The 230,686-nt window shown below is 65.7% G+C and carries 197 protein-coding genes, 2 tRNA genes and 3 pseudogenes (2 of these 202 only partly in view); 89 read left to right on the top strand and 113 right to left on the bottom strand.

All coding sequences use genetic code 11. The annotated features are described in order from the left end of the window. From EZ304_RS09900 to EZ304_RS09930, 7 genes are all read left to right on the top strand, one after another. Window positions 1-179 carry the 3' end of a hypothetical protein gene (locus EZ304_RS09900; protein WP_142806926.1) on the top strand. Its footprint begins 1,780 nt before the window's first position, so only the last 179 of its 1,959 coding nucleotides appear in the window; its start codon lies beyond the left edge, outside the window; the stop codon is at window positions 177-179. Between the two features lie 528 nt (window positions 180-707). Continuing rightward, window positions 708-1,634, top strand: a complete 927-nt coding sequence (locus EZ304_RS09905; protein WP_142806927.1) for a hypothetical protein — start codon at window positions 708-710, stop codon at window positions 1,632-1,634. A 14-nt stretch (window positions 1,635-1,648) separates the two neighbouring features. Continuing rightward, the gene (locus EZ304_RS09910) at window positions 1,649-2,500 is read left to right on the top strand and encodes a hypothetical protein (protein WP_108751167.1); all 852 of its coding nucleotides are present in this window, start codon (window positions 1,649-1,651) and stop codon (window positions 2,498-2,500) included. Between the two features lie 57 nt (window positions 2,501-2,557). Continuing rightward, a complete protein-coding gene (locus EZ304_RS09915) occupies window positions 2,558-2,899 on the top strand; it encodes a hypothetical protein (protein ID WP_108751168.1) in 342 nt (113 codons plus the stop codon). 53 nt (window positions 2,900-2,952) lie between these two features. Next, window positions 2,953-3,912, top strand: a complete 960-nt coding sequence (locus tag EZ304_RS09920; RefSeq protein ID WP_142806928.1) for an AlbA family DNA-binding domain-containing protein — start codon at window positions 2,953-2,955, stop codon at window positions 3,910-3,912. Between the two features lie 634 nt (window positions 3,913-4,546). Further along, window positions 4,547-5,827, top strand: coding sequence for a hypothetical protein (locus tag EZ304_RS09925; protein WP_142806929.1), 1,281 nt, complete (start codon window positions 4,547-4,549; stop codon window positions 5,825-5,827). Window positions 5,828-5,951: 124 nt separating this feature from the next. Next, on the top strand, window positions 5,952-6,755 hold the full coding sequence (locus EZ304_RS09930) for a hypothetical protein (RefSeq protein ID WP_142806930.1): 804 nt from the start codon (window positions 5,952-5,954) through the stop codon (window positions 6,753-6,755). Window positions 6,756-8,268: 1,513 nt separating this feature from the next. On the opposite strand, the gene EZ304_RS21285 is transcribed toward EZ304_RS09930, so the two are convergent. The 4 genes from EZ304_RS21285 to EZ304_RS09950 are packed head-to-tail and all read right to left on the bottom strand — an operon-like array spanning window position 8,269 to window position 12,661. Next, window positions 8,269-9,306 (bottom strand): TniQ family protein, encoded by a 1,038-nt coding sequence (locus EZ304_RS21285; RefSeq protein ID WP_142806931.1) that lies wholly within the window; start codon window positions 9,304-9,306, stop codon window positions 8,269-8,271. Window positions 9,307-9,308: 2 nt separating this feature from the next. Beyond that, window positions 9,309-10,190, bottom strand: coding sequence for a TniB family NTP-binding protein (locus tag EZ304_RS09940; RefSeq protein ID WP_142806932.1), 882 nt, complete (start codon window positions 10,188-10,190; stop codon window positions 9,309-9,311). Beyond that, window positions 10,190-12,088 carry a Mu transposase C-terminal domain-containing protein gene (locus EZ304_RS09945; protein ID WP_142806933.1) on the bottom strand — a complete coding sequence of 633 codons (1,899 nt, stop codon included), beginning with the start codon at window positions 12,086-12,088 and terminating at the stop codon, window positions 10,190-10,192. The genes EZ304_RS09940 and EZ304_RS09945 overlap by 1 nt, the downstream gene beginning before the upstream one ends. 3 nt (window positions 12,089-12,091) lie before the next feature. After that, on the bottom strand, window positions 12,092-12,661 hold the full coding sequence (locus tag EZ304_RS09950; protein ID WP_142808090.1) for a TnsA endonuclease N-terminal domain-containing protein: 570 nt from the start codon (window positions 12,659-12,661) through the stop codon (window positions 12,092-12,094). 236 nt (window positions 12,662-12,897) lie between these two features. Here EZ304_RS09950 and EZ304_RS09955 point away from each other — a divergent pair. The 9 genes and pseudogenes from EZ304_RS09955 to EZ304_RS09995 form a co-directional block, all read left to right on the top strand. After that, a pseudogene (locus EZ304_RS09955) lies at window positions 12,898-13,080 on the top strand (ATP-binding protein); the annotation flags it as partial. Between the two features lie 602 nt (window positions 13,081-13,682). Next, the gene (locus EZ304_RS09960) at window positions 13,683-14,135 is read left to right on the top strand and encodes an antitoxin Xre/MbcA/ParS toxin-binding domain-containing protein (RefSeq protein WP_235648920.1); all 453 of its coding nucleotides are present in this window, start codon (window positions 13,683-13,685) and stop codon (window positions 14,133-14,135) included. Between the two features lie 245 nt (window positions 14,136-14,380). Continuing rightward, window positions 14,381-15,961 (top strand): ATP-dependent nuclease, encoded by a 1,581-nt coding sequence (locus EZ304_RS09965; RefSeq protein WP_114618990.1) that lies wholly within the window; start codon window positions 14,381-14,383, stop codon window positions 15,959-15,961. Next, window positions 15,939-17,027 carry a UvrD-helicase domain-containing protein gene (locus EZ304_RS09970; protein WP_114618991.1) on the top strand — a complete coding sequence of 363 codons (1,089 nt, stop codon included), beginning with the start codon at window positions 15,939-15,941 and terminating at the stop codon, window positions 17,025-17,027. The genes EZ304_RS09965 and EZ304_RS09970 overlap by 23 nt, the downstream gene beginning before the upstream one ends. Before the next feature lie 123 nt (window positions 17,028-17,150). Then, window positions 17,151-17,498 (top strand): ArsR/SmtB family transcription factor, encoded by a 348-nt coding sequence (locus tag EZ304_RS09975; protein ID WP_099484974.1) that lies wholly within the window; start codon window positions 17,151-17,153, stop codon window positions 17,496-17,498. Continuing rightward, window positions 17,495-18,025, top strand: a complete 531-nt coding sequence (locus EZ304_RS09980; RefSeq protein WP_114619015.1) for an arsenate reductase ArsC — start codon at window positions 17,495-17,497, stop codon at window positions 18,023-18,025. Before EZ304_RS09975 ends, EZ304_RS09980 begins: the two co-directional genes overlap by 4 nt. Window positions 18,026-18,035: 10 nt before the next feature. Further along, a complete protein-coding gene (gene arsC / locus EZ304_RS09985) occupies window positions 18,036-18,446 on the top strand; it encodes an arsenate reductase (glutaredoxin) (protein ID WP_142806934.1) in 411 nt (136 codons plus the stop codon). Then, on the top strand, window positions 18,443-19,168 hold the full coding sequence (gene arsH / locus EZ304_RS09990; protein ID WP_142806935.1) for an arsenical resistance protein ArsH: 726 nt from the start codon (window positions 18,443-18,445) through the stop codon (window positions 19,166-19,168). Before arsC ends, arsH begins: the two co-directional genes overlap by 4 nt. A gap of 18 nt (window positions 19,169-19,186) precedes the next feature. Then, window positions 19,187-20,491 (top strand): arsenic transporter, encoded by a 1,305-nt coding sequence (locus EZ304_RS09995; RefSeq protein ID WP_005411451.1) that lies wholly within the window; start codon window positions 19,187-19,189, stop codon window positions 20,489-20,491. Between the two features lie 30 nt (window positions 20,492-20,521). Here the strand turns inward: EZ304_RS09995 and EZ304_RS10000 are convergent, their stop codons facing one another. The 5 genes and pseudogenes from EZ304_RS10000 to EZ304_RS10020 form a co-directional block, all read right to left on the bottom strand. Further along, window positions 20,522-20,800, bottom strand: a complete 279-nt coding sequence (locus tag EZ304_RS10000; protein WP_114618993.1) for a hypothetical protein — start codon at window positions 20,798-20,800, stop codon at window positions 20,522-20,524. Then, window positions 20,797-23,994, bottom strand: coding sequence for an efflux RND transporter permease subunit (locus EZ304_RS10005; RefSeq protein ID WP_114618994.1), 3,198 nt, complete (start codon window positions 23,992-23,994; stop codon window positions 20,797-20,799). The genes EZ304_RS10000 and EZ304_RS10005 overlap by 4 nt, the downstream gene beginning before the upstream one ends. Window positions 23,995-24,002: 8 nt before the next feature. Next, window positions 24,003-24,809 (bottom strand): annotated as a pseudogene (locus EZ304_RS10010) (efflux RND transporter periplasmic adaptor subunit); the annotation flags it as partial. 137 nt (window positions 24,810-24,946) lie between these two features. Continuing rightward, window positions 24,947-26,224 carry a TolC family protein gene (locus EZ304_RS10015; RefSeq protein ID WP_114618996.1) on the bottom strand — a complete coding sequence of 426 codons (1,278 nt, stop codon included), beginning with the start codon at window positions 26,222-26,224 and terminating at the stop codon, window positions 24,947-24,949. Window positions 26,225-26,427: 203 nt separating this feature from the next. Continuing rightward, window positions 26,428-27,045 carry a cation diffusion facilitator family transporter gene (locus EZ304_RS10020; protein WP_114618997.1) on the bottom strand — a complete coding sequence of 206 codons (618 nt, stop codon included), beginning with the start codon at window positions 27,043-27,045 and terminating at the stop codon, window positions 26,428-26,430. Between the two features lie 104 nt (window positions 27,046-27,149). Between EZ304_RS10020 and EZ304_RS10025 the strand changes: the two genes are divergently transcribed. Beyond that, the gene (locus EZ304_RS10025; protein ID WP_099484980.1) at window positions 27,150-27,584 is read left to right on the top strand and encodes a MerR family transcriptional regulator; all 435 of its coding nucleotides are present in this window, start codon (window positions 27,150-27,152) and stop codon (window positions 27,582-27,584) included. 51 nt (window positions 27,585-27,635) lie between these two features. Here EZ304_RS10025 and EZ304_RS10030 read toward each other — a convergent pair whose 3' ends face one another. Further along, window positions 27,636-28,211, bottom strand: a complete 576-nt coding sequence (locus EZ304_RS10030) for a protein-tyrosine phosphatase family protein (protein WP_114618998.1) — start codon at window positions 28,209-28,211, stop codon at window positions 27,636-27,638. A 288-nt stretch (window positions 28,212-28,499) separates the two neighbouring features. Between EZ304_RS10030 and EZ304_RS21140 the strand changes: the two genes are divergently transcribed. Further along, window positions 28,500-29,459: an NIF family HAD-type phosphatase gene (locus EZ304_RS21140; protein WP_235644823.1), complete on the top strand. Its 960-nt coding sequence runs from the start codon at window positions 28,500-28,502 to the stop codon at window positions 29,457-29,459. Window positions 29,460-29,614: 155 nt separating this feature from the next. Here EZ304_RS21140 and EZ304_RS10045 read toward each other — a convergent pair whose 3' ends face one another. From EZ304_RS10045 to EZ304_RS10060, 4 genes are all read right to left on the bottom strand, one after another. Continuing rightward, window positions 29,615-29,884 (bottom strand): helix-turn-helix domain-containing protein, encoded by a 270-nt coding sequence (locus EZ304_RS10045; protein WP_032966097.1) that lies wholly within the window; start codon window positions 29,882-29,884, stop codon window positions 29,615-29,617. Window positions 29,885-30,944: 1,060 nt separating this feature from the next. Continuing rightward, entirely contained in the window at window positions 30,945-31,643 is a 699-nt protein-coding gene (locus EZ304_RS10050) for a hypothetical protein (protein WP_142806936.1), read from the bottom strand. Next, window positions 31,636-35,163 (bottom strand): VPA1269 family protein, encoded by a 3,528-nt coding sequence (locus EZ304_RS10055; protein ID WP_142806937.1) that lies wholly within the window; start codon window positions 35,161-35,163, stop codon window positions 31,636-31,638. The genes EZ304_RS10050 and EZ304_RS10055 overlap by 8 nt, the downstream gene beginning before the upstream one ends. Continuing rightward, window positions 35,160-36,335: a site-specific integrase gene (locus EZ304_RS10060; RefSeq protein WP_142806938.1), complete on the bottom strand. Its 1,176-nt coding sequence runs from the start codon at window positions 36,333-36,335 to the stop codon at window positions 35,160-35,162. The genes EZ304_RS10055 and EZ304_RS10060 overlap by 4 nt, the downstream gene beginning before the upstream one ends. A gap of 319 nt (window positions 36,336-36,654) precedes the next feature. Here EZ304_RS10060 and EZ304_RS10065 point away from each other — a divergent pair. Beyond that, window positions 36,655-37,137, top strand: a pseudogene (locus tag EZ304_RS10065) (ATP-binding protein); the annotation flags it as partial. Window positions 37,138-37,261: 124 nt separating this feature from the next. On the opposite strand, the gene EZ304_RS10070 reads toward EZ304_RS10065, so the two are convergent. The 3 genes from EZ304_RS10070 to yidA form a co-directional block, all read right to left on the bottom strand. After that, the gene (locus EZ304_RS10070) at window positions 37,262-37,648 is read right to left on the bottom strand and encodes a hypothetical protein (protein WP_099554853.1); all 387 of its coding nucleotides are present in this window, start codon (window positions 37,646-37,648) and stop codon (window positions 37,262-37,264) included. A 105-nt stretch (window positions 37,649-37,753) separates the two neighbouring features. Continuing rightward, window positions 37,754-40,072, bottom strand: coding sequence for a TonB-dependent receptor (locus EZ304_RS10075; protein ID WP_142806939.1), 2,319 nt, complete (start codon window positions 40,070-40,072; stop codon window positions 37,754-37,756). 364 nt (window positions 40,073-40,436) lie between these two features. Continuing rightward, a complete protein-coding gene (gene yidA / locus EZ304_RS10080; RefSeq protein ID WP_142806940.1) occupies window positions 40,437-41,270 on the bottom strand; it encodes a sugar-phosphatase in 834 nt (277 codons plus the stop codon). A 149-nt stretch (window positions 41,271-41,419) separates the two neighbouring features. Here yidA and EZ304_RS10085 point away from each other — a divergent pair, with 149 nt between their 5' ends. Then, a complete protein-coding gene (locus EZ304_RS10085; protein ID WP_099554847.1) occupies window positions 41,420-42,082 on the top strand; it encodes an exopolysaccharide biosynthesis protein in 663 nt (220 codons plus the stop codon). A 90-nt stretch (window positions 42,083-42,172) separates the two neighbouring features. On the opposite strand, the gene EZ304_RS10090 is transcribed toward EZ304_RS10085, so the two are convergent. The 3 genes from EZ304_RS10090 to EZ304_RS10100 form a co-directional block, all read right to left on the bottom strand. Then, entirely contained in the window at window positions 42,173-43,483 is a 1,311-nt protein-coding gene (locus EZ304_RS10090) for a PQQ-dependent sugar dehydrogenase (protein ID WP_142806941.1), read from the bottom strand. Then, the gene (locus EZ304_RS10095; protein ID WP_142806942.1) at window positions 43,476-43,916 is read right to left on the bottom strand and encodes a DUF2231 domain-containing protein; all 441 of its coding nucleotides are present in this window, start codon (window positions 43,914-43,916) and stop codon (window positions 43,476-43,478) included. The genes EZ304_RS10090 and EZ304_RS10095 overlap by 8 nt, the downstream gene beginning before the upstream one ends. A gap of 109 nt (window positions 43,917-44,025) precedes the next feature. Continuing rightward, window positions 44,026-44,436 (bottom strand): hypothetical protein, encoded by a 411-nt coding sequence (locus tag EZ304_RS10100; RefSeq protein WP_260678427.1) that lies wholly within the window; start codon window positions 44,434-44,436, stop codon window positions 44,026-44,028. A gap of 252 nt (window positions 44,437-44,688) precedes the next feature. On the opposite strand from EZ304_RS10100, the gene EZ304_RS10105 reads away from it, so the two are divergent. Then, window positions 44,689-46,455, top strand: coding sequence for a S8 family serine peptidase (locus tag EZ304_RS10105; RefSeq protein WP_099554841.1), 1,767 nt, complete (start codon window positions 44,689-44,691; stop codon window positions 46,453-46,455). Beyond that, window positions 46,455-47,048: a S8 family serine peptidase gene (locus EZ304_RS10110; protein WP_142806944.1), complete on the top strand. Its 594-nt coding sequence runs from the start codon at window positions 46,455-46,457 to the stop codon at window positions 47,046-47,048. The genes EZ304_RS10105 and EZ304_RS10110 overlap by 1 nt, the downstream gene beginning before the upstream one ends. A gap of 165 nt (window positions 47,049-47,213) precedes the next feature. Here EZ304_RS10110 and EZ304_RS10115 read toward each other — a convergent pair whose 3' ends face one another. From EZ304_RS10115 to cyoA, 5 genes are all read right to left on the bottom strand, one after another. After that, window positions 47,214-47,912 carry an SCO family protein gene (locus EZ304_RS10115; protein ID WP_142806945.1) on the bottom strand — a complete coding sequence of 233 codons (699 nt, stop codon included), beginning with the start codon at window positions 47,910-47,912 and terminating at the stop codon, window positions 47,214-47,216. A gap of 116 nt (window positions 47,913-48,028) precedes the next feature. Continuing rightward, a complete protein-coding gene (cyoD, locus tag EZ304_RS10120; protein WP_005411473.1) occupies window positions 48,029-48,361 on the bottom strand; it encodes a cytochrome o ubiquinol oxidase subunit IV in 333 nt (110 codons plus the stop codon). 1 nt (window position 48,362) lies between these two features. Continuing rightward, entirely contained in the window at window positions 48,363-48,998 is a 636-nt protein-coding gene (cyoC, locus tag EZ304_RS10125) for a cytochrome o ubiquinol oxidase subunit III (RefSeq protein WP_142806946.1), read from the bottom strand. After that, the gene (cyoB, locus tag EZ304_RS10130) at window positions 48,995-50,971 is read right to left on the bottom strand and encodes a cytochrome o ubiquinol oxidase subunit I (RefSeq protein ID WP_012481499.1); all 1,977 of its coding nucleotides are present in this window, start codon (window positions 50,969-50,971) and stop codon (window positions 48,995-48,997) included. Before cyoB ends, cyoC begins: the two co-directional genes overlap by 4 nt. A 5-nt stretch (window positions 50,972-50,976) precedes the next feature. After that, window positions 50,977-51,882 (bottom strand): ubiquinol oxidase subunit II, encoded by a 906-nt coding sequence (cyoA, locus tag EZ304_RS10135; protein ID WP_049435746.1) that lies wholly within the window; start codon window positions 51,880-51,882, stop codon window positions 50,977-50,979. A gap of 183 nt (window positions 51,883-52,065) precedes the next feature. Between cyoA and EZ304_RS10140 the strand changes: the two genes are divergently transcribed. From EZ304_RS10140 to EZ304_RS10155, 4 genes are read left to right on the top strand one after another with little or no spacing between them, the layout of a single operon-like run. After that, window positions 52,066-53,481 (top strand): PLP-dependent aminotransferase family protein, encoded by a 1,416-nt coding sequence (locus EZ304_RS10140; RefSeq protein WP_142806947.1) that lies wholly within the window; start codon window positions 52,066-52,068, stop codon window positions 53,479-53,481. Between the two features lie 55 nt (window positions 53,482-53,536). Further along, window positions 53,537-53,815: a hypothetical protein gene (locus EZ304_RS10145; RefSeq protein WP_012481502.1), complete on the top strand. Its 279-nt coding sequence runs from the start codon at window positions 53,537-53,539 to the stop codon at window positions 53,813-53,815. Continuing rightward, window positions 53,815-54,414, top strand: coding sequence for a DUF6436 domain-containing protein (locus EZ304_RS10150; RefSeq protein WP_142806948.1), 600 nt, complete (start codon window positions 53,815-53,817; stop codon window positions 54,412-54,414). The genes EZ304_RS10145 and EZ304_RS10150 overlap by 1 nt, the downstream gene beginning before the upstream one ends. Window positions 54,415-54,423: 9 nt before the next feature. Further along, on the top strand, window positions 54,424-55,938 hold the full coding sequence (locus EZ304_RS10155) for a PLP-dependent aminotransferase family protein (RefSeq protein WP_142806949.1): 1,515 nt from the start codon (window positions 54,424-54,426) through the stop codon (window positions 55,936-55,938). 70 nt (window positions 55,939-56,008) lie between these two features. Here the strand turns inward: EZ304_RS10155 and EZ304_RS10160 are convergent, their stop codons facing one another. From EZ304_RS10160 to EZ304_RS10170, 3 genes are all read right to left on the bottom strand, one after another. Continuing rightward, entirely contained in the window at window positions 56,009-57,310 is a 1,302-nt protein-coding gene (locus EZ304_RS10160; RefSeq protein WP_142806950.1) for an aminotransferase class V-fold PLP-dependent enzyme, read from the bottom strand. Continuing rightward, window positions 57,310-59,712, bottom strand: a complete 2,403-nt coding sequence (locus EZ304_RS10165; RefSeq protein ID WP_142806951.1) for a TonB-dependent receptor plug domain-containing protein — start codon at window positions 59,710-59,712, stop codon at window positions 57,310-57,312. The genes EZ304_RS10160 and EZ304_RS10165 overlap by 1 nt, the downstream gene beginning before the upstream one ends. Window positions 59,713-59,937: 225 nt before the next feature. Then, window positions 59,938-60,426, bottom strand: coding sequence for a hypothetical protein (locus EZ304_RS10170; RefSeq protein ID WP_260678429.1), 489 nt, complete (start codon window positions 60,424-60,426; stop codon window positions 59,938-59,940). Window positions 60,427-60,512: 86 nt separating this feature from the next. Here EZ304_RS10170 and EZ304_RS10175 point away from each other — a divergent pair, with 86 nt between their 5' ends. After that, complete coding sequence (locus EZ304_RS10175; protein WP_142806952.1) at window positions 60,513-61,328, top strand: AraC family transcriptional regulator; 816 nt, start codon at window positions 60,513-60,515, stop codon at window positions 61,326-61,328. Between the two features lie 105 nt (window positions 61,329-61,433). Then, complete coding sequence (locus EZ304_RS10180) at window positions 61,434-62,105, top strand: VOC family protein (RefSeq protein WP_142806953.1); 672 nt, start codon at window positions 61,434-61,436, stop codon at window positions 62,103-62,105. 1 nt (window position 62,106) lies between these two features. Here EZ304_RS10180 and EZ304_RS10185 read toward each other — a convergent pair whose 3' ends face one another. The 3 genes from EZ304_RS10185 to EZ304_RS10195 form a co-directional block, all read right to left on the bottom strand. Further along, the gene (locus EZ304_RS10185; RefSeq protein WP_142806954.1) at window positions 62,107-63,480 is read right to left on the bottom strand and encodes a TPM domain-containing protein; all 1,374 of its coding nucleotides are present in this window, start codon (window positions 63,478-63,480) and stop codon (window positions 62,107-62,109) included. Window positions 63,481-63,512: 32 nt separating this feature from the next. Continuing rightward, window positions 63,513-65,351 (bottom strand): M3 family metallopeptidase, encoded by a 1,839-nt coding sequence (locus tag EZ304_RS10190; protein WP_142806955.1) that lies wholly within the window; start codon window positions 65,349-65,351, stop codon window positions 63,513-63,515. A gap of 73 nt (window positions 65,352-65,424) precedes the next feature. After that, entirely contained in the window at window positions 65,425-65,940 is a 516-nt protein-coding gene (locus EZ304_RS10195) for a hypothetical protein (protein WP_099554818.1), read from the bottom strand. Window positions 65,941-66,022: 82 nt separating this feature from the next. On the opposite strand from EZ304_RS10195, the gene EZ304_RS10200 reads away from it, so the two are divergent. After that, window positions 66,023-66,649: a YiiX/YebB-like N1pC/P60 family cysteine hydrolase gene (locus tag EZ304_RS10200; protein ID WP_142806956.1), complete on the top strand. Its 627-nt coding sequence runs from the start codon at window positions 66,023-66,025 to the stop codon at window positions 66,647-66,649. Window positions 66,650-66,703: 54 nt separating this feature from the next. On the opposite strand, the gene EZ304_RS20975 is transcribed toward EZ304_RS10200, so the two are convergent. From EZ304_RS20975 to ubiA, 3 genes are all read right to left on the bottom strand, one after another. Then, window positions 66,704-66,865 carry a hypothetical protein gene (locus EZ304_RS20975; RefSeq protein ID WP_010482135.1) on the bottom strand — a complete coding sequence of 54 codons (162 nt, stop codon included), beginning with the start codon at window positions 66,863-66,865 and terminating at the stop codon, window positions 66,704-66,706. Between the two features lie 272 nt (window positions 66,866-67,137). After that, the gene (locus tag EZ304_RS10205) at window positions 67,138-68,562 is read right to left on the bottom strand and encodes a short-chain fatty acid transporter (protein ID WP_185959233.1); all 1,425 of its coding nucleotides are present in this window, start codon (window positions 68,560-68,562) and stop codon (window positions 67,138-67,140) included. Window positions 68,563-68,730: 168 nt separating this feature from the next. Continuing rightward, window positions 68,731-69,624 (bottom strand): 4-hydroxybenzoate octaprenyltransferase, encoded by an 894-nt coding sequence (ubiA, locus tag EZ304_RS10210; protein WP_142806957.1) that lies wholly within the window; start codon window positions 69,622-69,624, stop codon window positions 68,731-68,733. Between the two features lie 149 nt (window positions 69,625-69,773). Between ubiA and EZ304_RS10215 the strand changes: the two genes are divergently transcribed. Beyond that, a tRNA-Arg gene (locus EZ304_RS10215) sits at window positions 69,774-69,850 on the top strand. A 447-nt stretch (window positions 69,851-70,297) separates the two neighbouring features. After that, window positions 70,298-72,007: a DUF4434 domain-containing protein gene (locus EZ304_RS10220; protein ID WP_142806958.1), complete on the top strand. Its 1,710-nt coding sequence runs from the start codon at window positions 70,298-70,300 to the stop codon at window positions 72,005-72,007. 110 nt (window positions 72,008-72,117) lie between these two features. Here the strand turns inward: EZ304_RS10220 and EZ304_RS10225 are convergent, their stop codons facing one another. The 3 genes from EZ304_RS10225 to EZ304_RS10235 all read right to left on the bottom strand — a co-directional run bounded on the left by EZ304_RS10225 (window position 72,118) and on the right by EZ304_RS10235 (window position 80,007). After that, on the bottom strand, window positions 72,118-73,473 hold the full coding sequence (locus tag EZ304_RS10225; RefSeq protein ID WP_099554871.1) for a Gfo/Idh/MocA family protein: 1,356 nt from the start codon (window positions 73,471-73,473) through the stop codon (window positions 72,118-72,120). A 65-nt stretch (window positions 73,474-73,538) separates the two neighbouring features. Continuing rightward, on the bottom strand, window positions 73,539-76,514 hold the full coding sequence (locus tag EZ304_RS10230) for a TonB-dependent receptor domain-containing protein (RefSeq protein WP_099554811.1): 2,976 nt from the start codon (window positions 76,512-76,514) through the stop codon (window positions 73,539-73,541). 133 nt (window positions 76,515-76,647) lie between these two features. Continuing rightward, window positions 76,648-80,007, bottom strand: a complete 3,360-nt coding sequence (locus tag EZ304_RS10235) for a TIM-barrel domain-containing protein (protein ID WP_142806959.1) — start codon at window positions 80,005-80,007, stop codon at window positions 76,648-76,650. 322 nt (window positions 80,008-80,329) lie between these two features. Between EZ304_RS10235 and EZ304_RS10240 the strand changes: the two genes are divergently transcribed. The 6 genes from EZ304_RS10240 (at window position 80,330) to EZ304_RS10265 (ending at window position 87,684) form a co-directional block, all read left to right on the top strand. After that, complete coding sequence (locus tag EZ304_RS10240) at window positions 80,330-81,496, top strand: SIS domain-containing protein (RefSeq protein WP_142806960.1); 1,167 nt, start codon at window positions 80,330-80,332, stop codon at window positions 81,494-81,496. Further along, window positions 81,489-82,427 (top strand): ROK family protein, encoded by a 939-nt coding sequence (locus tag EZ304_RS10245; RefSeq protein WP_142806961.1) that lies wholly within the window; start codon window positions 81,489-81,491, stop codon window positions 82,425-82,427. The genes EZ304_RS10240 and EZ304_RS10245 overlap by 8 nt, the downstream gene beginning before the upstream one ends. A 16-nt stretch (window positions 82,428-82,443) precedes the next feature. Beyond that, window positions 82,444-83,778 carry a D-tagatose-bisphosphate aldolase, class II, non-catalytic subunit gene (locus EZ304_RS10250; protein ID WP_142806962.1) on the top strand — a complete coding sequence of 445 codons (1,335 nt, stop codon included), beginning with the start codon at window positions 82,444-82,446 and terminating at the stop codon, window positions 83,776-83,778. A gap of 33 nt (window positions 83,779-83,811) precedes the next feature. Next, window positions 83,812-84,588: a DeoR family transcriptional regulator gene (locus EZ304_RS10255; protein WP_142806963.1), complete on the top strand. Its 777-nt coding sequence runs from the start codon at window positions 83,812-83,814 to the stop codon at window positions 84,586-84,588. Continuing rightward, window positions 84,585-85,712: an N-acetylglucosamine-6-phosphate deacetylase gene (gene nagA / locus EZ304_RS10260; protein WP_142806964.1), complete on the top strand. Its 1,128-nt coding sequence runs from the start codon at window positions 84,585-84,587 to the stop codon at window positions 85,710-85,712. The genes EZ304_RS10255 and nagA overlap by 4 nt, the downstream gene beginning before the upstream one ends. 169 nt (window positions 85,713-85,881) lie before the next feature. Beyond that, window positions 85,882-87,684, top strand: coding sequence for an MFS transporter (locus EZ304_RS10265; protein WP_142806965.1), 1,803 nt, complete (start codon window positions 85,882-85,884; stop codon window positions 87,682-87,684). 52 nt (window positions 87,685-87,736) lie between these two features. On the opposite strand, the gene EZ304_RS10270 is transcribed toward EZ304_RS10265, so the two are convergent. The 5 genes from EZ304_RS10270 to EZ304_RS10290 all read right to left on the bottom strand — a co-directional run bounded on the left by EZ304_RS10270 (window position 87,737) and on the right by EZ304_RS10290 (window position 95,743). Then, window positions 87,737-88,207 (bottom strand): SecDF P1 head subdomain-containing protein, encoded by a 471-nt coding sequence (locus EZ304_RS10270; protein WP_142806966.1) that lies wholly within the window; start codon window positions 88,205-88,207, stop codon window positions 87,737-87,739. After that, complete coding sequence (locus tag EZ304_RS10275; protein WP_142806967.1) at window positions 88,204-88,755, bottom strand: HdeD family acid-resistance protein; 552 nt, start codon at window positions 88,753-88,755, stop codon at window positions 88,204-88,206. Before EZ304_RS10275 ends, EZ304_RS10270 begins: the two co-directional genes overlap by 4 nt. A gap of 58 nt (window positions 88,756-88,813) precedes the next feature. Then, window positions 88,814-89,509 carry a ComF family protein gene (locus tag EZ304_RS10280; protein WP_142806968.1) on the bottom strand — a complete coding sequence of 232 codons (696 nt, stop codon included), beginning with the start codon at window positions 89,507-89,509 and terminating at the stop codon, window positions 88,814-88,816. Between the two features lie 137 nt (window positions 89,510-89,646). Beyond that, the gene (locus EZ304_RS10285) at window positions 89,647-91,491 is read right to left on the bottom strand and encodes a hypothetical protein (protein ID WP_142806969.1); all 1,845 of its coding nucleotides are present in this window, start codon (window positions 91,489-91,491) and stop codon (window positions 89,647-89,649) included. Window positions 91,492-91,936: 445 nt separating this feature from the next. Continuing rightward, entirely contained in the window at window positions 91,937-95,743 is a 3,807-nt protein-coding gene (locus EZ304_RS10290) for an RHS repeat domain-containing protein (RefSeq protein ID WP_185959234.1), read from the bottom strand. Window positions 95,744-96,158: 415 nt separating this feature from the next. On the opposite strand from EZ304_RS10290, the gene EZ304_RS10295 reads away from it, so the two are divergent. After that, window positions 96,159-97,184 (top strand): RHS repeat domain-containing protein, encoded by a 1,026-nt coding sequence (locus EZ304_RS10295; protein ID WP_142806971.1) that lies wholly within the window; start codon window positions 96,159-96,161, stop codon window positions 97,182-97,184. A gap of 48 nt (window positions 97,185-97,232) precedes the next feature. Here EZ304_RS10295 and EZ304_RS10300 read toward each other — a convergent pair whose 3' ends face one another. After that, on the bottom strand, window positions 97,233-98,402 hold the full coding sequence (locus EZ304_RS10300) for an L-dopachrome tautomerase-related protein (RefSeq protein ID WP_142806972.1): 1,170 nt from the start codon (window positions 98,400-98,402) through the stop codon (window positions 97,233-97,235). A gap of 149 nt (window positions 98,403-98,551) precedes the next feature. Next, the gene (locus EZ304_RS10305) at window positions 98,552-99,877 is read right to left on the bottom strand and encodes a chloride channel protein (RefSeq protein ID WP_142806973.1); all 1,326 of its coding nucleotides are present in this window, start codon (window positions 99,875-99,877) and stop codon (window positions 98,552-98,554) included. A gap of 203 nt (window positions 99,878-100,080) precedes the next feature. Between EZ304_RS10305 and bioB the strand changes: the two genes are divergently transcribed. The 5 genes from bioB (at window position 100,081) to bioC (ending at window position 104,918) form a co-directional block, all read left to right on the top strand. Continuing rightward, window positions 100,081-101,124, top strand: coding sequence for a biotin synthase BioB (gene bioB, locus EZ304_RS10310; RefSeq protein WP_049412416.1), 1,044 nt, complete (start codon window positions 100,081-100,083; stop codon window positions 101,122-101,124). Between the two features lie 67 nt (window positions 101,125-101,191). Then, entirely contained in the window at window positions 101,192-102,415 is a 1,224-nt protein-coding gene (gene bioF / locus EZ304_RS10315) for an 8-amino-7-oxononanoate synthase (protein WP_142806974.1), read from the top strand. A gap of 17 nt (window positions 102,416-102,432) precedes the next feature. Next, window positions 102,433-103,212 carry a pimeloyl-ACP methyl ester esterase BioH gene (gene bioH, locus EZ304_RS10320; protein WP_142806975.1) on the top strand — a complete coding sequence of 260 codons (780 nt, stop codon included), beginning with the start codon at window positions 102,433-102,435 and terminating at the stop codon, window positions 103,210-103,212. Between the two features lie 29 nt (window positions 103,213-103,241). Further along, window positions 103,242-104,021 (top strand): SDR family oxidoreductase, encoded by a 780-nt coding sequence (locus EZ304_RS10325; RefSeq protein WP_142806976.1) that lies wholly within the window; start codon window positions 103,242-103,244, stop codon window positions 104,019-104,021. A 12-nt stretch (window positions 104,022-104,033) separates the two neighbouring features. Beyond that, the gene (gene bioC, locus EZ304_RS10330) at window positions 104,034-104,918 is read left to right on the top strand and encodes a malonyl-ACP O-methyltransferase BioC (protein WP_099555220.1); all 885 of its coding nucleotides are present in this window, start codon (window positions 104,034-104,036) and stop codon (window positions 104,916-104,918) included. A gap of 156 nt (window positions 104,919-105,074) precedes the next feature. Here bioC and EZ304_RS10335 read toward each other — a convergent pair whose 3' ends face one another. Together EZ304_RS10335 and EZ304_RS10340 are read right to left on the bottom strand one after the other, a co-directional pair. Continuing rightward, window positions 105,075-105,707, bottom strand: a complete 633-nt coding sequence (locus EZ304_RS10335; protein WP_099555222.1) for a YdcF family protein — start codon at window positions 105,705-105,707, stop codon at window positions 105,075-105,077. Beyond that, window positions 105,704-106,666 (bottom strand): pyridoxal-phosphate dependent enzyme, encoded by a 963-nt coding sequence (locus EZ304_RS10340; RefSeq protein WP_099555224.1) that lies wholly within the window; start codon window positions 106,664-106,666, stop codon window positions 105,704-105,706. Before EZ304_RS10340 ends, EZ304_RS10335 begins: the two co-directional genes overlap by 4 nt. Window positions 106,667-106,825: 159 nt before the next feature. Between EZ304_RS10340 and EZ304_RS10345 the strand changes: the two genes are divergently transcribed. Next, a complete protein-coding gene (locus tag EZ304_RS10345) occupies window positions 106,826-107,314 on the top strand; it encodes a hypothetical protein (RefSeq protein ID WP_142806977.1) in 489 nt (162 codons plus the stop codon). Window positions 107,315-107,930: 616 nt separating this feature from the next. Next, on the top strand, window positions 107,931-109,820 hold the full coding sequence (gene mnmG / locus EZ304_RS10355; protein WP_099551689.1) for a tRNA uridine-5-carboxymethylaminomethyl(34) synthesis enzyme MnmG: 1,890 nt from the start codon (window positions 107,931-107,933) through the stop codon (window positions 109,818-109,820). A 191-nt stretch (window positions 109,821-110,011) separates the two neighbouring features. Here mnmG and smeC read toward each other — a convergent pair whose 3' ends face one another. The 3 genes from smeC to smeA are packed head-to-tail and all read right to left on the bottom strand — an operon-like array spanning window position 110,012 to window position 115,782. Continuing rightward, window positions 110,012-111,427 carry a multidrug efflux transporter outer membrane subunit SmeC gene (gene smeC, locus EZ304_RS10360; protein ID WP_142806978.1) on the bottom strand — a complete coding sequence of 472 codons (1,416 nt, stop codon included), beginning with the start codon at window positions 111,425-111,427 and terminating at the stop codon, window positions 110,012-110,014. Next, window positions 111,424-114,573: a multidrug efflux RND transporter permease subunit SmeB gene (gene smeB, locus EZ304_RS10365; protein ID WP_142806979.1), complete on the bottom strand. Its 3,150-nt coding sequence runs from the start codon at window positions 114,571-114,573 to the stop codon at window positions 111,424-111,426. Before smeB ends, smeC begins: the two co-directional genes overlap by 4 nt. A 12-nt stretch (window positions 114,574-114,585) precedes the next feature. After that, on the bottom strand, window positions 114,586-115,782 hold the full coding sequence (smeA, locus tag EZ304_RS10370; protein WP_142806980.1) for a multidrug efflux RND transporter periplasmic adaptor subunit SmeA: 1,197 nt from the start codon (window positions 115,780-115,782) through the stop codon (window positions 114,586-114,588). A 118-nt stretch (window positions 115,783-115,900) separates the two neighbouring features. Between smeA and baeS the strand changes: the two genes are divergently transcribed. The 10 genes from baeS (at window position 115,901) to EZ304_RS10420 (ending at window position 126,470) form a co-directional block, all read left to right on the top strand. Then, on the top strand, window positions 115,901-117,304 hold the full coding sequence (baeS, locus tag EZ304_RS10375) for a sensor histidine kinase efflux regulator BaeS (RefSeq protein WP_142806981.1): 1,404 nt from the start codon (window positions 115,901-115,903) through the stop codon (window positions 117,302-117,304). After that, a complete protein-coding gene (locus EZ304_RS10380) occupies window positions 117,301-117,990 on the top strand; it encodes a response regulator (RefSeq protein WP_142806982.1) in 690 nt (229 codons plus the stop codon). Before baeS ends, EZ304_RS10380 begins: the two co-directional genes overlap by 4 nt. A gap of 88 nt (window positions 117,991-118,078) precedes the next feature. Beyond that, the gene (locus EZ304_RS10385) at window positions 118,079-118,900 is read left to right on the top strand and encodes a nucleotidyltransferase domain-containing protein (RefSeq protein ID WP_142806983.1); all 822 of its coding nucleotides are present in this window, start codon (window positions 118,079-118,081) and stop codon (window positions 118,898-118,900) included. Between the two features lie 164 nt (window positions 118,901-119,064). Next, the gene (locus EZ304_RS10390; protein ID WP_099551696.1) at window positions 119,065-119,595 is read left to right on the top strand and encodes a gamma carbonic anhydrase family protein; all 531 of its coding nucleotides are present in this window, start codon (window positions 119,065-119,067) and stop codon (window positions 119,593-119,595) included. A 125-nt stretch (window positions 119,596-119,720) separates the two neighbouring features. Then, the gene (locus EZ304_RS10395) at window positions 119,721-120,410 is read left to right on the top strand and encodes an RDD family protein (protein WP_099551697.1); all 690 of its coding nucleotides are present in this window, start codon (window positions 119,721-119,723) and stop codon (window positions 120,408-120,410) included. Continuing rightward, window positions 120,407-121,399, top strand: a complete 993-nt coding sequence (locus tag EZ304_RS10400) for a stage II sporulation protein M (protein ID WP_099551698.1) — start codon at window positions 120,407-120,409, stop codon at window positions 121,397-121,399. Before EZ304_RS10395 ends, EZ304_RS10400 begins: the two co-directional genes overlap by 4 nt. Continuing rightward, window positions 121,389-123,011 carry a DUF4129 domain-containing protein gene (locus tag EZ304_RS10405; RefSeq protein ID WP_142806984.1) on the top strand — a complete coding sequence of 541 codons (1,623 nt, stop codon included), beginning with the start codon at window positions 121,389-121,391 and terminating at the stop codon, window positions 123,009-123,011. Before EZ304_RS10400 ends, EZ304_RS10405 begins: the two co-directional genes overlap by 11 nt. Then, complete coding sequence (locus tag EZ304_RS10410) at window positions 123,008-124,192, top strand: DUF4350 domain-containing protein (protein ID WP_142806985.1); 1,185 nt, start codon at window positions 123,008-123,010, stop codon at window positions 124,190-124,192. Before EZ304_RS10405 ends, EZ304_RS10410 begins: the two co-directional genes overlap by 4 nt. Next, window positions 124,189-125,175, top strand: a complete 987-nt coding sequence (locus EZ304_RS10415; RefSeq protein ID WP_142806986.1) for an AAA family ATPase — start codon at window positions 124,189-124,191, stop codon at window positions 125,173-125,175. Before EZ304_RS10410 ends, EZ304_RS10415 begins: the two co-directional genes overlap by 4 nt. Next, window positions 125,172-126,470 (top strand): DUF58 domain-containing protein, encoded by a 1,299-nt coding sequence (locus tag EZ304_RS10420; RefSeq protein ID WP_142806987.1) that lies wholly within the window; start codon window positions 125,172-125,174, stop codon window positions 126,468-126,470. The genes EZ304_RS10415 and EZ304_RS10420 overlap by 4 nt, the downstream gene beginning before the upstream one ends. A 118-nt stretch (window positions 126,471-126,588) precedes the next feature. On the opposite strand, the gene EZ304_RS10425 is transcribed toward EZ304_RS10420, so the two are convergent. From EZ304_RS10425 to EZ304_RS10435, 3 genes are read right to left on the bottom strand one after another with little or no spacing between them, the layout of a single operon-like run. Then, complete coding sequence (locus EZ304_RS10425) at window positions 126,589-127,236, bottom strand: hypothetical protein (RefSeq protein WP_142806988.1); 648 nt, start codon at window positions 127,234-127,236, stop codon at window positions 126,589-126,591. Beyond that, entirely contained in the window at window positions 127,236-128,414 is a 1,179-nt protein-coding gene (locus EZ304_RS10430; RefSeq protein WP_142806989.1) for a glutathionylspermidine synthase family protein, read from the bottom strand. Before EZ304_RS10430 ends, EZ304_RS10425 begins: the two co-directional genes overlap by 1 nt. Before the next feature lie 7 nt (window positions 128,415-128,421). Continuing rightward, on the bottom strand, window positions 128,422-128,994 hold the full coding sequence (locus EZ304_RS10435) for a DUF1190 domain-containing protein (RefSeq protein WP_142806990.1): 573 nt from the start codon (window positions 128,992-128,994) through the stop codon (window positions 128,422-128,424). A 408-nt stretch (window positions 128,995-129,402) separates the two neighbouring features. Between EZ304_RS10435 and ilvD the strand changes: the two genes are divergently transcribed. Together ilvD and EZ304_RS10450 are read left to right on the top strand one after the other, a co-directional pair. Further along, window positions 129,403-131,241 carry a dihydroxy-acid dehydratase gene (ilvD, locus tag EZ304_RS10445; RefSeq protein WP_142806992.1) on the top strand — a complete coding sequence of 613 codons (1,839 nt, stop codon included), beginning with the start codon at window positions 129,403-129,405 and terminating at the stop codon, window positions 131,239-131,241. Window positions 131,242-131,467: 226 nt separating this feature from the next. Next, complete coding sequence (locus EZ304_RS10450) at window positions 131,468-132,640, top strand: DUF418 domain-containing protein (protein ID WP_142806993.1); 1,173 nt, start codon at window positions 131,468-131,470, stop codon at window positions 132,638-132,640. 67 nt (window positions 132,641-132,707) lie between these two features. On the opposite strand, the gene dinG is transcribed toward EZ304_RS10450, so the two are convergent. The 3 genes from dinG to aroE all read right to left on the bottom strand — a co-directional run bounded on the left by dinG (window position 132,708) and on the right by aroE (window position 136,180). Beyond that, window positions 132,708-134,810, bottom strand: a complete 2,103-nt coding sequence (dinG, locus tag EZ304_RS10455; protein WP_142806994.1) for an ATP-dependent DNA helicase DinG — start codon at window positions 134,808-134,810, stop codon at window positions 132,708-132,710. Window positions 134,811-134,977: 167 nt separating this feature from the next. Further along, window positions 134,978-135,331 carry a hypothetical protein gene (locus EZ304_RS10460; protein ID WP_043402795.1) on the bottom strand — a complete coding sequence of 118 codons (354 nt, stop codon included), beginning with the start codon at window positions 135,329-135,331 and terminating at the stop codon, window positions 134,978-134,980. Between the two features lie 3 nt (window positions 135,332-135,334). Beyond that, on the bottom strand, window positions 135,335-136,180 hold the full coding sequence (aroE, locus tag EZ304_RS10465; RefSeq protein WP_142806995.1) for a shikimate dehydrogenase: 846 nt from the start codon (window positions 136,178-136,180) through the stop codon (window positions 135,335-135,337). A 48-nt stretch (window positions 136,181-136,228) separates the two neighbouring features. Between aroE and EZ304_RS10470 the strand changes: the two genes are divergently transcribed. Then, the gene (locus EZ304_RS10470) at window positions 136,229-137,101 is read left to right on the top strand and encodes a PD40 domain-containing protein (RefSeq protein WP_142806996.1); all 873 of its coding nucleotides are present in this window, start codon (window positions 136,229-136,231) and stop codon (window positions 137,099-137,101) included. 97 nt (window positions 137,102-137,198) lie between these two features. Here EZ304_RS10470 and EZ304_RS10475 read toward each other — a convergent pair whose 3' ends face one another. From EZ304_RS10475 to EZ304_RS10490, 4 genes are all read right to left on the bottom strand, one after another. After that, a complete protein-coding gene (locus EZ304_RS10475) occupies window positions 137,199-137,468 on the bottom strand; it encodes an SHOCT domain-containing protein (RefSeq protein WP_099551710.1) in 270 nt (89 codons plus the stop codon). 32 nt (window positions 137,469-137,500) lie between these two features. Continuing rightward, window positions 137,501-138,490 carry a porphobilinogen synthase gene (hemB, locus tag EZ304_RS10480; protein ID WP_142806997.1) on the bottom strand — a complete coding sequence of 330 codons (990 nt, stop codon included), beginning with the start codon at window positions 138,488-138,490 and terminating at the stop codon, window positions 137,501-137,503. Between the two features lie 19 nt (window positions 138,491-138,509). Next, on the bottom strand, window positions 138,510-139,427 hold the full coding sequence (locus EZ304_RS10485; RefSeq protein WP_099551711.1) for a bestrophin family protein: 918 nt from the start codon (window positions 139,425-139,427) through the stop codon (window positions 138,510-138,512). 122 nt (window positions 139,428-139,549) lie between these two features. Further along, window positions 139,550-139,798 (bottom strand): hypothetical protein, encoded by a 249-nt coding sequence (locus EZ304_RS10490; RefSeq protein ID WP_005411548.1) that lies wholly within the window; start codon window positions 139,796-139,798, stop codon window positions 139,550-139,552. Window positions 139,799-139,982: 184 nt separating this feature from the next. Between EZ304_RS10490 and EZ304_RS10495 the strand changes: the two genes are divergently transcribed. Beyond that, on the top strand, window positions 139,983-140,465 hold the full coding sequence (locus EZ304_RS10495) for a hypothetical protein (protein ID WP_142806998.1): 483 nt from the start codon (window positions 139,983-139,985) through the stop codon (window positions 140,463-140,465). 199 nt (window positions 140,466-140,664) lie between these two features. Here the strand turns inward: EZ304_RS10495 and EZ304_RS10500 are convergent, their stop codons facing one another. The 4 genes from EZ304_RS10500 to EZ304_RS10515 form a co-directional block, all read right to left on the bottom strand. Beyond that, window positions 140,665-142,464 carry a DUF885 domain-containing protein gene (locus tag EZ304_RS10500; protein WP_142806999.1) on the bottom strand — a complete coding sequence of 600 codons (1,800 nt, stop codon included), beginning with the start codon at window positions 142,462-142,464 and terminating at the stop codon, window positions 140,665-140,667. Between the two features lie 235 nt (window positions 142,465-142,699). Next, complete coding sequence (locus EZ304_RS10505; protein WP_099551714.1) at window positions 142,700-143,215, bottom strand: cytochrome c oxidase assembly factor Coa1 family protein; 516 nt, start codon at window positions 143,213-143,215, stop codon at window positions 142,700-142,702. A gap of 25 nt (window positions 143,216-143,240) precedes the next feature. Continuing rightward, on the bottom strand, window positions 143,241-145,466 hold the full coding sequence (locus EZ304_RS10510) for a S9 family peptidase (RefSeq protein WP_142807000.1): 2,226 nt from the start codon (window positions 145,464-145,466) through the stop codon (window positions 143,241-143,243). A gap of 176 nt (window positions 145,467-145,642) precedes the next feature. Next, the gene (locus EZ304_RS10515) at window positions 145,643-146,332 is read right to left on the bottom strand and encodes a glutathione binding-like protein (RefSeq protein WP_142807001.1); all 690 of its coding nucleotides are present in this window, start codon (window positions 146,330-146,332) and stop codon (window positions 145,643-145,645) included. A gap of 112 nt (window positions 146,333-146,444) precedes the next feature. On the opposite strand from EZ304_RS10515, the gene EZ304_RS10520 reads away from it, so the two are divergent. Then, entirely contained in the window at window positions 146,445-147,065 is a 621-nt protein-coding gene (locus tag EZ304_RS10520; RefSeq protein ID WP_099551717.1) for a TIGR00645 family protein, read from the top strand. A 200-nt stretch (window positions 147,066-147,265) separates the two neighbouring features. Then, entirely contained in the window at window positions 147,266-148,270 is a 1,005-nt protein-coding gene (locus tag EZ304_RS10525; RefSeq protein ID WP_142807002.1) for an energy transducer TonB, read from the top strand. An 82-nt stretch (window positions 148,271-148,352) separates the two neighbouring features. Here EZ304_RS10525 and EZ304_RS10530 read toward each other — a convergent pair whose 3' ends face one another. Continuing rightward, on the bottom strand, window positions 148,353-148,607 hold the full coding sequence (locus EZ304_RS10530) for a hypothetical protein (protein WP_142807003.1): 255 nt from the start codon (window positions 148,605-148,607) through the stop codon (window positions 148,353-148,355). A 77-nt stretch (window positions 148,608-148,684) separates the two neighbouring features. Here EZ304_RS10530 and EZ304_RS10535 point away from each other — a divergent pair, with 77 nt between their 5' ends. Both EZ304_RS10535 and EZ304_RS10540 read left to right on the top strand, forming a co-directional pair. Continuing rightward, window positions 148,685-149,482, top strand: a complete 798-nt coding sequence (locus EZ304_RS10535; RefSeq protein ID WP_142807004.1) for an AraC family transcriptional regulator — start codon at window positions 148,685-148,687, stop codon at window positions 149,480-149,482. Window positions 149,483-149,582: 100 nt separating this feature from the next. Then, window positions 149,583-150,293: a transposase gene (locus tag EZ304_RS10540; RefSeq protein ID WP_142807005.1), complete on the top strand. Its 711-nt coding sequence runs from the start codon at window positions 149,583-149,585 to the stop codon at window positions 150,291-150,293. Window positions 150,294-150,316: 23 nt separating this feature from the next. Here the strand turns inward: EZ304_RS10540 and EZ304_RS10545 are convergent, their stop codons facing one another. The 4 genes from EZ304_RS10545 to EZ304_RS10560 all read right to left on the bottom strand — a co-directional run bounded on the left by EZ304_RS10545 (window position 150,317) and on the right by EZ304_RS10560 (window position 155,038). Next, entirely contained in the window at window positions 150,317-151,501 is a 1,185-nt protein-coding gene (locus EZ304_RS10545) for an ABC transporter permease (protein WP_142807006.1), read from the bottom strand. After that, complete coding sequence (locus EZ304_RS10550; RefSeq protein ID WP_099551723.1) at window positions 151,498-152,244, bottom strand: ATP-binding cassette domain-containing protein; 747 nt, start codon at window positions 152,242-152,244, stop codon at window positions 151,498-151,500. Before EZ304_RS10550 ends, EZ304_RS10545 begins: the two co-directional genes overlap by 4 nt. Continuing rightward, window positions 152,241-153,767, bottom strand: a complete 1,527-nt coding sequence (locus tag EZ304_RS10555; protein WP_142807007.1) for an alpha/beta hydrolase — start codon at window positions 153,765-153,767, stop codon at window positions 152,241-152,243. Before EZ304_RS10555 ends, EZ304_RS10550 begins: the two co-directional genes overlap by 4 nt. A 68-nt stretch (window positions 153,768-153,835) precedes the next feature. Then, window positions 153,836-155,038, bottom strand: a complete 1,203-nt coding sequence (locus tag EZ304_RS10560) for a GGDEF domain-containing protein (protein WP_142807008.1) — start codon at window positions 155,036-155,038, stop codon at window positions 153,836-153,838. Window positions 155,039-155,192: 154 nt separating this feature from the next. Here EZ304_RS10560 and EZ304_RS10565 point away from each other — a divergent pair, with 154 nt between their 5' ends. From EZ304_RS10565 to EZ304_RS10575, 3 genes are all read left to right on the top strand, one after another. Continuing rightward, on the top strand, window positions 155,193-155,678 hold the full coding sequence (locus EZ304_RS10565; RefSeq protein ID WP_142807009.1) for a DUF1203 domain-containing protein: 486 nt from the start codon (window positions 155,193-155,195) through the stop codon (window positions 155,676-155,678). Window positions 155,679-155,911: 233 nt separating this feature from the next. Then, complete coding sequence (locus EZ304_RS10570) at window positions 155,912-157,078, top strand: lytic polysaccharide monooxygenase (RefSeq protein WP_142807010.1); 1,167 nt, start codon at window positions 155,912-155,914, stop codon at window positions 157,076-157,078. Between the two features lie 169 nt (window positions 157,079-157,247). Further along, the gene (locus tag EZ304_RS10575; protein ID WP_142807011.1) at window positions 157,248-158,414 is read left to right on the top strand and encodes a lytic polysaccharide monooxygenase; all 1,167 of its coding nucleotides are present in this window, start codon (window positions 157,248-157,250) and stop codon (window positions 158,412-158,414) included. Between the two features lie 89 nt (window positions 158,415-158,503). On the opposite strand, the gene EZ304_RS10580 is transcribed toward EZ304_RS10575, so the two are convergent. Then, entirely contained in the window at window positions 158,504-159,253 is a 750-nt protein-coding gene (locus EZ304_RS10580; RefSeq protein WP_142807012.1) for a ferredoxin--NADP reductase, read from the bottom strand. An 85-nt stretch (window positions 159,254-159,338) separates the two neighbouring features. On the opposite strand from EZ304_RS10580, the gene EZ304_RS10585 reads away from it, so the two are divergent. The 5 genes from EZ304_RS10585 to EZ304_RS10605 all read left to right on the top strand — a co-directional run bounded on the left by EZ304_RS10585 (window position 159,339) and on the right by EZ304_RS10605 (window position 164,387). Then, window positions 159,339-160,307 carry an ABC transporter ATP-binding protein gene (locus EZ304_RS10585; protein WP_099551730.1) on the top strand — a complete coding sequence of 323 codons (969 nt, stop codon included), beginning with the start codon at window positions 159,339-159,341 and terminating at the stop codon, window positions 160,305-160,307. Further along, the gene (locus EZ304_RS10590) at window positions 160,304-161,095 is read left to right on the top strand and encodes an ABC transporter permease (protein ID WP_099524090.1); all 792 of its coding nucleotides are present in this window, start codon (window positions 160,304-160,306) and stop codon (window positions 161,093-161,095) included. The genes EZ304_RS10585 and EZ304_RS10590 overlap by 4 nt, the downstream gene beginning before the upstream one ends. Window positions 161,096-161,419: 324 nt before the next feature. Next, entirely contained in the window at window positions 161,420-162,187 is a 768-nt protein-coding gene (locus tag EZ304_RS10595) for a hypothetical protein (RefSeq protein WP_142807013.1), read from the top strand. Window positions 162,188-162,567: 380 nt separating this feature from the next. After that, window positions 162,568-163,506, top strand: a complete 939-nt coding sequence (gene panE, locus EZ304_RS10600) for a 2-dehydropantoate 2-reductase (RefSeq protein ID WP_142807014.1) — start codon at window positions 162,568-162,570, stop codon at window positions 163,504-163,506. Further along, a complete protein-coding gene (locus tag EZ304_RS10605) occupies window positions 163,503-164,387 on the top strand; it encodes an NAD-dependent epimerase/dehydratase family protein (protein WP_142807015.1) in 885 nt (294 codons plus the stop codon). The genes panE and EZ304_RS10605 overlap by 4 nt, the downstream gene beginning before the upstream one ends. A 57-nt stretch (window positions 164,388-164,444) precedes the next feature. Here EZ304_RS10605 and EZ304_RS10610 read toward each other — a convergent pair whose 3' ends face one another. Beyond that, the gene (locus tag EZ304_RS10610) at window positions 164,445-165,242 is read right to left on the bottom strand and encodes a TatD family hydrolase (protein ID WP_142807016.1); all 798 of its coding nucleotides are present in this window, start codon (window positions 165,240-165,242) and stop codon (window positions 164,445-164,447) included. Between the two features lie 67 nt (window positions 165,243-165,309). Between EZ304_RS10610 and hrpB the strand changes: the two genes are divergently transcribed. Then, a complete protein-coding gene (hrpB, locus tag EZ304_RS10615) occupies window positions 165,310-167,814 on the top strand; it encodes an ATP-dependent helicase HrpB (protein ID WP_142807017.1) in 2,505 nt (834 codons plus the stop codon). Window positions 167,815-167,974: 160 nt separating this feature from the next. Next, a complete protein-coding gene (locus tag EZ304_RS10620) occupies window positions 167,975-168,349 on the top strand; it encodes a hypothetical protein (protein WP_019336760.1) in 375 nt (124 codons plus the stop codon). A gap of 94 nt (window positions 168,350-168,443) precedes the next feature. On the opposite strand, the gene EZ304_RS10625 is transcribed toward EZ304_RS10620, so the two are convergent. The 3 genes from EZ304_RS10625 to EZ304_RS10635 all read right to left on the bottom strand — a co-directional run bounded on the left by EZ304_RS10625 (window position 168,444) and on the right by EZ304_RS10635 (window position 170,257). After that, window positions 168,444-168,983: a pseudouridine synthase gene (locus EZ304_RS10625; protein WP_142808093.1), complete on the bottom strand. Its 540-nt coding sequence runs from the start codon at window positions 168,981-168,983 to the stop codon at window positions 168,444-168,446. A 68-nt stretch (window positions 168,984-169,051) separates the two neighbouring features. Beyond that, window positions 169,052-169,318 carry a hypothetical protein gene (locus EZ304_RS10630; RefSeq protein WP_260678100.1) on the bottom strand — a complete coding sequence of 89 codons (267 nt, stop codon included), beginning with the start codon at window positions 169,316-169,318 and terminating at the stop codon, window positions 169,052-169,054. 81 nt (window positions 169,319-169,399) lie between these two features. Beyond that, complete coding sequence (locus EZ304_RS10635; RefSeq protein ID WP_142807019.1) at window positions 169,400-170,257, bottom strand: class I SAM-dependent methyltransferase; 858 nt, start codon at window positions 170,255-170,257, stop codon at window positions 169,400-169,402. Between the two features lie 169 nt (window positions 170,258-170,426). Here EZ304_RS10635 and EZ304_RS10640 point away from each other — a divergent pair, with 169 nt between their 5' ends. The 4 genes from EZ304_RS10640 to EZ304_RS10655 all read left to right on the top strand — a co-directional run bounded on the left by EZ304_RS10640 (window position 170,427) and on the right by EZ304_RS10655 (window position 174,858). Continuing rightward, the gene (locus EZ304_RS10640) at window positions 170,427-171,383 is read left to right on the top strand and encodes an aldo/keto reductase (RefSeq protein WP_142807020.1); all 957 of its coding nucleotides are present in this window, start codon (window positions 170,427-170,429) and stop codon (window positions 171,381-171,383) included. A gap of 644 nt (window positions 171,384-172,027) precedes the next feature. Next, window positions 172,028-172,101: transfer RNA gene (locus tag EZ304_RS10645), tRNA-Thr, on the top strand. A gap of 355 nt (window positions 172,102-172,456) precedes the next feature. Beyond that, window positions 172,457-173,581, top strand: coding sequence for a slipin family protein (locus tag EZ304_RS10650; RefSeq protein ID WP_142807021.1), 1,125 nt, complete (start codon window positions 172,457-172,459; stop codon window positions 173,579-173,581). 56 nt (window positions 173,582-173,637) lie between these two features. Beyond that, on the top strand, window positions 173,638-174,858 hold the full coding sequence (locus EZ304_RS10655; protein WP_142807022.1) for an RtcB family protein: 1,221 nt from the start codon (window positions 173,638-173,640) through the stop codon (window positions 174,856-174,858). Window positions 174,859-174,953: 95 nt separating this feature from the next. On the opposite strand, the gene EZ304_RS10660 is transcribed toward EZ304_RS10655, so the two are convergent. Both EZ304_RS10660 and EZ304_RS10665 read right to left on the bottom strand, forming a co-directional pair. Continuing rightward, window positions 174,954-175,859 carry an NAD(P)/FAD-dependent oxidoreductase gene (locus EZ304_RS10660; protein WP_142807023.1) on the bottom strand — a complete coding sequence of 302 codons (906 nt, stop codon included), beginning with the start codon at window positions 175,857-175,859 and terminating at the stop codon, window positions 174,954-174,956. Then, window positions 175,849-176,304, bottom strand: a complete 456-nt coding sequence (locus EZ304_RS10665) for an Rrf2 family transcriptional regulator (protein ID WP_142807024.1) — start codon at window positions 176,302-176,304, stop codon at window positions 175,849-175,851. Before EZ304_RS10665 ends, EZ304_RS10660 begins: the two co-directional genes overlap by 11 nt. A 184-nt stretch (window positions 176,305-176,488) precedes the next feature. Here EZ304_RS10665 and EZ304_RS10670 point away from each other — a divergent pair, with 184 nt between their 5' ends. Then, window positions 176,489-178,609, top strand: a complete 2,121-nt coding sequence (locus EZ304_RS10670) for a methyl-accepting chemotaxis protein (protein ID WP_142807025.1) — start codon at window positions 176,489-176,491, stop codon at window positions 178,607-178,609. Between the two features lie 84 nt (window positions 178,610-178,693). Here EZ304_RS10670 and EZ304_RS10675 read toward each other — a convergent pair whose 3' ends face one another. Further along, window positions 178,694-179,596 carry a LysR family transcriptional regulator gene (locus tag EZ304_RS10675; RefSeq protein ID WP_142807026.1) on the bottom strand — a complete coding sequence of 301 codons (903 nt, stop codon included), beginning with the start codon at window positions 179,594-179,596 and terminating at the stop codon, window positions 178,694-178,696. Between the two features lie 105 nt (window positions 179,597-179,701). Here EZ304_RS10675 and EZ304_RS10680 point away from each other — a divergent pair, with 105 nt between their 5' ends. After that, entirely contained in the window at window positions 179,702-180,916 is a 1,215-nt protein-coding gene (locus EZ304_RS10680; protein WP_142807027.1) for an MFS transporter, read from the top strand. A 125-nt stretch (window positions 180,917-181,041) separates the two neighbouring features. Beyond that, window positions 181,042-181,851 (top strand): 2,5-didehydrogluconate reductase DkgB, encoded by an 810-nt coding sequence (dkgB, locus tag EZ304_RS10685; RefSeq protein ID WP_142807028.1) that lies wholly within the window; start codon window positions 181,042-181,044, stop codon window positions 181,849-181,851. Between the two features lie 118 nt (window positions 181,852-181,969). Here the strand turns inward: dkgB and EZ304_RS10690 are convergent, their stop codons facing one another. After that, window positions 181,970-182,671: an alpha/beta fold hydrolase gene (locus EZ304_RS10690; RefSeq protein WP_185959172.1), complete on the bottom strand. Its 702-nt coding sequence runs from the start codon at window positions 182,669-182,671 to the stop codon at window positions 181,970-181,972. Window positions 182,672-182,802: 131 nt separating this feature from the next. On the opposite strand from EZ304_RS10690, the gene EZ304_RS10695 reads away from it, so the two are divergent. After that, on the top strand, window positions 182,803-183,183 hold the full coding sequence (locus tag EZ304_RS10695) for a YbjQ family protein (RefSeq protein WP_049426729.1): 381 nt from the start codon (window positions 182,803-182,805) through the stop codon (window positions 183,181-183,183). A gap of 43 nt (window positions 183,184-183,226) precedes the next feature. Here the strand turns inward: EZ304_RS10695 and EZ304_RS10700 are convergent, their stop codons facing one another. Both EZ304_RS10700 and mgtE read right to left on the bottom strand, forming a co-directional pair. Beyond that, on the bottom strand, window positions 183,227-185,953 hold the full coding sequence (locus EZ304_RS10700) for a bifunctional acetate--CoA ligase family protein/GNAT family N-acetyltransferase (RefSeq protein ID WP_142807030.1): 2,727 nt from the start codon (window positions 185,951-185,953) through the stop codon (window positions 183,227-183,229). Window positions 185,954-186,038: 85 nt separating this feature from the next. Further along, window positions 186,039-187,409, bottom strand: coding sequence for a magnesium transporter (gene mgtE / locus EZ304_RS10705; protein ID WP_099551749.1), 1,371 nt, complete (start codon window positions 187,407-187,409; stop codon window positions 186,039-186,041). A gap of 345 nt (window positions 187,410-187,754) precedes the next feature. Between mgtE and EZ304_RS10715 the strand changes: the two genes are divergently transcribed. Next, window positions 187,755-189,533, top strand: coding sequence for a monovalent cation:proton antiporter-2 (CPA2) family protein (locus EZ304_RS10715; RefSeq protein ID WP_099551750.1), 1,779 nt, complete (start codon window positions 187,755-187,757; stop codon window positions 189,531-189,533). A gap of 152 nt (window positions 189,534-189,685) precedes the next feature. Here EZ304_RS10715 and EZ304_RS10720 read toward each other — a convergent pair whose 3' ends face one another. The 32 genes from EZ304_RS10720 to EZ304_RS10870 form a co-directional block, all read right to left on the bottom strand. Then, window positions 189,686-193,024, bottom strand: coding sequence for an ankyrin repeat domain-containing protein (locus tag EZ304_RS10720; RefSeq protein WP_142807031.1), 3,339 nt, complete (start codon window positions 193,022-193,024; stop codon window positions 189,686-189,688). Then, complete coding sequence (locus EZ304_RS10725) at window positions 193,017-193,277, bottom strand: YcgL domain-containing protein (protein WP_049431711.1); 261 nt, start codon at window positions 193,275-193,277, stop codon at window positions 193,017-193,019. Before EZ304_RS10725 ends, EZ304_RS10720 begins: the two co-directional genes overlap by 8 nt. Before the next feature lie 150 nt (window positions 193,278-193,427). Further along, entirely contained in the window at window positions 193,428-193,592 is a 165-nt protein-coding gene (locus tag EZ304_RS20980; RefSeq protein ID WP_158230203.1) for a hypothetical protein, read from the bottom strand. Window positions 193,593-193,995: 403 nt separating this feature from the next. Continuing rightward, window positions 193,996-194,436 (bottom strand): excinuclease ATPase subunit, encoded by a 441-nt coding sequence (locus tag EZ304_RS10730; RefSeq protein ID WP_099551753.1) that lies wholly within the window; start codon window positions 194,434-194,436, stop codon window positions 193,996-193,998. Between the two features lie 62 nt (window positions 194,437-194,498). Then, entirely contained in the window at window positions 194,499-195,737 is a 1,239-nt protein-coding gene (locus EZ304_RS10735) for a beta-ketoacyl-ACP synthase (RefSeq protein WP_099551754.1), read from the bottom strand. After that, window positions 195,737-196,468 (bottom strand): 3-ketoacyl-ACP reductase FabG2, encoded by a 732-nt coding sequence (locus EZ304_RS10740; RefSeq protein ID WP_099551755.1) that lies wholly within the window; start codon window positions 196,466-196,468, stop codon window positions 195,737-195,739. Before EZ304_RS10740 ends, EZ304_RS10735 begins: the two co-directional genes overlap by 1 nt. Further along, a complete protein-coding gene (locus tag EZ304_RS10745; protein ID WP_099551756.1) occupies window positions 196,465-196,920 on the bottom strand; it encodes a hotdog family protein in 456 nt (151 codons plus the stop codon). The genes EZ304_RS10740 and EZ304_RS10745 overlap by 4 nt, the downstream gene beginning before the upstream one ends. After that, the gene (locus EZ304_RS10750; RefSeq protein ID WP_099551757.1) at window positions 196,917-198,101 is read right to left on the bottom strand and encodes a beta-ketoacyl-[acyl-carrier-protein] synthase family protein; all 1,185 of its coding nucleotides are present in this window, start codon (window positions 198,099-198,101) and stop codon (window positions 196,917-196,919) included. The genes EZ304_RS10745 and EZ304_RS10750 overlap by 4 nt, the downstream gene beginning before the upstream one ends. Beyond that, window positions 198,098-198,655 (bottom strand): DUF3261 domain-containing protein, encoded by a 558-nt coding sequence (locus EZ304_RS10755; RefSeq protein ID WP_142807032.1) that lies wholly within the window; start codon window positions 198,653-198,655, stop codon window positions 198,098-198,100. Before EZ304_RS10755 ends, EZ304_RS10750 begins: the two co-directional genes overlap by 4 nt. Next, the gene (locus EZ304_RS10760) at window positions 198,643-199,893 is read right to left on the bottom strand and encodes an NAD(P)/FAD-dependent oxidoreductase (RefSeq protein ID WP_099551759.1); all 1,251 of its coding nucleotides are present in this window, start codon (window positions 199,891-199,893) and stop codon (window positions 198,643-198,645) included. Before EZ304_RS10760 ends, EZ304_RS10755 begins: the two co-directional genes overlap by 13 nt. Window positions 199,894-199,946: 53 nt before the next feature. Continuing rightward, window positions 199,947-202,301 (bottom strand): MMPL family transporter, encoded by a 2,355-nt coding sequence (locus tag EZ304_RS10765; RefSeq protein WP_142807033.1) that lies wholly within the window; start codon window positions 202,299-202,301, stop codon window positions 199,947-199,949. Continuing rightward, window positions 202,294-202,917 (bottom strand): LolA family protein, encoded by a 624-nt coding sequence (locus EZ304_RS10770; RefSeq protein WP_185959251.1) that lies wholly within the window; start codon window positions 202,915-202,917, stop codon window positions 202,294-202,296. The genes EZ304_RS10765 and EZ304_RS10770 overlap by 8 nt, the downstream gene beginning before the upstream one ends. A 2-nt stretch (window positions 202,918-202,919) precedes the next feature. Beyond that, a complete protein-coding gene (locus EZ304_RS10775; RefSeq protein ID WP_142807035.1) occupies window positions 202,920-203,351 on the bottom strand; it encodes an acyl-CoA thioesterase in 432 nt (143 codons plus the stop codon). Then, window positions 203,338-204,888: an HAL/PAL/TAL family ammonia-lyase gene (locus EZ304_RS10780; protein ID WP_142807036.1), complete on the bottom strand. Its 1,551-nt coding sequence runs from the start codon at window positions 204,886-204,888 to the stop codon at window positions 203,338-203,340. Before EZ304_RS10780 ends, EZ304_RS10775 begins: the two co-directional genes overlap by 14 nt. Beyond that, entirely contained in the window at window positions 204,878-205,819 is a 942-nt protein-coding gene (locus tag EZ304_RS10785) for an acyltransferase (RefSeq protein WP_142807037.1), read from the bottom strand. The genes EZ304_RS10780 and EZ304_RS10785 overlap by 11 nt, the downstream gene beginning before the upstream one ends. Window position 205,820: 1 nt before the next feature. Continuing rightward, window positions 205,821-206,591, bottom strand: coding sequence for a glycosyltransferase family 2 protein (locus tag EZ304_RS10790; RefSeq protein WP_142807038.1), 771 nt, complete (start codon window positions 206,589-206,591; stop codon window positions 205,821-205,823). Beyond that, complete coding sequence (locus EZ304_RS10795; RefSeq protein ID WP_142807039.1) at window positions 206,581-208,266, bottom strand: AMP-binding protein; 1,686 nt, start codon at window positions 208,264-208,266, stop codon at window positions 206,581-206,583. Before EZ304_RS10795 ends, EZ304_RS10790 begins: the two co-directional genes overlap by 11 nt. Further along, entirely contained in the window at window positions 208,259-208,810 is a 552-nt protein-coding gene (locus EZ304_RS10800; protein WP_142807040.1) for a hypothetical protein, read from the bottom strand. The genes EZ304_RS10795 and EZ304_RS10800 overlap by 8 nt, the downstream gene beginning before the upstream one ends. Window positions 208,811-208,832: 22 nt before the next feature. Then, a complete protein-coding gene (locus EZ304_RS10805; protein WP_005411609.1) occupies window positions 208,833-209,090 on the bottom strand; it encodes an acyl carrier protein in 258 nt (85 codons plus the stop codon). A gap of 17 nt (window positions 209,091-209,107) precedes the next feature. Next, window positions 209,108-209,365 carry a phosphopantetheine-binding protein gene (locus tag EZ304_RS10810; RefSeq protein ID WP_005411610.1) on the bottom strand — a complete coding sequence of 86 codons (258 nt, stop codon included), beginning with the start codon at window positions 209,363-209,365 and terminating at the stop codon, window positions 209,108-209,110. Then, window positions 209,352-210,149, bottom strand: coding sequence for a lysophospholipid acyltransferase family protein (locus tag EZ304_RS10815; protein ID WP_099551766.1), 798 nt, complete (start codon window positions 210,147-210,149; stop codon window positions 209,352-209,354). The genes EZ304_RS10810 and EZ304_RS10815 overlap by 14 nt, the downstream gene beginning before the upstream one ends. Then, entirely contained in the window at window positions 210,142-210,885 is a 744-nt protein-coding gene (locus tag EZ304_RS10820) for a beta-ketoacyl synthase chain length factor (RefSeq protein WP_142807041.1), read from the bottom strand. Before EZ304_RS10820 ends, EZ304_RS10815 begins: the two co-directional genes overlap by 8 nt. A gap of 216 nt (window positions 210,886-211,101) precedes the next feature. After that, window positions 211,102-212,115, bottom strand: a complete 1,014-nt coding sequence (cydB, locus tag EZ304_RS10825) for a cytochrome d ubiquinol oxidase subunit II (protein WP_142807042.1) — start codon at window positions 212,113-212,115, stop codon at window positions 211,102-211,104. A 1-nt stretch (window position 212,116) separates the two neighbouring features. Beyond that, entirely contained in the window at window positions 212,117-213,514 is a 1,398-nt protein-coding gene (locus EZ304_RS10830; protein ID WP_142807043.1) for a cytochrome ubiquinol oxidase subunit I, read from the bottom strand. Window positions 213,515-213,643: 129 nt separating this feature from the next. After that, entirely contained in the window at window positions 213,644-214,843 is a 1,200-nt protein-coding gene (locus EZ304_RS10835; RefSeq protein ID WP_142807044.1) for an ABC transporter permease, read from the bottom strand. A 1-nt stretch (window position 214,844) separates the two neighbouring features. Then, on the bottom strand, window positions 214,845-216,143 hold the full coding sequence (locus EZ304_RS10840) for an ABC transporter permease (protein ID WP_142807045.1): 1,299 nt from the start codon (window positions 216,141-216,143) through the stop codon (window positions 214,845-214,847). A gap of 33 nt (window positions 216,144-216,176) precedes the next feature. Next, complete coding sequence (locus tag EZ304_RS10845) at window positions 216,177-216,995, bottom strand: hypothetical protein (protein WP_142807046.1); 819 nt, start codon at window positions 216,993-216,995, stop codon at window positions 216,177-216,179. After that, window positions 216,992-218,203: a hypothetical protein gene (locus EZ304_RS10850; protein ID WP_142807047.1), complete on the bottom strand. Its 1,212-nt coding sequence runs from the start codon at window positions 218,201-218,203 to the stop codon at window positions 216,992-216,994. The genes EZ304_RS10845 and EZ304_RS10850 overlap by 4 nt, the downstream gene beginning before the upstream one ends. A 53-nt stretch (window positions 218,204-218,256) precedes the next feature. Further along, window positions 218,257-218,568 carry a hypothetical protein gene (locus EZ304_RS10855; protein ID WP_142807048.1) on the bottom strand — a complete coding sequence of 104 codons (312 nt, stop codon included), beginning with the start codon at window positions 218,566-218,568 and terminating at the stop codon, window positions 218,257-218,259. Window positions 218,569-218,835: 267 nt separating this feature from the next. Further along, entirely contained in the window at window positions 218,836-219,051 is a 216-nt protein-coding gene (locus EZ304_RS10860) for a hypothetical protein (RefSeq protein WP_142807049.1), read from the bottom strand. Further along, the gene (locus EZ304_RS10865; protein WP_099551772.1) at window positions 219,048-219,701 is read right to left on the bottom strand and encodes an RNA polymerase sigma factor; all 654 of its coding nucleotides are present in this window, start codon (window positions 219,699-219,701) and stop codon (window positions 219,048-219,050) included. Before EZ304_RS10865 ends, EZ304_RS10860 begins: the two co-directional genes overlap by 4 nt. 37 nt (window positions 219,702-219,738) lie before the next feature. Further along, window positions 219,739-220,068 carry a hypothetical protein gene (locus EZ304_RS10870; protein WP_142807050.1) on the bottom strand — a complete coding sequence of 110 codons (330 nt, stop codon included), beginning with the start codon at window positions 220,066-220,068 and terminating at the stop codon, window positions 219,739-219,741. A 167-nt stretch (window positions 220,069-220,235) separates the two neighbouring features. On the opposite strand from EZ304_RS10870, the gene EZ304_RS10875 reads away from it, so the two are divergent. The 7 genes from EZ304_RS10875 (at window position 220,236) to EZ304_RS10905 (ending at window position 228,988) form a co-directional block, all read left to right on the top strand. Continuing rightward, a complete protein-coding gene (locus EZ304_RS10875) occupies window positions 220,236-222,605 on the top strand; it encodes a S9 family peptidase (RefSeq protein ID WP_142807051.1) in 2,370 nt (789 codons plus the stop codon). Continuing rightward, window positions 222,602-223,021, top strand: a complete 420-nt coding sequence (locus EZ304_RS10880; protein WP_142807052.1) for an NUDIX hydrolase — start codon at window positions 222,602-222,604, stop codon at window positions 223,019-223,021. The genes EZ304_RS10875 and EZ304_RS10880 overlap by 4 nt, the downstream gene beginning before the upstream one ends. 30 nt (window positions 223,022-223,051) lie before the next feature. Continuing rightward, entirely contained in the window at window positions 223,052-223,609 is a 558-nt protein-coding gene (locus EZ304_RS10885) for a hypothetical protein (RefSeq protein ID WP_099551776.1), read from the top strand. A 35-nt stretch (window positions 223,610-223,644) separates the two neighbouring features. Next, a complete protein-coding gene (locus tag EZ304_RS10890) occupies window positions 223,645-224,766 on the top strand; it encodes a hypothetical protein (protein ID WP_142807053.1) in 1,122 nt (373 codons plus the stop codon). Between the two features lie 37 nt (window positions 224,767-224,803). After that, window positions 224,804-226,420 carry a hypothetical protein gene (locus tag EZ304_RS10895; RefSeq protein ID WP_142807054.1) on the top strand — a complete coding sequence of 539 codons (1,617 nt, stop codon included), beginning with the start codon at window positions 224,804-224,806 and terminating at the stop codon, window positions 226,418-226,420. Window positions 226,421-226,474: 54 nt separating this feature from the next. Further along, the gene (gene hemF / locus EZ304_RS10900) at window positions 226,475-227,371 is read left to right on the top strand and encodes an oxygen-dependent coproporphyrinogen oxidase (RefSeq protein WP_142807055.1); all 897 of its coding nucleotides are present in this window, start codon (window positions 226,475-226,477) and stop codon (window positions 227,369-227,371) included. Window positions 227,372-227,467: 96 nt separating this feature from the next. Beyond that, window positions 227,468-228,988 (top strand): hypothetical protein, encoded by a 1,521-nt coding sequence (locus tag EZ304_RS10905; RefSeq protein WP_142807056.1) that lies wholly within the window; start codon window positions 227,468-227,470, stop codon window positions 228,986-228,988. 57 nt (window positions 228,989-229,045) lie between these two features. Here EZ304_RS10905 and EZ304_RS10910 read toward each other — a convergent pair whose 3' ends face one another. Next, window positions 229,046-229,525 (bottom strand): DUF421 domain-containing protein, encoded by a 480-nt coding sequence (locus EZ304_RS10910; protein WP_032129193.1) that lies wholly within the window; start codon window positions 229,523-229,525, stop codon window positions 229,046-229,048. Between the two features lie 328 nt (window positions 229,526-229,853). After that, window positions 229,854-230,686, bottom strand: partial view of a DNA polymerase I gene (polA, locus tag EZ304_RS10915; RefSeq protein ID WP_142807057.1) — the 3' end only. It continues 1,942 nt past the right edge of the window; the window shows 833 of its 2,775 coding nt (coding positions 1,943-2,775); its start codon lies beyond the right edge, outside the window; its stop codon occupies window positions 229,854-229,856.

A 230,686-nucleotide genomic window follows, 5' to 3' on the forward strand; every position in this document is an offset into this window, starting at 1 on the left:
CTGCACTCAGCATCATCCGATCGGTTCAGGGCGCCTCGCTAGCCAAGGCATTTGAAAGGAAAGGACGCGTCTGCTACACCCACCCTCACTACATGGAGAAGCCAGGTAGCGATAAGTGGAGCTTGGCGCCATTGGAGGCCTTCCTGAAATCGATAGGCAACGGTCAGGCCCAACCATAGCTTGGTCGCACCATGCACCATAGCCCCCCCTTCCGCTACGGCGTCTCCCCATCGATCGCGATCATTGCCACCGAACGCATCAGGTAGAGGAGAGCTTGCGTGACCGATGCGGCCATGGCCCCAATGAACCTGTTAGGCTTGATCGACTCGGAGGTCAGTTCAGGGTCAAATCTGCCCGTCGATTAGCGCTAGGCCGCTCCGGATCAAGCCCCAAGAAGGCGCCCGAAATCCTCTCAAATTATTGAATTTTCAATATTTTTCTCAAATCAGCCAAATTTTTTGGGCAGGCAAACGGCTCCTAACTGGGCCTAGGTCACAAATTGACACCCCGTTCCCGATGTCCGATACTGCCGGCACTCGGCTCGAGTGATGCATCGCTCGCCGAGACTGACTGTCAGTGCACCGAATCGATCGATGCTGCACTGATGGAACTTTTATGGCGCCCAAGGGCCGGAAGAGTGCTGCTAGGTTCTCTCGTCCGGACGACGTCATCGAAGGTTGGAACTTAGCTTATAAAAATGAACGTTGATGTTGGAAAGGCCGTTACTTACTATGGGTAACGGCCTTTTCGTTTTGGCATCCAACAAGGAATTTGGTGTGGAAAGCGCAGCCATTTGGAAACCCATCCTCCAGCAGATGTTGAGAGGTCAGCCTCCCGAACCTGCAGCTCGGCTCCTTCAGCGGTTGGCCAAGAGCCCCGAGGCCAAAGCACTTGGAGGCTTTGACTACAAGCGGATGGGCTTTCCGCGGTTCAAGAATTTCCTGGATGCCTGCTCCGACGTTCTGGATCAGCACATCAGCGCTCATGGCGACATGCTGGTCTCGCTCCGCGGAACCAAAGTTGATGCCCGCTCGGAGGCAGTGCGTCCGGCTCCTTCTTCAATTCGAAGTGACGTCTGGATAGCATTCTCCAACCCCGATCCCAATCGCATCAGGTTCATCAATCGCACTACCGGCGAGGTCATGCACCACGTCTTGGCTGCCGGCGAAACGGTAGATGGCATCCGCCCGGGCCAGGACTGGGTTCAGATTGAACCGGTGGCTGCAGACGTCCAAGCCTCCTGGATGCGCGAGTTTGCAGCACAGACTGAGGGCGTCAATCCGGAGGACCATGCAGTACTCGGACAGTCGTACAGGACTTACGCCAGCGCCGTCTTCGCAAAGGAACTCGGCCCTCTAGGCAAGCAGTGGACCAAGTTCCGCACTGCAAAGATGGTCGAAGCGATTCAGAAGTGGTCAGCAAGGGTCAACATCGCCCTGGCAACACTCACCCCTGCGGCTACCAATCGTTCAGAGGCAACTGCGGTTGAAGCACCCAAGCAGGAAGCAGTCACCTCTGGCCTGTCTGCCAGAGCGCGGGCGCTCAAGCTCATGGATGCCCTCACCGACGAAGAGATATCCAGCACTCTGGTACCGCTCATGGCTTCGATCATCATGGTGAAGGCACAGCGCTAGCAGGAGATCCAAGGATGGCAATCTTCGTAATCGGACTTCCAAGCAATCTCAGAGCACGCTTCATCGCGGAAGCCGCTCGTCAGGGGCAGAGGCCAGAACTCAGCTTGGTTGTGAAACAGCAGTACCGTTATGAATTCAGTCCTCCCAACGGTCAGTGCGTTGCGGACCTGAACAACTTTGCCATGCAGGAAGCCTGGCCTGACCTTACGGTCGTAGTTCTGCCATACGTAGCCCTCCCCCCGGAGATGAAGCCCGAACTTCAGGTGCTGGCCGATGAAGGCGTCAGGATCATTCGACCTGTTCGTGGCGAGAATGGCTGGCCTCTTCGACTTGTGGGCCAGGAGGCGGACGACGATTTCACTGGCGAGGTCTACAAGGCGCTGGTGGAGCAACTCGGCTGGGCGACTACCACAGCATCCCCCGCCGAGAAATTCCGCAGGTCAGCTCAGAAGTATGGCGACTATCAGATCTTGGGGGATGCCCTGGACAAGTGTGATGACATCCACCACACAAGACACCGATTTCTCAAGACCTCGGCGGAACTCTTGGAGAAGTTTTGCAAGAAGCGCGGTGCCGTCCAGATGGGACTGGCCAGTTACTTTGGTGATCGCGGCGTGGACCTTGCGACGACCGGTGGCGTCAAGACAACCATCTACCTCATGAAGTCGGATCGCATCATCGAGAAGAGGTCATCGAACATGCACCTCAAGGAAGGGGATGCGACAGCGCCAATTGCGTGCCCTCGCATCTACTTCCAGCATCTCGACCGCGATCAGCAGTTCCGTCTGTTCCTCCTCTACGTCGGGCCTCATCCGCCCAAGGATCTCATCCAGATCACGCGAAACGTCCAATGGGAGCATGGCTAACCTGTGCATTCAGGCTAGCCACCAACAGCCGACCGACCGGCAGCCAGGAGAAGGTACTTGCAAGGGAAGGATCTGAGAGATTTGCTTGAAGCACACCCTAATGCCAAACATCACCTGAGCGACGCAAATGACTACCTAGTCAGCTATCGCTTCGACACGGGAACTGAGGTCGCCTTCGACCCACGCACAGTCAAAATGTGCTCCGTTTTCTTGGCTAAGATGCCGCCTGCTGGGCTCTATCACCCCGATGACCTGGTCATCTACGAGGACGACGATGAGCCATCAAGCGCGCTGCGTCGAGTCTCCACCAAACTTGCATCCACTCGTCCCTTGTATCGTGTCAAATTGAAGGACCCCGACCTGGCCAAGGAACTCTTGGACTGGGCAAGGCTGGCCTAGCGGGCCCGCGATTGGACATAGCGCCACGTACAAGTGATCGGCCAGGAGAGAACATGGAACTGAGCTGGGTACAGTCATTGGTCGACAACCAAGTGCAGGAATCACTGTATCTGGAGCTCAAGAGAGGCGATGCCCTCTCGCCTCAGAACAACAGCAAGACAGAGATGATCAAGGACGTCACTGCGCTCGCGCATGCCAGTGGCGGGCACCTGGTCTACGGGATTGAGGAAGAGCCAGTCAATGACATTCCGGCCGCAGCACGACTCCGGCCGATCACTGATAGGAAGCTCAACAAGGACTGGGTGACCAAGGTCATCACCGACAACACTTCGCCAAGCCTCACCAAGTTTGAGGTCTTCGAGTTCCCAGTGGACGGCGGCAGGGTCCTTGTCATCAAGGTAGAAGAGGCTTCCACCGCTCACCAGAATCTTCTGGACTACCGCTATCATCAACGAGTAAACACGGTGTCCCGGTTCATGGCGGACTTCCAAATCCGCGACCTGATGTCTCGTCGCTCATCACCAAGTTGCGAAGTCCGGGTTCGTCTGGAACGCATTACCATCAATCGCGACAACCATGTCTACCGGCTGAGAGTCGAACTGCTGAACACCGGTATGGTTTCAATGGAGAAGTGGTGGATTTCCATTGATGTTCCAAAGGAATGCCTCGCTGGACTGACGTATCCTCAATCGGAACTGCGAACCCACCCCCGCTTCGGCAAAGTTGTGCGCGAAGTTGATAAGGGCGGCTTCGACTTCATCAGGTTCTCCTGGGGAGACCCCTTCTTCGATGGCGATCGTTACATTCTCCACCCTGGGCAGTCACTAGATTTCGGGCCGAACAACGACTCGATCCATACTCAAGCCCCCCTGCCCCCCATAGTTGTCGAGTTCAATGACCGAATCTTCCGCAGCTTGGTACATCGAGCGCCGGAGCTGCAGTGGACGCTGTACACCAACCATGGACAACCCGTCTCGGGCTCGTTGCCATTCGAGCAGTGGTGCAACTTCTGAGTGAAGGACCCGATTTCCTTCTAGCTGGAGTGCCTCACTACGACTAAGTGCGGCACTCAAGAGATAGAGTAACCGTCCAGAGCAAGCGAAGCCGGCAGCCGCTCAAGTGTCAGATTGGACTTAGGAGATGTCGATGGCCTCGGCAGTACTGAATGTGCCTGGTCATGTTGTCGCGCGGTCGGCCACAGAGCAGTTCCAGTCTGCCCTCCGTAGTGAACGTAGCTTTCGGTGCCAGACTGCGAAGCTCAAATAGCACTTATGCCTCTCTAGGACTTGGCTGCCGCGACCACACAGCAATACTATCTGCCAGCGAATGAGACTGCAGTTGGGGGGAGTACACCATCCGGCCAAAGTGCCGTGAATGTGACGGGTGCCCCCTGAAGCACGCTCCCGCAGTTCCCCGCAAGTTGGTCTAGGCAGGACATGACGGCGCATTCCAACCGCGAGCGGATGAGCGGAGCCACACTAAGAAGATTACTACCGATCTCCGCATACAAGCGGACGCTACAAACCGTCAGGCCTGGGACCGTTTGCTGATCTGGAACTCTGCCGAATGGACGATCCACCCGGACTGGATTTTGGGTGGTTACCGTCATAGAGTTCTGCCAATTACAGGGGAAGTAGTGAGACAGAAATGTCAGATCGTTCGATCTTCGTTGCAAAGCTGGACGACAGGGCAGTAATTGAGGCCATCAGGAAGGTCCAGATGGATTTCCCCAGCCAACTTTCGGTGGTGTTCACTAGCCAGTTTGGCGAGGTGTCTGGTGAGGATCTTTCCATGTACATGGAACCGGGTAGCCTGGCACTGCTTAACGTTGAGCTTGCCATGGACAAATGCTCATGGACATGGTTCCGACTTGGCCCCCCTGATTCCAAGACCTATCCACAGGCTGCGGAGTACGACAGGATCGCGTTTAGTATTAACCAATACCAGACGCTCGCTCCGAAGGAAAGATCGGTTGCTCTTGGCGTTGATCGAATCCTGAAGCTAGCCTTTCAGCAGCCGTTGACCGAGATCGACCCTTCTTTGCCACTCAATTTGGCCACGGGTCGCGAGGTACTTCAGGCGCTACAGACGGCATCTCAGAGACTCCTTACAGAGACGGCGGAACATCGGACGAAGCTGGAGATCGACTTCGCGGCCAGGGAAGCCGCGCGGGAGGAACGCTTCAGCCAAGTTCGCCAGCAGGATGAGGACCGCCTCCGTCAGGAGCGAGAAGCCGCGCAGGTCGCACATGCAGAGCGAGTAGCCGCGCTGGATCTTCGCGAAGGTGAGCTGGACTCGCTTAAGAAGACTCTGGACGATCGCAACAACACTCACGTCAGACGTCAGATCCGCTCCAGTCTCCTTGATCTTACTAAGGAGCGCCTGCTGAATTTTCGCGTTTCCCCCGAGACCCGAACCCAGTACATTCTGGTGCACGCGGTTTGCTCGGCGGGCATCTTGCTCCTGTTAGGGCTCGCGGCGGTCACGGCTGTCGAGTTCGATAGCAAAATGCCACCGACTGCATTCGCGCTCTCTGCCGCACGATCCCTGCTGGCTGGTGCGGCCGCAATCGCCTTGGGTGCGTGGTATTTGAAGTGGTTGAATCGATGGCTTCAGAGGATCGCCGACGCCGAGTTCAAGTTGCAACAGTTCCGCCTGGACATTGAGAGAGCATCTTGGTTGACCGAGACGGTCTTGGAATGGAATCAAAGCTCTAAGGAGCCGTTCCCAGAACTCTTGGCGAGTCGCCTATCTACTGGCCTGTTCCAATCGACAAAGGACGATGTCGAAGACCCGCAGACGCCGGCCAGCCAGCTTGCAGAGGCTCTATTGGGGTCCGCTGCATCGGCTCGGCTAAAGCTCGGCGATCAGGAACTCTCACTGGATCGCAAAGGAATCCGCCAGCTCGAGCGCCCGGATGCCAAGTAGCAGCCGGCCCCAGCTTTGCCAGCGCATCTCGCTAGAGCTCAGCCCTGAACTGAATCGCTGTTTCGAACGGGATTGATAGACGGGGGCAGCCCCCCCGCTCCGCCTACTACGAAGAGCTCAACAGATGGACTCGTTTGCCCCGCCGCTCATTGATCGCTGCTGCCTGTGTGGATCAACAGAGGCACTCTCAGGAGAGCATAAGATCAAGGCATCGGCATTGCGATCGGTGTTTGGCGACCAGAAGGCGGTGATCGTTCGCGAAGGAGGAGGCTTCCGGCACGCTCAGAGTTCGAGGTCAAAGGCCTATCACTTTCAAGCTCGAGTGTGCGAGCCATGCAACAGCGCTCGAACGCGGCCGGCAGACCTTGCCTTCGACGAGTTCCATGCCGTGGCATCCGACCTCGCCAGTCGTAGTCATGACCCAGCCGACGTCACGCATGACCCTAGATTCAGGGACGCCTCTGGGGAACTCTACTTAGACGTATTCAGATACTTCGCAAAGTTGATGTGCTGCCATCTCGCGGAGATCGGCGCGCCATTTCAGGATGAGCTTGCGGACTTCGCAATCGGTCTTAGGGATCGCAACATCGTGGAACTGAGAGTTGACCTGGATGAGGCATACAAACGCCTGCAGAACGAGCTTCCAGCGATACCGTATGCTGCACATGGCGGCCTGATTGTCACTGGAGACAAGGATACGCTAGCTCCTACGTCATTCTACTCGACGCTTACGGTTGGGCCGATACGCTACTGCTTCCGCGTCAGCTACAGCGAACAAGGTCAGGCGAACCTCATGCATAATCATCCGGAGTTCTATGACTGGTGCACCAGTAAGATCGCTGACCTCATCGCCAATCCATTGAGTGTAGATGCCCGGCAGTTGCTCGGCCTACCTCCCGATCCGGATGACCTGCCTCCAGAAGCGTGAGCCGCCCTATCTAGGCTTGCTCTCGTGTCTTTCCAGCAAACAGTTCTAGAACGCTCGCCTCGACCACTCGGCAACAACAGCCCTCAGCTCCATTTTCACCTCGACGATTCCGTCTCTGGTGATCAAGTCCCCCACATCCGTCACCCCAGTTACTTGGCGACGTAGGGTGCTCAACTCAAACCCGTAAGCGAGGGCGATGGTCGCAGCCAGGTCCTCATCCGAGGCAGTGCCTGGAACACGTACCCGCGGCAGTAAGTCCATCAGTTTCTGCGCATCTCGCCTAAGGGTTGCCTTCTTGGCGACCTTTGGGGGCATGGTCACAGCCCATCCGTACCGCGCCCGAACGAATCCGACCCAGACGCTCAGGTTGGCTCGCGAACCAGGTGCCGAATCCAAGTACCTCACTAGATGCTCTTGCGCAAAGGGACCGCCTAGATCGGCGGCCTCACAGAACGCCTGTGCCGTCCTCAGGTACTGGGCTTGGGTCCTAGTCGGCTTACCTGCCAGCCATGTCCTGTAGTCAGTCAGATATCTGGCCCACGGTTTGGATGCACTCTCCTCCAGACCACGTTCGATCAGCGCGATGTCACGAGCTCGGGCACGAGCATTCTCGTCAATCTGGAATCCGTAGCGCTCACAGATGAAGCGGGTCACGTTCAAATTGGCCCTCAGTTGCTTGGAGTCGAATAGACGGAGCAGATCGGCCGCCACTATCGGCTGATGGGTGCCAGCATCCAGGTCGATGGCACGAAAGAACGGTGCAGCTCGGACAGCCTTCTTGGGAAGTCCGCCAGTAGCCAGGTTCCTCGCGAGCAGCCATTCGCCAAATGCGGTGTATAGGGAAGCGACCCACTCGCGTTCAATGGTTGCCGCGCACAGCGCAACCTCTCGCCTGAGGCGTGCGGCGATCGAGCATGAATCACAGCGGGCCGCTCCGGCGCCCTTAACCGTTGAACCACAGTCTGGACACGTGTGTTCGGCTGGCTGGTCACCGCCACATCCGATACACAGTGGCCTACCCTCTTCAGTGACCGAGACCACCTTCCTGTACCTCCGGCATCGCACGCAGGTGGCATGCGTGTGCTTGTTCAAACACGATGGGCAAGCCTTTAGGTTGTCTGGCAGGTGTGCAGCACCTGCCAGACGCTGACTTGGCCGCTTGCAGATGGGGCATTCAATCTCGGGCGTGGTGTACGGGAAGCACGATGGGCACACGAAATGCTCATGGGTGATGGGTGATCCACCGTCGGGGCCAGGCGTGGTATCCCGGATGATGCGCGCTTCGGGCGCCGGCTTGTCACACCTGATACAGCGCCTCTGGTTACGAAGACAAGCACCACAGGATGGAGCTTGTGGCTCTGACGCGTGATGCACCACTGTCCCGCTGCATGTTGGGCAACTGCGACTCACAAATTTGCTGCTATAGCATGTCCCGCAGTACTCACTACCCTTGTACAGCTTATGGGCATTGATCATCGGGGCGTAACAGCCGTCGCAGGTTCGGCGCCCCTGCTTATCTGTACTCATTGCTTCTTCCAATCATCTTGAACAACACATCTGCTCTCATCTCGCGCCATCCACTGACGCGCTTTCGCTGAGCCTCACCTGCGGACCTCAACTCGGCCCGACTGGAGATCGGCCCGCGGTTGAAGCGCCCCACAGAGAGCTGCTCCGCTAACCGCCTTATCCAGGGGGGCATCTGTTGGCGAAAGCACCTCTGGGTCACCCCCATTGACTCACCCATCGCTACCAAGCCAGCGGGTCCAAGATCCAGCAGGTGCGAGAGCAATTCCATGTCCGCGTGACGATCCGGCACCCTGCGCAGTTCGATCCGCGGCCCTCGCTCTGGCCCCATGCCCATCGTCTTGCAGACCGGCTTGAGTGCGTGGAGAAGTACATCGCTCCCCCAAAGCACCTCAGCTCCGGAACAGAAATGACCATTGAACTCAATTTCGTTGCTGGGATCCATCAGACATCTGAAGAGGAATGACTGCAGGGGCAAAGCGTGCATTGCCGCCGTGGCGGAAGTGATTAGGAACCGATTGCAGTACCAACATCTACGAAGATCAAATCCATGTCGATGGGGTTGAACCACCGCCCCGCAATAGGGGCATGCGTCCTGCAGAACCCTTTGATGTAACGGGCAAACTGTCCAGAACGACAGTCGCCACTGGCGTAGATACGCTCCATTCTCCTCCAGGCACTCCGGGCAGAAAGTTAGACCGTGTCTAAGGCGAGTCCGGTGATACACGCCCATGCTGTTGATCCAGTGGTAGACCCCTTGTGGCGGATCGCAAGTGCGCCGTGTCACTGCGTTCCATTCGCCAAGGGTGAGTCCATAAAGCATCTGTAGAGATCTTCCTGACGGATACGTCAAGCGCTCCAACAGTGCTTCGGATGCGCAGACATCAACATCCCTGGTCCAGACCTGAAAGCCAGGCGCATGGAGCGCCATGAGCTTGTGAGACGAAATTCCGTAGGCGATTGCGATTCGAGCCAAGTAGCTGGAAAGAAGTTCGTCTGGCACGTGGGGCGGCCAGACGATGCGCATGATCAGATCTCGGCTAGAGCGCTAGCGTGAGAAGCGCTCTCTTGGGCGGCCCTGATAATATCGATAGTGATCCTCTCTTCGCCGGAACTGATCGCCATGGCTGCTGCGCTACGAAGCAGGGTCACGGTTCCACCAATGGCCTCCCCGCCTGCCGAATGTAAGACCGGCGCCAGCGCCTCTCCCGCCAACCCAGAGGGCTTGGCCAGGGGAAGCAGGCGCTCATAGGTGTTGAGGAAGTTCAGATACGGCAAGTCCATGGCCCACTTGGGCATGGACAAGGCACTGAATCGCGATCGCATCTGGGCATCGAAGGCCAAAGCATGAACTGCCGCCTCGGTGCCGGCAGCAACAATACTTAGATTCAACTCATTGCTGAGCTTACGGATGCCAGCCAGAACATCCGACGTCCCCTTCCTGGCAAGAGCAACGTCATTGAATTCATCGATTGCGAGCACGCGCACCTTCAGTACGCGAAGGACGGAGACCACCATGGTGTATTTGGCGCTGGCCGGGTCACCTCTACGGTGAGTAGTCGCACAGCGAGTGAGCACCTCTGACCAGAGTTGGGATAGGTCCGGCTGAGCAGGCATGTTGATCCGGAGCACCGGGAGGCTAGTACCCCCGTCACCCAGTTGTACCGCAGGATGGCGCAACTGGAACTGCCGGAGGAGTGCCGTCTTGCCATTGTCGCCTCGAGCCACAATCAACCTGCACGGCGGCCGCTGTGTGGAGGGGTACACGATGAGTTGATCCAACTCATCCAGCACCGCCATTGCCTTCGGGTACCCGATCCAACGATCTTTACGGGCAACTGCGATGCGTTCCTCGTTGGATGCGCCCATGTAAGCAGCGACCTGATCATGCAGATGGGGATAGCTACTCATCAGTTGATCTCTCCAATTTCAAGGACTTCGAGCGGCTGCGAGAAGATGTTGCGGTCAGGGACCTTCGCTGCTGACTGGTGCGGCGGCGGCGTGGCTTGCGAGCTTTGCGCGGACTGGGATCCAGTCGAACTAGGCTTTTCCTTGGGGGCTTTCGCCGCTTGGCGGCGAGCAGCCTTGGATTTGGCTTTGGACTCCTCGATCAAATTTCGATTGCTCTCAATGCTCTGGAAGATGCGCTCCTCGTCTACAGCATCCCTACCTTCAGCCTTTATTCGCTTCTTGGCCTCACGTAGTTCGCCAGCAGATATCGCCGGATGACCCATGTTTCGATAGGGAACAGCAAAGTACCTTTCGGAATTCGGATCCAAAAAATAGATCTCACTGATGTTTCGAGGATCTCTTGCGAAGATGAACTTGCGTTTCAGCTTCGGGTTGTCCTCATCCGTCGCCCCAATGTGGCGATCAAGAATTGGGTCATAGTAGAAGACATTCTCAATCCGCACGCCGTACCGCTGCACCGTGACTTGGAAGTAGGGAAGGAAGTCCATACGAACCCGATCTGGATCTGCCGGCAGCATTCGACCCACACCAGGCTTTTCATCGCCCAGGATCGCGTCCTCCCAAACCTTGATGGGGGCTGCGTCGAGCTGACTGTGGACGCCTTGGTGATAGTTGTTGACGATGAAGTTCACCAAGTAGTGCTCCACTTCCCTCAGGGTCAAGCTCGCCTCCTTCTCGGAGTCATAGTTGCCCTTCTCCTGGATGTTGGAGAATGTTGCCCCCGGCACTTTCTTCATTTCAGTGGCAACTACCCCCATATAGCGCTCAATGTGACCGCCATAGTTTGGCTTCTTGACCGGCCGCCACTGCATGATGATCTCATTGGCCTCACAGCCCCTGTTCACCGCCTTACACTTGAACTCCCTAGCGTTGTCAGCATGCAGGGTCCCGATCTGACCCCACACGGGCCAGTCTCCCTCTACACCTAGTTCGCGTAGATACTCGTTCTTCGTGTTCATCGCGTGCGATATACACATCGCGACTGACGTTGCAGAGGGTGCGTCCAAGGTGACGTACAGACCAACAACGGCTCGGCTGAATACGTCAATGGCCAAAGTAAGGTATGGACGGCCGATGGGTTTGCGGTGCTCCTCGTCGACGACCATCACGTCCAACGGCGTGTGGTCGATCTGGACCACTGCCAGAGGAAAGTCAGCACCAGGGAAGGAACCTCGGATGGGCTCGTACTTGTCACGCGCCTTGTCCTTCTGGCCACGGCGACGCAGTGCTGTAGCTGGCCGGATGTCGGCGATGCGATTGCGAACAGTGTTGGGATGCGGCGGATCAATCTTGGCCACGCGGCAGCGGCGCATCACCTCATCCACGACCGACTTCGGGCTCGGCTTCTGTTTTTGGAGGTAGAAGTCCTCGATAACCGAGGCAATCACTAACTCCTGGTCCGCCTGCAGAAAGCGTGTACCCCTATTCCGTCCGCGTCGAGTTGGGACCAAGGCCGCTACGTGCTGATGGTCGTGATAGAGCGCCAACCACTTGTAAAGCGTGGAAGTGTTGACGCCGGCACTCAACGCCGCTGCGGCGACTGATGACCGGCTTCGGCGAGGATTGTCCAGCAGGGGCTTGATAGCTTCAAAACGCCGTTGCGCCACTGCCCATAGATCATCTGAGAAGTGGTGAACGGAGAAGTTAGGTGTCTCATCCCCGTCTTTCACCTCCAGAACTCGGGACATAGTCTCGATTCGAAGCCTGGCAACCTTTTCGGTCTCGACGTCTTCGGCCAAGACACTGTTGATGTCCAAGGAACGGGTAATCCGGTATCGGCGCTGGCCAACCATGACCTCTACGCCAGGCGAGATGTTGATGAAGTTTGAGGAGACCATGTCTTACTCCACCAACCGAATCGGCATCCGCATGCTGAGCGGCTTGGTCAAATCGATATCGAACTCGCCCGCGGCTACCATCTGCCAAAGCGCGGGAATCGCTTGCGCTTGCTCTTCCTTCGGCCAATAGGCGGCTGCGAGCAGGCCTTGGGGTGTTGTGGGCCCCACTGCGGTGGCGGTGTACCTCAACTGCGCTTGGCGAAGTAGAAGGGGTGCCAGATCCCGATAGCGCCTCAGGAACTTCACGTTTGCCAGGTAGGGCGTGCGGATATGCCGCTCAGTGACGATCTTGAACTGCCAGTCCCGCAGGCGACAGTGGGCCACCGCCGCCTTGAAGCCCGGGCGCAGAGACACCCAATCAGCCCGCAGCTTCTCGATCGGTTTGACCTCAAATACGACCGTTGGGAGGACATCTCGATCGTACTCGGCCATCACGTCGGGGGTGTAGCGACGCACTGAAGCCTGATGAATGTACGTAAGGGAGAAAGGCTGCTCCTTTACGGACATCACTGTCCGATCAAAGTCCAGGATGAGAAGCAGGTCCCGCTCCAGTGAGGACTCGAAGCCCGCCATCCCGCCACCTTCCAAATTGACCTTCCCGGTAAGGGCCCGGTGGCTATTTTTCAATTTTCGAACGGGGGAATGGGTACGCAGTCTGCTCATTTGATGTGTCCTGCAATGCAGTCTCGTTATTTGTTGTGTATGGTCGCGCTCTCTGTTGTTGAGCATAGACGGGGTGCGCTTGATTCTAGGGCGCTAACCGGCCCTTTTTCGCGATACCTGTCTATGATTTAGCTAGAAGTGACAGGGGCAACCCGCCCTGCCCCGGTGAAATCTCGCTGGCCCACCATGGAGTCCTCTTCCTTGATGAGCTTCCAGAGTGGAACCGCAGCGCGCTGGAGACCCTGCGCGAGCCACTGGAGTCCGGCCACATCCGCATCGCCCGCGCGGCACGCAGCGTGCAGTACCCCGCGCGGTTCCAACTGATCTCACTAGTGCCTGCGGCCCGTATCATTTAAGACATTTTTTCCTTTTGTTTCATACAGATAGAAAAATGACTGCTCATTTAGAGTGGTCATACAGCATGAGATGACTGCCAGCATCGCTGATGAACTACCGCACAACAGATGCATCACCTCTACAGCTAACGTCGTCTTGATCACGACGAACCAGCCATCTATCCAACGTTGCAGGCTAATGCCCAGCGTCGCGGTGCGGAGCTGCTCGGATCATTTGTGATGGATTTCCCCTTCCAAGCCCAATGACGCCGTGAAATCCATCGCCGGCGCCTTCCCTATAAGGCTTATTGCGGCAGGGCATAGAGGCCCAGTAGTCACTGTTGTCCCCTTCATTGTTTATAGGTCCTGAAGGGGTCACACCACGTTGTTCACTACCAGCCACCACGTGTCGTTGAAATAGAATGCAGACGTGCGGCCGGCAGGCAGTCGGCTGCCAGACCGTCGACCGAAGCGGGGCTGTTAGGCCTCCCTCGCACCGAACGGTCGAGATGACATGAGCATCGCCCGCCTATGTAGGCCAACTATTTATTCAATCGGCGCATCGCTGAGGGTGCGGTGAGTGAAACGGGAGTAGCATGACTCATCTGCTCCCCCAGGCCAGAGGGATGATCTACCCAATCGCCAGTGACGCCACCAGCCTGGAAGGACCTGCTCTGCGCGCGTTTACCAAGATGGCAGAAGTTTGGAAACTAAGCGCTCATGAGCAGTCGGCAATCCTGGGTAGGCCCATCGACGTTGCTTGTGCACAGCTAGAGGCGGGAGTGACTGACGGCCTTTGGCCAGAAACACTCGAGCGAATCAGCTATGCGCTCGGCATATACCAGGCACTGCACATCCTCTTCCCTGATCAGCAGCAAGCTGACAGCTGGCTACGACGCCCCAACAGCGCAGCACCATTCAAGGGGACCCCGGCCTTGGCCTTCATGTGCTCTGGTCAACTCAACGACCTTGCCACTGTTCGTGACTATCTAGAGGCCCAGGGAATCGCCGCCTCCCTGACAGCTCCGACGACGTCCAGCAGTCTGTGACCGAGCACCGCTAAGAAAGTCGGGACTATAACCACCACCTCGTCACAACCACCAAACCGCATAGCCGATACGTGAGACGAACGAAGACGATGGATCCTGTTCATTTAGCAGTCTTTGATGGCTTACCTTCTGTGCCCGCCAGGCCTGTCCAGAACAAATTCTTTCCAAATCCAGTCCAGTTGGCATCGTTCTTAAGAGCCGCGTAAAGTTCTGTAGAGACAGGATAGTCCACTGGGGGATGGAGCATGCCGATCGAACGTATTGTTATCGATAACTTCAAGTCTTTTCGTCACCTCAATCTGCAGCTCAATGCGCACATGAACCTTGTGGTTGGTGACAACGAGGTGGGAAAGTCCACCTTGCTGGAAGCGATCCACGCAGTAATAACTGGGCAGCTGTATGGTCGCAACCTCACCTACGAGCTCACACCCTATCTTTTTCACCAGCCAACGGTGAAGGAGTACTTAGCGGCTCTGCGCGCAGGAACGCCTGCGTCACCGCCCAGGATCTCCATTGAAGCCTATTTGGGGAACGATCCCGCGCTGGCGTCCTTGCGCGGCACCAACAACTCATTAGGTCTAGACAGTGCAGGCGTCCGATTGCTGGTCGAGCTTAGCGACGACTATCGCGAGGAATTCAACGCCTACCTGCAGCAACACCAGGGCGCGACCAGCCTCCCAGTGGAATACTACACGGTGCGCTGGTACTCCTTTGCCAACAACGGCGTCACCGCTCGTACCATCCCGTTCGATTCAACTATCATCGACACCCACGGTATCAAGACACTGTCCGGAGCCGATCGCTATATCGCCAGCATCATCGAACAGGCGCTTACCCCAGCGCAGCGCGTTTCGCTATCTTTGAGTTTTCGCCGCATGCGGCAAAGCTTCTCGGAAGAGGACGACGTGGCCGCCATTAATGCTTATCTCACTCAGCACACAGGAGACATCAGTCACAAAGCACTGACGGTTGGCGTGGACTCTTCACCGCGCTCAACGTGGGAAACAAGCTTGTCACCGTACCTGGATGAGCTTCCTTTCACCCAAGCTGGCAAGGGTGAGCAAAGCGCAGTAAAGATGAAGCTGGCTATGCATGCTGCAGGGTCGGCGCATGTACTGCTAATCGAAGAGCCGGAGAACCACCTCTCCTTCTCTGGCATGAGCCAGCTGATTGACAAGATTTCAGCGCTCTCCACGACGCAGCAGGTGGTCATCGCAACCCACAGCAGCTTCGTTCTGAACAAGCTGGGCGTGGACAACGTGATCCTGTTCAGCGCCCAAGGCCAGATGAAACTGGATCAGTTGCCGCATGATACGCACGATTACTTCATGAAGCTTCCTGGTCATGACACGTTGCGACTGATTCTGGCCAAGCAGGCAATTCTGGTGGAGGGCCCGTCCGACGAGCTGATCGTGCAACGTGCCTACTTTGATCACCACGGCGTAGCGCCATTGGCGCGCGGCGTGGACATCATCTCGGTCAAATCACTGGCGTTTAAACGCTTCTTGCAGATTGCGGAGCGCCTGCGTATTCAGGCCAGAGTCGTCACCGACAACGATGGTGATATCGCGCTGGTGCAAGAGCGATATGCCGACTTCCCCAATGCCATCTACTACGATTCTGACGAGAGCGCCCCATCGTTGGAAGAGCAACTCATTAAAGCCAACTCATTGGACGAGCTGAACACCGTGCTGGTCAAGTCATTCGCCGACGAGGTGGCGTTGCTCAAGTACATGAAAGGTCACAAGACCGATACGGCCCTAGCCATTTTCAACAGCCCCCATTCGATCACTTTCCCGGACTATGTCCAGCGTGCTATCGCCTAACCGAGTACTGCTTTCGGCAGCCGGCTCTGGCAAGACTACCTTGCTGGTTCGCCAGGCATTGGAGCGGCCACAGCGCCGCGTCGCTATGCTCACCTATACCTTGGAGAATCTCGAAGAGATCCGACGCTCATTCGAGGCCCAAGCCGGCGCGGTGCCTGCGAATGTCACGTTGTATAGCTGGTACGGATTTCTGTTACGCGAGTGCATTCGACCCTATCAGGCGGCATTGTGCCGCGAGCCAAGGGTCGAATCGATTCTGTTTGTTGAAGGACGGACGAACAACCGGGCACCCCGCTCGCATGTAGCCCGCCACTACCTGTCAGGCGACCGGATGTATTCGGATCGGGCTTCCGATTTCGCCGTTCGGTGCGATGAGCTCACTCAAGGTCAGGTCATCTCGCGCTTGGCGAACATGTACGACGAAGTGTACGTTGATGAAGTGCAGGACTTGGCTGGCTACGACCTAGATCTTATTGAGCGCCTGTTGAAGAGCCCGATCGGCGTTACGCTAGTGGGCGACACGCGCCAAGCGACCTACGCCACCAACTACGCGCCTCGGTACAGCCAGTTCCGCGGACCGAACTTGGCGACGTTATTCCAGCTTTGGGAGTCGCAAGGCCTGTGCCAGATCGATCACCGCCTCACGAGTTTGCGATGCGTGCAGGCCCTGTGTGATCTGGCCGACGCGCTCTATCCGCAGATGCCCCGGACCCAATCAGGCAATGATCAGTTGACCGGTCACGATGGCATCTACCTTGTCGCGCCCGAGCATGTCACTGCGTACATGCAGGAATTTGCCCCGACCGTGCTGCGGCATGACCGACGGCAGGCGTGCGACGGCCTACCAGCGATGAACTTCGGTCAGTCCAAGGGACGCACCTACAGCCGGGTCCTCATCTTCCCTAATGGGCCTTTGACGCAGTACCTGCGCACTGCAGATGCGTCACGCATAACGGCGCCACCTAAGTATTACGTGGCCTTTACCCGGGCGAGGCAGAGTGTGGCGTTTGTGTATAACGGCACGTGCGCGCTTCTGGGCCACCAGCTCTATACGCCTCAATCCTAAACGCCTTAGCGGAGCGGTAGCTCGCAGGACACGCAGCAGACCTCGATTCCGGACAGGTACGTCCGGAGATGGGATCGCCGCCCAGACACTTGCATCCTACAAGAATAGTTGTAGGATTTAGACATGAAAGATGATTCCGCCGTCCTCGCACTCTCTGCGCTCGCCCAGTCTGATCGCCTAGCTGCATTCAGGATGCTGGTTCGTGCTGGCCCGGATGGCATGCCCTCCGGCGAAATTGCGGAAGCTCTCGCGATCGCGCCACCACGCATGAGCTTTCACCTCTCGACCTTGGAGCGAGCTGGCCTGCTGCGCTCGTGGCGAGACGGGCGGCGCGTGCTGTACGCCGCTAGCTATGAGCACATGCGCCAACTGCTCGCGTTTCTGACTGAGGACTGCTGCTCCGGGACTCCCGAGATTTGCGGTGACCTCTTCAAACTCGCCCGCCCATGTACCTCGGAGACCTGCGGATGAGCCTTATTCAGCCCTTCAACGTCCTGTTCCTATGCACGGGCAATTCTGCGCGATCGATACTGGCGGAAAGCGCCCTGCGGAGTATTGGCGATGGCCGTTTCAACGCGTTCTCTGCCGGCAGTCACCCCAAGGGCGAGGTCCACCCGCTGGCGATTGAGACGCTGCACGAGGCCAACTACCCGGTCGAAGGCCTGCGGTCCAAAGCATGGGAGGAGTTTGCCGCGGCAAGTGCCCCCCGCATGGATTTTGTCTTCACTGTCTGCGACCACGCTGCTGGCGAGGCGTGCCCACTGTGGCCCGGGCGACCATTGACGGGGCATTGGGGTATCGAGGATCCCATCCGCGAAGCTCACGGGGAAATGTGGCAACGCGCCGCCTTCCGAAAGGCGCTGATGTACCTGGAAAACCGCATCCGAGCCTTCGTCGCGCTGCCACTCCATACGCTGTCTCGAGCAGCATTGACAGCGCAAGTCTGCGCAATTGGCCAGCTCGAAGGCACTTCGTTCTCCCGACCAGACATTGCTTGAGGGATCCATCATGACACTAACGATCTATCATAATCCGGCCTGCGGCACGTCCAGAAACGTTCTGGAAATGATGCGCCAGTCGGGCGAAGACCCGCAGGTCATCGAGTACCTGCAGTCACCGCCGACGCGCGAGAGACTTGTCGAACTAATTGCCGCAATGGGCATCACGCCTCGCGACCTCCTGCGCAAGAAGGAAACGCCATACGAGGAGTTGGGCCTGGACAACCCTGGCCTCACCGACGACCAGCTGGTGGACGCGATGATGGCTCATCCCATTCTCATCAACCGTCCAATCGTGGTCTCCGACCGTGGCGTTGCATTGTGCCGACCGTCTGAGAAAGTGCTCGCACTGCTGGCGAACCCCGTGTCTTCCTTTACCAAGGAAGATGGCGAGATCGTTACAACCGGGACGTCACCGTGATTGATCGCATTGCGGCAGATCTGCCAAACATCGACCCCACACAACTTGCGCCGATCGACGTAGACGCCCTCATCGGGCTTGGCGACCCGATCCATCCACCGCGGATGCTCATCCTCTACGGCTCACTGCGTGAACGCTCCTTTTCCCGCCTGCTCGCAGAGGAGGTCGGTCGGCTTCTACGCTGGTACGGCTGCGATGTGCGTATCTTCGATCCGCACGACTTGCCATTGCCCGACGGCGCGTCTCCCGATCATCCTAAGGTGAGCGAACTTCGCGAGCTCGCGTACTGGTCCGAGGGCATGGTCTGGGTCAGCCCTGAGCGTCACGGCGCCATGACCGCCATTATGAAGGCTCAGATCGATTGGATACCTCTGGCCGACGGTGCCAAGCGACCGACACAGGGCAAGACTCTGGCCGTCATGCAGGTTTCCGGCGGCTCGCAGAGCTTCAATGCAGTAAACCAGCTACGTGTACTTGGCCGATGGATGCGAATGGTCACCATCCCGAACCAGTCATCCGTGGCCAAAGCCTTCCAGGAGTTCGATGAGGCCGGGCGCATGGAGCCATCGGCCTACTACCAGCGTGTCGTTGACGTATGCGAGGAGCTAGTGAAGTTCACCTGGCTCGTACGAGGACGCGCAGCCTACCTCGTTGATCGCTATTCCGAGCGCGTTGAGAGCGCCGATGAGCTTTCCAAGCGCGTCAATCAGCGCTCTATCTGACTTCCAACGGTGGGTTACATGCTTGCTCTCGCGATTTTTATCGTCACTCTTGTTTTCGTGATCTGGCAACCTCGCGGGCTTGGCATAGGCTGGTCGGCACTCGCCGGTGCCGCCGTTGCTTTAGCCACTGGGGTTGTCGGGTGGAACGATGTTGGAACGGTGTGGGGAATTGTCTGGGATGCAACGTTCACCTTCGTCGCTCTTATCATCATCTCTCTCATTCTCGACGCAGCCGGTTTCTTCGCGTGGGCCGCCCTGCATGTGGCCCGTTGGGGCGGCGGCAATGGTCGGAAGCTTTTTCCGCTCATTGTCCTGCTGGGAGCTGCAATTGCTGCAGTGTTTGCCAACGACGGCGCGGCTCTTCTGCTGACTCCGATTGTTCTTGCGATCCTGTTGCGCTTGAATTTCCCGCCTGCCGGCGCGCTGGCATTTACGGTCGCCTGCGGATTTATCGCCGATACCGCCAGCCTTCCGCTCATTGTCTCCAACTTGGTCAACATCGTTACAGCGAACTTCTTTGACGTGTCCTTTGGGCGCTACGCCGCGATCATGGTGCCGGTGAACCTGGTATCGGTCGGAGCTACTTTGATCGTCCTATGGCTCTGGTTCCGGCGCGACATCCCCAGTAGGTATCCAGTCCAGGATCTAGAAGCGCCCCGCGACGCGATACGCGACGTGGCAGTTTTTCGCGCAGCGCTGCCTCTTCTAGTACTGCTACTGATTGCGTACTTCGTAACCGGGCCGCTCGGCGTTCCTATTGCTTTGGTGACGGGTGCAGCTGCACTAGTGCTGATGGGTATTGCAGGCCGCTGGGCGACTGGAGGCCGGGGCGCCACAATGGCTGTGACCAAGATCCTGTGTGACGCACCCTGGCAGATCGTGCTGTTCTCGATCGGCATGTATCTAGTCGTCTACGGACTGGGTAATGCCTGGCTGACTGACGCGGCGAGTGCAATCCTAGAGTGGTTGGCAACGCAGGGTAGCTTCGTGGCAACGATTGGTACGGGCTTTGCGGTCGCTGCTCTCGCTTCCATTATGAACAATATGCCTGCGACACTGGTCGGTGCGCTTGCTATCGATGGGGCGAACGTATCGACGGCCACGCGCGAGCTGATGATCTACGCCAACGTCGTGGGCAACGACCTTGGTCCCAAGCTGACCCCAATTGGGTCGCTAGCGACCCTGCTGTGGTTGCATGTCCTTGCCGGAAAAGGCCAACGGATTACGTGGGGGCAGTACATGAAGGTAGGGCTCATCCTGACGCCCCCCGTCCTGCTGACCACGCTCATCGCGCTTTGGATTTGGCTGCCGTTTACACGATAACTGCGTAGGCACTCAGGAGAGTCGCAGCGATCACAATTTCTTCAATGGCGCCGTCGTGGGTCGCGGCGGCGCCGGCCCAGGGTCGTTGAAAGAAAGCACTGCCTGCTCGATGCCGAATTGATCGAAAAGTACCCGGGCGATCACAGCGTGGACCACGTCAAGGTCCGCCGAGGGGGCAGCGACAGTGATCGTGGCCACAATCGCGCGGCCAGTTGCCGGGCCTGGGACCAGCCGCAGGCCGTCTACTGCTTTCACGCTCGGGTCCGTGAACATCGCTGCCCGGACCTCTTCCAAATTGATCTCGTTCATGAGGTTGAGGGATCTTGGATGGCGCCATCGCCACGGCTGCCGCGGTCGCGATGTAGCCAGCGGTACAGCACCGGCAGGACCAACAGCGTCAGCGCGGTCGAGGACACGATACCGCCGATTACGACCGTGGCCAGCGGCCGCTGTACTTCAGAACCAGCGCCTACGTTCAAAGCCATCGGCAGGAAACCAAGGGAAGCCACCAGGGCAGTCATCAAGACCGGTCGTAGTCGCCCCAGGGCGCCATCCCGGACAGCATCTTCGAGGGCGTCGCCTTGCTCACGCAGTCGGCGGATGAAGGCAATCATGACCAAGCCATTGAGTACTGCCACGCCCGAAAGCGCAATGAAGCCTACGCCCGCAGAGATTGACAGCGGAATTCCGCGTAGAGCCAAGGCGATTACGCCACCAGTCAATGCCAAGGGAACGCCACTGAACACGATGGCGGCATCCTTGGCCGAGCCGAAGGCCATGAACAGCAGGGCGAAGATCAGCGCCAATGTGACCGGGACAACTACCGCCAAGCGCTGGCTGGCCGAGATCAGCTGCTCGAACGTGCCGCCATAATCGATCCAGTACCCCTCTGGAAGCGGTACATCCTGGCCGATGCGGGTACGCAGATCGCCAACGAATCCGCCAAGATCACGCTCACGCACGTTGGCGGTGATCACCACTCGACGCTTGCCGTTCTCACGATTGATCTGGTTGGGCCCGCGCTCTACCTGTATCTTCGCCACTTCTCGTAGTGGAACAGTGCGAGGCCCACCGTTGGCACCAGCGGCTACGCGGCTGGACTCATCGATACTGGTGCTCTCCGGCAGTGGAATGGGCAGGTCCGCAAGCACAGCCGGGTCTTGCCGCAGCGATTCGGGCAAACGCACCACCAGGTCGAATCGGCGGTCGCCCTCGATCAGCTGGCCAGCGACGCTACCGCCGATGGCGGTTGCCACCGTGTCCTGCACGTCACCCGGATTCAATCCATACCGCGCCAATGCCGCTGGATCTGGCGTGATGGTGAGCAGTGGTAGGCCAGTAACCTGCTCCGCCTTGACGTCTTCGGCGCCGGGGACCCCGCGCATGACGCGCTCGACCCGGCTGGCCAGGCGGGTCAGCTGGTCAAGATTGTCGCCGTAGACCTTGACCGCAACGTCCGAGCGAACGCCGGAGATCAATTCGTTGGTGCGCATCTGGATGGGCTGAGTGAACTCGTAGTTGCTACCCGGGATCTCCTTGGCCGCCGCCTCCAGCTCTTCCACCAGCTCGGCCTTGGGTTTGCGCGGGTCGGGCCATTGGTCGCGGGGCTTGAGCATCAGAAAGGTATCGGCCATGGAGGGGGGCATCGGGTCGGTGGCCACTTCGGCGGTGCCGATCTTGGAGAAGATGTTGGCCACCTCCGGGAACTGGGCCAAGCGGTTCTCCAACGTTTCCTGCATGGCCACCGACTGCTCCAGACTGGTGCCGGGGATACGCATGGGCTGCAAGGTGATGTCGCCTTCATCCAAGCTCGGCACGAACTCCGAGCCCAACCGGGTGGCCAGCACGCCACACCCCACCACCAGCACGGCCGCGCCTGTCAGCACTACGACCCGCCGCCGCAGCGCCCACTCCAGCAGCGGCGTGTAGCGGGCACGTGACCAGCGCATCAAGCGGTTGTCGTGCTCGGCCACACGGCCGCGCAGGAAGGTGGCAATTGCCGCCGGTACGAAGGTCAGCGACAGCACCATGGCACCGGTCAGGGCCAAGACCACCGTGATCGCCATCGGGTGGAACATTTTTCCTTCCACCCCGGACAGCGCGAAGATCGGCAGGTAGACCGCCGCGATGATGCCTAGACCAAACAGACTGGGGCGAATCACCTCAGCCGTGGCCGAGGCGGTCAGATCAAAGCGCTCTTCGTCATTGAGCTGGCGGCCCAGTGCGTGCTGCGCCTCCCCAAACCGGCGCAGACAGTTCTCGATGATGATCACCGCCCCATCCACGATCAGGCCAAAGTCCAGGGCGCCCAAGCTCATCAGGTTACCCGACACGCTGCCACGCACCATGCCGATAATGGTGAACAGCATTGCCAACGGGATCACTGCCGCGGTGATCAACGAAGCGCGCACATTGCCCAGCAGCAGGAACAGCACCACCACCACCAGCAGCGCGCCTTCGATCAGGTTCTTGGACACCGTGCCAATGGTGCGATCCACCAGCGCGGTGCGGTCATAGACGGCCTTTGCATGCACGCCAGCGGGCAAGCTGGCGTTGGCGGCGTCCAGCTTGGCCGCGGCTGCCTGGGAGACTTCCCGGCTGTTTGCGCCGAACAGCATGAAGGCGGTACCGACCACGACCTCATGGCCATTCTGGGTCGCCGCACCCGTGCGCAGCTCCTTGCCTTCGCCTACGCTAGCGACGTCGCGGACGCGAATGGGCACGCCATCGCGCCGGTCCAGCACGATGTTCCCAATCGCGTCCAGATTGGCCAGCTGGCCGGGCACGCGGACCAGAAATTGCTGGCCGTTGCGCTCGATGTAGCCGGCACCGATGTTCTGGTTATTGCGCATGACCGCTGCGACCACATCGTTCAGCGTAAAGCCCAGTGCCACTAACTGGGCCGGATCCGGGGTGATGTGGATCTGCCGCTCAAAGCCACCGATTGTGTTGACCTCGGTCACTCCAGGCGTGGTGCGCAGCTGCGGCCGGATCACCCAGTCCTGCAGGGTGCGCAGGTCCGTGGCGGTATACGGGGTGCCGTCGGGCTTGCGGGCGTTGGGCTCAGCCTCCACGGTGTACATGAAGATCTCGCCCAGGCCGGTAGAGATGGGACCCATCTCTGGGTCCAACCCTTCGGGCAGCTGAGATGCGATCTGCTGTAGCCTTTCGGCGACCTGCTGGCGGGCAAAGTACAGGTCGGTGCCGTCTTTGAAGACGACAGTGACCTGGGAGAGTCCGTAGCGCGACAGCGAGCGGCTGTAGTCCAGCTTTGGTAGCCCGGCCATGGCCGTTTCAATGGCGAAGGTCACTCGCTGCTCGGCCTCCAGCGGCGAGTAACCCGGGGCCTGGGTGTTGATCTGGACCTGGACGTTGGTGATGTCGGGCGTGGCGTCAATGGACAGGTGACGGTAGCTCCACACGCCCAGTGCGACTAGCGCAGCGGTGAGCACCAGCGTCAGCCAGCGGTGGCGGATGGACAGACCAATGAGGCGTTCGAGCATGGCGGGCCTCATTCCTCTTCCACAGTGGATTTTTCGATGTCGGCCTTGATCAGGAAGCTTTGGGCCACCACCACTCGTTCACCCGCCTTGAGCCCTTCCAGCACTTCGGCGCGTTCGACGTCACGGCGCCCCAGCTTGATCGGCCGGGTGTGGTACGTCTCGCCCTGCTGCACGTAGACAACGTCCTGGTCCTGTGCGGTCTGCAGGGCGGTGATCGGAACCACCAGCGACGCCGATTGGCGATCCACGGTGACCCGCGCCTTGACCGCTGAACCCGGCCGCCACAGCCCATCGGTGTTAGCTACGGTTGCGCGGGCAATAGTGCTTTGGCTGGCAGTGGCGGTGCCGGGCAGGACGCGCTCCAATGTGGTCTGCGCCGTGACGCCATCACTCAAGCGGGTGACCGTCACCGGCACGCCGGCACCGATGTGCTGGGCGTCGGCGCCGAAGATGTGCAGGTCCACCCACAGCGTGGACAGGTCGGCTACCTCGAACAGCGGGGCGCCCTCAGGCGCCGACATGCCCACGGCGGCCGTACGCGCCATGACCACGCCATTGATCGGCGCGGTAACGGTGTAGGTGGTCAGGCTGAGGTTGCTCTCCACTGTCGCGAGCACCTGGCCGGTGCGTACCTGGTCACCCACGCCCACTCGCACGGAACGGACCGGTCCGGGGAAGCGTGCAGTGACCTGCGCGATGCGCCCATCGATTGGGGTCAACAGCCCCTGCACCTCATGCTCATCGGCAATCTCACCGGGTCCAGCCGGCGCGACCTGGATTCCCGCCGCCTGCGCAGCTTTGGCCGAGATCTCGGTTTCCAGCGGCGCTTCCTCGTGTTCGCCGTGCTCTTCGCCCTCAGCGGCGTGGCCTCCTTCGGATGCTTCGTTGGGGGTCGACGCGTTGCAGGCCGCCAGCATCAGAGCCATGCCCAGTGCGGTCCAGGAAAAGCGATTCATGGGGTCTCTCCAGTGGAAGCGGCAGCCGGCGGCGTGACAAGGGCCTGGCCGGTCAGTCGTTGAATTTCGATCAGGGCGCGCTGCGCATCCAAGGCGACGTCCAGCTGTTGCTGGGCCATGGCGGTGCGTTCGGACTGCAACTGTGCCCATTCCAGGTAACTGATCGCCCCAGCACGATAGGCACGCTCAGCGGCCTGCTCGGCTCGGGCCAGCTTCGGCAACACGTCGTCGTGCAGGCGCGCCACCTCGGCCTGTGCCACGGTGTAGCGGCCATGGGCTTCGACCAGCGTGGAGTACAGCGACAGGCCCTTGGCCTCGCGCTCGATCGTCAGGACCTGCAGCTCGGCTTCGCCGGCTCGAATCTCTGGCTGTGCGCGGCTGCGGCTGCCCAGCGGCATGGATAAGCTGGCGACCAGCGCGGTGTCATCGGTCTCCTGTAGTCGACGCACTCCGAGCTGCCAGGACAGGTCCGGTGAGGCCGCTGAACGCGCCAGCTGCAGGCGTGCCTGCGCGATCCGGCGGGCGTCGGCAAACTGCGCCAATTCCGGAGTCCGTTCCAACTCATCGGCCAGCGTCTGCATGGAGGCGATCGCCGGCAGGGCCATCGGATCGGCCGGGACCACTTCGAAGGTGGGAGTACGTTCGCCCCACAAAGCAGCCAGATGCTGACGAGCAGCGAGTCGCTGTTGCTCGGCCCGATCACGCTTCAGCTCGGCCCGCGCAAGCGCTGCCTGCGCGGTGAGCAGCACCGACTCGGGTGAGGCGCCGGCCTGCAGGCGCTGCCTGGCGGCGACCACGGTTCGCTGGCGCTGGCCAACATCGATGTCCGCTAGGCTTCGTTGCCGGTCGGCACCAACGACAGCCAAATAGCGCTGCGCCGTCTCGGCTAGCAAGTCCAGGCGCCCGGTCTCGCGCTGCACGGCCAGCGCATCAATCCGGCTTTGTGCCAAGGTACGGCGGGCTTCGAGCTTGCCGCCGCGCTCCAGCACCGAACTCAGGCTCAAGGTCAACTCGGCGCTGTCCAAGCCACCGGCCGCGCCGGTGCCCAGCGCGTTTTCGACCTCGGCACCGAGCGTCCACGGTGGACGCTGCATCGCCTTATCTCGCTCGGCAGCGAGGACAGTGGCTCGCGCATCGACCAGACGCAGCTCCGGATGGGTTTGGGCTACGCGTGCAAAGGCATCGTCCAAGGTCATCAATTCGGCCGCCACCGCAGGCATCGCTACTGCGCCCGTTAACAGCAACGCGGCCAAGGCCGCCCATCGCACAGACATGGAAGTACTCCGAAGGTTCTTGAGATCACAGGGATCGGCCTGCGCCTACATGCGTCACCCGGCAATTGGCGGTCGAAAGGGCGCGACCTGATGCTCATACGCATCTGTACGCGTTTCGGCCTCGATTTCAGGCAAATCCCGGCCGACAGCCAATTTCGCCAGCAGCAATCAGCGCAGGGAAAATCCCAGCTGGCCGCCCGCGGTCATGCAGGGGTCTTGCGCGCGTCGGCGCGTGCCCGGCGCGCGTCGCCCAATATTTCAAAGGCTTCCTTCATCACGTAGAGGCCGATAAAGGCACCGATTACGAAATCTGGATATGGACTGGCCAGCCACCACACCAGTAGGCCAGCCAGGATCACGCCCACGTTGGCTACCACATCGGCTCGGGTGAAAAGCCACGTTGCCCGCAGATGTACTTCGCCAGACTTCAGTGGCGCCAGCATGCGAAGGACCGCGAGATTGACCACTAGCGACAATAGAGCCGTACCGATCATCCACCCGCTTACCGGTTCAGCCCCGTGGAGTACGCGGCGGCCGACCTCGACCAGCACGCCAACGCCCAGAATCAGCAGCACGCTACCGCTAACCCAAGCAGCGTTGGCCTTGAAGCGCGCCGTCCGACCGATAGCGACCAACCCAATGGCGTAGGCCGTGGCGTCGGAGAGCATGTCCAGTGCGTCGGCAAGCAAGCCGGTGGAATGGGCGATCCAGCCGGCAATGCCGCCAATCACCGCCATTGCAGCGTTCAGTGCCAGAGCGATCCACAGCACGCGCCGTTCCTGCGCGTTCTTTGCCTCGTGGTGGCAGCCGCAATCACTCATCGGATCCTCTCCATCGCAGGGGAGCCGGGCCGGCGCGGTCCGCTGGCATGGCAGGGTCCATGAGGGTAAAGTCCGTAGCTACTACGGAGTCAAGCCTACTACGAATGAAAATCAGTGACGCCGCCGCCGCCAGCGGGTGCCATCTGGAGACAATCCGCTACTACGAGCGCATCGGCTTGCTCCCGAGGCCGGGACGATCAGGCAATGGTTACCGGGTCTACGGATTGCCGGACATTGAGCGCCTGCGCTTCATTGCCCGCGGTCGGGACTTGGGTTTCAGCCTGGAAGAGGTCCGTAGCCTGCTGCAGCTGGCCGGCGACGAGGGCCTGTCGTGCGTGGATGTGGATCGTCTGGCCCGCAGCCACTTGTCCGACATTCGCGCCCGGATGGCAGACTTGCAACGTATGGCCAACGAGCTGGAACGGGTAATCGCCAGTTGTCACGGCGGACAGCGAGCTGAGTGCACCATCCTGTCGACGCTGCGCCGGCCGGCTTCCGAGGACTCCCTACGTAAGGAATCGAGCAAGAGCGCTACCTAGGCGCCCGTGGTCCAAAACCTATGCCTTTCGCAGTCCGACCGGTCGACGGTGTCAGTTGCCTGTAGCTTGGCTGCCCGGACCTGGACTCCAGGCGCGTATGAAGTCCTCCTGCTCACGCGTCTCGATCGCACCCGTCCTGACCTGACGAACCATGCTCATGGCCTGCTCACCTGTGGCAGCCGTGCCTGTTTCTAGAAGCAACAAGCACGCTACGGTGCCAGCTCGTCCTAGCCCGCCCTTACAATGAACAACTGCGCGGCTTCCGCGCAACAATTCACGACTGAGTGCTGGACCCAGCTCGCGCCATGCCTCCAAGAAAGAACTGTTCGGCGCTGCGCCGTCTACGATTGGAAGTCCGTACCATTTGATTCCCTGCGCCATCGCCCGCTTTGGCAGCGCGGCAATCCTAAGCTCATCGAACTCCCATGGCTCAATCAGGGAGATCAAGTACCCCGCGCCCCACTGGCGAATCGCGCAAAGATCCACGTCAATGTCACGACTCCATGGCCCCGTCATCGCGGCCTTCTGAAACTTCCCTGGCGCGAAAGTTACACCTACTGCGCCGCCACTGACTCCGACAGCGATCGTGGCGATATGCAGAGGATGTGTGTGACTAGTTCTGAACATTGTCGATCCCTCATCGCGGCAACTAAGAGAGCCACAGCGCAGCGGCGACCACCCATGCCTCCTATGCCGATCCTTGAGCTAAACATTCCAGCCGACCTAGTGGTGCCGCCCTGCCGAGCAGCACAGCAAAGGTGATCCTTTTGTCAGTTGCAGGCAACAAGTACCAGTAGGCTCACGCTACATGCGTACCAGTAGGCTCACGCTGCATGTGTACCAGTAGGCTCACGTGTTGGACAGCGAGAGTGTCCAGGAGCAAGGTGTACACACGCTCCTCGCTAGAGACAACACATGAAGCCGAGCATTCTGGCATTGGACCTCGAAGGGACACTCATTTCCAATGCGATAAGCCAGATTCCAAGACCCGGCCTCTGTCGGTTCTTGGAGGACGTCCGATCGCACTTCAGTCAGCTCATGATGTTTACGACTGTACCGGAAGAGCGCTTTCGCAGCATTGCCGATTTGTTGGTTCGTGAAGGAAGCGCGCCTCCGTGGTTCGCGAGCCTTGAATACATCCATTGGACGGGCAGCACGAAGGATCTACGACTAGCCACACCAAAATTAGGCGCGGCCTTGCTGCTTGATGATCATCGCCCCTATGTACACCCAGGACAGGAGCATCTGTGGGTTCAGATACCTCTGTTTGCGTCTCCCTACCCGTCAGAGGACGAGGGATTAGCGATCGCGCTTCGACTCCTGCTCGATCGCATCCACGCAACCGGCAATTTCACTGAAGCATCTCTCCAAGAACAGCTAAAGCCACAGGCAGAAGCAACGGGCGCACCACGGCGTTCCGACGCCTGCTCATCGGCCCAGAAGATCCTGTCCGACGCCGCCGTCAGGCGAGATGAACTTGCCGCACAGTGGCATAGCGCCGCCGAAGTCAGTTCACAGCTCGGCCCGTCATTGACCAGTGGTAGCGGCCTAGCCGGTCAGCTGCGCAGAGCCGGCCAGCTACTCGGGGTCTATGTAACGAAGCCTGTGCCCGGCTATCGCTACCCAGACTGGCAGTTTGGTGAGAATGGCGAACCCGTTGAATATTTGGCAGAAATCCTGTCAGTACTGCGTGCACTCGATCATTTCGAGATCGAGCCGGACGGGCTATTTCGCAGCACCGGATGGAGTGAGGCAGAGTGGTTTCTCTCACCGCACGCTCTGCTCAACGGCATGCCACCTGCCGAAGCCCTGACCTCTGATCCAGCTCGCGTGCTGCGGGCGGCCCGTACCGAGTTCGGGCAAGAGGACTCATAGCGTCCCCGTCAATCGACTTCGCTCAATGCACCCAAATCGCAGCTTGGAGACCGATCAATGGCAAGCGTTACGCCGGAATCGTAATAGTGATCAACTGACCACCAGCAACAGAAGGAGCAGTTCGCCCCTGATAACCGGGCGTTGGCCATCGCGCCTTAGCGAATTGGAGGGACGCGCATCGCCCTCCACTCTGACATCAAAAGCGAGCTTGCCTCTGCAGCACTCATGCCAAGGGCCGAGGTGAGCCTGAGGTACTCGAGCAAGTCCAATCTCCGGGCACCGGCCTCAATGGAAGAGATAGTTTGCTGCGGCCAATCCAAGTGCGAGGCAAGCGATACTTGGCTAATTCCCATAGCCTCCCGTCTCGCCCGAAGCTGCTCTACGAGACGCCGGTATGCTTCTTGGTAGATCGTCTTGGTTGCCATTCCGCCCGCTCGAGGAAGCGGACAGCAATCTATGGCCCAGTGCCGAGTTACATGAAAATCATGTAGACAGTGCAACTGGCTGGTGGGTAAGATCGCTCACTGGTGGGAGCCCTTGGAACTGAGTGCGCCATGGACTTGATCAACTGACCCTATCGACTGCAAGGCCAGACGTGGCCTCACTGGTCGCGTCCCTTGGACCGTACTACTCGTGCCTGTGGTGTGCACTCGAAGACTCTGTTACAAGAAATGCCCCGGTCGCCTCAGATGACGGGCCTGTGTGGAGTTTGCTGCGAAACCTCCAGGCGGCGGGAGTACTGCTGACCGAGACCAGCGATTCACCATCCACTCGAAGGTCCCTTTACCACCCTTTCGCCTGGACATACTCTCCGGCGTGGGAGGCTCTCCCAAACCTTCGCAATGCGCTGGCAGTTGCACTAAATGGCTGGCAAGGGCCGGCCCATACGGAAGCTCGCGTCGCTCTGTGGGGGCGGCTTGTCAACGACGAGATATCCGCATACTTGGCGAACCTTCTTCGACGGCACCGAATAAGTCCTGAGCGAGCAAACGGAGTCATCGCAATGCAGGAGAGCCCATGGTTCAACCTCAGCTCGGGCAGACGGCGATATGTCGCATGGTCGGGGATGCGTGTGGCAGCTAGTGTCATGTTGCAGACTGAGATGAACGAAGAGGCCGCCATGCAAGCACTTTGTAAAGAGATGCAGATCAGATCGCGATGGCTTCAGCGACGGGAGCAAGAAGCAAGACTCGGCCCGAGGGAGTTCTCCTTCTTGCCCAACGCCGACTGGCGCAGACCTATAGCTATTGAGGTTGCGCTAGGGAGCCTCTTGGGATCGGACAGTGACTACTGGACGCTTTGCCCTTCCGCGATACGTCTTACACATGCCGCAAGTTCTCGTCGCTAAAACGTTCCAGCATGCGCCTGCTGGCTTGGCCTAGCGCACAGCCGAAGGCGGAGGCGGGCCGCGCGGCACCGAAGACCCCACACGTCGTGGGTCAGAGCTCCCGCCAGCCGATCAGCGCGTGGTTGAGAAGCAGCGATCTACCTCAGACGCTGAAGGGTAGAGACATCCTCGGGTGAGAGCAGTTCCTCCCCAGTGGCGCTGTTGAAGACAGAGCGATCTAACCGAAGACCGAACCGACTGAGATGGCGCTCGTCCAATAACTTCTGTATCAACTCGGATACTTCGGTGTCGGATGGCCTCTCCTGCGCTCCAGCGACCAAGTCAAGGGAATCTCCTTCTCGCGTCCCGGAGATGAGCGCCTGCTGGAGCGAGACTGGCCTAAGGCCACGCAGTGTCTGTGAAAGACCAATCACCATCTGCTCGCTCACGCTGAGCCTTTGCTCCAGCGACCGTACGTATGCGGCAACTGCCGTGTCGTCTGAACGCGAGGGATCAGCAGTGGCTGGCATCCGCAGATCTAGCCTAAGCTCCTCGGACCTTAGCTCAATGTAGATAGCCTTGAGCGGCTCCTTGGAACGGTTGCGAACGATCGACGCAGCTGACGGTCCGCCAAACGTTTCCGTGCAACGCCTTCCAACCTCCGCAATGAAGATCGGAGAGCGCTTGAATGTTCCGCCAAGCTTCTTGTGACGACGTGCCTCTTCTGCGATCTCATTACAGACTGACCTAATTCGGTCAATTGACTTTTTCAGCCGAACGTCAATCCCGGGTTTAGTGCAGATGTACTCATACAGAAGTTCTGAGCTTTCCCATTGATCTTCGACTTGGTCAGTCATGCGCCTTCTTCCCTAGCAGTCTCTCACCGACATCTTCATCCCACGTCACTGCAGACGATGCACCAGCTTGTAGCATTGGCTTGAACGCATCTGCGACGCTCGCCAAACTCGCCGCGAGTACAGGGTCAACCATTGCGTCAACGGATTCATAGACGTTCTGAATCCGTCTGTAGGCGTCTGTGTCCGTGCAGTTATAGTGCATCCGGAAGAGATTCTGCATCGCCTCGGCAACCACGGTGGTTGTCGCGCGTCCAACACTGTCCGGAACGCCAAGCAAGAAGGGATCGATGCCACATTTGGAGAGCACCACGTTGATGATGGAGTTGAGCTCCAAGACAGGCCCCATGTTCTCCTGTCCAGCGTTGAGGATATCTGAACTCTGCGACAACTCCTTCAAAAGCTGGACATGATTCGTCACAGTCGCCGAAACCTGAAAATCTTCGCGAGGCGCGTCACTCGTCAGAGCCTGAGCTCCTCCTTGAGGAGCGATTCGTTCCGTAGCTGCAATGCTCTTCTGAAGAAGCTGATACCGTGCCCACCGGTCAGAAAGCTTCGGCTCGATGTTCGCATCTATTTCCTCGATTCTAGCTTGAGCATTCACGTACGCCTTCGATCCAACAGCAGCCTGACGCTTCATCGCGTAGCAATTTTCGCGCTCCAGGCCGAGACGGCGAAGATCGTACATGAGCTCATTGCAGCGGTGAGCCTGCCCGTACAGGAACGCGGTTCCGGTCAAAAAGAACTTGCAGTTCCCACAGCTCCTGGCTCCGCCCTTTACCGGTCCTCCCAGCTCATCACCCTCGCTGCACTTAGCGCCGGGGCAGATTCCATCCCCATACCAAACCCAGCTTCCTGACACATGCTTAGCCGCCTCTATCCCGACTTGGCTTTCGGTCAGGAAGTCGTTTGACATGAGAAGCCGCGTGAATGCGTCCTGACCGAATACCTCCTTAAGAAGCTCGGGAGAGAGCGATTCGCCTGACTCGAGACGCTCCATCAGCTGGCGGGCATCGTCCCGCCCAGAGTTCGACTCAGAACGATGCTGATAGGCATGTAGCCTGCGGCGTATCTCCCGGGGATCTGATGCCTCATAGTGCAGTGTCATCGCGATCGATGCATGACCCGCTATGTACTTGCTGATGATCTCTACCGGAACGCCCTTTAGATACAGCGATGTAATCCCCGAGACTCGGAGGGAGTGAAGGTCGTGAATGGCCCTCTTCGCGTCCGCGCGGCCACCCGATCTCTGAGTGAGAAGCCGTAGCGGCGTTCCTCTCCTGCTCCATTCGACCTGAGCTTCCCCGCACAACAGTACCCAGAGAGCCTCCATCTTTGCCGACGATACTGGTCTATTGCCACCTGCGAAGCTTGAGGCATCTCGAAACAGCACGTGAAATCCCGGAAGGATGTCGACAACATTGGCTTTGATGTTGAGATCATCATCCGACAGCCTCAACTTCTCCGTATGAAAAATTGTTGCGGCAACCTTGCACCACTCCCGCTGGATATCAAGGATGGAGTAAATCTCCGCGTCCGGCCAGGGAATAGTGAATCCGCGAAAATCTTCGGGATTCCACATCTGCGTCTTGTTTGTAGTGACGTAGATGCCAATCTGATCGTTGCCCGACAGCACGTCATTCGTTAGGGGACGGAAGACACCAAAGCTCCTAGAGATTTCAGCGAGCGCCGAATCGTTCTCTACAAGCCTCGCCGCGCGCATATCCCACACGTACTCGTCGCCCAGACCAGAGTCGAGCCACCTGACCTGAAATCCGCGAAGTGGCAACTCAAGCATCAAATAGATCGCAAGCGCACGTGTGGGCTGCCATATCTCAATTCGGCCCCCAGGCAGACTGCGTTCATATGGCCACTTTCCGCTATGTGCTCCATCGACCACGATCCAGTCGCGCCTGAGGGAGCTCTGTGACTGCGGCCAGCCAAACGTTGGGACACCGCTGCCATCGCGATCAAGAAGCAGTTCTCGGCAGAACTCCAGCACGTCCGTCCCGACAGCAGAGCGATGAGTCCGTCGTGGGGCGGCCTGCTTCCAAATCCAGTCACCTTCTGCAACTGGGTTATCAACTCGCAAAGACCCAATCAATCGCTGATCGAGCGCAATCGCGCCCAAGTTCTCTTGCCTGTTGAAATCCATTACGCGGTAAAGCTGGCGCATTGCGCCTGTCTTGGATGCTGCTCTTAAAGGACCGGGCTTCTGCCTGGTCGTCTTTGTGACGTAGTTATCCAAGTACTCTCGAAATGAACTGCCATCACGGTCTTGCCCATCATTCCGTACCTGCTTGTGGTCAAGTGCCTGAGGAGATGGCCACGACTCCAAAGTCATAAGCCAACGGAAGAAGTGTCTAGCATCAGTGTACTGCTGAGGGGTGTACGTCTTGTACTCCGACGCAAACATCCGCTCATACAGCTCCGTCCAAATAGAGAGTCGGGCATCTTCGCGCAGGACCCACTCAAGTGACCGAGTGCGAACTTCCCCAAACACCCTGGATCGAGGGGGAACTGGAAAGCTAGCTGAGCCGTGCACCGATTCGAAGCTTACTCGGAGAAGCTCCCACCATTTGTAGGACGCGAGCTTGAAATCACGAGTTGCTGTCAACAGTTCAGGTGATATGTCACCGATGTCGCTGCAATTAGTCGAAAGGAGAAACCATGACAAGTACAGATTCTGAGTTGCATCCGCCCGCTTGCCGAGCGCCTTGATTTCAAGGGTGCAAACGCGCCTGAACAGTTCGTTCGGGAAAAGATCAGGATCCTGAAGAACTTGTACCAGAGAACCGCTACGGATGGTTAGCCCTGTCTCAGCTTTAGCCTCTGCAACCAAGGACTCTGTCATCGCGAGAGAGTAAAAAATAAGGCCGCGGCGCCAGAGCGTTGTCAGGATCAGATGGACGATCTTCTTGAATGAGGATCCAGCGATCAGCTCTTTCCGTATACCCGAGTACTTCTGACCTCTCGCTGCCGGCAGGGAAAGGAGAGAGATGAGTTGATCCACCATGGCCAGAGGATCTTCGCAGCTGAACACAGTGCTCAGACGCAAGTCGACTTTCTTAATCCGACCCTCCTGAAAAGCAACTCGGACCCCTGCCAGATCTTCCGGCTGTATGCGACGCCACAGTCGGATCTGGTCGTCTTTGCTGAGAAGCGCTAGCGCCTGGGAGAGACTCTGGCCCGACTTCAGTTCTAGTTGATCACCAATCGCGCGTAACAACCAGGTTTGGCGCAGGTAATGGAGCGTACCAGGCGTGCCGTCCTCTGATGCCTTGAAGTCAAAAGCACGAATGACATTCCTATCCTCCCGAAATTCCGTCATCGAGCTTGTAAGCTTGAGGACTATCGAACGCTCAACCTCTACACCGACATCGCGCCACTCGATTGGCGAAATCGTTCCCGTAACGACGAACTTATCCGGACATGCGTTGAAGACGATCTCGCAACTGCTGCCCAATCCACGATAGTGCTGTAGCTGAGAAATGTCCTGTGTAACGTGATCGAGCTGTGTCACGGCTTACCCCAGCTGCTTGGGAATTCTGGCCTCGCGTATGGAATTCTGCGGATGTCAGTTCCCGAGATCCTCGCCCTGACAGAAGCGGCGCTGACATGGTAGTAGGTATCTGTGCTGACAATCGAGCTGTGGTGCATCATCCTCATCAGCGTTTCTTGAGGGATCTGAAGTACGTCAGCGGCATAGAAGCCATAGTGGTGGCGACATGCGTGCGATCCTGCCCTTATCCCTACACGCCTGAACGCTCTATCAACCAGCTCGTGTGCGCACGAAAGACTCAATGGTTGCCCATAGTTCAATGCTCCATTACGCGTGGTGTTGAAAAAGAGATACGGGTGGCGAAGGCGCCCCGTCCTGAGCAATGACTTGTGATCATCGAAGTACGCTTCAAGGCAGCGGCGAAAATACCTGCCCGTGATGCTCTCCTCCAGCCAGAAAGCATATCTGTTTGCGGAATCAGCTTCGGTCAGAACCATTCCCTTCCACCCTGCAAACTCACGATGTCCCCTTCCCAGTTGGCTTCGCGGGAGGCGCTTGTACACCCTTGCGAGGAAGCCAGACCTATCCTCTGTAGTCGACGACACGCAACTCCCATTCTCGGGATGCTCAAGGCGAATCTTCGATGCACCCGTTTCGCGAAACAACTCGACAACGTCATTGACATACAGATGCAGTGGCTCAGAGATGCGAAGTCCCGCATAGCCAAGCAGCAGTAACAACATCTTGTCTCTTGGCGACCGTGCCCCATGCTCTACCGTCTCTATCATTTCCGTCGGCGAGAGATGCTTCGCCCGCATAGCCGCCTTGTCACTCTCGGTCATTCTGCGATTTATCGTCGGAGCTGCTTTGCTTCTTCGTCGGCGTACTCCTCTCAGATGGACGAGCGCATCGCTCCGGCCAGCTTCGCGGGCAGACCGATAGAATCGAGCGACCTTGACTAGGGCATGCTCGTCCGGATTGAACACAGGGGAGTCGTGCAGCTTGGCCACAAACCTGGAGTAGCGATCCAGCGCCCGGATCTCTTCGCTCACAGTTGAGATTCGGACCCGCCTCCAGTAGAGGCCCGTTGGGTCTTCACCGGCAATCCAAGTGCCGCGAAATCTAGCCTCGGCATACTCCTGCACGAGCACGTACAGATCACCGGTAAGCGGAGCCTCGCCGCCGCACTTCATTTGGCAGAACGCGTAGAACGTACCAACGGCCCGAAGGTGAGCCTCGATCTTTGAGTCACTCCAATTTTCCGAGCTCAGCGCTCGCGCCCATAGAGCCGCTGTTGCACTTGGAAGACCGTTTTTCAGAAACAAGAAAGGGAACAACCCACCTTGTCGTTCCACGACAGGGATATAGATGATACGCCAAGGGCGATATGGCAGCGGCTCCGAACTCATCTCCGGGGGACTCGGCTAGCAGCACCCCTAATTTATGGACTCCCAGCTTCCCTCGTCAAGCTTCGCGTTTCGCCCTAAATGACATCAGTGAACCCCCCACTAAGTGGCCGCGATGAATCCCTGCCCGTGCGGCTGGGCCGGTGACCGCAGCAACCGCTGCCTGTGCAGCGACGAACGTATCAACCGTTACCGTGCGCGGGTGTCCGGCCCACTGCTGGACCGTATCGACCTGCATATCGGCGTGACCCGGATGGACGCGGTGGAGCTGCGGGAGAGCACGCCGCTGGGTGAGCCCAGCGCATCGGTGCGTGAGCGGGTGGAAGCCGCGCATGGCCGGCAGCAGGCGCGTGGTGGGCTCAATGCGCATCTGTTGCCGGCGGCGCTGCGTGCCTGCACGAAACTGAGCGAGGCCGATCAGGATCTGTTGGAGCAGGCCATCGAGCGTCTGCAGCTTTCCGCACGGGCCATGCACCGGATTCTGCGGGTGGCGCGCACGATTGCGGATCTGGCCGGATGTGGGGACATCCAGACTGCGCATCTGGCTGAGGCGATCGGGTATCGGCAGTTGGATCGGGGAAAGCCCTAGAAATGCCGGTCGGGTTGGCTATTGGTGGAGTCGACCCTTGGTCGACTCGCGCGCGAAGCGCGGCGCTCTGTGGAGTGGATGCGAAGAGCGGTCGACCAACAGTCGACCCCACCAAGGGCGCGCATCACGCCGCGGAATCCACCCGCCCCCGCTTTGCCAGCAACGCCACCCGACGGCTGACCAGCGCGTGCAGCTCCGCCAGCTCCGACGCCCGGTCAGCCGTCATGTTGTCGCCGAACAGCACCCGCGACAGTCCCGCCGCGTCGCTGTCGTTCGGGTGCTGCCACCGGTCCCGGTACACCTTCTGGCACACCAGCCAGGCCAGACGCAGCCCCCCACCGGGCAACGGACGGACCACGCGCTCGTAGACGTGCCAGAACTGGTACTCGGCCTGCAGGTCGATCACAGGCGTCACGGAGGGCGCCTGCCTGAGCCGTCCCGGGCTCCGGATGTCAAACAACGGTGATCGCGGGTTGTACTGAGCCATGCCGACAGGATGACCCAGCAACATTGTGGGAACCTTGCGCCGCCGCCAGAAAATCCCTGTTGATTGCCCAAGGGGGGCCAGGTGGGTTGGGGGGGCCGCCAAGTGCATCCACGCATGGCGTGGATCTACCTAGAAGGCCATCGAGGTGCTGAACATCAGCTGCCGGGGCGCGCTGCGCTGCAGGGTCTGGTAATCCCCCGAGAACGACGAGCCGGCGATGGTGGCAGTGCCGATGTTGTGGCGGTTGAACAGGTTGCTCACGTCCAGCCGCAGCTCCAGGCCGGGCACGGCGCTATCCGCACCGAAGCGGTAGGCGGCATAGGTGTTGACCTGCCAGAAGGTCGGCACGCGGATGTCGTTCTCGTAGGTAAAGGGCTGGCGCAGGTAGGAGGTGCTGGTGGCACCAAAACGCCAGTCACCGAAATGCGCCGACAGGTCGCTGACCAGCGAGATCTGCGGGTAGCCCGGCTGGGCGTTGCCCTTGATCGGGTACACCGTGTCGCCCACCACGAAATCGCTGTCGTAGTACGAACGGGCCACGGCCACGCCCTGGTAGAACTGCAGGTGGTCGGTGAGGTCCGCGGTGATGCCGAGGTCAGCGCCGATCACGTGCATCTTCGGCATCAGCCGCACCGTGTTGATCTGCGCGAACTGGGTGCCGATGGCGGCCGACAGCAGTCGGTTGCGGATGTCGTTGTAGAACACATCGCCGGTGATCGTCAGCCGGTCGAAGCGATGCGATGCGCCCACGGTGAGGTTCCAGTTCTTCTCCGGGCGCAGCGTGCCCGCCACGCGGTCGAACTCTTCCTGGTCGGTGATGGTCCACGCCGAGGCGGTGTAGCCGATGTTGCCGCGCTGGGCGACGCGGTAGCCGTTCATGGTGTTGGCCAGGTCGATGAAGGCATCGGTGGATTCGGTCGGGCTCCAGAACAGCGAGACATGCGGCAGGAAGCTGCTCTTCGCGCGCAGCGTGCCGTTCACCGGCCGGTCCTTGGCGTCACCGAGGCCGCCGCCGCTGGTGCGGAAATCCACGGCCTTGAAGCCGACACCCAGCTTCAGTGTGTCGTTCAACACGATGTCGTCCTGCAGGTAGAACTGGCGCGAGCGGGTCACCCAGCTCGATGCGTTGTCGGTCTTGAACGCTGGACCGTACACGTCGAACGGGCCGGTGGCCTTCAATGGCGGGCCTTCGCCCAGCAGCGGCTGCTGGTACCACTCGGTCTTGGCCGCGGCCTTGCTCTTCTCCTGCCAGAAACCGGCAGTGAGGGTGTGCGCGCCGGTCTCGAACTGCAGGTTGAGCATGCCCCCCAGGCGGTTGAGGCGCGGCGTCTGCACCTGTTCGGAGAACGGTGCGCCGTTGGGTGACGGCACGGTGGGGTCGGTCAGCGTGGCCTGCGTGTGGCTGTTGGCGTTGTACAGCTGCACGTTGCCGTTCAGTGCCGGGGTGATCTGGAAACGATGGTTGATCGAGGACACGCGGTCGCGGGTGGTCTGGCCGGTGTCGTACGGAATCAGTTCGGAAAGCTCGCCACAGGTATAGGCACCGCAGGATTTGTCCGCGTTCTCCGGCGAGGCCACGTACCAGGCCCAGGCGTAGTCCGGATAGAAGATGTCGGCCTTCCAGCCCAGCTTGCGGATCATGTCGAAGGAGATGTTGTTGTAGCCCCACACCTTGGCCTTGCTGTCGGACAGGAACACGGTGAAGTCACCCCAGGCGACGTCCTGCTGCAGCTTCAGGTCGCCGCGCAGGAAGTTCTGCGTGCCCTCGCCCTGGTACTTGTCGGCCGACACACGCTGCAGGTCGACCAGCACCTTCGGGCCATGCTCGCCCAGCTGGCCGCTCTGCCCGGATACGGTGGTGACCAACGTGCTGTTGCTGCCCACGCCCTGCTTCACGCGCAGACTGGGCGTGTCCTGCAGCTCGCGCAGGCGGTATTCCAGGCTGCCGCCGTTGACGCTGCTGGAGAACACGCTGACCGGTGCGCCACCCGGGCTGACCGTGATCGCGCCGATGCCATCGGGCACGCCCACGTTCACCACGCTGGTGCCGGTAAGCGAGAGGAAGCCGTTGTCGTTCAGCGGCACGCCTTCGAAGGTGATGCCCATTTCATTCATGCGGAAGCCGCGCACGAACAGGCTGGTGGCCGAGATGTCCAGGCCCAGCCCGTCGGTGGCGGTGTAGCTGGCGCCGGGTACCTGCTTGAGCATGGCCAGGCCGTTGTTGCCGGTGACCATCGCGTCGAGGTCTTCGGCCTTGATGATGTAGCGGTTCGGGCCAACCACCTGGGTCGGTGCAACGGCGGCGCCGCGCGGCGTGGCGATGACCTGCAGGGCGTTGAGCGTGGTGGGCGAGTCGTGCGCGGCATCGTGCGTTTCTGCGGCGTACGCAGGTGCGGTGATGGCCGCGATGATGGCCAGGGCGAGGCGCGTCGTGGGCGGGGTGTTCATGGGCAGATCCAGGGTGCAGGGGGAGAGCGGCGCAGGCGCACGCCCAGCGCGATGCAGCGCCGGTGTCGGCGCCCTGGCTGGCGATGCGATTGCGTTGAGGGGATGACCGCGCGGTGCGCGCCGGTCAGTGGCAGACGAGGACGATCATCTGCCGTGGGATTCGATGGCGTGATTTCGACGTGCGAAATTCTTGCATCGCACTGCCGCATCCGCCATTGCACCGTGGTACAGCGTCGATGGCGGTGGGGATGGGTGGGCTATACGTGGGTATAGCCCCGGCGTGGTGGGGGCCGACCTTGGTCGGCGCTTGCCGTTTGTGTGTGCCAACCAAGGTTGGCACCTACCAGGGCATAGGGACGCGCGGTTACTGCAGGACGAAACGCTCGATCGCACGCGCCACGCCTTCGTCGGCATTGCTGGTGGTTTCAAATCGCGCCACCGCCTTCACCGCATCGATGGCATTGCCCATTGCCACGCTGGTGCCGGCGTACTGCAGCATGGTCAGGTCGTTCTCCTGGTCGCCGATGGCCATCACGTTGGCGCGGTCGATGCCCAGGTGCTCGGCCAGCTTCTGCAGGCTCGGGCCCTTGCCAGCACGGCGGTCGAACACTTCCAGGAAGAACGGTGCGCTCTTCAGCACCGCGAAGCGCTTGGTCAGTTCGCTGGGCAGGCGCGCGATGGCGGCATCCAGCACGTCCGGCGCGTCGATCATCATCAGCTTGATGAAGGACATCGACGGGTCCATGTCTTCCACGCGGCGGTAGGACAGCGGCATCCGCGAAAGATGCGAGTCGGCCACGGTGTAGTAGCTGATGTCCTGGTTGGGCGTGTACATGCGCTGGCTGTCCAGCGCCTGGAAGTGCACGCCCAGTTCGCGGGCCATCTGCTCGCAGAACAGGAAGTCGTCGAAACTGAGCGGGTACTCGACCACGGTTTCACGGGTGCCGATGCGCTGCACCAGGCCGCCGTTGCAGGCGATGCAGTAGTCGTCGTCGCCGGTAATGCCCAGCTCGTGCAGGAACGGTGCCAGGCCCGGCACCGGGCGGCCACTGGTCAGCACGATGTGCACGCCCAGCGCGCGCGCCTGCGCGATGGCCTGTTTGACCCGCGCGGTGAGCGTGTGGGTAGGGTCCAGCAGGGTGCCATCCATGTCGATGGCGACCAGTTCGATGGTCGATTGCCTGCGGCCCATGTCCATTGCGTTCAACTCGTGCGGGGCACGCCAGTTTACCCCCTCATGCCCGGTTCACCTCTTTGCCCACGCTGGCCGGGATACTGCGGGAGCCTGTGCGTCCCCCACCGCAGGACGGCCCATTGACCGCCCTTCCCTGGAGAACCTTGCGACGCATGACCTACCGTGCCCCCGAAACCAACGACAGCGCCCCCCTGGCCCAGCAGATCGAGCAGATGATCGACGAGCTGCCCGGCGAACAGGTCAGCGTCGGCACCCTGCTCAGTGCGCTGGGCGATGAAGGCCTGCTGCTGATCGTGATCCTGCTCTCGGCCATCTTCATCATTCCCGTATCGATTCCCGGCCTGAGTACGGTGTTTGGCGCTTCGATCCTGCTGATCGGCCTGAGCCGGGTGCGCAACCGCCCGCTATGGGTGCCGCAGAAGCTCGCCCGCCGCGAGATCGCCACCGACAAGCTGAAGGCCAACCTCGGCCGTGCGCTGAAGTGGGTGCACCGCATGGAGCGGCTGTCGCGGCCGATGCGGCTGGCGGTGATGGTGCGCTCGAAGAAGATGATGCGCCTGAACAACCTGGCGCTGGTCGTGGCCACCCTGCTGCTGATGGCGCCGGCCGGGCCGATTCCCTTCAGCAACACGCTGCCGGCCCTGGCGCTGATGTCCTTTGCGATCGGCTTCATCCAGCGCGATGGCGCGGCGGTGGCGGCGGGCTACGCGTTCGTGGTGGCCACGATGGTGTATTTCGGCGTGCTGCTGGGCGGCGTCGGGTTTGCCGCCGAGTCGGTGTTCAGCGGGTTCCGCAGCAGTACCGCGGAACTGTAGAGCCGAGCCCACGCTCGGCTGCTCTTCGTTCGGTGCACGGAAACCCGCGCGCTGCGCGCGCAAGCCGAGCATGGGCTCGGCTCTACAGAATTACTTGGCCGACACCCGCCACACCACGTCGCCCACGTCGTCGGCCACCAGCAGTGCACCTTCGGCATCCATCGCCATGCCCACCGGTGCGCCCATCAGGGTCTTTTCATCCTTCGAGGCAAAGCCGCTGACCACGGTCTGCGGCCGTCCGGTCGGCTTGCCGTCCTTGAATGACACGTAGACCACTTCGTAGCCGCTCAACGGCGAGCGGTCCCAGCTGCCGTGCTCGCCGATGAAGGCGCCGCCGTGGTACTGCGCCGGCAGCGCCTGCCCGGTGTAGAACAGCAGGCCCAGCGGTGCCACGTGCGAGCCAATGGCATAGTCCGGCACGATCGCCTTGGCCACCAGATCGGGCCGCTGCGGCTGCACGCGCTCGTCCACGTGCTGGCCGTAGTAGCTGTAGGGCCAGCCATAGAAGCCATCTTCCTTCACCGAGGTGAGGTAGTCCGGCACCAGATCGGCACCGATCTCATCGCGCTCGTTCGCGACTGCCCACAGTTGGCCGGTGCTCGGCTCCCAATCCAGCCCGGTGGGGTTGCGGATGCCCGAGGCGTAGATGCGGCTGCCACGGGTGGCCACGTCCACCTCCAGTACCACTGCGCGCCGGTATTCAACGGCCAGGCCGTTCTCGGTGATGTTGCTGTTGGAGCCCACGCCCACGTACAGCTTGCTGCCATCGCGGCTGGCCAGCAGTTCCTTGGTCCAGTGGTGGTTGATGGTGCTGGGCAGGTCGGTGAACTCGCGGCCCTTGTCGGACATGCGGGTTTCGCCGGGTACGTAGTGGTACTGCATGATGTTGCCGGTGTTGGCCACGTACAGCGTGTCGCCGATCAGCTGGATGCCGAACGGCGAATGCAGGCCTTCGATATAGACGTGTTGGGTCCAGGCGTTGGAGCCGGGCGTGCGCCGCAGCAGGGTGACCCGGTTGCCGCCCTTGCCGGCCTTGCCCGAGCGCGCCTTCACCTTGCCGGCGATCCACTGCTTGGGCGTGGTGACCGGCTCTTCGCCGGGGCCATTGCCCTCCACCACCAGCACATCGCCATTGGGCAGGGTCAACAGCCGCCGCGGATGCTGCAGGTTGGCGGCGATGCGTTCGATCTTCAGGCCTTCGGCCACCGTGGGTGATTGGCCATCAGCCCAGCCCACGCCCCGTGGCACCTGCATCGGTGGCATCAGGAAGTTCTTCGGTGCCGGCAGCGGCGGCTTCGCACCGGACTGGTCGGTGGGGTGGTATTCGGCCTTGCCGGCGCAAGCCGACAGGGTGACGGCCAGCGCCAGCGCAGCCAGGGTGGGCGGGATGTGCTTAGCCATGACGACCTCCCCGCAGCACCGGCGGCTGCAGTGACAGCAGGATCAGGCCCAGGGCGATCAGGGCCACGGTCAGCGCCGACAGGATCGTACCCGGCACCGCGACGGCATAGGCATCGCGGCTGTGCACGAAGGCATTCCAGATGGCCAGCACGACCGCGACCAGGTTGAGGAAGAAGTCGATGCGGTCGATGCGGGTAGCGGTGCCGTTACGGCGCCAGACCGCGAACAGGTTGATCAGGCGCGGCAGGATGGCGATCAGCAGGCCGAAGGTGATCAGCCAGGCCGCAGCCTTGCCCCACATCACCTCGGCGTTGTTGAGGTAGATCGCATCGAAGATCAAGGCGCCGACGAAGAAGCCGAAGGGTATGGGGTTCAACAGGCTGAACAGCGTAGTGCCAAGGCCGCGATGGGCCTGGGCGAGCGGATTGACCATCATCGTGCTCCGATGCGGAAGGGTGCACGGGGTGTAGTAGCACAGCGGGATGTGAGGGCGCGCGATGACGCCGGGATGGGATTGCCACTCCCGCCGAACAGGCACCGCGCTACGCGGATTCGTCCTCGCGCACCTCGTGGAAGGGCAGCATCGTCTCGAAGCCGAATTCGTGTTCCATGCTGGTGCGGACCAGGCCGCCAATGGCGTAGCGGCTGGTGTTGGCATGCACGTCGATGCCACCGGGCCGCCACTCGGTGCGCAGATGCAGCGTCTCTGCGCGTCGCATGACGATCCGCTCCTCCTGCAGCAGCGCGCGACGGTGCTTCTTCATCAACAGGCGCAGCGGTTTCACCGTGGTGATGCCGAATGCTGCCAGCTCGGGCAGCAACTCGGCGATATCGGCATCGTCGCCATAGTCGTGGCTGCGCGTATGCACGGCCAGCACCACCTTGCGGATGGCGGCGACCGAGAGCGGGGTCTGGTCTGCGCGCGCACGGCCGCGCTGCCGTTCGTTCTTCATGTGTGTGGTCATCTGCAAGTAGTTCTCCCTGTTTCCCACGACTCAAATTCAACCGCGCGAAGATGGCGTGAAGATGTTTGTGTGCACTGTCATAACCAGACGCACTAAGCGTTTGTGACGTAATTGGCACATCTGCAGATTGAGTGTGTGAAGAGGTAGGGGGTTCTTCGTTGTGTCGCGTTTGGCTCGTTGCGATGGGGCAGTTCCGCCCCGCCGTCCTGCCATGCCGATTCACAACAGAAGGATTCGTGTATGAAGCGACACACGCAACGCTCCGCGCCACCGCGCTCCGCGCGCCTGGCCCTTGCCACTGCCCTGGTGCTGGGCAGCCTGGCCGTCACCGCCCAGGCCCAGCAGGCTGACCCGCTGGCCGGACGCCAGTGGCACCTGCTCAACACCGGACAAGCCGTGCTGGGCGATACCCGGCCTGTGGCCGGCAACGATCTGAACGTGGACGGGCTGTTCCGCAACGGCATCCGCGGCCAGGGCGTCACCATCGCCATCGTCGATGATGGCCTGCAGATCGCACACCCGGACCTGGCTGCCAACATCGCGGCAGTCGCAGGCAAGAACTTCGCCAACGGTTCCAACAATCCGACGCCGCCTGATCCCGACGTCGACAACCACGGCACCATGGTCGGTGGCATCGCCGGCGCGGTCGGGGCCAACAATCTGGGCGTGCGCGGCGTGGCTCCGGCAGCGACGCTGAAAGGGTTCAACCCGATTTCGAGGGCTGCCCAGGGCAACCAGCAGAGCAACATCGAATATGCCTGGTGGGACGGTGCCGAATCGGCGGATGTACAGGTCTTCAACAACAGCTGGGGCGCAGGCCCTGGCAATCCAAACCTGCCGTTCGCATACAGCCAGAATGACATCACCGCCTACGAGCAGGCCTTGTCAGGCACCCGCGGTGGCCGCGGCGGCATCTATGTGAAGGCAGCGGGCAACAACTTCGACAATGCTGCGATCAACCAGTTCCAGGACGTCTGCACCAACGACACCAAGAACCGCAGGACCGGCTGTGTTCCGGCTGGCCGCGATCCACGCAACAACCTGTTCAACGTGATCACCGTGGCTGCGGTGCGTGCCGACGGTGTCCGCTCCTCGTACTCGTCCACCGGCTCGGCACTGTGGGTGTCCGGCTTCGGCGGTGAGAACGGCTGGCAGCGGCAGGTCGTGCCGGGGCAGCTGGCGATCCGCTACGATCCCGCCATCCTCACCACCGACGTCACCGGCTGCGCTCAAGGCAGCAACAAGAACAGCAGCCTGCGGAACACCCTGGACGGCGACCAGTCGGCCATCGACAGCACCTGCAACTACACCGGCAAGATGAACGGCACCTCGGCCGCCACGCCGATGGTGTCGGGTGTCGCGGCACTGGTGCTGGAAACCAACCCGAACCTGTCCTACCGCGATGTGAAGTACATCCTGGCCACCACGGCCACCCGCAACGACCCGAACCAGGCGGCAGTGACCCATTCCGACGGCCGCGTGCTGGTGCCCGGGTGGACAGTGAACGCCGCCGGCCGCGCCTACAGCAACTGGTACGGCTTCGGCGTGGTCAATGCCGCGCGTGCAGTGCAGGTGGCGGAGAACTTCCAGTCGCTGGGTGCGCTGGTAGACAGCGGCTGGCGCAATACGACGCGCACCGTGGCCATCGGCAATACCTCGGCGGCCGCCGCACGCCTCACCTTCCAGCTGGCCAACGGCGCGCGCAACATCGAAAGCGTGCAGCTCGGCTTCCGCGTCAGCCACACCAACACCCGCCAGCTGCAGTTCGTGCTGATCTCGCCCAGTGGCACCCGCAGCGTGGTGCAGCCGGCTTTCACTGCGATCGGCTCGGGTACCGGTGGCGTGCAGCGCAACTTCACCAGCTGGGACCTGTTGTCCAGCAATGCCTTCCTGGATGAGAACGCCAGCGGCACCTGGACACTGGAAGTGACCGACCTGGGGCAGGCCGCGAACGCTGCATCGCGTGGCAACCTCGAATTCTTCAAGATCCGCGTTCTGGGGCACTGATGATGAAGACGACCATTCTGTTGAGCACCCTCGCCCTCGCGGCGATGACCACCACCACCTGGGCCCAGAGTTCGGGCCAGACGCCGCCAGACAAGACCCTTTCGACCGTGGATGCACAGGCGCTGAAAGCGGCAGCCACCGGCCGTTCGTTCGATGTGGGCGGCTCACGCTTCCAGCTGGCGCCTTCGGCGACCGTGCAGCAGGCCAGCGGGGGTCAGTTCAAGATCACCCAGGGCAGCGCTGCCAGCGCACCTGCAGCGGGCACCCGCAGCAAGCGCTCTACCGATGCCGCGTCGGGCGCGACCGCACGCCTGGATGCCGGAGCCAGCAAGTTCGCCGCCGCCGTCTCCAACGATGGCGCACCGGTAGTGGCGACCTCGCGGGTCAAGGTGTTCTTCACCGATGCGGCCTCGGCCCAGCGTGCAGCCACCGCCACCGGCGGCACCGTGGTGAAGGTATCCAAGGCCTCGGGCCGCGCGATTGTGGAGTACCCGTCGGTGAATGCGGCGCTGGATGCGACCACCAAGCTGCTGTCGACCGCCGGCATCAAGGCGGCCGAGCCGGACGTGGTGCAGTGGGAAGAATCCAAGTAAAGCGTTGAGTGGTGCCCCCGGCCGGTTAGCTCTCCTGGCCGGCCGGGGGATTGGTGTGGGGGGATGTGCCGACCAACGGTCGGCACCCACGTGTCGACCAAGGTCGACATCTACCGGGGCAGCGGGCGCGACGAACAGGCGGCATCAGCCGCGCATGGCCCGGCGTTACCGGGCGGCGAGCGTGTCGCTGTGCTTGCGGCTGCAGCTGGCCAGTGCGTCGTTGCCGGCGGCTGGATGAGCCGGTTCCAGCAGCAGGCGCTGCACGTCGGAGAACAGCTTCTCCACCGGCATGCCGTAGGGCGCGAACAGGCGCAGGCGGCCCTGGCGGTCGAACACGTAACCGCCCGCGATATGGCTCATGGTGTAGGTCTCCGGCACCTGGCCGGGTTCCTTCTCGTAGAACGCCTTGAAGTCGCTGGCCATCGCGGCCAGTTGTGCTTCGTTGCCGACCAGTGCGATCGCCTTGGGGTCGAAGGCTTCCACATAGGTGCGCGCAACCTCGGGTGTGTCGCGGGCCGGGTCGACGCTGACGAACACCACCTGCAGCTGGTCGGCATCCTTGCCCATCAGATGCTTGACCTGGCTCAGCTCGACCATCGTGGTCGGGCACACGTCCGGGCAGCTGGTGAAACCGAAGAACAGATAGGTCACCTGCCCCTGCAGGTCCTTCGGGCCACGCACGGTGCCGTGGCTGTCGGGCATCGACCAATGCTGGCCGAGCTCTTCGCAGGCGATGTCCTTGGAGTAGAAGTCCATGCGCGACTGCGCGCTGCAGCCGGTCAGCAGGCCGACGGCCAGTCCGGCCAGCAGCGGCAGGCGGAAACGGGGAGAGAGCAACGAACGGGCAACAACGGCAAGACGCATCACGGGTACCACCAACGCAGGCGCGGGCGGGGTCTCGGTCAGGCCTGCCCTTGGGGGAAAAGAAGGCTGAGGTGCCGGGATGATCGTGCGGTCCATGCCGATCACCCCGGCCACGGTCAGTTGATCATCATGTGGTAGTGCATGCTCCAGATGATCCACACCGACAACGCGACGATGATGAACAGGATCACCAGGGTGAACACGAAGCTGGCCAGGTTCCAGCCACCTTCGGACTTGCGGTCCATGTGCAGGAAATAGACCAGCTGCACCAGGATCTGCGCCACCGCGAAGCCGACCAGCAGGAACAGCGTGAGCGGCCGCGACAGCACCGGGTTCATCACCAGTGCGAACGGCACCACGGTCAGCAGCGCGCACAGCACGAAGCCGATCAGGTAGGACTTGGTGGAGCCGTGCGCATTGCCGGCGCGCGAGGTTTCGACGTGGGCCATGTCAGAAGGCTCCGATCAGGTAGACGAAGGTGAAGACGCAGATCCACACCAGGTCCAGGAAGTGCCAGAACAGGCTCAGGCACGACACGCGGGTGATGTTGGTCGGGGTCAGGCCACGGCGGTAGACCTGGTGCATGACAACCGCCATCCAGATCAGGCCACTGGCGACGTGCAGGCCGTGGGTGGCGACCAGCGCGAAGAACGCCGACAGGTAGGCACTGGTGCTCGGGCCTGCGCCTTCGTGGAGCAGGTGCGAGAACTCGTAGATCTCCATGCCGATGAACGAGGCACCGAGCACGAAGGTCACGCCCAGCCAGCGCAGCACCGCCGAGGTGTCGTGGCGATGCATCGCCAGCACGGCCTGGCCGTAGGTGATGCTGGAGACCAGCAGCAGGAAGGTCTCGGCCATCACGAACGGCAGCGAGAACAGGTCCTTGCCGGTGGGGCCGCCGGCGTAGGCAGTGCTGAGCACTGCGTACGAGGCGAACAGCGAACCGAACAGCACCAGGTCGGACATGAGGTAGACCCACATGCCGAACACCTTCATGCCGCCCTGTTCGTGGCCGTGGTCGTGCTCGTGGTGGTCTTCGTGCGCCTGCGTGTCGCTGGCCAGCTCGGGGCGGGTCAACAGATTCATGCGCGTACCTCCTTCAGCTTGGCAAGGTTGGCCGCTTCGGTGCGCGCCACCTCTTCGGAACTGACGTAGTAGTCCACGTCCTCGTCGTAGGACCGCACGATCAGGGTGACGATCATCGCGATGAAGCTGGCCGCGGCCATCCACCAGATGTGCCAGACCAGGGCGAAGCACAGCACCAGGATCCAGATGTTGAGGATCAGCGGCACGCCGGTGTTCTTCGGCATGTGGATCGGTGCGTACTTCTTCGGCGGCGGCGGCAGGCCGCGCTTCTTCGCTTCGTGGAAGGCGTCCAGCTCATCGGCCTTGGGCACCACGGCGAAGTTGTAGAACGGCGGCGGCGACGGCGTGGCCCATTCCAGCGTGCGCGCATTCCACGGGTCGCCGGTCAGGTCCAGGTTGCGCTTGCGGTCGCGCACGCTCACGTAGATCTGCACCAGCATCAGGATGATGCCCGCGAACACGAACAGCGCACCGATGAAGGCGGCGATCAGGTACGGCGTCCACGCCGGGTTGTCGTACTGGTTCATGCGGCGGGTCATGCCCATGAAGCCCAGCATGTACAGCGGCATGAAGGCCAGGTAGAAGCCGATCACCCAGCAGGCGAACGACCACTTGCCGAGGCGCTCGTTGAGAGTGAAGCCGAACACCTTCGGGAACCAGTAGGCGAAGCCGGCCAGGTAGCCGAACAGCGCGCCACCGATGATGGTGTTGTGGAAGTGCGCGACCAGGAACAGGCTGTTGTGCAGCAGGAAGTCCGCGCCCGGGATGGCCAGCAGCACGCCGGTCATGCCACCGATGGTGAAGGTGACCAGGAAGGCGATCGTCCACAGCATCGGGACGCTGAACTCGACGCGACCGCCATACATGGTGAACAGCCAGGTGAAGATCTTCACGCCGGTGGGGATGGCGATGATCATCGTCATGATGCCGAAGAAGGCATTGACGCTGGCACCCGAGCCCATGGTGAAGAAGTGGTGCAGCCATACGATGAACGACAGGATGCCGATCGCCAGCGTGGCACCCACCATCGACTTGTAGCCGAACAGCTTCTTGCGCGCGAACGTGGCAGTCACTTCGGAGAAGATGCCGAACGCCGGCAGCACCAGGATGTACACCTCCGGATGGCCCCAGGCCCACACCAGGTTCACGTACATCATCGGGTTGCCACCCAACGTGTTGGTGTAGAAGTTGAAGTCCAGGTAGCGGTCCAGGGTGAGCGCACCCAGCGCCACGGTCAGGATCGGGAAGGCGGCGATGATGATCACGCTGGTGACCAGCACGGTCCAGGTGAACACCGGCATCTTCATCAGGGTCATGCCCGGCGCACGCATGCGCAGGATGGTGATGAACAGGTTGACGCCAGTCAGCAATGTGCCGACGCCGGACGCCTGCAATGCCCAGATGTAGTAATCGACACCCACGCCTGGACTGAACTCGATGCCCGACAGCGGCGGATAGGCGACCCAACCGGTCATGGCGAATTCGCCAACGCCCAGCGAGATCATCATCAGCGCTGCGCCGACCACGAAGATCCAGAAGCTGAAGGCGTTGAGGAACGGGAACGCCATGTCACGCGCGCCGATCTGCAGCGGCACGATGATGTTCATCAGGCCGACCACGAACGGGGTGGCCACGAAGAAGATCATGATCACGCCGTGCGCGGTGAAGATCTGGTCGTAGTGCTCGGGCGGCAGGAAGCCATCACTGCCCGGCCCGGCTGCCGCCAGCTGCGCGCGCATCATCAGCGCATCGGCGAAGCCACGCACCAGCATGACCAGCGCCACCACCACGTACATGATGCCGATCTTCTTGTGGTCCACGGTGGTGAACCAGTCGCGCCACAGCGGGCCCCACAGCTTGAAGTACGTCACCGCGCCAAGCAGCGCGAGGCCGCCCAGCACCATGGCCGCCAATGTGACCACGACGATCGGCTCGTGCAGCGGCACGGCCTCCCACGTCAATTTACCCAACATGTTCGTTACTCCTGGGAAACCTGGGCACCGCCGGCAGCGCCCGCCGGGGTAGCAGCAGCGGTGTTCTCACCGACGCCGATGAACTGGTCGATGACCTTCTTGAACAGCAGCGGTTCAACACTGGAGAAGTGCTGCACCGGTGCGTTCTTCGACGGTGCGGCCAGCGCCTTGAACTGCGTGAAGCTGAGCGCGTCCGGCGCGCTGCGCACCTCGGCCACCCAGCGCTCGAAGTCTTCGTTGCTGCTGGCGGTGGCGATGAACTTCATGTTCGAGAAGCCATGCCCGCTGTAGTTGCCGGACATGCCACGGAACTGGCCGGGCTCGTTGGCGATCAGGTGCAGCTGCGTGCGCATGCCGGCCATCGCGTAGATCTGCCCCCCCAGCTGCGGGATGAAGAAGGTATTCATCGTCGAGTTGGAGGTGATGTTGAATGCCAGCGGGCGGTTGGCCGGGAAGTTGAGCTGGTTGACGGTGGCGATGCCCAGGTCCGGGTACACGAACACCCACTTCCAGTCGGTGGCGATCACGTCCACGTGCAGCGGCTCACCGGCCACGTCCAGCGGCTTGTACGGGTCCAGCTCGTGGGTCGACTTCCACACGATCACCGCCAGCACCGCGATGATGATCAGCGGCACGCCCCAGACCACGATCTCCACCTTGGTGGAGTGCGACCAGTCAGGCATGTATTTCGCTTTGGTGTTGCCGGCGCGGTAGCGCCACGCGAACACGAAGGTCAGCACGATGGCCGGTATCACCACGATCAGCATCAGGCCGATGCAGATCAGGATCAGGTCGCGCTGGGCGAGCCCGACCATGCCCTTCGAATCCAGCAGCACCCAGTCACAGCCCGACAGGCCGACGCAGGCCAGGGCGACCAGCGCCAGGCGGATGCGGTTCCAGCAGATATTCATTGGAGGTCAACCCTGTTGAAGAAGCGCGCTTGACCGGCTCGCCTGCGCGCAGCGCCCGGGCGTGGAGCGGCTACACTGTGGGTACGAGGTCGCCTACAAGCAGGCGAACCACTCCAATCAAGCCCATACAAGATACAGCATTGTATGGACTTGTGCATCTGCACGTATGGAAAAAACTGACCGATGACGCCACCTGCCGCCGGCCGCCGCCTGAAACACCCCAATCGCACCTGGGTTCGCCCCTTTCGCGAGGGCGCCGGCCCGCTATACCTGCAGATTGCCCAGCAGGTGCGCGAGGCGGTGGATGACGGCGTGCTGCGCCCCGGCGACCGGCTGCCGCCGCAGCGCGACCTGGCCCAGCAGGTGGGCGTGGACCTGACCACCGTCACCCGTGCCTTCGCCGAGCTGCGCCAGGCCGGCCTGCTCGATGCGCAGGGCGCCGGTGGCACCTTCATCGCGCTGTCAGCCGGCAACCGCAGCACCTCGGTAGACCTGAGCATGAACATCCCGCCGCTGCTGGGCAGCGCGCCGTTCGCACAGGGCATGGAGGCGGGCTTCCAGCACGTGGGCCAGCAGCTGGGCCAGGGCGAACTGATGAGCTACCACGTCGGCGCCGGCACCCGTGAGGACCGCGCCGCCGCGGTGCAGTGGCTGGCGCCGATGCTGGGCACGGTGGGCGCCGACCAGGTGGTGATCTGCCCCGGCGCGCAGACCGCGCTGTGTGCGCTGATCCTGGCCCGTACCCAGCCAGGCGAGCTGATCGCCGCCGAGCAGCTGACCTACCCGGGCCTGCTGGCCGCCGCGCGCGTGCTGCAGCGGGGGGTGGTGCCGGTGGCGATGGACGCCGAGGGCATGCTGCCGGAGGCGCTCGAGGAGGCCTGCCAGCTGCGTCGCCCACGCCTGCTATACCTGGTGCCGACCATCCAGAACCCGACCACGGCGACGATGTCGGCGCAGCGCCGGCAGGCCCTGCTGGCGGTTGCGAAGCGCCACGATCTGACCGTGATCGAAGACGATCCCTACTGGTTGCTGGCCGGTGACGCCGCGCCACCGCTGGCCGCCCACCGCGACGCCGTCTGCCCGGTCTACTACATCTCCACCCTGTCCAAGTGCCTGGCGCCGGGCCTGCGCACCGCCTACCTGGTGGTGCCGGCCGGCGAGCCGATGGAACCGGTGCTGGATGCGCTGCGCGCAATCGCGCTGATGCCGACCCAGTCGATGGTGGCGGTGGCGTCGCAGTGGATTCGCAGCGGCCAGGCCCAGGACATGGTGCAGCGCTTCCAGCAGGAACTGCGCGAGCGCCAGGCGATTGCCGCGCAGTACCTGCCGTCCCGCGCCCAGGCGCATCCGGCCGGCCTGCATGTGTGGCTGCCGCTGCCACCACGGCTGGACCAGTACCGGCTGATCCAGGCCGCCCAGGAACAGGGCCTGGGCATCGCCAGCTCGGATGCCTTCAGCGTGGAAGAGCCGCCGCCGGGCAACGCGATCCGCCTGTCGCTGGGAGGCGCAGTCGACCAGGGCGCGCTGGCCGGGGCGCTGGCCAAGCTGAACGAGATCCTGTCCGAAGCCCCCGAGGCCCGGCACAACGCCATCGTCTGAACCGGACGCATAGCACTGCATCCATACAAGATGATACTTTGTATGCAATGTATGGATGAAGGGACGTGCATCGATGCGCGCCGAGAAACTGAAGTTCCACCTGGTGATGGCCGGGTGCGGTGGCTTTGTGGTGTTGATGCTGGCCGCGCTGGCCTGGGTCTGCCTGCAGCCGCAGACCGTGGATGTGCAGGCCGCCGAACGCCACGCCATCGAGCAGTGCGTGCAGCGCAGCGAGGATCCCTCGCGTAGCGAGATCCAGCGTCGCGCGCAGGCCGACTCCTGCCGCGAGATGCGCAAGCAGTACGTGCACAAGTTCGGCGGGGAAGCGTCCTGATGGGCGCAGCCGCGCCGCGTCGCCGCTGGCTGCTGCCGACGATGATCGCCCTCGCCTGCCTGTTCATGGCCGGCGTGGCGGCTGCGCTGTGGCAGTACTTCGGCTACAGCGCACAGTCCACGTTCACCGAACAGGCCATCGTCTTCGATGATTCGCAGCTGCGCCTGCCGGCCGATCTGGCCGGAGATACCGGCCGCATCCGCGTGGTGCATTTCTGGGACCCGGCCTGCGGCGTGTGCAACCGCGAGACCGGTGCGCACCTGAGCTACCTGATCAGCATGTACCGCCGAGCCGGCATCGACTTCTATGCGATCCGCCGCCCGGGTACCCAGGGCGAGCTGCCCGAGCCGCTGCGCAACAAGGTGATCAACCTGCCGACCATCGACGGCATCGAGCACATTCCGGCCAGCCCTGCAGTGGCGATCTGGGACCGCCGGGGCCACCTCGCCTATGCGGGGCCGTACAGCATCGGCATGGTCTGCAACTCGGCCAACAGCTTTGTCGAACCGCTGCTGGACAGACTGGTGCGCGGCGAGACCGTGCGCCCGAAGGGACTGCTTGCCGTGGGCTGCTACTGCCCCTGGCAGGCCAAGCGCTGAGGACGCGCAATGACATCACTGACGCTGGCCGGTGCGGCCGCCGCAAACAACAACGGCGGTCACCTGTCCGAACCGACCGATGGTTATGGACAGGCTCCCGCCGTTGGAAGCAACGATACGCCCCGACATGCTCCGTACATGCCGCGACCGGATGTCGCAGCCCGCGAATGGGTGCAGGACGTGCTCGCGCACAACGGGCCGATCTACCTGCGCATCGTCAATTCGCTGGAACGCACGGTGCGCCGTGGCGGCCTGGCACCTGGACAGCGCCTGCCCTCGCAGCGCGCGTTGGCGCAGCAGCTCGGCATCGACCTGACCACGGTCACCCGCGCCTTCGATGAAGCACGCAAGCGCGGCCTGATCGAAGCACGCGGGCCACAAGGCAGTTTCATCGCACCGCCCAAGGCCGGCTTCGACCAGGTGGTGGACCTGAGCATGAACGTGCCGCCGGTGCCCGACGCCGATGCGCTGGCCGAGACCCTGCGCCGCGGTGCCGCCGCCGTGCTTGCACGCAGCAACGCGCCCAACCTGATGACCTATCACCTGGGCGGCGGCAACCCGACTGACCGCCACGCAGCGGCGCGCTGGCTGCAACCGATGCTGGGAAAGGTGGACGACGCCTGCCTTCTGCTGACTGAAGGGGCGCAGGTGGCGCTTGCCGCGATCCTGGTCAGCCAGGGCCGCGACGAAGATTCGATCCTCTGCGATGCGCTGGTCTATCCGGGCCTGCTGCAGGCCGCCGCCGCACTGGGCCGGCGGCTGCTGCCGGTGGACAGCGACGAACACGGTATGTGCCCCGAAGCGCTGCTGCGACAGGCACGTAGTAGCGGTGCACGGCTGGTCTATCTCAACCCCACCTGCCAGAACCCGACCGCGCTGACCCTGCCGCTGCAGCGGCGCGAGGCGCTGGCGCGTGCTCTGGAGAGGGAAGGCCTGCTGGCGATCGAGGACGATCCTTACTGGCACCTCGCCGAAGATGCACCGATACCGTTGGCAACGCTGGCACCGCGCCACGTGTTCTATGTGGCGACGCTGTCGAAGGTAATCAGCCCCGGCCTGCGCACCGCCTTCGTGCACTGCCCAAGTGCCGCACACGCCGAGGCGATGACGGCCGCGCTGCGGGCAACGCGGTTGATGGGCCATCCGCTGGTGTCAGCGCTGGCCAGCCAGCTGCTGCTGGATGGCTCGGCACAGTCACTGCTGGCGCAGGTACGCAGCGAGGCACGCGAACGCATGCGCATGGCGCGCTACCTGCTGGCACCGTCGCTGCTGCAGCGCGCGGAAGGGCTGCATGCCTGGTGCCGGATACCGGCGCCGTGGACCGACGCCACGCTGGTGCGTACTGCACAGCTGCAGGGCCTGGCGATTGCGCCGTCATCGGCGTTCTGTCCGCCGGGGGTCTCGCACCAGAGCGGCGTGCGGTTGTCGCTGGGGCTGGCGGCGGACCGACGGCAGCTGGAGAGTGCATTGCGGCGGATTGACCGGTTGTTGTTGTCGGACGCGTTGCCGGCGATCGAGCGGTAGGCCTGGTAGTGCCGGTCGCTGGCCGGCAACGGCGTGCACGCATCATGAGGTTGCCGGCCAGCGGCCGGCACTACCCCAATGCCACCAGCGCCTGCACCAATGCATCCATCTGCTCCGGCCGGGTGAACACCGACGGCGTCACCCGCACGCAGGCGCCGGAATCCAAACCATCGCGATGGGTGGTGAACACGCGATGCTCATCCAGCAGGCGCTTCTGCAGCGCGAGGTTGTCAGCCACGCTGGTGCGCCCGCGCAGGCGGAAGCTGGCCAATGCGCTGGCCAGCGCCGGATCCGGTGAAGACAGCACCTCGATATGCGCCATCTGCCGCGCGGGCACAGTCCAGCGCTCGCGCAGGTAGCGCAGGCGCGCCTGCTTGTTGGCCGCGCCGATGCGCTGGTGCAACGCGATCGCTTCCGGCAGCGCCAGGTAGGCGGCGAAGTTGACCGTGCCGGTATGCACGCGGCTGCCGACACGACCGTCGTCTGTCTCGCCCATGTACGGGTCGAGGTCCGCAACGCGGCCCCTGCGCACGTACATCGCTCCGACGCCGACCGGCGCACCAATCCACTTGTGCAGGTTGATGCCAACGAAATCGGCCTTCAGCTGCGGCACCGCGTAGTCGATCTGGCCAAATCCGTGCGCCGCATCGACGATCACATCGATACCCCGTGCGCGTGCACGCTCGGCGATCTCGGCCACCGGCAGCACCAGCCCGTGGCGATGGCTGACCTGGGTCAGCAGCACCAGCTTCAGCCGCGGCAATCGCGCGAATGCGGTCTCGTAGGCCTGCAGGATCTGCGCGTGATCCGGCACCGGCGGCAGCGCGATGCGCTCCACCTGCGCGCCACGCCGCTGCTGCAGCCAGCGCACCGCACCGATCATGCTGTCGTAGTCGATGTCGGCATGCAGCACCTGATCACCAGGCTGCAGGCGGTTGTAGCCACCGATCAGCGCCAGCATCGCCTCGGTGGCACCCCGTGTCAGTGCGATCTCGTCGGCGCCCACGCCCAGCAGTTCGGCCACCTGCCGCTGCACCGCCATGTATTGCGCCGGGAACTCACGGCGGCCGTACCAGGCATTCCCACGGTTCACTTCAGCGGTGTGGCGCTGGTAGCTGGCCAACGTTTCGCGACCCATCGCGCCCCAGTAGCCGTTCTCCAGGTGGTTCACTTCATCGGTGATGTCGAAGTGGCTGGCCACGGCGGCCCAGTAGTTTTCGTCGCGGGCCAGTACTTCCGGCGCCACGGTCGTCGCGGGAATCTCCATCGGCGAAGCGTAACGCGCAGCGGCGCTGGCCGGCAGTGAAGGCAGAGCTGCAGCGGCCGGCAGCAATGCACCGGCGCGCAACAGGGAACGACGACGAGCGTCCATCAGAAGCTCAGCCGGTACTGCGCGTACAGGTTGGCGCCGTCGGTGTCGTACGGCGCGTTGCGCGAGTAGACCAGGCCACGGCTGGCCTGGAACGTGGCCTCATCCGGGTAGCGGTCGAACACATTGTCGGCGCCCACGCGCAGGCTGTGGTGTTCATTGATGCGATAGCCCACGGCCAGGTCGAGGAAGCTCATCGCACCGAAGCGCTGGTAGATGTCGCCCACCGCGTTGCCGCTGGAATCGGTCCAGGCGCCGTAGTAGCGCATGCGCGCCATCAGCGACCAGGCACCGATATCCCAGCTGCCGGTCAGGCTGCCCTTGTGCTCGGGCAGGCGGTCTTCGAACAGTACGCGCTGGGTTTCGTTGGTGGCCACCGAGGTGCTGCCGTTGTCCACCCGCGTACGGTTGTAGTTGTAGGCCAGGGTCAGCGTCATGCGGCCGGCGCCGAGGTCGCGCAGGTAGTTGCCGACCACGTCCACGCCGGTGGTGGTGGTGTCGAAGTCGTTGGTGAAGTAGTTCACCGAGGTGTAGCCCAGCGGATTGGGTGTACCGGCTGGAATGGCGAAGCTGGCCGACTGGCTGAAGCGATCGGTGAGCTTGATCTGGTAGACATCCACCGAGCCGGACAGGCCCAGGTCGGTGCGCCAGGTCAGGCCCAGAGAGGCGGTGCGCGATTCCTCCGGCTTCAACGGTCTGGCACCGAGCAGCTGCGCCAGTGGATCGTTCGGCGACAGGCGGCCGCTGGTGAAGATCTGCAGCGTGCGCGTGTCCAGGCCCTGGGTGGTGCTGGTGGTGTTGAGCTGGGCCGGCGTCGGTGCGCGGAAGCCGGTGGACACCGTGCCGCGCAGGGCAACGTCCGGCGTGATCGCAAAACGTGCCGACAGCTTGCCGTCCAGCGTGCTGCCGAAGCTGGAGAAGTCTTCGTAGCGGCTGGCCGCGCCGATGCTCCAGCGCTCGCCCAGCGGCACTTCCATATCCACGTAGGCCGCCTTGCTGCGCTGGCTCCACTGCCCGGCCTGGCTGGCCGAGAAGCCCGGCGCGCCATTGGAGTTGGCCTCCAGGCCCGCGGCCGCGCCCGGGCCGACTGCGTACGAGGCCGGATCACCGGCGCGCACCTGGTAGGTTTCCTGCCGGAATTCGCCACCGAAGGCGACATTGATCGGCCTGGACAGTGCGCCCACATCCCACTCGTAGTTGAAGTCGGCGTTGGCGTTCTTCTCGGTCTGGGTCAGGCGGCCGAGATCGAACGCGGTCGGGCTGGCCGGGCCGAGCGAGGCATTGATCGAGTTCTTCAGGCTGTAGTCGATCGCGTTGCGGCCATACGAAGCACTGACATCCCAGCGCAGCTTCGGCGTGATTTCACCGCGCAGGCCGCCGACCAGCTGCAGATCGTTCTGGACGTTGCCGTACTGCGGGCTGAAACCCACCGGGTACAGCGAGCGCAGGTTCCAGCCCGGGAAAACAGTGGTGGTGCGATAGGCGCCGGTGGTGGTGTCCGGATTGCGCCAGTTGAAATCACTGGTGCCATCGCTGTGGCTGTACAGGCCGAAGGCATAGAGCTCCAGCGTATCGCTGGCGTTGGCCTTCACGTTGAAGCCAACGCGGCGGCTTTCAAGGTCCGGCTGGCCCCAGCGCTGCACGGGGCTTGGCACGTCCAGCTCCGGATGCGCGGCCTGGAAGGCGATGGCATCGGGGCGCTGGCGGGTGCGCGAGGTGGCGTCGGAGTTGGACGATTCGGCGAACAGCACCAGACTGCCATAGTCACCCAGCGACCAGCCGGTGCGCGCACTGAAATCGCGCGAAGCACCGTCGCCCTGCGCGTACTGCGAATAGCCGGCGGTGATCTCGGTACCTGGGCCATCCTCGAGGATGATGTTGATGACACCGGCGATGGCATCCGAGCCGTACTGTGCCGACGCGCCATCACGCAGCACCTCGATGCGCTTGATCGCGCTGGTCGGAATCTGCGCCAGGTCGGCCGCCTGCGCGCCACGGTTGCCAAGCAGCGCACTGCGGTGGAAACGGCGGCCGTTGACCAGCACCAGGGTCTGGTCCGGTGACAGTCCGCGCAGGGTCGCTGGTCGCACGAACACCTGGCCATCGGCCATCGGCAGGCGCTGCACCACGAACGACGGCACCAGCTGCGCCAGCACGTCCTTCAGGTCGGTGGATTCAACGGACGTGATGTCTTGCTTGGTGAACACATCCACCGGCGCCAGCGTTTCGAACTGGGTGCGGTTGGAGGCACGGGTACCAGTGACCAGCATCGCATCGAGCTGGGTCGGCGCGGCGCGGCTGCCGCTGCTGGCATCGACCGCATCGGCCTCCGCTGCGATCGCGCCTCCTGCGCTGGCCATGGAAAGGGCGAGGAGGATGGAACGCGAAAGCTTCGAACGATGCACGGCAGGGCTCCGGGAGGGCGCGACAGGGCCAGCACCTGCGGTGGTATCGCAGGCCTGGACAAGGCGCGCAGTCTCGGCGCGATCTGTGAAGGAGGCATGACGTCAGTGCGACAGCTTGATGCGCCAACCAAGGTTGGCCCCTACCAGAACCCATCCGTCGATCCACGCCATGCGAGGATGGGGGTGCCGACCCGCACCCCGCGCCCCGCGCGCGCTGTATGCCGCCTAGCCCGTGGTCTTGCCGCCGAAGCCAAGACGGGTCGGCCGTGCCGTCCGCAGCGGAAAGAACAGCATGCCGATGGACACCATCTGGAAGGGCGTGAACAGGAACCAGATGTTGTCGGTGCCGACGGCCAGGATGTTGAAGTCCAGATCGCCGATCCACTCCAACCGCTGCAACACCGTCACCAGTCCTCCAATGGTCGGAACCGGCAGAACGCCGTGACCGGCCAGCAGCAACGTCGGTGTCAGCAGCCCGGCCAGGAGCGCGAAGCCGGCGCGGTACACCCAGGGATTGCCCTTCCAGTACGGCGCGCAGCGCCACATCAGCAGCAGCAATGCCAGGGTCAACAGCCAGAGCAACAGCCACTGGTTAACCACCATGTCCATCATTGGACCGGCTCCATTGGGCTGGCATCCCACGTCGTCGATCGCACGCCCCTTACCTCCCCCTTCATCCATGATGCGGGCATTGTTGCCGGTATGCAGGCACACGCAAAGCCCCGGCACCGCAAGAACTGCTAAACGCCAAACCTGCCGATCCGCTACTGTGCCGGGCACTGGATTCGGGGAACGGCAGGATGAGTGCGGCAGGCAAGGCGTTGTGGTACATCGAAACCCATGCGGATCGACCGCTGGCACTGGCCGACGTCGCTGCTGCGGCGGGGCTGTCGCCGTTCCATCTGTCGCGCCTGTTCCAGACCCGCACCGGTACCTCGGTGGTGCGCTACCTGCGCGGACGGCGCCTGACCGCGGCCGCGCAGCGGCTGGCCGACGGCGCAGGCGACATCCTGCAGGTTGCGCTTGGGGCCGGCTATACCACCCATGCGGCGTTCACCCGTGCCTTCAGCGACCAGTTCGGGCAGACACCGGAGCGGGTACGCGAACAGGGCACCGACGGCCTGGCACTGGTGCAGGCGATCCGCGTGGACGAGGCGCCTGTACCCTGCGATGAGGCACCGCGCCTGCTCGACACGCCCGCCTTCCAGCTGGTGGGTATCGGCATGCGGCATACCCGCGGCAGCGGTGGTGCGATACCCGGACAGTGGGCGCAGCTCAACCGCGAATGGCCGACGCCTGCACCGGTCAGCTTTGGCGTGTGCTGCAACAGTGATGACGATGGCGGCTTCGACTACATCGCCGCACTGCCGGCCAGCGCGGTGCCGAGCGTACCTGCGCACTGGCAACGCGTGGACATTCCGCCGCGTCGCTACCTGGTGGCCTGGCACGGCGGGCACATCTCGACCATCCGCTCGACCTGGTTCTGGCTGCTGGATCACTACCTGCCCGGCTCCGGTCTCAGCCTGGCCGATGCACCCGATCTGGAACGCTACGACATGCGTTTCGATGAGCACAGCGGCAACGGCGGCGTGGAAATCTGGCTGCCAGTGGAGTGATCTTCGAGCGCGGCACCCACCGTAACGAATCGTTGCGCCCGCGGTGACACCCACGCAATCCCGCCAGGTCTACACTCGATGCATGCGCTCCACGGAGGATCGATCATGCGCCTGTTGCACCTCACGCTGCCGGTATCCGATGTCGGTACCGTGGCCAGCTACTTCCGCGATGTGCTGCAGCAGCGCGTGGTCGGCAATCATGTGCACATCGGCTGGAGCACGATCGAGTTGCAGCCCGCTGAAGGACGTCCGGTCGGAGGCGTGCACCTGGCCTTCAACGTACCGGACAACCGCTTTGGCGAGGCAATGACCTGGTTGCGCGAACGCACGCCACTGCAGCGCAATCCGGCAGGGTTGGATTATTTCGCCCTGGAAAGCAGCTGGCAGTCGCAGTCGGTGTACTTCACCGGCCTCGATGGTTTGATCCTTGAACTGATCGGCCGCCGCCGCTTGCCGGACAGTGCGCATCAGGGCGCCTTCCACGGCAGCGAACTGACCTGCCTGAGCGAGGTCGGCCTGCCCAGCCACGATGTCGATGCTGTGCGCGAGCAGTCCAGCCTGCGGTTTGGCCTGCAACCGATCAGCCCGCCTTCGCCGCAGTTCGCGCCGATGGGCGACGACGAAGGGCTGCTGATCGTGGTCGCTGCGGACCGGCGCTGGTTCCCCGAGCAGAAGGACCTGCCCAATGCGCAGGGCCTGTTGCTGCAGGTCGGCGACGTGGCCGGCCCGGGTGTTGTGGAGGACGCTGCACTCGGCTGGCGGGTGCAGGCGACCTGATCTACCAGCTGCCCGACGCACCACCTCCGCCGCTGCGGCCACCGCCTCCGGACCAGCTGCTGGAGCTGCTCGACGACGAACTGCTGGATGACGAACTGGACGCGCTGCGCTCACGGCGTGACGAAACCCGGCCATGCGCACGCTCGCCCGGCAGCATGGTGAACAACCATACGAAGTACAGCAACACGCCACACACACCGGACACGATCATTGCCAGCAGACGTGGATCGTCACCTTCGGCACGATGGATCGCCAGCAACGCACCCGCGGCGTAGCCGAGGGTCAACAGCACCAGCACCGTCATGCGCACGACGAAGCTGCTGCGGTTCTTCTTCCAGCGTGTGCGACAGGCCTGCACCAGCAGGAACACCATCAGGGTGGCAACGCCCGCGGCGGCCTGCAGCAGCAGGTGCCGGGCCAGGCTCGGTGGCAGCTGGCCACGAAGCAGCGCCTGCACCAGGAAGACCGCGCCGGTTACCAGCATGCCACACAGGACGATGCGCACCCCACGGCTGCGACGCCAGCACCAGCCGAGCAGGGCCGCCACCGGCACGCCCAGCGCCATCACGAAGCACAGGCCCGGCAGCAGGTGGCGTGGCAGCAGCAACGCCACGGACAGCGCGCCTGCGGCAACCACCGCTGTCAGCAGCATCGGACGCCCCCAGGCCGGCAAGGTCGGCCAGCTCGGCCTCGGTGCCGACGCATTGGCGGCCAGCGCCTTGCGCCGCCGCTCCCGACGGCTGCCGCTGAAATCGTCCTCGGTCTTCGCCGGCGGGAGGGGCGGCGGCGAGCGCCACAGCCCGGCCAGGAAGCCGGCCAGCAGGGTCAACGCCACCACCGAGTCTGCGCGTCGCCAGTCCGCAGGCAGCACATTGCTGGCCGACGGTTCTTCCCATGCAGGCAGGTCCTCGCCTTCGATCAGCGCCACCATGATCGTCGTGCCATCGAGCACGCCCTGGTCGAAATCACCCTCACGGAAGCGCGGCACGATCGCGTTGTCGATGATGCGAGCGGCGTACGCGTCCGGTAACGCACCTTCCAGGCCATAGCCGGTCTGGATGCGTACGCGGCGGTCCTGCACCGCCACCAGCAACAGCACACCGTCGTCGACACCGGTGCGACCCAGCTGCCACTGATCGAACACCCGCTGTGCGTAGGCCTCGATGCCCTCGTTGCCCACGCTGGGGACCACCAGCACCTGTAGCTGTGCACCTTTCTGCACCTGCAGCTGCAGCGCCTGCCTGCGCAGGGTGGCGCGGGTTTCAGCGGACAGCGCGTTGGCGGTGTCCACCACGGGATCGTCCAGCGCCGGGACCGGGATCGCCGCCAGCGCCGCCACCGGCAGCAGGCACAGCAGCAACAACAGCCACGTCATGGCTGCGGTCTGCCGTCCTGCGCGCAGCAGGCTCACGTACCCTGCCCCGCCTCGATCCGCGCATGCAGCGCCTGCAGTTGCGCGACCGCCTGGTTGAACACCTGCAGATCGGCATCCACCAGGGCCGCCCAGTCAGGCGCGTGCCCCAACAGCTGCGCCACCTGCTCGTTCGGCGCGCGATCGAAGCCCTCGCCAAGCACGGCAAGATAGCGCGCACGGAACCCTTCGGGGTCGCGCTGGTCCTGCACATACAGCTGCACGGCCAGCAGCCCTGCATACAGGTAGTTCACCAGATAGTTCGGGTCTTCATACATCAGGCGCTTGCCGATCCAGGTGTTGCGCAGCTGCGGGTAGCGCTCCGGTTGCTGGCCGAAGCGCGCCAGCACCTGCCCGGTCAGCGCGTCCAGGTCATCGGCGGTGCCCAGCGTGCCGGCGGCAACGCCCTGGTAGATCGACTGCTCCAGCTGCGCTTCCTCGGAAGAGGTGAACAGCTGCAGCACCATGTCGTCCAGCAGCGATTTCAGGTAGTAGGCCTTGGCACGCGGGTCCTGTGCCTGCTGGTACAGCTGGTCGCGGAAGCGCAGCTCGTTGTAGATCGCGAACGCCTCGGTCAGCCATTGGCTGCCATTGCGCTGCAGTGGCGACGCATGACCGCGCTGCATCCACTCGCCATGCACGGCATGGCCAGCTTCATGCGCGATTTCGACATCGCTTTCCAGATCGCCACGGCGCACGCCAACGAACAGCATTGCCGGCACACCGGGAGCACTCACCGAGAACGCGTCCTGGCTGCGGTCACCGCGTTCGGAGGCCAGATCCATACGCTGGTTGGCCGGATCGAGCAGCGCGCGCAGTTCTGCGACGTACGCCGGCCCCAGGTGCTGCATGGCATCGGCGGCGTTGTCGCGCAGCTGCGCCAGCGTCAGCACCGGTGGCGTGTAGCCGGCATCGGGCACCGTGGTATCCCAGATCTGCGGCGCGTCGATGCCCGATCGCGCAGCGTGGTGCAGCAGCATGTCCTGGTAGGCGCGGCGGTCCCCCGCGTGCTGTTCGATTGCAATCAGCGTCGCATCCACTGCCGCTGTATCCAGACCCATGCGCTGGTAGCCGTGTGCCGGCGCCGAGCCATCGCCCTGCAGGCGTGCGGCGGCGTCATTCACCTGCACCAGCCCCAGCAGCACCGAAGCCATCGGCTCACGGCGCGAGTGCAGCCCCTGCCAGTAGCCCTTCCAGCCGGCCTCGCGCAGGGCGCGGTCGGGCTGCTGGGCCAGCGCCTGCTTGTCGCGCCCCGTGTCCCAGTGCCGACCGCCGTGCTCGAGCTGCGGGTACTCGGCGCTGCGCAGGATCTGCCCGCGCAGGCGCGCGAAGCTGTCCAGCGCCGGATCGGCCAGTGCCTCCACGGCCTCGTCCAGCACAGCGTTGGCCGGGGTGGCGGCTTCCTTCAACGCACGTGCGTGCAGGAAGCCATACGGTGCTGCCCACGTCGCATCTGCGGGCGCCTCGCGCAGTGCAGCACGACCGCTGCGGGCGATGCGGCTGCACAGCCCCATTGCCTGGTCCATCGCCTGGGCCGGGCGATGATCGCGGGCGTTGCGGGCGGACTGCAGGTGCAGGTAGCCGAGATGCCGCAGGCACTGCGCCTCCAGTGCCTCGGCCTGCTGGAAGCGTTCCGCCGGTGCAAGGGTGGACGCCTGCTGCAGGGCCTCGACGCGCTTGCCCAGCGCGTCGCGCGCGGCTTGTTCGGCGGTGGCATTGGCGAAGTAGGCGCGGTCATCGGCATGCACCGACTGTGCCTGGGCGCCGCTGAAGGGGGCTATCGCCAATACGGCGGCGACGGCGGCGGTGGTAGCGCGCTTCCTGAAAGCCTGCATCGGCGTCTCCCTGCCTGGACCAGGCTTCGAGCCTAGCAGCCAGCCGCCCGGCTCGCCTGTGCCGAGTCAGGCCTCAGATCGACTCATCCTCACGCTTGACCAGTGTCCAGCACGGCGCCTGCGCGAAGGTATAGGTCTGCTGGTCGCTGCTGTCCGGCGTGCGGACCTGCACCTGCCGCTGCCCATCGGCCAGGGCACTGACCTGCATTTCGCGGCCCTGCCCGGCCAATGCGGCAGGATCGGGCATCACCGGCCACTCGACATCGGCCAGCGCCAGCCGGCTTTCCACCTTGCGCGGTTCCGGCTCAGCCTCCGCATCGATGTAGCTGTCCAGCAGCGGATCGGCAGTGGTCTTTTCCTGCAGCGCGATCTCGTTGCCGAAATGCTTCAGGAACGTATCGAATTCCGGGTAGGGGCATTCACTGGGTGCAGCCGCAGGTGTGGGCTCGGCGGCGGTCGCTGGCGCGGCTGGAGCAGGCACGGCTGGAGCAGGCGCCGCCTCGGCCGCTGTCTGCGGCGCTGGTGTGCAGGCAGCCAGAACCACGCCGCAGGCAAGCGTCAGCAGAACGGCAGAACGGTATCGACACATGGGCTCATCCTGAATCCGGTCCGGTCGCTCCATGCTACCGCGCACCCTACAATTCCGGCATTCCGCCTGTCCGAGAGTCCTCATGCATCGCCTCCTGCTCCTGATCGGCCTGCTGCTGCCCGCCCTGTGGCCGGCTGTGGCGTTGGCCGTCGATGTCCATGAAGGCGATCTGCTGTTCGTCACCGCCGGCCGCAGCGGCCTCAGTGCGGCCATCGACGATGCCACCGGCAAGCAGGGCGCGCTCAGCTTCGATCACGTTGCCCTGGTCGCTTCCACGCCGAAGGGCTGGGAGGTTTTGCATGCGGACGAGAAAGGATCGCGCCGGCAATCGCTGGTCGAGTTCCGCCAGGAGGCGCGCGCCAAGCAGCGGCAGATCGTGGTCTATCGCCTGCACGCGCCGCAGCAGGCGGCCATCAAGGATGCGGTCGCCACCGCGCGCACGATGCTGGGCAAGCCGTACAACACGTCGTATGTGTTGAGCGAGGACAGCTACTACTGCTCGGACTTCATCGAACGCGCCTTCCGTGCGCATCACGTGTTCGCATTGCAGCCGATGAACTTCCGCAACCCGCAGACCGGGGAGATCGCCCAGCACTGGGTGGATCTGTATCGCGGCATGGGCATGGACGTGCCGCAGGATCAGCCCGGCACCAATCCGAACGACATGTCGGCAGCGCCGGTGCTGCAGCGTATCGGCGTGCTGGAATAAGCAAAGCCCCGCACGGGGCGGGGCCTTGCCGGTCACGTTGCATGCGCAACGCGGTCATTCTTCTTCGTCGTGGCCGCCCTGCTGCTGGTTCTGGTTGCGCTTCTGCTGTTCCTGCTGCTGTTGCTGCTGCTGGTCGCGGCCACGGCCCTGCTGCTGATCCTGCTGGTTCTGCTGGCCCTGCTGCTTCTGGTTCGGGTTCTGGTTCTGCTGTGCCATGTCCGATCTCCAAAGCCACTCGCGGAATGCGGTGGACGTGGCCATCGTCTGCAGCGAATGGTTAATCAGGCGTGGGTGGGCGGCTACATCTGTGTGTACGCCTGTGAATGAACGCGCAGAAGCCCTTGCGGCACAAGCAGCTGAAGAATTCATGCGGGTTCGGCATGTGCTCATGCCTTCGTCAGCCTGCACGCATTCATGGCGTTCGCCGCCGGAAACACGCGCTGAACGAGGCTGGCTTCCCGGCTCACGCAGGGAAGCCAACCCTGCATTCAGGGCATCACCGGCGGCACATACGCCAGGGTCATCCCCAGCAGCCACAGCAGGCCCAGCACCAGCGGGATATGCACCAGCAGCTGGATGAAGGTGAAGCCGACGATGTCCCGCGCCTTCAGGCCCAGCACGCCCAGCAGCGGCAGCATCCAGAACGGATTGATCAGGTTCGGCAGCGCTTCGGCCGCGTTGTAGACCTGCACCGCCCAGCCCAGGTGCGCCTTCAGTTCGTTGGCGGCCTGCATCACGTACGGCGCCTCGATGATCCACTTGCCACCACCGGACGGCACGAAGAAGCCCAGCACCGCCGAATAGACGCCCATCACCAGCGCGAAGGTATCAGTGATGGCCACGTGCACGAACAGGCTCGACAGCCGGTGCGCCAGGGTCTGACCGTCACCGCCTGCAGCGTGGGTGAGGATCATCGCGATGCCACCGTACAGCGGGAACTGGATCAGCACACCGGTGGTGCTCGGTACCGCCTTGGCCACCGCGTTGAGGAAGCTGCGCGGGCGCCAGTGCAGCAGCAGGCCCAGCGAAATGAACAGGAAGTTGTAGGTGTTGAGGTTGGCGATGGCGGTGACCACCGGCTTGTTGGCGAACTCGTTGAACAGCCAGCCGAACGCCAGCAGCGAGAGCAGTACGGTCAGCAACGGACTGTACTCCAGCCATTCGCCCGGGCGCGTGCGGCGCTGCAGTGGCTCCGGTTCTGCCTGCGCGGCGCCGGGGAAGTCTTCAGCGGTGCGGGCACTGCCGGCGGCCGGTGCGGTCAACCAGGCGATCAGCAGCGAGACCAGGATCAGCACTGCGGTCAGCGCGATCGACTGCCACAGGAAGATGGTTTCGGTGAACGGCAGGACGCCGGTGATCTCCACCAGCCCTGGCGGCATGCTGGCCGGGTTGGCCTGCAGCTGTGCGGCAGACGAACTCAGCCCCATTGCCCACACCGCACCCAGGCCGAGGTAGGCCGAAGCACCGGCCGCGCGGTAGTCCATGCGCAGTTCGGTACGGCGCGCCAGCGCGCGCACCAGCAGGCCGCCGAATACCAGCGAGAAGCCCCAGCTGAGCAGCGAGGCCAGCATGCTGACCAGGCCCACGTACACCACCGCACCGCGGCCGGTGCGCGGCACCCGGGCCAGGTAGTCGATGAAGCGCGCGACCACCGGCGCGGTCGCCACGGCGTAGCCACCGATGACCACGAAGGCCATCTGCATGGTGAAGGGAATCAGGCTCCAGAAGCCGTCGCCGAAGGCACTGGCGGTGGCCTGCGGGGTCGAGCCGAAGCTCATCGCAGCCAGCGCGACGATGACCACGCCGAGCACCGCGAACACGTACGCATCGGGGAACCACCTTTCCGCCCAGGCGGCCGAGCGCAGCGCTGCGCGCGCCATCCAGCCGTCCTGTACTGCTGCCGTCGAGGCCATCGCCTACCCTCCCAGGTTCGATGGTTCGATTCTGGGCGGCGGGGTGCGGGCTGTCAGCCACCTATTGGTCGTAGGTAGCGGAGGATGGTCGTGCCGGCCGTTGGCCGGCAATCCCGGGATCGCGCACGGCTGCAGCCGGCCAGCGGCCGGCTCTACCTCACCTTGGGCTCAACGCAGCGCCAGATCCACGGCGATGCCGGCGAACAGCGCGGCACCCACCCAGTTGTTGTGCAGGAACGCCTTGAAGCAGGGGCCGCGCTCGCGGTTGCGGCAGATCCAGAACTCGTAGACCACCAGCACCGTAGCCACGGCCACGCCGGCCAGGTAGTAGCCGCCCAGCCCGCCGCGCACGCCAACCAACGCCATGGTGGCCAGGAACAGCGCGTACAGCACGCCCTGGATGACCAGATCCAGGTCACCGAACAGGATCGCAGTGGAGTGCGAGCCCATCTTCAGGTCGTCCTCGCGATCGACCATGGCGTACCAGGTGTCGTACGCGGTGGACCACAGGATGTTGCCGGCATACAGCAGCCAGCCCAGCATCGGCACCTCGCCCTGCACCGCGGCGAACGCCATCGGGATGCCCCAGCCGAACGACATGCCCAGGTAGACCTGCGGCAGGTGGGTGTAGCGCTTCAGGTACGGGTAGCTGGCCGCCAGGAACACGCCGATGAAGCTGAGGCCGATGGTCAGCCCGTTCAGGGTCAGCACCAGGCCGAACGCCACCAGCATCAGCACGGCAAACAGCGCCAGCGCGGCGCGGCCGCTGATCGCACCGGTGGCCAGCGGACGCGCCTTGGTGCGTTCCACATGCGGGTCAAGCCAGCGGTCGGCGTAGTCGTTGATGACGCATCCGGCCGAGCGGGTCAGCCACACGCCGGTGGTGAACACGAACAGCGTCCACAGCGGCGGCAGGCCGCCCGCGGCCAGCCACAACGCCCACCAGGTGGGCCACAGCAGCAGCAGCGTGCCGATCGGGCGATCAGCGCGCATCAGACTCCAGTAATGCCGCCAACGCGGCGTCGCCGGCGACTGCGGCGAAGTGAGGGGGGTATCAGCCATGGCGATAGGATACTCCTGCCCCTCTGGCAGGGCTTTGCCCGTGGGGGGAGATTTGTTCGGCGAAACTGGATAGAATGCCGGTCCCGCACCGCTTCATGGCGCTGCGATGCCCGCCCCGGCACTGGTCGGTGGCGCGGCGGTTCTACAACGCGCCCGTAGCTCAGCCGGATAGAGTAGTGGCTTCCGAAGCCATTGGTCGGGGGTTCGAATCCCTCCGGGCGCGCCATTTTTCCTGTCTGGATCAACGCCGCTCACCGTGCCCAGGTGCAACGACGCCCCATCCTGCAAGGCAACCGGATATTCGACGTCGGCAGCCGGCCCCATAAGCGGGTACGCGAGCCCTGCCGGATATGACATCAATCCACGCTCGTGCGCTTGCCAGCCAGATCCGGATTGACCACGGGAACATGGTCTCGGATTGGTCCATGCTCTTCTCGATCTAGACGGGACGGCACACGCGGGTCCGATCAGCCTGTGTGGATGCTCATCATCCGAGCGCAGAGCAAGCGCTGAAGCCAGAGTACCCGTCGAGCAACCAGGCACGTCGTTGCTGGTCTCCAACCAGGCCCACCGCGCCATTGACACCTGAGTGCCTGAAACGCACTCTCCCTGACACCCATGCCTCCAGCGCGTGGGTGAGGCTAATCATGGACCGAACGCCAAGGAGAAATTCGTGGACCCGCGATTCTGGCTGATCCTGCTGTTGGCACCCGCAGCCGCTCTGTTTTCGACCCCGTCTCTGGCGTCTGAGGCCGTCGGCTACTGCGGAACTCCGTATGACAAGGCTGTCACCACAGAGTACCCAATACGCGGAACATGGATGTATGCCCGGTCGGCCTGTGGGTGGCAGACCTCGCTGCAGGACTTTCATCGGATGGGTGGCACGACCGTACTCAATTTCGGGCCGCATCTTAAGCGTCACACCGACCCTAGTACCGTCGCGATCGGTTGCACGACCGCGGAGGGCACCTCCTGCGTGCAGCAGGCCAGGCAGGAAATTGGGACTGAGCGCATCCGCAACTGGCTGAGCTACGAGTTCAACGAACACTACGGCTCTGCGATCGCGTGCCCCGGAGGATTTGATCGGAAGATCGAAACTGTCGTTGACGGCGTACCCAAAGTGTTCTGGCGCATTGTTCTGCCCCATGACGGGCAGGCAGCCTGTGATTACTCGAGTGGTTCATTCGACGTACTTTTCGTCCAGTACGACGCGAACGCAATCGAGAGCACCACCGCAATGCTCACTGTCGCCGATCACCTCGGTATGGAAGTCTACCTGGGAGCTCCCGCATTTCCCGTTGTTACCGGTCAAGAGTGGATGATCGATGCCGCCATGCTCTCGTCACACCGCGACTGGGCGCGGCGCGTCTATGCCGACTGGGCAGCAAGACATGCTGGACACAGCAGTTTTCGCGGCGCATATCAATCCTATGAGGTGCTGCTGGGAAGCACCTACACTGCGTCCGACACGGAGTATGGCCAGGATGCCGGCCTGTTCCGAAACCTCAACCCAGGCAGAAAATATGCCATCTCGCCCTACCTTCTTCTTCTGAAGGACGGTCGCGGCAATACCCAGACTGTCGAGCAGACCGTCAGCGGTTTCAGGCGCCTGGCCACGGCCGGAGTGGACATCATCGCGCCTCAGGATGGGCGCGGTACCGGAAACGCGGCCTACTACTGGCCGGGCCAGGCAACGCAGCTGGTGGGCGCCGTCGACCCCAGGCTTGGTCACTACCCGCGCGTTGACGCTTCCAGTAGTTTCTCCAGTCAATACGGCGGATCGATACGGGATGTATTCAATGCCCTGGGAGAGGCCAGGAGTGAATTCAACCGGGGGAATCGAAGGGTCGACTTGTGGGTCAATATAGAGGCGTTCGAGGAAGACACCGAAAGTCCAGACTACGCAGGTTGCAGCTACATCTCGCTATCGCGAACAACGAAGGAACGGATGGATCGAGCCCTGACATTCGTGGCAGGGCGCGTCGACAAGGTTATTTCCTTCATGTACGACCCGTTGTTCACCTGTACAGAACGCTTCGGTCTTCCGCTCCATCAAACTATCGCGGGCGATCATGATCGCCCTGTCATAACCGACGCATTTTTCTGGGATGCACCGTCAACCGGCATGGTTGTGAACGGCCACGGCATCGGTGCGGGCACCGAACTTCAGATCACCTGGTACGACTCCAACTGGCAATTGCAGACCCAGCGTCTTGCGCCAGGCTGGATCTATCCAGGTGGTGCCGGCGCAGGGCTTGACTCCATATGGATTCCATTCCAGCGCTCAGATCTTGCTCCTGGCTTCTTCATTTACATCGGCGCGGTTAAAAGTACCCAGTCAGGAAAAAAATCCACTATCGAGAACTTCAGCCTAGGATATTGACTGGTTTCGTCGCAGCCGAGCGTGGGCTCGGCTCTACAAGGCGAATGCCCCAGAAACAGAAACGCCGGGCATGGCCCGGCGTTTCCGTCACCGCATGGAAGGGGTAAACCTCAGTACCTGCCGTCGAACGCAAAAATCGGCTTGCGCTGCTTCCATGCACCGGCGGTGAAGTCCGGGAATTCCAGCGTCTGGAAGCTGTTGGCGATCGACTGCTCGCTCAGCGGCGTGATCGCGCTCCAGGTCACTGCGTCGTAGATGTCGATCGGCATCGGCGCCTTGGCCTTCAGCGCCTCGACGAACGCATGGATGACGAACCAGTCCATGCCACCATGGCCGGCACTGGCAGCGGTGTCGGCATTCTGCTTCCACAGCGGGTGTTCGTACTCGTCCTGGTACTTCTTGAACTCTTCCCACTGGTGCGGCGGGCTGCGGCCTTCGATGTGGATCGAATGGTTCACATCCATCCACAGGCCCTTGGTTCCCTGCACGCGGAAACCCATCGAGTATGGGCGCGGCAGCGAGGTGTCGTGCTGCAGCAGGATGGTCTCGCCGTTCTCGCAGGCCAGCGTGGTGGTCACGATGTCGCCCAGCTTGAACTTCACCTTGGTGCTGGGATGCGTGGTGCCGCCACTCTTGGCCACGGTGTATTCGTGCAGGCCACGCGCCTTGGTCGCGAAGGCGTTGATATGGGTGAAGCGGTTGCCGCGGTTGATGCCGGTGTACATCGCGCAGGGACCGATGCCGTGGCTGGGGTACAGCTCGCCATTGCGTTCCACCGAATGCTCGGTGCGCCAGCGGGCTTCGCTCCAGCCCTTGGGCCCGAACTCCACCCCGCTGTCGTAGGGCTGGTTGGGGTCGCCGGAATTGAACTTCACGCCGCGCAGGTCGTGCTGGTAGCCGGCCTGCAGGTGCACCAGCTCGCCGAACAGGCCCTGGCGCACCATCTGCAGCGCGGCCATCACGTCGCGGCGGTAGCAGACGTTCTCCAGCAGCATGTACGGGGTGCCGGTGCTCAGCTGGGTCTTCAGCACGTCCCAGTGGTCCTGCAGGGTGATGCCGGCCACCACTTCGCAGCCCACCGCCACGCCAGCCTGCATCGCGGCAATCGCCATCGGTGCGTGGTACTCCCACGGCGTGGCGATGATCACGCCATCGATGCCCTTCTGATCCAGCAGGCGCTTCCAGGCATTGGTATCGCGATCCTGGCCATAGGTCTTCGGCGCCGGCTTGCCGGCCTTGCTGACCATCTCCACGGCGCGGCCGAGCATGATCGGCTCGATATCGCAGACGGCGACCACCTCGACGTCGTCGCGGCGCACCAGTTCCTTCAGCAGCACCAGGCCACGCATGCCGGTACCGATCATGGCCAGGCGCACCTTGCGCCCGCGTGCCCATGCCGGGGTCTGCGGCAGCAGGCTGCTGGCGGCGACAGCGGCACTGGCCGCGATGAATTCCCTACGCTTCATGGCAAACATCTCTCCTCTTGGCAGCGTGCCGGCCGCAGCCGGCACGCCAGGTCACGCAAACGGAATTACTTGAAACGGTAGCCGATGGTCACACTGTAACCACGGCCGAAGATGGTTGCGTAGTCACTGGAGTCACCCAGGAAGCTGTTCGGATCGTAGAACGGCAGGCGATCGAACAGGTTCTTGACGGTGAAGCTCAGGTTCCAGGCATCATCCGGGCGCCAGGTGACGCTCATGTTGGCGGTCCACCACGACGGCGCACCATCGCACTTGCTCTTCTGCAGGGCCAGGTAGCCGCCGGTGCAGGTTTCCTTGTTGTTGCTCACCTCATCAACCTGGTCGGTGGCCCACTTGGTGCCGCCCACGTAGTTGACGAACATGCTGGTGGTCACCTGCTTGTAGGTCCAGTCGGCATTGAGCGTGGCACGCAGGCGCGGGTTGTTGTAGTAGCCCACCACGTCGCCGTAGTACCAGCCGTTGGCTTCATCCATGTAGAAACGGTTGCGGTTGGCGATGGTGGCAGCCAGGCCGATGTTCAGGTTGCCCCAGTCACCCAGCGAGAAGCGGCTGCGCGCATCGATGTCGAAGCCGTCGATCAGGGTCTTGCCACGGTTCTTGTACTGGCCCACCACGCTGGCCACGTTGCCGGCGGAGTAGCCCGGCAGCACCGACGGGCAGCTCACGCCACTGGCCGGGTCCGCACACATCGCCGCCAGCTGCGCCAGGTTGGCGCGGTCACTGTCGGTGATCGGCGAGCGCGACGAGGAGATGATGTCTTCCATGCGGCGGTAGTCCGGCGCGACGATCTCATTGTCGCGATAGATGAACCAGTAGTCGGCCGACACCGACAGCCAGGTCGCCGGCTCGTAGACGAAGCCGAGGGTGGCGATCTTCGCCTTCTCCGGCTTCAGGTTCTTGTTCGGCTGGGTCATGCGTGCCACGGTGCGGCTGCAATCCACGTTCAACAGGTTCTTGCCCAGATCGACATCGCCCGGGCGCTGCGACTTCAGCAGCAGGTTGGCGATGGCGTTGGTCTCGTTGCAGCGCAGCTCGTCACGGTAGCCACCCAGCTGGGCGAACACGCCACCGTTGCCGGATTCGGCCAGGCTCGGTGCACGGAAACCGGTCGAGTAGGTACCGCGCAGCATCAGCTGGTCGAACGCCTGGTACTTGAAGCCGATCTTCGGCGCCACGTTGGCGCTGAAGTTCGGGTACTTGTCCACGCGCACCGCCGCATCCAGTTCCAGCTTGTCGGTGATCGGCGCCACGGTTTCGGCGAACAGCGCGTAGGTGTTGCGCTTGCCGTCGAACCAGGAGCCGCCCTGCTGGGAGATCAGGCCGTTGGCCGCATCGGCATTGCCCGGGGTGTAGAAGGTTTCGCGGCTGGCGTTGAAGCCGAACGCGGCGCGCATCTCGCCGGCCGGCAGCTGGAACAGCGGGCCTTCGATCTTGCCGTCGAGGGTGTGCAGGCGGGTCCACGACTGGATGTCGAAGGTCGGGAACGCTTCACGGATCAATGCGGCGTTGGCTTCACTGATCTCGCCGAACTTGTACGCCGGGTGGTCGGAGATGATCACGCGGCCGGTGCCCGGATCGATCGAGTACGGGCCGAACGCCTTCTCGAAGCCCTTGATGTTGACGTTGATCGTCTGGTACGTGGTGGAGTGCGTACCGGCGCTGGCGAACGCGGTCTCCCAGTTCCAGTCACCCCGGTTGCCACGCGCACCGGCCAGCACGCGGTAGCTCTTGTCGGTGTTGCGCTGGCCGAAGTAGTTCGGGCCGGCATCCTGCAGCAGGTAGTTCAGGCCGACCACGCCACCCATCATCGCCTTCATTTCCGGGCTGGCGTGGTTGTACTCGTTGTTCGGGCCCAGGAACGGGTACAGGAACTGGTTGACGGTGTTGCCGGTATTGCGCGAGAACCAGCTGGTCGGGTTGCCGGTGGTGGTGCCGTAGGTGCGCGGCGTACCGCCGTTGGCGCGCAGGTCGATATCGGTGTAGGTGGCCTCGGCAAAGATCTCGGTGCTGTCGCCCACCAGGAAGGTGCCGTTGAGGTAGGCGGTGTTGCGCTCGGACTTGGCGCCGGCATCGATCTCGTTGTTCATCCAGGTTTCCCAGACGCAACGCGGGCCGGCCGCTTCACTGGTCAGCACGTTCTTGCAGCCCGGTGCAGCTTCCTGCACACGACGGCCGGTGACCGGATCGAAGGCGAAGTAGCTGCCCGGGTTGAACTCGCCCGGCTTGCTGCCCACGCCCAGGCGCAGGTTGTTGAGGTAGTTCGGGTTGTTGACGTAGTACTGGTCGGGCCGCTTGTCGTAGAAGTCGCTCAGCGGGATCGCGTCGCGGCGGTACATGTTCACCGCGCCGTAGATGTTGAAGCGGTTTTCGGCCAGGTCACCGAAGCCGGCGGTGATGCTGGCCTGGCGCTCGCCGTAGGAGTCGATGCGCGAGGAGGTGTCGTTGGTGAAGCTGACCTCGGCACCCTGGAAGTTGCGCTTGGTGATCACGTTGATCACGCCGGCCACCGCGTCGGTGCCGTACACCGCCGAGGCGCCGTCGGTCAGCACTTCCATGCGCTCGATGGCCGCGGCCGGGATCGCATCGATGTTGACGAACTGGGTCTGGAAGCCGGCCGGTGCACCGTAGTACGACAGGCGACGGCCGTTCAGCAGCACCAGCGTGCCCTGCGCGCCCAAGCCACGCAGGTTGGCCTGCGAGGCACCATCGGAACCGGTGAACAGCGAGCGCGCATCCTGCTGCGCCGGGCGTGCGGCGGGCAGGTTGTCGAGCACCTGCAGCAGCGTGCGCGCGCCCATGTTCTGGATGTCCTGCTTGCTGATCACCTGCACCGGGGACGCGGTTTCCACGTCGGTGCGGCGGATGTTGGAGCCGGTGACCTCGATGCGGGCCAGGTCGGTGGCCTTGTCCTTGCTCTCCTGGGCGAAGGCAGGAACGGCGACCGACAGCAGCACGCCGGCGATGGCCAGCGACAGCGGAGCGATCGAGCGACAGGGGGGGCGGTGGTGGCGTGCGGGCAACATCGGGGTTCTCTCCTGGCAGGGGTGCAGCGCAATAAATGAGCGCGTGGGCGTTCGGCGGGCAAAACGCTCCCGGGCCACGGCCATGAGGGCCGTAGTCGGAATGGGCGGGGGGAGGAGCGGTGTTACGAGGGGGTCATGGGGCGACGATGCTGGCGGAGTCGCCCTCCTGGCCGATCAGCACGGCGTTGGCCCAGTTGGCACAGACCTGGGCGGGTTGGCTGCCCTGCGCACCCAGCGTGCGCAGGCTCAGGGTGGAAAGGCCACGGATGTCCAGCTCCGGCTTGACCACGCCGGGTGCCTTCACCAGGCCGCTGTCGTACAGCAGGCGGTTGTCGCCCCAGACCTGGAACTGCAGGCCACCGGCGGTGCGGCAGGCGTCGTCGATGCCGAGGTCGGCACGCAGCAGGTGCCAGCCGCCCTGCAGGCGCAGGTCGATGCGGCTGGTGGCGCCGACGCCCAGGCCACGGCGGAACTGCAGGCCGTTCATGCGCATGCCGGCGTCGCCACGGAAGGACTGGTCGGTGCGCACCTGGCTGGCCAGCGCGGCCGGCACCGGCAGCTCGGAGAGATAGCGCTGCCGGGCCGGTCGCTCCGGTTCCTGGTGTTCGAGGATGTGGAAGGTGGACAGGGCGATCGGGCCGACGTCGCGCGGCTGCAGTGCATCGAACGCGCGGGCGCTGCCCTGTGCGGCCGTGACCATCGGGTCGGTGCTGCTGGCGCCGTCGCCTTCCGGGTTCTGCACGCTCAGCACGCGGAAGCGCAGCAGGCGTCCGGCATGTGCCGGGAAGTCGATGCGCTGCACGCCTTCCTTCAACTGCAGGCGGCCACGCGCGATCGGCTCGCCCCACTCGCCGTTGCTGTCGCCCAGGTAGACCTCATAGTCGCGTACCTGGCCGTGCTTCCAGTTCTTGTCGTTGCGCGGTGCGATGTCGATGCCATCGATCATCCTGCGCTCGCCGAAGCCCACCACCCATTCGTGGGCACCGGTGCGCACGGCCTGGTTGCGCACACTGCGGAACCAGGTACCCGGGTCATCATCGAAGGCGTTTTCCAGCGCGTGGCCGGGCTCTTCGGCCGGGCGATTCACCACCAGCAGGCTGTCGGCCGGCAGTTCACGGCCCAGCACCGGCGCGGCCGGATAGGCATCGTCGGCGGCCGCGGCGGCCACCGCAAAGTCCAGAGCCAACTGCAGCGGCTGACGGATGTCCTGGGTGGCGGTACGCACGTGCAGCGTGCCGCGGCGTTCTGCGGCATCGAAGTACCAGCCTTCAGCCGCACCGTTGAACGCAGCGGCATCAGCCAGCGCCGGCAGCGCACGGCCACCGGCCTGCACCGCACGCGGCGCCTGGCGGCTGAGCACGCGCAGGCCATAACGACGCTGCGCCAGCTGGCCGTTGTACTGACCCTGCACCGCATCGATCTGCACCTGCACCGGGCCACTGCCCTGCGCCGGGGCCTGCACGCGGATCTGCTGCGTGCTCGACTCGCCCTGCTGGTAGCGGCGCGTGTTGCCATCGTCTTCGTACAGCGTGTACTGCGAATCGCCCTGCGGGTACAGGTCGAACGTCACTTCATCCAGCGGCTTCTCGCCGTCGAACAGCATCGACGGGTACATCGGCAGGATCGCACCGGCACGCACGAACACCGGCAGCGTGGCCAGGTCCACCTGGCGGTCAAGCTGGCGGCCATCGGCGGCGGCCTGCACGCGGCGGCCGTCCCAGTAGTCGATCCAGCCGCCGGCCGGCAGATGGATGTCGCGGCGCCAGCCACGGCTGGCGGCCTGGCTGCGGTATACCGGCGCGACCAGCAGATCGCGGCCGAGCAGGAACTGGTACTTGTAGGTTTCATCCTGCGCATGCGGATCGCGCGGGTTGTCCCACATCAGGCCACGCACCGGCGGCGCGCCGGTCTGCGCGGCCTCGTGCACCAGCCCGTACATGTACGGGGTCAGGCGCATCTTCAACTTCAGGTAATCGCGGTTGATGCTGCGATAGGGTTCGTCGTACCACCAGGGGTGCTTGCGTGCGTTCGACGACCAGCCGCTCATGCCCATCAGCACCGGCGTGAACGCCTTCCACTGCAGGTCGCGGGTGAAGGTTTCGGCGCTGCCGCCGAAGATCGCATCGACATCGCCACTGGCGTAGGCCATGCCGGACAGGCCCGAACCGACCAGGGTCGGCACGTGCCAGCGGATGTAATCCCAGCTGCTGCTCTGGTCGCCGGTCCAGGCCACGGCATAGCGCTGGATGCCGGCCCAGCCCATCACCGTCCACAGGAACGGGCGCGAATCGGAATTGTCGAGGATGCCGTTGAACGCCTGGCGGTTGGCGTCCATCGCGAACTGGTAGCCCTTGCCGGTCCAGGCCACGTCCAGCTTCTGCACGCGGCTGCCCGCCTTGCCCACTTCCCAGGCGATCTTGTCGACGCCGTTCTCGGTCCACAGGCCGGTGCGGAAACCATACCCGGCCAAGCCCTTCACTGTTTCCGGCAACTGCTTGTAGCCGCAGCCGTAGCCATCGTTGGGCAGGATCCAGCCACCGGGCATGTCGTTGGCGCGGTACTGCTTGGCCACGGAGTCGATCACATCGGGCGTGGTGCCGGTCGGGCCGTCGCTCCAGCCCTCAGGTACGGTGCCGGGCTTCTTGCTGTTGTCGCCGTCGTTGTAGCAATCGGCATCGCCGTAGGACAGCGCCCAGCGCGCGACCATGTTCGGGCGGCCGGTCAGCTGGGTGTAGCGCTCGATCAGTTTCGGCAGGTCGGCGCCCACGAAGTAGTACGCATCGAAGCGGTCTTCGCGATGCAGCAGCGTGGCCTGGTCGGCCTCGCGCAGATCGTAGCTGCCATCGCTCCAGGTGTTGCGCAGCATGCCCCAGCCGCGGCTGCTGAGCAGCATCGGCGCCGGGCTGGGGCGATCGCCCTCTTCCCAGCCGCCGGAGTAGGACACCTCCAGCTCGCGGCCCTTGAACTGGTAACGGCCGTTCTGCTGGCCGCCGCCGAAGTAGCCTTCATCAGCCTGCGAAGAAAGCACCTGCACGCTCTGCGTCGCATCCAGATCCAGCGGCTGCAGTTCCTGCCACAGCGCGGTGGGCTGGCCGTTGTCCAGCCGCTCCAGGCGCAGGCGCAGCGGCTGGCGCTGCACGTGCAGCACCAGCGCAGCGGTACGCACGCGGATTTCCTGTGCGTCCTCTTCCAGCTGCGCCTGCACGTCTGCCTTGGGCTGCGGCAGCACGATGGGCGCGGCCTTGTCGCCGGCACCGGTCAGGGTGCCCTTGCGGCCAGCCTGCACGCGGATGATGTCGGTGGCGGGCAGTTCGATGCGGATGCGCGCGCCGCTGTCGGTCTGCAGGTCCCAGCCCTGCACGCCGTCACGGCTGGCGCTGGCGCTGACCGAACGCAGGTTGCCGACCGGCTCGGCCTGGGCCGATGTCGCAACCAGCAGCAATGCTGGCAGCAGGGCCAGCAGCAGCGGCGAGCGACGAACGCAGTTTTCCACGCGGACTCCCAACCCGTTCACCGGGCGTTTCGAAAGCGGTTGGGCCGACTCTAGGGCAGCGATTCGAAAGATGTCAACAAATTGAAAGGAAAAAGGAAGATATATTCCGTTGAAACGAAAGTTGTTGCGTCGCAATACTTTGTGTAAGCGCTTGCAGGCGCCTGTTAAGCATTGTGCGATACGGCATTCGCCGGTTTCTTGCGTTTTCCGGGATGCACTAGGTAGAGCGAAGTCGGCATCACATTTTCTTTCTTTTTACTTTCGCTATTTGACATTTCGAAAGAAAACACAGATGGTGCGCTGGCCCAACTGGAACCTCCGAATGGACGTCACCCTGCTTTCCGATGTGTCCGCCTGGCAGCGCCTTGGCGGAGCCGATACCGCTACCGAAATCGCCCAGCAGCCAGTGCTGTGGGACGCCCTCGCACAGGACCTGTCGCGTGCACGCGACCGCCTGCAGGCCTTCCTCGGCGACAGCCTCAACGATCCCAACCAGCGCGTGCTGTTCACCGGCGCCGGCAGCTCCGGCTTCATCGCCGAAATGGTGGCCGACGCGATCAATGCGCAGTGGCCGGCCGAGGTGCGCGTGGTGCACACCACCAGCCTGCTGACCCACCCGGCGCTTTACCTGCAGCGCGACCGCCCGACCCTGCTGGTCTCGTTCGGCCGCAGCGGTTCCAGCCCGGAAAGCGTGGCCGCGGTGGACCGCGTGCGCAGCGATGTGGATGACGCGCGCTTCCTCGACATCACCTGCAACGCCGATGGCGAACTGGCCCGCCGTGGCGCCGGCCGTGCCGATACCTGCACCCTGCTGATGCCGTCGGCCAGCTGCGACCGCGCCTTCGCCATGACCAGCAGCCTGACCTGCATGCTGCTGGCCGCGCTGACCGTGTTCGATCGTTCGCCGTGGGATGCGCGCGTGGCGCGGCTGAAGCAGATCGCCGCGCTGGCCCGCGAAGGCCTGACGCAGTGGGATGCACCGGTGGCGGCGCTGGCGCAGCGCCCGTTCAACCGCATCATCTACCTCGGCAGCGGCCCGCTGGAAGCACTGGCACGCGAGTGCGCGCTGAAGGTGCTGGAGCTGACCGCTGGCCGCGTGCTGGCGCTGGCCAACACGCCGCTGGGCTTCCGTCATGGCCCGAAGTCGACGCTGGATGGCAACACCCTGGTGGTGGTGCTGCGCAGCGTGCAGCCACTGGCGCGGCGCTACGAACAGGACCTGCTGGAAGAACTGCGCCGCGATGGCGTGGCCGGCCAGGTGCTGGCGATCGGCCCGCACTCGGATATCGGCGCCGATGACGAGTACACCCTTGTGGTGCCGCCGCTTCACACTGCATTCGACGACCCGTGGCTGGCGCCGGTGTGGCTGGGCTTCGCGCAGCTGTTCGCGCTGCAGCGCTCGACCGCGCTCGGCCTGACCCCGGACAACCCGTTCCCGGACGGCACCGTCAACCGCGTCGTCAAGGGCGTCACCATCCACCATGGCTGAGCTGATCGCCCACGCCTGCTACGGCATCGACATCGGCGGCACCAAGATCGAGCTGGTGGCGTGCGATGCGGCGATGCAGGTCACCTGGCGCCGCCGGGTCAGCACCCCACAGGGTGACTACGACGGCTTCCTCCTGGCGGTGGTGGCGCTGGCGGCAGAGGCAGATGCTGCACTTGGCCGCAGCGATGCGGCCATCGGCATCGCCCTGCCCGGCGTGCGCGATCGCCGCACCGGCCGCCAGCTCAGCGCGAATGTGCCTGCACTGACCGGCCAATGCGTGGCGCAGGATCTGCAGACACGGCTGCGGCGCCCGCTGCACTTCGGCAACGATCTGCAGTGCTTTGCCCTGTCTGAAGCGCACGGCGGTGCGGCTGACGGCTACCCCAGCATGTTCGGCGCCATCCTCGGCACCGGCGCCGGCGGCGGCTTCTGCCTGCAGGGCCGGCTGCTGTCCGGCTTCAATGGCCTGGCCGGCGAATGGGGCCACTGGAGCGTGCCCGGCCACCTGCTGCAGCGCCATGGCCTGCCACTGATCGACTGCGCCTGTGGCCTGCAGGGCTGCGTGGAGCGATACGTGTCCGGCAGCGGGCTGGCGATGATCGAACGCCATCTGGGTGGCGGTGCGGTGGATGCCAGCGCGGTGATCGCCCTGGCCGAGGCCGGTGATGCCCGTGCACGCCAGGCGCTGGACATCCACCGGGACCTGCTCGGCCACAGCCTGGCCGCGCTGGTGCTGGCGCTGGACCCGCACGTGATCGTGCTCGGCGGTGGCCTCTCGCAGTACGCACCGCTGTACCAGCAGCTGCCGGCGGCCATCGCCGCCCATCTGTTCAACGGCGTGCAGGTACCGCCGATCGTGCCGCCGCGCTTCGGCGATGCCGGTGGCGCACGTGGTGCCGCCCTGCTCGCCTGCCAACCCTCGTTTTCCTGATGTCCGGAGCCTGACCATGTCCCCGTTGCAGACCCTGCTTGCCTCCCACCGCGCCGGTGCCAACGTCGGCCTGTACAGCGTCTGCTGCAGCAACGAACAGGTGCTGCGCGCGGCCATGCACGTGGCGCTTGCGCACGGTACCGTGCTGCTGATCGAGGCCACCTCCAACCAGGTCGACCAGTTCGGCGGCTACACCGGCATGACCCCGCCGCAGTACCGCGACTACGTGGGCACGCTGGCCGATGAGGAAGGCTTCCCGCGCGAGCGGCTGATCCTGGGCGGTGACCACCTTGGCCCGAATGCCTGGCAGAAGCGCCCGGCCGTCGAGGCGATGACCCACGCGCGCGTACTGATCGAAGCCTACGTCGCCGCGGGTTTCCACAAGATCCACCTGGATTGCAGCATGTCCTGCGCCGATGACCCGGTGCCGCTGCCGGACGCGATCGTCGCCGCGCGTTCGGCCGAGCTGGCCGAAATCGCCGAGCGCACCGCTGCGGATCATGGCCTGCCACCGCCGGTCTACGTGATCGGTACCGAAGTGCCGATTCCCGGTGGCGAAGCCTCGCTGGCCGAAGGCCTGCAGGTGACCACGCCCGCTGCTGCCGCGCAGACCCTGGCCATCCACCAGCAGGCGTTCGACACGCCGCAGCTGCGCGATGCGTGGCAACGCGTGATCGCGATGGTGGTGCAGCCGGGCGTGGACTTCGACCACAGCAGCGTGCACGAGTACGACGCGGCCGCTGCCAGCACGCTGGCCGACTTCCTCGAACAGCAGCCGCGCATCGTGTTCGAGGCGCATTCCACCGACTACCAGCGCGAAAGCGGCCTGCACGCGCTGGTGCGCGACCACTTCGCGATCCTCAAGGTCGGCCCGGCGGCCACCTTCGCCTACCGCGAAGCGCTGTTCGCGCTGGCCGCGATCGAGGCCGAACTGCTGCCGGCCGCGCAGTGCTCGCGCCTGCCGCAGGTGCTGGACGAAGTGATGGTGGCGCAGCCGAAGTACTGGCAGTCCTACTACCAGGGCGATGATGCCGCGCTGCGCCTGCTGCGCAGCTACTCCTTCAGCGATCGCTGCCGCTACTACTGGGGCGAGCCCGCGCTGGTGCAGGCGGTGCAGACCCTGTTCGCCAACCTGGAACAGCACGCGCCGCCGCTGGTGCTGCTCAGCCAGTACCTGCCGGAGCAGTACCGCGCCGTGCGCGAGGGCACCCTGGCCAATACGCCCACCGCGCTGGCGCAACATCGCGTCGGCCTGTGCCTGGGCGAGTACGCCCGTGCGTGCAGCGCCAACCAGGCCGGAACCCGCACGCAGAACGCAGGTTCGGCTGCCGCTGTTCCTGTGAACGGCTAATCTCTACCTTTCCCCGCGACACCGAGAATGGCCATGCGCAACACCCGCTCCCGCCGACAACAGATCCTGCAGCTGCTGATCGAGCACGGCTCGGTGCAGGTGGCCGATCTGGTCGAGCGCTTTGGCGTGTCGGCGGTGACCATCCGTGCCGACCTGACCCACTTCGAGTCGCAGGGCCTGGCCAACCGTACCCACGGTGGCGCCACCCTGGTGCGCACGCCACCGCAGGAACAGGACATCCACGAAAAGGACGCACTGAACCTGCCGCTGAAGGAATCGATCGGTGCGTGTGCCGCGCGCCTGGTACGGCCTGGTGACAACATCATCATCGACTCTGGCTCGACCACGATGACCCTGGCCCGCCACCTGCGCACGCAGCGCGACGTGACGGTGATGACCAACGGCCTGAACATCGCCTGGGAACTGGCCAACGCGCCCGGCATCAACGTGCTGCTGACTGGTGGCCTGCTGCGCCAGCAGTCGTTGTCGCTGCAGGGCAGCCAGGCCGAAGCCAGCCTCAATTCGTACAGCTTCGACACGCTGTTCCTGGGCGTGGACGGCCTGGACCTGCAGTTCGGCCTGACCACCCACGACGAAGCCGAAGCCCGCCTCAACCATCGCATGGTCGAGCGTGCACGCCGCATCGTGGTGCTGACCGACGCCTCCAAGTTCGGGCGCGTCAGCCTGCACCGCATCGCCCTGCTGGATCAGATCCACACCATCATCACCGATGCCGGTATCGACGACGTCTCCCGCGAGGGCCTGCAGCGGCTGGGCATCGAAGTGATCATCGCCGAGCCCGCCACATGACCGACACCCGCTCCCTGCATGGCCGCATCCTCACCCCGCTGGGCTGGCGGCGTGGCCACGTCCACTTCGATTCGCACGTGCGCCACCTGCAGGTGGATGACCACAGCGGTGCCGACGACCTGCAGTTGCCGGTGATCCTGCCCGGCTTCATCGACCTGCACGTGCACGGTGCGGCCGGCGTGGACCTGATGCAGGGCGGCGACGTGGCGCGCACCATCGCCCGTACCCATCTGCGCTTCGGCACCACCACGCTGCTGGCGACCACCATGACCGCCGGCCTGGATGAGATCGAGCACGCGCTGCACGGCGTGGCCGCGACCATGGCCGCACCCGATGCAGACGCCGCCAGCATCGTCGGCGTACATCTGGAAGGGCCGTTCATCAGCCCGCAGCGGCTGGGCGCGCAGCCCAACCGCACCATCGAGGCGACGCTGGCGCTGGTACAGCAGCTGCACGCGCTGGCGCCGATCCGGGTGATGACGCTGGCGCCGGAGATCGGCGAGCACACCGCGCTGATTCCCGCGCTTTCGGCAATGGGCATCCGCGTGCAGCTCGGCCACAGCGCCGGCACCTACGAAGAGGGTGTTGCTGCGCTGCAGGCCGGTGCCTCCGGCTTCACCCATCTGTTCAACGGCATGACCGGCGTCGATCACTATCGCCCGGGCATCGCCGCCGCCGCACTGGCACACGCACAGTACGCCGAGATCATCCCCGACCTGCAGCACACCCATCCCGGCGTGATCCGCCTGGCCGCGCGCGCGATCCCGCGCCTGTACGCGGTGACCGACGCCACCGCCGCCACCGGCATGCCCGATGGCGAATACGCGCTGGGCGAGCAGCGCGTGCACAAGTGCGGCGGCTGCGTGCGCCTGGCCACGGGTTCACTGGCCGGCAGCGCGCTGACCATGGACCAGGCGCTGCGCAACCTGGTGCGCGTCGGTCTGGAGCTGGCCGATGCCTCGCAGCGTGTATCCACCTTCCCGGCCGACTACCTGGGGCTGGATGATCGCGGCCGCATCGCGCCCGACGCCCGCGCCGACCTGGTGGTGATGGACGCCGAACTGCGCCTGCAGCGGGTGGTGGTGGGCGGGCGCGTGGTCAATTTGAACGCCGCAAACGCCTGATATCTGCGTTTCTGTAGAGCCGAGCCATGCTCGGCTGCTTTTCATACCGACATCGATGACGTCCGTGCCGCGCTTCGCACGGCAAGCCGAGCCTGGCTCGGCCCTTCATGAAGCGCGCAAGCGCAACGCCTCAGCCACGCACCATCCCCGCTATTCCAGGAATACGCCGATGACCGCAGCCGCCGCACCTGCCGTACCCGCTTCCAGCGCTCCGCGCTGGCCCGTACGTTACCTGCTCTTCATCGGCGGCCTCGGTGGCCTGTTGTACGGCATCGACATCGGCATCATCGCCGGTGCCCTGCCCTACCTGGAGGCAACGGCCAGCCACGCGTGGCAGCTCAGCAGCCAGCAGCTTGGCTTCGTGGTGGCAGCGGTACTGCTGGGCAGCGTGTTGTCGTCGCTGTTCGCCGGCATGGTCGCCGACCTGATCGGCCGCCGCGGCGCGATGCTGCTGGCCGGCCTGTTGTTCACTGCCTCGATTCCGATCATGGCACTGGCCTCCGGCTACACACCGCTGCTGCTGGGACGCCTGCTGCAGGGCATCAGTGGCGGCCTGATCGGAGTGGTCATTCCGTTGTACCTGGCCGAAGTGCTCAGCCCCGAACGACGTGGGCGCGGCGCGGCCATGTTCCAGCTGCTGCTGACCGTTGGCCTGGTGCTGGCAGCCCTGATCGGCCTGTACCACGCCCACGCCGTGGATGCCGCCGCCGAAGCCGTGCGTTCGCTGCCGGTCGCGCAACAGGCGCAGGAACTGTTCACGGTGAAGGACCATGCCTGGCGCACCATCTTCTGGACCTGCCTGGCGCCAGGCCTGCTGTTCTGCGCCGGCATCTTCTGGCTGTCCGAATCGCCACGCTGGCTGGTACGCCGCGGCCGCATCGATGAAGCCCGCCGCAGCCTTCAGCGCGTCCTTCCCGCCGCAGACGTCGAGCCCACGCTGGCCCAGATCCAAGCGCCGGAATCGAGCAGCAGCGACGGCAAGCGCGATCCGCTGCTCAGCCGCCGCTATGTGGTGCCGTTCCTGCTCGCCTGCGTGGTGCTGGCCTGCACCCAGGCCACCGGCATCAACTCAGTGCTGGCCTACGCGGTCAACATCCTCAACCAGGCCGGCCTGTCCGGCTCGGTCGCCAATGGCGCCGACGTGGCGATCAAGCTGCTCAACGCGGTGATGACCGTGGTCGCGTTGCTGCTGGTCGACCGCAAGGGTCGCAAGTTCCTGCTGATGCTCGGCAGCGGCGGCATCTGCGTGGCCCTGCTGGCGGCCGCCACGCTGTTCTTCCAGGCCGAGCGCGGCCGTGCCGATGTGCAGCCGCAACTGCAGGCGGCGGTCAGCGGCGACGGCCTGCAGCTGGTGCTTGATGACGCGCAGTGGCAGCGCCTGGGCAATGGCATCGACAGCCAGGGCCGACCGATGCAGCTGACCGTGTCGTACGCCTATGGTGACTTCACCAACGTGCGCGCCCTGCGCAGCGACAACCTGATTGATCGCGAGCTGCGCATCGAGCGCGCAGGCACCGTGCAGCCCGACAGCGTGATTGGTGCGTTCTTCCGCAAACTGCATCTGAACCCGTTCGCCGACCCGGCCAGTGCCGCGCAGGCGCCGCTGCGCATCGAACAGGCCCGCATCGGCCCGGTGCCGCCGCCGGCACATGGCTGGGCGGTGGCCGCCTGCATCCTGGTGTTCGTCGCGTTCTTCGCGGTCGGCCCCGGCGTGTGCGTGTGGCTGGCACTGTCGGAGCTGATGCCGAACCGCATCCGCTCCAACGGCATGAGCATCGCACTGCTGATCAACCAGTTCGTGTCGACCACCATCGCCGCCATCTTCCTGCCCACGGTGGGCCACTACGGCTACGCCAGCATGTTCGTGTTCTGGGCGGCGTGCACCTTCGTGTTCTTCCTGGTGGCCGCGTTCTGGCTGCCGGAGACCAAGGGCAAGTCGCTGGAGGAGATCGAGGCACGGTTCGCCCGGTAGCGGTCGACCTTGATCGACCCCCGCGCACGGCGCGGCGGTGTTGGCGCGCCCGTCACTGACCGGTGATGTGCTTCGCCAACGCCTGCGCCTCGGCAATGCTCGGCAGCCCGCTCAGCATCATCGATTCACCGAACGGGCCTTTCACCGTCGCCACCATCAGCACGCGGCCATCCACACTGATCGCTGCTCGCTGGCCCACCAGTGCTGCCGTGCCATCGTGGATGCGCTGATGCGCTTCCGGCCGATAGCGGATCTGCAGGCCGGGCTGCTGGCCTGCGTCCAGCACATAGCGCACATCGGCAATGTCGGCGCTGCCGGCAATCGGCGGCTCGCGCAGCGCAAGGGTCTCGCCCTGCCACTGCGCTTGCGTGCCCTTGCCGTCCGCATCAACCGCGCTCAGGCGCACATCCACACCGGGCCGCGGCGCATGCTCCTTGCCTGCCAGGACACCGGGTGTGGCACCCGGCGTGCATCCGGTGATGGCCAGTGCCGCGCCCAGCAGCAGCAGAAGCGCCGTTCTCACTTCAGCTTCCGCAGCTTGAATGCCACCAGCACCTGCAGCAGGCCGTACAGCAGGCTGCCGATGCCGATCCACAACGTGGTTACCGCCACGCCGGCATATGGATTGGCCGCAAACAGCAGGCCCAGCACCACCGCCAGCACGCCGCTGAGGACCAGCAGCCATTCGCCCTGGATCTGCTTGCGCACGCGGATCGCGAACACGATGCGATAGATGCCGGCCACCAGCAGCCACGCCGCCAGGAACAGCACCAGCACGCTGGCCGTTGCCAGCGGATTGATCACCGCCAGGATGCCGAAGCCCAGCGAAGCAATGACATACAGCGCAAGCCAGCCGCGCGAAGCGCCGCTACCGCCGCTGATCAAAGCGAACAGGCTGATGACGCCCTCGACGATGGCCATCACGCCCAGCGTCCAGGCCAGTGCCATGGCCGCCGACAACGGCCAGCCGATGGCGACGATGCCGAAGCCGAGAGCGACCAGGCCATACAGCAGGAGGATCCACCAGCTACGGCCAACCGCCGACAACAGGGGAGAGAGGGGGGAATTCATGGCCACTCCTTCGATCCGGAATCGGGTTCATCGTAGCCCCTGTGGATGAAGAGAGCGATCACGGCACCCGCGCGCAGACCCATACGCGCACCTCCGCAGCGCCAACCAGGCGCAGCGTCTCGGCCACCTCCATCACCGTACTGCCGGTGGTCATCACGTCATCGACCACGGTCAGCCGCGTGGGCACCGGACCACGAACAGCGAACGCATCGAACAGATTCTCCCTGCGCTGTTCTGCGCTGCGCTCGGACTGCGGCGCGGTGTGGCGGCGCCGGTAAAGCCCCTGCCAGACCGGCATCGGCAACAGGCGGCACAGTTCGGCGGCCTGGTTGTAGCCGCGCTGGCGCAGGCGTCGCCCATGCAGCGGCACCGGCACCAGCGGCGCGCACGACCAGGGGGGCGGGGCGCGCAGCATCAGCTGCGCGAGCAGGCGACCTGCCGCCAGATCCTGATGGAACTTGTAACGCACCAACAGCTGATCGACGGGGGGAAGGTACAGCAGGCTGGCATGCGTGGCGGCCTGCGGCGGTACCTCGTCGCGGCAAATGCCGCAGACGATCAGGGCGTTCCCGGGTAGCGGGAGTGCACAGCGCAGGCAGGCACGACCGGCCCAAGGCAGTCCGGCAAGGCAGTCGCGGCACAGGTCAAGTTCATCGTGGCCCGGCTCGCCACAGACCAGGCAGCGTAGTGGCAGCAGTAGCTGCAGGAGCTTCTGCGGGCGGACGATTTCCGTTGCGAGTGAAGATGTGAGCACGCCCCAGCATCAACCCGCTTCGACTCGTTCTCCATCCGATGACACGGCGTTGTCGTGTAGGGAACAGGCGCTATGGACTCCGTGGACCCCACTCTGCCGGTCGCATTCGACCGGCAGGGGTCAGCATCGCAGCGAGGTCAGTTTGATCTTTCCAGAATTCTTGCCGGGCGCGCCAGCGAGTCGAATGACTGGACCTCCCAGACGAATTCGCCACCATCCTGGCGTGTCGTGACTTTCCTCAGTGGAATGAAGTTCTCCAATGGCCATGCCTGGAAGCCCCTCCCAACCTGCTTCACGCGGATACCAGGCCGCTGCGGATACCCCGCCGCGACGGTCTGATACTCACGGATAGTCTGCCCCGCAGAAGACGTTTCCCTTGAGTTCAAGAACGGAAGGTACACATCAAGAATGTCAGTCGATGGCTCGACATCGAACTTCGCACCAAAATCCTCTCTCAATATCTTGCCCTCAAGGCCATCACGGCCCGAAGCCCCTGTGAACGTGAGTTTCCACTGCCCCTGCGGATCGCGCGCGGCCATGACGTTCACGGGTCCAGCGTAGGATCCGCCGAAACGTGCCGCAACCTGATCCGCGGGAAGTCCCGTTCGGTAGAGGTACGTCCAGCTCTGCGCAGGCAAACCCGGTCCGGACAGGGTCTTCTTCCTGAGCGACTGCGACGTCAGGTGACATGGGTCCCAATACTCGTAGACCGGCGGTGCCATCCAGCAGATATCAGCAACGGTGTTCTCCCTTATGCCGTCCATGTTGACGAAGACGAATTCACCTTTCGCCCCGGACGGCGACACCATGCGCGCAGAGTATCCGCGCCGCCCACCAGAGAAGATGTTGTCGCAGTAGTAGTTAAACCCCTGTGGTGAATCATCCGTTACATAGGTCAGGCACATCTTCCGGATGTCCTCCATGTCAAACGACCAGGCGGATCCATCCGGGAATCCCGCAGAAGCAAGGGATCCCAGTGGGTTCTCATTCGACGCCGGCCGGTAGTTGTAGCTCCACCTCCGTACCCCGCCATCCACATTCGTCGAGATTGCCGAGATCCGGTCCTTCCCGTCATATGCAAATGAGAGGTTTCGTCCATCGCTTGCAGTAATCGACTGGAGTCGCTTCCCAGACCACGCATAGGTCAGACTGTTCCCATGCCGGTCTTCAATCCGCGTCGGATACATGGACACTTCGTAGCGGAAGATCGTCCAACCACCGCTGTCGGATAGATCCCAGTTGTTGTCCACGACAAACCAATCAAACCAGTACTTTGTGCCGTCAGGCGATATCGCGAGGAACGCTTCTCCCGTAACGCCATTCCGGGTTTGTGACAGGCAACTGATTGCCCAGTTGCTCCGCGTTACAATCGGGTACGAACCACCCGCTGGCGCAAGCTGAAATCCGGCGTCTCGTTTCAGAAGTTCTTCCCCGCCTCCTGGAGCCGACTCCAGAAAGACACCGGGCCACCACAATCCGGGGTCAACTTGATTCTTCGGGCTCATCAATGCACTTGAGAAAGCCGAACATCTTGCGTTGGGGTTCGATCCCTCGACCTGCCACAGCTCATGTTCCTTTCCAGGTTCAAGCCGTGTGTTCGCTTTCAGCGGTAGGCCGAAGGTCGAGATACGAGGAATGAACATCTCCCAGTCGCCAAAGCGCTGCCAGCCCAATCCCAGCGCGGCATACCTGGAAACATCGAACTTCCGGACAACCGCGATGTCCGGCCCTGTGCCTTCAAGCCGGATGTCGCTCTGAAGGAAAACGGTACTTCCACTTGAAGGGGAAACGCTCTCTCCAAACACCGAATCCGCGGTCTGTGCCTGAAGGCCCGAAGCGCCCACGAGCCTCATATGAGCGGGGAACACGCTTGGTTGAAATGACGGATCCCCTGGAAACCTTTGAGCGTAAGCCGCAACAGGCAGCAGCAGGCAGAGGGCGACAGCACATGCGGCAACATCAACAACCGACTTGAACTTCATCAGTGAAGCACCAGATTTTCCATGAGAAGCGAAAGCTTCGGGAAGCCAATCCAGCCGCAGAGATGCGGCTGCAGATCGCCATCGACATGATCAGGCAGCACTAGCGCTCTGCTCATGTATCGCCAGGCTCAGATGCATCGAAGCGGCCCGATCGGCTCAACGCGCGGCGAACTCATCCGATGAAATAGCCCACCGACTCAATCCCTACATGTATCTATTATCTATGCTTGGGACTTTGAAGCCCTGTATCGCCGGAAGATCCGTATGACAACCAGCAACAAAACCACCGTCGCGATGACATGCAGGATGGTATACGGGCGTCCTGATACCATGGCACCTACCGTTTGATACAAGGCAAACAGAAAAAGGAGGCCCCAACAGACCAAGCTTACAAGATTGGCCACCGGGCCATTGAAATAGTTACGACCGTTCACCAAAGACAACCTCACTTGGTCTTTTCCTGACTATCCTTGAATGGATCGGAGAATTTCTCCACAAGCGGCTTTACCGCTTCGGTGAACCCTTTGACCGTTCCATCAATATTACTTAGAGCCTTTGCGGCACCATGGAACGTCACAACTGTTCCAACCGCCTTTCCTGCCTTTGCGCCATCCTCGCCGCCGAAGAAACCGCCAGCTTGCTCAAGAGAGGAAGGCCGCTCTCTTCCATCCAAGGCGCTCAGTACCCCGCGCAAACCATCGACAACCTGCACGCCATCCTTCAGTCCCCCCACGGCAAAGGCCACATCCAGTACGGGACCATCCATCGGGCTGGAAATACCTACGAGGGCACCCATAGCATAACCTGAGGCTCCGATACTTCCATAGACAAGATCCGCCCCGCCGAAGACACCAGCCGTCAGTCGCTCGGACCTGCTCATGGTTACGGGCGTTTCCTTCACATAGATCCCCGTCAGAATCTTCTCGTCGATGACGTTGTAATGATCCCTGGACTGCCGGCCATCGGGGTCGGTGAAGTTGTAGGGGCTGTTGTCCGCATACCGATAGCGGTTGAACGCGCCCACGGGACTGCTGTACGCGGTCAATGGATCCACCGAAAGGAACCGCCCGATCTGCGGATCGTAGTAGCGCTGCTGCATGTACACGAGCCCGGACGCGGCATCGGAGACATGGCCGGTGTATCCCACGCCATCGACAGCCTTGCCGATGGACTGGCCATAGGGCTCGTACTGTGTCCGCTCGGTCACCTGCCCTGCCGCATTGCTGGTTGCCACCGGGCTTCCCAGCGAATCCACGTGCTGATAGGTGACCACGCCACCCTGGCGCTTGGCCAGCAGTCGGCTGCCCAGCATGATGAACTCCGCCGCGCCTCCGTCACGTCGCTGCTCATACAACAGCTGTCCACCCTGCCCATAGAACGAGCGCAGCCGATCACCGCTACCATCGGAGGTCACCGTCCGACGGCCGGCGGCATCGTACTGGTAGCTTTCCAGACCCTGGATGGTGCGCAAGCGGTTGCCGAGATCGAACTCGTGGACCCGACCATTCTTGCTGCGCAGATTGCCCTGGGCGTCATAGGACAGCCCGATGATCGTCGCGCCATCCGCATTGAGGATGTTGGCAAGGCGATTGCGCTCGTCGTACCAGTAGCGGTAGTCCTTGACGCCGCCCAGTGAGGCGGACAGCAGGTTGTCGCGCGCGTCGTAACTGTAGCGATGCCAGTGATCACCGCCGAAGCTGGCCGAACCGGCAGCAACCAACCGCTGGCCAGCATCGTACTGCAACGTGCGATCGAAGCCGGCACCTTGCTGCAGATCTGCAATCCCCGTGACGTTGCCGATCGCGTCGTAGCTGTAGCGATAGGACATGGCGCCCGCGTCGGTCTGCTGATACGGAAGTTGCCGCGCGTTCAACTGCGTCGCATGGACAATACCGTTGCCATAGCTGAAGGACTGCACCGACCCGGTCGGGTGGTAGCGCACACCGGAGGCGTAACTGACACCGCCCGCGGAGACACTTAGCGGCTGCCCCTGGGCATTGTTGGCGTAGCTGACTGTCAGACCGCCCGGATAGACCACGCTGGCCAGCGCGCCCTGCGCGTCGTAACCGTAACCCATCGACCAGGTTGGGCGACCGGTGCTGGCCGCGCTTTCGCCCACCAACAGGTTGCGCTTGTTGTACTGGAAGGAGTTGACGGTGGTCTGCCTGCCCTGGTCGTTCCAGGTGGTGACGCTCTGTACTTCGCCACTGTTGCGATAGCTCAAGTCCTGGTCGCCGTTGCGATCAGGGAAGCGTATCCGCACAACACGATTGAGTGCGTCGTAGGCACGATCCACACGGCGCCCCGATGCCGAGGCCTCGGCGCGGTTGCAGGCACCGGTGTCGGTCAGATCAAGCCCGGACGCCGTCCACGCAATGTTACCCGCGGCATCGTAGTCCACCACGGTAGCGCCAGTTTCCGGCTCGATGGTCTTGCACAGCCGCTGGTTGCCATCGTAGACATAGGTCCGCGTAACCGCACGGGGCGACTGCCCGCGGACGACCGACACCGTATGCGTATTCGATGTCGCGGTCGCGCCGCGTCGATCAGTGGCCACCGCATGGAATCTGTAGCTCCCTGCACCCAGGCCGGAAACCGTGAACTCGTAGGGTGCGGCGCCAACCACTGCGACCTGATTCCCATCGCGATAGAAAGCGACCTGCGCCACGGCATCGTCCGGATCGCTGGCGTTGGCAACCAGCCGGATCTCTCCCGGACTCTCCACCTGCACGTTGCCAGGTGATACCAGCGAGATCGTCGGTGGGCTGTTGACCGGCACGCTGAAGGTACCGCCGTTTGCCAGCACATTGTTGCCGCCGCCGACCGGCGATATGCCATGCAGATAGATCTTCTTGCCACCGTGATCGCGCACCATTGCGTCGGTGATCGGAATGCTGAAGCGGTACGCGCCACCACCACCCTTGCATTGATTGTTGATGGCAGGCTCGCTACCCAGGTTTGCGGTGGCGATGCCATAGCCCACACCCGTTCCATACGGACCTCCAAGATAGAGGTGAACCGGAATCGAACCGTTGAAGTGCGTTGCGCATGCCCAACCAAAGATGGCACCGTTGGCCACGCCGGTGTCTCCAATCACGCGTGAACCATAGATCGTCCGGGCTGGCGTGGTGGTCACCGCGCCGCGGGTATCGCGGGCCTGCACCTGGAGCGTGTGCGGCCCCTCGGGAATATCGCTGTAGGTCCATTGATAGGGTGCACCACTGGTTGCCCGGGCATTGCCGTCGACCAGGAATGTCACCTGCGATACGCCGTCATCGGGATCGGACGCATTGGCCGAGATCAGCGTGGACCCACCCTCCGCCACCACGGCACCGGCCGCAGGCGCAGTGAACGCGACCGACGGAGGCGCGTTGTAGGGAATTCGGAAATTGCCCGAACCACCTATGGTCAGGTTGGGCGCGCCCACCGGCGAGATGCCATGGATGTAGATGGGCTTGTTGGCATGGCTGACCGTCCAGTCCCCCTGGATCGGAATATAGAAACGATAGGCGCCGCCCGCTGCTCCGCAGGCGGTGGCGACGCCAGGTTCGCTCACGCTGCCGGCGCGGTAACCACCCACCATGACCGCACCGTTGGCACCCGCAGCGCCGCCCAGGTACACATGGACGTCGATCGGATCATTGATGCCGCTGGAGCAGGCCCAGCCGGTGATCTGCCCGTTGGTGATGCCATCGATATTGCCGCGGATGGTCGATCCGACGACGTTGACCTGCACGTTGCTGGAGCTTGGGCCAAACCAGGTCACCCCGTCCTGCACCATACGCCACTGGAAGTTGTAGCGGCCCGCATTCCGCGGTGCAGTGACCGTGAAATTGTAGGTGGCGGTCTGCCCTTCGCCGACGCTGCCCGGGGTAGGAACACGGTGCAGGCCCCATGTCCAGTTGTCGCCCGGGTTCTGCGAGCCCAGATTGACGTTCTGCGCCGCCGTCCACACCAGCGTACCGGTGTTGCGCATGGATACGCTGACGTTGTAACGCTGGCCCACCACCATCGTCGTGGGAACGCTCTGACCGGCAAAGATCGACGCGTGATATTCGGGTTCGGGAGGAAGCTCCGGGAACTCCGGGCAGAATGCCCGCAGCGACGACGAAGTAGCCGCGGCCGCAGACCTCAGCATGCGAGGCTCTTCGCAGAAAGGGGCGGCCTTGGCAGTGGAAGCTACAGCAAAACCAAGAAGCAGACCGAGCGCAGGCAACGCCCGCACCACAGCAACGACAACGTACTTCAACATGCGAAGCATTCCTTGAATCGCAGTTTCACCCGCCTCCCGCGCGCTGCGCCGTTGGCCCCCTTGTGCGCGTATCGGCGTGGACGGAACCGGAGTCGACCCTGACCTTGTTCCCCAGGCAGGATCCGCAGCCACATCGCGGCATCGGTCGTCGATCACGAAAGATCGCAACGCGCTGTATATCACATCGGTCAGGCCCGCCGCACGAGCGCAGAGCATCGCCCTGCCGGTTGCGTTGCCATCTTCCGCGCAGCCATTGCCTGCTGTAGGCTGCTGCGGCCAACGGAGGAGCAGCCTGCAACGCAGGTCGCGAGACGCACTCCAGTCATTGCAGAAACGGGGGCATGCCAACCGGCCCAGCGCGCGCCGTGGAGGTTGGTATGTGCAGGCAGGAAGATGGGCTCACGAGGAAGTGGGAATGCATAATCGATCGTCACGTCGCCGGAAGCTCGTGCTTCTTCTGGCATGCATCACCGGGCCGGCAGTGGCCCAGCAGTACTCGCGTACCGAGCAGGTCACCTATCACGACAACACCAGCGCATGGGTGCTGGGCCAGGTTGCCACGCGCACCATCAATGGCGTCGTCGCCGAGTCGACCACCTACGACGCAGCCACGGCCCTTCCGGCAACGCGCAGCGAGTTTGGCATCCTCAAGACCAGGCTTTCCTACAACGGTGATGGCACGCTGGCCAGCAGCGCCGACGGTGCAGGCAACACCACGCGCTATGGAAACTGGAAGCGCGGCATACCGCAGTCGATCACACGCCCCGACGGTACCACCCAGATCGCCGCAGTCAGCGACCAGGGCTGGATCACGCAGATTACCGACGAAAACGGCAGCATCACCACCTACGGCTACGACAGCATGGGCCGGATCAACCGGGTTACGCCTCCGGCTGGCGATACGGTCAACTGGACTCCGACGACCCGGATCTTCGAGTCCGTCAGTGGCGAAGAGCATGGTATTGCAGCAGGCCATTGGCGGCAGACTGAAACCACCGGCAATGCAGTCACTGTGACCTACTATGACGCCCTGTGGCGACCGCTTACCGTTTGGCAGTACGACGCTGCACGTGTGGCCGAAAGCCAGAAGTACACCCGCTTCGCCTATGACAGCCAGGGCCGTAAAGTATTTGCCTCCTACCCTTCAGCTGCTGCCAACCCAAGTACGGGCGTGTGGAGCGAGTACGACGCGCTTGGTCGGTTGACGGCGTCCAGCCAGGACAGCGAGCAGGGCCTGCTGATCACTACCACGGCCTATGGGGCCGATGCTTCTGGAGCGTTCACCCTGGTGACACAACCAGGAGGTCTTCAGACGCGCACGTGGTACCAGATGTTTGCAGAGCCGAACTACGAAGCCCCCGTCAAAGTACGCAAGGCGGATGGATCCATCACGACCATTGCCCGGGATGTTTTCGGGAAGCCGGTCTCAATCAGCCGCTGAACTCAAGCTCCAGGCCGATCCAGGTTCGAGCGCTCGAGCGGAGGGCCTTCACCGCGTCGGCGCAGGCTTCGCATCCACCCGGGTGCGATACACCATGTACGGCGTCTGCCGGCGATCCACGCCACCATTGAAGCCGGCCTGTCGATGCAGCTGGTTGGCGGTGAAGTACAGATAGCCGTCCGGCCCCATCGACAGCGTATCCGGCCACAGGATGCGCGGGTCGTGCACCACCGTCGTCCATCGCCCCTGCGCGTCGCGGGCATGGATGGCGTTGTGCTCGTAATCGCTCGCATACAGCCGGCCGTTGGCGTCCATCTCCATGCCATCGGAGGCGCCCTTGTCGCCCAGGTCGACCACAGCTGCCGCCAGTGCCGCCTCACTCACCTTCGGGTCGCGCAGCAGCGCGGTCGGCACGCTGTACAGATGACGACTGGACAAGGGCGTGTAGAACAGCGTGCCGCCATCGGGCGACAGGGCGATGCCATCGGCGGCCACGGTAAACGGCGCCGATGAACCATCGGCGTTACGCAGCCGCATCTGCTGCCCTTCCACGATCGGCACGAAGGCGGCATCGGCCGAGGTGGATACGTGGCCGACCAGTCGCTTGGACGCGACGCCAGTGGCGAGGTCGATCACGATGATGCCGCCGATACCGCTCAGCGACGAGTCGGTCACGTAGGCCACGCCCTCGCGGCCAACCCGGAAATCGAAGCGCACATCGTTGACATAGGTGCGCGCGTCGATGACGTTGGCCGGGAACACCAGCGTCTTGACCACGGTGTTGGTGGCAAGGTCGATCGCCACCAGTTTGGCACCTCCGGCCTGTGGCGCAGAGAACCCGGGCGCGGCGGTGTCCAGCACCCACAACCGGCCCTGGCCATCGGCCACCACGCTCTGCACGCTGATGAAATGGGCCGCCGGATCGGGACCGTCCTTGCGGTTGATGCGCGCATCCGGATAGGGAACGGCGCGGCCGTCGCGCCATTCGGCCACGCTGTAGTCCACCTCATCGCCCCAGCGCGGGAAGTTGACGAAGATCCGCCCGGTCTCGGACACCGCCACGCTGGTGGGCATGGCACCTTCGAAACGCGCCACCGGTTCGAGGGTGCCGATGCTGCGCTCGCTGGGCAGCAATGGGGTACCGGCGATCGCCAGCATGGGGGAACTGGCCAGGGCCAGGACGGCAGCCGCCAGGCTGCGGATACGGCAGTTGATCATGGTCGCGGTCTCGATGCAGGTCCGGGTGCAGCCCCGGCGTGGGTGCATCTTCAGCGGCGCACCTGGCATCGGGTAGACGGTGCAACGGGGAATCAGCTTCACTGCAGGAGTGAAGATTGCGACCTGATTGATCCTGTTGATCAAGGTAATCAGCGATGCCTATCAGCTGGCTCTGCTTGCGGCGCCATCAACAACTCCGCCAACCCGCGGTAGATCGGCACGCGGCAGACCAGCCCGGACACGCCGCGCGCGATCAGCACCGTGGCCAGGATCGGCAGCAGCAGATCGCCGCTGTCGGTCAGCTCCAGCGAGATCACCGCCGAGGTCAGTGGCGCCTGGGTGACGCCGGTCAGGTAGGCACACATGCCCAGCAGCACGAACGCGCGCGGGTCCACGCCCGGCATCAGTACCGCCAGGTTGTGGCCCAGTCCCGCGCCGACCGCCAGCGCCGGCGAGAACAGGCCGCCGGGAATGCCGGCCACGTACGATGCGAGGTTGGCCAGCAGCTTCATCAGTCCGAACTCGTGGCCGACCATCGCCTGCCCCTGCACCAGGCTGCGCGCCTGTTCGTAGCCGGTGCCGAACGCGCCTTCACCGAAGACCAGGGCGAGCAGTACCACCACCAGACCGCAGCCTGCGGCCAACAGAACCGGATGCCGCTGCCGCAGTTCCCCGAGCCAGCGCGGGCGGCCCGCCGCACTGGCCAATACCGCGCGTGCGAACAGGCCTCCCAGCAAGCCCGCCACCACGCCGCATAGCAGGATGGCCAGCCAGCCCTGGCCGAGCGGCAGGCGTGCGCTCACATGGCCGAAGTAGGTGTAGTTGCCCAGCAGGCCCAGCGACACCACGCCACCGACGATCACCGCGGTCAGCAATGTGCCTGAGAAGCGATGCTCGAAGCGGCCGCTGAGCTCTTCGATGGCGAAGACGATGCCGGCCAGCGGCGTGTTGAACGCCGCCGCGATACCCGCCGCACCACCGGCCAGCAGGAAGTGCGAGAGCTCGCGGGGATCCTTGAAACCGAACCAGCGGCCGAACAGGTACATCAGGCTGGCGCCCACATGCACCGTGGGACCCTCGCGCCCGACCGATGCGCCGCCGAGCAGCGACAACGAGGTCAGCAGCAGCTTGCCGGCTGAGACCGCAGGCGAAAGATTGGTCCTGCGGAATGGCTCATCGGGCTTGTCCAACGCAGCGATGACCTGCGGAATACCGCTGCCCCGCGTGGGTTTCAGCACACCGGAAGTGAGCCACGCCAGCAGCGCGAAGATGCCCGGCGTGAGCAGCAGGGCCCACCACGGCGAGTGCGAGGTGATGCGCTGGAACAGATGGAAGGCCGCGTCGCTGGCCTTGGCGAACAGGATGGCCACCAGCGCCACGGCCACGGCGCCGCCCCAGAGCGCAGCACGGCGGCGCCAGGCCTCGCTGAGAACCAGCGCGGTGATGCGGCCGCGGAGGCTGTAAAGATCAAACATGGGCAGGAGTCTGCGCGCTGTCGTACCGGTTGGGCAGCGGCCACTGTGGCCGAAGGCCTTGCTGGATACGGTGAAACACCGCATTTCCACCGCACCTGACTGGATGCGCGCACTGTAAACCATTGTTCGAATAATATTGTTGACAGCCTTCATCTACCCACCCACACTGCCGCCCTCGCTCCATTCGTACCCAAGGTCCCGCCATGGCTGCTGCCATCCGCCACGACTGGCAACACGACGAACTGCAGGCACTGTTCGATCTGCCGTTCCCCGAGCTGCTGTTCCGCGCCGCCGCGGTCCATCGCGAGCACTTCGACCCGTCGCAGGTGCAGGTGTCCACGCTGCTGTCGGTGAAGACCGGTGGCTGCCCGGAAGACTGCGCGTACTGCCCGCAGGCGCAGCGCTACAGCACCGGGGTGAACGCGCAGAAGCTGATGGAGACCGATGCGGTGCTGGCCAAGGCACGTCAGGCCAAGGCCGCCGGCGCATCGCGCTTCTGCATGGGCGCGGCGTGGCGTTCGCCGAAGGACCGCGACATCCCGAAGGTGGCGGCGATGATCGCCGGGGTGAAGGCACTGGGGCTGGAGACCTGCGCCACGCTGGGCATGCTCAGCGGCGAGCAGGCGCGTGCGCTGAAGGATGCGGGCCTGGACTACTACAACCACAACCTCGACACCGCGCCGGACTACTACGATTCGATCATCCACACGCGCCAGTACCAGGACCGCCTGGACACGCTGGAGCATGTGCGCGATGCCGGCCTGAAGACCTGCTGCGGCGGTATTGTCGGCATGGGCGAGACGCGCGCGCAGCGCGTTGGCCTGCTGCTGGCGCTGGCCACGTTGCCGGCACACCCCGATTCGGTGCCGATCAACAAGCTGGTGCAGGTGGCGGGCACGCCGCTGCATGGCAGCGCCGAACTGGACCCGTTCGAGTTCGTGCGCATGATCGCGGTGGCCCGCATCGCCATGCCGCGCTCGATGGTGCGGCTGTCGGCCGGCCGCGAGGCGATGAGCGACGAACTTCAGGCGCTGTGCTTCCTGGCCGGTGCCAATTCGATCTTCTACGGCGACAAGCTGCTGACCACCGGCAACCCGGAAAGCGAACGCGACCTGGCCCTGTTCGCGCGGCTGGGTCTGCAGCCAATGGCAGTACAGGTGGATGCCGAAGGCCACGACCACGGCGGCACCGTGCACGCAGATATCAGCGCCGATACGCCCGGCTGCGGCTGCGCTCACGCGGCCTGAGACGGGCCGCAAGCAGGCGCAGCGGCAACGCGCTACCCTAGCCGCCCCGTCGACGCATTCAGCCACCATGGCCCGCCCCGACCTGACCGCCCGCCTCCACGCCCAGCGCGCTCTGCGCGATGCCCAAGGCCGTCGCCGCCCGCGACGCACGGTCACCCGTCGTGATGGCGTGCGCCTGGAAGTGGACGGCCAATGGCTGACCGGCTTCTGCAGCAACGACTACCTGGGCCTTGCCCAGCAGTTCAGCGTGGTCAACGCGCTGCAGGACGCCGCCGCACGCGAAGGCGCTGGCGCTGGTGCCTCGCACCTGGTCTGCGGCCACCACGCGATGCACGACGCACTCGAACGCGAGGTGGCCGAGTGGCTGGGTTACCCGCGTGCATTGCTGTTCGGCAGTGGCTTCGCCGCCAATCTGGCGGTGCAGCAGGCACTGCTGAGTGAAGAGAACGATGTCTGCGTACAGGACAAGCTCAACCACGCCAGCCTGCTCGATGCCACCCGGTTGGCCGGTGCACGTCTACGTCGTTATCCGCATCTGGATGCGGAAGGCGCGATGCGTCAGCTCAAGCACGCGCCCGATGGCGCGGCAATGCTGGCCACCGATGGTGTCTTCAGCATGGATGGCGACATCGCACCGCTGCGTGCATTGTCGCTTGTGGCACGCCTGCAGCAGGCGCTGTTCTATGTGGATGATGCGCACGGTGTAGGCGTGGTCGGTGATGGCCGTGGTGCCGTGGCCGCCGCAGGACTGGGCGTGGACGATGTGCCGCTGCAGCTGGTCACACTGGGCAAGGCGCTGGGTGGTTCCGGTGCACTGGTGCTGGGCCGCGACGACCTGATCGAGCATCTGGCCGAAACCGCGCGCCCGTACATCTACACCACCGCCGTGCCACCGGCGATGGCCGCCGCTGCACTCGAAGCGGTGCGTCTGGCGCGCAGGAACAACTGGCGCCGCTCCAAGCTGGCCGACCTGATCGCGCTGTTCCGCAGCGAAGCACGCCGCCACGGGCTGGACCTGATGGCCTCGGAAACGCCGATCCAGCCGCTGCTGTGCGGCGATGACCACAGCGCCATGGCGATGTCCAAGGCGCTGGAACAGGCCGGCTGGCTGGTCGGCGCGATCCGCCCGCCGACGGTGCCGGAAGGCAAGGCGCGCCTGCGCGTCACGCTGTCCGCACTGCATGCACCGGAACAGGTGCGGGGTCTGGTCGAGGCCATCGCCAACGCGCGCGATCGCGTCGACCTGGCCGTACGCGAAGCCGCCCCACCGCCGCTGCCCGCTTTTGCCTGAGTTCCGTGTAGTTGCCCATGCATATTGAAGTCACCGGCCGTGGGCCGGACCTGGTGTTGATCCACGGTTGGGCCCTGCAGGGCGGCGTGTTCGCGCCGCTGGTACAGCGGCTTGCGGACCAGTTCACCCTGCATCTTGTCGACCTGCCCGGCCACGGGCACAGCCGCGAGGACACCACGTCGCTGCGCCTGCCGTTCGTGGTCAGTGCCATTGCCGCGGCCACGCCGCCGGCGGTGTGGTGCGGCTGGTCGCTGGGCGGCCTGTTCGCATTGCACGCGGCGGCAACGCTGCCGAAGGTACGCGGCCTGGCAATGATCGCCGCCACGCCGCGTTTCGTGCGTGGCGAGGATTGGCCGCACGCGGTGGAACCGGCGGTGTTCGAGCAGTTCGGGCGCGAGCTGGCCAACGATTTCGGCGGCACCCTGGAGCGCTTCCTGGCACTGGACGTGATGGGCTCGGCGCACGCCCGCGAGGAGCTGCGCACGCTGCGCCAGCGCCTGGTCGAGCGCGGCGCCCCCACTGAACGCGCCCTGCTGGAAGGCCTGCGCCTGCTCGAAAGCACCGACCTGCGCGGCGCCCTGCCAGCGCTGGGGAAGCCCAGCCTGTGGATCGCCGGCCAGCGCGACCGCCTGGTGTCACCGGTCGCCATGCAGGCCGCTGCGGCGCTGGCCCCGGGCGCGCAGGCGCTGACCATCGCCCACGGCGGCCATGCACCCTTCCTCGGCCATGCCGATGAGGTGGCAGCCGCCCTGCAACACTTCGTTGCCGGCCTGTCACCGGCCGATGGCGGACAATGAGCGCCTACCGAATTCCGCAGGACTGACGCATGGATCTGGGTATCACTGGTCGCTGGGCACTGGTCTGCGGCGCAAGCAAGGGGTTGGGCCTGGGCTGCGCGCGTGCACTGGTGCGCGAGGGCGTGAACGTAGTGATCGTGGCTCGTGGCGAGGCTGCACTGCAGATCGCTGCCGACGAACTGCGTGCACTGCCCGGTGCCGGTGAGGTACGCACCGTCGTCGCCGACATCACCACCGAGGCCGGCCGCAAGGCGGTACTGGCTGCCTGCCCGCAGGTGGACATCCTGGTCAACAACGCCGGTGGCCCGCCGCCCGGTGATTTCCGCAATTTCGAGCGCGACGACTGGATTGCCGCGCTGGACGCCAACATGCTGGCGCCGATCGCGCTGATCCGCGCCACCGTCGACGCGATGATCGAGCGCGGCTTCGGCCGCATCGTCAACATCACCTCGTCGGCGGTGAAGGCACCGATCGACATCCTGGCACTGTCCAACGGCGCGCGCAGTGGCCTGACCGGCTTCGTCGCCGGCCTGTCGCGCCGCACCGTGGCCCACAACGTCACGATCAACAACCTGCTTCCCGGCCAGTTCGACACCGATCGCCTGCGCGCCAACTTCGCCCACAGTGCGGGCAAGGACGGCGACGCCGGCGACGTGGCTGAACGCCGGCGCCAGCAGATTCCCGCCGGCCGCTTCGGCACGCCGGACGAATTCGGCGCCGCCTGCGCCTTCCTGTGCAGTGCACAGGCCGGTTACCTCACCGGGCAGAACCTGCTGATCGACGGCGGCGCCTACCCCGGTACGTTCTAAGAGACTTTCGCAATGCCGTCCCACTTCGATGCCCGCCATGTCCGCCGCGCGTTCGCGCGTGCCGCCACCAGTTACGACGCTGCTGCCGCCCTGCAGCGCGAGGTGCAGTCGCGGCTGATCGAATCGCTGGACTACCTGGAGGCACGCAAGCCCGAGGTGGTGCTGGACATTGGTTCCGGCACCGGCCACGCCAGTGCGCTGATGAAGAAGCGCTGGCCCAAGGCACAGGTGATCGCGCTGGACGTGGCCTTGCCGATGCTGGACCAGGCCAAGCGCCAGGCCGGCTGGTGGAAGCCGTTCCAGCGCCTGTGCGGTGACGCCGCTGCGCTGCCGCTGGCCGACAACAGCGTCGACGTGATCTTCAGCAACCTGTGCCTGCAGTGGGTGGATGACCTGCCGGCGGTGTTCGCCGGGTTCCGCCGCGTGCTCAAGCCGGGTGGCCTGCTGCTGTGCTCGACCTTCGGCCCGGAAACCCTGGTGGAACTCAACGAAGCCTTCGCCGCCGCCGACGACCGCCCGCACGTGAGCCGCTTCGCGCAGATCGCGCAGTTCGGCGATGCACTGATGATGGCTGGCTTCCGCGACCCGGTGCTGGACCGCGATCTGTTCACCCTGACCTACGACGACCTGCCCTCGCTGATGCGCGAGCTGCGCGCGATGGGCGCGACCAATGCACGGGTAGACCGCCGTCATACCCTGACCGGGCGCGGACGTTTCGCGGCGGCGGCGGCGGCGTACGAACCGATGCGCCGCGCCGACGGCAAGCTGCCCAGCAGCTGGGAAGTGATCTACGCCCACGCCTGGGCACCGGACCCGGGCGCGCCGATCCGCGAGGGCGGGCATGACGTGGCCGCGGTGCCGGTGTCGGCGATTCCGATCCGTCGCAAGCAGACCTGATCGAACGATCGCGGGTCTGCTTTTGGTAGGTGCCAACCTTGGTTGGCACAATCCATCAGATCGCGGTGCCGCCAGCATCGTGCCGACCAAGGTCGGCACCTACCAAAGGCAGGTATGGGCCAGCACGACAACCCGGGCGATCGTAGCGGCAGCTACTCAGGTGTTGGCCGGCGAACTCAACGGCGGGCGCACCAGGTCGCGGTGGAAGAAATAGATTTCCTGCACCAGGAAGCGCCAGCTGGTATGGAAGCTGCGGAAACGCGTGCTGGGCGTGGACGAGGCCAGCGCATCGATGCCCAGCGCCTTGCTCAGGCGCAGCGCGCGCGCCATGTGCAGCGGGTCGCTGACAATGATCACCCGGTGCAGGCTGCGCTGGTCCATCAGCCGCTTGGCTTCCACCAGGTTCTGCACGGTATTGCGCGAGGCGGTCTCGATCAGGATCGCGTCGTCCGGCACGCCGTGCTTGAGCGCATAGCGCCGCGCGACCTGCGATTCGGAGAAGCGGGCACCGGTACCGCCATAGCCACCGGTGAAGATCAGCAGCGGCGCATAGCGCGCTTCATACAGGTCCAGCCCATGGCGGATGCGTTCTTCAAACACGGGTGACGGCTTGGCGTCATAGGCGGCGGCACCCAGCACGATGATGGCGTCGGCCTTGGCGGCCTGGTCACGCTCCCCCACCCAGACGATCCAGGCGGTCACGCCCAGCAGCCAGATCACCAGCAGCACGAACAGCCGCCACAACCAGCCCAGCAGGCCGGTGCGTTCGCGGTGCCGCCCGCGGCTCACGCAGCCCCCCAGCGCAGCGCTGGCAGGTCGACGTTGCCGCCAGACAACACCAGGCCCACGCGCAGGCCGGCGAAGCGCTGTGGCTGCGCCAGCACCGCAGCCAGCACGGTGGCCGATGAGGGTTCCACTACCTGCTTGAGCACGTCCCACAGCAGGCGCATCGCCGCCAGCGTTGCGGCGTCATCGACCACGATGACCTCGGCACCGGCGGCGCGCAGCAAGTCGAAATTGGGCGCGCCGATCAGGGTACGCAGGCCATCGCAGATGGTGTCCGGGGTGAACGCGCCCTGGCGCTCGCCGGTGGCCAGCGAGCGCGCGGTGTCATCGGCACCGGCCGGCTCGGCCAGAATCAGCCGGGTCTGCGGACTGGCGTGCTGCAGGGCGAGCGCGGTACCGCTGGCCAGGCCACCGCCGCCTACCGGCACCAACAGCGCATCGAACGGGCCGTCGCTGTGCAGCAGTTCCAGGGCCGCAGTGCCCTGACCGGCCATCACCGCCGGGTCCGCGTACGGATGGACCAGGGTCGCGCCCGTATCGGCCTGCACCCTGGCACAGGTGGCCTCGCGGTCGGCGATGGTCGGCGGGCAGCGCCAGAGCGTGGCGCCGTGGCGGGCGATGTTGGCCAGCTTGGCGGCCACCGCCCCTTCCGGCACCACCACATGGCAGGGGATGCCCCGGGTGCGTGCGGCCAGGGCCAGCGCGGCACCGTGGTTGCCGGAGGAATGGGTCACCACGCCGGTACTGGCACGATCGGCATCGAGCGACCACACCGCATTGCAGGCGCCACGGAACTTGAATGCGCCACCGCGCTGCAGGTGCTCGGCCTTGAACGCCAGCTGTGCGCCGGTCATCGCATCGAGCGTGCGCGAGCGCAGCACCGGGGTCACGCTGGCATGCGGGGCGATCCTCGCAGCAGCAAGCAGGACGTCATCGGCGCGGGGCAACAGTGAATCGCTCATGACGCAAGATTAACGTATGCCCCTGCGCTGGCGACCGGGGCACAGGTCATGCCAGCATGCGGGCCTACGCCTCCATTCATCCTGGCCAGCCGGATTAAGGGCCGATTCAATGCCCGCGCACGAAGCTGACTGCACACCCGTCCTCTGGGGGGACCCACCATGAAAATGCGCCTGTTGCTTGCCGGTGGCCTGTTGCTGGGCCTGACTGGCTGCACCACCTACGACTATGTAGGCGGTGGCCGCGGTGGCGGCTACTACCACGGCGCGCCGTCGGTGGAGTACCGCTACCCGGCCGGCTATCCCTACAACTACGGCTACCCGTACTACGGTGGCTATGGCGGCTATTACGGCGGCTATGGCAACCCGTACTACTCGCGCCCGATCTACCGCCCGCCGCACAACCACCGCCCGCCGCCGCGCCCGCCCGGCAACGGTGGCGAGAACCGTCCGCCGCCGCCGAGGCCGTCGTACAACGGCGGTTCCCCGTGGCGGAACATGGATTCGATGCGTCGCCCGCCGCAGTCGAACATGCAGCCGCCGGCGCCCGCACCGCAGGCCCGCCCGGCCCCGGCACCGAGTGCGCCGAGGATGAACGGTTCCCCCTGGCGCAACATGGATCGTGCGACGCAGCGCGCAGTTGAGCGCTGAACCGTCTTGCATTTCACACGGTCTAAGCCGCAATCTACGCGGACAGTGACGGCCCGCGTCACAAAGTGACAAAAACGACACGGGCCGCCGCAAAAAGCTCTACGTCGATATCCGACAGGAACATCTGGATCCCCCCTGTTCCGGCCCTGTCGGATGTCGGCACCTCTGAAGGCAGACGGCCCCGCAATGCGGGGCCGTTTGTTTTGGACCGGGGTCGCCGAGCCATCCACGCATGGCGTGGATCTACCGGGCATTGCGCGCGATGGGCATCCAAGCGTGGCGTGGATCGACCCTGGGGCCGTCATCAGTAGATCCACGCCATGCGTGGATGGGGCCTTTCCCGGCGCCCCAAAAAACAGGGCCGGACAGTCCCCCGACTGCCGGCCCTCTGCTCCCCCATCGTGCACCTGTACCGGCCCCTGTTCCAATTCCGGTCACGGGCGCCTACGGCGCCAGCCACGATGGGTGCTATTGGGTTATCTGCAAAAATCCTGCCAACTTTAGGGTTGATTTCGACGCCAACTGGCCGGCGCCGGCGTCCTGGCCCCGAATGGCGCTAAAATCGCCACCCCGGCGCCGGCGCCCGGCCGCGCCCGCCCCCAGCTGAACAGCCCCCATGAATCCGTCCTTCCATCGTTACGACGTCATCGTCATCGGCGGTGGCCACGCTGGCACCGAAGCCGCGCTGGCCGCGGCCCGCACCGGCGTGCGCACCCTGCTGCTGACCCACAACATCGAAACCGTGGGCGCGATGAGTTGCAACCCGGCCATCGGCGGCATCGGCAAGGGCCACCTGGTCAAGGAAATCGACGCCCTGGGCGGTGCGATGGCGCATGCCGCCGACCGCGCCGGCATCCAGTGGCGCACGCTCAACGCATCCAAGGGCCCGGCCGTGCGCGCCACCCGCTGCCAGGCCGACCGCAACCTGTACCGCATGGCGATCCGCGCCATCGTCGAAGGCCAGGCCAACCTGACCGTGTTCCAGGCCGCGGTCGATGACCTGGTCATCGAAGGCGACGCCGTGCGTGGGGTCATCACCCAGACCGGCCTGCGCTTCGATGCCGAGGCCGTGGTGCTGACCGCCGGCACCTTCCTGGCCGGCAAGATCCATGTCGGCCCCACCCAGTACGCCGCCGGCCGCATGGGCGATCCGCCGGCCACCACGCTGGCGGCACGCCTGCGCGAACGTCCGTTCCAGGTGGACCGCTTGAAGACCGGCACGCCGCCGCGCATCGATGGCCGTTCGCTGGATTACAGCGCGATGGACGAGCAGCCCGGCGACACGCCGCGTCCGGTGATGTCCTTCCTCGGCTCGGTGGACGAGCATCCGCAGCAGGTCAGCTGCTGGATCACCCACACCACCGAGCAGACCCACCAGATCATCCGCGACGCGCTGCATCGCTCGCCGCTGTACAGCGGCCAGATCGAGGGCATCGGCCCGCGCTACTGCCCGTCCATCGAGGACAAGGTGGTGCGCTTCGCCGAAAAGGCCAGCCACCAGATCTTCGTCGAACCCGAAGGCCTGGGCATCGTCGAGATCTACCCCAACGGCATTTCCACCTCGCTGCCCTTCGACGTGCAGCTGGAGATGGTGCGCAGCATCCGCGGCTTCGAAAACGCGCATATCACCCGCCCCGGCTATGCGATCGAGTACGACTTCTTCGACCCGCGCGGGCTGAAGGCTTCGCTGGAAACCAAGCTGGTCAACGGCCTGTTCTTCGCTGGCCAGATCAACGGCACCACCGGTTATGAAGAAGCCGCCGCGCAGGGACTGCTGGCCGGCCTCAACGCCGCGCGCCAGGTGCGCGGGCTGGACGGCTGGTGCCCGCGCCGCGATGAGGCGTACCTGGGCGTGCTGGTGGATGACCTGATCACCCACGGCACCAACGAGCCGTACCGCATGTTCACCAGCCGCGCCGAATACCGCCTGCAGCTGCGCGAGGACAATGCCGACCAGCGCCTGACCCCGGCCGGTCGCGAGATGGGCCTGGTCGATGACCGCCGCTGGAACGCGTTCGAGACCAAGCAGGCTGCCGTGGCCGCCGAGCGCGTGCGATTGGGTGCACTGTGGGCGACCCCGGCCAATGCGCTGGGCCGCGAAGTGCAGGAAACGCTGGGCGTGGCGGTCAGCCGCGAAACCAATGTGCTGGACCTGATCAAGCGCCCCGAGCTGGATTACGCGCAGCTGATGCAGGTGCCGTCGCTGGGCCCGGCCGTGGCCGACGCCAAAGTCGCCGAACAGGTGGAGATCGGGGTGAAGTACGCCGGCTACCTGGATCGCCAGCGCGAGGAAATCGAGCGGCAGCAGCGGCATGAGGCCACGCCGATCGCCGAGGCGTTCGACTATGCGACCGTGCGCGGGCTGTCGGCTGAGGCACTGCAGAAACTGGAACGTGTGCGCCCGCAGACCATCGGCCAGGCGCAGCGTATCCCGGGCATGACCCCGGCGGCGATCTCGCTGCTGCTGGTGCACCTGGAGCGGGCGCGGCGCGGACGCGTGGCGTAACGCGGTCGAACCTGCTTCTGGTGGGTGCCGACCTTGGTCGGCACGAATCATCAGATCGCGATGCTGCATGCATTTGTGCCGACCAAGGCCTCCCGCCCCGGTAGATCCACGCCATGCGTGGATGAAGGCCTTTGTGCCGCCCCAGGTCGGCACCTACCGGAGCGGAAGACACACCCACATTGGCGGGCGCGTTACCGTGCGTCCGCGCCTCCGCCCAGCACCTTGAACAACGTCACCCGGTTGCCCGCTTCCTGCTGCTGCAGGGCGATCAGGTCCTGCTGCGCGGCATACAGGCTGCGCTGCGCGTCCAACGACTGCAGATAGCCATCCAGTCCGGTGCGGTAGCGTGCCTCGGCCAGCGTGTAGCTGCGCTGGCTGGCGGCCACCAACGCGCGTTGCGCATCGATCTGCGCGGCCAGGTGATCACGCGTGGCCAGCGCATCGGCCACTTCGCTGAAGGCCTGCTGGATCGCCTTCTCGTACTGCGCGATGCCGATGTCCTTGCCGATCTTCGAGGCATCCAGCGACGCCTTCAGTGCGCCGGCATGGAAGATCGGCGCGGTGATGCTGGGCACGAACGACCAGCCACGGGTGCCGGCCGAGAACAGCGTCGACAACGCGGTGGAGCTGTGCCCGTAGTTGGCAGTCAACGTCAGCGTCGGGAAGAATGCAGCGCGCGCGGCACCGATATCGGCGTTGGCTGCCTGCAACGCATGCTCAGCGGACAGCACGTCCGGGCGCTGCAGCAACACGCTGGAGGGCAGGTTGGCGGGCAGCGGTGCCAGCGCGACGCTGCCTTCCAGCACCTGCGTTGTCGGCAGCAGGGCCGGATCCAGCGGCGCCCCCGCCAACAGCTGCAATGCATCACGATCCTGCGCCTGCTGCGTCTGCAGCTTGGCGAGCGCGCCGCGCGCGGCTTCCACGCTGGTCTGCACCTGCGACAGGTCCAGGCCCGAGGCCAACCCCTGCGCATGGCGGGCCTCGGTGCGCTGCAGGGTCTGCTGCTGGCTGTCCAGGGTCTGTTGCGTGAATGCCAGCGACTGCCCATCGGCGGCCAGCGCCAGCCACGCCGTCGCCACTTCGGCGACCAGGCTGGTGCGCGCCGCGCGCTGGTTCTCGGCACTGGCCAGCCAGTTCTGCAGGGCCTCGTTCTTCAGGCTGCGGATGCGACCGAACAGGTCCAGCTCCCAGCTGCTGATGCCCACCTGCACCGCATCGGACTCGGTCACCTGGGTGGCCCCGGTCTCACTGTTGGCATCGCTGACCCGCGAGCGGGTGACACTGCCGCTGGCATCCACCGATGGCAGCAGCGCTGCACGCTGGATGCGGTACTGCGCCCGCTCCTTCTCCACCTGCAGCACGGCCACGCGCAGGTCGCGGTTGTTCTGCAGGGCCAGCGCGATCACCTGCTGCAGGCGCGGTTCGAGGAACACCTCACGCCATGCCGGCATCGCCAGCACAGGATCAGCTTCGCCGGTCGCTGCATTGCTGAACTGCATCGGCACCGGCGCCTCGGGCCGCTGGTAACGCGGCGCCATGCTCACGCAGCCACCGAGCACGGTGGTCATCGTCGCGGCCGTCAGGGCGCGCAGCAGCAACGGCTTCATGGGCTTGCCTCCAGGGCAATGGCTTGGGCCGCCGCGCGGCCCGGGAACATGCGGCGCACCAGCAGGTAGAACAACGGCACGAAGAACATGCCCAGCACCATCGAGGCAACCGTACCACCGGCCACGCCGGTACCCAGCGAACGGCGCGCAGCCGAACCGGCGCCGGTGGCGAACACCAGCGGCAGTACGCCCATCAGGAACGCCAGCGAGGTCATTACGATCGGCCGCAGCCGGAGATAGACGGCCTGCAGGATCGCTTCGCGGGTGCTCTTGCCCTGCTGTTCGAGGATGCGCGCGAACTCGACGATCAAGATGCCGTTCTTCGCTGCCAGACCAATCGTGGTCAACAGGCCGACCTGGAAGTACACATCGTTGTTGAGGCCACGCAGGTTCATCATCAGCACGGCACCGAACACGCCTACCGGCACGGCTAGCATCACCGCGAACGGCACCGCCCAGCTTTCATACAGCGCGGCCAGGCACAGGAACACGAACAGCAGCGAGATGGCATACAGCATCGGCGCCTGGTTGCCCGACAGCTGTTCCTGGTAGGCCATGTCCGACCAGGCGTGGCTGAAGCCTTCCGGCAGTGTGTCGGCCAGGCGCGCGATCTCGGCCATCGCCTCGCCGGAGCTGACACCCGGCGCCGGTTGGCCGGTGATTTCCATCGCCGAGATGCCGTTGTAGCGCTGCAGCGCGGCCGGTGCGCTGGTCCAGTGGGTGCTGACCAGCGACGACAGCGGCACCATCTGCCCGGCCTGGTTGCGCACGCTCCAGCGCTCGATGTCCTGCGGCTGCATGCGTGCTTCGGCGGTGCCCTGGATGAACACCTTCTTGATGCGGCCCTTGTAGATGAAGTTGTTGACGAAGTCGCCGCCCAGCGCCGCGTTCAAGGTGTCATTGATGTCCTGCGGGCTCACGCCCATCGCCTGCGCCTTGGCGTCGTCCACCTTCACCGCATACACCGGTGCATCTTCCAGGCTGGCATAGCGCACGTTGACCAGCCTCGGATCCTTGGCAGCTTCCTTCAGCAGGGTGTTGCGCGCGGCCACCGCGGCCGCATGGCCGGCACCGCCTTCGTCCTGCAGTTCCAGGGTGAATCCGCCCGCATCACCCAGGCCGAGGATGGCCGGTGGCGAGGTGATGAACACCTGTGCATCGGGCACGCTGGCCATGGCTGTAGTCAAGCGCGCGGCGATGGTATCGGCATCATCCTTGCGGTCATCCCAATCCTTCAGGCGGATGAAGGCCTGACCGACGTTCTGGCCGCTGCCGGTCACGCTGAAACCGGCGGTGGCCTGGATCGACAGAACGCTGTCGTCCTTCACCGCGGCGGCACTCAGGCGATCCATCACCGCCCGCGTCTGCTCCAGCGTGGAACCGGCCGGCAGCTTCACCAGCGCGTTGAGCATGCCCTGGTCCTCATCAGGCAGGAATGCACCCGGCAGGTGCCATAGCAGCAGGCCGGTGGCCACGCTCAGCACCAGGTAGAACACCACGCCCAGCGTGCGCCGGCCGAGGAATCCATCCACCCGACGACGCAGGCCGTTGGAGGTGCGTTCGAAGCGGTGATTGAACCAGATGAAGAACTTGCCCAGCAGGCTCGGTTCGCCGCCGTGGTCTCCATGCGGGTGGCCGCCCTTGGGGATCTGATGCAGGATGCTGCCGCACAGCGCGGGGGTGATGGTCATCGCCACCAGCACCGACAGGATCATCGCTGCAGCAATCGTCACCGAGAACTGGCGGTAGATCACGCCGGTGACACCGCTGAAGAACGCCATCGGCAGGAACACCGCGGTCAGCACCAGCACGATGCCGACCAGCGCGCCGGTGATCTGGCCCATCGCCTTGAGTGTGGCCGGCTTCGGCGCCAGCCCTTCGAAGGTCATCACCCGCTCCACGTTCTCCACCACCACGATGGCATCGTCCACCAGCAGGCCGATGGCCAGCACCAGTGCGAACATGGTCAGCGTGTTGATCGAATAGCCGAACGCGGCCAGCACGCCGAACGTGCCCAGCAGCACCACCGGCACCGCGATGGTCGGGATCAGGGTGGCGCGCCAGTTCTGCAGGAACAGGTACATCACCAGCACCACCAGGATGATCGCCTCGATCAGGGTGATCACCACTTCCTTCAGCGAGATGGTCACGAACGGCGTGGTGGTGAAGGCCACGTGGGCGGTGTAGCCATGCGGCCAGTACTTCTGCAGCTGCTGAAGCCGTGCATCGATGGCCTTGGAGACGGCGATCGCGTTCGCACCGGCATTGAGTTCAATGCCCAGCGAGGCCGACGGCTTGCCGTTGAAGGTGCTGATGCTGTCGTAGCTCTCCGGCCCCAGGCCGATCGTCGCCACGTCGCCCAGGTGCACCACGCTGCCGTTGGCGTCAGCCTTGAGCACCACCTGCGCGAACTGCTCGGGCGTGTGCAGGCGGCTGCGCGCGGTCACCGTGGCGTCGAGCTGCTGGCCCTTCAGCGCCGGCTGGCCGCCGAGTTCACCGGCCGACACGTCGGTGTTCTGCGCCTGCAGTGCGGTCTCGATGTCCGACGGCATCAGTGCGTACTGGCGCATCTTCTCCGGATCCAGCCAGATCCGCATGGCGTACTCCTGGCCGATCGGCTGGATGTTGCCGACACCGCTGACGCGGCTGATCTGGTCGTCGATGCGCGCTTCCATGAAGTTGGCGACATCGAAGTTGTCCATGCTGCCGTCTTCGCTGGTGAACGACAGCACCTCGAAGATCGAACCACTGGACTTGGTGATGGTCAGGCCGTTCTGCTGCACCGCCTGCGGCAGCGTGGCCATGGCGGCCTGCAGCTGGTTCTGCACCTGCACCTGCGCCGTATCCGGATTGGTGCCGGTGGCGAACACCAGATTCACCTGCGCCGAGCCGTCCGAGGCACTGGTCGAGGTCATGTACATCAGGTGATCGAGGCTCTGCTGCGACTGCTCGATGACCTGGGTGACCGCGTTTTCCACGGTCTGCGACGAGGCACCGGTGTAGGTGGCGCGGATGGTGATGGTGGGCGGAGCGATCTGCGGGTAGCGGTCCACCGGCAGGATCAGGATCGCAAGCAGGCCGAGCAGGCTGACCGCGATGGCGATCACCCAGGCGAAGATCGGCCGGTCGATGAAGAAACGAACCATGTGCGGCAGGCCTCAGTGCGACTTTTCGTCGGTGTTGCCGTTCGGGTCGACCGCCGGCATCGCGGCCAGCTGTACCGTGGTGGCCGCCACTGCCTTCACCTGCTGGCCCAGCGATACCGCGCTGCCGTTGCTGACGATCACCCGTTCGCCGGCCTTGAGGCCATCGGTGATCTGCCACTGGTTGCCGACCACCTGGCCGGTGCTGACCCGGCGCTCGACCACATGATCCCTGGCGTCGAGCAGGCGCAGCAGCGGCTCGCCGCGCTCGTTGCGCATCACCGCCTTCTGCGGCACCAGCAGCGCGCGCGCGTCGGTGGCCATCGGCAGCACCGCCTTCAGGTACATGCCGGGCAGCAACAGACCGTCCGGGTTCGGGATGACCGCGCGCAGCACCACGTTGCCGGTGCCCGGATCAACCGCGCTGCCAACGAACTCCAGGGTGCCCTCATGCGCATAGGTGCTGCCGTCCTCCAGCAGCACCTTCACCTGTACCTTGCCATCGATGGCCTTCACCAGGCCGGCATCGAGCTGCTTGCGCAGCGCCAGCATCTGCGTGCTGGACTGGGTGACATCCAGGTACACCGGGTCCAGCCGCTGGATGGTGGTCAGCGCGGCATCCTGCCCGGCCGCGACCAGCGCACCAGCGGTCACGCTGGAAGTGCCAATGCGACCGTCGATGGGCGCGGTCACCCGCGTGTAGTCAAGGTTGATGCGGGCGGCCTGCAATGCAGCGCGCGCGGCAATCACGTTGGCCTGCGCCTGCTTCAGCGCCGAGGTGGCGTCGTCGGCATCCTGCTTGCTGGCCGCATCCATGCTCACCAGCGCGCGGGTGCGCTCGGCCTTGGGCTGTGCCGACAACACGGTGGCCTCGGCCTGCGCCAGCTGCCCGCGCGCGGTATCGAAAGCAGCCTGGTACGGCGCCGGGTCGACCTGATACAGCAGCTGCCCTGCCTTGACCTGCTGGCCTTCGGTGAACAGACGCTGGCGGATCAGGCCGCCGATCTGCGGCCGCACCTCGGAGATCTCGAACGGCACGGCGCGGCCGGGCAAGGTCTGCTGCAGTGCCAGCGGCTGCGCGCTGGCGGTGATGACGCCCACTTCGGGCATGGCCGGGGCTTCAGTCCTGCCCGCCGAACAGGCCGCCAGGGCCAGCAGCAGGGGCAGCAGCAGGGGACGCGGGGAACGGGACAGCGGGCGCAGGAGGGACATGGGGGGCGTGGGGGGCCTTGCGTGGACCCGTGCACGCTGCCGTGGAACTGTGCAGAGAATATGGAGATTGTGCGACCGGCTCAGCTGGCGCTTGCTTTCGGCGCCGCATGCGCCGCTAATGGCCTCCGCGATGGCGAAGATTCGACTCAAATTCGGCCTGACCGCGAAGACCTTCCTCGCGATCTTCACCGCCTGCCTGCTGGTGCTGGCAGTGAACGGTATTGCCAGCCGCGTGGCCTTCCAGACCGGCTTCCTGGACTACCTCAACGACCAGGGCGACCTGCGCATGCAGCGGCTGATGCCACACCTGCAGCGCGAGTACCGCGAGCACGGTGGCTGGGAGCATCTGCATGGTGATGGCGACCGCTGGGCGCGGTTGCTGCGCCCGGATCTGGCCCATGGGCACGAAGGACCGGTGCCGCCGCTGTCCGACCAGACCGGCGTGCCCTCGCGTCTGGGCCTGTTCGATGCGCAGCACCGCTTCGTGGCCGGCAACCCCGACGCCACCAGCGATGACGAGCCGCACGCGGTGCAGGTGGACGGGCAGACCGTAGGTTGGCTGGGCATGGTCCCCTTCCAGACCGTCATCGCCACCAACGACCTGAATTTCTACAACACCCAGGTGCGTGCCTGGTGGGTGATCGGCATTGCACTACTGCTGGTGACGGTACTGCTGGCCTGGCTGGTATCGCGTGCGCTGCGCAAGCGCCTGGCCAAGCTGGCCGCGGCCACGCACCGGCTGGCCGCCGGTGACTACGCCACCCGCATCGAGCGCACCAGCGACGATGAGCTGGACGCACTGGTCAACGACTTCAACCGGATGGCGCAGGCGCTGGACGATACCGAGCGCAACCGCCGCGCCTTCATTGCCGACATCTCGCATGAACTGCGCACGCCGCTGGCGGTGGTGCGCGCCGAGCTGGAGGCGATCGAAGATGGCATCCGTCCGCTGGACCGCGCCAACCTGGTGGGCCTGCAGGGCGAGATCCACCAGCTGGGCAAGCTGATCGACGACCTGCACGACCTGTCGATGACCCAGTCCGGCGGCCTGGCGTACCGCTTCGCGCCACTGGACCTGGTGGCGCTGCTTCGCAGCGAACTCAATGGCATGCGCGTGCGCTTTGCCAATGCAGGCCTGGCGCTGGAAGAAGATCTGCCCGCCACGCCGTTGCAGGTGTCCGGTGACGAACGGCGCCTGCAGCAGGTGCTGGCCAACCTGCTGGAAAATGCACTGCGCTACACCCACGCCGGTGGCCGCGTACTCGTGCAGGCAGCGCGCGTGCCTGCCGGCCTGCAGCTGATCGTGGAAGACACCGCGCCGGGTGTGCCGGCCGACAAGTGCGCGCTGCTGTTCGAACGCTTCTACCGCGTGGAAAGTTCGCGCAACCGCGCCAGTGGCGGCAGCGGGCTGGGCCTGGCCATCAGCCACAACATCATCCTGGCCCACCACGGCGTCATCCACGCCGAGCCCTCGCCACTGGGCGGGCTGCGCGTGGTCATCACCCTGCCGGAGCCTGCATGAGCACGTCGCCCGCCACGTCCGCGAAGATCCTGATCGTCGAGGACAAGCCACGCCTGGCCTCGGTACTGCGCGACTACCTGGCCGCTGCCGGCATGGCCAGCGAGTGGGTGGACGACGGTGGCCAGGTGATCGAGGCGTTCGCGCGCTACCAGCCCGACCTGGTGCTGCTGGACCTGATGCTGCCGCAGCGCGACGGCGTGGACCTGTGCCGCGAACTGCGCGCCGGCAGCGATGTGCCGGTCATCATGGTCACCGCACGGGTGGAAGAGATCGACCGCCTGCTGGGCCTGGAGATCGGTGCCGACGACTACATCTGCAAGCCGTTCAGTCCGCGTGAAGTGGTCGCTCGGGTGATGGCGGTGCTGCGCCGCTACCGCCCGGACCCCGGTGCGCGCGCCAACGGCGGCCTGCACATCGACGAGCCGGCCGCACGCGCCACCTGGAACGGCAAGGGCCTGGACCTGACCCCGGTGGAATACCGCCTGCTGCGCACGCTGCTGGCCACGCCGGGCCGGATCTGGGCGCGCGATGAACTGCTCGACCGGCTGTACCTGGACCATCGCGTGGTGGTCGACCGCACCGTCGACAGCCATGTGCGCAACCTGCGCCGCAAGCTGGCCGACGCCGGCATGGAAGGCGAACCGATCCGTTCGGTGTACGGCATGGGCTACAGCTACGAGCCGTGATCGCGTTCGCCTGGCTTGGCCCGGCAGGCGCAGTGTGTTCGATCTGCGCTACATTCGAGAACGCTCGACATCAACGAATCACGACTGCATGGACGACATCCACCCGATCGCGCCGGACAAGCGCGCCGCCATTCTTTCCACCCTCGCCGACATCGAACAGCGCCACGATGTGCGTGTGCTGCTGGCCTGCGAATCCGGCAGCCGCGGCTGGGGTTTTTCCTCGCCGGACAGCGACTACGACGCGCGCTTCATCTACGTGCATCGCCAGCCGTGGTATCTCACCGTCAACGAGAGCACCGGCCCCGATGAAGCACAGCGCGATGTGATCGAACTGCCGATCGACGATGAACTCGACGTCAGCGGCTGGGACCTGCGCAAAGCGCTGCGCCTGGTTTCAAAATCCAATCCGACACTGATCGAGTGGCTGCGCTCGCCGATCATCTACCAGCAGGATCACACCGCGGTGTCGCAGCTGTGGAAGGCAGCTGAGTCGTTCCATTCACCACTGGGCACGTGGTGGCACTACTTCAACATGGCGCGCTCGAACCATCGCGGCTACCTGCGTGGCGAAACGGTACGCACCAAGAAGTACCTGTACGTGCTGCGCCCACTGCTGGCCTGCCAGTGGATCGAACACGAGCAGACACCCCCGCCGATGGCCTTCGAGGATCTGCTGGACCGGCTGCTGCCACATGGCCCGGTGCGTGAAGCCATCGATGCCCTGCTGGTGGTGAAACGCGCCAGTGCCGAGGTCAGTGCCGGACCGCGCATCGCGGCGATCAGCGATTTCATCGATCGTGAGCTGGCCGCCCGCGTCGAGCAGGCCCCGCATCTGCCCGCTGGGCAGGGCGACAGCACCTGGCTGGACGCGCTGTTCCGGCAGATGCTGGCCGAGCACGCGCCGGCCTGAGCGGTTGCACACGTTTCTGGTAGCTGCCGACCTTGGTCGGCACCGAGATCACCATCCACGCATGGCGTGGATCTACTGCGTATCCGCGCGGCCCCAGGGCGGTACCTCCCCCAGCGGACGCACGCGTATCATCGTCGCGAATGGCCTGATTTCCGGAGACACCGATGAACCCGCTGCGCCCCTTCCGCGACAAGATGCCCGTCCTCGGCGAGCGCGTGTACATCGACCCGGCCTGCACCGTCATCGGCGACGTGGACCTGGCCGACGACGTGTCGGTGTGGCCGGGCACGGTCATCCGCGGTGATGTCAATTACGTGCGCATCGGTGCGCGCACCAACGTGCAGGACGGCACCATCATCCATGTCAGCCACCACAGCCCGTACAACAAGGCCGGTTACCCGACCCTGATCGGCGAGGGCGTGACCGTCGGCCACGGCTGCATCATCCATGCCTGCACCATCGGCGATTACAGCCTGATCGGCATGGGCGCCTGCATCCTCGACGGTGCCCGCGTTGAACGCCACGGCTTCGTCGGTGCCGGCGCGGTGATCGGCCCCGGCAAGGTGGTGGGCGAAGGCGAGCTGTGGGTCGGTAACCCGGCCCGGCCGGCGCGGACGCTGAGCGACAAGGAGATCGAGTCGCTGCACTATTCGGCCGACCACTACGTGCGCCTGAAGGACGAGTACCGGGGCTGAGCAGCCAACGCCGCCACGCGGCTCTGCTAAAGTCTGGGCCCGACCAGGACCTGTCGAGATCCCCCCATGCCTGTGGTTGCCCGCCGGAGAGGACTCCGGCGCCCACAACGAAGGCCATCGCGCTGATGGCCGCACCGATGCTCGATACCTACCGTGAGGTGGTGACGCCGGAGGGCGTGCTGCTTCAATTGCCGGTAGCCGGGCCGCTGCCGCGGGCCATGGCGTGGCTGGTCGATCTTGGCGTGCGCATCGCGGTACTGGTGCTCATGGCAATCCCGCTGGCGGTGCTGGACGAATTCGGCTCCGGCCTCAACCTGGTGCTGATGTTCCTGGTCTACTGGGTCTACCCGATCGTGTGCGAGGCGCTGTGGGGCCGCACGCTGGGCAAGCGCGCGCTGGGCCTGCGCGTGCTGTCCCGCGATGGCGCGCCCGTGGGCTGGATGGCGGCGATCACCCGCAACCTGCTGCGTACGGTGGACATGCTGCCGTTTGGCTATGCACTGGGCCTGGTCAGCAGCCTGTTCGATCCGCACGGCCGCCGCCTCGGCGACCTGGTGGCCGGCACCGTGGTGGTACACGCGCCTGTACCGTACCTGCCGCCGCCCCCCACCATCGACAGCGTGCTGGCCCCACCGCAGCCGCTGCGGCTGGAAGAGCAGGCCGCGCTGATGGCCTTCGCCGAGCGCGCCCCACGTCTGTCCGCGCCCCGCCAGCAGGAGTTGGCCGGCATTGCCGAACCCCTGACCGGCAGCCTGGGCCAGATCGGTGTGCTGCGCCTGTATGCAATGGCCAACTGGCTGCTGGGGCGGCGATGAAACAGGAACAGTTCGTCGCCCGCTACCACCAGGAATGGGAGGAGCTGGAACAGTGGCTGCTGCTGCGTGCCGGCGCCTCCCGCCGCGCGCGCCGCAAGGCCAGCGGCCTGGCACTGGACGATACCGCCGTCCCGCAACGCTATCGACGCCTGTGCCAGCAGCTGGCGCTGGCCCGCGAGCGCGGCTACAGCCCGCAGCTGGTCCAGCGCCTGCAGCAGCTGATGCAGCAGGGCCACAGCGTGCTGTACCGCACACGGCCGACGCGCTGGCGCGCCGCGCTGGAATTCCTGGTGGCCGACTTCCCGCTGCTCGTGCGCAGCCAGGCACGCAGCATGTGGGTAGCGCTGGCGATGTTCGCGCTGCCGGCGATCGCCTGCTTCGTGCTTGCACAGGTCCATCCGGACCTGATCCACACGCTGATGGACAACCGCCAGATCGCCGCGATGGAGCGCATGTACGACCCTGCTGCCGAACGACTGGGCCGCGACAGCGGCACCGACTGGATGATGTTCGGCCACTACATCCTCAACAACATCAGCATTGCCCTGCGCACCTTCGCCAGCGGCCTGCTGGCCGGGCTGGGCACGCTGCTGGTGCTGCTGTTCAACGGCGTAACCATCGGTGCGGTGGCCGGCCACCTGCAGCACATCGGGCACGGTGGACCGTTCTGGCGCTTCGTGGTCGGCCATGGCGCATTCGAGCTGACCGCGATCGTGATCGCCGGCGGTGCCGGCCTGCAGCTGGGCATGAAACTGCTGGCACCGGGCCGGCGCAGCCGCCTGGATGCGCTGGTCGACGGTGGCCGCATCGGTGCCCGGCTGTGCCTGGGCGTGGCGTTCATGCTGCTGGTCGCGGCCTTCATCGAAGCGTTCTGGTCGTCGATCGCCGAAGTCCCCGCATGGATCAAGTTCAGCGTCGCCGGAGTGCTCTGGGCCGGCGTGCTGCTGTGGCTGTGGCGTGGCGGGCGTGGAGACGGCCATGCGCATTGACCGCCTGGACGTGGTGCTGCGTGCACGCAGCGGCTGGGAAGCGATGGAGCTGGGCACTGCCCTCTCCCGCCGCCATGCGCGCGCAGTGTGGGGCAGCTGGCTGCTGGCCAGTGCCCCCTTGTTCGTGATCTTCAACGTGCTGGGAGGGTGGCTGGATGCCTTCGGCTGGGCCTGGCTGGCGATGTGGTGGTGCAAGCCGTTGTTCGAGCGTGCGCCGCTGTATGTGCTGTCGCGCGGCATCTTCGGCGAACCGGTCAGCACGCTTTCGGCCCTGCGTGCGCAGCGCCACTGGGGCAACACCGGTTTCTGGGGCTACCTTGGCTGGCGTCGCTTCAGCGTGCTGCGCAGCCTGTGCCTGCCGGTGAACCTGCTGGAAGGCAACGCACCGGGCCAGCGCGGTCCACGCCGCCGTGCGGTGGCGGCTGGCGCCGCAGGTGCGGCGACAGTGCTGACCGTGACCTGCATGGCGTTCGAAGCGGTGCTGGTGTCCGGTGCCATCGGTGCAGTGTTCATGTTCATGCCACTGGACCTGATGTCCGAATCCTGGCGCGCGGCGTGGGACATGATCGGCAAGGACACGCCCGCATGGGCACGCTTCGGTTTCAATCTGGCCTGCTGGCTGGCCTCGGCGCTGATCGGCCCGTTCTTCGTCGGTGCGGGCTTTGGCCTGTACTTGAACCGGCGTACGCAGATGGAAGCCTGGGACGTCGAGATCGCCCTGCGCCGCCTGCGCGATCGCCTGCTGCCGGCGGCATCGACGCTGGCCCTGCTGCTGTGCCTGGCACTGCCGCTGGTCTCCGCACCGGTGCACGCGCAGGACGCAGATGCCGAGCCCGAACGCGCAATGGGCAAACCCAGCGCCAGCGGCATTGCCGCCGAAGAGGACGACGAAGAGCCGACCATCGACCCGGCCAACACGCCGGCCACCATCTTCGGTGGCACGCCGGTGGACACTGCCGGTTTCCGCCAGGCGGTGAATCGCGCCTACGAGGATCCGCTGCAGCGCCCGACCCGCCAGGTCACCCACTGGAAGCCGATCGAACAGGCCGAGGAAAAAAAGAAGGAAGACAAGCAGCTGCAGAGTGACAGCAGCGCCCGGGGCGAACGCAAGGCCCGCAAGGATGGCATCGCCTGGCTGGCACGGTTGGCCGAGTGGGGCCTGTGGGGCCTGCTCGGCGTCCTGCTGCTGGTGCTGCTGCTGACGGCGCGGATGTGGTTGCCCTGGCTGCGCGGCAGCGGCCGGCGCAAGGCCGATGCACCACCGCAGGTGATGGAGGAACAGGTGGAACTGCCCGTGGTGCTGCCGCCGGACGTGGCCACGCAGGCCGGCCTGCTCTGGGACCAGGGCCGACCCCGCCAGGCGCTGGCCCTGCTCTACCGTGCCAGCGTGGGTACCGTGGGGGAACGCAGTGGCATCGCGCTGCCCCCCGGCGCCACCGAAGCACAGTGCCTGCGCGCATCGCGACGCATGCCTGACGCCACCGACCGTGACCTGTTCGCGCGCATCGTCCGCATGTGGCAGTACGCGGCCTACGGTGGCCGCCTGCCCAGCCGCAGCGATTTCGACGCACTGGCCGCAGCGCTGCGCCAGCAGTACGGGTGGCAGGCATGAGCCCGCGCCTGTTCTGGTCGTTGCTTCTGGGCGTGCTGGTTCTGTTCGGCGTGCCGCTGACCATCCTCTACCTGCGCACGCATGAGCGCGTGACCGAGACCATCCGGCTGCCGCCGCAGGGCGAAGCCGGCTACAACCCGCTGTACGTGCTTGGCCAGGCCCTGCGTGCCGACGGCATCGACGTGCATTCGCTGCCCCGGCTGGAACTGCAGCAGATGACGCTGGGGCCGCACGACACGGTGGTGCTGCTGCAGGACAGCAGCGAGCTGCCGCCGCCCGTCGCCAACGCCCTGCTGGATTGGGTCGAGGATGGCGGCCACCTGCTGGTACGCACACCGCCGCCGGCCGAGGACGATGCCGGCAGCACGCAGGGGCCGCTGCTGGACCGGCTGGGCGTGGACAGCCTGTTCCAGCGCAGCGACTGCCAACCCTTCCATGTCGACGATGATCCGGGCCACGTTGAATTCTGCGGTGGCCGCCGTTTCACCCTGGGCTTTGCGGCCAGTGCGCAGGCCGAACGCCGTTGGGGCGGTGATCGCGATCTCGTGTTCGCACGCCTCCGCCATGGCCAGGGCAAGGTGAGCGTGCTGGCTGACATGGAGTTCATGCGCAGCGAGGTGGATTCACCGGCAGCGCGCCTGGCCTCGGCGGGCGGCAGGACCAGCGATGGCCTGCACGATGCTTCGCACCGCGACCTGACCCGCCATCTGCTGGACCCGAACTACGGCAAGGGTACGGTCTGGCTGATCTACGCCAGCCGTCCGCCATCGCTGTGGGCACGCGTCTTCTACCAGGGCTGGCCGCTGTGGGCGCCACTTCTGCTGGCCCTGCTGGGTTGGCTGTGGGGCCGCTCGCAGCGCTTCGGCAGCCTGCTGCCGTCACCGGTACTGGAACGCCGTTCGCTGCTGGAGCACGTGCGCGCCAGTGGTGAACTGCTGCTGCGTTTCGGCCACGGCGCGCGCCTGCACGACGCCGTGCTCGCCCTGTTCCTGCACCGCCTGCGCCTGCGCGCACCGATTGCCGCCGCACTGGACGGTGCGCCACGCGATCAGGCCATCGCCGAGCTGCTGAAGTGGCCGCAGGGCCGCGTTGCCAGCGCGCTCACACCGCCTCCGCCGCACGATTCCTCCGCCCTGCGCGAGCGCATCCGCTTGCTGCTCCAGATGAGATCCCTGCTATGACCGAAGTCCCCGAGCTGCCGGCGGCCGCCGATGCCCGCCTGATCGAACGCGTCGATGCCATCCGCGAGGCCGTCGGCCGCGCCTTCATCGGCCAGGCCGACGTGCTGGACCAGATTCTGGTGGCCCTGCTGGCAGGTGGCCACGTGCTGATCGAGGGCGTGCCGGGGCTGGGCAAGACCCTGCTGGTGCGCGCGCTGGCGCAGGCGATGGAGCTGGACTATGGGCGCGTGCAGTTCACCCCCGACCTGATGCCCAGCGACGTCAGCGGCCACGCCGTGTACGACCCGAAGAGCGAGAGCTTCAAGATCCGCCGTGGCCCGGTGTTCACCAACCTGCTGCTGGCCGATGAGATCAACCGCGCGCCGGCCAAGACCCAGTCGGCGCTGCTGGAAGTGATGCAGGAAGGCCAAGTGACCATCGAAGGCAAGGCCTTCGCCCTGGCGCCACCGTTCATGGCGCTGGCCACCCAGAACCCGCTGGAACAGGAAGGCACCTACCCGCTGCCGGAAGCCCAGTTGGACCGCTTCCTGCTGAAAGTGCTGATCGACTACCCGCAGCTGGAGGACGAGAAGCGCATGGTGACCGCGATCACCAGCGGCCGCGCTGCCAGCGATTTCGACCTGAGCCAGGTGCCGCGCGTGCTCGGTGCCGGCGAGCTGCTGGAACTGCAGCGTGCTACTGCGGCGATCACCGTCGATGACGAAGTGATTGACTACGCGGTACGCATCGTTGCCGCCACCCGGCAGTGGCCGGGAATCGCGGTCGGCGCCGGTCCGCGCGGCAGCATCGCGCTGGTGCGTGCCGCGCGCGCGCAGGCGGTACTGGCCGGTCGTGATTTCGTCACTCCGGATGATGTGCGCGACATCGCCCGCCCGGCGCTGCGCCACCGCATCGCGCTGGCCCCGGAACTGCAGATCGAGGGCCAGGACGCCGACGATGTGCTGGGCGCGCTGCTGGCCAAGGTGGAAGCGCCGCGCCGATGAGGCCGGCCCCGCTGCTGCTGGCGCTGCTGCTGGCCTGGGCCGCGCTGGGCGGCCTGGTGCTGGGCGACCTGCTGCCACGCTGGAGCTGGGCGCTGGCCGCGGTGGCCATCGCACTGCCTGCGCTGTTCGACCTGTGGCGGCAGACGCGACGTCCATCGCCGCAGATCCAGCGCGAACTGCCCGAAGCACTGGCACTGGGCGTGCGCCGCGAGGCTGCACTGCGATTGCAGGCAGACGCAGCGATGACGGTGCAGGTGTTCGACCTGGTGCCCGGCGGATGGCCGCTGGAATCGCTGCCGCAGCGCGTGCGCCTGCAGCCCGGTAGCGCCTCCACACTTCACTATCACCTGCAGCCGCTGCAGCGTGGGCGCTTCCGCTTCGACGGCGTGCATCTGCGCATGCGCTCGCCATGGCGGCTGTGGTGGCAGCAACGCACCCTGCCCCCCGCGCTGGACGTGCGGGTCTATCCGAACTTCGTGCCGCTCACCCGCTTCGCCCTGTTCAGCGCCGACCAGGCCTCGCGCCTGGTGGGTGCGCACGTGAAGCGTCGCCGCGGTGAAGGCACCGACTTCCACCAGATGCGCGAATACCGCGTGGGCGACAGCCTGCGCCAGCTCGACTGGAAGGCCACCGCACGGGCGCGCAAGCTGGTCTCGCGCGAGTACCAGGACGAGAAGAACCAGCAGCTGCTGCTGATGCTCGACAGTGGGCGACGCATGCTGGCCAGCGAAGGCGGCCTCTCGCATTTCGACCACGCCTTGAACGCCTCACTGGTGGTGGCGTACCTGGCATTGCGCCAGGGCGATGCCGCCGGCCTGTTCGCTGCCGGTGGCGAGCGCCGCTGGGTGGCGCCGCAGCGTGGCATGGGTACGGTCGAGCACCTGCTGCGTGCCAGCTACGACCTGCAGCCGCGCGCGGTGGCCACCGATTACCTGGCCGCCGCCACCGAGGTGTCGCTGCGCCAGCGCCGACGCGCGCTGGTGATGCTGGTCAGCAACGTGCGCGACGAAGACATCGAGGATCTGCTGGCGGCAGTGCGCCTGCTGCAGAAACTCCACCTGGTGTGCGTGGCCAGCCTGCGCGAGCGCGAACTGGATGCTGTCCTCGATGATGAGGTGCAGTCGCTGGAGGACGCCGCCCAGGCTGGCGCTGCGGCGCTGTACCTGCAGCAGCGCGCGAAGGCGCACGAGGCACTGCGCAGCGAGAAGGTGATGGTGCTGGACGTGACCGCCGATGCGCTGCCTGCTGCGCTGGTGGAGCGCTATCTGGCAGTGAAGCGCGAAGGGTTGCTCTGAAACCAGCAACGGTTGCCGGCCAACGGCCGGCACTACCCCCCTGCAACAACCGCCTCATCGCTCTGGTGGGTGCCAACCTTGGTTGGCACCAACCCACAGCGCCGACCAAGGTCGGCATCTACCAATGCAACAACCGACGCTGCAGGCGCTCCACCGCACGCTGCAGCAACACCCGGTTGCGGGCCAGCTTCATCCACTGCGGCAGGCGCGAGAACATGGATCGGTGATGGCCGCGGCTTTCCCGCAGTGTCGCGCTCGCGTACTCGTGCAGTGCCTGCAGATGCTCAGCGTTGTAGGCCCAGAGCAGGCCCGCGCGGGTCGGTTCAACCAGGCGCAGCGGCAATCCGAAGTGCGGATCGGCAGGCTCGGCATCACGCAACGGACGCACCGAGACCGAAACATCGGTACTACGATCACATTGCGCACATCGAGCAGCGAAGGACGCCGGTGCAGGGATGCCAGCGGGAACCCGGCGACGCACATGCAGCCACTGATGCCCACAGAATCCACAAGGTTGGCGGCCCAGCATGTATACCGCGCCGACCCAGTCACCACTGTCCAACGCAGAACTGCAGCCGGTGCAGCGGAATCGCGCCGTCCACCGATAAGGTTTCCAGCTGGCGATCACCCAGCCGGGGGTGTCGCAGCGATGGCAACGCACAGCGACGCGGTCCGCGAAGGCCTGCAGGCTGCGCCCGTCATCGAAATGCCGGCCCGGCACGGGCGTGGGACGCCCATGCCGGCCAGGCCAACGCCGCACCGTCATCAGACGTAGATCCGCGTCGGCGCCTCATCAACGATCGCGTGCGGCACGAAGCGCGCACTGTCACGGGTAATCGCGCTGTCGTCCTCGCGAATACCGATGCCGCAGGCGTGGTCACCGATCACCCAGCTGCCGATCAGCGGATAGCCGCCTTCGAAGCGGGTGAGCGGATGCGCGCGCTGGATGATCGCCGGGCCATCGTAGGGACCGTCGCTGCGCTGGGTACTGCCATCGGCCAGGTGCATCTCGATGTTCGCGCCTTCGCGCGAGAACAGCGGCTTTCGCACCCAGCCCGACGCCAGCGTGCTGCCGTCATCGAAGTGCGCTTCCAGCAGGTTGGGATGGCCCACGTTGCGCTGCCACAGCAACGGCAGGATGCCCTTGTTGCTCAGCACCGCCTTCCAGGCCGGCTCCAGCAGCTGCACGCCCGAGCCGGGAAGCGCGCGACCGAATTCCTCGGCCATCAGGTCTTCCAGCGGGTACAGCTTGAACAACGTACCGATCACCGAATCATCCAGCGCGGTGAACCGGCCATCCTCGGACAACCCGATATCCTCGACGGCGATGGCCTGGCCATGCAGGCCGGCCTGCGAAGCGCAGTCGCGCAGGTAATCGACGGTGCCACGGTCTTCTTCGGAACTGCCCACCGCGCTGAAGTACAGCGGCGGCGGCAGCTGCGTGGCCAGTTCGCCGAAACGGTCGACCAGCGCTTCGTGGATCGCATTGAACTGGTCGGCGTGCTGCGGCAGGCGACCGGCGTTGCGCTGGTCTTCCAGCCACTGCCACTGGAAGAAGCTGGCCTCGAACAGCGAGGTCGGCGTGTCGTAGTTCAACTCGTACAGCTTGGCCGGACCGGTGCCATCGTAGGCCAGGTCCAGGCGGCCATAGAGATGCGGCTGGCGCTGGCGCCAGCTGTCGGCGATCCAGTCGCGGTAGTGCGACGGAATCGCCAGCTGGTCCATCAACCGTTCGCTGGCGATGACATCGCCCACCAGGTCCAGCGCCATCTGGTGCAGCTCGCCGCTGGGGTCTTCGATGTCCTGTTCGATCTGGCGCAGGGTGAACGCGTAGTACGCGCTTTCATCCCAGTACGGCTGGCCGTCGATGGTGTGGAAGCGGAAACCCGCCTCTTCCGCGCGTGCCCGCCACTGGGCACGCTCGGCAATCCGGATGCGCTGCATGGGTCGATCAGCCGCCGTAGCTGCCGCTGGTGCTGCGGCGTGCGCTGGTGTTGCCGAAGCCACCACGGCTGGCGGTGACCGCACGGTTCGGTTCGCTGGCGACCGGTGCCAGGCCGGCCTTGCCGGCGCCGATACCGCTGGCGGTGTTCAGGCCACCGCTGCCGCCCGGCGCCGGGCGCGCCCAGCCGGCGCTCTTGTCCTGGTAAGCCGGCGACGCCGCCGGCGGCTGCGGGGCGAGGCCGCCGCGGTTGCTCAGCATCTGCGACATGAAGAAGCCCATCATCATCGGGCCGATGAATGAGGTACCGGCCGAGGTGTGCTGCTGCACGCACTGCTCCGGCTTGTAATCCTTCTCGCAGGCTTCCTTGCTGGCGTACTTCGGTGCCGCATCGGCGGCCTGCTTCTGCGCTTCGGCGAAGGCATTGCGGCACGACGACGGATCGCCGGTGGCCTCGGTGCAGGCCTCCACCGAGGTGTACAGGCCTTCCTGCACCTTCACCTCCGGCTCCTTCTGGCAGGCGGTGAACAGCAGCGGCGCAGCGCTCATCAGCAGCAGCGCGGTGGTGCGGGAACGTTTCATGGCCTCATGCCCTGTCGACGGATCAATGCCCCAATGATGCCAAATCCTGGCCAACAACCGGAATCGGCAAAGTCCGAAAGATGAACGGACTTTCATTTTCGTCGGCATTGGGGTCAGAGCCCATCGCGCCGCGATGGGATCCGACCCCGGGCGGCACACCGCACTGGTAGGTGCCAACCTTGGTTGGCACACACCCCGCGGCGCCCGGCTATGCCCGGCGTGCGCAGCCAAGTCTCCGGCAAGAAGCCCCCTTGTTGTTCAAGGGGGCGCGCCGAAGGCGCAGGGATAAGGGGAAATGCGCGGACCACCAAGCCGCTGCAAGCGGTGAAGGTGGTTGCAGCAGCAACCGAAAAAATTGGCCATGATCGGCTGACCCCCACGTCGTACGGCCCGCCCGTTCCGCCAGCCATGCCCGAATACCGTTCCCGCACCTCCACCGCCGGCCGCAACATGGCCGGCGCCCGCGCCCTGTGGCGTGCCACCGGCATGAAGGACGGCGACTTCCACAAGCCGATCATCGCCATCGCCAACTCCTTCACCCAGTTCGTACCCGGCCACGTGCACCTGAAGGACCTCGGCCAGCTGGTCGCGCGCGAGATCGAGCAGGTCGGCGGCGTCGCCAAGGAATTCAACACCATCGCCGTGGACGATGGCATCGCGATGGGCCACGACGGCATGCTGTATTCGCTGCCCAGCCGCGAGATCATCGCCGACGCCGTGGAGTACATGGTCAACGCGCACTGCGCCGACGCGCTGGTGTGCATCAGCAACTGCGACAAGATCACCCCCGGCATGCTGATGGCCGCGCTGCGCCTCAACATCCCGGTGGTGTTCGTTTCCGGCGGGCCGATGGAAGCGGGCAAGACCAAACTGTCCGAGCACAAGCTGGACCTGGTCGATGCGATGGTGGTTGCCGCCGATGACAGCGCCTCCGATGAGAAGGTCGCGGCGTTCGAGCGCAGTGCCTGCCCTACCTGCGGCTCCTGCTCGGGCATGTTCACCGCCAACTCGATGAACTGCCTGACCGAAGCACTGGGCCTGTCGCTGCCCGGCAACGGCACCACGCTGGCCACCCATGCCGACCGTGAAGCGCTGTTCCGCCGCGCCGGCCGCCTGATCGTCGAACTCTGCCACCGCTGGTATGGCGGCGAAGACCCGAGCGCGCTGCCGCGCGGCATCGCCACCCAGGCCGCGTTCGCCAATGCAATGACCCTGGATATCGCCATGGGCGGTTCCACCAACACCATCCTGCATCTGCTGGCCGCGGCGCAGGAAGCCGAGGTCGACTTCGACCTGACCCATATCGATGCGCTGTCGCGGCGCGTGCCGCAGCTGTGCAAGGTGGCGCCGAACACGCCGAAGTACCACATCGAGGACGTGCACCGCGCCGGCGGCGTGTTCGGCATCCTCGGTGAACTGGACCGCGCCGGCCTGCTCGAAACCAGGGTGCCGACCGTACACAGCGCCAGCCTGGCCGACGCGCTGGAACGCTGGGACGTGGTGCGCAGTGACAACGACACCCTGCATACCTTCTTCAAGGCCGGCCCGGCCGGCATCCCCACCCAGGAGGCCTTCAGCCAGGCCACGCGCTGGCCGACGCTGGACGTGGACCGCGCCGAGGGCTGCATCCGCTCACTGCAGCATGCGTACTCACTGGAAGGTGGCCTCGCCGTGCTGCGCGGCAATCTGGCCGTCGATGGCTGCGTGGTGAAGACCGCCGGCGTGGACGAGTCGATCCATGTGTTCGAAGGCCGCGCGCGCGTCTATGAAAGCCAGGACGCCGCCGTCGCCGGCATCCTCGCCGACGAGGTGCAGCCAGGCGAGGTGGTGGTGATCCGTTACGAAGGGCCGAAGGGCGGCCCCGGCATGCAGGAAATGCTGTACCCGACCAGCTACCTGAAATCGAAGGGGCTGGGCAAGCAGTGCGCGCTGCTCACTGACGGCCGCTTCTCCGGTGGCACCTCGGGCCTGTCGATCGGCCACGTCTCGCCGGAAGCGGCCAGCGGCGGTGTCATCGGCCTGGTGGAAGATGGCGATCGCATCCGCATCGACATTCCGGCCCGCCGCATCGATCTGCTGCTGGACGAGGCTGTGCTGGCCCAGCGCCGCGCCGACGCCGATGCGCGTGGCTGGAAACCGCGCGCGCCGCGCCCGCGCAAGGTCACCAGCGCGTTGAAGGCCTACGCCCTGCTCGCCACCAGCGCCGACAAGGGCGCCGTGCGCAACACCGCCCTGCTGGGCGATTGATCGCCATACGGTAGTGCCGGCCGCTGGCCGGCAGCCTCATCGATGTGGGCCATCGCGGTGCAGGTGCCGGCCAGCGGCCGGCACTACCCCTGCAACAACCGCCGCATCGCTCTGGTGGGTGCCAACCTTGGTTGGCACGGTACCCACAGCGCCGACCAAGGCCGGCATCTACCAACAACGGTTGCCGGCCAGCGGCCGGCACTACCGATCCGCTACGCTGCGCGGCATGACCCAACGTCCATCTCGCCAGCCCCTCATCGATGCCCTGCGTGGGTTCGCGCTGCTCGGCGTGTTCCTGGTCAACCTGCGCTTCTTCTCGCTCGACGCGCTGATGACCGAGGCCGCGCAGCAGGCACTGCCCAGCGCGGCGCTCGACCAGGCCATCCGCACCGGCATGGAATGGCTGGTGGACATGAAGGCAATCACGCTGTTCTCGCTGCTGTTCGGCATGGGCGTGGCGATGCAGATGGACGGCAATGCGCAGGGCAGCATGGCCGCGCACCTGCGGCGGATGGCGGTGCTGCTGGTGATCGGCCTGCTGCATTCGGTGCTGCTGTGGTGGGGTGACATCCTGCTGGTATATGCCGTGGTCGGCCTGCTGCTGCCGCTGTTCCGGCACCTGGGTGATCGCGCCCTGCTGTTCAGCGGCCTGTTCATTGCCCTGATGCTGCCTCCGCTGCTGTCGCCGTGGATACGCGAATGGGTGGCCCTGCTCACACCGCGCGCGCAGATGAACGCCGTAGCACTCGATGCGCTGGAGCACGGAAGCCTGGCGCAGGCGTGGTGGCACAACCTGCAGCTGGCGGCGTGGCTGAAGCTGAGCAACTGGGCGTTGTTGTTCTTCGTGCTCGGTCGCTTCCTGCTGGGCTACTGGGCAGGCCGTCGCGGCCTGCTGCTGCAGCCGCAGGCACATACGCCGCTGCTGCGTTCAATCGCTCTGGGCGGCCTGCTGCTGACGGCAGCGTTCCTGTGGATCGATGCCAATGCCGATGCACTGAAGCAGGCATGGCCAGCGCTGCGTGGGGGCGTGCCCGGCTACCTGCTGCGCGTTTCGTACCGCGTTGCGCCGCTGGCATTGGGCATCGCTGCGGCAGCGATCTTCGCCCTGCTCTATCTGCGCCCATGGGCCGGACGCGTGCTGCGCGTGTTCGTTCCGGCCGGGCGCATGGCACTGAGCAACTACCTGCTGCAAAGCGCGATCTGCGTACCGCTGTTTGCCGGCTTCGGGCTGGGCATCGGCCCGCTGCACGGGCTGTGGCCGGTGCTGCTGGTGGCTGCAGTAGTGTTCCCACTGCAACTGTGGGCGAGTGCATGGTGGCTGCGCGGCCATCGTTTCGGGCCGGTCGAATGGCTGTGGCGCAGCGCCAGCGAAGGACAATGGCTGCCGTTGCGGCGGTAGCCACCGGAGACGCAAGGGATCAGATCGTTTGTGCCATTTGCGACTTAATCCCCTCCGTCCCCTTTTTTCAGCCGATCACGCGCTTGAATGGCGGCAACGCGTCGATGATGCGCTTGCCGTAGCGGCGGGTCAGCAGCCGCGAATCGAGGATGACCACGCGGCCGGTATCGGTGGAGGTGCGGATCAGGCGGCCGGCGAACTGGGTCAGCGTGCGCAGCGCATGCGGAATCGCGATCAGGTTGAAGGCGTTGAGCCCGCGCCCCTCGAACCATTCACTGAGGGTGGCGGTCTGCGGGTCGGTCGGCACCGCGAACGGCACCTGGGTGATCACCACCGTGGTGCAGGCCTCACCCGGCAGGTCGAGGCCCTCGCCGAACGAGTTCAGCCCGAACAGCACCGAGCCCTCGCCCGCCGAGACACGGCGCAGGTGCTCGTCGATCAACCGGGTCTTGGACATCTCGCCCTGTACCAGTACCTGCTTGCGGCGCGCGGCCGACATCAGGCCGGCCACCTTCTCCATCTTCCAGCGCGAGGTGAACAGCACCATCGAGCCCTTGGCCCAGTCCAGTTCGGCATCGAGATAGCGCGCCACTTCGCGCGGGTGGCCTTCGCGGTCGTCCGGCGTGACCGGGAACTTCGGCACGATCAGCTCGGCCTGGTTGGGCAGGTCGAACGGCGAGGACAGCGAGACCATCTCGGCCTCTTCGGGGATGCCGTTGTCGATCGCCAGCGACTGGAAATCGCCGCCACCGGTCAGCGTCGCCGAGGTCATCACCACCGAGTCCACTTCATCCCACAGCAGCTTGCGCAGCACGTGCGCGGCCGACACCGGTGAGCCGTGCAGCACCAGGTCGCCGTCGCGGGTGGCGGTGACCCAGCGCGCCATCGGCGGTGCGCCGTCCTTGTCCTCGCGGCGCCAGGCCTGCCACAGGTTGTACTGCTGCTCGATCATCTCCAGCGCCATGCCCAGGTTGCGCTGCAGGCGCTCGCGCGCGGCATCGTCCGGCTTGCCCTTGGCCACTTGCGCGGTGGCGGCATGCGCCCAGTTGTAGAGGCTGCGGGTATCGTCGGCCAGTGCTTCGATCGGCTCGCGCCAGGCCTCGGGCAGCCGCCCGTTGGCGGCGCGCCACATCGGCTCTTCGTCCGCCGGCGCAGGCATCCACACGCGCTCGATGTGATCGCGGAACGCGCGCAGCTGCTTGGCCACGTTGCTGGCCACCTCGATCGCTTCGTTCGGCAGCAGGTTGCCGAGGCGATCCTTGTCGACCGCGCGGTAGGCGCCGGCGATCAGGATCTGCAGGCGACCGGTGCGTTTGGCCATTTCATCCAGCGCCAGGCTTGCCGCGCCCTGGTCGATCGCCACGTTGCCGATGTGATGGCCTTCGTCCAGCACCAGCAGCATGTCCGACGGCGGTGCGATCAACGGCTGGCCGTTGTCGCTGTCGCCGATCGACAGTGCCGACAGCAGCAGCGCGTGGTTGGTGACCACGATCTGCGCATCGCGCACCGTGTTGCGTGAGCGCAGCACCGCGCACTGCGCCGAGTACGCACAGCGGCGGCCGGCACAACCCGAGGCCGGCGTGGTGATGCGGCTGCGCAGGCCGGGGCTGATGGTCTCCGGCGCGTTGTCGATGTCGCCATCCCAGGTACCGCCGGTGAAGGCATCGGTCAGGCGCTTGGCGATGTCCATCTCGATCGGCGCCAGCGGCCGATCAAACAGGGGCGCGTCATCCTCGAACATGCCGCCCTGCGAGCCCTCGCCCTGCGCCTCGGCGGCGTTGCGCGTGCACAGGTAGCGGGTACGACCCTTGGCCAGCGCCACGGTCGCTTCCAGGCCGGTGGCCTTGAGGAAGTTGGGAATATCGCGCTCGACCAGCTGCGACTGCAGCGCCACGGTGCCGGTGCTGATCACCAGCTTCTTCTTGCTGGCCAATGCGATCGGCACACCTGCGGTCAGGTAGCCCAGGCTCTTGCCGACGCCGGTGGGTGCCTCGACGACGCCGACACCCCCACTTTTCGACAGCGCGCGCGACACCACGCCGATCATCTGGCTCTGCGAGCGGCGGGTGGAGAAGCCGGGCGTATTGGCCTGCAGCGTCGTGTACGCCTTGCGGATCGCGTCCTTCAAGGGGTCATCGAGCGTGCGCGGAGCGGCGACGGTTTCGGTCACGCCGGGAATTACCGTAGCTGGATCAGGCCGGTCATTGTCGCATGGCTGGCCACGTTCACCGCCGCTGGCACCCTGAACGGGCCAGCGACGACGCCTGGCGGCGGTCACGGTCCGGTGGCCGGATCGCCCAAGGGCCAGATGCGCAGGGCATGGCCCGGCGCTGCCGCTCAGGCCGCCGGAATCGTACGGCTACGCAGCAGGCGTACCAGTGCCCACACCAGCAGCACCACGCCGATGGCCTCGACCATCGCCAGCGCGAAATGCAGCACGCCGAGGATGGCGCCCATGCCCGAGATGGCGCTGAAGTTGCCACTGCTGACCAGCCACATCGGCAGGACACCCGCCGCCAGGCCGCCCAGGCTGGACAGCAGCAACAGCACCAGGCCGACCAGGGCGCCGGTGCGGGTGGCATCGCGCGGTGCGCCGACCACCCAGACCAGGCCGATGCATAGCGCGATCAGCACCGGCAGGCGCACGCCGACCATGCTCAGCACGGTCACCATCAACGTTGTGCTGTCCATCGATCAATCCTCGCCGGCCAGCACGGCCGAGCCCTGGCGCAGCGACTGGTAGACCTCGTCGGTCTGCGGGCGCACACCGTGCCACTGCAGGAAGCTCTCGGCGGCCTGCTCGACCAGCATGCCCAGGCCGTCGACGGTATTGCGGCACTGCGCCGCACGGGCCCAGGCCAGGAAGGCGATGGCCGCCTCGCCGTAGTTCAGGTCGACGGCGCTGGTCATCGAGTTGACCAGCGACAGCGGCAGCTTGAACTCGACGTCACGGTCGCGGCCGGCCGAGGTGGCGTTGACGATCAGTTCGAAGTCGCCCAGATCGCGCAGGTCTTCCCAGTAGCGGCTGATCGCGCGGCCCGGTTCACCCATGGCGTCGATCAGTTCGTCGGCACGCTCCGGCGTGCGGTTGACCACCACCAGCTCGGTGATGCCGGCATCAAGCAGCGCCGGGGCGACACTGCGCGCCGAGCCACCGGCACCGATCATCAGCACGCGACGGCCGCGCAGGTCCAGGCCATGGCGATCGGTCAGGTCACGCACCAGGCCGATGCCATCGGTGGTGTCACCGTGCCAGCGGTCGCCCTTGCGCAGCAGCGTGTTGACCGACCCGGCGCGGCGCGCCCGTGCGGTCAGCGTGGTGCATACCGAGAAAGCGGTTTCCTTGTGCGGCAGGGTGACGTTGGCACCGACACCGCCCTCGGCAGCGAAGGCCTCCAGGCCGGCCAGGAACGCATCCGGGGCCAGGTCGATCGCGCGATAGTCGATGGCGATGCCTTCCTGGCGACCGAACGTCGCATGGATCTGCGGCGACTTCGAGTGGGCAACGGGGTGTCCGAAGACGGCGTAACGGTCGGTCATGGAATCCTCAAGCTGGCTAGACTGATGCTCTTTCGTGCACGGAACCGGATGATGCGCATCACCCTGCCCCTGCTGGTGCTTGCCGCCAGTCTACTCTCTGCCCCCGTGGCGATGGCGTTGAACGAGTACGGCATCGAAGGCATGGGCGTGGTCTCGACCCGTGCCGACGAGGGCCGCGCCACGATCAGCGCCGATGGTCAGCGCATCGTCTTCGCCCGCCGCGGCGAGGCCGGCTGGGGCCTGTGGGAGGCACGCGTGGTCGATGGCCGCTGGCAGCAGGCACAGGCGCTGCCGGTGGGCGTGGCTGGCGAGGCCCGCGATCCCTACTTCAGCCGTGACGGCCGCTGGCTGCTGTTCGCGGCCGGCCGCGAGGGCGCGCTGGCGCTGTACCGCGCCGCATTGGCCGTCGACGGCCAGCTGGGTCATGCGCAGGCGCTGTCCGGTGATGGCGGTCGCCGGGAAGAGCGCGGGCCGGCCCTGAGCGCGGACGGCCAACGGCTGTTGTTTGCCCGCCAGCAGGGCCGTGGCGCCGGCTGGGACCTGTTCGTGGCAACGCTGGATGCGCAGGGCCAGCGCGGACCGGCCACCGCACTGACCGCGTTGAACAGCGCCGGCGACGAGACCGACGGCGACTGGCTGGGCCATGACGGCGCCGTGGTGTTCAGCCGCGGCAACGGCACGACCGCACAGGTGTGGAGCAGCGGTTGTGCGTGGACCGGCGTGTCGCTGCAGCCATTGGGGCTGTCGTTCAACCAGACCAGCGGCTGGACCGGAGCACCGGTGATCGACAACGCCAAGCCGGGCGAGATGATGGTGGCCAGCAGCGCGGCCAAGGCACCGCGTGCCGGTGGCGTGGATGTGTACCGGTTGGCGGCACCGAAGGTGGCGGCGGTGGCCGGGTGCGTGCCGGGCGCTCGGTAGATGCCAACCTTGGTGGGCCTGTGTGAAAGCGCCAACCAAGGTTGGCGGCTACCAGTAGATCCACGCCATGCGTGGATGGAACGCCCGGAACGCGCGGTCAGCGCGACAACACCTTGGCGCGCAACTGCTCGTACTCCACTTCGCTCAGCTGGCCGTTGTCCTTGCGCTGGTTCAGCGCCGCCAGCTCGGCCTGCACGCTCTCCGGCAGGGCCTGCTCACGGGCCACGTGGCGGGCGGCCGAGAGCTGCTCCGGCGGGCGCTTGCCGGCCCGCCAGGCGGCGATGAAGACACCGACGATGATGGCGCCGAACACCAGCGTACCGATGCCCCAGATCAACCATTGCATCCATCCCAGTTCCGGTCCCATCGCGTAGTCCTCCGTCTATCGTGGCGCTATTGTCAGCGCTCGCGCAGCCATCGCGCCACCTGCGGCGCGAAATAGGTCAGCACGCCATCGGCACCGGCCCGCTTGAAGCTCAGCAGCGACTCCAGCACGCAGGCGCGCTCGTCCAGCCAGCCGTTGGCGAAGGCGGCCTTCATCATCGCGTACTCGCCGCTCACCTGATAGGCGAAGGTCGGCACGCCAAAGGTCTCCTTCACCCGGCGCACCAGGTCCAGGTACGGCATGCCCGGCTTGACCATCACCATGTCGGCGCCCTCTTCCAGGTCCAGCGCGATCTCGCGCAGGGCCTCGTCGCCGTTGGCCGGGTCCATCTGGTAGGTCTTCTTGTCGGCCTTGCCGAGGCTGGCGGCGCTGCCCACCGCATCACGGAACGGGCCGTAGAACGCCGAGGCGTACTTGGCCGAGTACGCCATGATGCGCACGTTGATGTGGTTGTCGGCATCCAGCGCACGGCGGATCGCGCCGATGCGGCCGTCCATCATGTCCGACGGCGAGACGATGTCCACACCGGCCTCGGCGTGCGATACCGACTGCTTGACCAGCGCTTCGACAGTGATGTCGTTCAGTACATAGCCCTTGTCGTCGATGATGCCGTCCTGGCCGTGGGTGGTGTACGGGTCCAGCGCCACGTCGGTCATCACCCCCAGTTCCGGGAAGCGCGACTTCAGCGCGCGGATCGCACGCTGCGCCAGGCCGTCTTCGGCCCACGCCGCCGACGCATCCAGCGACTTCAGCGACGGGTCGATCACCGGGAACAGGTCGATCACCGGAATGCCCAGCTCCAGCGCCTCTTCGGCCACCTTCAGCAGTTCTTCGATCGACAGCCGCTCCACGCCCGGCATCGACGGTACTGCGGTGCGGCCGGCCAGTTCGTGCACGAACACCGGGTAGATCAGGTCGTCGGTGGTCAGCGTGTTCTCGCGCATCAGGCGGCGTGAGAACTCGTCATGGCGCATGCGGCGCGGGCGGTAAAGCGGGTGGGACATGGCAGGCTCCGAGGAGTGGCTATTGCAACAGGTAACCCTGCGGCAGCAGGGGTTCGGGCAATGGGCGTTCGCCGAGCGCGTCGAGCTGGTCGATCTCGATCGTGCGCACCAGCGCGTCCAGCGGCAGGTCGTTCGGTTCCAGGCCGAACGGGTCTTCCATTTCTTCGCCCAGCTGGTCCAGGCCGAAGAAGGCATAGGCCAACACCGCCGACAGCACCGGCGTGCCCCAGCCCAGCGAACTGGCCAGGCCGAACGGCAGCAGCACGCAGAACATCCACGCGCAGCGGTGCAGCAGCAGGGTGTAGGCGAACGGCAGCGGGGTGGTGAGGATGCGCTCGCAGCCGGCCTGGATCGACGACATCGCGTGCAGGCGTTCTTCCAGCTGGGTGTAGAGGATCGGGTCGAGGTCACCGGCGCGCAGGGCCTGCGCCAGTTCGGCCGCGATCATCGACAGCAGCGCGTCGGGTACGTTCTCGCGCTGACCGAGTTGTTCGCGCTGGCGCTTGTCCAGCCACGGCAGGGCCATCAGCGCCACGATGCGCCCGCGCAGGCGTCCGGCCAGGGCATGGGCGAACGCGGTGGTGAGGTAGGCGATGCGGCGACGGCGACCGGCGTCATCGGCCAGCAGCAGGTTGACCTGGCGCGCCAGCGAGCGCGATTCGTAGACCAGCTGGCCCCACAGCTTGCGGCCTTCCCACCAACGCTCGTAGCAGGCGCTGTTGCGGAAGCTGAGGAAGATCGACAGCACCAGGCCCAGCAGGGTGAACGGCGTGACCGAAACGCGTTCGATGCCGGTGGGTGGCGCCAGTTCGACCACCGCGGCCACGGCGATGGACAGGATCAGGATGGCCAGCACCTTGGGCGCGATCGCTTTGACGATCGAACCGCGCAGGATGTACAGCAGTTGCCAGCCGTGGGGACGGGGTCGGATGATCATGGGGCAGCCGCGCCGGGCGCGGATTCACAGGCACGCGGGGGGCTCGCGCAGCCATTCATTGTACGCCCCCGCCCGGCCGTCGGCCGTGTGCCTGCGACGCCCTGTCGCACCCGGGACCGGGCTCAGACCACGCCGCCGCCCAGGCCAAGACGCAGGATGCCGACCACCACCACGATGCCGTTCAGGACCAACCCGGCCCACGCCCGGCCACGCTTGCTCGGGTGGGTGAACAGGATGCCCAGCGCGGCGATCACCGCACCGACCGCGGCGAACGGGATCAGGAACCAGTTGCCCCAGCCCAGCAGCGGAATCAACGCCAGGATCATCCACAACAGCGCCAATACGCCCCACAACAGACTGATCACACCCATGCCGCTCTCCCGCAGTTGGTTCCTGGCCCCACCATAATCGTTCCCATTGCTGCCGCCTACTGCCATTGGCAGGGTTGTCACCCGACCCGTGCTAGCGTGCAGTCGTGCGTGCCCTGGCCCGGGTGTTGGCGCCGATTCAGAGTGGCCCGCCGATCATCGCAACCAGTCCTGCAGGGGTAGTGCCATGAACATCCGTTGGGCCGCGTTGGCGGCCATGCTGCTGGTCGCCGCCGGCTGTGCCAGCACCTCCAAGGTGATGCTGGGCCGCGCCCGCGCACCGATCGACCCGGCGCTGGTGCAGATCTATTCGACGCCACCGGCCGGCTCCCAGGAAATCGCCCAGCTGGAATCGGCTTCCGCCGTCGGCTTCGGCACCCAGGGCCAGACCGATGCCGCGGTGGCACGCCTGAAGCGTGAAGCGGCGGCACTGGGCGCCAACGGCGTGGTGCTGATGGGCGTGGGCAGCAGCGGTTCGCCGGTAGGCATGTCGGTGGGCGCCGGCACCTTCGGCTCGCACGTTGGTGGCGGCGTCGGCATCGGGATTCCGACCACACAGAAGCGCGCCGCCGGCGTCGCCATCTGGGTGCCGAATCCGGCCCCCCCCGGCGCGGTTGCCGACACAGGTGATCACCCCGCAGCGGTGACGCAGCTGCGTCACCGCGGGTAGTGCCGGCCGCTGGCCGGCAACCTCAGGAATCCTTCCTGCGCCAGGGCAATGCCGGCCAGCGGCCGGCACTACCCCTGCAACAACCGACGCATCGCTCTGGCAGGTGCCAACCTTGGTTGGCACGAAACCCGCGGCGCCGACCGAGGTCGGCATCTACCAACGGCGATTGCCGGCCAGCGGCCGGCACTACCGGAGATGCTCAGCGCTTGTACTTCGGCACGAACACCTTGTTCACTGCGTCAGCCAGCTGGTCCGGCGGCAGCAGGCCCTGGTCGAGCAGGAAGTTGTTGAACGCCAGGCGGTCGAACTTCGCGCCCAGCGCCAGTTCGGTCTGCATGCGCAGTTCCAGGATGCGGGTATAGCCGTAGAAGTAGCTGCCGGCCTGACCCGGCATGCGCACCATGTAGCGGTCCAGTTCCTGGGTGGCCATCGCCTTGGACAGGCCGACCTGCTCCATCAGCACGCGCTCGCCGTTGGCACGGTCGGTCAGGCCGAGGTTGAGCATCGGGTCAAGCATCGCGCGCGCGGCGCGCAGCAGGCGGAACTGCAGGGCAATCATCTGCCCGTCCAGCGGCTCGTACGGCACCATCTCGGCTTCGGCGTACAACGCCCAGCCTTCCACGTTCACCGAATTGAACGCGAACATGGTGCGCGCCAGCGACACGCCGCGCTCGACCATTGCGGTGAACTGCAGCTCGTGGCCGGGGCGACCTTCATGCGCGCTCAGCGTCCATGCTGCCGCACCGAAGTTGAAGTCGTCGTACTGCGCGCCCGGGCCCGCGGCCGGGTTGCCCAGCGGCAGCACGAAGGTGCCCTGCTGCCCGGTGTTGTTGACCAGCGGTGCCGGCAGGAAGTGCGGGGCCGGGCTGGCCGCGCTCTCTGCGGCCGAGCCCAGGCGCATCTGCATGGCGCGCTTGGGCACATCGACGATGGCGTGCTCGCGGATCAGCGGATCGATCGCATCGATCACCTTGCGGTAGTGGCCTTCCAGCTGATCGTCGGCGATCTTGTCGGCCTTCAGCGCGCGGATCACCGCCACCGGGTCGCTCGGATCAGCCACCTTCAGGCCCTTGTCCTTCACCACCAGCGGTGCCAGCTGCTGCATCGCCGAGCGGGTTTCCATGAACTCCAGCTGCGCACGCTGCATCAGCAGCTTCGGATCGATGTCGATGCCGACCTGCTTGAGCTGGTAGGCATACAGCGGCGCCGGCAGGCGTGCGTCGGCACGTGCCTTCGGCAGCACCTCCCTGCGGGTCCAGGCGGCGTAGTCCTTCATCTGCCCGGCCAAGGTCTTCATCGCCTCATCGGCGCTGGTGATCTGGTACTTCTTCAGCAGCGACTCGATGCCGGTGACGTAGGTCTCGACGTTGTCCAGCGACTGCTGCACTTCGATCTTCGTCGGCTGCAGCAGGCTGCTGTCCTTCAGTCGTTCCTCGTAACGCTGGCGCGCCAGCGTGGTGAAGGCGGTGCCGCCCGGCTGCAGGCCGGCATAGGCCTTGAGGCGATCGAGCGCCTTGGCCCGGCGCTCGGCCGGCACCTGGTCGGACAGCAGCAGGTTGAGGCCGCTGAACACGGTCTGCGGTGCGTCGCTCCACGGCAGCAGGTACTTCTCGTTGAGCTCGCTGCCCTCGATGTTCTGGTTGGCGGCGTGGATCATGATCTCCAGGTCCTGGCGGACGTTGGGATCCTTTTCGGCGGCCAACTTTGCCTTCAGTTCGTCGCGTGCCTTGGCCATGGCAGCGCGGTAGCGCTTGCCGTTGTCCGGGCCGAGGTCGGCCACCTTGTCGTCATAGCCGGGCACGCCGAAGAAGCCGGTTTCCTCCGGCTGGAACGGGCCCTGCGCATCCAGCAGGATCTGCGCCAGCGCATTGCTGCGGGCGACCCAGGCCGGGCTGGCCGGGGTAGCGGCCTTGGTGGCGGGTGCCGCCAGCGCCGGCGGTGCGGACAGCAGCGGTGCGGCGGTCAGGGCCAGGGCAACGGCCAATGCAATCGGCTTCATGGGACACTCCAGCAAAGGGTTGCCCGCACCCTACGCGCTCACAGCGATGGCGACAATCGGCTGGAGGTCACGGCGACCGGGTTGTGCGGACGGGCTCCGCGGAAACCTGCCGGGGGTAGAGTCGACTGTCAGTCGACCATCGCGCGCAGCGCGGGGGTTTTCGCCATCTGATCGAAGAGCGGTCGACCAACTGTGTAAACCCAGTCGACGTCCCGCAGTCGCCTGCCCTCGGAGGTCACAACGCGGCGGTCAGCGGGCATTCGCCGCGATCACGGCAGGCCTGCAGTTCGCATTCGTGTGCAGCCTCATCATCATCCAGCGCCGTCAGGTCGAAGGTCTGCTTGTCCTCGCCCAGCACGTACATCACCGGGTAGTCCCACACGTCATCGCGACGGGTGCCCTGCACGAACAACCGGCCATGCGCATGCGGTCCTTCCAGGGCCACGGTCAGGCCGACATCACGCTGGCCGTTGATCGCAGTCTGCATGCTGCCCAGCGGCATCGACTCGATATTCAGCGGCTCACCGAACGCTCCCACCAGGTCGATACTGCAACCCGCGCGCCGCAGCGCCTCGCGCATCGGCGGGCTCTCGCGTGCGGCCTCGCTCCAGCGCAGCACGCTCCAGGTCACCACGCCACCGGCCCCACCCAGCACCAGCACCACCATCAACGGCATCGCCCAGCGCCAGTGGCGGCACCACCAACCGGCGGATGCCGGGTCATGGGCAGGAATCGGCGGTGGCAGGGTCATCGGCGGGCTCCTTCCCGTTGCTGGATCAAGGCTTCAGGCAACGCCCCAGGAAGGCTTCGGCCACGCGGTAGCGATGCAGGGCATCGGCGCCGGACAGGCCATGCTTGGCACCCGGGTAGGTCATCAGCTCAAACGGCTGGGCACGCTTCTGCAACGCGCTCATCAGGCTGGTCGAGTTGGTGAACAGCACGTTGTCGTCGGCCATGCCGTGAATCAGCAGCAGCGGCGAACGCAGGCCGTCGATATGGGTCAGCACGCGCGCTTCGCGGTAGCCCGCTTCATTGCGCGCCGGCAGGTCCATGTAGCGTTCGGTGTAGTGGCTGTCGTACAGGCCCCAATCGGTCACCGGCGCACCGGCCACACCACAGGCGTACTGGTTCGACGCCTTGGCCAGCAGCATCAGGGTCATGTAACCGCCGTTGGACCAGCCCTGGACGCCGATGCGCGCCGGATCCACCCACGGTTGCTGTTTCAGCCAGGTCACGCCACGCAGCTGGTCGGTCACTTCCACCGTGCCCTGCTTGCCGTACAGCGCGCCGCCGAAATCACGACCGCGACGCGGGGTGCCACGGTTGTCCAGCGAGAACACCACGTAGCCCTGCTGGGCCAGGTACTGGTTGAACAGATGATCGCCACGGCCGGGCCAGCTGTTGGTAACGGTCTGGCTGGCCGGGCCACCGTAGACGTACACCGCCACCGGGTAGCGCCTGGACGGATCGAAACCGGTCGGCTTGATCAGGCTGTAGTTCAGCGGGGTCTTGCCATCGGCAGCCATCAACGTGCCGAACTCGACCGGGCGCTGCGCATCGCGGTAGCGCGCATACGGATGCTTGGGATCGGCCAGGTCGTTCTCGAGCAGGGTGGCGATCTTCTCGCCATTGGCGCGGAACAGTTCGATCTGCGGCGGCGTGCTGCTGTTGGACCAGCTGTCGACGTAGACGCTGGCGTTGCGCGCAAAGCTGGCGCTGTGCATGCCCGGCGCCTTCGACAGGCGCTGCGGCTCGCCGCCCTGCAGCGAAACCGCGTAGATCTGGCTTTCGCGCGAGCTCTCGATGCCGGCACGGAAGTAGGCCTTGCCGGCCTTCTCATCGACCGCCAGCAGTTCGTCCACCGGCCAGTTGCCGTGGGTCAGCGCAGTGGCTTTGCCCTTGCTGTCGATGCGGTACAGGTGCTGGAAACCGGTGCGTTCGGACGACCACAGCACGCTGCCATCATCGAGGAAACGCAGGCTGTTGTGCAGCGGCACCCAGGTCGGGCTGGTTTCGTGGGCGAGCACGCGCTGGCGGTTGGAGTCGAGTGCCACTTCCACCAGGTCCAGCTGCTTCTGGTCACGCGACTGGCGCTGGAAGCTCAGGTGCTGCGCATCGCGCCAGTCCACGCGGGCCAGGTAGATGTCCTGTTCCTTGCCAAGATCGACCCAGCGCGGCTGCGCATCGGCAACCGGTGCGATCACGCCCAGCTGCACGCGCACGTTGGCATCGCCGGCGGCCGGGTAACGCTGTTCGATCACGTCAGTGCGGTCGGCATAGACCTCGTAGCGCTTCTGCACCGGTACCGGGGATTCGTCGATGCGGGCAAAGGCAATCGCCGAATCATCCGGCGCCCACCAGTAGCCGGTGTGGCGGTCCATTTCCTCGTCGGCGACGAACTCGGCCACGCCGTTGCCGATGGTGGTGCTGCCGTCGCGGGTCAGCTGCAGCTGCCTGCCGCTGGCCAGGTCGATCACCCACAGGTTGCGGCCGCGGATGAAGCTGACGAAGCCGCCCTTGGGCGACAGCTTGGCGTCGGTGGCGAAGCCTTCACCGTGGGTCAGCTGGCGCACGGCCGCCGCCCCCTGCTGCTTGAGGTCGTACAGGTAGAGTTCGCCGCCCAACGGGAACAGCAGGCGCTGCGCGTCCGGCGACCACTGGTAATCGACGATGCCGGTCATCGCAGCGATGCGCTGGCGCTCGCGGCGGGCCTTTTCCTCATCGCTGAGGGTCTCGGTGCCGGGCAGCACCACCTTGGAATCGACCAGCAGCCGGGTCTGGCCACTGCCGATGTCGTAGGTCCACAGGTCCAGCTGGTTGCGGTCGCTGTCCTTGCCGCGCAGGAAGCTGACCTGCGATCCGTCCGGCGCCACCTTGGGCTTCATCAGGGTCGGGCCGGACAGCGGCAACGGGCCGGTGATGGCTTCCAGGGTCAGCTTTTCAGCGTGGGCGGCGGTTGTGGTGGCGAGCATGAGGGCGAGCGAAGCGAACAGGTGGCGCATGGAGGATCCCGGCAAACGGCAGGTCCGCCCTGCGGCGGGCGCCGGGCGGTTGTCCCCCATCCTAACCAAGCCCGTGCGGGAAGGCAGCATGACCTTCTGCCCATGAAGCGTGCCGACCAAGGGTCGGCACCCACCACCGGTAGATCCACGCCATGCGTGGATGACGCTGTCCTGGGTCAGCGCTGGCCGAACAGGTGCTTGCGCTCCTCGTCGCTGAGCGGCTTGCCGGCGTTCGGGTTCACCTGCTGGCGCAGGGCATAGGCGCGCTGGGTGGCCGGGCGCGCGGCGATGGCCTCGTGCCAGCGCTTGAGGTTCGGGAAGGCGGCGAAGTCCACCGGCAGCTTGTCGTAGGCGCCGATCCACGGGTAGCTGGCCATGTCGGCGATGGTGTACTCGTCGCCGGCCAGGAAGGCATGCTCGGCCAGGCGCTTGTCCATCACCCCGTGCAGGCGGCGCACTTCGTTGTCATAGCGCTCGACCGCGTACGGGATCTTTTCCGGCGCATACACATTGAAATGCCCCATCTGGCCGCTCATCGGGCCCAGGCCCGCCATCTGCCAGAACAGCCATTCCAGGGTGGTCACGCGGCCGCGCGGGTCGCTGGGCAGGAAGCGGCCGGTCTTCTCGGCCAGGTACAGCAGGATCGCACCGGATTCGAACACGCTCTGCGGGGCGCCGCCATCGGCCGGGGCCTGGTCGACGATCGCCGGCATCTTGTTGTTGGGCGAAATGGCTAGGAATTCCGGCTTGAACTGGTCGCCCGAGCCGATGTTGACCGGGTGGATGCGGTATTCCAGTCCGGTTTCTTCCAGCAGCAGGGTCACTTTGTGGCCGTTCGGGGTGGGCCAGTAATACAGGTCGATCATGGCGTCGGCTCGGGGTGCGGAAAGGAACCTGAAGTCTAGTGCGTGAGTTGGGTTGGCACCGTCATGGCGGGCCGGTAACCTCGCCTCTCCCCCGAAACGCAGCATCCCCCGCATGAGTGCAAACCGCCCGCCGCTCTCCCCGTTGTCCACGCTGATCTTCGCCTCGCGCTGGCTGCAGCTGCCGCTGTACCTGGGCCTGATCGTGGCGCAGTGCGTCTACGTGTTCCTGTTCGGCAAGGAACTGTGGCACCTGATCTCGCATTCCGCCTCGATGGGTGAACAGCAGATCATGCTGATCGTGCTGGGCCTGATCGACGTGGTGATGATCTCCAACCTGCTGGTGATGGTGATCGTCGGCGGCTATGAGACCTTCGTCTCGCGCCTGCGCCTGGAAGGCCACCCGGACCAGCCGGAATGGCTGAGCCACGTCAACGCCAGCGTGCTGAAGGTGAAGCTGGCGATGGCGATCATCGGCATCTCCTCGATCCACCTGCTGAAGACCTTCATCGCCAGTGGCGCGCTGAATGGCATCCCGCTGTGCACGCCGGAGCAGATGACTGTGGCCGCCGCCAACATCGGTGTCGCCCGCTGCTCGATGCTGACCCAGGAAGGCGTGCTGTGGCAGACCATCATCCACTGCGTGTTCATCCTGTCGGCGATCGGCATCGCCTGGACCGACAAGCTGATGTCCAACAGCCACAGCAAGTCGCACGACAAGGCGCACGACCACTGAGGTCGGCGCCGGCAACGGCCTGGTCGCCGTTGCCCTTCCCTGCCACCGCCCTTGTACGTGGCGGTGGCGGGGATGCTAGATTGCACCCTCGCCGTTGCCGGCGGTGGCGTCGGGAAACGTCACCCTGCCGCGCCCGGACCGCAGGTCCCGGCCATGCATATCAATGATTTACGTCACGTCGTCTTCTAGAGGGGAGCAGGATGTCGCACGTCTCAACGATCACCGCCGCGCGCCGGTGGCTGCCGGTTGCCCTGGCACTGGCACTGGCCGCCTGCTCGGGCAAGGAAGAAACCGCAGCACCGGCCCCGGCCGCCGCACCCACCGCCGCTGCACCGGCCGCACCGGTGGTCGCCGCCAAGGTGCAGTCGATGGGCACCGAGCAGCTGCGTGAGTCGGCCAGCCAGGCCCTGCGCGAAAACCGCATGTACGCGCCGGCCGGCGACAACGCCATCGAGTACTACCTCGCCCTGCGCGACAAGACCCCGGACGACGCCTCGGTGAAGAGCGCGCTGACCGACCTGCTGCCCTACACCCTGATCGCCGCCGAACAGCACCTGGGTCGCGAGGACTACACCGAGGCGCAGCGCCTGGTGGCACTGATCGAGAAGGTGGATGCCTCCGCGCCGGCCCTGCCGCGCCTGAAGGACGGCCTGGCCAAGGGCGTGCAGAACGCAGCCAAGCGCACCGAAGCGGAAGCCGAGAAGGCGAAGAAGGACGCCGAGGACCGCAGCAAGCAGCAGACCGAGCAGCAGCGCCTGAGCGAGCAGCGCGCCAAGGAAGCCGACGCAGCCAAGCAGATCGCCGCGCAGCAGGATGCCGCCCGCCGCGACAACGAACGCCAGGAAGCCGAGCGCCAGGCCGCCGCCCGCCGCGAAGCCGAGCAGAAGCAGCAGCAGGCCGCCGCCCAGCAGGCCAGCGCCGCACGCCAGGCCGCCGCACCCGCAGCGCCCACCCTGCGCCCGGTCAGCACACCGGCGCCGCGCTATCCAGGCGAAGCGCTGCGCTCGGGAACCTCCGGCGAAGTGCTGGTGGAGATCACCGTCGGCACCGACGGCTCGGTGGTGAACGCTCGCGTGCTGCGCGCGACGCCGGGGCGCGTGTTCGATCGTGAAGCCCTGAACGCCGTGAAGCGCTGGCGCTTCGAGCCGGTCAGCGCGCCGGTGACCACCCGCCGTACGCTGGTGTTCGCGCCGGGCAACAACTGAACGAAAAAGGGGACGGAGGGGATTAAGTCGTTTCTGCCCCTGCAATGACGCCAAGGCCCGGCATGTCCGGGCCTTGTCCGTTTCAGGCCACTCCATCGATCAGGCGTTGCAGTGCCGGATCGCGCGCCGCCAGCACCTGGAACAGGCCCAGCGCGTGCAGGCCCGGCAGCAACGCACGCAGGTCGGCTTCAGCAGTGGCGCGTGTGGCAGGATCGCTGGCCGGATCCTGCCAGTCGCGGGCGCTGGCCAGGAAAGCACCCACGCTGCCCTTGCGCACGGTGAGACCGTTCACCTGCACGTCGTTCTGATGGTCGGGAAGAATGTCCTGTGGCTGCATGGGGAAGCGCTCCGTTGAAGTGGGCTCCAGTGTCGGGGCCCGGACGCGACGTTTCTGCCGTATAACTGCCAATCGATATGGCAGATCAGACAACCATCGCATTGCTCGACCCCGCGTTGGCCGATGCCTCCGACGGACCGGTGGTGCTGGCGGCCCGGCTGCGCCAGTGCGGTGTGCGTCGCACGGGCCGCCACCGGCATGCGCGTGGGCAGCTACTGGGTGCGCACCAGGGGCTGCTGCGGATCGCCGCCGACGACCTGCACTGGCTGCTGCCCGCAGGTCACGTCGCCTGGATACCGCCCTTGCTGCCCCACGCGCTGCTGGGCGCAGACGGGTTCGATGGCTGGAGCCTGTACTTCAACGCCGAGGCCTGCCTGGGTCTGCCCGCCACACCACGCATCTTCCAGCCAGATGCGCTGCTGCAGGCGGCGGCAGCACGTGCGCTGCAATGGCCCCATCGGCCGCTGGATGCTGCACAGGCACAACTGGCCGGTGTGATCGCCGATGAGATCGCCAGCAGTACGCCATTGCCATTGGCCCTGCCACAACCGCGCGACCGCCGCCTGCGCCGGATCGCCGCCGCGCTGGCTCGCGCGCCGCACGACAACCGCAGCGTCGACGACTGGGCCGCGAGCAGCGGCCTGTCCAGCCGCAGCCTGGCCCGCCACTGGCTGGCCGAGACCGGCATGACGCTGGGCCAATGGCGGCAACGACTGCGCGTGCTGCTGGCGCTGCCACACCTGCTGGCGGGTGAGCCGGTGATCGGCGTTGCACTGTCGATGGGCTACGACACGCCCAGTGCGTTCATCGCCGTGTTCAAGCGCGAGATGGGCGTGACGCCTGCGCGCTACGGAAAAGGGGACGGAGGGGATTAAGTCGCTTCTGCCCCGCCCTACACACGCTGACGGCTTCGCCTGATGTCTTCTGCGGTGGTGGTAGCTGCACGCTGGAGACCCGCTACAGACCAGAGTGCCCATGCCTCGACAAGCGCGCCTGATGCTGGCAGGCCAGCCCTATCACGTAACCCAGCGCGGTGTGAACAAGGGGGCCATCTTCGTTGACGACATCGACCGTCAGCTCTTCCTTCGTTTGTTGCACGGCGCCTTCATGAAGCATCGCGTCGCGCTGCACGCGTACGTACTGATGGGCAATCACATCCATCTTTTGGCGACACCTTCCACCCACCAGGGCTTGGCAGACGCCATGCGCATGCAGGGGAACAATTACGTGCAGGCGTTCAACCAGCGCCATGAACGCAGCGGCCCCCTCTGGCAAGGGCGTTTTCATTCATCGATGGTCGACAGCGATGCCTACCTTCTCAGCGTATACCGCTACATTGAACGCAATCCCGTTCGTGCCGGAATTGCCATTGCCGCCGAAGACCATCCATGGTCCAGCGTGCACGGCAACCTGCAGCGCCGCGATGATCCATTGCTGACGCCGCATCCTGCATTCCAGTCACTGGCGCCAACCCAACACCGCAGGGCAACGCTGTATGCGGAGTTCCTCAAGGACGCAAATGCCTCGGCAGACGTGCCAGTGATCCGCGCCCACAGCGCCAGACAGCGGCCTCTGGGAGACACCGCATTCCTGCGGATGGTGGAAGAAACGCTGGGGCGTTCCGTGGAGCTGCGCAGGCCGGAGCGGCCTCGAAAGAAGGGGACAGGAGAGGCAGAAACGACTTAATCCCCTCCGTCCCCTTTTTCTGGTCAGCCGGAGATGGCCAGGCGCTCGTTGTGGTAACGACGCACGGCAGCGAACCACAGCACGGCGGCCAGGCCGAGGCTGGCGCCGAGATAGATGGCCCAGACCGCCGGCGTGATCGTCTCGTGGCGGATCACCTTCAGCAGCATCTGGTTCTGCGACAGGAACGGCACGGCGTACTGCCACAGCTCGCTCTTCAGCGGATAGGCCACCAGCGCGTAGCCGGGCATCATCGGCAACAGCATCAGCCAGGTCATGTGGCTCTGCGCTTCCTTCATGCTCTTGGCCGCGGCCGACAGGAAGGTCAGCAGCGAGGTGCCGATCATCAGCATCGGCAACATCACCAGCAGCATCTGCAGCATCGAACTGACGTTCATGTTGAACTGGCGGCCGATGTTGCCGGGCGCGATCTGTGCGCTCACCTTGAACGCCACCAGGGTCAGCAGCAGCGACACGAACCCGACCACGCAGGCGGCCGCGATCTTGCCGCTGACAATGGCGCTGCGCGAGCCCGGTGTGGCCAGCAACGGCTCCAGTGACTGTCGCTCACGCTCGCCGGCGGTGGCGTCCATCACCAGATAGGCACCGCCGATGAACGAGGTCAGCGTGAGCAGTACCGGCAGCAGCATCGACAGGATCATGCCGCGCTTGGCCTCGGCACTGGCCAGGTCCTGGCGCGCCACGTCCAGCGGCCGTGCGACCTGCGCGTCGATGCCACGCGCCATCAGGCGCAGCGCACCGACCTGGCCGTTGTAGGTCGCCAGTGCCGCCTCCAGGCGCGCGCTGGGTACTTCTGCGGCGCGACGGGTACTGTCCTTGATCACCTCCACCAGCGCCGGCTTGCCATCGGCCCAGTCCTTGCCGAAGTCATCGCTGATGCGCAGCGCCACGTCGATCTCCTGGCTGCGGATGGCCTCGGCCAGGTCCTTCGGTGCCGGAGCGGTGTTCAGCCCCTGCGCGGCGAGGAAACGCACCAGATTGGGGGCGTTGTCCGCACCGATGGTCGGAATCTGCAGCGGTTGTTCGATCTGGGTGCGCACCCGGCTCTCAGCCAGCTTGCCCATGCCCAGCAGCAGCACCGGGTACAGCAGCGGCCCGAACAGCAGGGTCAACAGCAGCGTGCGGCGATCACGGGAAAGATCACGCAGTTCCTTGCGCATCACCGTCATCAGGGTCGACATCATGCTCATGCGTGCAGGCCCTCTTCGCTGCCGATCAGTTTCACGAACGCATCTTCCAGGTTGGATTCGCCGGCCTGCGTACGCAGTTCATCGGCGCTGCCGGCGGCCATCACCGTGCCCTTGGCGATGATCACGATGTGATCGCACAGCGCACCCACCTCCTGCATGATGTGACTGGACAGGATCACGCAGCGGCCTTCCTCGCGCAGCCCCAGCAGGAACCGGCGCAGCGCGCGGGTGGTCATCACGTCCAGGCCGTTGGTGGGTTCATCGAGGATGACGTTGCGCGGGTCGTGTACCAGCGCGCGGGCAATCGCGGTCTTGGTGCGCTGGCCCTGCGAGAAGCCATCGGTCTGGCGATCAAGGATGTCGCCCATGTCCAGGGCATGCGACAGCACCTCGATGCGTTCGCGGATGTGCTGGGCCGAGAGGCCATGCAGTTCGCCGAAGTAGGCGATGTTCTCGCGCGCGGTCAGGCGCTTGTACACGCCACGCGCATCGGGCAGCACCCCCAGGTGGCGGCGTACCTCCACCGGGTTGCGCGCTGCATCGATGCCATCGACGCTGATGCTGCCCTGGTCGGGCGTCATCAGCGTGTACAGCATGCGCATGGTGGTGGTCTTGCCGGCACCATTGGGGCCCAGCAGGCCGGTGATGCGGCCATCCTCGGCGCGGAAGCCGACGTTGGCGACCGCCTGAATGCGGCCCGTACGGGTGTCGAAAGCCTTGTGCAGGTTGTCGGCGACGATCATGGTTCCCATCCGTTGAACGAGGTGAACGCCGGCACATAGCTCAGCGTGTCCAGGCAGCCGGCATCCAGCGCCTTGGCATCGGTCGTGTCGATGAACTGGCCAAGCAGGCGCGGCATGCAACCAGCCGCCAGCGTGCCGTGGCCCTGGCCGCGTGCGACCAGCGTGCGTCCATTGGGCAGGCCCTTGAGGACCTGCTCGGCATAGCGCGGCGGCGTCACCGGGTCCAGCTCACCGGACAGCAGCAGCGCCGGTACGTCACTGCGCAGCGGCACGGCATTGGCTGCCGGTGCCGGCCGGTGCGGCCAAACCGGGCAGGCGGCGAAGAAGGCACTGGCCACGTCGTTGCCGAACAGGCGCTCGGGATCCTCGGCCGGCGCGTGGTAGCGCGGCGCATCTTCGCTGCAGATCACCGACCACTGCATGCCACGGTTGATCTGGAAATCCATGCTGCGGTTCGCACCGCGTGCCAGCGACGCCAGCGGTGCGTAGCGGCCGTGCGCGGCTTCATCGAGAACCAGCGGCAGCAGCGAGGAATACTGCGGCACATAGGAGAAGGCGAACGCCAGGCCGATCACGCTGTCCGGACTCAGCACATCCTGCCGGGTCTGGTTGGTGCCGGGGTCGCGATACTCCACTGAGACCGGGGCGCGGCGCAGGGTCTCGACCACGCTGCGCAGCTGCGCACGGGTGTCGGTCGGGAAGCGCTTGCTGCAGGCGGCATCCTTGCGGCACTGCGCCGACTGCAGGGCGATCGCATCCTCGAACGTGGTGGCGAAATCGCCGCCCACCACCAGCTCGTTCGGCACCACGCCATCGATGACGATGCTGCGCGTGTGCTGTGGATAGGCACCGGCATAGCGTTGGGCCACGCGGGTACCGTAGGAGCCGCCGACCAGGTTGATGCGCTCGACGCCCAGCGCCTGACGCACCGCATCCAGATCAGCAATCGCCTCGCTGGTGGTGTAGAAGCGCGCATCGGCACGCCCCTGCAGCGAGGCGGCGCAGCGCTCGGCGTAATCGCGCAGCGAGGCTTCCGTGGGTGCGGCATCCTCGTCCATGGCCAGCTCCTTGCCATCCGCGCCAAGGCAGTTGAGGGGGTTGGAGCCGCCGGTACCGCGCTGGTCGACGAGGAAGATGTCGCGCTGCTTGCGCACCTGGCGCAGCGCGGTATCGACGATGACCGCCACTTCGCTGGCGGCCTGGCCGGGGCCACCGGCCAGGAAGAACACCGGGTCGGGCTGGCTGGAGCCGCTGCTGCCCGATTCCAGCCAGGCGATGCGCAGGCCAATGCGTCGGCCTTCGGGCTGGGCCCGGTCCTCCGGTACCTGCAGGGTGGCGCACTGCGCTTCCACGTTGGCGCTGGCGCCCTCAGTGGACAGCGTGCAGGGCTGGAAGTCGATCGTGCCGAAGCGGCGACTGGGACCATCACTGGCGCCTTCGGCGCCGGGTGACGGTGACTGGCTGCAACCGGCAAGCATCAGGCTGGCCAGCATTCCGGCCAGCGCGAGGTGGTGTCTTTGCATCGTGCTCGTTTCCCCTGGAGGACTTTCCTGGCAACCACGACGGGCTGCCGCGGAAGATGTGACTCAACTTACACGGGCACGGCGTCGTCGGCGATGGGCAGACGCGAAATCTCCGCCGGCGTGGCGCAGGCCAGGCGGTCGCGGCCTGCGGCCTTGGCCCGGTACAGCGCCGCATCCGCCGCTGCCAGCAGCGTGGACAGGTCGCCATGGCCGCCGTCCATGGCCAGGCCGATGCTGGCGGTGACCGTCACCGGTCCGGTGGCCAGGCGCGCCGGGCACCGCTGCAGAGCGGCACGGATCGCTGCGGCCCCTGCCATTGCATCGCCCTGCGTGCTGCCGGCCATCACCAGCACGAACTCCTCACCACCGTAACGGCCCAGCAGGGCGTCGTGGCCCGGTGCACAGCGCTGCAGCAGCGCTGCGAAATGGCGCAGTACCTGGTCACCTGCCAGATGGCCCCAGCGGTCATTGATCTGCTTGAAGTGATCGACGTCGACCAGCAACAGGGCCAGTGGCCGGCCCTGCCGGCGCAGCCGCTGCAACTGCGCCTGACCATCGGCCAGCACCGCGCTGCGGTTGAGCAGCCCGGTCAAGCCATCGGTGCGCGCCGCACGCCGCAGATCGACCAGCATGCGTTCGACCAGCAGCAGCACCATCGCAAAGCACCGCGCCAGTTCCAGCATCACACCGGCAATGTAGGTGACGAACATCGGCGAACCGGTGCGCATGATGTCCTCACCGGCATCGGGTGCCACTGGCAGGAACAGGCGCACCGCGTACAGGGCCGCCTCGGCCAGGAACACTGCCGCCGCCAGGCGGCAGCTGGTGCGCTGCTGCACGGGGGCATGCCGCAGCAGCAGCCAGGCGATCCAGCCATCGACAACCAGCGCGAACACGCTGAACACCTGCAGGCGCACGCCCAGGTTTGGCCATGGCACCAGGAAGGCAAAGATGCAGGCCATGAACGCGGCCGCCATCAACAACGGCCGCCACAGCGGCAACGGCTGCTCCAGGTGCAGCGCCACGCCGCGCAGCATCATCAGCGCGCACCCGGCCATCGCTGCATTGCCGGCCAGCACCGCCGGTGCCAGTGGCAGATAGGGACGCAGCGCCAGCAGGGTCACGCCCAGGGTGAGCAGCCACAGGCTGGCGGTCCACTGGCGCAGCACCGGCTGCCCGCGCAGCACGACCAGCAGCAGCGAGAACCCCACGGCAATGCCGATGCAGAGCAGGAAGCCAAGCACGGTGATGGTGCGGAAATCCAGTGACATGCAGCGCTCGTCGGCCGGGGCGGCGCGCGCATCTTAGCGCCTTGCAGCGCGATTCCCGCGGCGTTCCTCGGCTCGAGGGTGATGCGGGGTCTGAAAACGGCGAGCATGGCGGCCGGCGCATGCGCAGAATCCGCGGGAAACCAAGGAGACGCCCATGCACGCGTGGTACCTCGGTGGCATCGACCACCGCCCCTTCCTGCCCCTGTTCGAGATGAGTGACAACGCGCTCGCTGCACTGGGAATCCAGCGTCGCTGGGCAGGTGATTCGGGAGGACACCCCTGCCGGATCAGCCTGAGCGATCCTCCCCGCGGCAGCGAACTGCTCCTGCTGTCCCATGTGCACCTGCCGCTGCACTCGCCCTATCGCGCCTCCGGCCCGATCTTCGTGCAGCGCGGCGTGACCCGTTGCGTACTGCCCGCCGGGGAGGTGCCACCTTATGTGCAGCGCCGCCTGATCTCGCTGCGCGCCTATGACGCAGCGGCGCTGATGCGCAGTGCGCAGGTCTGCGCCGGCACCGAGGTCGCCACGCAGCTGGACACTATCTTCGCCGATCCAGCGGTGGCCTTTGTCCAGCTGCACAACGCGGCACACGGCTGTTTCTCATGCCAGGCAGATCGGGTTGGCATCAACGCCACGTAATGCCACCTCCATGACGTGATCGACGGCACGCCGATCACGTGACCATTGGCGCATCCGTTCAGCACCACGTGAAGCCTGCGGGAAGGGCTTCACATGCACAGTCACGGATCGGCACTTCCATGGTTCCGCCGCCCGCACCACGACTCGATACTCGCTGTGGTGCCGCCGCAAGTCCGCTGCGCAGCGCAACTCCTGCGGTCACCGTTCCCTTTCGACGACCACAAGGATGCGCCATGTCATTCCGATCCACACCGTTGCTGCTGGCCACCACGTTCGCCGCCGCAGGCCTGAGCCTGGCCGGCACTGCGGCCGCCCACGGCACCATGACCACGCCGGTCAGCCGCGTCTACGCCTGCTTCCAGGGCAATCCCGAGAACCCGACCAATCCAGCCTGTGCCGCCGCCAAGGCGATCGGCGGCTCGCAGGCGTTCTACGACTGGAATGGCATCAACCAGGCCAACGCCAATGGCAACCACCAGGCGGTGGTGCCCGATGGCAAGCTGTGCAGCGGCAACAACCCGACCTTCCGCGGCCTGGACGTGGACCGCAGTGACTGGCAGACCACGCCGATCCAGCCCGACGCGAATGGCAGGTTCACTTTCGTGTTCAAGGCCACCGCGCCGCATGCCACGCGTGACTGGCGCTTCTTCGTCACCCGCGAAGGCTGGCAACCGGGCAGCCCCTTGCGCTGGGCCGACCTGCAGGAATTCTGCACACTGGGCAATACGCCGCTGTCGGCCGATGGCACCTACAAGCTGCAGTGCACGCTGCCGCAGCGCAGCGGCCAGCACGTGATCTACAACACCTGGCAGCGCTCGGATTCGACCGAAGCGTTCTACACCTGCATGGACGTGCGCTTCCAGGGCGGTGGCACCACGCCGGCACCGCAGTGGCAGGATGCCGGCCCGGTCACCGCGCGCGGCGAGTTGCCGGTGGGAACTACACTGGCGCTGCGCGTGTTCAATGCAAACGGCAATGACGTGGAACGCGTTGAGGCCACGCTGGCCAGCGGCCAGACGGCGGCCGCGCAGTGGCCGTTGGTGCTTGCCCGCAAGGTCAATGGCAGTGCCCAGCACGCGCGCGTGGGCGTGCTCGCCAATGGCGTGATCACGCCGACCGCCTCGGCCACCGACAACCGCGTGTACCTGAAGGATGGCAACCGCTTCCAGCTCGACACGAAGGTGCCGGACCCGGGCACGCCGTCGCCGGGCGGCGATTTCGACCATGTGTACCCCGCCGGTATCGGCAGCTACGTGCCGGGCCAGACCGTGGTGAAGGGCACCGACGGCAAGCTGTACGCCTGCCGCCCGTTCCCGGAGGGTGCCTGGTGCAACGTCAATGCCGAGGCATACCGGCCGGGCGTGGGTGCCGCCTGGCGGGATGCGTGGATCGCGTACTGATCATACGGTCGAGAGGCGGTGCCACTGCATCGCCTCTCGCCTGCAGGAAGTGGGTACGACTGCGCAGAAGCAATTTCGCGGCCGCGAGTTTCGTACTGTTCCTATGGTGATCGTCAGTTCGCATGTGAAGACTCCTCCCGGCAGTTCCACCCTTCCAGAGGAGATCTCCATGCATCTGTCCCATCGGGCCGCGCTCGCGCTGTCCGCCATCGCTGGCCTGGCCCTGTCCGGCGGCGCCTTCGCCCACGGCACCATGTCCAAGCCGCTCAGCCGCGTGAAGCAGTGCTACGAGGGCAACCCGGAGAACCCGACCAACCCGGCCTGCGCTGCGGCCAAGGCCATTGGTGGCGCGCAGCCGTTCTATGACTGGAACGGCGTCAACCAGGCGGCCGCGCACGGCAACCATCAGGCCGTCGTTCCGGATAGCCAGTTGTGCAGTGGTGGCAACAGCAAGTTCCGCGGCCTCGACCTGAACCGCAGCGACTGGCCGACCTCGCCGATCCGCGCCGATGCACGCGGCCGGTACACCTTTGAATTCCTTGCACCGGCACCGCACGCCACCCGCGAGTGGAAGTTCTACGTCACCCGTGACGGCTGGAAGGCCAGCGACGGTCTGCGCTGGTCGGACCTGGAAGCGTTCTGCACGCTGGGCAACGTGCCGCTGTCCGAGGGCGGTGTCTACAAGCTGGACTGCCCGCTGCCCAAGCGCAGCGGCCAGCACATCATCTACAACACCTGGCAGCGCTCGGATTCGGGTGAAGCCTTCTACACCTGTGTGGATGTGCGCTTCGAAGACGGTGATGGCGTCACCCCGCCGCCGCAATGGCAGGATGCCGGCCCGGTCACCGCGCGCGGTGCATTGGAAGCAGGCACCACGGTGACCCTGCGCGTGTTCAACGCCAACGGCAACGATCTGGAACGTCCGGAAATCACCCTGGCCGCCGGCCAGACCGCTGCAGACCAGTGGCCGCTGGCGCTGGCGCGCAAGGTCAACGGCAGCGCCCAGCACGCCCGGGTGGGTGTAATGAGGAACGGCGTCATCACGCCGGTGGCGTCGGCGACCGGGAACCGTGTCTATCTCAAGCCGGGCAACCGCTTCGAACTGGAAACCCGGATTCCGGGGCCGGGCCCGATCGATCCGCCGGGCGGCGACTACGATTTCGTGTACCCGGCCGGTATCGGCAGCTACAAGCCTGGCGAGACCGTGGTGAAGGGCACCGATGGCACGCTGTACGCCTGCCGCCCGTTCCCGGAAGGCGCCTGGTGCAACATCAATGCCGATGCCTACCGCCCGGGCACCGGGTTCGCCTGGCGGGATGCCTGGATCGCGTACTGAGGCAGGCACCGGGGGCGGCATGACGCCGCCTCCGGTGGGTATTTCCAGGCGTCGTGGGGTTGCCGGCCAGCGGCCGGCACCAGCCGGACCTATTTGCTGCTGACGTACTTCTCGCGGCGGATCTGCGGGTTGCCCAGGCCAGCCGCCTTGAGCAGCTCGGCGCAGGCATCGACCATGTCCGGGTTGCCGCACAGGTAAGCGATGTCGGTGGCCGGGTCCGGCGAGAAACCAGCCAGGGCCTGCTGCACGTAGCCGTGCTGCACGTCCGGGTGCGGATCGGCCGGCAGTTCGCGCGACAGGCACGGCACATAACGGAAGTTCGGATGTTTTTCGGCGAAGCTGTAGAAATCTTCGCTGTACAGCAGCTCACCCGGGCTGCGCGCGCCCTGCAGCAGCACGATCTGCACACCGCGCTCGGCCATGGCCTTTTCCAGCAGCGGCAGCATCGAGCGGTACGGGGTAACGCCGGTACCAGTGGCGATCAGCAGGTAACGGGCGTTGTGATCACCGGGATTCAGGCAGAACCGGCCATAGGGGCCGGACGCACTGATCTGGCCGCCCTGCTCCAGCGCCTCGAACAGCGCCGTGGCGGCGCCGCCGGGCACGAAACTGACCGCGATATCCACTGCCTCGCCCGGGCCCAGCGCGTGGTCGTGGATGGTCGCCAGCGAGTAGCTGCGCTTGGTTTCGGTGCCGTCGGCGTAGCTGAAATGGACCTGGATGAACTGGCCGGGCTGGAAATCCAGCGGCTGTCCATCGTCACGCACGAACTGGTAGTGGCCGACGGTCGGGGCCAGCATGCGGCAGCCGACCAGCTTGAGGGGGAATTGAACAGGCACGACTTTTCGGGACAGTGTGTAGCCGGGGCAAGCCCTCGGGGTCTTCTATAATAGCCCCTCCCCGCCCCCTCTCCAGCGCCAGCCCATGGGCGCGAAGGCTTCGAGCTTGGCATCCCAGAACGATACGGCGCCCGCCCTGCGCGTGCGCGACCTGCGCAAGACCTACGACAACGGCACCCAGGCCCTGAAGGGGGTTTCCCTGGAAGTGGCCCCGGGCGACTTCTTCGCCCTGCTCGGCCCCAACGGTGCCGGCAAGTCGACCCTGATCGGCATCATCAGCTCCCTGGTCAACCTCAGCGAGGGCCAGGTGGAAGTGTTCGGCAGCGACCTGGTGCGCAACCGCAGCGCCACCATGCGCCTGATCGGCCTGGTGCCGCAGGAAATCAACTTCAACCTGTTCGAGAAACCTTTCGACATCCTGGTGAACTACGCCGGTTTCTACGGCGTGCCGCGCGAGGAAGCCGAAAAGCGTGCCGAAGAGGAACTGAAGCGTGCGCATCTGTGGGAAAAGGCGCAGGTGATGAGTCGCACCCTGTCCGGCGGCATGAAGCGTCGGCTGATGATCGCGCGCGCGATGATGACCCGCCCGCGCCTGCTGATCCTGGACGAGCCGACTGCCGGCGTGGACATCGAGATCCGCCGCGACATGTGGCGCGTGCTGAAGGAGATCAATGCCGCCGGCACCACGATCATCCTCACCACGCACTACCTGGAAGAGGCCGAGTACCTGTGCCGCCACCTGGCAATCATCAACCACGGCCAGATCGTCGAGCAGGGCCCGATGCGCGCCCTGCTGGCCAAGCTGGACGTGGAAGGCTTCCTGCTGGACATCGATGGCGAACTGCCGGCGCAGCTGCCGGTGATCGAAGGCGCGACGTTGACCGCCCCCGATCCGCACACGCTGGACATCGACATGCCGCGCGCGATGGACCTCAACCGCGTGTTCGCCACGCTGAACGAGGCTGGCATCCGCGTGCGTTCGATGCGTACCAAGAGCAACCGCCTGGAGGAGCTGTTCGTGCGCCTCACCGGCAACCTGGAGACTTCCGCATGAGCACCACCGAGCTGACCGACGGCCAGCGCAACCGCGTCGCGCTGATGACCATCGTGCGCCGCGAAGTCGCCCGCATCATGCGCATCTGGGGCCAGACCCTGGTGCCGCCGGCGATCACCATGACCCTGTACTTCCTGATCTTCGGCAACCTGATCGGGTCGCGCGTGGGTGACATGGGCGGCTACAGCTACATGCAGTTCATCGTGCCGGGCCTGGTGATGATGAGCGTGATCCAGAACAGCTACGGCAACATCAGCTCCTCGTTCTTCGGCGCCAAGTTCGGCCGCCACGTGGAAGAACTGCTGGTCAGCCCGATGCCGAACTGGGTGATCCTGTGGGGCTACGTGGCCGGTGCTGTGCTGCGCGGCCTGATGGTGGGCGTGATCGTGCTCATCATCGCGATGTTCTTCACCCCGGTGCGCATTCCGCACCCCATCGTGATGCTGACCACGGTGATCCTGGGCGCGACGATCTTCTCGCTGGCCGGCTTCATCAACGCGGTGTACGCCAAGAAGTTCGACGACGTGGCGATCGTGCCGACCTTCATCCTGACCCCGCTGACCTACCTGGGTGGCGTGTTCTATTCGGTGAAGCTGCTGCCGACCTGGGCCGAGGCGGCCACGCACGCCAACCCGATCTTCTACATGGTCAACGCGTTCCGCTATGGCCTGCTGGGCAGCAGCGACGTACCGCTGCCGGTGGCATACGGCCTGATGATCGGCTTCGTGGTGGTGCTGACGGCGCTGGCGCTGTGGCTGCTGCGCCGTGGCGTGGGCATGCGCAGCTGAGTTCTGCGTGCAGGGCCTGCGGCCCTGCACCCGCCGAATCAACGTCAACGTCAACTTCAACGGCAAAAGCTGACTATCCGGGGGATGGCGGGGTGGGTCCGGTTGCGGGGGACGCCGTGAATCCGTCCATGGAGGCTCGGTCGCCGCATCCATGCGGCTCACGCCCCCGCAACCGGACCCACCCCGCCTTCGACAGATTGCCGCTGCTGTTGGTGGGTGTCGACCTTGGTCGACACTGTAGATCCACGCCATGCGTGGATGGAGCGTTCACGGTAAGGTCGATGCTCCGCTCTTCTCGTTCGGGATTGCGGCTAGGCTGTGGCGATGAACATCACTTCCATTCCGCTGGACAAGGCCGTGTCGGACGGCCCCATCGATGCCTTCAGCCATGCGTTGCTGGGCGATTCGCCCACGTTGGAGGAGGTGCTGGAATACCTGGCCTCACAGCACGCGGCTGATCCTCGGTATCGCTATCTATGCACGCTCGATGACGCCGGCCAGTGCCGCTACACCAGCATGCACGCGTCAGACGACGCACGCATCGCGCTGTACGAGGACGAGGACCCGACAACCCCCGAAGATGCGTTGGCGGCACGCGGGCGGTTGCTGGCGCATGTCGTCGCGCAGCTCGAGCATTCCTCTCATCGACTGGAATGGAGCGCGCTGGCGGGCACGCTGATGTGCAATGACGCAGACATCGAGGCACTGGTCGCGGCCAATGCCACACCGGGCCACATCGTCGACGATGTGGTCTGCGTGCAGCAGGTGCCCGTGGACCGCGATGACCTGCTGATCGCCGCCCTGCCCAACGGTTACTTCAGCGCGGACTGGGACCCCTTCCAGAATCACGCCCTGATCCGGCACCTGCAGGAGCGATACGACTACCGTCTGTTCGGGCTTGGCGCGTCGTGGCTGGGCTTCCAGCGCGACAGCGCGCCGTTGCCTGCAGAAGCGAGTGCTCTGGTCGCGGATCTGCAGCACACCTATGCCGCAGGAACGGATGACACCTGGTCACAACTGGCTGCAACCCTGGCCACCCGCACCACACTGCTGTTGGGCTACACCGAAGACTTCAGCGAACAACTGCCCTGAGCACCGCTCTACACGAGCGGGCGCAGCGAGCGACCCGCTTCCGCTCTTGATCTGCTTTCCGTGGTGGCCGCGCCCGGAACATGTCCGTGGCCGGGCGGGTAGGTTGCGCAGGGGCGTGAGCCGCATGGGCCCGAGGCATGCCTCGGGCGGGTTGGGCAGGACGCCCAACCCCGGTCTTGCCGTGTGCGCAGGAAAGCGCACGCGAGCAAGCGGCGACCGAGCTTACAGGGACGTACTTGCAGCGTCCCCTGCGCGGCCTACCCGCCCGGCCTACCCCAATGAACAGTGCTTTCCGCGAACCACCACGAGGTGCTCCGCCGTTGGCCGCAATCTCCGGCACAATCGCAGTTCTGATTCCCCCAGAACACGGTGAACCTGCAATGCGCATCCTGATCCTCGGCGCCGGCGGTACCGGCGGTTACTTCGGTGGTCGCCTGGCCCAGGCCGGCGTGGACGTGACCTTCCTCGTGCGCCCCGCCCGCGCAGCGCAGCTGGATCGCGATGGCCTGGTCATCCGCAGCCCCATCGGCGATGCCCGCTTCCCGGTGCAGCACGTCACCGCCGACGCGCTGCCAGCCCTCGCCGCGCAGAAGCCGTTCGATCTGGTCATTCTCAGCTGCAAGGCCTATGACCTGGACAGTTCGATCGATGCCATCGCGCCGGCAGTCGGTGTGAACACCACCGTGCTGCCAATCCTCAACGGCCTGCACCACTACAACGCACTGGACCTGCGCTTCGGCCGCGAGGCGGTGCTGGGTGGCCTGTGCTTCATCAGCGCCACCAAGGCCACTGACGGCGCCGTGCTGCATCTGGGCAAGCCAGCCAAGCTCACCTTCGGCGAGCGCGATGGCGGCGCGATCTCCGCGCGCGTCCGTGCCTTCGCCGCCGCCTGCGCACAGGCCAGTCTTGATCACCTGGCCAGCGAACGCATCGGCCAGGAACAGTGGGTCAAGTACACCTTCCTGACCGCGCTGGCCGCTGCCACCTGCCTGCTGCGCGCCGACATCGGCACCATCGTCGCTACCCGCGATGGCGAGGCGATCGTGCGTGGCCTGTACGACGAGTGCCTGGCCGTGGCCGAGGCCGCCGGTGAGCCGATTCCCGAAGCCGCACAGGACACCGCGCGCGGCACCCTGACCCAGTCCGGCTCTGCGTTGAAGGCCTCGATGCTGCGCGACCTGGAATCAGGCCAGCAGGTCGAAGCCGAGCAGATCGTCGGCGACATGCTGGCGCGTGCCCGCAAGGCCGATCAGGAAGCCCTGCTGCTGCAGGTCGCCTATAGCAGCCTGCAGGCCTACCAGGCACTGCGCAGCGCGTGAGCTTCGCGTTGCAGGCCAACGCACTGCCGGCGCGGGTGCTGATCCTCGGCCTGGGCTGGAGTGGGTGCGTGCTGGCTACGCAGCTGCAGGCGCGCGGCGTGCAGGTTGCGGGGACGGTGCGTGATCCGGCAGCGGCGCCCAACGATGGCCTGCATCGACACCGGCTGCATGCCGACGCCTCGCCTTCGCCGTCCCTGCTCGAGGAAATCGCGCAGGCCAACGCCGTGTTGTGCAGCGTGCCGCCAGATGCCAGGGGTGACCCGGCACTGCGCCTGCTGTTGCCCGCGCTGCGGGCCAGCCCGGCATTGCGCTGGGTCGGCTATCTGTCGTCGACCTCGGTGTATGCCGACCGCGCCGGCGGTTGGATCGACGAGCGCAGCGCGGCCGATGCCACTGAAGCGGCCGGCGTGCAGCGCTTGCTCGCGGAAGCACAATGGCGCGCACTGGCCGGACAACACGGCATCGCCTCGGCGGTGTTCCGCCTGCCCGGCCTGTACGGGCCGGGCCGCAATGCGCTGATGCAGTTGGCACAGGGGCGTGCACGCCACGTGGTGCGGCCCGGGCTGGTGTTCAACCGCCTGCATGTGCAGGACCTGGCGGCGGTCATCATCGCCGCGATGCAGCGCCCCACCGCACAAGGGTTGTACCTGCCCAGTGACGACGAGCCGGCGCCACCGCAGGACGTACTGGCCTTCGCCGCGCAGCTGGGTGGGTTCGCGCTGCCGCCTGCCGTGGCCTGGGATGATCCGGCGCTGAGCCCGACGCTGCGGCGCTTCTACGAGAGCAACAAGCGCATCGACAGTCGTGGCACGCGTGAAGCATTGGGATGGGAACCACGGTTTCCGAGTTACCGTGAAGGCCTGCGCGACCTGATCGGGTAGTGCCGGCCGCTGGCCGGCAATCAATCGTGTTGCCGGCCAGCGGCCGGCACTACCCGATCAACCGGCGTCAGGCAGGCGGAAGAACGCGCGCGTGGCAGCAGTGGCATTGGCCGCGGTCACCGCAACGTCCTCGCCACGGTCACGTGCCAGCTCTTCCACGATGTGCGAGAGGAACATCGGTTCATTGCGGCGATCCTTCGGCATCGGCTTCAGCGTGCGCGGCAGCAGGTACGGCGCGTCGGTCTCGATCATCAGGCGGTTGGCCGGGATGTTCTTCACCAGTTCGCGCAGGTGCGCGCCGCGGCGCTCGTCACACAGCCAGCCAGTGATGCCGATGTACCAGTCCTGGTCGAGGTAATCGAACAGCTCATCGCGTTCGCCGGTGAAGCAATGCACCACCGCCGGGCCGATGCGGCCTTCGAAGTTCTTCATCTGTGCCATGAAATCGGCATGCGCGTCGCGCTGGTGCAGGAACAGGGGCTTGCCCTTGTCCGCGGCCAGCTGCAGCTGTCGCTCGAACGCACGGTGCTGGGCCGGGCGCGGCGAGAAATCACGGAAGTAGTCCAGCCCACACTCCCCCACCGCCACCACTTGCGGTTGGGCATGCAGCGCGCGCATCTCCGCATCGCATTCCTCGGTGTATTCCACCGCGTGGTGCGGGTGCACGCCGGCGGTGGCGTACAGGAAGCCGGGGTGCTGCTGCGCCAGCCGCACGGCCAGCGGCGAGTGCTCGCGGCTGGCACCGGTGATGACCATCTGCACCACGCCGGCCTGGCGCGCACGGTCCAGCACGGCGTCACGGTCGCGGTCGAAGGAATCGTGGGTCAGGTTGGCGCCGATATCGATCAGGTGCATGGTCATCGCGGGGAAAAAGTGCCCGCGCATTGTACCTGCGCCCGCCGCGGCCCCTTATCCTTTGCACATGAACGCCCCGCTCTTCCCGATTTCCCCGCTGCTGCCGCAGATCCAGCAGCACCTGGCCATGCAGCCACGGCTGGTGCTGGAAGCCCCGCCCGGCGCCGGCAAGACCACCCAGGTGCCGCTGGCGCTGCTCGATGCACCGTGGCTGCAAGGCCGGAAGATCATCCTGCTGGAGCCGCGCCGGGTGGCCGCACGCAGCGCCGCGCTGTTCATGGCGCGGCAGCTGGGCGAGGATGTGGGCGGCACCATCGGCTACCGCATCCGTTTCGAGAACAAAGTCTCGGCGCGCACGCGCATTGAAGTCGTCACCGAAGGCATCCTGACCCGCATGCTGCAGGACGACCCGATGCTGGAAGAAGTCGGTGCGATCCTGTTCGACGAATTCCACGAGCGCCATCTCAGCGGCGACCTCGGCCTGGCGCTGGCGCTGGACGTGCAGGCGCAGCTGCGCGACGACCTGCGCCTGGTGGTGATGTCGGCCACGCTGGACGGCGAGCGCCTGGCACGCTTCCTTGATGCGCCGCGGCTGAGCAGCGAGGGCCGCAGCTACCCGGTGACGGTCAGCCATTTCCCGGCGCGCCGCGATGAGGCGCTGGAACTGCAGGTGCGCCGCGCGGTGCAACAGGCCCTGGCCGAACATCCCGGCGACCTGCTGGTGTTCCTGCCCGGCCAGCGTGAGATCGCGCGGGTGCAGGCCGGCCTGCAGGAATCCCTGGACAGCGGCGTGGAGGTGCTGGCGCTGCACGGCGAGCTGCCGGTGGAACAGCAGGCACGCGTGCTGCAGGCCGCCGGCGATGGCCGCCGCCGCGTGGTGCTGGCCACCAATGTGGCCGAGTCGTCGGTGACGCTACCCGGCGTGCGCGTGGTGATCGACAGCGGCCAGGCACGCGAGCCGCGCTACGACCCCAACAGCGGTTTCACCCGGCTGGACGTGGTGGCCATCGCCCAGGCGTCGGCCGATCAGCGCGCCGGTCGTGCCGGTCGCGTGGCCGAAGGCGTGGCCTGGCGGCTGTGGCCGCAGTCGCAGCGGCTGGAGCCGCAGCGCCGCGCCGAGATCGACCAGGTGGAACTGGCCGGACTGGCGCTGGAGCTGGCGGCCTGGGGCAGCAGCGATCTGCGCTTCCTCGATCCGCCACCGGCCGGCCCGATGGGCGCCGCGCGCGAACTGCTGCAGCGGTTGGGCGCGTTGTCCAGCCGTGGTGCGATCACCGCACTCGGCCGCCGCGTACTGGCGCTGGGCACGCATCCACGGATGGCGGCGATGCTGCTGGCAGCACCCGATGCCCGCGCGCAGGCGCTGGCCGCCGATCTGGCCGCCCTGCTGGAAGCCCGCGACCCGTTGCGCCAGGGCGGTGACGCGCTGGCGGCCCGCTGGCGCGCACTGGCCGCGTTCCGCAACGGCCGCGCGCCGGGCGACGCCAATCGCAGCGGGCTGGCCGCCATCGATGCCGCCGCCAAACAATGGCGACGTCGCCTGCGCTGCGATACCGTGCCACCGGCCAGCATCGAGGCGCACGAGCTGGGTGACCTGCTCGCACATGCCTTCCCCGACCGGATCGGTGTCCAGCATCCCGGCGATCCACTGCGCTACCTGCTGGCCAATGGTCGCAGCGCGCGCCTGCACGAACTGAGCGACCTGCGTGGCGAACCGTGGCTGGTGGCCAGCGAGCTTCGCTTTGAGGCACGCGATGCGCTGCTGCTGCGTGCCGCACCGGTGGATGAAGGCCAACTGCGCAAGGCGTGGCCGGAGCGCTTCGTCACTGAAGACGTGGTGCGCTGGGACAGCGAGCGCCGCGCCCTGGTGGCACTGCGCGAGACCCGTTTCGACCGCATCGTGCTGGACAGCCGCTCGGCCGGCCGGGTCGATCCGCAGCACGCCGCGCAGGCCCTGACCGACGCGGTCGCCGAGCTCGGCCTGCAGGCCTTGCCGTGGACCGAAGGCCTGCGCCAGTGGCAGGCACGGGTGGAATCGCTCCGGCGCTGGATGCCGGAGCTGGACCTGCCCGACTGCAGCGACGACGCCCTGCTGGCCAACCGCGCGCAGTGGCTGCAGCCTGCGTTCGCCGGTAAGACGCGACTGGATGCGCTGGATGAATCCAGCTTCGGCGAAGCGTTGAAGTCACCCCTGGAGTGGTCTCAACGGCAGCTGGTCGAACGCAACGCGCCGACCCGCATCACCGTGCCGTCCGGGCTGGAGCGGCCGATCAGCTATGCGCTGGACGGCGAGAGCGGCGATCCGCTGCCACCGGTGCTGGCGGTGAAGCTGCAGGAACTGTTCGGCCTGGCGGATACGCCGCGCATCGCCGATGGCCGCGTGCCGCTGACCCTGCACCTGCTCTCCCCCGGCGGCCGCCCGCTGCAGGTCACCCAGGACCTGCGCAACTTCTGGGAAAACACCTACGCCGAGGTGAAAAAGGAGATGAAGGGCCGCTACCCGCGCCATCCATGGCCGGATGATCCGTGGACGGCCACGGCCACCCACCGGGCCAAGCCGCGCGGAACCTGATTGGCGGGGTCGGATCCCTTTGCAACGCAAAGGGCTCTGACCCCACCCTGCCTGATCCTGAATGGCTGCGGTAAAGTCACGCCACGTGCGGCCTCGACTGACATACCGTTTACGGGCAACACGCGACACTGGACTTCGACCCGAGGCAAAGGACCCCCGCATGAGCAAGCTGACCGTAATCACCGACCGCGCTCTGGAGCGCGCCCTGGAGCTGGCCCACACCGCCGGCGATGGCCTGAAGAGCGCCGGTGGCAGCCTGCGCAATGCGGACTGGATCAAGACCGGCGCCGCCATCGGCGCAGTGAAGACCGGCGGCAAGGCCGCGACCAAGTTCGTGCGCCGCAATCCGGCAGTGGCCGTGGCCGCCGCTGCGGTCGGTGTAGGCCTGCTCGGCTATGCGCTGTACCGCAAGCAGCAGAAGAAGAAGGCCGCCAATGGCCACGTGGTGAATGGGCAGGCGCAGCGTATCAACGCACGTGACCGCCGCAACGACACCGTGGTGGACGAGCACAGCGATATCGGCAGCGACGCGTGAATCAGCTGGGGTCGGAGCCCTTCCGCAGGAAGGGCTCCGACCTCAAAGCACCGCACGAGGGCCGGACGCCGCAAGGCCTCCGGCCCTTTCTGTTTCAGCCAATCTGCCGCCACTGCCCCGGCTGCAGGTCGTCCAGCCGGTAAGGCCCCATCGACACGCGGACCAGCCGCAGCGTCGACAGGTTCACGGCCGCGGTCATCCGCCGCACCTGGCGGTTGCGGCCCTCGCGGATCGTGATCGCCAGCCAGCTGTCAGGCACGGTCTTGCGGAAACGCACCGGCGGATCGCGCGTCCACAGCGACGGCGCCGGATCGAGGCGTTCGATCTTCGCCGGCAGGGTCGGCCCGTCGTTGAGCACCACGCCGTCGCGCAGCTGTTGCAGCTGCTCGTCGCTGGGCGTGCCTTCCACCTGCACCCAGTAGGTCTTGTCGGCCTTGTGCTTCGGGTCGGTCAGCTTGTGCGCCAGCGTGCCGTTGTCGGTCAGCAGCAGCAGCCCCTCGCTGTCATGGTCCAGCCGGCCGGCTGCATACACGCGCGGCGGCAGGCCGAACCCGGCCAGGGTCGGCCGCGGCGGCACGCTGCGGTCGGTGAACTGGCAGAGCACGTTGAAGGGCTTGTTGAAGGCGATCAGCATTGCGGGCACGGCAGGCGGCGGGTAGGGCATTGTCCCATTCCCGCGTTGCCGCCGCGATCATCGGCTACTCAGCCGAAGACCTTCCTTTCCATCAACAGCGCAACGAGCACCAGCACGACGCCGCACGTGGCGGCCGCGTTGGCACGGTACCGCAGCCGCGTTGCCGGTGGGCAGGCCCTGCGCGCACGTTCGTCCCACAGGCCACCAACGAGCAGCGCCGCAAATCCTGCCGCCGCCACGAGGTCATGCACGTGACCCGCATGGAGCACGAAGTCGTACAACCGCGGCAGCGCCATCAATGCGAAGGCGAAGTACAGCACTTTCTTCAACAGCACACTCCATTGACGGCAGCGCCGGGCATTGCCCGGCGGCTACCCATTCCGTCCAACACCGCGGGCGCAGCCCTGCACCCCACCTTACGGCTTGATGAAGCGCAGGGTCATGCGGTCGCTTTCGCCGATCGCCTGGTACTTCGCATCGTCGGCCTTGTCGTGCTGGTTGGTCGGCGGCAGCGTCCACACACCGTTCGGGTGGTCCTTGGTGTCGCGCGGGTTGGCGTTGACCTCGCTGCGCGCGTCCAGCTTGAAGCCGGCGGCCTCGGCCATCGCGATCACCTGCTGCTGGCCGACATAGCCGGTGTCATCGTCGTCGGCCACATCGGCCTTGGCGCGGTGCTCGACCACGCCCAGCACGCCGCCCGGCTTGAGCACGTTGAAGAAGCCCTGGAACATGCCCTGCGCCTGACCGGCCTTGCGCCAGTTGTGCACGTTGCGGAAGGTCAGCACCACATCGGCTGAACCGGCCGGGCCGAACACCGGCTTGGCCGGATCGTAGGCGACCACGGCGGTCTTGCCGAACTGTGCCGGCGCACCGGCGTACTTCTTTTCCAGGCTGTCGCGGCTACGCTGCTGGTAGTCACGGCCGCGGCCTTCGGGCACGGCCATCGGATCGACCACGGCGGCGACGTAGCGACCCTTGTCATGCAGCAGCGGCGCCAGGATCTCCGAGTACCAGCCGTTGCCGGGGGTGATCTCGATGACGGTCTTTTCCGGTGCCACCTTGAAGAACGACAGCGTCTGCGCCGGATGACGGAAGCCATCGCGCTTGGCGTTGCTGGCATCGCGGGTCGGCGCCTTCACCGCCGCGTCGATGGCCGGCGAGACCTGGATCTTCGCCGGCGCTACCGTGGCCGGTGCGGCGAACGCAGGAACAGCAGCGAGCAGGGCCGAAGCAAGCAGCAGTCGGCAACCACGCAGGGACGAAGCAGGCATCATCGGAACGACTCCAGCGGAAGATGCGGCGAGACTAGCAGCCGCAGCGTCCCAGGTGTTCACAAAACGTTAGCCGCATGCCCGTCGCGGAACACTGTTTTGTGGTCACCGCCGCAGCACGGTCACACAACGCGTTTTATTCTGGAGCACTTCCCCCAAGGAGTCCGTGCCCATGACGGCAACCCGCGAACTGGGCCGTTCCGGCCTGCATGTACGTCCGCTCGCCTTCGGTGGCAACGTGTTCGGCTGGAGCGCCGATGAGAAGGCCAGCTTCGCCCTGCTCGACGCCTTCGTCGATGCCGGCTTCAACCTGGTCGATACCGCCGATGTGTATTCGGCGTGGGTGCCGGGCAATGCCGGCGGCGAATCGGAAACGCTGATCGGCAAGTGGTTTGCCCGCAGCGGCAAGCGCGACAAGGTGGTGCTGGCGACCAAGGTGGCCAAGTGGGCCGAGCGCCCCGGCCTGACCCCGGACAACATCAATGCGGCGGTCGAGGATTCGCTGCGCCGCCTGCAGACTGACGTGATCGATCTGTACCAGGCCCACGAGGATGACGAGTCGACACCGCTGGAAGCGACCCTGGCCGCGTTCGGCCGGTTGATCGAAGCCGGCAAGGTGCGTGCGATCGGTGCTTCCAACTACAGCGCCACGCGCCTGGCCGATGCGCTGAAGGTGTCCACCGACTACAAGCTGCCGCGTTACGAAACCCTGCAGCCGGAGTACAACCTCTACGACCGCGCCGGCTACGAAAAGGAACTGGAACCGCTGGTGCAGCGCGAACAGATCGGCGTGATCGGCTACTACGCGCTGGCCAGTGGCTTCCTCAGCGGCAAGTACCGCACGCCGGCTGATGCGGCAAAGAGCCCGGCGCGTGGCGAAACAGTGGTGAAGCGCTATCTGAACCCGCGCGGCCTGCGCATCCTGCAGGCGCTGGATGACGTGGCCAGCAAGCACAGTGCCAGCGCTGCACAGATCGCACTGGCGTGGCAGATCGCGCGGCCGTCGATCACCGCACCGATCGTCAGCGCGACCAGCGTCGAACAGCTGCACGATCTGCTGGCAGCGGCCAACGTAGCGCTGAGCGTGCAGGATGTCGCGCAGCTGGATGCCGCCAGCACAGAAGCCTGAGTTGTAGTGCCGGCCGCTGGCCGGCATTGCACAACAGCGAAGAAAACAATTGAACAAAATGGTTGCACGCGACTAAATCGTGGTTTATCGTGCGCACCTCGTTTCAACAACCACTGGAAACTTCCCTTGAACGCGCATTCCGTCGCCATCGCCAAACAGCTGCCATGCCTGCGCATGGACGGGCCGGCGCGCGCGTTCGGCAAGGAAGACCAGCTGACAACGGCCTGATACCCGCCCTGCGGAGATCGGCCACCCCGATCTCCGAGGCCTGACGACGCCCTCGGAACGCAAGTCCCGGGGGCGTTTTCGTTTGCGTCGGCACAAGGACCCGCGATGCCAGAACTGCACCCCGCGCGGCGACCCGCCGCTCACTGACCCAGGTTTTTCTGCCCCGCCGAAGGATTTACTTCGCGCGACCGGCAACGCCTGGACATTATCTGCATTGCACCCAAACATTATCGCTCGCCGATAATGTCGGTGGCCTGCACCCTCGATTCTCCAACGGTCCCGTTTCAACCACGGGCTGGTGCGCGCGGCATTGCCGTGGCGCATGCCGGAGGTCGCGGACATGCCATCGCCTGGATCGCCTGCTGGAGGCAGGCACCGGTTCGCCGGTACGCGGTTCGATTCCGCGCGGTCCCCAACTGGATAGCTCAGCTTGGTCAGAGCAACGGATCCGTAATCCGTCTGTCGTGGGTTCGATTCCCACTCCAAACCACATGACCTCTCACGTCATGACTTGAAGCAACACCCGGGGCGCAAGCCCCAGCGGCCATCGTCGCCGGTCCTGCGAACGCCTTCGGGCACCACAGGAAGGGCAACGGACCGCACGCCGGGCCTCGGCCTGTCACCACCATCGCTCCCGTTCCGCTCCGGCGCTGTCTGCCGGCAGGAAGGGTAGTAAGGGGGATGACGCACCGCAGGCTCCGCGCGTGGACCGTCCGCCGATGGCCGCCCTCTTCCGCCGCCTGCACGTGATGTGCAGGCGGCCTCGCCACGACCGGATCGACCCGGGTCATGGCGATTCATCCGCAACGGGTCGAACCACCAGAGCCATACAAGGAGAGACTCCCATGTTCTGGACCATCAAGGTCGTGATCGGCGACGGCGAGCGCGGCCTGGTGTATCGCAACCGTCGTTTCCAGCAGATCCTGCTGCCGGGCGTGCACCGCCTGTCGCCGTTCGGCGGCCGGCCGCACGTGGACATCCACACTGCATCGAAGGGCGCGGCCTATACCGGCAGCGACCAGGACAGCCTGATCGAAGCGCTGGGCGCACAGCTGGACACGCACTTCGTGCTGGCCAACGTCGGCGCCAGCGAGGTCGGCCTGTTGCTGCGCAACGGCCGCATCGATGAAGTGCTGCCGCCGGGCAGCCGCCGTCTGTACTGGCGCGGTTCGGTCGATACCCAGGTGCAGGTAGTGGCGTTGGGTGACGAGCCGCGCATTCCGGTGGACGTGCAGCAACGCCTGGGCCAGTTGGGCGTGCTGCCGCGTGTGGCGGTGATCAGCACCGTGCCGAGCGAGTCGGTGGGCCTGCTGTTCATCAATGGCACGCTGCGGCAGACGCTGGACGCCGGCCTGCACGCGTTCTGGAACTTCAACGGCAACGTGTCGGTGGAGCGTGTGGAACTGCGTGCACGTTCGCTGGACGTGTCCGGCCAGGAGCTGCTCAGCCGCGACAAGGTGACCCTGCGGGTGAACCTGGCCGCGACCGTGCAGGTGGTCGACCCGGTGCGTGCGCACCGCACGCTCAGCAACGCCGATGAGTTCGTCTACCGTCAGCTGCAGTTCGGCCTGCGCCAGGCGATCGCGGCGCGCAGCCTGGACGAGTTGCTGGGCGACAAGGCGGCACTGGACGGCGAGATCGCTGCCCATGTGCAGGCGACGATCGAGGGCCACGGCGTGCGGCTGCTCGGCGTGGGCATCAAGGACGTGATCCTGCCGGGCGAGATGAAGGAGATCCTCAACGGCGTGGTGCTGGCCGAGAAGCAGGCCCAGGCCAGCGTGATCCGCCGCCGCGAGGAGGCCAACGCCACGCGTTCGCAGCTCAACACCGCAAAGCTGATCGAGGACAACCCGGTGCTGATGCGCTTGAAGGAGCTGGAGGCACTGGAGAAGGTCACCGAGAAGATCGACAAGCTCACCGTGTTCGGCGGCCTGGATGGCGTGCTGAAGCAGCTGGTGACGATCAGGTAGGGGGTAGCGGCGGCGCAGGGACGCGCCGCCGGCCCATCAGGGACAAACACGAAGACATGGACACTCAACACAACTATCAATGGCTGCATGCCGAGGGCACCACGCCGATCAAGGGCTGGGTCAACGGGGTGCCGCTGGAAGCGCAGGCCCACGAGCAGCTGCGCAACATCGCCGCGATCCCGTTCGTCGGACCGTGGGTGGCCGTGATGCCGGACGTGCACCTGGGCAAGGGCGCGACCGTGGGCTCGGTGATCCCGACCCGTGGTGCGATCATCCCGGCTGCGGTCGGCGTCGACATCGGCTGTGGCATGGCGGCGGTGCGCACCACGCTGCGCGCCAATGACCTGCCCGATGACCTGCGGCAGCTGCGCAACAGCATCGAGCGCAGCATCCCGGTCGGCAATGGCCGTGGCGGCGAGCATCACCGCATGCCCGACAGCATCCACACCCGGCTGGTGCAGTCCGGGCTGGCCGCCGGGCTGGAGAAGATCAAGGACAGGCACCGGAAGATCCGCACCGACAAGCTGGACCGTCAGCTGGGCACGCTGGGCGGTGGCAACCACTTCATCGAACTGTGCCTGGACGAGACGGATACGGTGTGGGTGATGCTGCACAGCGGCTCGCGCGGCACCGGCAACCTGATCGGCACCTACTTCATCGAGAAGGCGCGCGAGGAACTGGCGCGGCGCGTGCTGGGCTTCCACCTGCCGGACAAGGACCTGGCGTTCTTCATGGAAGGCGAGCCGCTGTTCGATGACTACGTCGAAGCCGTGTCGTGGGCGCAGGACTACGCCCGGCAGAACCGCGAGGCGATGATGTCGCGCGTGCTGGCCGAGATGCGCCACCGGTTGCCGAAGTTCCAGCTGGCGGCGATGGCGGTGAACTGCCACCACAACTACGTGCAGAAGGAAACGCACCACGGCCAGGAGCTGCTGGTGACGCGCAAGGGCGCGGTCAGTGCCCGCGAGGGCGAGCTGGGCATCATCCCCGGCAGCATGGGCACGCGCAGCTACATCGTGCGCGGCAAGGGCAACGCGGACAGCTTCCACAGCTGCAGCCACGGTGCCGGCCGGGTGATGAGCCGTGGCACGGCGCGCCAGCAGATCACGCTGGCCCAGCACCGCGAGGCCACCGCGCATGTGGAATGCCGCAAGGACAGCGGCGTGCTGGACGAGTCACCGGCGGCGTACAAGTCGATCGATGATGTGATGGCCGCCCAGCTGGACCTGGTCGACGTGGTGCATACCCTGCGCCAGGTGCTGTGCGTGAAAGGATGATGGAGCGATGCCGGCCACGGCCGGCCTCTGCCAGGGCGGCACGTCATGTCGGGGGTCAGAGCCCTTTCTGCGAAAGGGATCTGACCCCGAGACATTCAGCGCGGCACGCTGTCTTCGCCGACCAGCGCGTGATGCACGCCGATGCCGGCGCGCACGCCCTCGGCGGTGGCCAGCGTGATGTTGCCGACCGTCGTCGCATCGCCTGCCGCATACACGTTCGGCACCGACGTCTGCTTCATCGCATCCACCTCGATCAGCACGCCCAGCGGGCTCTCGACCAATGTGCAGCCCAGCTGCTGCACCAATGGCGTGGCCATTGCCTGGGTGGCCGGCACGAACAGCGCACGCTGGGCGATGCGGCGGCCGTCGGCCAGCTCCACTTCCAACCAGGTCGGCTGGTCGCCCTGCACGCCCAGCACGGGCGACGTCTCGATCTGCACGCCGCGCTGCTGCATGGCGGCCAGCTCCTCATCGGTGATCGGCAGGCCCTGGCTGAAGAAGGTGACATTTCCCCAATCGGCGAACAGTGGCGCCTTGCTGGCGGACATCGGATGGCCACCGAGCAGGCCGATGGCACCTCCGCCCACTTCATAGCCATGGCAGTAGGGGCAGTGCAGCACGGTGCTGCCCCAGCGTTCGGCCAGCCCCGGCAGTTCCGGCAGCTGGTCGGCAATGCCACTAGCCAGCAAAAGCTTGCGTGCGGCCAGCACCTGGCCGTCAGCAGTATGCACTTCCACGCCCCCTGCGCTGGCGGTGGCCTGCACCGCCTCGGCGTGCAGCCAGCGCACGCTGGGGTAATCCAGCAGTTGTTGGCGCGCGGTCTTCAGCAGCTCGGCGCCGCTGATGCCATCCAGCCCCAGCACGCCATGCGAATGGCTGGCGAAGCGGTTGCGCGGCAATCCGGCGTCGATGACCGTAACCGGGCGACGGGCACGGGCCAGGATCAGGCCGGCGGCAATGCCGGCATAGCTGCCGCCGACGATGAGCACATCAGGATTCATGGTGACCTTCCAGGGAACGGTGATGGGCGAGATGGCGGGCGAAGTCGGCGCCAAGCTGGTCCAGCGTGGTCGCCTGCAATCGCTGTTCAAGCATCCGTTGTGCCTCGCGTGCGCCCTCCAGCAGGGCGCTGTTGACCAGCTGCTGGATCGGACAGCCGCCGCCGGAATCGCGGGCGCCGACCTGCACCAGCGGAGGTGCCCCCACCGCCAGGTAGATGTCATGCAGCGTGATGGCTGCCGCATCGCGGGCCAGCTGGCTGCCGCCGCCGTGGCCACGGGTGCTGCGCACCAGGTCGGCCTTGTGCAGCTGTGCCAGCAGGCGGCGGATCACCACCGGATGGGTCGGCAGGCACGCCGCCAACTGCTCGGAGGTGCGCGGGGTGGCATGGCCGACCAGATGCGCCATCACGTGCAGGGCGTCGGAAAGGGGATTCGCGGATTTCATGTAACAACCATAGTTACATTTAAATCCCCTGTCGAGGGTCTGCTTTCGTTCCATATGGACACATATGTCCTATGAAATATCTCCTTCACATCGCTAAACGAAACGGGAATGTGATACAAGTCCCACTTCAGAGGGAGGTGGCAGCGGTCGATACCGAATCGCCCCTTCCCGAGAGTCCCTCCCCATGAATGCGTCTGTCCGTGCTCCGCGCCTGCAGTCCAAGCTGCTCGGCGCGGTTTCCGTTGGTCTTGCCGTGGTCCTGCTGTGCGCTCTGGCGGGCCTGGCCTCCGCCTGGTTGAAGCTTTCCACCGAGGTTCCGCCCGAAGTCGCGCACAACCGCGACGCCGAACGCCTGCAGCGCGAGTTCCGCGGCCAGGTGCAGGAATGGAAGAACGTGCTGCTGCGCGGCCACGACGACGCGCTGCGCCAGCGCCATCTGGACGCCTTCGACAGCGAGGGCCGCCTGGTCGAGCAGCTGGCCAAGGGCCTGCTGGCCAGCCCGGACGCGCGCACGCGTGAACTGGCACAGGCCTTCATCGGCCTGCACACGCAGCTGCAGAAGGACTACCACGCTGCCCTGCAGGCGTTTGCGGAGGCCGGCTACGATCCCGCCGCCGGCGACAACCTCGTGCGCGGCAAAGATCGCCCGGTGGCTACGGCACTGGATGCATTGAGCACGCATGCCACGCAGGTGGCGGAGGCGGCCGTGGCGGCGCGCTCGCAGCAGGCGCGGCAGACACTGCTGCTGTGCGCAGCGCTGACCGTGCTGGCCGCCGTGCTGTTGCTGATGGGCCTGGCCTGGTGGCTGCGGCGTGCGGTGGTGCAGCCGGTGCTGGCGGTGGAAGCCGCTGCACGTGCCGTGGCCGCTGGTGATCTGCAGCACGTGGTGCAGGTGCGCAGCCGCGACGAGATCGGTCGCCTCGCCCAAGCGATGCAGGCGGTGCAGTCCACGTTGCGCGGCGTACTGGACGCACAGGCGACGATGGCGCAGGCGCATGACGCCGGCACCATCAGCCATCGCATGGATGCCAGTGCGTTCCCGGGCGCATTCGGCGAAATGGTCGCCGACAGCAATGCACTGGTCGATGCACATATCCAGGTAAAGCTGCGTGCGATTGCAATCATGGGCCGCTACGCCATCGGTGACCTCAGCCAGGATATGGAACGCCTGCCCGGCGAAAAGGCCGTGATCACCAACGCATTGGATACGGCCAAGGCCAACCTCGGTGTGATCAACGGCGAGATCCGCCGCCTGGCCGAAGCCGCTGCCGCCGGTGACTTCAGCCAGCGCGGCGACAGCGCACGCTTCGAGCATGATTTCCGCGCGATGGTCGATGGCCTCAACCGCCTGATGCAGACCACCGAGCTGAACCTGGGCGAAGTTTCCAGCATGCTGCGCGCGATTGCCGACGGCCGCCTCGGCGCTCGCATGCACGGTGATTTCCAGGGCGTGTTCGCACGCATTGCAGGCGACGCCAACACCACGGCTGCACAGCTGGCGACCATCGTCACCGACATCAAGCACGCCTCCGGCAACATCCACACCGCGGCGGCGGAAATCGCCGCCGGCAACAACGACCTGTCACGCCGGACCGAACAACAGGCGGCCAATCTGGAGGAGACCGCGGCATCGATGGAGGAACTGACCTCCACCGTGCGCCAGAACGCCGAGCACGCACGCCAGGCCAACCAGCTGGCCATCGGCGCGCACACGGTCGCCTCGCAGGGCGGCAGCGTGGTCGGCCAGGTGGTGGCGACAATGGGCGCGATCGAGACCTCGTCGCGGCAGATCGCCGAGATCATCAGCGTGATCGATGGCATCGCGTTCCAGACCAACATTCTGGCGTTGAATGCCGCGGTGGAAGCGGCACGCGCCGGTGAGCAGGGCCGCGGCTTCGCGGTGGTTGCCAGCGAAGTGCGCACCCTGGCACAGCGCTCGGCCGGTGCCGCCAAGGAGATCAAGGCACTGATCGAAGCCTCGGTGGAACAGGTCGGCCACGGCGCGCAGCGCGTGCGCGAGGCCGGCGACACCATGGCCGAGATCGTGGCGTCGGTGCAGCGCGTGACCGACATCATGGCCGAGATCTCCGCGGCCTCGCAGGAACAGAGCGCGGGCATCGAACAGGTCAGCCAGACGGTGATCCAGATGGATGGCACCACCCAGCAGAACGCCGCGCTGGTGGAAGAAGCCAGTGCCGCCGCACGCAGCCTGGAACAGCAGGCGAACCGGTTGATCGATGCAGTGGATGTATTTGATCTGTCGACCACGGCAGCAGCAAAGGACGCGCTGGCGCGCGCGGCCTGACGGATTTGGTTGCCGGCCAGCGGCCGGCACTACCCTCGTGATGAACGGTAGTGCCGACCGCTGGCCGGCAACCCCACCACGACCTCAGCGCAGGTAACCGCTCTGCGCCATCGCTTCACCCAGGTAATCCAGGAACGAGCTGATCCGCGCCGACACTGCGGTGTTGCGGTAATACACCGCATGGATCGGCTGGTACACGTCCAGCGTCTGTGCCGCCAGCACCGGCACCAGGGTGCCGGCGGCGCGGTCGCGGTCGGTCACGAAGTCGGACAGGCAGGTGATGCCCACCCCTTCCACCGCCAACCGGCGCAACGTCTCGCCGCTGGACACCGCGATGTCCGGGCGCACCCGCAGCAGTCCATCGGCATCGCCCGGCAGCGGCCAGTGATTCAGCGATTCCGGTTCGTTGAAGCTGAGCAGCGTGTGCTGGCCCAGCGCGGCGACGCTGGTCGGTTCGCCGTGCGCCGCCAGGTAGGCCGGACTGGCCACCAGCCGCAGCTGGCAGCGGCCCAACGGTCGCGCATGCAGGGTGGAATCGGCCAGCGGACCGATCCGGATCGCCAGGTCGGTGCGCCGTTCCAGCAGGTCGATGTAGCGTTCGGAGCTGTTCAACTCCAGCTGCACCTCCGGGTAGCGCGCGCGGTACCCGGCCACCAGCGGCGCGATCACGTGCAGCACGAACGGCATCGCCGCATCCACGCGCAGGCGCCCGGCCGGGCGCTCGCGGCGGGCGGCCATCTGTTCCTCAGCCGACTCCACCGCATCGATGATCGCCCGTGCATGGCGCAGGTAGGCCTCGCCCTCGGCGGTCAGGTGCAGGCGGCGCGTGGTGCGGGTCAGCAGGGTGGTGCCCAGCTTGTCCTCCAGCCGCCCCAGCGCACGGCTGACGCCGGAGGGCGTCTGCCCCAGCTGCTCGGCCGCGGCGCTGATCGAACCGCTGTCGATCACCGCCAGGAACGCCTGCATTTCATCGAGGGTGGTTTTCATGGCGCCATTATTGACCACGAGGCAAGAGTGATTGGCGTGACGATGGGTTTTTAGGCAAAGGTGCGCCGCGCACACTGCGCGCCTTCCTTCCCTCTGGAGCCTGCCATGATCCGTGGCATTCCCCTCGCCCTGCTGGCCCTGACCCTCGGTGCCTTCGCCATCGGCACCACCGAGTTCGTCATCGTCGGCCTGATCCCCACCATCGCCGCCGACCTTCAGGTCAGCCTGCCCTCGGCCGGCCTGCTGGTCTCGCTGTATGCCCTCGGCGTGGCCATCGGCGCGCCGGTGCTGACCGCGCTGACCGGCCGCGTGCCGCGCAAGACCCTGCTGGTGGCGCTGATGGTGCTGTTCACCGTCGGCAACATCATCGCGTTCATGGCACCGGGCTACACCTCACTGATCGCTGCACGCATCCTTACCGGCCTCGCCCACGGCGTGTTCTTCTCGATCGGTTCGATCATCGCCACCGCGGTGGTGCCGAAGGAGAAGGCCGCCAGCGCGATCGCCATCATGTTCACCGGCCTGACCGTGGCGCTGGTGACCGGGGTGCCGCTGGGCACCTTCATCGGCCAGCACCTGGGCTGGCGCGCCACCTTCCTGGCGGTGGCCGCTCTGGGCGTGATCGCCCTGCTCGGCGCGCTGCTGTTCGTGCCGCGCAGCGTGCCGCAGAGTGCGCCGGCCAGCTTCCGCCAGCAGCTGGCCGTACTCGCCCAACCCCGCCTGCTGCTGGTCTATGCGATGACCGCGCTGGGCTACGGCGGCACCTTCCTGGCCTTCACCTATCTGGCGCCGATCCTGCAGGACGTCACCGGTTTCTCCGCCAATGCGGTCAGCCTGGTGCTGCTGGTGTACGGCGTGTCGGTGGCAATCGGCAACCTGTGGGGCGGGCGCATGGCCGACCGCATGGGTCCGGTGCCCGCACTGAAGCGCATCTTCGCCCTGTTGGCCGTCGTGCTGTTCGTGCTCACCTTCACCGCCTGCAACACCTGGCTGATGCTGCTGACGGTGCTGGCACTGGGTGCGGTGGCGTTCGGCAACGTGCCCGGCCTGCAGGTCTACGTGGTCAAGCAGGCGCAGCGCTATGCGCCGCAGGCCACCGACGTGGCCTCGGGGCTGAACATCGCCGCCTTCAACATCGGCATCGCGCTGGGCGCCTCGCTCGGCGGCCTGGTGGTGGAGCACATCGGCCTGATGCACACGCCGTGGCTGGGCGCGCTGGTGGTGGTGGGTGCGTACGCATTGACAGTGCTCAGCGGCCGCCTGGACCGCCGCGACGGCATCGATGACCGCGCCGATGGCATCGCCGTGGGCGCGCATTGAGATAAGTCATGCCGTGCCGGCGCCCTGCCGGTACGGTGGTGCAATGCACCGTTGCCGGCACGCATGCGGCCACTGGCCTACCCTTTGCCGGATATTCGCATCCCTCCCCTCTGCTGGAGCTCCCCATGACTGTCCCCGCCTTCGGTCTCGGCACCTTCCGCCTCAAAGACCAGACCGTGATCGATTCCGTGCGCAATGCGCTGGATGTCGGCTACCGCGCCATCGATACCGCGCAGATCTACGGCAATGAGGCCGAGGTCGGCCAGGCCATCGCCGATTCCGGCGTGCCGCGCGAAGAGATCTACCTGACCACCAAGGTCTGGATCACCGAGTTCAAGCGCGAAGCGCTGCTGGCAAGCCTGCGTACCAGTCTGGACAAGCTGCGCACCGATCATGTGGACCTGACGCTGATCCACTGGCCGTCGCCGAACGACAAGGTCGACGTGCCGATGGAGGAGTACCTGACCGCACTGGCCGAGGCCAAGGCACAGGGTCTGACGAAGGCGATCGGCATCTCCAACTTCACCATCGCGCAGACCCGCAAGGCGATCGGCATCCTGGGCGCCGATGCCATCGCCACCAACCAGATCGAGATCCACCCGTACCTGCAGAACCGCCTGCTGGTGAAGTTCCTGCAGGACAACGGCATCCACATCACCGCCTACATGAGCCTGGCCTATGGCGAGGTGATCAAGGACCCGGTGATCCAGGCCATTGCCGGCCGCCACCAGGCCACTCCGGCGCAGATCGCGCTGGCCTGGGCGCTGCAGCAGGGCTTCTCGGTGATCCCGTCGTCGACCAAGCGCGAAAACCTGTCGGGCAACCTGGAAGCGGCAGCGATCCGCCTGACCGACGAAGACATGGCGCAGATCGCCAAGCTGGACCGCGGCCATCGCCTGGCCAACCCGGAAGGTATCGCCCCGGCCTGGGATTGATCCCACTGCGGCTACGGCTCGGAATCGGTAGGTGCCGACCTTGGTCGGCACTGACCTCTGATCGATCATTGAAACACCGTGCGGACCAAGGTCCGCACCCACCAGAAGCGGCTTTGGCCTAGCCCTGCAACAACCACCCACGCATCGCCGCACTCACTTCGTCAGGTTTCTCCATCGGTGCCAGATGACCGCAATCGGGCACCACCACCAGCTGCGAGTGCGGCACCATCGCGTGCATTTCCTCGCTCACTGCCAGCGGCGTGATGCGATCGTTGGCCCCGCAGATGATCAACAGCGGATCGCGGTAGCCAGCCAGCACGTCATGGCCGTCACGGCGTTCCAGCGCGCTCTGGCGCAGGAACACGTCCGCGCCCAGGCGAGCGGTCATGTCGCGCACGCGCTGCACCAGCACGTAGTCATCCAGCCGCGAGGCGTCGATATAGCTGCGCATCAGCGCATCGCCGAAGCCGTGGAACTTCCCCGGCAGGCGCACGCTGGCGCGCTGGCTGCGGCGCTGCTCGGCGCGCTCCGGCGAGTCGGCGTGGATCGAGGTATCGACCAGCGCCAGCTGCAGCACGCGTTCCGGCGCGATGCGCAGAATCTGCTGGGCGACGAAACCGCCCAGCGAGAAACCGGCCAGCGCGAAGCGCTCCGGCGCCTGCGCCAGCACATCCTCGGCCACCGCCTGCAGGGTTTCGCCGCGGGTCTGGTCGCCCACCGTGCAATCGGCGATGTCGGCCAGGTCAGCCAACTGTGAGCGCCACAGCTCGGCGTCGTTGAGCAGGCCGGGCAGCAGCAACAGGGGGGTACGGTCGGTCATGGGGGTATTGTCGCGCCGGTGCGGTGGCAAGGACATGCCGTGGCTGGCCCTGTGCGTTGCAGAACCGGCCCAGCAGCGCGACGACACGCTAGGATGCAGCCCTCGACCCTACCCGTTCCAAGGATGCGGCCATGGCAGACCCCTACAACAGCGGCAACCCGACGACCTCGCTGGCACGTTTCGACGATTCACTGGTCACCACCGCCTTCGAGTTGCCCGGCCATCGCGTGGTGCGCAACCTGGGCGTGGTGCGCGGCATCACCGTGCGCTCGCGCTCGATCGTCGGCAATTTCCTCGGCGGCATCCAGACCCTGTTCGGTGGCAACATCACCATCTACACCGAGCTGTGCGAACAGGCCCGCGAGGAAACCTACCGCGACATGGTCAAGCACGCGCGGCAGCTGGGCGCCAACGCGATCATCGGCATGCGCTACGACGCCACCGATGTGATGACCGGGCTGACCGAAGTGCTGTGCTACGGCACGGCAGTGGTGGTGGAGCCGGTGCGCTGAGGGGACCGCCGGGCATGGCCCGGCGCTGCCGACGAGGTGGCGGTCAGGCCACCGGCGGCACTGCGGGCACTTCGACCTGCTGTACCGGCAGGGTCACCATCATCACTGTCGGGTCGTCCGGGTCGAGTCTGGTCTTGAAGCCCAGGCTCTGGCACATCGCCAGCATGGTGCTGTTCTCGCGCAGCACCTGACCTTCGACCACGTCCAGGCCCAGCCACTTGGCGTACTCGATCATGATCGCCATCAGCCGCCAGCCGATGCCGTGGCCCTTCAGGTCCGAGCGGATCAGGATGCCGTACTCACCGCGGTGGTAATCCGCATCGGCGTGCAGGCGCACCGCGCCCAGCATCTCGCCACTGCGCGGTTCGATCGCCACCAGCGCGATCGAGCGTGCGTAATCGAGCTGGGTCAGGCGCGCGATGAACTCGTGGCTGAAGTGCTTCACCGACTGGAAGAAGCGCAGGCGCAGGTCCTCGTCGCTGACGCGGGCGAAGAACGCACGGAACAGCGCGTCATCCTCCGGCCGCACCGGACGCACGAAGGCGCGGCCGCCATCGGACAGTTCGATGGTGCGCTCCCACTCCTTCGGGTACGGGAACACCGAGAAGCGCGGATGGCCACGGCCCTTGTGCAGGATGCGCGACGGCGCCACCGCCACGCGTGCGTCGAGGGCGAGGATGCCCTTGCCGTCGACCAGCAGCGGATTGATGTCCAGCGTACGCACTTCGGGAATGTCGGCGGCCAGCTGCGCCAGCTTGACCAGCGCCAAGGCCAGTGCGCGCTCGTCGGCGGCAGGCACATCGCCATAGGCCTTGAGGATGCGCGAGGCACGGGTCTGGCCGATCAGCTCATGGGCAAGGCGCAGATCCAGCGGCGGCAGCGCCAACGCCTTGTCATTGATCACTTCGACCGCGGTACCGCCACGACCGACCACGATCACCGGGCCGAACGTTGCGTCATCGGCAATGCCGACGATCAGCTCACGCGCCTTCGGGCGGACGATGGTCGGCTGCACCAGCAGACCGTCAATGCGCGCATCCGGCCGCAACTGGCGGGCACGTGACAGGATCGCATTGGCCGCGCTCTGCACCGCCGGCAGCGTCGTCAGGTTCAGGCGTACGCCATCGACTTCCGACTTGTGCGGAATATCGGGTGACAGGATCTTCAGTGCCACGCTGGCGCCACGTTCCAGCAGCGGTTGCGCCAGGTCCATCGCCTCGTGCGCATCGCGCGCATGCATCACCGGCGCGGAGGGAATGCCGTAGGCCTTCAGCAGCTCATGCGTGGCCAGTGGGTCCAGCCACTGCTGGCCGTTGGCCAGCGCCGCATCGACCAGCGCGCGTGCGGCCGCCGCGTCGACACTGAAATCCTGCGGCAGGCTGGGTGGCGTTTCCATCAGGGCGTTCTGCGCCTCGCGGTAGCGCACCAGGTGCTGGAAGCCGCGCACCGCTTCGGCCTCGGTCGGATAGGTCGGCACCCGTGCCGCGTTGAGCGTGGCGGTGGCCTGGTCGCCGTTGCCCAGCCACACCGCGAATACCGGTTTGTCGCGGTGATGGCGCGGGCGCAGTCCGAGCGTGCGGGTAAGCGCCTGTGCGGCGTCTGCGGACGACGTGAATGCGGTCGGCACGTTGACCACCATCACCGCATCATTCTCGTTGTCGGCCAGCAGCGCTTCGATGGCCGCGGCGTAGCGGTCACCGTCGGCATCGACCACGATGTCCACCGGATTGCTGCGTGACCAGCCCTGCGGCAGCACCGCGTCGAGCTTCTCGACCGTGCTGTCGGACAGGTTGGCCAGCGTGCCACGCAATGCGATGAGCTGGTCCACGGCAAGGCGGCCGACACCACCGCCATTGCTGAGGATGGCCAGCCGGCGACCGGGGAAGGTGCCCAGCCGCCCCAGCGATTCGGCAGCGGTGAACAGTTCATCCAGCGCGCCGACGCGCAGCAGGCCGGCGCGGTTGAACGCTGCGCCATACACATCGTCGGCGCGAGCCAACGCCTGCACGTGGGTATCGCGGCTGCCTGGCTGCACCCGCTCGGCGCGACCGGACTTCACCACCACCACCGGCTTGGCACGGGCGGCGGCACGCGCGGCCGACATGAACTTGCGCGCGTCCTTGATCTGCTCGACATACAGCAGGATGGCGCGGGTGCGATAGTCGGTGGCGAAGTAGTCGAGCAGGTCGCCGAAGTCGACGTCCATCGTGTCGCCCAGCGACACCACGGCGGAGAAACCGACCGAACGGGCCACGCCCCACTCCACCAGCGCGGCGGCAATGGCGGAGGATTCGGAGATCAGCGCGAGGTCGCCAGCCTGCGGGAAGTGCGCGGCGATGCTGGCGTTGAGCCGCGCGTGCGGCGCAATGACGCCCAGGCAGTGTGGGCCGAGAATGCGCAGGCCATGCTTGCGCGCCACCGTTTCCACCTGTTCCGACAACGAGCCCGGACCTTCGCCCAGGTGCGCGGTGAGGATGATTGCGGCCTGCACGCCGCGCTCGGCAGCGGTGCGCACCACCTGCGGCACGATGGCTGCGGGGGCGGTGATCACCACCAGGTCTGGTACCCAGTCCAGGTCCTTCAGCCGCTTCACAGTGCGGATGCCATCGATCTCGGCGTGCCGCGGGTTGATCCACGCTACCTTGCCGGGGAAGCCCGTGCCGCGCAGGTTGCGCATCACTGCGCGGCCAGCCGAACGCTCACGCGGGCTGCCGCCGATCACCGCGACCGACTGCGGACGGAACACGGACTGCAGGTGGTAGGTACTCATGCGCCTACGGTACCCAAAAAAGGGGACGGAGGGGATTAAGTCGTTTGTGCCACAAACGACTTAATCCCCTCCGTCCCCATTTCTGTTACAGCAGCGTGCCGTGCAGGATCATCGCGGCGATGCTGAAATAGATCACCAGCCCGGTCACGTCCACCAGGGTGGCCACGAACGGGGCCGAGGCACTGGCCGGGTCGAAGCCCAGGCGCTTGAGGATGAACGGCAGCATCGAGCCGGACAGCGAGCCGAAGGTGACGATGCCGACCAGCGCCGCACCGATGGTGATCGCCAGCAGGATCCAGTGCTCGCCGTAGTCATGCAGGCCGCCCAGCTGCCAGATCACGATGCGCACGATGGCAAGGCAACCGAGGATGGCGCCCAGCACCATGCCGGTGGGGATCTCGCGGATGGCCACCTTCCACCAGTCGCGCAGGCGCAGTTCACGCAGCGCCAGGCTGCGGATCAGCAGCGAGGTGGCCTGCGAGCCAGAGTTGCCGCCCGAACTCATGATCAGCGGAATGAACAGGGTCAGCACCACCGCGCGCGCCAGTTCGTCCTCGTAGTGCTGCATCGCGCTGGCAGTCAGCATCTCGCCCAGGAACAGCACGCTCAGCCAGCCGGCGCGCTTGCGCAGCATCTCGAAGAAGCCGATCTGCATGTACGGCTTGTCCAGCGCTTCCATGCCGCCGAACTTGTGCGCGTCCTCGGTGGATTCCTCGATCAACGCATCCAGTACGTCATCGACGGTGACGATGCCGAGCATCTGCTGCTGCGCATCGACCACCGGGATCGCCAGCAGGTCGTGGCGACGGATCAGCCGTGCCACTTCTTCCTGGTCCATCAGTGCGTCCACCGTTACCGGTGGGTTGACCTGGGCCACGTCCAGGATCGACTCCTCCGGCAGGCCGGTGATCAACCGGCGCATGGTCACCACCTGCTGCAGCTGCTGGCTGGCCGGATCCAGCACGTAGATCGCGTACACCGTCTCGCGGGTGCGCTCGACCTGGCGGATGTGCTGCAGGGTCTGTGCCACGGTCCAGCTGGCGGGCACCGCCACGTATTCGGTGGTCATCAGCGCACCGGCGGTGTTCGGCGGGTAGCTGAGCAGCTTCTGGATGGCCTGGCGGGCATCGGTACCGAGCAGCGGGATCAGCCGTGCGCGTTCTTCCTCGTCCAGCTCGTGGACGATGTCGGTGGCCCGGTCATCAGCCATCAGCCCGAGCAGGGCAGCGGCGCGGGCCGGTGGCAATGCGGCCACCAGCTCGCCGCTGCGGTGCAGCTCCGGCGCTTCCAGCATCTTCACCGCACGCGGCAACGGCAGCGCAGCCAGCGTTTCCGCGGCACGCACGAGTTCCAGCGTGTTGAGGAATTCCACCGCGTCAGCGGTGTTGTAGTTCGCCAGCGGTGCGGCCAGGGCGGCGGCATCGGCCACCGGGCGCAGCAATTGCTTCTGGTTCATCGGGTTTGCCTTGTGGGGGTGCGACCTCGCGCAACGCCAACGCAGGCAAACCGTCCCGATGTCAGGCGGTGGCCATCGCTGGCGTCGAACGAGGTCGACTTCTACTGTCGCTGGACATGGGTTGGGGACTCCGGGATGCGTGTGCTGGAGGACGCGCCGCCAGCGGCGGGCAGTCTGGACCCGTGGGCCATGCAGGTCAACCCGCTCCCGCCACGGCAGCACCCTGCCCCGCAGGTTGTTCTCGTGCGTACACGGACCGGCGCGCATAATGGCGCGGTGGTGTTCGCCACGCTTTCCCCACCCGAACGGACGCACAGCGGGCTTCCCCGATGACCAGGTATTCCCATGCATAGCGGTGGTCTGGAACTGGCCCTGGTGCTGCTGCTGGCGGCGGTCATCGCCGTGCCGGTGTTCAAGAAATTCGGCTTCGGCGCGGTACTGGGCTATCTGGCGGCCGGCGTGGTGCTGGGCCCGGACGGACTGGGCTTCGTGCAGGACGCCGACCGCATCCTCGGCGCCGCCGAGATCGGCGTGGTGATGCTGCTGTTCGTGATCGGACTGGAGCTGTCGCCGGCACGCCTGAAGGTGATGCGGCGCTCGGTGTTCGGTGCCGGTGCGGCGCAGGTGGCGCTGTCCGGCCTGGTGCTGGGCGGCCTGCTGCTGCTCGACCACTTCCAGTGGAAGAGCGCGCTGGTGGTGGGCGTGGCGCTGGCGCTGTCATCCACGGCGGTAGGCCTGCAGCTGCTGTCCGAGCACAAAGCGATCAACAGCGACCACGGCCGGTTGGGCTTTGCCATCCTGCTGTTCCAGGACCTGATCGCGATCCCGCTGCTGGCGGCCATTCCGTTGCTGGGCGGGGTCAAGAATGAAACCCTGCGCTGGGAAGATGCGGCCGTGGCCCTGGGTGCGCTGGCGGTAGTGATCCTGTGCGGGCGACCGGTGCTGCGCCGGGTGTTCAGCACCATTGCCCGGACCCGCAGCCCGGAAGTATTCACCGCCACCGCGTTGCTGGTGGTGCTGGGCACCGCCTGGTTCATGCAGGAAGCCGGCCTCAGCCCCAGCCTCGGCGCCTTCCTGGCCGGCGTGCTGCTGTCCGACTCGGAGTTCCGCCACGAGCTGGAATCGCAGATCGAACCATTCAAGGGCCTGCTGCTCGGCCTGTTCTTCATCGCGGTGGGCATGGGCATCGACCTGGACCGCATCGCCGCCGAGCCGTGGCTGATCGCCGCGGGTGTCGGCATCCTGCTGGTGGTCAAGTTCAGCCTGCTGTACGCGGTTGGCCGTGTCGCCCGGCTCAGCCCGCGGCAGTCGCTGCTGCTGGGCAGCGTGCTGTGGCTGGGCGGTGAGTTCGCTTTCGTGGTGTTCAACGAGGCACAGCGCGCGCACCTGCTGGGCAACGCCAACCACGACCGGCTGGTGGCGATCGTCGGCCTGTCGATGGCGATCACGCCGCTGTTGATGATCGCGCTGCTGAAACTGCTCGGCCAGGAGAAAGCCGCTCCGCGCGAGCCGGCGGACGCCGACAAGGTGGCGCCGGACAACCGACCGAAGGTACTGATCGCCGGCATGGGCCGCTTCGGCCAGGTGATCGCGCGCCTGCTGACCGCCCAGAAAGTGCCGTTCGTCGCGCTGGAGGCGAACCCGGACACCGTGGCCGACCTGCGCCGATTCGGCAACCAGCTGTATTACGGCGACCCGACCCGGCCGGAGATGCTGCGCGCGGCAGGCGGCGAGCACATCGATGTGTTCGTGATCACCGTGGATGACCCGGAAACCAATCTGCGCGCAGTGCGCATGGTGCGCCGGCTGTACCCGGATGCCACGGTGCTGGCGCGTGCGCGCAACCGCCAGCATGCGTGGCGGTTGATGGACATGTCGGCTGAGCCGTTCCGCGAGGTGTTCGGCACCAGCCTGGAGATGAGTGGCCGCGTGCTGACTGCACTGGGCGTTGCCCCCACTGTGGCCGAGCGCCACGTGCAGCGTTTCCGCGAGCACGATGAGCAGCTGCTGCGTGACCAGTACCTGGTCTACGACGACGAGGCCGCCGTGATCCAGACCTCGCGCGATGCACGCAACGACCTGATGCACCTGTTCGAGGCCGACGCGGAAAGCGACGACAAGTAGGCGTGACGACCAACGGTCGGCACCCACCACAGATTGCGGTAGTGCCGGCCGCTGGCCGGCAGCCTAGGGATTCCGTAGATCCACGCCATGCGTGGATGACGCGATGCCGGGGTCAGAGCCCTTTCCGTTGGAAAGGGATCCGACCCCGGTGCTCAGCCGTTGTCTCGCAGGAACCGCGCCATCGACGAAACACCCGGCACGCGCGGTTCGAACTCGCCGGCAACGTCGATGAAGCCACGCATCACCGCGATCTCGCGCGGGCTGCGGTTGAGGCTGTCGCGTACTTCCGGATCGGCACCGGCACGCAACAGGCGCTGCACCAGCAGCGGCAGGCCATGCAGGGCGGCCAGGTGCAGCGGACCGAAGCCGCGCGGATCGCGCACCTCAAGGCTCACGTCTTCGTCCAGCAGGCGTTCCACCGCGGCCATCACCACCTGTTCGTCGCAGGCGGTGCCGGGCTCGGCGCGTGCACCCAGCAGCAGCAGCAGCGGCGTGACCGAACCGGCGGCGGCCTGGTCCGGTTCGGCACCGGCCAGCAGCAGGGTGTCGAGCAGGGCGAGCAGGCGCGAACGGTCGCGGGCGCTGAAACCGTACAGCGCGGCACAGTGCAGCGGGCCCAGCTGTTGCGCATCACCGGCATGCACGTCGGCACCGGCGGTGAGCAGGCGCGCGACGATGTCCGGCAGGCCCAGCGCCGAAGCGAGCATCAGCACGGTCACGCCGCCCGGCAGGCGGTGTTCCAGCTTGGCGCCGGCGTCGAGCAGGGCCGAGACGATGTCCACCTGGCGCATGCTGACCGCCGCCGACAGCGGCGTGGCACCACTTGCCGCCGCGTGCTGCGGATCAGCGCCGCGCGCCAGCAGCAGGTCGGTCACCGCCAGATGGCCACCACCGGCGGCGCGCAGCAGTGCGGTGCAGCCTTGCGCATCGACCGCATCAACGGCGAAGCCCAGATCGATCAGGCGGCGCACCGCGTCGACGTCACCGGCCATCGCGGCGGCCGGCAGATCGGCCTCGCGCAGGGTGCGCCGCGGCAACGGCCACACCCGCCAGTCCAGCCAGTCGGCCAGATCGCGGCGACCAATCGACAGCGCCACGCCCAGCGGCGTCTGCCCATCGGCGGCGCGTGCTTCGGGCGAGGCGCCGTGCTGCACCAGCAGCTTCAGCGCGCCCTCGCGAGCCAGCGCGGTGGCCAGATGCAGCGCGGTCATGCCGTGGCTGTCGCGTGCTTCGCGATCGACGCCTGCCTTCAGCAGCGCCTGCTGCAGCCGCAACCAGCCGAGGCGCACCGCCAGCGACAGCGGCGGATCACCGGCTGGCGAAGCTGCGAACGGATCGGCGCCACGCTCCAGCAGTTCCAGCGCCAGCTGTTCCAGGCCGCGCGCCGCCTGGTCGTGCTGGGCGCAGGCAGCAAGGAAGCGCGCGAGGCCGCCACGGCCGGCCGGCGACAGGCCACGCTGCAGCATCACCTGCAGCGCCGGCACCGCATCGATGCCGCGCGACAGCAGGGCGAACATCGGCGTGTCGGAACAGGCATCGCGCACGTAGGGATCGGCGCCGTGGCCCAGCAGCCAATCAACCGCACGCGGCTCCAGCGCCAGCTCCGGGTCGAGCAGCAGGCCACCCAGTTCTTCCGGCTGGCACAGCTTGGCCAGCGCGGCCATGCCCTCGGTGTTGCCGAAGCCCAGCGCTTCGCGCAGCAGGGTCAGCGGCGGGCGGTCCGGCAGCAGGCCGCTGGCACTGGCGGCCTCGCCACGCTCGGCCAGGCCATCACTGACGGCGGCGGGCAACGGGTAGGAGGGGTCCAGCAGGGCCACGATCGCCCAGCGGCCGGCTTCGGCAGCGTAATCCACCGCGCGACGACCGACCGGATCGGTCGCGTCGGCGGCGATGCCCAGCTCCACCAGGCGCTTGACCAGCAACGGCGAGACATCCTCGGCCATCGCCGCCAGCTGCACCGCGTTGCGGCCTTCGCCGTCAACGGCAACCAGGTCCGGCTTGTGCGGCAGCAGGTGTTCGACCACCGCGGCGCGCCCGGCACGGGCCGCTTCCAGCCATGGCGTGCGGCCCAGGGCATCGCGCGCTTCCAGATTGGCTCCGGCGCCGAGCAGCACGCCGATGATCTCCACGTGGCCGGCCAGCGCCGCCTCGTGCAGCGCGCTGCGGCGCTGGCGATCGCGGGCGTCGGCGCGCGCCTTGTGCTTGAGCAGCAGCTGCACCCCGGCCGGGTCGTCATCTTCGGTGGCAGCAGCGGCCAACAGCACCGGCGTGCCCTCGGCCGGTTCGCTGCGCGCACCGCGTTCGAGCAGGAAGCGGGCCAGGCGCCAGTTGCCGACCTGGCAGGCCACCGCCAGCGGCGACCAGCCCTCGTTGTTCAATGCATCGACTTCGGCGGCGGCATCGCGCAACAGCGCGGCCACGCCCGGGTCGGAACTGCGCGCGGCATGGTGCAGCGGCGTATTGCCATCGCTGTCGGTAGCACGCGAGTCGGCACCATTGGCGAGCAGGGTCATCACCGCTTCGGGGCGGCCATGCCAGCTGTCACGCGTGGCGGCCAGCAATGGCGTCATGCCGCGGTGCGGCGCGTTCACGTCAACGCCGCGGGCAATCAGTTCGCGCAGCAGGCGCAGGTCCGGCAGCACCGCGGCCAGCACCGCCAGGCTGCGCTGGTCGCGCCAGTTCGGGTCGGGCAGCGCATACGGATCGGCGCCGGCCTGCAGCAGCTGCAGGCCGCGGTCGATGCGGCCATGGCGGGCGGCTTCATACAGTGCCGGGGTCAGCTCCTGCGGTGCCATCGCTTCCAGCGGCGCGGTCTCGGCTGCGGCGGCGAACATCGGTTCGTGTTCGTGGCTGGCCGTCGCCAATGGGCTGGAGCGCAACGCCACCAGCGGCGCCGGCTTGACCCGCTGCAGCAGCAGATGCAGCAGTGGTGACAGCAGCACCACCGCCAGCGCGGCGGGCCAGCGTGCACTTTCCGGCAGCAGGCCCGGCCAGGCTGGCAGCACCACCAGCGCGGCCAGCGCGATCACCAGCGCGGCCACGCCGAGACCGCGCCAGGCGGTCAGGTCGCGACCGGCCAGCGCCTGCCAATGGTGGGCCAGGCTGCCATCAAGCCGTTCGACATCGTTCCACAACGGCCAGGTGCGCCAGGCAGCGAGCAGGCCGGCACTGACCAGCACGCTCAGGCCCAGCACCGCCGCAAGGCTGCCGCTGTCACGCAGTGCGGCCAGTGGCCAGGCCAGCAGCAGCGCCAGCAACAACGGCGCGGCCGACCACAACGCCAGCAATGCCGGCAGGTCCTGGCGCGCAACCACCTTCAGCGGCAGCAGCGCGCGGCTGCGCCGCCACCACGACACGCCCAGCGCGAACGCCGGCTGTGCCAGCGCAGCAAGGATGGCGCCTGGAACGCCGCCCACGGCGGCGCCCAGCGCCAGCACGGCGCCCACGGCGAAGGCGATCGACAGGGCGCGCGGACGGGACGTATCAGTCATAGTGGCGCGGCATCAGGCTGGCCACCGACGGCGGCACCTGCAGGTAGAACCCGCGCTCGCTCATTTCACTGCGAACCTTGTCCGGGTCGGCCTGGGCCAGGCGGCGCTGGGCATCCAGTGCCACGTCCAGGACGAAGGTGAGCGCACCCAGCGAGGTGAGCAGCGGCGCAGGCAGCGCGCTGAAATCATCGCGTCGGGGAACGTAGACGTAGGTGTCCGGCTTGAGTTGGCTTTTATAGACGTAGGCGTGCATGTCCACGGGACGATAACCCGGGAAGAGCCGTGATTGTGTCGGAAAGCCGACACCGGGGAAAGCCGTCAGCCGACGATGGCGGCGTGATTGACGGTGTTTCCCCGGCAGGGTTCAGTAATGTGGCGGCGACGTTCAGGCAACGCCACGTGCTCAGTTGGCCGCGATCTCTTCGGTCATCAGCGGATCGAGCGTGGGGTTGTCCAGCCAGCGGGCCACATCGCCGCCCAGCGCCTCGGCCACCAGCTTCAGGGTGGTGCAGGCGCGGAAGGTGAAGGGCCGGCTGGTGGTGCGCTTGAAACTGAAATTGCCGACCACGCGGCCGTCTTCCTTCAGTTCGCCATAGATGCGCCCCCACTTCGGTCCTGAAATGGCCCCCCCCCCCTGCGGCGTGGGCCTTGGTCACGACGATGTCCAGGCGGCGTCCCGCGTCTTCGCCGGCTGCGGCAACCACCACCCTGCCACCGGCATGGCGCACGATGCTGCTGCTCAGATCGCGGCCGAACGCGCACTCCTGGCGGATCAGCTCACCGCCGACCTCGGCCCGGTACGGTACCTCGGCGGCAATGCGGATGGGTGCTGCATCGGTCGCGTGCGCCGACAGCGCGGGCACGCAGCAGAAAGCCACGGCCAGGGCCGTAGCATGCATCGATTTCATGGAGTCCCCCTGTGGACGGCCTGTGGACGGCATCCCCAGCCCGCGGGCGGGGATGACGGTGGCTTACTTGACCTTGGCGTAGGTGCCCTTCAGCGCCACGCCGGCGACGAAGGTGCCGGCCCAGCACTCGTAGTTGGTGCTGCTCTTGAACTCGTTCTTCTTGTAGTAGCTGACGATGTCGACCACCGCGTTGGCACCGCGCGACTTGGCGCCATCCTGCAGCGCGCGCAGCGCCGACAGCGCAACCCAGCGGCAGGCTTCGGCGTCGCTCTTGTTGGCGGCATTGGTCTTCTTGTTGGTCACGTCTTCGCCCAGGCGCTGCTGCACGCCGACCGGCTGGCCAGCCAGGTAGAAGCGCACGCTGCCGTCAATGCCGGCGTCCCTGGCAGCCTGCGAGCTGACCAGTTCCTGCAGGGACTGCTCGAGGCGGGTATCGCGGGCGGAAGCGGTGGAGGTCAGGGCCAGCAGTGCGGTGGCCGTGGCGATCATCAGGGTGCGGCGCATCGGAACATCTCCTTGTCGAGGGTGCGGGTGGGTTGCGGAAAAAGGCGGGATGGGACGGCGGATCATTCGCTCCAGCGGCGGAACACCAGCGAGGTGTTGATGCCGCCGAAGGCGAAGTTGTTGCTCATCACGTACTCGGCCTGCAGTTCGCGGCCCTGCCCGGTGATGAAGTCGAGCTGGCCGCAGCGCGGGTCAACCTCGGCCAGGTTAAGCGTGGGGGCGAACCAGCCGGCGCGCATCATCTCGATGCTCAGCCAGGCCTCGAACGCACCACAGGCACCGAGCATGTGGCCGACGTAGCTCTTCAGCGAGCTGATCGGCACGCGGCTGCCGAATACCTGCGCTGTGGCCTGGGTCTCGGCGATGTCGCCGTGATCGGTGGCGGTGCCGTGGGCATTGACGTAGTCGATCTGCGCTGGCTCCAGGCCCGCATCTTCCAGCGCCAGGCGCATGGCGGTGGCCATGGTGTCGGCACTGGGCTGGGTGACGTGCTGGCCATCGCTGTTGGTGCCGTAGCCGACCACCTCGGCAAGGATGGTGGCGCCGCGTGCCTGCGCGTGCTCCAGGTCTTCCAGGATCAGCGTGCAGGCACCCTCGCCCAGCACCAGGCCATCGCGGCCGGCATCGAACGGGCGCGGCGTGGTCTGCGGCGCGTCGTTGCGCACGCTGGTGGCGAACAGGGTGTCGAACACCGCCGCAGCGGTGGCGTCGAGCTGCTCGGCACCACCGGCAACCATCACCGTCTGCTTGCCGCTGCGGATCGCTTCATAGGCCGCGCCCACGCCCTGGCTGCCCGAGGTGCAGGCACTGGAGGTGGTGTAGACACGCCCCGACAGGCCGAAGAACACGCCGATGTTGACCGGCGCGGTGTGGCTCATCATCTTCAGGTAGGTGGTGGCGCTGATGCCATCGGTGGTGAACTCGTTGAGCATGCGCCCGAACTCGCCGGTGGCTTCGTGGCTGCCCGACGAGGAACCGTAGGCCACGCCGGTGCGGCCGCTGCGCAGCACCGGGTGCTCGTGCAGGCCCGCCTCGCGCAGCGCCACTTCGGTGGCGCGCACCGACATGATCGCGACCTTGCCCATCGAGCGGGTGGTCTTGCGGTTGTAGTTCGGCGGCAGCTCGAAGTCCTGCGCCGGCGCGGCCAGCTTGGTGTTCAGCCCGGCATAGACATTCCACTCGGGCATCGCGCGCACCGCGTTGCGGCAGCTGCGCAGGTGCGCCTCGATGGTCGGCCAGTCATGGCCGAGCGGACTGATCGCGGACGCGCCGGTCACCACTACGCGACGATCGGCGGCCATCAGAGCATGCCTCCGTTCACCGAGATCACCTGGCGGGTGATGTAGCCGGCCGGTTCGGACAGCAGGAACGCCACCGTGGCCGCCACTTCGTCGGGACGGCCGACGCGGCCGGCGGGAATCAGCTTGAGCGCGTGTTCAACCACTTCGTCGTTGAGCATTTCGGTCTCGATCAGGCCCGGGGCCACGCAGTTGACGGTGATCTGGCGGCTGGCCAGTTCCAGCGCCAGGGCCTTGGTGGCGCCAATGATGCCGGCCTTGGCAGCGCTGTAGTTGACCTGCCCGCGGTTGCCGGCCAGGCCGGACACCGACGACAGGGTGACGATGCGGCCGGGTTTGCGCCGCCGCACCATCGGCATGATCAGCGGATGCAGCACGTTGTAGAAGCCATCCAGATTGGTGTGGATCACCTGGTCCCAATCGTCCGCCGACAGTGCCGGGAAAGCACCATCACGGGCGATGCCGGCATTGCATACCACACCGTAGTACGCGCCATGTGCCTCGACATCGGCCTCCAGCGCGGCGCGTGCGGCCTCGCGGTCGGCCACGTCAAACGCCAGCACGCGGGCCTGCTGGCCCAGTGCCTGGATCTCGGCCACCACGGCCTGCGCTTCTTCCACGCGACTGCGGCAATGCACCACCACGTCGAAGCCATCGCGCGCGATGCGCAGCGCAATGGCCCGGCCGATGCCCCGGCTGGCGCCGGTCACCAGCACACTTCGATTCCCTGTCATGCCTGTCCACTCTCCAGATAGGCCATCGCATCGGCCGGTTCGAACACCGACACGTTGGCTGTCGCCCATTCGTCTTCGCCCGCCAGGATGCGGCAGGCGAACATCCCCAATCCATTGTCACCCAACAACTCGCAGCGCGCCTGCACGCGTAGCCGCGAGCCGCTGGGGAAGCTGCTGCGCGCGCTGTTGTAGCGGCGGCTGCCGAGCAGGAAACCGAGCTGCGGCGGCTTGCCGGCCGCGCGCGCGCGGCAGCCGGCCCAGGCCGCGATGGCCTGTGCCATGTATTCGATGCCCACCCAGGCCGGCACCTGGTGGTTTTCCACGAACAGGCCGGCCTCCGGCACCACCAGTTCGGCCTCGATGGCATCCTGGTCCCAGTGCGTGATGCGCTCCAGCAGGCACATGTCCTGGCGGTGCGGCACCACCTCTTCAATCGCATACAGCATGTTCATCGGCGCTCCAGCGCCAGCACGGCATTGCTGCCGCCGAAGGCGAACGAGTTGCTCAGCACCCGCCGCGGTGGCTCTGCCAGGCGGGTGGCGGGCGCGACCAGTGGCAGCATCGGCAGCGCGGGGTCAGCCACGCCATCCCACCAGTGGGGCGGCAGCTGCTGCTGCGGGTTCTCGGCCAGCAGGATCCAGCACAGTGCGGCTTCGATCGCGCCTGACGCGCCCAGCGTATGGCCGGTCAGCGGCTTGGTCGAACTGGCCGGAACGTCATTGCCCAGCACCTGCGACACCGCCAGGCTTTCCATCGCATCGTTGTGCCCGGTGGCGGTGCCATGCAGGTTCACGTAGTCCACTTCATCGGCAGCCCAGCCGGCGCGCTGCAGCGCCTGCTGCAGGGCATCGATGGCGCCCAGGCCCTGCGGGTCCGGCGCGGACATGTGGTGGGCGTCGGCCGATTCGCCCCACCCGGCCAGGCACACCGGGCCCGGCTCGCGGGTAAGCAGGAACAGCGCGGCACCCTCGCCGATGTTGATGCCGGCGCGATGCTGCGAGAACGGGTTGCAGCGCAGGGCCGACACCGATTCCAGCGCGCTGAAGCCGGCCACGGTGAAGCGGCACAGCGAATCGGCGCCGCCTGCGATCACGGCGTCGACGATGCCGGCGCGCAGCATGCGCGCGGCCGACATCAGTGCCTTGGCACTGGACGAACACGCCGTGGACAGGGTCCACGCCGGGCCCTGCGCGCCACTGCGCTGGCGCACGAACTGCGCCGCAGTTCCCATTTCCTGCTGGGCGTAATCGAAGCCCTGCGGCCACTGGCCCTGTTCGGCGTGGCTGCGCAGGGCCTGCTCGGATTCACCAATGCCCGAGGTGCTGGTGCCCAGCACCACCGCCACGCGCTCTGCACCATGGCGGGCGATCGCCGCGGCCACCGCCGGTGCGATCTGCGCCAGCGCCACCTCCAGCAGGGCGTTGTTGCGCCCGCGCAGGGCCACCGGCAGGTCATCCAGCGCCGGCAACGGCGTGCGTACCTCTCCCAACGCCAGGGTGCGCCCCGGCAACAGGCTGTCGTTGTCGCTGAGCCCGCCCGGCACATCGGCGAACATCGCCGATGCGACCGCGGCGCGGCCATCGCCGAGCGCGCAGACCACGCCCAGGTCGTTCAGGTAGATCGGTGCACTCATCGGTCCTGCCCGGCCATATCGATCGATTCGATGCGCAGCGCATAGCCTTCGGCACGGTTGTCCAGCTGCACGCTGCCATCGTCCAGGCGCTGCAGCTGCAGCCACACCGTGCCGTCACGCGACAGGCGGCGCTGGTGGCCGTCGTCGCTGACCTCCCAGCCGGCCGGCAGCGCGGCGGCGATGGCCGCGGTCGGCCACAGCGCGAACTGCAGGTCATCCAGCACACGCTCGGCACGTACCTGCGGCGGCAGCCACGGCGCGCGCTGCTGGGTCAGCTGCTGGCCGTCCCATTGCAGGCGCACGCCGGTCTGGCCCATCGCCTGCACCGCCAGCTGCACCTGCTGTGCATCGGCTTCCAGCAGAGCGTCGAGGTCGCGCTCATGTGTGCCGAAGCGGAAATGCAGCTGCTGCTGCAATGCCAGCGGCGTCGGCAGGCTGGCCGGCGACAGGCGCAGCGGCGGCAGTTCCACCAATGGCTTGGGCATGCGGCCGGCACAGGCGGCCAGCAGCAGGCACAGCAGCAGTGCGGTGGTACGGGCGATCAGGCGCTGCACAGCTGCTCCAGTACGCGCATGCGGCGGCCGCTTTCGTCGGCCACATACGGGTTGTTGGTGTCCCAGGCGTAGCCGGCCAGGATGGAACTGATCATGTCGCGCACTTCGGGCTGCTGCTGCGGGTGGTAAATGATCTTCTGGAAGCCGCCCTCGTACCAGCTTTCGACAAAGCGGCGGAAAGTCTTCACGCCGGCGCGCAGCGGGATCGAGAACTCGGCTTCCCAGTCGACGGTTTCACCGGCATAGCGGCGCGCCAGGCATTCGCTGGCCAGCTGCGCGGACTTGAAGGCGATGGTGACGCCGGAGGAGAACACCGGGTCGAGGAACTCGCCGGCATTGCCCAGCAGCGCGTAGCCCGGGCCCCACAGCGAACTGACGTTGGCCGAGTATCCGGTGATGCGCCGCACCGGCAGCACTGCCCATTCGGCGTTGGCCAGCAGGCGGGTCAGGTTCGGGTCCTCGCCGACGATGGCCTGCAGCTTCTGCAGGTCGTCTCCTTCATAGCGCTCGAAGAACGACGGCTCGGCGACCACGCCCAGCGAGCAGCAGCCGTTGGAGAACGGGATCGTCCAGTACCAGACGTCGATGTGTTCGGGGTGGGTGGTGATCAGGATCTTGTTGCGGTCGAAGTCCGCTTCGGCCGGAATGTTGTCGCGCACGTGGCAGAAGATCGCACCGCGCACCGGGAAGTTGGACGGCGATTCCAGCTGCAGCAGGCGCGGCAGCAGGCGCGCGAAGCCCGATGCGTCGAGGATGAAATCGGCCTCGATGCGGTATTCGCTGCCATCCGGGCGCCGCACGGTCACCGCCGGCTGCTCGCCCGCTTCGACCGACAGCACTTCGTCGCCAAAGCGCAGCGTGGTGCCCATGCGCTCGGCACCCCGCGCCAGCACGTTGTCGAAGTCGGCGCGCTGCACCTGGTAGGTGGTGCCCCAGCCCGGCGAGAACTTCTTCCTGAAGTCGAACGCCGTGCGCGCCTCGCCATGCACGAAGGCGGCGCCGTTCTTGTGCTGGAACCCCGCTTCGACCACGTCCTGCAACAGGCCGGCAGCCTCGATGTACTCCATGCTCTGCGGCAGCAGGCTTTCGCCGATGGAGAAGCGCGGGAACTGCTGGCGCTCCAGCATCAGCACCTGGCGGCCCTGCCGGCGCAGCATCGCCGCGGCCACGGAACCGGCCGGTCCGGCACCGATGATCAGGATTTCAGTACGTTCGACAGCATCCACAGCAGTGTTCATCGGTGCGTCCTTGTTGCTCGATCAGGTGGAAAGAAGGAAGTCGGAAAACAGGCTCAGGCCGGCGGCAGATCGTGCGGCGGCGGCCGGAACAGCGGCGAGATCAGCCAGACCAGGCCGATGCCGAACAACAGGGTCAGGCCGAACGCGCGCAGCGCCGGGGTCTGCGACAGGCCCAGCAGGCCGAACGACAGCCAGGTGCTGGCCGCACCCACGCACACCGCCAGCCAGGCACTGGCATCGCCGCGGTGCTCGATCAGGAAGATGCCGTAGTCGATGCCCATGCCCAGCAGCAGCATCAGGGCCAGCACGTTGAACAGCTGCAGCGGCTGGCCGAACAGGCCCAGCAGGCCCAGGGTGAGCGCGCCGGCGATCAGGGTCGGTGCGAACACGCGCCAGGCCTGGCGGCGGTAGCGCAGCCACAGCGCACCGAATACCAGCGCGATGCCGACCAGCAGCAGCCCGCCCATCAGCTTGCGGTAGTGGCCCAGCAGCTTGGAGAAATCTGACGTGCGGTCGACCCAGCGCACGCCAGGCAGGCCTTCGGCGGCAGCTTCCAGCGTGGCCAGGGCATCGGCGCGCGACAGGTCATCGACCATCACCACGCTGATCATCTGTCCACCGACCTCACCCACCCACAGGTGGCGGAACGGCTGCGAGGCCGGCGAGGCCAGGAAGGCTTCGGCGGTGAGCGGCGCTGCGGCGAACTGCGGTCGCTGCAGCGGCTCGCCCACGGCCTCGGACACGGCCGACAGCACGCCGGGTTCCACCTTCGCGGTCAGCGCAGCATCGGCCTGCTGGCGTGCCGGTGACGGCAGCCAATCGCTGATGGCGCGGTAGCCGCCGATGCGTTTGTCATCGGCCAGTGCACGCAGGCGCTCGGTCAATGCCTCTTCACGCTGCAGCAGCTGCGCGGCATCGGCACCCTGCACCAGGTAGAACTGCGCCGGGCTGGGCATGCCCAGCAGCTGGCTCAGGCGGATCTGCTGCGCCATCAATGCCGGGGGCGAGGACTGCAGGCTGCGCAGGTCATCGTTGCTCTGCAGGCGCGCGATGCCGATGGCAGACAGTGCCAGCGTGATCACCACGAACATCGTCACCGCGCGGCGGCCATGCAGGCGCGGGAAGCGCTCCAGCGTGTTGCCCAGCCACTGCGAGAAGCGGGTCTGGCGGATCTCGCCGCCATCCAGCCACGGGAACCAGAAGATGACCGTGAGGAACGCCGCGGCCAGGCCTACCACCGAGAACAGCGCCATCTGGCGCAGGCCGGGGAACGGGGCCAGGCCCAACGCGAGGTAGGCCAGCGCACTGGTCAGCAGGGCCAGCCACAGGCCGGGCAGCAGATGCCGCAGCAGCTTCCAGCGACGGTCGGCCGGTTCGGCCTGGCGCGACGCAAACCAGTGGATGCCGTAGTCCTCCGCTACGCCCACCAGCGATGCGCCGAACACGAGGGTCAGCACGTGCACCTTGCCGAATACCAGCACGGTCACCGCCAGTGCCACGCCGCAGCCGATCAGCAGCGAGGCGGCCACCAGCAGGATCGGGCGCAGCGAACGGAACGCCAGCCACACCAGTAACAGTACCGCGGCCAGTGAACCCCAACCGATCGTGTTGATTTCCTGGTTGGCCTGCACCGCCGCCGCTTCAGCATGCAGCGGCACGCCGGCATGCAGGATTTCCAGCTCCGGCGCTGCGGCCTTGGCCGCTGTTCCGGCCCGCTCCAGCAGGCCATCAAGATGGCGCTCGCCATCGAGCTGGAATGCCGACCCCGGCGTATCGAACTGCAGCACCGCCCAATGCTTGCCTTCGGCTTCAAGCAGGCCATCATCACCCAGCCGCAACCCCGAACCCTGCGCCTGCTGCTGCCACCATTGCGGCCACAGCGACAACGGGTCCTGCCGCCAGTCGGTCAGGCGCGGCGCACCCATCGGGCCGTACAGCGCGGCCAGCGCCTGCTCGGCCAGCGCACCGGTTTCAGTACTCTGCAGCTGGTCACGCTGGGCCGGCGTCAACAGGCGGTCGCGGTACGGCGCGTAGAACGCGCGCGCCTCGTCGAACCAGCCTTCGATGGACCCGCTGGGCACCAGCAATGCACTGTCGGCATCGGCAGCCATGGCCGCAGCGAACGCGGCCTGCGCCCGCTTGGCGGCGGCGCCGTCCTGGCTGCCGAGCAGCACCACCACCTGCCGCGAGCTGCCGTCGGCGATGCGCCGGGTGACGTCGCTCAACAGGCGATCATGCGCATCCTGCGGCAGCAGCGCGAGGATGTCGGTGTCGATCCGCGACTCCTGGCTCCACAGGCGCCACTGCTGCGCGCCCATCACCAGCAGCACCAGCAGCCAGGCGATGCCCAGCCAGTGCCACCAGCGCCGCAACCGGTCCGGTGCGTTCGATGCTGCACCCTCACTCAAAGCGGCGCGCCTCGTCGGCGTTGAGCGTGGCCGGTGCCTCGCTCAATGCGCTGAACTGGATCTGCGTGCGGTCCTTGTTGGCCTCGACGATCTCGACCTGGCGCACGTAGCGGTCACCCTGCAGGGTCAGCGACTGGAAGGCCTTGGCCAGCATCGCCGACTTCGGCGTCAGCCGCAGTCGCCAGCCCTGCCCTTCACGGCTGGCCGCCACGTTGAACTGGCTGGACAGCGCCTGCACGTCGCCGCTCATCAGCGCGAACATGATCGCGTTGACCGAACGCATCGCCGGCTGCTGCCGTGCATCGAGCTCGACACGGGTGCTGCCATCGCGCTGGCGGCTGAGGATGCGGTCGGCGGTGACCACCACTTCGGAGGGGAACGGCTTGAGCGTGGTCCAGATCACGCCGTGCTGGCGCGCGACCACGAACCGGCCCTGCGAGCGCAACGGGTTCTTGAAGCCGCTGACCTGCTTTTCCTGGCTGAACTGGCCACGCAGTACATCCGGCCGCGCCACCGCCTGGGTGATCGCATCGATGGCGGGGTCGGCGGCCTGCACGCGCGGTGCGGCAACGAGCATCAGCGCGCACAGCAGCACGCTCGGAAGACGGGCAAACATGTTCACGGCGCAGGCACTCCCAGGCGTTCCCACAGTACCGGCGGGCACTGGTACAGCATTTCCTTGCTGGCCGCGTCCACCGCGACCTGGATGGTCATCGCGTGGGTCAGCACCTGGCCACTCTGCGCATCGACGATTTCGTACTCGATCTTCAGCCGGTTCTCCCATTCCACGATGCGCGCGATCACGCGCAGCGCCTGGTTGAACAGCAGCGGGCGCACGTACTTCACCCGCGCATCGACCACCGGCCACAGGTAGCCCGATTCGAGCATCTGCGGGTAGTCGTAGTCGTAGCGCCCGAGCAGCGCGCAGCGCGCGATCTCGAAGTACTTGAAGTAGTTGCCATGCCAGACCACGTTCATCGGATCGCAGTCATGGAAGGCGGGGGTCAGCGCAATCTCGCCGACCCGTTCGATGGCCTCATTCACCGGCATACAGCTCCCAACGTTGCGCGCGGATCTCCACCAGCAGTTCCCGCAGTTCGCGATCCAGCGCGCGGTCTTCTTCAACCAGGGCGATGCGCTGCCCCAGGTCGGCGTACATGTCGGCCAGACTGCCATGCAGCTGCGCGTTCAGGCCAACCCGTTCGCGCAGCGCCAGGCCCTGGCGGGCGGCGATCAGCATCGCGGCCACCACCTGTTCGGTCAGCTCGATCACGCGCAGGCAGTCGCGCGCGGCGATGGTGCCCATGCTGACCTTGTCCTGGTTGTGGCACTCGGTGGAACGCGAAAACACGCTGGCCGGCATGGTCTGCTTCAGCGCTTCGGCCGTCCAGGCCGACACGCTGATCTGCAGCGCCTTCAGGCCATGGTTGATGGCCGCGCGCGGGCCGGTGGCCGCCGACAGGTTGGCCGGCAGGCCATGGTTGTAACGGGCATCGACCACCAGCGCCAGCTGCCGGTCGAGCAGGTCGGCAACGTTGGCCACGGTGTTCTTCAGGGTGTCCATCGCCAGCGCGATGTGGCCACCGTAGAAGTGGCCGCCATGCAGGATGCGCTCGCCGTCGGCATCGATCAGCGGGTTGTCGTTGGCGCTGTTCAGTTCGGTTTCGATCAGCTGGCGCAGGAACGGCAGGCTGTCCTCCAGCACGCCGATCACATGCGGCGCGCAGCGCAGCGAATAGCGGTCCTGCAGGCGCTGTTCATTGCGCGGCGGACGCTCGCTGTGCAGGTCGCTGCGCAGGCGCGCGGCGATGCGGCCCTGGCCCGGGTGCGGCTTGGCCGCGAACAGGGTTTCGTCGAAGTGGTGCGCGTTGCCGTCGCTGGCCAGCACGTTGAACGCGGTCAGGCGCGTGGCCATGCGCGCCAGGTAATCGGCGCGCTGCCAGGCCAGGCAGGCCAGGCCGGTCATCACCGCGGTGCCGTTCATGATCGCCAGGCCTTCCTTTGGCCGCAGCTTCAGCGGGGTCATGCCGATCTTCGCCAGCACCGGGCCGGCCGGTTGCACCTGGCCTTCGAACAGTACCTCGCGCTCACCGCACAGCACCGCGGCCACGTACGACAGCGGGGTCAGGTCGCCACTGGCGCCCACCGAGCCTTCGGCCGGAATCATCGGCAGCACGTCGTGCTGCAGCAGCGTGGCCAGGCCTTCCAGCAGCGGCACGCTGACGCCGGACATGCCGCGCACCAGCGACGCCAGGCGCGCCGCCAGCACCGCACGGGTCTCGACCGGGTCCAGGTAACGGCCCAGGCCGCAGCCGTGGTAGGTGTACAGGTGGTGCGGCAGCTCGGCCACCAGCGCCGGCGGAATATTCACCGTGCACGAGTCGCCATAGCCGGTGGTTACACCGTAGATCACGCCGTCCTCGCGCAGCAGGCGGTCGAGGAAGTCGGCACCGCGCTGGATGTGCGCGCGGAACGCCGGCGCGTCGCTCAGTGCGGCCTCGCACTGGCGCTTGGCCAGGGCAACCACGTCTTCGATGGTCAACGGTGCATCGCCAAAGCGGCACACGGGTACGGCGTCAGTCGTCATGCGGAGCCTGATCCCAGAAGGGGAAGAAATTGAACCAGTCCAACGGGGACTGGATGACCTGGAGTTCCAGCCAGCGCGCGAAGCGCTGTGCCTGTTCGGCCAGTGCCGCGTCGCGTGAGCCACGCGGCAGCACGATGCGTTCGGCGAACTGTTCAAACGCCACGCGATAGCCCTCGCCCTGGTGCAGGCAGGCCATGGTGTAGACCGGGCAACCCAGCGCGGCAGCGAGTACATAGGCGCCGATCGGGAACGGCGCGCGGTGGCCAAGGAAATCGGCGGTGACGCTGCGGCCGCCCTGCACCGGCGTGCGGTCGCCGACGATGGCGACGAAGCCACCCGCCGCCACGCGCTCGGCCAGCATCATCGCCGTGGCCGGGCCCATTTCGGTTACCTGCACCAGTTCCACCGCCGCCAGCGGGTCCAACCGCTGCAGCAGGCGGTTGAAGCGCTGCGCATGCGCGGTGTGCACCAGCACGGTGATGCGGAACCCCGGCACCTGTTCGGCCAGCACCTGGCACAGTTCCAGGCAGCCGATGTGCGCGGTCAGGATCAGCCCGCCTTCGCGGCGCGCGATCTTTTCAAGCACCAGGTCGCGATGCAGGTGGATGCGCTCGGCCGGATAGCGCCCGCCCAGGCCGAGGATCTTGTCCAGCATCGTGTCGGCGAAGGCGAAGAAGTGGCGCAGGCTGTCGCGCCGGGTCGGCGCACGGCCGAGCGCGCCGCTGTGTGCCTGCAACCGCTGCAGGTACTGCATCGAGGCCTGGCGACCGACGCGGTTGCCCAGCCAATGGCAGGCCACCACCGGCCACACGCACAGGCGGAACGGCCAGCGCCCGAACCAGCGGTGCACCCAGCACAGGAACAGCACGCCGGCCACCGACGTGGATTCGCCGATGTCGGCCCAGTGTGGGGCGCCCTGCGCGGCCGCCATCTCAGCACTGCCCCCGCAGGCGGCGCCACAACAGGCGTGGTGCGCGCCAGAGCATGCCGAAGAACAGGCGGGTATGCATGCGGCTGATGCGCACGTTGTCGCGCCACACATCGAAGTGCGACACCCCATCGGCGGGATAGGTCACGCGCGTGGCCAGGTGCTCGACCGGCAGCTGTCGCCAGTACAGGCGCACCATCACTTCGGTATCGAAATCCATGCGGCGGCCGATGGTCTCTTCACCGATCAGGCGCAGCACCGGCGGCAGTGGGTACACGCGGAAGCCGCACATGGTGTCGCGCAGGTGCAGCGACAGCGTGTTGATCCAGACCCAGATGTGGGTGGCGTAGCGGCCGTACAGGCGCGCCTTCGGAACACTGGCGTCGTAGGCCGGAATGCCACAGATCACCGCACCCGGGTGCGCGCGCGCCGCCTCGATGAAGCGCGGCAGGTCGGCGGTATCGTGCTGGCCGTCGGCGTCGATCTGCAGCACGTGGCTGTAGCCACGCGCAGCGGCTTCGGCGAAACCGGCCAGCATCGCCCCACCCTTGCCCTGGTTGACGTCCAGGCGCAGCAGGTCGACGCCGTGGCGCTGCGCCAGCGAGCGCAGCACCGCCGCGCACGCCTCATGCGAACCATCATCGACCAGCAGGCACGGAAGGCCGGCGGCCTGCACGCCGTCGACCACCGCCGCGATGGCGTGCTCGTGGTCGTAGACGGGGATCACCACCAGTGGCGCGAACGCGGCACCGGCAACGGCCGGGTCAGTCCGCATCGGCGAAAACCACCTTGCCGCTGGCGTGCACACCGTGGCTGGAGGTGTAGCGGAAGGCCAGCACATTGCGCGTGGCATCCCAGTCCAGCTGCAGTGTCAGCTCATCACCCGGGCGGGCCACGTGCTGGAACTTCACCGCATCCATGCGCAGGAATCCGGCCGGCATGTTGAACGCCTGGCGGCCAAAACGCACGGCCCAGTCCAGCTGCGCCACGCCGGGCAGGATCGCCGCCTGCGGGAAATGGCCCTGGAACGGCCGCAGCGCCGGGTCGAGGGTCATGCGCAGGGTGGCGCTTGCAGCGTCGCGGTGCTCCCATGCTGGCACCGGCATCAGCGGCTGGAACAGCGCCGCCAGCGCCGCCTGGGTGACCTTGCCCTGTGCGTTGATCGGCAGCGCCGGCACCAGGCGCCAGCGGCGCGGCCGGGTGACCGCGTCATGTGCCTGTGCCAGGCGCGCACCAAGGCGCTGGCCCAGCGCGCGGCGCGCGGCGTCACCGCCCTCCAGCAGTGCCAGGTCGGCCGGTACCACCACAGCTGCCAGCTGCTCGCGCTGGCCGGACAGGACCAGCACGCGCACGTCGTCCACTTCGGCGTCTTCGCGCAGCGCGCGTTCCAGCGCATCCAGCGAAACGCGGCGCTCTTCGATCTTGACGATGCGGTCGGCACGGCCCAACAGGCGGAAGCGGCCGTCGGCCAACGCTTCCACGCGGTCCTGGGTGCGCCACCAGTCGAGGGTTTCCAGATGCGCCGAGGCGACGGCCAGGCAGCCATCCTCGATGCGCCACCGCACACCCGGCAGCGGCTGCCACGGCGGCAGGTCGGTGTCCCAGCGGCGCCAGGCGATACCACCGGTCTCGCTGCTGCCGTAAACCTCGGTCGGTGCCACGCCCAGCCACTGCCGTACCTGGCGTGCGGCTTCTTCGGGCAGTGGGCCACCGGAGGAGAACACCGCGCGCAGGCGGCCGTGCAGGCTGGCCCAGTCGAGCTGTTCAGGCAGGCGCTTGAGATGGGCTGGCGTCGCCACCAGCACCGTATCGGTACCGGCCAGCGCGCCCACCAGGTCTTCGTGGAAGAACCGGCGCGGATGGATCAGGCGGCCGGCGGCCAGCGGCCACAGCACGCGGAACAGCAGGCCGTAGATGTGCTGGTGGGACACCGTGCCATGCACCTGCACGCCCTCCAGCTGCGTGCCGAACGCAGCCTGCAGCGCATCCACCTCGCGCGCCAGCTGGTCCATGCGCTTGTTGATCGCACTGGGTTGGCCGGTGCTGCCGGAGGTGAACACGCACAGCTCGCAGGCACGCTCGTCCAGCACCTGCAGTTCGCCGTCCACGCCAACAGTGGGGGCAACCAGCGGGCGGTAGTCGGCGGAAACATCACCGGCGAAACCGCTCACCTGTGGCTGCAGTGCCTGCAGTGTGGCCGGCAGGTTGTCGGCAGCCAGGAACACCCGCTTACCGGCATGCCAGGCGCCGAACAGTGCCGCAGCGAAGGCCACGGCGTCATCGAAGTACAGGGCCCAGTCGCGGCCATCGGCAGCAGCAAAGGCCGCACGCCAGGCCAGCACCCGCTGGCGGAAGCGGGCATGATCGATCAGCTCGCCATCGCAGAGGCCGATGCTGCGCTGCGGCTGCGGGTCCACCAGCAGCCGGTCCAGGGCAATCCACTCAGCCATGGGCGTGCGCTGCCTTGACCCGACGCCGCACCAGCCACTCACCTGCAAACAACACGCCCATCATCACGTACGCCAACAATCCGTTGTAGAGCATCCAGACCCGGTCCGACGCGTAAAGCGCGGTCAGCAGGGCCAGACTGCCGTTGAGAACGAAGAAGCCACACCACACCTGGGTGACGCGGCGGGTATAGGCCACCGCGAACGCTGGCAGGTCCGGCTCCTGCAACCGCGCCAGGCGTTCCACCAGCGGCGGGCCGAAGCGCAGGCTGGTACCGAACACCGTCAGCATCACCACGTTGACCAACGCCGGGTACAGCTTCAGCGGCAGGGCCTGGTTGAGCACGGTGGCCAGCACGGCCAGCAGGCCGGTACCCGCGGCGGCGGCCCACCACAGCGGCTGGCGCGTACTCAGCGCACGCAGCAGGGCCAGGGTGAACAGCAGCAGCGACAGCCAGCGTGGCTCGAAACGGCCCATCGCCAGGTACACCAGCACCGGGCAGGCCAGCGAGATCGCAGCCACCACGAACGTGCGTGCGCGTGCCATGGCGGAGCCGCCGGCGCTGCGGTCAGGCGGCTGCCTGGTCCGGCAGCAGCCCGTGCACGACATCGACGATGTCCTGTACGGTGCGCACGGCCTTGAACGCTTCCGGCTGCAGGTTGCGGCCAAGCAGCGGCTTGAGCTGCACGATCAGGTCGACCGCATCGATGCTGTCGATGTCCAGGTCGTCGTACAGGCGGGCCTCGGGGGTGATCCGGGCGGTTTCGATCTCGAAGCTGTCGGTCAGGATGCTGACGATGCGTTCGAACAGTTCATTCTTGGTCATGGCAATTCCTGGCGCCGTTACGACTGGCGGGCGGCGACGAACTCGCCGAGCGCGCGCACGCTGGAGAAATGGCGACGGGTTTCTTCCGAATCGGCCGAGAGGCTGACACCGTACTTCTTCTGCAGCGCCAGGCCCAGCTCCAGCGCGTCGATCGAATCCAGGCCGAGGCCCTCGACGAACAGCGGCGCGGTCGGATCGATGTCCTCCGGCGTGATGTCCTCCAGCGAAAGGGAGGAAATGATCAATTCCTTGATCTCGTGCTCAAGTGCTTGCACGGGGCGGCTCTCCAGACAGGTCGAAATAACGAGAAAGGTGCTCGGTAACGCGGCGTGCCGCCAAGGCATCCCCCCTTGGCGAGTCGTCTTCGGCCAAGAAAGGCGCGATCGGGATATCTTCGCCGATCTGCAGCCGAACGTGAAAGCGACGTGAGGGGACACGATACCACTTCTGCCCCTTGGTCAGGGTTGGCGGGGTGCAGGTGATCCGCACCGGGGTGATGTCCAGGCGGCCGCGCACGGCGATGTTGGCCGCGCCCCGCTGCAGGCGCGGCGGCTGTCCGGGCACGCTGCGGGTGCCTTCCGGGAAGATGACCAGGGTGCCGCCGGCCTGCACCGCTGCTACACAGTCGTCCACCAGGCCAGCGCCATCATCGTTGGAGATGTAGCCGGCCGCCCGCACCGGACCACGCATGAACGGGTTGCAGGCCACGGCCCGCTTGACCACGCAATCGGCGTTGGGCAGCAACGAAATCAGGCAGACCACGTCGATCAGGGTGGGGTGATTGGCCAGAACCAGCAAACCGTCGCGCTGCAGGCGTTCCCGGCCTTCGATCTGCAGGGTCATCACCCCCAGCCGGCACATCAGCCGGACATGGCTGGCAAAGGCGGCCTGGACCACGCGCCGGGCGCGCCGGCGACGCGCCACCGGGTCGCGCATCAGCAGCAGTACCGGCATCACCAGAACGCCGAGCAGCAGCCCGCCCAGGCCAAATGCGACGAAACTGAGACCGGTGCCAAACACCCGCCAGGCATGGTCGAGGCGGCGCAGCAGCTCAGCCACGGCGTCTCCAGCACCAGCGCTGGCCGTGGGCCACGTGTTCCACTGCCGGCGCGCCGGACAACAGGAACCGGTGCAGGTCCAGCGCATGCGGCAGCAGGCCGGGCGGCGTGCTGGCCTGGCCGGCGGCCGGCTGCCACTGCAGCGACAGCGTCGGCCGGCCCTCTGCCGGGGCGGTCATGCGCCAGCACCATGCAAAGAACGGGTCGGGTTCGTCGGCGAACGTCGCGTAAATTTCAGGAAGCGGAGATTCGTAGACCACCACCCGCACCTCGCGGGCGCCATCGGCCAGCAGGCCGACAGCCTCCAGGCACGCGGCCTCGACCGTGGCCTGGCCGGCAGCCAATGCCAGGTAGTTGCCGCGGTGGCCGCGGGCGATGGAGTACAGCGCGGCGATCGCGTTGTGCACGGACAGGCCGAATCCGGTCGGCGACAACGGCTGGTCGCTGACCAGCGCGCCCAGCAGGTCCATCGAACGGGCCACGTCGCCGTGGCGGCTGGCGAACACCAGCGGCACGTCACTGTCGGCACCCTTTCCGTCCTCGCACCAGCACGCGGCCTGGATCGCCATGCGGCCCAACCGCTCGATGCGCCGTCGCTGCATTGCCGGAACCTCCGCCAGTGCCGGCGTATCCCCGCCATGCGGCAGGTACGGCGCATCGGCCCAGCCCAGCCACTGGCTACGCTCGCTCAGGCCGGGCGCCCACGCAGCCCAGTCGACGATGGAGAATTCAATCATTTAGCGTTGGTGCTTCAACGGGAGAACGATAGGCACGAGCCATTACGGCGACGCGCGGCGGCCCCCATTCCTGCAGCCGTGCGTCCGTCCAGGACGTCGCCGGCTGCCCCCCTGGCCGCCGGAAAGGAGCGCACGCTAGCACGTCCCGCGCAGGGTGTGCAGGTTTCACATTCCCCAACGCGGGGCCTGGCAACAGCCGGCCCCGTCTTCAATCGATCAGTGGTAACCGGTGTCGGCGTGCACCTTGCCGCGGAATACCCGATAGGACCAGGCCGTATAGCCGAGGATGACCGGCAACAGAATGACCAGCCCAACCAGCGTGAAGCCCAGCGACGACGCAGGCGCGGCGGCCTGCCACAGGGTCATCGACGGTGGCAGCAGATAAGGCCACATGCCCAGCACCAGGCCGAGGAAGCCGAGCACGAACAGGGCCAGGCTGAGCAGGAACGGCGGCAGGTCACGGCGCGGGTGGGTGGCACTGCGCCACAGCGCAGCCGCCACCGCCAGGGTCAGCAGCGGCACCGGCGAGAGCCACCAGAAGTTGCCGTCGCTGAACCAGCGCGCCATCAGCCGCGAATCGAGGAACGGCAGCCAGCTGCTGACCAGGCCCATCGCCGCGATCACCGCCACCACCAGCGGGCGGGTCATCTGCCGCGCCAGCGCCTGCACGCGCCCTTCGGTCTTCAGGATCAGCCAGGTGCTGCCCAGCAGCGCATAGCCGGCCACCAGCGCGGCACCGGTCAACATCGCGAACGGGCTGAACCAGGCGAACGGGCCCCCCTGATAGACACCGTCCACCAGCGGGATGCCCTGCACCAGGGTGCCGAGGATCACGCCCTGGGCGAAGGTCGCCAGCAGCGAACCGAGGCCGAACGCCACGCTCCACAACCGGCGCGAACGATGCGCCTTGAAGCGGAACTCGAACGCCACGCCGCGGAACACCAGCGCCACCACCAGCAGCAGCACCGGCAGGTACAGCGCCGACAGCAGCACCGCATAGGCCTCCGGGAACGCCGCCAGCAGGCCGGCGCCACCGAGCACCAGCCAGGTCTCGTTGCCGTCCCAGATCGGGGCGGCGGTGTTCATCATCAGGTCCAGCTGTTCCTCGTCCTCGGCAAACGGGGCGAGGATGCCGATGCCGAGCACGAAGCCGTCCAGCACCACGTACATCAGCACGCCGAAGCCGATCACCGCGAACCATGCCACCGGCAGCCAGGTCATCAGGTCCATGTCAGCGCTCCTCCAGCGGTTCGTCGGCGGCCGACAGCGGGCGTGCCGGGGTGTGGCTGCCGTGGTCCAGCGATGGCCCTTCGGCATACGGCTGCGGTCCATGGCGCAGGATCTTCACCAGGTACCAGATGCCCCAGCCGAACACGAACGCGTAGCCGACCACATAGACGCCCAGCGACAGCGCCGTCATCCACGCGCTCTGCGGGCCCGCCGCATCAGCGGTGCGCAGCACGCCGTACACCACCCACGGCTGGCGCCCCATCTCGGTAACGAACCAACCCGACAGCAGCGCGATGAAACCGCTGGGCAGCATCCAGTTCCAGCCACGCAGCAGCCACGGCGAATCCAGCAGCTTCCTCCGCCACAACTGGAAGGCCGACACCCAGGCCAGCAGCAGCATCAGCGTGCCCAGCCCAACCATGATGCGGAAGGCGAAGAACACCGGCGTCACCGGCGGCCGCTCGCTGGCGGGCACCGAGGTAAGAGGATCGAAGGTGCCGTCCAGGCTGTGGGTGAGAATCACGCTGCCCAGCTTCGGGATGGCAACTTCGAAATCGTTGCGCTCTTCCTTCTCGTTCGGCAGCGCGAACACCACCAGCGGCACGCCCTCGCCTTCCCTGGTTTCATGCCAATGCGCTTCCATCGCCGCGATCTTCATCGGCTGATGCTTGAGCGTGTTCAGGCCGTGCATGTCGCCGACGAAGATCTGCACCGGCACGGTCAGTGCGGCGAACGCCACCGCCGCGACCAGCATGCGACGCCCCGCTTCCACGTGCGTGCCCTTGCGCAGGTACCACGCGCCCACGCCACCGATCACGAAACAGGTGGTGATGAACGAGCCCAGCGCCATGTGCGCCAGGCGATAGGGGAACGAAGGGTTGAACACCACCTGCCACCAGTCCACCGGATGCACGATGCCGTTGACCATCTCGTAGTCGGCCGGTGTATGCAGCCAGCTGTTGGACGACAGGATCCAGAACGTGGAGAACAGCGTGCCCAGCGCCACCATGCAGGTGGAGAAGAAGTGCAGGCGCGGCGAGACCCGGCCCCAGCCGAACATCATCACGCCGAGGAAACTGGCTTCCAGGAAGAACGCGGTCAGCACCTCATAGGTCAGCAGCGGGCCGATGACCGTGCCGGCCACCTCGCTCAGCCGTGGCCAGTTGGTTCCGAACTGGAAGGCCATGACGATGCCGCTGACCACGCCCATGCCGAACGACACCGCGAAGATCTTCTGCCAGAAGAAATACAGCTCGCGCCACACGGGCAGCTTCGTGCGCAGCCAGCGCCATTCGATGAAGGCCAGCCAGCTGGCCGTACCGATGGTGAAGGCAGGGAACAACACGTGGAAACTGATGACGAATCCGAACTGGATCCGGGACAACAACAACGCGTCCAAGGGACGCCTCCTGCCTGTGACCGGTGGGATACCGGACCACTTTAGGGGGATTTCGTTAAGGTGGGATGCGACCGGGTGACGCGCTGCTTCACTTTGTCGCAGGTGAAGCAGGGTGACAGGATGAATGGGCTACAGGGGCTTCAGCAAGGTCAAGGGCGGCTCCTTGGCGATTCGCAGGGCCCGGGGTACCAGTGCGGTCAAGCAGGCCGCCATCACCAGCACGACAGCGCTCGATATCGAGAACCACGGTGAACCTGTGATGCCGTCCTGCGGCGACCCTACCCACTGCAACGACAACGCGCCGAGCAGGGTACCCAGCGTGGTGAACACTGAAACCTCGAACATGATTTCGGCAAAGATCACGGATCCGCGAGCACCCAATGTCCGTCGAACCCCAATGGAGTGCCGGCGCTGATCAAGCCATGCACCTACAACTCCGGAAACTCCGGCCATCAGCACACCGAGAACAACGGCCGTCATGACCGCGAGCACGGTCGTAGCGAAGCGATCAGCTTTGACGTAGGCGTCGCGATATCCCGCCAGCGTCTCGACACCGGCTGGATTCACGATCCGATAAGGGCGCTGCAGCGCATCGCCAATGCGATCAAGCGAAGAACGATCAACCTCCGACCTCCACTTCACCAGATAATAGCGACTGGCGCCCATGGGAAGGCCTGGAAGCAGCGCCCACTGCGAGTCCCGCTCATTGCCTCCTGGTGCCGGTCCAGCAACAGACGCAAATACGCCCACGATGACCCGGCTGCTGCCGGGGCCGAAATACAGGTGCCGGCCAACAGCACTCTCCGTTCCGAACAGACGAGCAGCCAGCGCTTCGCTGATCAGCACTACCGGAACACCTTCAGCCATGTCGTCCTCTGTGGCATCCCGTCCCAGGACGATTCCCGCGCCCAACATCGCCAGCAAGCCAGAGCTTGCAGTTGCCACGGGAATGCGATCACATCCAGCTACGTCTGTCGTGCCCGCGTTCATCGAGTACGCCATGGCTGACTCACTGGTGCATACGCCGTATCGATGGGCTCTTCCCCCGAACGGAACAGCGTCGCTCACAACCGTGTCCTGAACACCGGGCAGCCGGATCGCAGACAGGTCTGCCCGCAGCACTGCTGCATCCGCGCCGTCTTCGACATCCGAGACCCTGACCACACCAATCGACCCTGCCTCCCGGATGCTCCCGGTGTTCAATCTGGCGAAGCTGTCCAGCGCGGATTGCAGTGCGAACGCACATGCCAGGCCTGCAAGCGCTGCCTGGACTGCAAGCAGTGCGGCACTTCCCAAGTGTCGTCGGGTCTCCCTCATCGAGTCGAACATTTCAGGCAGCCCCCTTCGCGAAGGCACTCGACAGGGAGCTGACCCTGCAGATTTCAAACGATGGGACCAATGAACAGAGCAACGTCGTGACGACTCCCAGGCCAGCGGCCATCAGCATTGCCCCAGCATGCATCGCCGTTATCGCGCTGGGCAGAACGTCTCCCGCAGCAACCAACCGGATTCCCAGCGTATAGGTGACGACAGCGAGCGCACTGCTTGCGGCTCCTGCCGCGATGGATTCCCACATGAGCTGGATGAACACGTCCCGGCGTCGCGCACCCAGTGCACGTCGTATCGCGAGCTCCCGCCGACGGCGCCCCAGGCTGAAGCTCAGCAGCGCCGCCGCGTTGACGATGCACACACCGAGAAGGATCAGTGACAGCCGAAGCTGCATCCTGGCCCGCTCCGGAACCAATCCCAGCCTGTCCAGCCAATCCATCAACGGCCAGAGTGCCACCTGCTGGGTGCCTGGTTCGATCCGAAGGCCCTTTGCCTGCGCATAGGCATTCAGACTCGCGCGGTAGGCGGCGACATCATCTGCGGTGGGCAGCCACGCCCAAAGTTGAAGCCATGAAACGTTTGCCCCTGCAAGATCCGTGTCCTGGTCCCCCCCCCAGATCGCCGTACCGTCCACAACAGTCAGCTTGTCTGCGATTGCGGTTTCAACCGGCAGGTAGATCTCGTCAGGTTCCACAAACGGCCGGCGTGTGAGATCTCCCTGAAACATCGGCACCGGATGCCAATCCTCCGCGACACCCACAACGGTATAGGTGCGTCTGCCCAGTTCCAACGGATGGCCAACGCAGTCCTGCGCACACTCGCGCTCGGCGAGCGCACGCGACAGGACCACTATCCGACTCGCAGCATGCCCCTCCTCAGCGGTCCATGCCCGCCCTTGAACAACGGCAATGCCAAGGACACTGAAGACTTCAGACGTGGCGAACCTCGCACGCAGCCTTGCGCTGAACTCTCCCGGCCGGGAGAGCGTCACCGCCCCCCCCGCCATTGCTGCCTGCTTCCACGCCCGGCCCTGGTTCAGAAGCACCTTCGCGTCTGGCCAGGTCAGTGCCTGGCCCGGATCCGGCGAACCCCTGCGCAGTGCATCTGGACGCGCGTCAAGGTACGGGCGGAACAATGCCGAGCTCCGGCCTGGCGCGGGATCCGACGATGCCTGGAGAACAATGGAGAGCATCACGGTCGTGATCCCTACCCCTGCACCCAGCATGAGAGCGATTGTCAGATGAGTGCCGATTCGTTGCTTGAATCGAATCAACGACATCTTGATGTAATAACTATGCACCTACCCTCCTTGGCCCTTGCAGAGCCCTCAACTTCAACTCGACGGAACTCCACGTAGAAGAAGTTGCTCTCTTTCTCTTAGCTCACCTACTCCAGCCATGTATGGACTGCAGGCGCAGAAGGTCAGGTTTTCGTCCTCTTGGTACACTAGGATCTCGCCCATCCTGCTGTCGAACAGTTCCCGGCATGCGCATACGAGAGCGGGAAAAGCCCCAAGATCCGCCTTGGGTCGCCCCCTTGGGAAACTCAGTGCGAACGCTTCTCCGTGATAACTACATATGATTGGGATGCCTTGCGGCTGTTCGACGAAAAATGGATGCCACTGCTGCTCCCCTTCTGCGACATCAGAATCACCATTCCACCGGAAGTAGGACCAGACTGACTTCTGTACGAATTTTTCCAGATGCGACATATCGGGCATTCGATGACCGAACCCAAAAGCGAACCGTGGCGTTTTGATGTCTTGGATACGCTCGGAAAGAAGCTTCCACTGCACATTCAGGGGGAGAAGTGATCTACTCACTCCGCGAGGGCCAATTCCGTGTGCAAGTGCGTGCGCTCGCGACAGAACCGAACCCAAAGCCATGTGTGCCCAGTTCTCATGCAGACCGAACGCACGAAGACGCTTTCCAATCTCGGTGCAAGAGAGATCGAAGACTCTGTTGATGATGTAGGCGGACCGCATGCTAGGAACCGATTCTTCCACTACAGGTTCAATGATCTCAGCCTCCTGAACGCACCAACTTCGAGTCAGCTCATCCAGATGGATCACACTCACACCCTGAACATTTCTCAGCACGGCTGCGACTACGTCTTCCGGATCGGAGTGGATAACAATGGTTGGAATCTTCATGCCACGCTCTCCAGCATTTCCCTTGGCACTCTTTGGCTGTACTCGGCCCTGATCTCCTCCTGAATGTCATCCACGACCGTCATCAGTTGCAGCGAGGCGGGTGACTCCAGTACGAATAGCGTCGATATCTTCCGTTCTATGAAAAATCCGCCTGCCACGTGCATCAGTCGTCGCTTCATTCTCCTCCCGGCTTCTTCTCCAATCCCAGCACCGAGACCAACCAACCTCCCGAGAAGATGATGGATGGCGTAGTAAACAAAGACCGCGTGCGCCAGTGAATGGTTCGGGATGAAGTTACCTGACCATGGTGAAACCGGGCGAACTCTGATTGCACCTGACATGAACTTCCCATGCACCTCTTCATAGGCGGAGAGGTACGAGTGGATGGACTCATGCAGAATTGCCTCTGCACAGATATCCACAGTCATTTCCGGCCTGTGGACATTGAGGATTCGGATACAACCTGCATGAATCGGCCGATACTCGGATCCAAGATTCAGAGGTGACTCCTGATCACCCCACTCGATCGACTTCCTCACGAGCACACGCCTTGTGAATGTTCGAATCAGGAGACCCAGATGTGGAGTGGCTTCGTCCACCAGCCTTATGGCTGCTTCCAGCTTCTCTTGGATTACGGCAAGCTCTTCTGATGAGATGCTCAGGAATGGATTGCAGAACGTTCCGCTCTCTGGCTCGTGTCGACGCGCCAGCCCACTATCCACGTCCAGAGCGATCACACCTCCCACCTTTGCGCGCTCGACCTTCTCTAATCCGGATTCATGCCGCCTGACCACCCACTCCCCAAGGGGGCTTTCAACTCCCTCCCCTTGGTGACGTTCGCCCATTTCGTTATGGATGGGAGCAACTGGACACTCCGCCATTGCGGCGAGATGAAGCGCTTCGATGGTCGTGACAGGCCTTCCATCTGTATCTTCATGGGAGGCTCCACCTGGATCATCCATGAATCCGGAAACCCACGGGGAGCCAAGCAACCTTCTTCTCGCCGCTGGATCCAACTGCTTGAATGTCCTTTCAAAACTCTCAACACGCTCTTGATTCTCAAGTCGCTCATCCCTGAATTTTGAAAGAGCCTCACCCAAACGACGCGGAGTCATTTCAAACCATGCGTCCAGCAGCACCGAGCAAACGTCAACCGTTCTGCATGGATCTTCAATTGCTCTCCTGAGATCCTCTATGGAAGTTCTCATCAACCTCTCCTTGGTGACGGACGGCCACCCCCAATGGGCGACCGTCCGCGTTCTTAGACGTTGAACTTCTGGGCGTCAGGAATTGCGTGCGCAAACTGGAGCTCTTCTGCATCACCTGACGAGTAGTGACCGCAGTGGGTACCACCGCTTGAGTAGTTGGTACATTGAACACCCGCGATCTCGTTGTCGGCGGCTTCTTCTTGCAACTCCGCCCCACTGACGAGAGTAATGTACAGCACAGAGGCGTTCTGGATCTGCGTGAGATCGTTGGACGCACTTCCCTGCGACGCAGATGCGATTCCGGATAGACCAAGCATTGCAATGAGTGCCGGAGGAAGAAGCACGGACTTGCAGATCTTCGACATTATTCAGCTCCTTTGAAGTTGATACTGCTGGATATGGCCGTGAGCTTGCGCGGCTCCTGGCCAGCGTCAGCGATTGCTGACGATTTAGACTTTTCCAGCAGAGTCATCGACATCAATAGCAGCAGATTCCTTTGCAACCATCCTCAGTGCGGAGATCTTCTCGTAGCGTCTGGAGATGACGCAATCCGTCGGATGCAGGGGATTCTCCGAATCAGCGACATTGGGAATGGCGGAGGAAAATTCACGCCGGATACGACTGACAATCGATTAATTCCAGAAGTACCAGACAGCCCCCGCCACCAACGCTCCCAGCAACACCACCTGCACCACCACATAGCCCACGCCACTGTCGCTCGACTCAGCGGCAATGCGCTTCTGCAGCGCCTCGCTCACATCCGGTGTTGCGTCCTGCTGCGCCTGCTCACGCAATGCCTGCACCAGCGCGCGCTTTTCCGCATCGCGAGGGTCGGTCGGTGGGTTCACAGCAGCTCTCCGGCGGTGGCATGCCGCGTCAGTTCCTGCTTCAGGACCTGGCGCGCGCGGTGCAGGTGGCTCTTGATGGTACCGCGTGCCAGCCCGGTCACCTGTTCGATCTCGGCCAGATCGAAATCCTCCAGGTAGTGCAGGCCGACGATCAGGCGCTGCGGTGCACTCAGCCGTTCCAGTGCCGCGCCGAGCTGACGACCGGCCTGCAGCGCCTCGCTCAACTCGGCCGGTCCGGGGCCTTCATCGCCGATCCCCAGTTCCTCCGGCACCTCCACCGCCACCATCCATTGCGCCTCCAACCGCCGCCGGCGCAGGTGCTGCAGTGCAGTGGTGTAGGCGACCCGGGAAACCCAGGTGCGCAGCGAGGATTCAAAACGGAACCGGTGCAGCTGGCGGAACACGGCCAGGAAGGTTTCCTGCAGCAGGTCAGCGACCTGGTCGCGGTCGCCCACCATGCGTCCGATCACATGCGCGCAGGTGCGCTGGTGGGTCTCCACCAGCTGCGCGAAGGCCGACTGCGAGCCATCGATGATGGCCCGCACCAGGGCCTGGTCCGCGTCCAGCGGTTCGGCGGGGGCTGCCGTCGCCGCTGCATCGTGGCGGCGACGGCCCCGCAGTGCCGACAACGCTTCGCCGAGCAGGCTCATCCGCGGGGCGCCCCCTGTGCCCGTGGCATGTCCTGGCTCAGCCCTTGCGTGCGGCAGGACGGGTGAAGTGCCAGGCCAGCAGCTGGCCGAGGCCGGCACTGCCGACCAGCGCGGCAGCGGCACCAAAGGTCAGGTCACGGACACCGATGGCTTCCAGCAGGGCCATGGCCAAGGCCAGGCAGACCAGGCTGATGCCCCAGCGCAGCGCGCCCTGGCGGCGGCGCTCCTCTTCCAGCACCGCCAGCGAGCGGATCACCTCCTCCGGCACGTGCGGGGCCACCAGCTTGCTGCGCGCGCGGGCATCGGCAATGGCATGGATCGCGTAGGCGATGCAGATGAAGAGGGTGATCGGGATCAGTTCCTGCATGGTCGGGCTCCTGTTCGGTGGATGATGCGGGTTCAGGAGAATGGATGCGTGGCCACGGCAACCGGTTGCAGCATTTTGCCGATTCCGCTGCCATGACCTGTGGCCCCTGCTCCGGGCCCGGACGGCTGCTACCCTTGCCCGGTTTCCCCTTCCGGTGCCGTCCGCCCATGTCCCGAGTGCTGCCCCTGTCCCTCCTGCTGTCGGCCGTGCTGGCCGCACCGGCCGCGCATGCTGCGCCCACGCCGATCACCATCGAACAGGCCATGGCCGACCCGGACTGGATCGGCCCGCCGGTCGAGAAGGCCTGGTGGTCGTGGAACAGCCAGCAGGTGGAGTACCAGCTCAAGCGCAACGGCAGCCCGGTGCGCGATACCTTCCGCCAGCCGGTGGCCGGTGGCGTGGCCGCGCAGGTGGCCGATGACCAGCGCGGCACCCTGGACGTGGCCGAGCCGGTCTACGACCGCAGCCGCAGCCGCAGCGCCTTCGTCCGCAATGGCGATGTGTTCGTGCGCGACCTGCGCAGTGGCGCGCTGACCCAGCTGACCCGCAGCAACGAGCGCGCGGGCAACGTGAACTTCGCCGCCGACAACGGCGTGATCTGGCGCGTCGGCCAGAACTGGTTCCACTGGACCGCCGCCAGCGGCGTGCAGCAGGTGGCCAGCCTGAAGGCCGAGAAGGACCCGCGCACGGCGCCGAAGGCCGACGTGCTGCGCGACCAGCAGCTGCGCACGCTGGAAACCCTGCGCCGCGACCGCGACCAGCGCGAAGCCCTGAAGGACCAGGACCAGCGCTGGCGCCAGGCCGACCCGACCCGCGCACCGGGCCCGGTGTATCTGGGCGCCGACGTGGAGATCGGTGACAGCGTGCTGTCGCCCGACCTGACCCACCTGATCGTGGTGACCAAGCCGAAGGACTTCGATGATGGCCGCGGCGGCAAGATGCCGCTGTACGTGACCGAGTCGGGCTACGAGGAAACCGAGGACACCCGCACCCGCGTCGGCCGCAACGGCTTCGAACCGCACACCCTGTGGTACGTGGACGTGCGCACCGGCAAGGCCGAGAAGGTCTCGCTGGCTGGCCTGCCGGGCATCAGCACCGACCCGCTGGCCGAACTGCGCCGCAAGGCCGGCAAGGACGCGCTGAAGGGCGAACGCAGCGTGCAGGTGATGAGCGACTTCATGGGCGGCGGCATCCGCTGGAGCGCCGACGGCCAGCAGGCCGCAGTGATGCTGCGTGCCAACGACAACAAGGACCGCTGGATCATCAGCGTCAACGCTGCCGACGGCCGCGTGCAGAACCGCCACCGCCTGACCGACAACGCCTGGATCAACTGGGGCTTCAACGATTTCGGCTGGATGGCCGATGGCCGCACGCTGTGGCTGCTGTCCGAGGAATCCGGCTTCTCGCACCTGTACACCCAGGCCGGCACCGCAAAGCCGCAGGCGCTGACCAGCGGCAAGTGGGAAACCTCGGCGCCGGTACCGTCGGCCGATGGCAAGGGCTTCTACTTCCTGTGCAACCAGCAGGCCCCGCATGACTATGAAGTCTGCGCGGTCGATACCGGCAGCCGCCAGGTGCGCGAGCTGACCAGCCTGAACGGCGTGGAAGACTTCTCACTGTCGCCGGACGGCCAGCAGCTGCTGGTGCGCTACTCCGGTGCCTGCCTGCCGCCGCAGCTGGCCGTGCTGCCCAGTGCCGGTGGCCAGGCGCGCGTACTGACCGACACCCGCACCGCCGACTACAAGGCACGCCAGTGGATCCAGCCGAAGCTGGTGGCGGTACCGTCCAAGCACGGTGCCGGCGTGGTCTGGGCCAAGTACTACGAGCCGGAAAACAAGGAACCGGGGAAGAAGTACCCGATCGTGATGTTCGTGCACGGCGCCGGCTACCTGCAGAACGTGCACCAGCGCTACCCGGCCTACTTCCGCGAGCAGATGTTCCACAACCTGCTGGTGCAGAAGGGCTACATCGTGCTGGACATGGATTACCGCGGCAGCGAGGGCTACGGCCGCGACTGGCGTACGGCGATCTATCGCAACATGGGCCACCCGGAACTGGAAGACTACAAGGACGGCCTGGACTGGCTGGTCGACACCCAGCAGGGTGACCGCGACCACGCCGGCATCTACGGCGGTTCCTACGGCGGCTTCATGACCTTCATGGCGCTGTTCCGCTCGCCGGGCACCTTCAAGGCCGGCGCCGCGCTGCGCCCGGTGGTCGACTGGCACCAGTACAACCACGGCTACACCAGCAACATCCTCAACACCCCGGACATCGATCCGGAGGCGTACCGCGTGTCCTCGCCGATCGAGTACGCGCAGAACCTGCAGGACAACCTGCTGATCGCCCACGGCATGATGGATGACAACGTGTTCTTCCAGGACTCGGTGAACCTGACCCAGCGCCTGATCGAACTGCACAAGGACAACTGGTCGATCGCACCGTACCCGCTGGAGCGCCACGGCTATGTGCGCGCCGATTCCTGGCTGGACCAGTACAAGCGCATCCTCAAGCTGTTCGAGCAGAACCTGAAGTGAGCAACGCCGCAGCCACGATCCGCATCGTGGCTGCGGTCATCCTGGATGACCGCGGCCGGGCGCTGGTGGTGCGCAAGCACGGCGCCAGCCGCTTCATCCAGCCGGGCGGCAAGCCCGAACCCGGTGAGGCGCCGCTGCAGGCGCTGGCCCGCGAACTGGACGAAGAACTCGGTGTGCAGCTGTGCGCCGAAACCGCCATCGCGCTGGGCACGTTCGAGGACTGGGCGGTGAACGAGCCCGGCCATCGCGTGCAGGCACAGGCGTGGTGGGTGCGGGTGGACGGCGCGCCACAGGCGCGTGCCGAGATCGCCGAACTGGCCTGGGTGCCGCTGCAGCCGCCGCACGGCCAGCCCTTGGCACCGTTGAGCGAACACCATATCCTGCCGGCCGTCGCCACACGGGTGACGGCCCGCTGACCGCGCGGGCACCGATTGCAAGGACACCGGATGTCAGTGCCGCTCCCGCCGCCCTCATTGCAGCCCTCGCCCTACCATGCGTGGATTCGACCACTGGTCCAGGCCTCCTTCTGGCTGTCCGCGCTGCTGACCGGCTACTTCGTACTGCAGGGGCTGCTGGTGTGGCCGCTGCACGACGTTCCACTCTGGCAACTGCTGGCCGATGAAGCACAGCATCGGCAGGTGCACAGCCTGACCTGGCTGCTGGCGCACCCGGTGGGTGCCTCGATGATCGCTGCATTGCTCTGCCTGGCCTCGGCCGTGGCCAGCTGGGGCCTGCTGCGCGAGCGCCGCTGGGGCCTGTGGAGCTTTGTGGTGATGCTGCTGTTGAGCGCGCTGGCCAATTTCGCGATCACGTGGTGGCTGGACGTGTTCATGCGCGACGTGATCGTGCTGCTCGCCGACGATCCGGGCATGGAGCAATCGCTGCAGCCGCGGCGCTGGATGATGACCTTCACCCTGCTCGGCACGTCGGTCCTGTTCCTCGGCCTGCAGGGCTGGCTGGCCTGGCGCCTGCTGCGGCCGGACATCCGCTTGCGCTTCCACTGAGCAACATCCATTTTCCGCACGACAAGGACCGTCGCATGCGCTTGCTGAGCCTTCTCCCCGCACTGCTGCTGTTCGCCGCGCTGCCTGTTGCCGCCGGCGCGTTGCACTGCGGCGAATACCGCAGCACCGATGGCGACATGGCGCTGGTGTTCACCACCCCCAGCACCGGCTACCGCCACGACGACGGCAGCGAGCCGCAGCCGCTGTGGGTTGATCGCAGTGCGGCGCAGACGCGCCTGGTCATGCTCGACGATGGCGTGGCGGAGCCGATCCGGATCAGTGCCGATGGCCAGCGCATCGAGGACGAGGGCGTCGTGGTCTACACCCTGCGCCAATCCCGTGCCTGCGCCGTCGAGCCCAGCGCGATGGACGGCAGCTGTCGCGCCGCCGGCAGCCACTGCATTGCGCGGCTGCCCACGGCCTCACCCGGCCACGCCCAGCGCGCGTGCAGCGAAGGCGTTGGCGCGGGCTGCTCTTCACTGCTGCGGCAACTGCGCGATCGCGTAGCTGCGGGCGGAAGCGATGACACCGAGGCCGTGCGCTTCGAACGCCCGCCTGTCTGCCGCGAACACACACCCGGGCATGACCTGCAGGCCTGCGAAGCGCTGACTGACGATGCGCTGGCTGCCGCGATGCAGTTGGTGGGTGAACGCCTGCAAAGAGAAGACGAAGACACGCTGGAATCTCCGCTTCCGGCCGCTGCACGCAATCATCTGCAGCAGCTGTGCCTGCAGCATCGCAATGGCCGCTTCTGCACCGAAGTGGCCGAACAGCAGTTGATCGCACGGGACCCTGCGTTGGCGGTGCAGGCGCTGCAGGTGGTCTGCGACTCAGGCCGCATCAGTGCCTGCCAACGTACCGCGCCGTTGCAGGCACTCGGTGCTGACCTGCGCCTGGTTCCGGCCCAACAGGTGCCGTGCGGCCGCTACCAGGCCGCCGATGGCGTGATCGACATGCTCGACTTCGGCGATGGCAGCCGGGCCCGCCTGCATGACGGTGCCATCCATCTGCAGCAGAACAGCGAAACCCGTGTGCTGCGCCGGCTCGGCAATGGCGACCTGCTTGGCATGGATGCGCAGACCGGCTACCAGCGTTACCAGCCCGTACCCGGCACGGCACAATGCACGCCCCCGCGCGAGAGCGATGGTTCGCCGTAGCGCCTGGAGTTTCCCGTTCGATCGTCAAGGAGACGACATGCATTCACCCGCACCGCGCCGCCCCTGGCTGGCCTGGGCGCTGCTGCTGGCCGCGCCGATGGCCGCCGCACAGTCACCGCAATGCGGCCTGTTCAAGGCCGACGAAGGCAGCGGCACGCTGCGCATCAGCTCACCGAACCGCGGCGAGCAGAAGCACTTCGGCAGTGCGCCGTCTCCGGTCGCGTTCCAGCAGATCGACGGAAAGCTGCAACTGGTGAACCTGGAGTACGGCCTGCCCAGCGCGCTGCAGGTGCGCGATCGTGGCCGCACGGTCGAGGTGGATGGCACGGTCTACCTCCTGCAGGCCCCCGCACAGTGCGCCGCAGCAGCCACGCCAACTGAAGGCAGCTGCCTGGCCGACGCGGCGGCGTGCCTGGACAACCGTCGTGAAACGAGCCCGGCCGCGCTGGAAGCAGGGTGCCGGGAAGGCGTGCCCGGTATGTGCCTGCAACTGGCTGATCGTTGGCACGAGGAGGCCAAACCCACGGTCGAGGCCGATCCCGCCCTAGCAAAGGCAGCGCTGGACGCCGCCCTGTCCGGCATCAAGCTCCCCGCCGCCTGTGACGACGGTGGCTTCGAACAGGGAACTCCGGCGTGTGCCGCCGCACTCGAGGCCGATCCCGCAGTGCAGGAGCAGCTGGTCAAGGCGGCGATGACGGCAGCCATGACCGAAGCCATGGTGACGATGACGGCGCCGACCGTGCCGGTGATCATTCCGGCTGAGCGGCGGCAACAGCTGTTGCGGCTGTGCCGCGAAGTACCGCACGGCGGCTTCTGCACCCGCGTGGCTGAGCTGTCCTGGGAGGCGGGAGACCCCCAGCAGGCGGTGCAGGCCCTGGCTGCGGCCTGCCCCCCCGGCAATGACACCGCCACCTGCGGCCGCCTTCCGGCGCTGCAGGCGGTGGGTGCATCGCTGCAACCGCTGCCGGCAACGGTCCTGCCCTGCGGCAATTACCGGTCCGACGGCGGCCTGATGGACACGCTGGATTTCGGTGACGCCGGTCTGGTCGGTGTGGGCTGGAGCAGCCATCTTCGCGCGCGCGTCGAAAAAGGCGACATCCGCATCCGCCACGACCGGGACGGCGACTTCGTGCTGCGCCCGCTGCCCGGCGGCCAGTTGCTGGGCCTGGATAACTGGACCCGCTTCCAGGTGTTCGCCCCGACCGGGGAGGGCCCGACCCGGTGCAGTGCACCGAAGCAGTTCAAGGTGCTGCCACTGCCACAGGACTGCCCGCTGGCGCTGGCCAACGAGGACGGAGCCGAAGCCTGCTGCGCGCAGGGCAAGCTGCAGGGCTGCAACATTCTTGGCAACCGTCTCGCGCTGTCCGGAAACTGGATGCAGGCCGTCGAGCACTACACCACGGTCTGCCGTGCCGGCGTCCGCGAAGGGTGCGAGAACCTGGTCACCGCGCAGGGCAACGGTGCCGAAGTGAGCGCACGAGCACTCCTGGAGCAGCTGTGCAAGGCCGACCGCAGCGGCCTGCATGTGGCCTGCGACGTGCTCGGAACCCAGAACTGGGAGCTGATCACACTGGGCGGTGCCCTGCAGAAGGCGGTTGACGGGGCGACCGTGGACGACGCTCCGGCGCCACGCAATTCCAACCGCAAGCGCTGAGCCCGCCAGGGCCTGTCCGCAGCTTCGGGCGGGCCCTGCGGTAAAGTACGCGCCATGAACGAATTCGAGCGCGTGCGCGCCTACCTCACCGACCTGCAGGACCGCATCTGTGCGGCGATCGAGGCCGTCGATGGCCATGCCCGCTTCCAGGAAGACCTGTGGCAGCGGGCCGAGGGCGGTGGCGGGCGCACCCGCGTGCTGCGCGATGGTGCAGTGTTCGAGCAGGCCGGTATCGGCTTTTCCGATGTGTCCGGCAGCCGCCTGCCGCCGTCGGCTTCGGCCAACCGCCCGGAACTGGCCGGCGCCTCCTGGCGCGCCACCGGCGTGTCGCTGGTGTTCCACCCGCTCAACCCCTACGTGCCGACCACCCATGCCAACGTGCGCTTCTTCCAGGCACAGCGCGACGGCGAAGTGGTGGCCAGCTGGTTCGGCGGCGGCTTCGACCTGACCCCGTTCTATCCGTTCGACGAGGACGTGCAGCACTGGCACCGGGTTGCGCGCGACCTGTGCACGCCGTTCGGCGAAGAACGCTATGCCGCACACAAGCGCTGGTGCGACGAGTACTTCTTCCTGCGCCACCGCAATGAAACGCGCGGTGTCGGCGGTCTGTTCTTCGACGACCTGCACGGCGACTTCGAGCACGATTTCGATTACCTGCGCGCGGTCGGTGATGGCTTCCTCGATGCCTACCTGCCGATCGTGCAGCAGCGCAAGAACGCCGCCTATGGAGAGCGCGAACGCGAGTTCCAGCTGTACCGTCGCGGCCGCTATGTGGAGTTCAACCTGGTCTATGACCGCGGCACGCTGTTCGGTCTGCAGAGCGGTGGACGCAGCGAAAGCATCCTCATGAGCCTGCCGCCGCGGGTGCGCTGGGAGTACGGCTTCAGTCCGGAAGCGGGCAGCGCCGAGGCGCGCCTGGCCGACTATCTGGTGCCGCGCGACTGGCTCTGATCTTCCGGCGCCACGCCTGACGCGTGGCACTTTCTCCTGCCTGTGGTGCGCCCCGCGCCGGACAGGCCCTGCCCCACTTCCCTCAAGGATGACCCCATGCCTGCTGCTGTTTCTCTCCGCCCCCGCGCTGCGGGCTGGCGAGCCCTGCTGTTGCTTGCATTGGCCTCGGCCAGCCTGCCGGCCGCCGCGCAGTCGATGGCCTGCGGCACCTACAAGGACAGCAGCGGCAACACCACGCTGACCCTGGAGAGCGACGGCCACGGCTTCCTGTCCGGCCCCCACCAGGCCACCGAGGAGCTGCGCATCGCCCGCCAGGAAGACGTGCTCGGTACCGGCAACCTGTCCACGGGCCAGCTGGAAAACTGGTACTTCTCGGACAACGACCGCACGATCAGCACGCCCTATCGCGAGTTCACCCGCGAGCACGCCGCCGCCTGCAAGACGATGCCGGAGCCCGTCGAGGACGGTTGCGTGATGAACACCTCCGAGTGCCTGGAGGCGCTGCCCGAGGCCGCACCCGTGAAACTGCACGCCTGGTGTGCCGAGGGCGTGGGCGCAGCCTGCATGCGACTGCTGGAGACCTACCAGCAGCAGGCCAAGGACGCAGCCCCGGCGCCTGCACGGGCCGAGCCGCCGAAGCCGGAGATCTGCAAGGAGGATTCCGCGTCCTTCAACGCCGAGGGCTGCCGGGCGATCGCCGAGGTGATCGGCCTGGAGATGATCGGCAAGTCGCTGCTCGGGCTGCAGCATTCGGTCGAGCCTGCGTTGCTGCCCGCGCAGCTCGATGAGCTGGCCGCACTGTGCCGGCAGCAGCACGGCGAGACCTTCTGCGCCGACGTTGCCGAGGTGCTGTGGAGCGGCGGGCGCCTTTCGCAGGCCCACGAAGCGCTGCAGCTGTCGTGCGCGCAGCGCGTGGACGGCGTGGCCTGCGGCCGCGCCCAGGCACTTGCCAGCCTGGCCGCTGCACCGGCCGCTGCACTGGCCCCGGTGCCGGCCACCGCGCTGCCCTGTGGCAGCTTTGAAGCCGGGTACAGCGTGCTCTCGCAGCTGCGCTTCCTCGATGGCGGCCTGGTTGAGGCCGAGGGCCGCGACCAGCGCCTGCGCGCGCGCCTGCAGGACGGCCGCATCTTCATCCGTCGCGATGTCGGCAGCGACTTCGTACTGCAGCCGCTGAAGAACGGAAACCTGGCCAGCGTCGACGGCGGCAACCGCTTTGCCTATTACGAGCGCAAGCCCGCCACAGGCAATGCCACCTGCACGCCGCCGGTGGCCTTCGTGGAGATCCCGCTGCCGCTGGATTGCCCGACCCTGGCCCGCAAGGACGGCGCAAAGGCCTGCTGCACCGATGGCAAGCTGCTCGGCTGCAAGGTGGCCGGCGAAGCGCTGTTCGAGTCCGAAAAATGGGCCGCGTCGCTGCCCTACTTCGAGACGCTGTGCGGCGCGGGCGTGCGCGAAGGGTGCCTGGCATTGGCAGCGGTGTATTCGCACACCGCAGACCCGAAGATCCCGCAGGCCATGGCGGCGATCTGCGCGAAGGATGGCAAGGGCACGCACGTGGCCTGTGATGTGGACGCCACCCGCAACTGGCCGGCGCTGAAGGCCGAAGCCACCCCCTGACGCCCGGCACCCATGGAGCCGGGCGCAAGGCAGCCGAGCATGGGCTCGGCTACAGGGTCAGGTGCTCTTCCTGGGGATGATCGTGATGTGCCCGTTGATCTCCAGCAGGGCCAGCTCGACATCCTCCACGCCCAGGCAGCCCTGCTGGCGCATGGCGGCCTCGAAATCGGCACGGGTGACCTGCTCGCGGCGCAGAACGGCGTCGAACAGGCGCCCATCCCGCGCGATCACCACGGGTTCTCCTTCCACCAGACGCTCGATCCGCCGGCTGCGGGTACTCACCCAGCCCACCCCGTAGTTGAGCAGGATCAGGGTCGCCGCCAGCAACAGGCCGCCCCCCAGGGAGGTGTCGGTACCCAGTAGTGCGTTCTGTACCGCGTTGCCCAGCAACACCACCAGCAGCACGTCGAAGGGCGTGATCTGCCCCAGCGGACGTTTTCCGCTGAGCCGGACCATGCCCAGCACCACCACGTAGACCACCACCGCGCGCAGGATGAACTCCCACCACGGCATTGCCAGTGCGAACAGGTCGGGCATTGTCTTCCCCTGCGGAGCGGTGGCCCAGCGTGGCGCAGGCCATGGCGTCTGGCAACGGCACAAATAAAAAGCCCCGCTGACCAGGGGGAGGTCAACGGGGCCGGGGAACGGGCACTTGGGGAGGAGTCCCCGTTCCGAGATCTGCTCCAGGGGATGGGAGAGATCCACAACAGGCGTTGCGCCTGTCGAGAGTTATAGAAGCACTCCGAACACTAACGGTTCGTGAAGGGACCCAATTTAATGAACCTCGCTCAGGGCAACATTCATGCTCGAGTCAGAAACCTTTGGCGAATGAACGAATTCACGTCGTTTTCGGCCTGAACCCCCCTCAGTGCGCTTCGTCCCAGTTGTTGCCGATGCCGGTATCGACCACCAGCGGCACCCGCAGTTTGGCCGCTTGCGACATGCGCTCGACCACCTGCAAACGCAACTCCTCGACGAAACTGCTTTCGGTTTCGAACACCAGTTCATCGTGCACCTGCAGGATCATCCGCGCCGGTGCGCCGCTGTCACGCAGCCACTGATCCACGTCCACCATCGCCCGCTTGATGATGTCCGCCGCCGTCCCCTGCATCGGTGCGTTGATCGCGGCACGTTCGGCACCGGCGCGCAGGCCCTGGTTACGTGCATGAATGTCGTTCAGGTACAGGCGGCGGCCGAACAGGGTTTCCACATAGCCCTGGTCGCGGGCCTGCTGGCGCATCCGCTCCATGAAGTCGCGCACGCCCGGGTAGCGGCTGAAGTACAGCGCCACGTAGTCCTGCGCCTGGCCCCGGTCGATGCCCAGGTTGCGGGCCAGGCCGAAGGCGCTCATGCCGTACATCAGGCCGAAGTTGATCGCCTTGGCAGCGCGGCGCTCGTTCGGGGTCACTTCCTCCAGCGTACGCCCGAACACCTCGGCGGCGGTGGCACGGTGCACGTCGGCGCCCTGCTCGAAGGCACGCACCAGGCCCGGGTCCCCGGACAGGTGGGCCATGATCCGCAGCTCGATCTGGGAGTAGTCGGCGGCCAGCAGCTGGAAGCCGTCCGGGGCGATGAACGCGCGGCGGATGCGACGGCCATCCTCGGTGCGGATCGGGATGTTCTGCAGGTTCGGGTCCGACGAGGACAGGCGCCCGGTGGCGGCACCGGACTGGTGGTAGCTGGTATGCACGCGGCCGG

The sequence above is a fragment of the Stenotrophomonas maltophilia genome (genome assembly GCF_006974125.1).
In the GTDB taxonomy this organism is placed as follows: domain Bacteria; phylum Pseudomonadota; class Gammaproteobacteria; order Xanthomonadales; family Xanthomonadaceae; genus Stenotrophomonas; species Stenotrophomonas maltophilia_O.

Excerpts from the sequence above, each read along its gene's own strand:
- EZ304_RS09905 (WP_142806927.1), top strand. The coding sequence starts at position 708 with ATGTTGGAAAGGCCGTTACTTACTATGGGTAACGGCCTTTTCGTTTTG.
- EZ304_RS09910 (WP_108751167.1), top strand. The coding sequence starts at position 1,649 with ATGGCAATCTTCGTAATCGGACTTCCAAGCAATCTCAGAGCACGCTTC.
- EZ304_RS09920 (WP_142806928.1), top strand. The coding sequence starts at position 2,953 with ATGGAACTGAGCTGGGTACAGTCATTGGTCGACAACCAAGTGCAGGAA.
- EZ304_RS09925 (WP_142806929.1), top strand. The coding sequence starts at position 4,547 with ATGTCAGATCGTTCGATCTTCGTTGCAAAGCTGGACGACAGGGCAGTA.
- EZ304_RS09930 (WP_142806930.1), top strand. The coding sequence starts at position 5,952 with ATGGACTCGTTTGCCCCGCCGCTCATTGATCGCTGCTGCCTGTGTGGA.
- EZ304_RS21285 (WP_142806931.1), bottom strand. The coding sequence starts at position 9,306 with ATGCGCATCGTCTGGCCGCCCCACGTGCCAGACGAACTTCTTTCCAGC.
- EZ304_RS09940 (WP_142806932.1), bottom strand. The coding sequence starts at position 10,190 with ATGAGTAGCTATCCCCATCTGCATGATCAGGTCGCTGCTTACATGGGC.
- EZ304_RS09945 (WP_142806933.1), bottom strand. The coding sequence starts at position 12,088 with ATGGTCTCCTCAAACTTCATCAACATCTCGCCTGGCGTAGAGGTCATG.
- EZ304_RS09950 (WP_142808090.1), bottom strand. The coding sequence starts at position 12,661 with ATGGCGGGCTTCGAGTCCTCACTGGAGCGGGACCTGCTTCTCATCCTG.
- EZ304_RS09960 (WP_235648920.1), top strand. The coding sequence starts at position 13,683 with ATGACTCATCTGCTCCCCCAGGCCAGAGGGATGATCTACCCAATCGCC.
- EZ304_RS09965 (WP_114618990.1), top strand. The coding sequence starts at position 14,381 with ATGCCGATCGAACGTATTGTTATCGATAACTTCAAGTCTTTTCGTCAC.
- EZ304_RS09970 (WP_114618991.1), top strand. The coding sequence starts at position 15,939 with ATGTCCAGCGTGCTATCGCCTAACCGAGTACTGCTTTCGGCAGCCGGC.
- EZ304_RS09975 (WP_099484974.1), top strand. The coding sequence starts at position 17,151 with ATGAAAGATGATTCCGCCGTCCTCGCACTCTCTGCGCTCGCCCAGTCT.
- EZ304_RS09980 (WP_114619015.1), top strand. The coding sequence starts at position 17,495 with ATGAGCCTTATTCAGCCCTTCAACGTCCTGTTCCTATGCACGGGCAAT.
- arsC (WP_142806934.1), top strand. The coding sequence starts at position 18,036 with ATGACACTAACGATCTATCATAATCCGGCCTGCGGCACGTCCAGAAAC.
- EZ304_RS09995 (WP_005411451.1), top strand. The coding sequence starts at position 19,187 with ATGCTTGCTCTCGCGATTTTTATCGTCACTCTTGTTTTCGTGATCTGG.
- EZ304_RS10000 (WP_114618993.1), bottom strand. The coding sequence starts at position 20,800 with ATGAACGAGATCAATTTGGAAGAGGTCCGGGCAGCGATGTTCACGGAC.
- EZ304_RS10005 (WP_114618994.1), bottom strand. The coding sequence starts at position 23,994 with ATGCTCGAACGCCTCATTGGTCTGTCCATCCGCCACCGCTGGCTGACG.
- EZ304_RS10015 (WP_114618996.1), bottom strand. The coding sequence starts at position 26,224 with ATGTCTGTGCGATGGGCGGCCTTGGCCGCGTTGCTGTTAACGGGCGCA.
- EZ304_RS10020 (WP_114618997.1), bottom strand. The coding sequence starts at position 27,045 with ATGAGTGATTGCGGCTGCCACCACGAGGCAAAGAACGCGCAGGAACGG.
- EZ304_RS10025 (WP_099484980.1), top strand. The coding sequence starts at position 27,150 with ATGAAAATCAGTGACGCCGCCGCCGCCAGCGGGTGCCATCTGGAGACA.
- EZ304_RS10030 (WP_114618998.1), bottom strand. The coding sequence starts at position 28,211 with ATGTTCAGAACTAGTCACACACATCCTCTGCATATCGCCACGATCGCT.
- EZ304_RS21140 (WP_235644823.1), top strand. The coding sequence starts at position 28,500 with ATGAAGCCGAGCATTCTGGCATTGGACCTCGAAGGGACACTCATTTCC.
- EZ304_RS10045 (WP_032966097.1), bottom strand. The coding sequence starts at position 29,884 with ATGGCAACCAAGACGATCTACCAAGAAGCATACCGGCGTCTCGTAGAG.
- EZ304_RS10050 (WP_142806936.1), bottom strand. The coding sequence starts at position 31,643 with ATGACTGACCAAGTCGAAGATCAATGGGAAAGCTCAGAACTTCTGTAT.
- EZ304_RS10060 (WP_142806938.1), bottom strand. The coding sequence starts at position 36,335 with ATGAAGTGCGGCGGCGAGGCTCCGCTTACCGGTGATCTGTACGTGCTC.
- EZ304_RS10070 (WP_099554853.1), bottom strand. The coding sequence starts at position 37,648 with ATGTTGCTGGGTCATCCTGTCGGCATGGCTCAGTACAACCCGCGATCA.
- EZ304_RS10075 (WP_142806939.1), bottom strand. The coding sequence starts at position 40,072 with ATGAACACCCCGCCCACGACGCGCCTCGCCCTGGCCATCATCGCGGCC.
- yidA (WP_142806940.1), bottom strand. The coding sequence starts at position 41,270 with ATGGACATGGGCCGCAGGCAATCGACCATCGAACTGGTCGCCATCGAC.
- EZ304_RS10085 (WP_099554847.1), top strand. The coding sequence starts at position 41,420 with ATGACCTACCGTGCCCCCGAAACCAACGACAGCGCCCCCCTGGCCCAG.
- EZ304_RS10090 (WP_142806941.1), bottom strand. The coding sequence starts at position 43,483 with ATGGCTAAGCACATCCCGCCCACCCTGGCTGCGCTGGCGCTGGCCGTC.
- EZ304_RS10095 (WP_142806942.1), bottom strand. The coding sequence starts at position 43,916 with ATGGTCAATCCGCTCGCCCAGGCCCATCGCGGCCTTGGCACTACGCTG.
- EZ304_RS10100 (WP_260678427.1), bottom strand. The coding sequence starts at position 44,436 with ATGAAGAACGAACGGCAGCGCGGCCGTGCGCGCGCAGACCAGACCCCG.
- EZ304_RS10105 (WP_099554841.1), top strand. The coding sequence starts at position 44,689 with ATGAAGCGACACACGCAACGCTCCGCGCCACCGCGCTCCGCGCGCCTG.
- EZ304_RS10110 (WP_142806944.1), top strand. The coding sequence starts at position 46,455 with ATGATGAAGACGACCATTCTGTTGAGCACCCTCGCCCTCGCGGCGATG.
- EZ304_RS10115 (WP_142806945.1), bottom strand. The coding sequence starts at position 47,912 with ATGCGTCTTGCCGTTGTTGCCCGTTCGTTGCTCTCTCCCCGTTTCCGC.
- cyoD (WP_005411473.1), bottom strand. The coding sequence starts at position 48,361 with ATGGCCCACGTCGAAACCTCGCGCGCCGGCAATGCGCACGGCTCCACC.
- cyoC (WP_142806946.1), bottom strand. The coding sequence starts at position 48,998 with ATGAATCTGTTGACCCGCCCCGAGCTGGCCAGCGACACGCAGGCGCAC.
- cyoB (WP_012481499.1), bottom strand. The coding sequence starts at position 50,971 with ATGTTGGGTAAATTGACGTGGGAGGCCGTGCCGCTGCACGAGCCGATC.
- cyoA (WP_049435746.1), bottom strand. The coding sequence starts at position 51,882 with ATGAATATCTGCTGGAACCGCATCCGCCTGGCGCTGGTCGCCCTGGCC.
- EZ304_RS10140 (WP_142806947.1), top strand. The coding sequence starts at position 52,066 with ATGACGCCACCTGCCGCCGGCCGCCGCCTGAAACACCCCAATCGCACC.
- EZ304_RS10145 (WP_012481502.1), top strand. The coding sequence starts at position 53,537 with ATGAAGGGACGTGCATCGATGCGCGCCGAGAAACTGAAGTTCCACCTG.
- EZ304_RS10150 (WP_142806948.1), top strand. The coding sequence starts at position 53,815 with ATGGGCGCAGCCGCGCCGCGTCGCCGCTGGCTGCTGCCGACGATGATC.
- EZ304_RS10155 (WP_142806949.1), top strand. The coding sequence starts at position 54,424 with ATGACATCACTGACGCTGGCCGGTGCGGCCGCCGCAAACAACAACGGC.
- EZ304_RS10160 (WP_142806950.1), bottom strand. The coding sequence starts at position 57,310 with ATGGACGCTCGTCGTCGTTCCCTGTTGCGCGCCGGTGCATTGCTGCCG.
- EZ304_RS10175 (WP_142806952.1), top strand. The coding sequence starts at position 60,513 with ATGAGTGCGGCAGGCAAGGCGTTGTGGTACATCGAAACCCATGCGGAT.
- EZ304_RS10180 (WP_142806953.1), top strand. The coding sequence starts at position 61,434 with ATGCGCCTGTTGCACCTCACGCTGCCGGTATCCGATGTCGGTACCGTG.
- EZ304_RS10185 (WP_142806954.1), bottom strand. The coding sequence starts at position 63,480 with ATGACGTGGCTGTTGTTGCTGCTGTGCCTGCTGCCGGTGGCGGCGCTG.
- EZ304_RS10190 (WP_142806955.1), bottom strand. The coding sequence starts at position 65,351 with ATGCAGGCTTTCAGGAAGCGCGCTACCACCGCCGCCGTCGCCGCCGTA.
- EZ304_RS10195 (WP_099554818.1), bottom strand. The coding sequence starts at position 65,940 with ATGTGTCGATACCGTTCTGCCGTTCTGCTGACGCTTGCCTGCGGCGTG.
- EZ304_RS10200 (WP_142806956.1), top strand. The coding sequence starts at position 66,023 with ATGCATCGCCTCCTGCTCCTGATCGGCCTGCTGCTGCCCGCCCTGTGG.
- EZ304_RS20975 (WP_010482135.1), bottom strand. The coding sequence starts at position 66,865 with ATGGCACAGCAGAACCAGAACCCGAACCAGAAGCAGCAGGGCCAGCAG.
- EZ304_RS10205 (WP_185959233.1), bottom strand. The coding sequence starts at position 68,562 with ATGGCCTCGACGGCAGCAGTACAGGACGGCTGGATGGCGCGCGCAGCG.
- ubiA (WP_142806957.1), bottom strand. The coding sequence starts at position 69,624 with ATGGCTGATACCCCCCTCACTTCGCCGCAGTCGCCGGCGACGCCGCGT.
- EZ304_RS10225 (WP_099554871.1), bottom strand. The coding sequence starts at position 73,473 with ATGAAGCGTAGGGAATTCATCGCGGCCAGTGCCGCTGTCGCCGCCAGC.
- EZ304_RS10230 (WP_099554811.1), bottom strand. The coding sequence starts at position 76,514 with ATGTTGCCCGCACGCCACCACCGCCCCCCCTGTCGCTCGATCGCTCCG.
- EZ304_RS10240 (WP_142806960.1), top strand. The coding sequence starts at position 80,330 with ATGGACGTCACCCTGCTTTCCGATGTGTCCGCCTGGCAGCGCCTTGGC.
- EZ304_RS10245 (WP_142806961.1), top strand. The coding sequence starts at position 81,489 with ATGGCTGAGCTGATCGCCCACGCCTGCTACGGCATCGACATCGGCGGC.
- EZ304_RS10250 (WP_142806962.1), top strand. The coding sequence starts at position 82,444 with ATGTCCCCGTTGCAGACCCTGCTTGCCTCCCACCGCGCCGGTGCCAAC.
- EZ304_RS10255 (WP_142806963.1), top strand. The coding sequence starts at position 83,812 with ATGCGCAACACCCGCTCCCGCCGACAACAGATCCTGCAGCTGCTGATC.
- nagA (WP_142806964.1), top strand. The coding sequence starts at position 84,585 with ATGACCGACACCCGCTCCCTGCATGGCCGCATCCTCACCCCGCTGGGC.
- EZ304_RS10265 (WP_142806965.1), top strand. The coding sequence starts at position 85,882 with ATGACCGCAGCCGCCGCACCTGCCGTACCCGCTTCCAGCGCTCCGCGC.
- EZ304_RS10275 (WP_142806967.1), bottom strand. The coding sequence starts at position 88,755 with ATGAATTCCCCCCTCTCTCCCCTGTTGTCGGCGGTTGGCCGTAGCTGG.
- EZ304_RS10285 (WP_142806969.1), bottom strand. The coding sequence starts at position 91,491 with ATGAAGTTCAAGTCGGTTGTTGATGTTGCCGCATGTGCTGTCGCCCTC.
- EZ304_RS10290 (WP_185959234.1), bottom strand. The coding sequence starts at position 95,743 with ATGTTGAAGTACGTTGTCGTTGCTGTGGTGCGGGCGTTGCCTGCGCTC.
- EZ304_RS10295 (WP_142806971.1), top strand. The coding sequence starts at position 96,159 with ATGCATAATCGATCGTCACGTCGCCGGAAGCTCGTGCTTCTTCTGGCA.
- EZ304_RS10300 (WP_142806972.1), bottom strand. The coding sequence starts at position 98,402 with ATGATCAACTGCCGTATCCGCAGCCTGGCGGCTGCCGTCCTGGCCCTG.
- EZ304_RS10305 (WP_142806973.1), bottom strand. The coding sequence starts at position 99,877 with ATGTTTGATCTTTACAGCCTCCGCGGCCGCATCACCGCGCTGGTTCTC.
- bioB (WP_049412416.1), top strand. The coding sequence starts at position 100,081 with ATGGCTGCTGCCATCCGCCACGACTGGCAACACGACGAACTGCAGGCA.
- bioF (WP_142806974.1), top strand. The coding sequence starts at position 101,192 with ATGGCCCGCCCCGACCTGACCGCCCGCCTCCACGCCCAGCGCGCTCTG.
- bioH (WP_142806975.1), top strand. The coding sequence starts at position 102,433 with ATGCATATTGAAGTCACCGGCCGTGGGCCGGACCTGGTGTTGATCCAC.
- EZ304_RS10325 (WP_142806976.1), top strand. The coding sequence starts at position 103,242 with ATGGATCTGGGTATCACTGGTCGCTGGGCACTGGTCTGCGGCGCAAGC.
- bioC (WP_099555220.1), top strand. The coding sequence starts at position 104,034 with ATGCCGTCCCACTTCGATGCCCGCCATGTCCGCCGCGCGTTCGCGCGT.
- EZ304_RS10340 (WP_099555224.1), bottom strand. The coding sequence starts at position 106,666 with ATGAGCGATTCACTGTTGCCCCGCGCCGATGACGTCCTGCTTGCTGCT.
- EZ304_RS10345 (WP_142806977.1), top strand. The coding sequence starts at position 106,826 with ATGAAAATGCGCCTGTTGCTTGCCGGTGGCCTGTTGCTGGGCCTGACT.
- mnmG (WP_099551689.1), top strand. The coding sequence starts at position 107,931 with ATGAATCCGTCCTTCCATCGTTACGACGTCATCGTCATCGGCGGTGGC.
- smeC (WP_142806978.1), bottom strand. The coding sequence starts at position 111,427 with ATGAAGCCGTTGCTGCTGCGCGCCCTGACGGCCGCGACGATGACCACC.
- smeB (WP_142806979.1), bottom strand. The coding sequence starts at position 114,573 with ATGGTTCGTTTCTTCATCGACCGGCCGATCTTCGCCTGGGTGATCGCC.
- smeA (WP_142806980.1), bottom strand. The coding sequence starts at position 115,782 with ATGTCCCTCCTGCGCCCGCTGTCCCGTTCCCCGCGTCCCCTGCTGCTG.
- baeS (WP_142806981.1), top strand. The coding sequence starts at position 115,901 with ATGGCCTCCGCGATGGCGAAGATTCGACTCAAATTCGGCCTGACCGCG.
- EZ304_RS10380 (WP_142806982.1), top strand. The coding sequence starts at position 117,301 with ATGAGCACGTCGCCCGCCACGTCCGCGAAGATCCTGATCGTCGAGGAC.
- EZ304_RS10385 (WP_142806983.1), top strand. The coding sequence starts at position 118,079 with ATGGACGACATCCACCCGATCGCGCCGGACAAGCGCGCCGCCATTCTT.
- EZ304_RS10390 (WP_099551696.1), top strand. The coding sequence starts at position 119,065 with ATGAACCCGCTGCGCCCCTTCCGCGACAAGATGCCCGTCCTCGGCGAG.
- EZ304_RS10395 (WP_099551697.1), top strand. The coding sequence starts at position 119,721 with ATGGCCGCACCGATGCTCGATACCTACCGTGAGGTGGTGACGCCGGAG.
- EZ304_RS10400 (WP_099551698.1), top strand. The coding sequence starts at position 120,407 with ATGAAACAGGAACAGTTCGTCGCCCGCTACCACCAGGAATGGGAGGAG.
- EZ304_RS10405 (WP_142806984.1), top strand. The coding sequence starts at position 121,389 with ATGCGCATTGACCGCCTGGACGTGGTGCTGCGTGCACGCAGCGGCTGG.
- EZ304_RS10410 (WP_142806985.1), top strand. The coding sequence starts at position 123,008 with ATGAGCCCGCGCCTGTTCTGGTCGTTGCTTCTGGGCGTGCTGGTTCTG.
- EZ304_RS10415 (WP_142806986.1), top strand. The coding sequence starts at position 124,189 with ATGACCGAAGTCCCCGAGCTGCCGGCGGCCGCCGATGCCCGCCTGATC.
- EZ304_RS10420 (WP_142806987.1), top strand. The coding sequence starts at position 125,172 with ATGAGGCCGGCCCCGCTGCTGCTGGCGCTGCTGCTGGCCTGGGCCGCG.
- EZ304_RS10425 (WP_142806988.1), bottom strand. The coding sequence starts at position 127,236 with ATGACGGTGCGGCGTTGGCCTGGCCGGCATGGGCGTCCCACGCCCGTG.
- EZ304_RS10430 (WP_142806989.1), bottom strand. The coding sequence starts at position 128,414 with ATGCAGCGCATCCGGATTGCCGAGCGTGCCCAGTGGCGGGCACGCGCG.
- EZ304_RS10435 (WP_142806990.1), bottom strand. The coding sequence starts at position 128,994 with ATGAAACGTTCCCGCACCACCGCGCTGCTGCTGATGAGCGCTGCGCCG.
- ilvD (WP_142806992.1), top strand. The coding sequence starts at position 129,403 with ATGCCCGAATACCGTTCCCGCACCTCCACCGCCGGCCGCAACATGGCC.
- EZ304_RS10450 (WP_142806993.1), top strand. The coding sequence starts at position 131,468 with ATGACCCAACGTCCATCTCGCCAGCCCCTCATCGATGCCCTGCGTGGG.
- EZ304_RS10460 (WP_043402795.1), bottom strand. The coding sequence starts at position 135,331 with ATGGACAGCACAACGTTGATGGTGACCGTGCTGAGCATGGTCGGCGTG.
- aroE (WP_142806995.1), bottom strand. The coding sequence starts at position 136,180 with ATGACCGACCGTTACGCCGTCTTCGGACACCCCGTTGCCCACTCGAAG.
- EZ304_RS10470 (WP_142806996.1), top strand. The coding sequence starts at position 136,229 with ATGATGCGCATCACCCTGCCCCTGCTGGTGCTTGCCGCCAGTCTACTC.
- EZ304_RS10475 (WP_099551710.1), bottom strand. The coding sequence starts at position 137,468 with ATGGGACCGGAACTGGGATGGATGCAATGGTTGATCTGGGGCATCGGT.
- hemB (WP_142806997.1), bottom strand. The coding sequence starts at position 138,490 with ATGTCCCACCCGCTTTACCGCCCGCGCCGCATGCGCCATGACGAGTTC.
- EZ304_RS10485 (WP_099551711.1), bottom strand. The coding sequence starts at position 139,427 with ATGATCATCCGACCCCGTCCCCACGGCTGGCAACTGCTGTACATCCTG.
- EZ304_RS10490 (WP_005411548.1), bottom strand. The coding sequence starts at position 139,798 with ATGGGTGTGATCAGTCTGTTGTGGGGCGTATTGGCGCTGTTGTGGATG.
- EZ304_RS10495 (WP_142806998.1), top strand. The coding sequence starts at position 139,983 with ATGAACATCCGTTGGGCCGCGTTGGCGGCCATGCTGCTGGTCGCCGCC.
- EZ304_RS10500 (WP_142806999.1), bottom strand. The coding sequence starts at position 142,464 with ATGAAGCCGATTGCATTGGCCGTTGCCCTGGCCCTGACCGCCGCACCG.
- EZ304_RS10505 (WP_099551714.1), bottom strand. The coding sequence starts at position 143,215 with ATGACCCTGCCACCGCCGATTCCTGCCCATGACCCGGCATCCGCCGGT.
- EZ304_RS10510 (WP_142807000.1), bottom strand. The coding sequence starts at position 145,466 with ATGCGCCACCTGTTCGCTTCGCTCGCCCTCATGCTCGCCACCACAACC.
- EZ304_RS10515 (WP_142807001.1), bottom strand. The coding sequence starts at position 146,332 with ATGATCGACCTGTATTACTGGCCCACCCCGAACGGCCACAAAGTGACC.
- EZ304_RS10520 (WP_099551717.1), top strand. The coding sequence starts at position 146,445 with ATGAGTGCAAACCGCCCGCCGCTCTCCCCGTTGTCCACGCTGATCTTC.
- EZ304_RS10525 (WP_142807002.1), top strand. The coding sequence starts at position 147,266 with ATGTCGCACGTCTCAACGATCACCGCCGCGCGCCGGTGGCTGCCGGTT.
- EZ304_RS10530 (WP_142807003.1), bottom strand. The coding sequence starts at position 148,607 with ATGCAGCCACAGGACATTCTTCCCGACCATCAGAACGACGTGCAGGTG.
- EZ304_RS10535 (WP_142807004.1), top strand. The coding sequence starts at position 148,685 with ATGGCAGATCAGACAACCATCGCATTGCTCGACCCCGCGTTGGCCGAT.
- EZ304_RS10540 (WP_142807005.1), top strand. The coding sequence starts at position 149,583 with ATGCCTCGACAAGCGCGCCTGATGCTGGCAGGCCAGCCCTATCACGTA.
- EZ304_RS10545 (WP_142807006.1), bottom strand. The coding sequence starts at position 151,501 with ATGAGCATGATGTCGACCCTGATGACGGTGATGCGCAAGGAACTGCGT.
- EZ304_RS10550 (WP_099551723.1), bottom strand. The coding sequence starts at position 152,244 with ATGATCGTCGCCGACAACCTGCACAAGGCTTTCGACACCCGTACGGGC.
- EZ304_RS10555 (WP_142807007.1), bottom strand. The coding sequence starts at position 153,767 with ATGCAAAGACACCACCTCGCGCTGGCCGGAATGCTGGCCAGCCTGATG.
- EZ304_RS10560 (WP_142807008.1), bottom strand. The coding sequence starts at position 155,038 with ATGTCACTGGATTTCCGCACCATCACCGTGCTTGGCTTCCTGCTCTGC.
- EZ304_RS10565 (WP_142807009.1), top strand. The coding sequence starts at position 155,193 with ATGCACGCGTGGTACCTCGGTGGCATCGACCACCGCCCCTTCCTGCCC.
- EZ304_RS10570 (WP_142807010.1), top strand. The coding sequence starts at position 155,912 with ATGTCATTCCGATCCACACCGTTGCTGCTGGCCACCACGTTCGCCGCC.
- EZ304_RS10575 (WP_142807011.1), top strand. The coding sequence starts at position 157,248 with ATGCATCTGTCCCATCGGGCCGCGCTCGCGCTGTCCGCCATCGCTGGC.
- EZ304_RS10585 (WP_099551730.1), top strand. The coding sequence starts at position 159,339 with ATGGGCGCGAAGGCTTCGAGCTTGGCATCCCAGAACGATACGGCGCCC.
- EZ304_RS10590 (WP_099524090.1), top strand. The coding sequence starts at position 160,304 with ATGAGCACCACCGAGCTGACCGACGGCCAGCGCAACCGCGTCGCGCTG.
- EZ304_RS10595 (WP_142807013.1), top strand. The coding sequence starts at position 161,420 with ATGAACATCACTTCCATTCCGCTGGACAAGGCCGTGTCGGACGGCCCC.
- panE (WP_142807014.1), top strand. The coding sequence starts at position 162,568 with ATGCGCATCCTGATCCTCGGCGCCGGCGGTACCGGCGGTTACTTCGGT.
- EZ304_RS10610 (WP_142807016.1), bottom strand. The coding sequence starts at position 165,242 with ATGCACCTGATCGATATCGGCGCCAACCTGACCCACGATTCCTTCGAC.
- hrpB (WP_142807017.1), top strand. The coding sequence starts at position 165,310 with ATGAACGCCCCGCTCTTCCCGATTTCCCCGCTGCTGCCGCAGATCCAG.
- EZ304_RS10620 (WP_019336760.1), top strand. The coding sequence starts at position 167,975 with ATGAGCAAGCTGACCGTAATCACCGACCGCGCTCTGGAGCGCGCCCTG.
- EZ304_RS10625 (WP_142808093.1), bottom strand. The coding sequence starts at position 168,983 with ATGCTGATCGCCTTCAACAAGCCCTTCAACGTGCTCTGCCAGTTCACC.
- EZ304_RS10635 (WP_142807019.1), bottom strand. The coding sequence starts at position 170,257 with ATGATGCCTGCTTCGTCCCTGCGTGGTTGCCGACTGCTGCTTGCTTCG.
- EZ304_RS10640 (WP_142807020.1), top strand. The coding sequence starts at position 170,427 with ATGACGGCAACCCGCGAACTGGGCCGTTCCGGCCTGCATGTACGTCCG.
- EZ304_RS10650 (WP_142807021.1), top strand. The coding sequence starts at position 172,457 with ATGTTCTGGACCATCAAGGTCGTGATCGGCGACGGCGAGCGCGGCCTG.
- EZ304_RS10655 (WP_142807022.1), top strand. The coding sequence starts at position 173,638 with ATGGACACTCAACACAACTATCAATGGCTGCATGCCGAGGGCACCACG.
- EZ304_RS10660 (WP_142807023.1), bottom strand. The coding sequence starts at position 175,859 with ATGAATCCTGATGTGCTCATCGTCGGCGGCAGCTATGCCGGCATTGCC.
- EZ304_RS10665 (WP_142807024.1), bottom strand. The coding sequence starts at position 176,304 with ATGAAATCCGCGAATCCCCTTTCCGACGCCCTGCACGTGATGGCGCAT.
- EZ304_RS10670 (WP_142807025.1), top strand. The coding sequence starts at position 176,489 with ATGAATGCGTCTGTCCGTGCTCCGCGCCTGCAGTCCAAGCTGCTCGGC.
- EZ304_RS10675 (WP_142807026.1), bottom strand. The coding sequence starts at position 179,596 with ATGAAAACCACCCTCGATGAAATGCAGGCGTTCCTGGCGGTGATCGAC.
- EZ304_RS10680 (WP_142807027.1), top strand. The coding sequence starts at position 179,702 with ATGATCCGTGGCATTCCCCTCGCCCTGCTGGCCCTGACCCTCGGTGCC.
- dkgB (WP_142807028.1), top strand. The coding sequence starts at position 181,042 with ATGACTGTCCCCGCCTTCGGTCTCGGCACCTTCCGCCTCAAAGACCAG.
- EZ304_RS10690 (WP_185959172.1), bottom strand. The coding sequence starts at position 182,671 with ATGACCGACCGTACCCCCCTGTTGCTGCTGCCCGGCCTGCTCAACGAC.
- EZ304_RS10695 (WP_049426729.1), top strand. The coding sequence starts at position 182,803 with ATGGCAGACCCCTACAACAGCGGCAACCCGACGACCTCGCTGGCACGT.
- EZ304_RS10700 (WP_142807030.1), bottom strand. The coding sequence starts at position 185,953 with ATGAGTACCTACCACCTGCAGTCCGTGTTCCGTCCGCAGTCGGTCGCG.
- mgtE (WP_099551749.1), bottom strand. The coding sequence starts at position 187,409 with ATGAACCAGAAGCAATTGCTGCGCCCGGTGGCCGATGCCGCCGCCCTG.
- EZ304_RS10715 (WP_099551750.1), top strand. The coding sequence starts at position 187,755 with ATGCATAGCGGTGGTCTGGAACTGGCCCTGGTGCTGCTGCTGGCGGCG.
- EZ304_RS10720 (WP_142807031.1), bottom strand. The coding sequence starts at position 193,024 with ATGACTGATACGTCCCGTCCGCGCGCCCTGTCGATCGCCTTCGCCGTG.
- EZ304_RS10725 (WP_049431711.1), bottom strand. The coding sequence starts at position 193,277 with ATGCACGCCTACGTCTATAAAAGCCAACTCAAGCCGGACACCTACGTC.
- EZ304_RS10730 (WP_099551753.1), bottom strand. The coding sequence starts at position 194,436 with ATGCGCCGCACCCTGATGATCGCCACGGCCACCGCACTGCTGGCCCTG.
- EZ304_RS10735 (WP_099551754.1), bottom strand. The coding sequence starts at position 195,737 with ATGGCCGCCGATCGTCGCGTAGTGGTGACCGGCGCGTCCGCGATCAGT.
- EZ304_RS10740 (WP_099551755.1), bottom strand. The coding sequence starts at position 196,468 with ATGACAGGGAATCGAAGTGTGCTGGTGACCGGCGCCAGCCGGGGCATC.
- EZ304_RS10745 (WP_099551756.1), bottom strand. The coding sequence starts at position 196,920 with ATGAACATGCTGTATGCGATTGAAGAGGTGGTGCCGCACCGCCAGGAC.
- EZ304_RS10750 (WP_099551757.1), bottom strand. The coding sequence starts at position 198,101 with ATGAGTGCACCGATCTACCTGAACGACCTGGGCGTGGTCTGCGCGCTC.
- EZ304_RS10760 (WP_099551759.1), bottom strand. The coding sequence starts at position 199,893 with ATGAACACTGCTGTGGATGCTGTCGAACGTACTGAAATCCTGATCATC.
- EZ304_RS10770 (WP_185959251.1), bottom strand. The coding sequence starts at position 202,917 with ATGTTTGCCCGTCTTCCGAGCGTGCTGCTGTGCGCGCTGATGCTCGTT.
- EZ304_RS10775 (WP_142807035.1), bottom strand. The coding sequence starts at position 203,351 with ATGCCGGTGAATGAGGCCATCGAACGGGTCGGCGAGATTGCGCTGACC.
- EZ304_RS10780 (WP_142807036.1), bottom strand. The coding sequence starts at position 204,888 with ATGACGACTGACGCCGTACCCGTGTGCCGCTTTGGCGATGCACCGTTG.
- EZ304_RS10785 (WP_142807037.1), bottom strand. The coding sequence starts at position 205,819 with ATGGCGGCCGCGCAGGGCGCCCCACACTGGGCCGACATCGGCGAATCC.
- EZ304_RS10790 (WP_142807038.1), bottom strand. The coding sequence starts at position 206,591 with ATGCGGACTGACCCGGCCGTTGCCGGTGCCGCGTTCGCGCCACTGGTG.
- EZ304_RS10795 (WP_142807039.1), bottom strand. The coding sequence starts at position 208,266 with ATGGCTGAGTGGATTGCCCTGGACCGGCTGCTGGTGGACCCGCAGCCG.
- EZ304_RS10800 (WP_142807040.1), bottom strand. The coding sequence starts at position 208,810 with ATGGCACGCGCACGCACGTTCGTGGTGGCTGCGATCTCGCTGGCCTGC.
- EZ304_RS10805 (WP_005411609.1), bottom strand. The coding sequence starts at position 209,090 with ATGACCAAGAATGAACTGTTCGAACGCATCGTCAGCATCCTGACCGAC.
- EZ304_RS10820 (WP_142807041.1), bottom strand. The coding sequence starts at position 210,885 with ATGATTGAATTCTCCATCGTCGACTGGGCTGCGTGGGCGCCCGGCCTG.
- cydB (WP_142807042.1), bottom strand. The coding sequence starts at position 212,115 with ATGGACCTGATGACCTGGCTGCCGGTGGCATGGTTCGCGGTGATCGGC.
- EZ304_RS10835 (WP_142807044.1), bottom strand. The coding sequence starts at position 214,843 with ATGTTCGACTCGATGAGGGAGACCCGACGACACTTGGGAAGTGCCGCA.
- EZ304_RS10845 (WP_142807046.1), bottom strand. The coding sequence starts at position 216,995 with ATGAAGATTCCAACCATTGTTATCCACTCCGATCCGGAAGACGTAGTC.
- EZ304_RS10850 (WP_142807047.1), bottom strand. The coding sequence starts at position 218,203 with ATGAGAACTTCCATAGAGGATCTCAGGAGAGCAATTGAAGATCCATGC.
- EZ304_RS10855 (WP_142807048.1), bottom strand. The coding sequence starts at position 218,568 with ATGTCGAAGATCTGCAAGTCCGTGCTTCTTCCTCCGGCACTCATTGCA.
- EZ304_RS10865 (WP_099551772.1), bottom strand. The coding sequence starts at position 219,701 with ATGAGCCTGCTCGGCGAAGCGTTGTCGGCACTGCGGGGCCGTCGCCGC.
- EZ304_RS10870 (WP_142807050.1), bottom strand. The coding sequence starts at position 220,068 with ATGCAGGAACTGATCCCGATCACCCTCTTCATCTGCATCGCCTACGCG.
- EZ304_RS10875 (WP_142807051.1), top strand. The coding sequence starts at position 220,236 with ATGTCCCGAGTGCTGCCCCTGTCCCTCCTGCTGTCGGCCGTGCTGGCC.
- EZ304_RS10885 (WP_099551776.1), top strand. The coding sequence starts at position 223,052 with ATGTCAGTGCCGCTCCCGCCGCCCTCATTGCAGCCCTCGCCCTACCAT.
- EZ304_RS10890 (WP_142807053.1), top strand. The coding sequence starts at position 223,645 with ATGCGCTTGCTGAGCCTTCTCCCCGCACTGCTGCTGTTCGCCGCGCTG.
- EZ304_RS10895 (WP_142807054.1), top strand. The coding sequence starts at position 224,804 with ATGCATTCACCCGCACCGCGCCGCCCCTGGCTGGCCTGGGCGCTGCTG.
- hemF (WP_142807055.1), top strand. The coding sequence starts at position 226,475 with ATGAACGAATTCGAGCGCGTGCGCGCCTACCTCACCGACCTGCAGGAC.
- EZ304_RS10905 (WP_142807056.1), top strand. The coding sequence starts at position 227,468 with ATGCCTGCTGCTGTTTCTCTCCGCCCCCGCGCTGCGGGCTGGCGAGCC.
- EZ304_RS10910 (WP_032129193.1), bottom strand. The coding sequence starts at position 229,525 with ATGCCCGACCTGTTCGCACTGGCAATGCCGTGGTGGGAGTTCATCCTG.